Origin of the sequence: Novosphingobium sp. ERW19 (genome assembly GCF_012641315.1) — a bacterium.
In the GTDB taxonomy this organism is placed as follows: Bacteria; Pseudomonadota; Alphaproteobacteria; order Sphingomonadales; family Sphingomonadaceae; genus Novosphingobium.
The window spans coordinates 497915-679896 of record NZ_JABAIC010000001.1 but is presented as its reverse complement, the minus strand read 5'-3'; the positions used below and the strand labels follow the sequence as shown (position 1 = coordinate 679896).

At 64.4% G+C, this 181982-nt stretch carries 162 protein-coding genes, 2 tRNA genes and 2 pseudogenes (1 of these 166 cut by a window edge); 90 read left to right on the top strand and 76 right to left on the bottom strand.

Annotation, left to right across the window (positions count from 1 at the left end; translation table 11 throughout):
* Positions 1–110: pseudogene (locus HGI46_RS03390) on the bottom strand (electron transfer flavoprotein subunit beta/FixA family protein); the annotation flags it as partial.
* Positions 111–328: 218 nt separating this feature from the next.
* Here HGI46_RS03390 and HGI46_RS03385 point away from each other — a divergent pair.
* Positions 329–940 carry a thioredoxin family protein gene (locus HGI46_RS03385; RefSeq protein ID WP_168903074.1) on the top strand — a complete coding sequence of 204 codons (612 nt, stop codon included), beginning with the start codon at positions 329–331 and terminating at the stop codon, positions 938–940.
* Positions 941–1018: 78 nt separating this feature from the next.
* On the opposite strand, the gene HGI46_RS03380 is transcribed toward HGI46_RS03385, so the two are convergent.
* The 3 genes from HGI46_RS03380 to HGI46_RS03370 all read right to left on the bottom strand — a co-directional run bounded on the left by HGI46_RS03380 (position 1019) and on the right by HGI46_RS03370 (position 5965).
* Positions 1019–3397 (bottom strand): TonB-dependent receptor, encoded by a 2379-nt coding sequence (locus HGI46_RS03380; protein WP_168903073.1) that lies wholly within the window; start codon positions 3395–3397, stop codon positions 1019–1021.
* Positions 3398–3786: 389 nt separating this feature from the next.
* Positions 3787–4842, bottom strand: a complete 1056-nt coding sequence (locus HGI46_RS03375; RefSeq protein ID WP_168903072.1) for a sugar phosphate isomerase/epimerase — start codon at positions 4840–4842, stop codon at positions 3787–3789.
* 13 nt (positions 4843–4855) lie between these two features.
* A complete protein-coding gene (locus tag HGI46_RS03370) occupies positions 4856–5965 on the bottom strand; it encodes a Gfo/Idh/MocA family oxidoreductase (RefSeq protein WP_168903071.1) in 1110 nt (369 codons plus the stop codon).
* Positions 5966–6123: 158 nt separating this feature from the next.
* Here HGI46_RS03370 and HGI46_RS03365 point away from each other — a divergent pair, with 158 nt between their 5' ends.
* Positions 6124–6795 carry a TetR/AcrR family transcriptional regulator gene (locus HGI46_RS03365; protein WP_118072498.1) on the top strand — a complete coding sequence of 224 codons (672 nt, stop codon included), beginning with the start codon at positions 6124–6126 and terminating at the stop codon, positions 6793–6795.
* A 60-nt stretch (positions 6796–6855) separates the two neighbouring features.
* On the opposite strand, the gene galU is transcribed toward HGI46_RS03365, so the two are convergent.
* Positions 6856–7758 carry a UTP--glucose-1-phosphate uridylyltransferase GalU gene (gene galU / locus HGI46_RS03360; protein WP_168903070.1) on the bottom strand — a complete coding sequence of 301 codons (903 nt, stop codon included), beginning with the start codon at positions 7756–7758 and terminating at the stop codon, positions 6856–6858.
* Between the two features lie 137 nt (positions 7759–7895).
* Here galU and murA point away from each other — a divergent pair, with 137 nt between their 5' ends.
* Positions 7896–9179, top strand: a complete 1284-nt coding sequence (murA, locus tag HGI46_RS03355) for a UDP-N-acetylglucosamine 1-carboxyvinyltransferase (protein ID WP_168903069.1) — start codon at positions 7896–7898, stop codon at positions 9177–9179.
* 9 nt (positions 9180–9188) lie between these two features.
* Here murA and arfB read toward each other — a convergent pair whose 3' ends face one another.
* The 4 genes from arfB to pabB are packed head-to-tail and all read right to left on the bottom strand — an operon-like array spanning position 9189 to position 13243.
* On the bottom strand, positions 9189–9602 hold the full coding sequence (gene arfB / locus HGI46_RS03350; RefSeq protein WP_168903068.1) for an alternative ribosome rescue aminoacyl-tRNA hydrolase ArfB: 414 nt from the start codon (positions 9600–9602) through the stop codon (positions 9189–9191).
* A 1-nt stretch (position 9603) separates the two neighbouring features.
* Positions 9604–10302 carry an RNA pseudouridine synthase gene (locus tag HGI46_RS03345; protein ID WP_168903067.1) on the bottom strand — a complete coding sequence of 233 codons (699 nt, stop codon included), beginning with the start codon at positions 10300–10302 and terminating at the stop codon, positions 9604–9606.
* Positions 10299–11468 carry a pyridoxal phosphate-dependent aminotransferase gene (locus HGI46_RS03340; protein WP_168903066.1) on the bottom strand — a complete coding sequence of 390 codons (1170 nt, stop codon included), beginning with the start codon at positions 11466–11468 and terminating at the stop codon, positions 10299–10301. Before HGI46_RS03340 ends, HGI46_RS03345 begins: the two co-directional genes overlap by 4 nt.
* Positions 11469–11473: 5 nt before the next feature.
* Positions 11474–13243 carry an aminodeoxychorismate synthase component I gene (gene pabB / locus HGI46_RS03335; RefSeq protein ID WP_168903065.1) on the bottom strand — a complete coding sequence of 590 codons (1770 nt, stop codon included), beginning with the start codon at positions 13241–13243 and terminating at the stop codon, positions 11474–11476.
* Between the two features lie 103 nt (positions 13244–13346).
* Here pabB and HGI46_RS03330 point away from each other — a divergent pair, with 103 nt between their 5' ends.
* Together HGI46_RS03330 and HGI46_RS03325 are read left to right on the top strand one after the other, a co-directional pair.
* A complete protein-coding gene (locus HGI46_RS03330) occupies positions 13347–14921 on the top strand; it encodes a helicase HerA-like domain-containing protein (RefSeq protein WP_168903064.1) in 1575 nt (524 codons plus the stop codon).
* Positions 14922–15049: 128 nt separating this feature from the next.
* On the top strand, positions 15050–15475 hold the full coding sequence (locus HGI46_RS03325; RefSeq protein WP_206065488.1) for a hypothetical protein: 426 nt from the start codon (positions 15050–15052) through the stop codon (positions 15473–15475).
* A gap of 109 nt (positions 15476–15584) precedes the next feature.
* Here HGI46_RS03325 and HGI46_RS03320 read toward each other — a convergent pair.
* From HGI46_RS03320 to HGI46_RS03290, 7 genes and pseudogenes are all read right to left on the bottom strand, one after another.
* Positions 15585–15887, bottom strand: a pseudogene (locus HGI46_RS03320) (GIY-YIG nuclease family protein).
* Between the two features lie 201 nt (positions 15888–16088).
* Positions 16089–18755: a M1 family metallopeptidase gene (locus HGI46_RS03315; protein WP_168903062.1), complete on the bottom strand. Its 2667-nt coding sequence runs from the start codon at positions 18753–18755 to the stop codon at positions 16089–16091.
* A gap of 136 nt (positions 18756–18891) precedes the next feature.
* The gene (locus HGI46_RS03310; protein WP_168903061.1) at positions 18892–20283 is read right to left on the bottom strand and encodes an ATP-binding protein; all 1392 of its coding nucleotides are present in this window, start codon (positions 20281–20283) and stop codon (positions 18892–18894) included.
* Between the two features lie 6 nt (positions 20284–20289).
* A complete protein-coding gene (locus HGI46_RS03305) occupies positions 20290–21027 on the bottom strand; it encodes a response regulator (protein ID WP_118072492.1) in 738 nt (245 codons plus the stop codon).
* 6 nt (positions 21028–21033) lie between these two features.
* On the bottom strand, positions 21034–21657 hold the full coding sequence (locus HGI46_RS03300; protein ID WP_168903060.1) for an EF-hand domain-containing protein: 624 nt from the start codon (positions 21655–21657) through the stop codon (positions 21034–21036).
* Positions 21658–21893: 236 nt separating this feature from the next.
* Positions 21894–22262 (bottom strand): VOC family protein, encoded by a 369-nt coding sequence (locus HGI46_RS03295; protein ID WP_168903059.1) that lies wholly within the window; start codon positions 22260–22262, stop codon positions 21894–21896.
* A 55-nt stretch (positions 22263–22317) separates the two neighbouring features.
* Complete coding sequence (locus HGI46_RS03290; protein ID WP_168903130.1) at positions 22318–24117, bottom strand: aminopeptidase P family protein; 1800 nt, start codon at positions 24115–24117, stop codon at positions 22318–22320.
* A gap of 63 nt (positions 24118–24180) precedes the next feature.
* Here HGI46_RS03290 and HGI46_RS03285 point away from each other — a divergent pair, with 63 nt between their 5' ends.
* The 9 genes from HGI46_RS03285 (at position 24181) to HGI46_RS03245 (ending at position 36466) form a co-directional block, all read left to right on the top strand.
* Positions 24181–26256, top strand: coding sequence for a S9 family peptidase (locus HGI46_RS03285; RefSeq protein WP_168903058.1), 2076 nt, complete (start codon positions 24181–24183; stop codon positions 26254–26256).
* Positions 26253–26648 (top strand): acyl-CoA thioesterase, encoded by a 396-nt coding sequence (locus HGI46_RS03280; RefSeq protein ID WP_168903057.1) that lies wholly within the window; start codon positions 26253–26255, stop codon positions 26646–26648. Before HGI46_RS03285 ends, HGI46_RS03280 begins: the two co-directional genes overlap by 4 nt.
* 97 nt (positions 26649–26745) lie before the next feature.
* Complete coding sequence (locus HGI46_RS03275; RefSeq protein ID WP_168903056.1) at positions 26746–27480, top strand: TonB family protein; 735 nt, start codon at positions 26746–26748, stop codon at positions 27478–27480.
* Positions 27481–27683: 203 nt separating this feature from the next.
* Entirely contained in the window at positions 27684–30044 is a 2361-nt protein-coding gene (locus HGI46_RS03270) for a glycosyltransferase family 4 protein (RefSeq protein ID WP_168903055.1), read from the top strand.
* Positions 30031–31323, top strand: a complete 1293-nt coding sequence (locus HGI46_RS03265; protein ID WP_168903054.1) for a glycoside hydrolase family 130 protein — start codon at positions 30031–30033, stop codon at positions 31321–31323. Before HGI46_RS03270 ends, HGI46_RS03265 begins: the two co-directional genes overlap by 14 nt.
* A 44-nt stretch (positions 31324–31367) precedes the next feature.
* On the top strand, positions 31368–32408 hold the full coding sequence (locus HGI46_RS03260) for a mannose-1-phosphate guanylyltransferase (RefSeq protein ID WP_168903053.1): 1041 nt from the start codon (positions 31368–31370) through the stop codon (positions 32406–32408).
* Positions 32405–33208, top strand: coding sequence for a class I mannose-6-phosphate isomerase (locus HGI46_RS03255; RefSeq protein WP_168903052.1), 804 nt, complete (start codon positions 32405–32407; stop codon positions 33206–33208). The genes HGI46_RS03260 and HGI46_RS03255 overlap by 4 nt, the downstream gene beginning before the upstream one ends.
* Positions 33209–33345: 137 nt before the next feature.
* Positions 33346–35463: a TonB-dependent receptor gene (locus HGI46_RS03250; RefSeq protein ID WP_168903051.1), complete on the top strand. Its 2118-nt coding sequence runs from the start codon at positions 33346–33348 to the stop codon at positions 35461–35463.
* A 73-nt stretch (positions 35464–35536) separates the two neighbouring features.
* The gene (locus HGI46_RS03245) at positions 35537–36466 is read left to right on the top strand and encodes an alpha/beta hydrolase (RefSeq protein ID WP_168903050.1); all 930 of its coding nucleotides are present in this window, start codon (positions 35537–35539) and stop codon (positions 36464–36466) included.
* A gap of 154 nt (positions 36467–36620) precedes the next feature.
* On the opposite strand, the gene HGI46_RS03240 is transcribed toward HGI46_RS03245, so the two are convergent.
* The 4 genes from HGI46_RS03240 to HGI46_RS03225 all read right to left on the bottom strand — a co-directional run bounded on the left by HGI46_RS03240 (position 36621) and on the right by HGI46_RS03225 (position 41688).
* A complete protein-coding gene (locus tag HGI46_RS03240; RefSeq protein WP_168903049.1) occupies positions 36621–37739 on the bottom strand; it encodes an ATP phosphoribosyltransferase regulatory subunit in 1119 nt (372 codons plus the stop codon).
* 329 nt (positions 37740–38068) lie between these two features.
* On the bottom strand, positions 38069–39655 hold the full coding sequence (gene serA / locus HGI46_RS03235; protein ID WP_168903048.1) for a phosphoglycerate dehydrogenase: 1587 nt from the start codon (positions 39653–39655) through the stop codon (positions 38069–38071).
* A gap of 146 nt (positions 39656–39801) precedes the next feature.
* Positions 39802–40941, bottom strand: a complete 1140-nt coding sequence (locus HGI46_RS03230; protein ID WP_168903047.1) for a phosphoserine transaminase — start codon at positions 40939–40941, stop codon at positions 39802–39804.
* Between the two features lie 162 nt (positions 40942–41103).
* Complete coding sequence (locus HGI46_RS03225; protein ID WP_168903128.1) at positions 41104–41688, bottom strand: TlpA disulfide reductase family protein; 585 nt, start codon at positions 41686–41688, stop codon at positions 41104–41106.
* Between the two features lie 25 nt (positions 41689–41713).
* Here HGI46_RS03225 and argH point away from each other — a divergent pair, with 25 nt between their 5' ends.
* The 4 genes from argH to HGI46_RS03205 are packed head-to-tail and all read left to right on the top strand — an operon-like array spanning position 41714 to position 45403.
* Positions 41714–43096 carry an argininosuccinate lyase gene (gene argH / locus HGI46_RS03220; RefSeq protein WP_168903129.1) on the top strand — a complete coding sequence of 461 codons (1383 nt, stop codon included), beginning with the start codon at positions 41714–41716 and terminating at the stop codon, positions 43094–43096.
* On the top strand, positions 43093–43344 hold the full coding sequence (locus tag HGI46_RS03215) for a hypothetical protein (protein WP_168903046.1): 252 nt from the start codon (positions 43093–43095) through the stop codon (positions 43342–43344). Before argH ends, HGI46_RS03215 begins: the two co-directional genes overlap by 4 nt.
* A gap of 10 nt (positions 43345–43354) precedes the next feature.
* Positions 43355–44614: a diaminopimelate decarboxylase gene (gene lysA, locus HGI46_RS03210; RefSeq protein WP_168903045.1), complete on the top strand. Its 1260-nt coding sequence runs from the start codon at positions 43355–43357 to the stop codon at positions 44612–44614.
* 15 nt (positions 44615–44629) lie between these two features.
* Positions 44630–45403: an NAD(P)-dependent oxidoreductase gene (locus HGI46_RS03205; RefSeq protein WP_168903044.1), complete on the top strand. Its 774-nt coding sequence runs from the start codon at positions 44630–44632 to the stop codon at positions 45401–45403.
* A gap of 150 nt (positions 45404–45553) precedes the next feature.
* Here the strand turns inward: HGI46_RS03205 and HGI46_RS03200 are convergent, their stop codons facing one another.
* Positions 45554–46462, bottom strand: coding sequence for an SDR family NAD(P)-dependent oxidoreductase (locus tag HGI46_RS03200; protein WP_168903043.1), 909 nt, complete (start codon positions 46460–46462; stop codon positions 45554–45556).
* Between the two features lie 185 nt (positions 46463–46647).
* On the opposite strand from HGI46_RS03200, the gene HGI46_RS03195 reads away from it, so the two are divergent.
* Entirely contained in the window at positions 46648–48087 is a 1440-nt protein-coding gene (locus tag HGI46_RS03195; RefSeq protein WP_168903042.1) for a porin, read from the top strand.
* Between the two features lie 70 nt (positions 48088–48157).
* Here HGI46_RS03195 and HGI46_RS03190 read toward each other — a convergent pair whose 3' ends face one another.
* Positions 48158–49261, bottom strand: a complete 1104-nt coding sequence (locus HGI46_RS03190) for a branched-chain amino acid aminotransferase (protein ID WP_168903041.1) — start codon at positions 49259–49261, stop codon at positions 48158–48160.
* Positions 49262–49688: 427 nt separating this feature from the next.
* Complete coding sequence (locus HGI46_RS03185; protein WP_118072476.1) at positions 49689–50231, bottom strand: hypothetical protein; 543 nt, start codon at positions 50229–50231, stop codon at positions 49689–49691.
* Positions 50232–50256: 25 nt separating this feature from the next.
* Here HGI46_RS03185 and HGI46_RS03180 point away from each other — a divergent pair, with 25 nt between their 5' ends.
* The 4 genes from HGI46_RS03180 (at position 50257) to HGI46_RS03165 (ending at position 52421) form a co-directional block, all read left to right on the top strand.
* Positions 50257–51024, top strand: coding sequence for a TlyA family RNA methyltransferase (locus HGI46_RS03180; RefSeq protein ID WP_168903040.1), 768 nt, complete (start codon positions 50257–50259; stop codon positions 51022–51024).
* A gap of 123 nt (positions 51025–51147) precedes the next feature.
* Complete coding sequence (locus HGI46_RS03175) at positions 51148–51702, top strand: TspO/MBR family protein (protein WP_118072475.1); 555 nt, start codon at positions 51148–51150, stop codon at positions 51700–51702.
* 117 nt (positions 51703–51819) lie between these two features.
* On the top strand, positions 51820–52071 hold the full coding sequence (locus HGI46_RS03170) for an accessory factor UbiK family protein (RefSeq protein WP_168903039.1): 252 nt from the start codon (positions 51820–51822) through the stop codon (positions 52069–52071).
* A gap of 74 nt (positions 52072–52145) precedes the next feature.
* Entirely contained in the window at positions 52146–52421 is a 276-nt protein-coding gene (locus HGI46_RS03165) for a hypothetical protein (RefSeq protein WP_168903038.1), read from the top strand.
* A gap of 3 nt (positions 52422–52424) precedes the next feature.
* Here the strand turns inward: HGI46_RS03165 and HGI46_RS03160 are convergent, their stop codons facing one another.
* Positions 52425–53792 carry a PAS domain S-box protein gene (locus tag HGI46_RS03160; protein ID WP_346766662.1) on the bottom strand — a complete coding sequence of 456 codons (1368 nt, stop codon included), beginning with the start codon at positions 53790–53792 and terminating at the stop codon, positions 52425–52427.
* Positions 53793–53853: 61 nt separating this feature from the next.
* Positions 53854–55062, bottom strand: a complete 1209-nt coding sequence (locus HGI46_RS03155; RefSeq protein ID WP_168903037.1) for an aminotransferase class I/II-fold pyridoxal phosphate-dependent enzyme — start codon at positions 55060–55062, stop codon at positions 53854–53856.
* A gap of 83 nt (positions 55063–55145) precedes the next feature.
* Here HGI46_RS03155 and HGI46_RS03150 point away from each other — a divergent pair, with 83 nt between their 5' ends.
* The gene (locus tag HGI46_RS03150) at positions 55146–56468 is read left to right on the top strand and encodes a phospholipid carrier-dependent glycosyltransferase (protein ID WP_168903036.1); all 1323 of its coding nucleotides are present in this window, start codon (positions 55146–55148) and stop codon (positions 56466–56468) included.
* On the opposite strand, the gene HGI46_RS03145 is transcribed toward HGI46_RS03150, so the two are convergent.
* Genes HGI46_RS03145 through HGI46_RS03130 form a run of 4 tightly spaced genes read right to left on the bottom strand, consistent with a single transcriptional unit; the run spans position 56452 to position 59927 of the window.
* Entirely contained in the window at positions 56452–57084 is a 633-nt protein-coding gene (locus HGI46_RS03145) for a DUF2238 domain-containing protein (protein ID WP_168903035.1), read from the bottom strand. The two genes, HGI46_RS03150 and HGI46_RS03145, sit on opposite strands and share 17 nt — an antisense overlap.
* Position 57085: 1 nt before the next feature.
* Positions 57086–58210 (bottom strand): glycosyltransferase family 2 protein, encoded by a 1125-nt coding sequence (locus HGI46_RS03140; protein ID WP_118072471.1) that lies wholly within the window; start codon positions 58208–58210, stop codon positions 57086–57088.
* Between the two features lie 12 nt (positions 58211–58222).
* Complete coding sequence (gene leuB, locus HGI46_RS03135) at positions 58223–59281, bottom strand: 3-isopropylmalate dehydrogenase (RefSeq protein WP_118072470.1); 1059 nt, start codon at positions 59279–59281, stop codon at positions 58223–58225.
* A gap of 34 nt (positions 59282–59315) precedes the next feature.
* Positions 59316–59927, bottom strand: coding sequence for a recombination protein O N-terminal domain-containing protein (locus HGI46_RS03130; RefSeq protein WP_039336415.1), 612 nt, complete (start codon positions 59925–59927; stop codon positions 59316–59318).
* Positions 59928–60039: 112 nt separating this feature from the next.
* Here HGI46_RS03130 and apaG point away from each other — a divergent pair, with 112 nt between their 5' ends.
* The 3 genes from apaG to HGI46_RS03115 all read left to right on the top strand — a co-directional run bounded on the left by apaG (position 60040) and on the right by HGI46_RS03115 (position 63339).
* On the top strand, positions 60040–60438 hold the full coding sequence (apaG, locus tag HGI46_RS03125) for a Co2+/Mg2+ efflux protein ApaG (protein ID WP_039336501.1): 399 nt from the start codon (positions 60040–60042) through the stop codon (positions 60436–60438).
* Positions 60439–60450: 12 nt separating this feature from the next.
* The gene (locus tag HGI46_RS03120; protein ID WP_118072469.1) at positions 60451–61248 is read left to right on the top strand and encodes a LysR family transcriptional regulator; all 798 of its coding nucleotides are present in this window, start codon (positions 60451–60453) and stop codon (positions 61246–61248) included.
* Positions 61249–61338: 90 nt separating this feature from the next.
* Positions 61339–63339 carry an EAL domain-containing protein gene (locus HGI46_RS03115; protein ID WP_168903034.1) on the top strand — a complete coding sequence of 667 codons (2001 nt, stop codon included), beginning with the start codon at positions 61339–61341 and terminating at the stop codon, positions 63337–63339.
* 78 nt (positions 63340–63417) lie between these two features.
* Here the strand turns inward: HGI46_RS03115 and HGI46_RS03110 are convergent, their stop codons facing one another.
* Positions 63418–64686: a multidrug effflux MFS transporter gene (locus tag HGI46_RS03110; protein WP_168903033.1), complete on the bottom strand. Its 1269-nt coding sequence runs from the start codon at positions 64684–64686 to the stop codon at positions 63418–63420.
* Positions 64687–64771: 85 nt separating this feature from the next.
* Here HGI46_RS03110 and dinB point away from each other — a divergent pair, with 85 nt between their 5' ends.
* Entirely contained in the window at positions 64772–65908 is a 1137-nt protein-coding gene (gene dinB, locus HGI46_RS03105) for a DNA polymerase IV (protein WP_168903032.1), read from the top strand.
* On the opposite strand, the gene HGI46_RS03100 is transcribed toward dinB, so the two are convergent.
* The 5 genes from HGI46_RS03100 to HGI46_RS03080 all read right to left on the bottom strand — a co-directional run bounded on the left by HGI46_RS03100 (position 65887) and on the right by HGI46_RS03080 (position 71054).
* A complete protein-coding gene (locus HGI46_RS03100; protein WP_168903031.1) occupies positions 65887–66372 on the bottom strand; it encodes an NUDIX domain-containing protein in 486 nt (161 codons plus the stop codon). The two genes, dinB and HGI46_RS03100, sit on opposite strands and share 22 nt — an antisense overlap.
* Positions 66373–66413: 41 nt before the next feature.
* Complete coding sequence (locus HGI46_RS03095; RefSeq protein WP_168903030.1) at positions 66414–67706, bottom strand: cytochrome P450; 1293 nt, start codon at positions 67704–67706, stop codon at positions 66414–66416.
* Positions 67707–67720: 14 nt separating this feature from the next.
* Positions 67721–69271, bottom strand: coding sequence for an acyl-CoA synthetase (locus tag HGI46_RS03090; RefSeq protein ID WP_168903029.1), 1551 nt, complete (start codon positions 69269–69271; stop codon positions 67721–67723).
* Positions 69272–69429: 158 nt separating this feature from the next.
* Positions 69430–69990 carry a fasciclin domain-containing protein gene (locus HGI46_RS03085; protein WP_168903028.1) on the bottom strand — a complete coding sequence of 187 codons (561 nt, stop codon included), beginning with the start codon at positions 69988–69990 and terminating at the stop codon, positions 69430–69432.
* Positions 69991–70019: 29 nt separating this feature from the next.
* Positions 70020–71054, bottom strand: coding sequence for a hypothetical protein (locus HGI46_RS03080; protein WP_168903027.1), 1035 nt, complete (start codon positions 71052–71054; stop codon positions 70020–70022).
* 211 nt (positions 71055–71265) lie between these two features.
* On the opposite strand from HGI46_RS03080, the gene HGI46_RS03075 reads away from it, so the two are divergent.
* The 3 genes from HGI46_RS03075 to HGI46_RS03065 all read left to right on the top strand — a co-directional run bounded on the left by HGI46_RS03075 (position 71266) and on the right by HGI46_RS03065 (position 75212).
* Entirely contained in the window at positions 71266–71949 is a 684-nt protein-coding gene (locus HGI46_RS03075; protein WP_168903026.1) for a spermidine synthase, read from the top strand.
* Positions 71950–72070: 121 nt separating this feature from the next.
* On the top strand, positions 72071–73015 hold the full coding sequence (locus HGI46_RS03070) for a fumarylacetoacetate hydrolase family protein (protein WP_168903025.1): 945 nt from the start codon (positions 72071–72073) through the stop codon (positions 73013–73015).
* 61 nt (positions 73016–73076) lie between these two features.
* Positions 73077–75212, top strand: coding sequence for an acetate--CoA ligase family protein (locus HGI46_RS03065; protein WP_168903024.1), 2136 nt, complete (start codon positions 73077–73079; stop codon positions 75210–75212).
* A 19-nt stretch (positions 75213–75231) separates the two neighbouring features.
* On the opposite strand, the gene HGI46_RS03060 is transcribed toward HGI46_RS03065, so the two are convergent.
* Together HGI46_RS03060 and HGI46_RS03055 are read right to left on the bottom strand one after the other, a co-directional pair.
* Positions 75232–75768 (bottom strand): adenine phosphoribosyltransferase, encoded by a 537-nt coding sequence (locus HGI46_RS03060; protein WP_168903023.1) that lies wholly within the window; start codon positions 75766–75768, stop codon positions 75232–75234.
* Between the two features lie 25 nt (positions 75769–75793).
* The gene (locus HGI46_RS03055; RefSeq protein ID WP_168903022.1) at positions 75794–76438 is read right to left on the bottom strand and encodes an HAD-IA family hydrolase; all 645 of its coding nucleotides are present in this window, start codon (positions 76436–76438) and stop codon (positions 75794–75796) included.
* Positions 76439–76583: 145 nt separating this feature from the next.
* Here HGI46_RS03055 and HGI46_RS03050 point away from each other — a divergent pair, with 145 nt between their 5' ends.
* The 3 genes from HGI46_RS03050 (at position 76584) to HGI46_RS03040 (ending at position 80606) form a co-directional block, all read left to right on the top strand.
* Positions 76584–77363 (top strand): universal stress protein, encoded by a 780-nt coding sequence (locus HGI46_RS03050; protein WP_168903021.1) that lies wholly within the window; start codon positions 76584–76586, stop codon positions 77361–77363.
* A 50-nt stretch (positions 77364–77413) separates the two neighbouring features.
* A complete protein-coding gene (locus tag HGI46_RS03045) occupies positions 77414–77893 on the top strand; it encodes a hypothetical protein (protein WP_168903020.1) in 480 nt (159 codons plus the stop codon).
* A gap of 394 nt (positions 77894–78287) precedes the next feature.
* Positions 78288–80606, top strand: coding sequence for a CDC48 family AAA ATPase (locus HGI46_RS03040; RefSeq protein WP_168903019.1), 2319 nt, complete (start codon positions 78288–78290; stop codon positions 80604–80606).
* 21 nt (positions 80607–80627) lie between these two features.
* Here the strand turns inward: HGI46_RS03040 and HGI46_RS03035 are convergent, their stop codons facing one another.
* The gene (locus HGI46_RS03035; RefSeq protein ID WP_168903018.1) at positions 80628–81950 is read right to left on the bottom strand and encodes a CHASE3 domain-containing protein; all 1323 of its coding nucleotides are present in this window, start codon (positions 81948–81950) and stop codon (positions 80628–80630) included.
* Positions 81951–82137: 187 nt separating this feature from the next.
* Here HGI46_RS03035 and rpmH point away from each other — a divergent pair, with 187 nt between their 5' ends.
* The 7 genes from rpmH to dapE all read left to right on the top strand — a co-directional run bounded on the left by rpmH (position 82138) and on the right by dapE (position 87644).
* Positions 82138–82272, top strand: coding sequence for a 50S ribosomal protein L34 (gene rpmH / locus HGI46_RS03030; protein ID WP_039336437.1), 135 nt, complete (start codon positions 82138–82140; stop codon positions 82270–82272).
* 37 nt (positions 82273–82309) lie between these two features.
* The gene (gene rnpA / locus HGI46_RS03025; protein ID WP_118072453.1) at positions 82310–82711 is read left to right on the top strand and encodes a ribonuclease P protein component; all 402 of its coding nucleotides are present in this window, start codon (positions 82310–82312) and stop codon (positions 82709–82711) included.
* Positions 82708–82917: a membrane protein insertion efficiency factor YidD gene (yidD, locus tag HGI46_RS03020; RefSeq protein ID WP_084278662.1), complete on the top strand. Its 210-nt coding sequence runs from the start codon at positions 82708–82710 to the stop codon at positions 82915–82917. The genes rnpA and yidD overlap by 4 nt, the downstream gene beginning before the upstream one ends.
* Before the next feature lie 49 nt (positions 82918–82966).
* Positions 82967–84766 (top strand): membrane protein insertase YidC, encoded by a 1800-nt coding sequence (gene yidC, locus HGI46_RS03015; protein WP_168903017.1) that lies wholly within the window; start codon positions 82967–82969, stop codon positions 84764–84766.
* Complete coding sequence (gene yihA, locus HGI46_RS03010; protein WP_062347524.1) at positions 84763–85416, top strand: ribosome biogenesis GTP-binding protein YihA/YsxC; 654 nt, start codon at positions 84763–84765, stop codon at positions 85414–85416. The genes yidC and yihA overlap by 4 nt, the downstream gene beginning before the upstream one ends.
* A 426-nt stretch (positions 85417–85842) precedes the next feature.
* Positions 85843–86517: a glutathione S-transferase family protein gene (locus tag HGI46_RS03005; RefSeq protein ID WP_118074544.1), complete on the top strand. Its 675-nt coding sequence runs from the start codon at positions 85843–85845 to the stop codon at positions 86515–86517.
* The gene (gene dapE / locus HGI46_RS03000; RefSeq protein WP_118072450.1) at positions 86517–87644 is read left to right on the top strand and encodes a succinyl-diaminopimelate desuccinylase; all 1128 of its coding nucleotides are present in this window, start codon (positions 86517–86519) and stop codon (positions 87642–87644) included. Before HGI46_RS03005 ends, dapE begins: the two co-directional genes overlap by 1 nt.
* Here dapE and msrA read toward each other — a convergent pair.
* Entirely contained in the window at positions 87641–88177 is a 537-nt protein-coding gene (gene msrA, locus HGI46_RS02995) for a peptide-methionine (S)-S-oxide reductase MsrA (protein WP_168903016.1), read from the bottom strand. The two genes, dapE and msrA, sit on opposite strands and share 4 nt — an antisense overlap.
* A 77-nt stretch (positions 88178–88254) precedes the next feature.
* Between msrA and HGI46_RS02990 the strand changes: the two genes are divergently transcribed.
* The 4 genes from HGI46_RS02990 to HGI46_RS02975 all read left to right on the top strand — a co-directional run bounded on the left by HGI46_RS02990 (position 88255) and on the right by HGI46_RS02975 (position 90633).
* Positions 88255–89112, top strand: a complete 858-nt coding sequence (locus tag HGI46_RS02990; protein ID WP_118074543.1) for a class I SAM-dependent methyltransferase — start codon at positions 88255–88257, stop codon at positions 89110–89112.
* Positions 89113–89165: 53 nt separating this feature from the next.
* Positions 89166–90014 (top strand): N-carbamoylputrescine amidase, encoded by an 849-nt coding sequence (gene aguB, locus HGI46_RS02985; RefSeq protein ID WP_168903015.1) that lies wholly within the window; start codon positions 89166–89168, stop codon positions 90012–90014.
* A complete protein-coding gene (folK, locus tag HGI46_RS02980) occupies positions 90011–90520 on the top strand; it encodes a 2-amino-4-hydroxy-6-hydroxymethyldihydropteridine diphosphokinase (RefSeq protein ID WP_168903126.1) in 510 nt (169 codons plus the stop codon). The genes aguB and folK overlap by 4 nt, the downstream gene beginning before the upstream one ends.
* Before the next feature lie 37 nt (positions 90521–90557).
* Positions 90558–90633: transfer RNA gene (locus HGI46_RS02975), tRNA-Lys, on the top strand.
* Positions 90634–90637: 4 nt separating this feature from the next.
* On the opposite strand, the gene HGI46_RS02970 is transcribed toward HGI46_RS02975, so the two are convergent.
* The gene (locus tag HGI46_RS02970) at positions 90638–91255 is read right to left on the bottom strand and encodes a TetR/AcrR family transcriptional regulator (RefSeq protein ID WP_168903014.1); all 618 of its coding nucleotides are present in this window, start codon (positions 91253–91255) and stop codon (positions 90638–90640) included.
* A gap of 165 nt (positions 91256–91420) precedes the next feature.
* Here HGI46_RS02970 and HGI46_RS02965 point away from each other — a divergent pair, with 165 nt between their 5' ends.
* Positions 91421–93751, top strand: a complete 2331-nt coding sequence (locus tag HGI46_RS02965) for a TonB-dependent receptor (RefSeq protein ID WP_168903013.1) — start codon at positions 91421–91423, stop codon at positions 93749–93751.
* A gap of 167 nt (positions 93752–93918) precedes the next feature.
* A complete protein-coding gene (locus HGI46_RS02960; RefSeq protein ID WP_206065486.1) occupies positions 93919–94674 on the top strand; it encodes a YkgJ family cysteine cluster protein in 756 nt (251 codons plus the stop codon).
* Here HGI46_RS02960 and HGI46_RS02955 read toward each other — a convergent pair whose 3' ends face one another.
* Complete coding sequence (locus HGI46_RS02955; RefSeq protein ID WP_168903011.1) at positions 94675–95640, bottom strand: complex I NDUFA9 subunit family protein; 966 nt, start codon at positions 95638–95640, stop codon at positions 94675–94677.
* 222 nt (positions 95641–95862) lie between these two features.
* Here HGI46_RS02955 and HGI46_RS02950 point away from each other — a divergent pair.
* Together HGI46_RS02950 and HGI46_RS02945 are read left to right on the top strand one after the other, a co-directional pair.
* Positions 95863–95949, top strand: a tRNA-Leu gene (locus HGI46_RS02950).
* Positions 95950–96105: 156 nt separating this feature from the next.
* The gene (locus HGI46_RS02945; RefSeq protein ID WP_168903010.1) at positions 96106–97350 is read left to right on the top strand and encodes an integrase arm-type DNA-binding domain-containing protein; all 1245 of its coding nucleotides are present in this window, start codon (positions 96106–96108) and stop codon (positions 97348–97350) included.
* 36 nt (positions 97351–97386) lie between these two features.
* On the opposite strand, the gene HGI46_RS02940 is transcribed toward HGI46_RS02945, so the two are convergent.
* Positions 97387–97704 carry an MbcA/ParS/Xre antitoxin family protein gene (locus HGI46_RS02940; RefSeq protein ID WP_168903009.1) on the bottom strand — a complete coding sequence of 106 codons (318 nt, stop codon included), beginning with the start codon at positions 97702–97704 and terminating at the stop codon, positions 97387–97389.
* A 133-nt stretch (positions 97705–97837) separates the two neighbouring features.
* Here HGI46_RS02940 and HGI46_RS02935 point away from each other — a divergent pair, with 133 nt between their 5' ends.
* From HGI46_RS02935 to HGI46_RS02865, 16 genes are all read left to right on the top strand, one after another.
* On the top strand, positions 97838–98107 hold the full coding sequence (locus HGI46_RS02935) for a helix-turn-helix domain-containing protein (RefSeq protein ID WP_240946534.1): 270 nt from the start codon (positions 97838–97840) through the stop codon (positions 98105–98107).
* Positions 98107–99444, top strand: coding sequence for a type II toxin-antitoxin system HipA family toxin (locus tag HGI46_RS02930; protein ID WP_206065485.1), 1338 nt, complete (start codon positions 98107–98109; stop codon positions 99442–99444). The genes HGI46_RS02935 and HGI46_RS02930 overlap by 1 nt, the downstream gene beginning before the upstream one ends.
* Positions 99441–100337 (top strand): HNH endonuclease, encoded by an 897-nt coding sequence (locus tag HGI46_RS02925; RefSeq protein WP_168903007.1) that lies wholly within the window; start codon positions 99441–99443, stop codon positions 100335–100337. Before HGI46_RS02930 ends, HGI46_RS02925 begins: the two co-directional genes overlap by 4 nt.
* A 365-nt stretch (positions 100338–100702) precedes the next feature.
* The gene (locus HGI46_RS02920) at positions 100703–101023 is read left to right on the top strand and encodes a hypothetical protein (protein ID WP_054121937.1); all 321 of its coding nucleotides are present in this window, start codon (positions 100703–100705) and stop codon (positions 101021–101023) included.
* Positions 101020–101292 (top strand): helix-turn-helix domain-containing protein, encoded by a 273-nt coding sequence (locus HGI46_RS22035; protein WP_168903006.1) that lies wholly within the window; start codon positions 101020–101022, stop codon positions 101290–101292. The genes HGI46_RS02920 and HGI46_RS22035 overlap by 4 nt, the downstream gene beginning before the upstream one ends.
* Before the next feature lie 94 nt (positions 101293–101386).
* Positions 101387–101593, top strand: a complete 207-nt coding sequence (locus tag HGI46_RS02910; RefSeq protein ID WP_240946533.1) for a type II toxin-antitoxin system prevent-host-death family antitoxin — start codon at positions 101387–101389, stop codon at positions 101591–101593.
* Positions 101593–103602 carry a class I SAM-dependent DNA methyltransferase gene (locus HGI46_RS02905; RefSeq protein WP_168903004.1) on the top strand — a complete coding sequence of 670 codons (2010 nt, stop codon included), beginning with the start codon at positions 101593–101595 and terminating at the stop codon, positions 103600–103602. Before HGI46_RS02910 ends, HGI46_RS02905 begins: the two co-directional genes overlap by 1 nt.
* Positions 103599–104765: a restriction endonuclease subunit S gene (locus tag HGI46_RS22430; RefSeq protein WP_168903003.1), complete on the top strand. Its 1167-nt coding sequence runs from the start codon at positions 103599–103601 to the stop codon at positions 104763–104765. Before HGI46_RS02905 ends, HGI46_RS22430 begins: the two co-directional genes overlap by 4 nt.
* The gene (locus HGI46_RS02895; protein ID WP_168903002.1) at positions 104762–106009 is read left to right on the top strand and encodes an AAA family ATPase; all 1248 of its coding nucleotides are present in this window, start codon (positions 104762–104764) and stop codon (positions 106007–106009) included. Before HGI46_RS22430 ends, HGI46_RS02895 begins: the two co-directional genes overlap by 4 nt.
* Positions 106006–106629, top strand: a complete 624-nt coding sequence (locus HGI46_RS02890; protein WP_168903001.1) for a retron system putative HNH endonuclease — start codon at positions 106006–106008, stop codon at positions 106627–106629. The genes HGI46_RS02895 and HGI46_RS02890 overlap by 4 nt, the downstream gene beginning before the upstream one ends.
* Positions 106626–109658: a type I restriction endonuclease gene (locus HGI46_RS02885; protein ID WP_168903000.1), complete on the top strand. Its 3033-nt coding sequence runs from the start codon at positions 106626–106628 to the stop codon at positions 109656–109658. Before HGI46_RS02890 ends, HGI46_RS02885 begins: the two co-directional genes overlap by 4 nt.
* A complete protein-coding gene (locus tag HGI46_RS21855) occupies positions 109651–109794 on the top strand; it encodes a hypothetical protein (protein ID WP_206065484.1) in 144 nt (47 codons plus the stop codon). Before HGI46_RS02885 ends, HGI46_RS21855 begins: the two co-directional genes overlap by 8 nt.
* Positions 109781–112000, top strand: a complete 2220-nt coding sequence (locus HGI46_RS22340; protein WP_277346232.1) for an AAA family ATPase — start codon at positions 109781–109783, stop codon at positions 111998–112000. Before HGI46_RS21855 ends, HGI46_RS22340 begins: the two co-directional genes overlap by 14 nt.
* Positions 111997–112140, top strand: a complete 144-nt coding sequence (locus HGI46_RS02875) for a hypothetical protein (RefSeq protein WP_168902999.1) — start codon at positions 111997–111999, stop codon at positions 112138–112140. Before HGI46_RS22340 ends, HGI46_RS02875 begins: the two co-directional genes overlap by 4 nt.
* On the top strand, positions 112137–113462 hold the full coding sequence (locus HGI46_RS02870; RefSeq protein WP_168902998.1) for an McrC family protein: 1326 nt from the start codon (positions 112137–112139) through the stop codon (positions 113460–113462). The genes HGI46_RS02875 and HGI46_RS02870 overlap by 4 nt, the downstream gene beginning before the upstream one ends.
* Positions 113463–113964: 502 nt before the next feature.
* Entirely contained in the window at positions 113965–116841 is a 2877-nt protein-coding gene (locus HGI46_RS02865) for a CHAT domain-containing tetratricopeptide repeat protein (protein ID WP_168902997.1), read from the top strand.
* Between the two features lie 5 nt (positions 116842–116846).
* On the opposite strand, the gene HGI46_RS02860 is transcribed toward HGI46_RS02865, so the two are convergent.
* Positions 116847–117710 carry a dienelactone hydrolase family protein gene (locus HGI46_RS02860; RefSeq protein ID WP_168902996.1) on the bottom strand — a complete coding sequence of 288 codons (864 nt, stop codon included), beginning with the start codon at positions 117708–117710 and terminating at the stop codon, positions 116847–116849.
* A gap of 159 nt (positions 117711–117869) precedes the next feature.
* Here HGI46_RS02860 and HGI46_RS02855 point away from each other — a divergent pair, with 159 nt between their 5' ends.
* Positions 117870–118589 carry a nuclear transport factor 2 family protein gene (locus HGI46_RS02855; RefSeq protein ID WP_118072432.1) on the top strand — a complete coding sequence of 240 codons (720 nt, stop codon included), beginning with the start codon at positions 117870–117872 and terminating at the stop codon, positions 118587–118589.
* 16 nt (positions 118590–118605) lie between these two features.
* Here the strand turns inward: HGI46_RS02855 and HGI46_RS02850 are convergent, their stop codons facing one another.
* Positions 118606–119085 carry a MarR family winged helix-turn-helix transcriptional regulator gene (locus HGI46_RS02850; RefSeq protein ID WP_118072431.1) on the bottom strand — a complete coding sequence of 160 codons (480 nt, stop codon included), beginning with the start codon at positions 119083–119085 and terminating at the stop codon, positions 118606–118608.
* Between the two features lie 174 nt (positions 119086–119259).
* Between HGI46_RS02850 and HGI46_RS02845 the strand changes: the two genes are divergently transcribed.
* From HGI46_RS02845 to HGI46_RS02830, 4 genes are all read left to right on the top strand, one after another.
* Entirely contained in the window at positions 119260–121611 is a 2352-nt protein-coding gene (locus HGI46_RS02845; protein WP_168902995.1) for a TonB-dependent receptor, read from the top strand.
* A gap of 130 nt (positions 121612–121741) precedes the next feature.
* Positions 121742–122143, top strand: coding sequence for a ketosteroid isomerase family protein (locus HGI46_RS02840; protein ID WP_346766661.1), 402 nt, complete (start codon positions 121742–121744; stop codon positions 122141–122143).
* Between the two features lie 14 nt (positions 122144–122157).
* Positions 122158–123627: an aldehyde dehydrogenase gene (locus HGI46_RS02835; RefSeq protein WP_168902994.1), complete on the top strand. Its 1470-nt coding sequence runs from the start codon at positions 122158–122160 to the stop codon at positions 123625–123627.
* A gap of 11 nt (positions 123628–123638) precedes the next feature.
* Positions 123639–124475, top strand: coding sequence for an SDR family oxidoreductase (locus tag HGI46_RS02830; RefSeq protein WP_168902993.1), 837 nt, complete (start codon positions 123639–123641; stop codon positions 124473–124475).
* A gap of 21 nt (positions 124476–124496) precedes the next feature.
* Here the strand turns inward: HGI46_RS02830 and HGI46_RS02825 are convergent, their stop codons facing one another.
* From HGI46_RS02825 to HGI46_RS02800, 6 genes are all read right to left on the bottom strand, one after another.
* The gene (locus HGI46_RS02825) at positions 124497–125489 is read right to left on the bottom strand and encodes a DUF4402 domain-containing protein (protein WP_168902992.1); all 993 of its coding nucleotides are present in this window, start codon (positions 125487–125489) and stop codon (positions 124497–124499) included.
* Positions 125489–128230, bottom strand: a complete 2742-nt coding sequence (locus HGI46_RS02820) for a hypothetical protein (RefSeq protein WP_168902991.1) — start codon at positions 128228–128230, stop codon at positions 125489–125491. The genes HGI46_RS02825 and HGI46_RS02820 overlap by 1 nt, the downstream gene beginning before the upstream one ends.
* A gap of 1 nt (position 128231) precedes the next feature.
* A complete protein-coding gene (locus HGI46_RS02815) occupies positions 128232–129137 on the bottom strand; it encodes a hypothetical protein (RefSeq protein WP_168902990.1) in 906 nt (301 codons plus the stop codon).
* 13 nt (positions 129138–129150) lie between these two features.
* A complete protein-coding gene (locus HGI46_RS02810) occupies positions 129151–129567 on the bottom strand; it encodes a hypothetical protein (protein WP_168902989.1) in 417 nt (138 codons plus the stop codon).
* Between the two features lie 82 nt (positions 129568–129649).
* Entirely contained in the window at positions 129650–130177 is a 528-nt protein-coding gene (locus HGI46_RS02805; protein ID WP_168902988.1) for a DUF4402 domain-containing protein, read from the bottom strand.
* 560 nt (positions 130178–130737) lie between these two features.
* Positions 130738–131013: an HU family DNA-binding protein gene (locus tag HGI46_RS02800; RefSeq protein ID WP_039336287.1), complete on the bottom strand. Its 276-nt coding sequence runs from the start codon at positions 131011–131013 to the stop codon at positions 130738–130740.
* Between the two features lie 357 nt (positions 131014–131370).
* Here HGI46_RS02800 and HGI46_RS02795 point away from each other — a divergent pair, with 357 nt between their 5' ends.
* From HGI46_RS02795 to HGI46_RS02780, 4 genes are all read left to right on the top strand, one after another.
* On the top strand, positions 131371–132549 hold the full coding sequence (locus tag HGI46_RS02795; RefSeq protein WP_240946532.1) for an efflux RND transporter periplasmic adaptor subunit: 1179 nt from the start codon (positions 131371–131373) through the stop codon (positions 132547–132549).
* A gap of 6 nt (positions 132550–132555) precedes the next feature.
* Positions 132556–135693: an efflux RND transporter permease subunit gene (locus HGI46_RS02790; protein WP_168902986.1), complete on the top strand. Its 3138-nt coding sequence runs from the start codon at positions 132556–132558 to the stop codon at positions 135691–135693.
* A complete protein-coding gene (locus HGI46_RS02785) occupies positions 135690–137090 on the top strand; it encodes an efflux transporter outer membrane subunit (protein WP_168902985.1) in 1401 nt (466 codons plus the stop codon). The genes HGI46_RS02790 and HGI46_RS02785 overlap by 4 nt, the downstream gene beginning before the upstream one ends.
* Before the next feature lie 73 nt (positions 137091–137163).
* Positions 137164–137937 (top strand): SDR family NAD(P)-dependent oxidoreductase, encoded by a 774-nt coding sequence (locus HGI46_RS02780; protein WP_168902984.1) that lies wholly within the window; start codon positions 137164–137166, stop codon positions 137935–137937.
* A 29-nt stretch (positions 137938–137966) separates the two neighbouring features.
* Here HGI46_RS02780 and HGI46_RS02775 read toward each other — a convergent pair whose 3' ends face one another.
* Positions 137967–140066 carry a protein-disulfide reductase DsbD domain-containing protein gene (locus HGI46_RS02775; protein ID WP_240946531.1) on the bottom strand — a complete coding sequence of 700 codons (2100 nt, stop codon included), beginning with the start codon at positions 140064–140066 and terminating at the stop codon, positions 137967–137969.
* 66 nt (positions 140067–140132) lie between these two features.
* Between HGI46_RS02775 and HGI46_RS02770 the strand changes: the two genes are divergently transcribed.
* From HGI46_RS02770 to HGI46_RS02760, 3 genes are all read left to right on the top strand, one after another.
* Positions 140133–141818 (top strand): alkaline phosphatase family protein, encoded by a 1686-nt coding sequence (locus HGI46_RS02770; RefSeq protein ID WP_206065483.1) that lies wholly within the window; start codon positions 140133–140135, stop codon positions 141816–141818.
* Entirely contained in the window at positions 141815–143032 is a 1218-nt protein-coding gene (locus HGI46_RS02765) for a UbiH/UbiF/VisC/COQ6 family ubiquinone biosynthesis hydroxylase (RefSeq protein ID WP_168902983.1), read from the top strand. The genes HGI46_RS02770 and HGI46_RS02765 overlap by 4 nt, the downstream gene beginning before the upstream one ends.
* A gap of 221 nt (positions 143033–143253) precedes the next feature.
* Positions 143254–143889 carry a hypothetical protein gene (locus tag HGI46_RS02760; RefSeq protein ID WP_168902982.1) on the top strand — a complete coding sequence of 212 codons (636 nt, stop codon included), beginning with the start codon at positions 143254–143256 and terminating at the stop codon, positions 143887–143889.
* Between the two features lie 88 nt (positions 143890–143977).
* Here the strand turns inward: HGI46_RS02760 and HGI46_RS02755 are convergent, their stop codons facing one another.
* From HGI46_RS02755 to hemC, 3 genes are read right to left on the bottom strand one after another with little or no spacing between them, the layout of a single operon-like run.
* Positions 143978–144913: a mitofilin family membrane protein gene (locus HGI46_RS02755; protein ID WP_206065482.1), complete on the bottom strand. Its 936-nt coding sequence runs from the start codon at positions 144911–144913 to the stop codon at positions 143978–143980.
* Between the two features lie 29 nt (positions 144914–144942).
* A complete protein-coding gene (locus HGI46_RS02750; protein WP_206065481.1) occupies positions 144943–145632 on the bottom strand; it encodes a uroporphyrinogen-III synthase in 690 nt (229 codons plus the stop codon).
* Complete coding sequence (gene hemC, locus HGI46_RS02745; protein ID WP_168902981.1) at positions 145629–146564, bottom strand: hydroxymethylbilane synthase; 936 nt, start codon at positions 146562–146564, stop codon at positions 145629–145631. The genes HGI46_RS02750 and hemC overlap by 4 nt, the downstream gene beginning before the upstream one ends.
* A 45-nt stretch (positions 146565–146609) precedes the next feature.
* Here hemC and tsaD point away from each other — a divergent pair, with 45 nt between their 5' ends.
* The 4 genes from tsaD to HGI46_RS02725 are packed head-to-tail and all read left to right on the top strand — an operon-like array spanning position 146610 to position 150727.
* Positions 146610–147662, top strand: coding sequence for a tRNA (adenosine(37)-N6)-threonylcarbamoyltransferase complex transferase subunit TsaD (gene tsaD, locus HGI46_RS02740; RefSeq protein WP_168902980.1), 1053 nt, complete (start codon positions 146610–146612; stop codon positions 147660–147662).
* Positions 147659–148654 (top strand): NAD(P)H-dependent glycerol-3-phosphate dehydrogenase, encoded by a 996-nt coding sequence (locus tag HGI46_RS02735; protein WP_168902979.1) that lies wholly within the window; start codon positions 147659–147661, stop codon positions 148652–148654. Before tsaD ends, HGI46_RS02735 begins: the two co-directional genes overlap by 4 nt.
* Positions 148647–150125 carry an oligosaccharide flippase family protein gene (locus HGI46_RS02730; protein WP_168902978.1) on the top strand — a complete coding sequence of 493 codons (1479 nt, stop codon included), beginning with the start codon at positions 148647–148649 and terminating at the stop codon, positions 150123–150125. Before HGI46_RS02735 ends, HGI46_RS02730 begins: the two co-directional genes overlap by 8 nt.
* A gap of 50 nt (positions 150126–150175) precedes the next feature.
* The gene (locus tag HGI46_RS02725) at positions 150176–150727 is read left to right on the top strand and encodes a hypothetical protein (protein WP_118074536.1); all 552 of its coding nucleotides are present in this window, start codon (positions 150176–150178) and stop codon (positions 150725–150727) included.
* 1 nt (position 150728) lies between these two features.
* Here the strand turns inward: HGI46_RS02725 and HGI46_RS02720 are convergent, their stop codons facing one another.
* The 4 genes from HGI46_RS02720 to uvrB form a co-directional block, all read right to left on the bottom strand.
* Complete coding sequence (locus HGI46_RS02720; RefSeq protein WP_168902977.1) at positions 150729–151295, bottom strand: hypothetical protein; 567 nt, start codon at positions 151293–151295, stop codon at positions 150729–150731.
* A gap of 7 nt (positions 151296–151302) precedes the next feature.
* A complete protein-coding gene (locus HGI46_RS02715) occupies positions 151303–151593 on the bottom strand; it encodes an addiction module antidote protein (protein ID WP_168902976.1) in 291 nt (96 codons plus the stop codon).
* On the bottom strand, positions 151568–151930 hold the full coding sequence (locus HGI46_RS02710; protein WP_168902975.1) for a type II toxin-antitoxin system RelE/ParE family toxin: 363 nt from the start codon (positions 151928–151930) through the stop codon (positions 151568–151570). The genes HGI46_RS02715 and HGI46_RS02710 overlap by 26 nt, the downstream gene beginning before the upstream one ends.
* Positions 151931–152022: 92 nt before the next feature.
* Positions 152023–154212 carry an excinuclease ABC subunit UvrB gene (gene uvrB / locus HGI46_RS02705; protein ID WP_168902974.1) on the bottom strand — a complete coding sequence of 730 codons (2190 nt, stop codon included), beginning with the start codon at positions 154210–154212 and terminating at the stop codon, positions 152023–152025.
* A 121-nt stretch (positions 154213–154333) separates the two neighbouring features.
* Here uvrB and HGI46_RS02700 point away from each other — a divergent pair, with 121 nt between their 5' ends.
* A complete protein-coding gene (locus HGI46_RS02700; protein ID WP_168902973.1) occupies positions 154334–154882 on the top strand; it encodes a DUF3617 domain-containing protein in 549 nt (182 codons plus the stop codon).
* Between the two features lie 24 nt (positions 154883–154906).
* Here HGI46_RS02700 and HGI46_RS02695 read toward each other — a convergent pair whose 3' ends face one another.
* Together HGI46_RS02695 and HGI46_RS02690 are read right to left on the bottom strand one after the other, a co-directional pair.
* Positions 154907–156310, bottom strand: a complete 1404-nt coding sequence (locus HGI46_RS02695; protein WP_168902972.1) for a tetratricopeptide repeat protein — start codon at positions 156308–156310, stop codon at positions 154907–154909.
* Positions 156311–156371: 61 nt separating this feature from the next.
* Positions 156372–156548 carry a DUF1674 domain-containing protein gene (locus tag HGI46_RS02690; RefSeq protein WP_168902971.1) on the bottom strand — a complete coding sequence of 59 codons (177 nt, stop codon included), beginning with the start codon at positions 156546–156548 and terminating at the stop codon, positions 156372–156374.
* A gap of 74 nt (positions 156549–156622) precedes the next feature.
* On the opposite strand from HGI46_RS02690, the gene HGI46_RS02685 reads away from it, so the two are divergent.
* Positions 156623–157882: a methyltransferase domain-containing protein gene (locus tag HGI46_RS02685; RefSeq protein WP_168902970.1), complete on the top strand. Its 1260-nt coding sequence runs from the start codon at positions 156623–156625 to the stop codon at positions 157880–157882.
* A gap of 119 nt (positions 157883–158001) precedes the next feature.
* Positions 158002–158322: a hypothetical protein gene (locus tag HGI46_RS02680; RefSeq protein WP_168902969.1), complete on the top strand. Its 321-nt coding sequence runs from the start codon at positions 158002–158004 to the stop codon at positions 158320–158322.
* Positions 158323–158463: 141 nt separating this feature from the next.
* On the opposite strand, the gene HGI46_RS02675 is transcribed toward HGI46_RS02680, so the two are convergent.
* From HGI46_RS02675 to HGI46_RS02665, 3 genes are all read right to left on the bottom strand, one after another.
* Positions 158464–158766 carry a GIY-YIG nuclease family protein gene (locus HGI46_RS02675; protein ID WP_168902968.1) on the bottom strand — a complete coding sequence of 101 codons (303 nt, stop codon included), beginning with the start codon at positions 158764–158766 and terminating at the stop codon, positions 158464–158466.
* A gap of 103 nt (positions 158767–158869) precedes the next feature.
* A complete protein-coding gene (locus HGI46_RS02670; RefSeq protein WP_240946530.1) occupies positions 158870–159550 on the bottom strand; it encodes a hypothetical protein in 681 nt (226 codons plus the stop codon).
* Positions 159547–160542 (bottom strand): sterol desaturase family protein, encoded by a 996-nt coding sequence (locus tag HGI46_RS02665; protein ID WP_168902966.1) that lies wholly within the window; start codon positions 160540–160542, stop codon positions 159547–159549. The genes HGI46_RS02670 and HGI46_RS02665 overlap by 4 nt, the downstream gene beginning before the upstream one ends.
* Positions 160543–160828: 286 nt before the next feature.
* Between HGI46_RS02665 and HGI46_RS02660 the strand changes: the two genes are divergently transcribed.
* Positions 160829–161365, top strand: coding sequence for a biliverdin-producing heme oxygenase (locus HGI46_RS02660; RefSeq protein WP_168902965.1), 537 nt, complete (start codon positions 160829–160831; stop codon positions 161363–161365).
* Positions 161355–163910 carry an HWE histidine kinase domain-containing protein gene (locus HGI46_RS02655; RefSeq protein ID WP_168902964.1) on the top strand — a complete coding sequence of 852 codons (2556 nt, stop codon included), beginning with the start codon at positions 161355–161357 and terminating at the stop codon, positions 163908–163910. The genes HGI46_RS02660 and HGI46_RS02655 overlap by 11 nt, the downstream gene beginning before the upstream one ends.
* A 175-nt stretch (positions 163911–164085) precedes the next feature.
* Here the strand turns inward: HGI46_RS02655 and HGI46_RS02650 are convergent, their stop codons facing one another.
* The 4 genes from HGI46_RS02650 to HGI46_RS02635 all read right to left on the bottom strand — a co-directional run bounded on the left by HGI46_RS02650 (position 164086) and on the right by HGI46_RS02635 (position 168989).
* Positions 164086–164799 (bottom strand): M23 family metallopeptidase, encoded by a 714-nt coding sequence (locus tag HGI46_RS02650; RefSeq protein ID WP_118072406.1) that lies wholly within the window; start codon positions 164797–164799, stop codon positions 164086–164088.
* A gap of 186 nt (positions 164800–164985) precedes the next feature.
* A complete protein-coding gene (locus HGI46_RS02645; RefSeq protein WP_118072405.1) occupies positions 164986–165783 on the bottom strand; it encodes a ferritin-like domain-containing protein in 798 nt (265 codons plus the stop codon).
* Positions 165784–165798: 15 nt separating this feature from the next.
* Complete coding sequence (locus HGI46_RS02640; protein ID WP_118072404.1) at positions 165799–166272, bottom strand: peroxiredoxin; 474 nt, start codon at positions 166270–166272, stop codon at positions 165799–165801.
* A complete protein-coding gene (locus HGI46_RS02635; RefSeq protein ID WP_277346224.1) occupies positions 166272–168989 on the bottom strand; it encodes a bifunctional [glutamine synthetase] adenylyltransferase/[glutamine synthetase]-adenylyl-L-tyrosine phosphorylase in 2718 nt (905 codons plus the stop codon). Before HGI46_RS02635 ends, HGI46_RS02640 begins: the two co-directional genes overlap by 1 nt.
* Positions 168990–169052: 63 nt before the next feature.
* On the opposite strand from HGI46_RS02635, the gene HGI46_RS02630 reads away from it, so the two are divergent.
* The gene (locus HGI46_RS02630; protein ID WP_168902963.1) at positions 169053–170045 is read left to right on the top strand and encodes an agmatine deiminase family protein; all 993 of its coding nucleotides are present in this window, start codon (positions 169053–169055) and stop codon (positions 170043–170045) included.
* A 149-nt stretch (positions 170046–170194) separates the two neighbouring features.
* Here the strand turns inward: HGI46_RS02630 and wecC are convergent, their stop codons facing one another.
* Both wecC and wecB read right to left on the bottom strand, forming a co-directional pair.
* Positions 170195–171499, bottom strand: a complete 1305-nt coding sequence (wecC, locus tag HGI46_RS02625) for a UDP-N-acetyl-D-mannosamine dehydrogenase (protein ID WP_168902962.1) — start codon at positions 171497–171499, stop codon at positions 170195–170197.
* Entirely contained in the window at positions 171489–172613 is a 1125-nt protein-coding gene (gene wecB / locus HGI46_RS02620) for a UDP-N-acetylglucosamine 2-epimerase (non-hydrolyzing) (RefSeq protein WP_168902961.1), read from the bottom strand. The genes wecC and wecB overlap by 11 nt, the downstream gene beginning before the upstream one ends.
* Positions 172614–172776: 163 nt before the next feature.
* On the opposite strand from wecB, the gene HGI46_RS02615 reads away from it, so the two are divergent.
* Together HGI46_RS02615 and HGI46_RS02610 are read left to right on the top strand one after the other, a co-directional pair.
* Positions 172777–174045 (top strand): nucleotide sugar dehydrogenase, encoded by a 1269-nt coding sequence (locus tag HGI46_RS02615; RefSeq protein ID WP_168903118.1) that lies wholly within the window; start codon positions 172777–172779, stop codon positions 174043–174045.
* Positions 174046–174089: 44 nt separating this feature from the next.
* Positions 174090–175088 carry a GDP-mannose 4,6-dehydratase gene (locus HGI46_RS02610; RefSeq protein WP_168902960.1) on the top strand — a complete coding sequence of 333 codons (999 nt, stop codon included), beginning with the start codon at positions 174090–174092 and terminating at the stop codon, positions 175086–175088.
* 88 nt (positions 175089–175176) lie between these two features.
* On the opposite strand, the gene HGI46_RS02605 is transcribed toward HGI46_RS02610, so the two are convergent.
* Positions 175177–175848: a glutathione S-transferase family protein gene (locus tag HGI46_RS02605; protein ID WP_168902959.1), complete on the bottom strand. Its 672-nt coding sequence runs from the start codon at positions 175846–175848 to the stop codon at positions 175177–175179.
* Positions 175849–175978: 130 nt separating this feature from the next.
* Here HGI46_RS02605 and HGI46_RS02600 point away from each other — a divergent pair, with 130 nt between their 5' ends.
* Positions 175979–177925 carry a beta-L-arabinofuranosidase domain-containing protein gene (locus tag HGI46_RS02600; protein WP_168902958.1) on the top strand — a complete coding sequence of 649 codons (1947 nt, stop codon included), beginning with the start codon at positions 175979–175981 and terminating at the stop codon, positions 177923–177925.
* Here HGI46_RS02600 and HGI46_RS02595 read toward each other — a convergent pair whose 3' ends face one another.
* From HGI46_RS02595 to HGI46_RS02570, 6 genes are all read right to left on the bottom strand, one after another.
* A complete protein-coding gene (locus HGI46_RS02595; RefSeq protein WP_240946529.1) occupies positions 177926–179980 on the bottom strand; it encodes a TonB-dependent receptor in 2055 nt (684 codons plus the stop codon).
* Between the two features lie 135 nt (positions 179981–180115).
* Positions 180116–180367: a hypothetical protein gene (locus HGI46_RS02590; protein WP_039336211.1), complete on the bottom strand. Its 252-nt coding sequence runs from the start codon at positions 180365–180367 to the stop codon at positions 180116–180118.
* A 20-nt stretch (positions 180368–180387) separates the two neighbouring features.
* Positions 180388–180831, bottom strand: a complete 444-nt coding sequence (locus HGI46_RS02585; RefSeq protein ID WP_118072399.1) for a chemotaxis protein CheW — start codon at positions 180829–180831, stop codon at positions 180388–180390.
* Between the two features lie 22 nt (positions 180832–180853).
* Positions 180854–181225, bottom strand: a complete 372-nt coding sequence (locus tag HGI46_RS02580; RefSeq protein ID WP_082013426.1) for a response regulator — start codon at positions 181223–181225, stop codon at positions 180854–180856.
* Positions 181226–181248: 23 nt separating this feature from the next.
* Positions 181249–181806, bottom strand: coding sequence for a chemotaxis protein CheD (locus HGI46_RS02575; protein WP_168902956.1), 558 nt, complete (start codon positions 181804–181806; stop codon positions 181249–181251).
* Position 181807: 1 nt separating this feature from the next.
* Positions 181808–181982, bottom strand: the final stretch of a protein-coding gene (locus tag HGI46_RS02570; protein ID WP_168902955.1) for a chemotaxis response regulator protein-glutamate methylesterase. The gene runs 845 nt beyond the window's last position; the window shows 175 of its 1020 coding nt (coding positions 846–1020); its start codon lies beyond the right edge, outside the window — the gene reads right to left on this strand; its stop codon occupies positions 181808–181810.

The window sequence follows — 181982 nt, the reverse complement described above, 5'->3', positions numbered from 1 at the left end:
GGGTTCATGCTCATCTTCACGTTCGCAAGATCAACCCCCGAACCATCCGCCTTCACACGAGGCTTCACGTTGTAGTCAATCACGCGCTTCACGCAGACCAGGGCTTTCATGTGTCGTGCTCCTGCCAATCCCATGCCGTTGATGCACAGCACCAGAATAGGATGCGGCACCGGCTCGATCCTCGCGATGACGCGGAACGTGGATGGTGTCCACGGTAAATTTGCAAAGGTGCAAAGCGGAACTTTGCAGTTTGGGTCTGTTGAGGAAGCGTTTGGACCGCTGGGCTGGTCAGTGTAAAAGAACGAAGATTCTAATAAAGGAGCGGATGATGCTGAGACTGTCTCGCCAACTTGATTACGGAAAGCCGGCTCCGCCCTTCGAGCTGCCGGACGTCGAAGGAAGGCTGCGGACCTTGGGCAACTTCGCCGAGAGCTCGGCGCTGCTGGTGGCCTTCATCTGCAACCATTGCCCGTTCGTGCTGCACGTGCTGGACGAGTTCATCGCCTTTGCGCGGGAGTATCAGCCCAAGGGCCTGCAGGTCGTGGCGATCTCTTCGAACTGGCCGGACGATTTTCCCGAAGACGATTATCCGCACATGCAGAAGCTGGCGGCCGAGAAGGACTTTCCGTTCCCCTATCTGCATGACGAGACGCAGGATGTGGCGCTGGCCTACAATGCGATCTGTACGCCGGACTTCTTCCTCTACGATCAGGAGAGGCTGCTCTATTACGCAGGCCAGTTCGACGCGAGCAGGCCGAAGATCAATCGTCCGCCGGTGCCGGGCCTGCCGCCGCTGCGAACGGACCTGCCGGTAACCGGCGAGGACATGCGGCGCGCCGTGGATGCGCTGTTGGCAGGAGATGCCGCACCGCAACCGCAACATCCGAGCGCCGGTTGCAGCATCAAGTGGCGACCGGGGAAGGACCCGTCGTGGGGATGAGCTTGCCGGCCTGAAGGCAACAAAAAAAGGGGAGCGGCGATGCGCTCCCCTTTCCTTTTTTGACGATCCCGCGTCGACTTAGAAGTCGACCGCGAGGCGGACGCCGTAAGTGCGCGGCGTGCCGAACTGCCAGTTGAAGATATCGTCCGGACCTGCGGAGACGAAGCTGCCGTAGGTCAGCGGGCGGGTGCCCTCGATGTTCTTCACGAACGCACTGATCGTGAACTTCTTGTCCTCTGGCTGGTACTCGAGGCTCGCATCGGTCTGGCTGAGCGCGCTCTGCTCACCATCACGATAGTTGTAGAAGTCGGTGAAGTACTTGCTCTTGAAGGTGGTGTTCACCCGTGCGGTCAGGCCACCCATGTCGCCGAGCGGGAAGGTGTGGTCGAGACCGGCCGTGATGACGAATTCTGGCGAGAACGGCGGGCGGTTGCCGGCAAAGTTCGGCTGCTGCACGCCGGGCTTCGTCGGATCGAGATCACCCACGCCGTTGCGGGCGCCGGAGAGGTCGAACACGTTGAACTGGGCGAAGAGCTCCTTGTACTCGGCGTTCAGGTAGTTAGCCGAGGCGTGGAAGTTCGTGCGATCGTCCAGCGCGATGTCTGCCGAGGCTTCGAGACCCCAGATCTTGGCCTTGCCGGCGTTGAAGATCTGGCCGCCGATGGCAGTGTCGAGCAGGACCGAGACCTGCAGGTCCTTGTAGTCGTAGTAGAACCCGCCAAGGTTGAACTGGTGCTGGCCATGATCGCCGAAGGTCTGCTTCCACCCGCCTTCGAACGCGGTATTCGTCTCGGGCTTGTAGGTTCCGACCGAGTCGAAGCCGCCGCCCTTGAAGCCTGTTGAAGCCTTGACGAACAGCAGCGTATCGCTGTTCGGCTTGTAGTTCAGGCCGGCAAGCCAAGTGACCTTGCTGTCGCTGCTCTTGAGGGGCAGGAACGAGGCGTTGATCGCATTGATGTTCTTGCGGCTCGGGCCGGTAGCGAACAGGAACGGACGCGACGGGCCGAAGGGGTTGGCGTTGACGTAAGTCGCATCGCGGCTGTTGTCGGTGTAGCGCAGGCCGCCAACGGCAGTCAGCTGTTCGGTCAGCGGCACTTCGACCTGGCCAAAGACCGACTTGCTGTCGCTTTCGACATAGCGACCGAAGTAGCTGAGGAAGGTGCCGGGCGTGGGGCCGTTGGCACCGAACGGCGGCGCACCGAAGATGAAGCTCGGCAGCATGAAGCCGCTTTCGCGCGCGATCTTCTCCTTGAAGTAGAAGCCGCCCACCTGGTAGATCACCCCGCCGAGCGTGCCGTTGACGCGCAGTTCGTGGCTCTGTGTGTCGGCTTCGTCCTGGAAGTTGTACGACTGGTAGATCGTCGGCAGGGTCAGGCGGCTCGGATCGCCCGAGTACTTGCGGTAACCACCGATGTAGGTCAGCGTTGCGGCATCGCTGATCTCGTAGGCGATGCGGCCGCGTGCGGCCCATGTGTGATCGCTGACATGGCCGATGCCGAAGAGCGGCGCGGCGTAGTTGCTGCGGTCAACCTTCGAGAGCAGGTTGGTGTTGCTGGGCACGCACAGGACCTGCGGATAGGCCGGGGCAACGCGCGTAAAGCCGTTGTTGCAAGTGCCGCCGGTGGGACCGTTGCCAGCAGCGTTGAGATCACCCGCAGCGAAGACGCCCGGAGTGAAGCTGCGGTGCGAGTATTCACCGGCGAGGTTGATGGTCAGGCGATCGACCGGCTCGAGGCGCAGCGAAACGCGGCCGCCGTAGGAGTGGTTGTCGTCCGAGCGTCCTGCCTTGTAGGCCGGGAACACGAAGAAGCCGCCGCCGGCAGGGTGCTTGCTGTAGCCATCGCGGTCATCATAGAAACCCGAGACGCGCAGGCCGGCAACGTCGCCCAACGGCAGATCAACCCCGGCATCGGCGCGCACGGCGTTGTAATTGCCATAGCTGATCGAGCCGTTTGCGCCGAACTCCTTGCCGGGCTTGCGGGTGATGAAGTTGATCGCGCCGCCGGTCGAGTTGCGGCCATAGAGCGTACCCTGCGGGCCGCGCAGCACTTCGACGCGGTCGATGTCGAACAGGGCCATGCCCATCACGTTCGGACGGTTGATGTATTCACCGTCGATGTTGACGACGACCGAGGTGTCCTGCGCTTCGTCGTTCGAGGTGGTGCCGACGCCGCGCACTGTGACCTTCACCGTGCCCTGGTCCTGGTTGAGCTGAACAACAGGCGCGATCTTGCCGACGTCGTTCATGCTGCCGAAGCCAGCCTTCTGAAGCTCCTCGCCGGAGACCACGTCGATCTTGATGGGAACGTCGTTGAGGTTCTGCGCGCGGTTCTGCGCGGTGACGATGATGACGTTGGGATCGGCCTCTTCGGCAGCTTCCTGCGCGTGGGCGGGCAGGGCGAAAGCCAGCGCGCAGGCGCTTGCCAGCAGGGCATGGGTATACAGGGTCTTGGGCATGATCTTCAGTTCCTCCCCAGGTGGCGCCGCGTTGGGCGTGGCAGCGTGTTAGCAGATTAGAATTCTAAAAACTAGAACCCCAATTCTATTGGTAGAAAACTTTCGACACCTTGCGGCATTTTTGCAACGCGAGGGCGAGTGGGTTGCCAAATCGTGCCGGCACTGTGGCGCAGGGTTGGCATCAAGTAAAATACACAAGCTTTCAGCTGCCATAGGCAGAGCTTATGAGAGCCTTCCTAGAAGCCGCCGTTGTCATGGAGCCTATGCTCGTTTTGACAATTCACAAAGAAAACAGATTTGATGGAAACCGATCACTTTTTGATATGATTAACGCAAAAAAGGCGTCGGAGAGCCCCCGACGCCTTGATCTTTTGCGCGGCTGGGTCGTGTCAGCCGATGCCCATCAGCCTTGCGTTCAGGGCGCGATCAGCGCCACCGGCGGCGAAGTCATCGAAGGCATGCTCGGTCACCTTGATGATGTGACGGTCGATGAACGGTGCGCCTTCAGCGGCTCCCACTTCCGGGTGCTTGAGCGCGCATTCCCATTCCAGCACGGCCCAGCCGGCATAGTCGTTGGCGGCCATCTTGCTGAAGATGCCGGGGAAATCGACCTGGCCATCGCCGAGCGAACGGAAGCGGCCCGGGCGATCGACCCATGACTGGTACCCGCCATAGACGCCCGAGCGCCCATTGGGACGGAACTCGGCGTCCTTCACGTGGAAGCACTTGATGCGTTCGTGGTAGATGTCGATAAAGGCGAGGTAATCGAGCTGCTGCAGCACGAAGTGGCTGGGATCATAGAGAATGTTGGCGCGCGGATGGTTGCCGACGCGTGTCAGGAACATCTCGAACGTGACGCCGTCGTGGAGATCCTCGCCGGGATGGATTTCGTAGGCAACGTCGACGCCGTTTTCATCGAACACGTCGAGGATCGGCTTCCAGCGGCGGGCCAGTTCGTCGAAGGCGTCCTCAACAAGCCCTGCCGGCCGCGCTGGCCATGGGTAGAAGTAGGGCCAGGCGAACGCGCCCGAGAACGAGGCGTGCGCTTTCAGGCCGAGATTGGCACTGGCCTTGGCGGCGTACTTCATCTGCTGCACGGCCCAGGCCTGGCGGGCGACGGGATTGCCGTGGACCGCTTCCGGGGCAAAGCCATCGAACTGCGCATCGAAGGCCGGGTGCACGGCCACGAGCTGGCCCTGGAGGTGGGTGGAAAGCTCGGTGATCTCCAGCCCCTTGTCGGCGAGCATGCCCTTGATCTCGTCGCAGTAGGTCTGGCTCGTCGCGGCTTTTTCGAGATCGAACAGGCGGCCGTCCCAGCTGGGGATCTGGATGCCCTTGTAACCGAGCCCCGCCACCCAGTCAGCGATGGCTTCGAGGCTGTTGAACGGTGCGGCATCGCCCGCGAACTGGGCGAGGAAGATGCCCGGGCCCTTGATGGTCTTCATGGCGCTTTTATCCTCAGAGCTTGACCCAGCCGGCATTGTCGCGGCTGGCGGAAACGGCGGTGTCAATGAATGTCATGCCGCGCACGCCATCGGCAATGCCGGGCAGGAGCGGAGCGCTGTCACCGCGCAAGAGGGCGGCAAAATCGCGATAGAGGTTGGCGAAGGCTTCGAGATACCCCTCGGGGTGCCCGCCGGGCGTGCGCGTGCGCGATGCTGCGTCGCTGCCGAGGACCCCGGTGCCGGAGCGTACGAGAGTGCAGGTGCCGTCGAGCCGGTTGATGGTGAGGGTGTTGGGCTCTTCCTGTTTCCAGGTCACGCCGCCCTTGTCGCCATAGGCGCGGATGCGCAGGCCATTGAGTTCACCGACTTCGATCTGGCTGGCGAGCAGCACGCCGCGCGCACCGTTATCGAAGCGCAGGAGGATCGAGCAGTCATCGTCGAGCAGGCGGCCGGGCACGACCGCGCCAAGATCGGCCAGCAGTTCGGTGACGCGCAGGCCGGTGACGAACTCGGCCAGCTGGAAGGCATGGACGCCGATATCGCCAATGCAACCGCCGAGACCGGCCTTGGCAGGATCGACGCGCCATTCCGCCTGTTTGCCGACCGCTTCTCCTGCCAGCCAGCCTTGTGGATACTCGACGACAACCTTGCGCACGGTGCCGATCTCGCCGGCGGCAATGCGGGCGCGGGCTTCGCGGACCAGCGGGTAGCCGGAGTAGGTGTAGGTTACGCCGAACGGCTTGCCTGCATCCGCCACCACTGCGGCCAGCTCGTGCGCCTCGGCCAGCGTGGCGGTGAGCGGCTTGTCGGTCATCACCGGATAGCCGGCCGCGAGCGCGGCGCGGGCTGAAGGGAGGTGGTTATGGTTGGGCGTGACGATCGAGACGAAATCGATCCCGTCCGCGCGCGAGGCTTCGGCGGCGAACATCGCGTCGAGCGAAGGGTAGGCGCGGGCGGGATCGATGCGATAGCTTTCGCCTGCGGCCGCGCTGCGGGCGGCATCACTGGAAAAGACCCCGGCGACAAGTTCGATCTCGCGGTCCAGTTCAGCGGCAAAGCGGTGCACCGGGCCAATGAAAGCACCCGGCCCGCCACCAATCAGTGCCATCCGCAAACGCCGCATCAGTCTCTCCTAATTTAGAAAAATCATTCTATTTTCAAAATTCGTCCGGTCAAGGTTCGGCGTACGCCGATTTGCCATCGCCAAGCTTTGCGATTCGTGTAACAAACCCGCGCATCGTTCTAGAACCAAAATTTTCTTTGAAGGCGAACGGGTACGCAATGGCACGAGCGGGTAGGCAGGCGGAAGAACCGGAACTGGCAGTTGAAACGGTCAGCCGCAAGCCCCAGCAGGGCCGGAGCAAGGCTTCGCTGGAACGGATGCTGTCCGCAGCGCGCGAACTGATGCTGGAGCGGGGCAGCGAAGACTTTACGCTGCAGGACGTGAACCAGAAGGGCAACGTCTCCATCGGTTCGATCTACCTGCGATTCCAGAGCAAGGACAACCTGGTCCGCGCGGTGATTGCCCGTGCGCTTGAAGACATTGCCGCTGCCGAAGATGCGATGGTGGCCGAGGTGCTGGCGCAGTCCCCCACGCTTGACGAGTTCATGCCGCGCTACGTGGCGGGCTATGCCGAAGTGTTGCGCGTGAATGCGCCGCTGCTGCGCCTTGCGATGGAACGGGCGTCGTTCGATCCGCTTGTTTCCAAGCCGGGCAAGGATCACGCCTTCCGTGCGACGCAGCTCGGCATGAACGCGATGCTCCACTATCGCGACACGTTTGGCGGCAGCGACCATGAGACCAGGGCCAACTCGGCCTACAAGATCGTCTTCGCCACGCTGGCGCGCCAGCTCAGCCTCGGCTCCTCGGGCGAAGCAGCACATGATTATGACTGGGAAGTCCTGAAGCGCGAACTTGGCCGCATGTGCCTGGCGTATCTTCGCGCTCCCTGAGGGTCAGGGCCTGACGGTCAGGGCCTGACGGTCAGGGCTTGAAGGTCGGGGGCGGAAGGTTCAGCCTTGGGCGAGCAGGCGCTTCATGATCGCGCGGACTTCGTCGGCCATGTCGGGGCGTTCGAGCGCGAGCGACAACGTCGCCTCGACGAATCCGGCCTTGCTGCCGCAGTCAAAGCGGCGGCCGTCGAACTTCACGGCGTGGAAGGGCTGCTGGCCGATCATCCGGGCCATCGCGTCGGTCAACTGGATTTCGCCCCCGGCACCCTTTTCCTGGCTTTCGAGCGTGCGCATGACTTCGGGCTGGAGAATGTAGCGGCCAGAGATGATCAGGTTTGAAGGCGCATCCTCGCGCCTGGGCTTTTCGACGAGGCCGGTGACTTCAGTAAGAGAATCCGAGACGCTCTGGCCGGGCGCGATCACGCCGTAGCTGGACACCTCCTCCTGCGGCACTTCGAGCACGGAGATGAGGTTGCCGCCGACTTCGTTGTAGGCATCGACCATCTGCTTCATGCAGCCGCCCTTGCCACCGGGATCGCCGACCATCATTTCGTCGGGCAGGAAAATCGCAAAGGGTTCATTGCCGACGACCGCGCGGGCGCACCAGATCGCGTGGCCCAGGCCCATCGGCACCTGCTGGCGCACGGTGACAAGATTGCCCGGCAGAATGCGCGTGGGCTCAAGCACTTCGAGCGCCTTGCCGCGATCGGACATGGTGTGTTCAAGTTCGTAGGCCGTGTCGAAGTGTTCGACGATGGCGGTCTTGCCGCGACCAGTCACGAAAATGAGCTGTTCGATCCCGGCCTCGCGCGCTTCGTCGACCGCGTACTGGATCAGCGGACGGTCGATGATCGGCAGCATTTCCTTGGGGATCGCCTTGGTGGCAGGCAGAAAGCGCGTGCCAAGACCTGCGACCGGAAAAACGGCCTTGCGGATCGGCTTTCGCGAAGTGTCAGAACCCATTTTCCAGCCAATATCCATGCTTTGTTGCATCCTCATGATGCACTGCACAATTACTGAGGTGAAATGTCAAGCGCGTGACGTCACGTTATCGTATGCCCCAAGCTTGCACCGCCCTGAAAACCGGATAAACGGCAGCGATGGACAAGATCATCATCCGTGGCGGCAAGCGCCTTTCGGGAACGGTGCCGGTTTCGGGCGCCAAGAATTCGGCCCTCACGCTGCTGCCTTGCGCGCTGCTGACCGATGAGCCGGTGACGCTGCGCAACCTGCCGCGCCTGGCCGACATCGACGGTTTCCAGCACCTGATGAACCAGTTCGGGGTTTCCACCTCGATCGCAGGCGCGCGGCCCGAGGATTTCGGCCGGGTCATGACGCTGCAGGCGACGCGGCTGACCTCGTCGGTCGCGCCCTACGATCTGGTGCGCAAGATGCGCGCGTCGATCCTCGTACTCGGGCCGATGCTGGCGCGCGCGGGCGAGGCGACGGTTTCGCTGCCCGGCGGCTGCGCCATCGGCAACCGTCCGATCGACCTTCACCTCAAGGCGCTGGAAGCGCTGGGCGCGACGATCGAACTGGCCGCCGGTTACGTGCGCGCAATCGCGCCGGATGGCGGCCTGCCGGGTGGGCGCTATTCGTTCCCCGTCGTCTCTGTCGGCGCAACCGAGAATGCGCTGATGACCGCCGTGCTGTGCAAGGGCAAGTCCACCCTGCACAACGCCGCGCGCGAGCCGGAAATCGTCGACCTGTGCAATCTGCTGGTGGCGATGGGTGCGCAGATCGAGGGCATCGGCACGTCGGACCTGACGATCCATGGCGTCGACCGCCTGCACGGCGCGACCTACATGGTCATGCCCGACCGCATCGAGGCCGGGTCCTATGCCTGTGCCGCCGCGATCACCGGCGGAGATGTCATGCTCCAGGGCGCGCGGATCGAGGACATGGAAGCGACCGTGCAGGCGCTGCGTGATGCCGGCGTTCATGTCGAGCCGCGCAAGGGCGGCATTTACGTGGCTGCCGATGGGCCGCTGAAGCCGGTAACGCTGTCGACCGCGCCTTATCCCGGCTTTGCCACCGACATGCAGGCACAGCTGATGGCCATGCTGTGCCTTGCCAAGGGGTCTTCGGTGCTGACCGAGACGATCTTCGAGAACCGCTACATGCACGTGCCGGAACTGAACCGCATGGGCGCGCGGATCGAGACCAAGGGCCGCACCGCCGTGGTCCATGGCGTCGACAAGCTGACCGGGGCTGAAGTCATGGCGACCGACTTGCGCGCTTCGATGAGCCTGGTGATTGCCGGCCTTGCCGCCGAGGGCGAAACCCAAGTGCATCGCCTCTATCACCTCGACCGAGGGTATGAGCGGCTTGAGGAGAAGCTATCGCTGCTGGGTGCCGAGATCGATCGCGTCGGGGGCGACTGACGAGCGGGATCAGTCCAGCCGCACCTTGCCGCGTCCAGCCTTTACGGCGCTCCTGATCTTCTTGCCCGCCAGCCGCTCGGTCTTGCCGACGCGGTTGAGGCGGGACTTGGCGCGCTTGGTCGGCAGGTTGCACGCCTCACGCAGCAGCTCTGACAGCCGCTTCCTCGCATCCTCGCGGTTCTGCTCCTGCGTGCGATAGCTGCGCGCGGTCAGGACGATCTCCCCCTTCGCCGTCATCTTGCTGCCGGCGAGGGTCTTGAGGCGGTGGAAGATCTCTGGCGGCAGCCGCAGCATGAAAACGTCGAGCCGCAACTGTACCGCGGTCGCCACCTTGTTGACGTTCTGCCCGCCGGGGCCAGCCGAGGCGATGAAGCTCTCCTCGACCAGCGTCAGCGCATGGGCGACGAGAGCATCGGGCGACATGTCAGGCCCCGATGTCCGGAAGATCAGTGTCCGGTTGCTCAGGAGCAGGCAGTTCGAACCCGAACGCCGCAAAATCTAGCGGCATTGGCGAATAGGCGTCGATCGGCGGCTTGCCGTCGCGCTTCACCACCAATTCCGAGGCGTGCAGCATGGTGCGCCAGGCAAGCTTGCCATCGCCGTAGATCGGATCGCCGACCAGTGCGTGGCCAAGCCCGGCGAGGGCGTGGATGCGGATCTGGTGGGTGCGGCCGGTCTCGGGGCGGAATTCCACCAGCGTCAAGCCGGGCTTGCGCGACAGCACTTTCCAGTGCGTGACGGCTGGCTTGCCCTTCTTCGCCGGGATCATGCGCCAGCCCTTCTCGGCCGAGCTGATCTTGGACAGGGCGAGTTCGATCGTGCCGCTTTCGCCCTGCACTTCGCCGGCGACAATGCCGAGATAGACTTTCTCTACCTCGCGCGCCTCGAATGCGGCGGAAAAGCGCTTCAGCGCCTTCGGATTGCGGGCGAGCAGCAGGCAGCCGGAGGTGTCCTGATCGAGCCGGTGAACCGGCTGCGGCTCGCGCTGGAAGCCGAAGCGCAAGGCGTCGAGATGGTTCTCGAGACTGTCGCCACCAGCGCGGGGCGGGTCGAGCGGCAGGCCCGCAGGCTTGTCGATCACCAGCGCTTCGCCGTCTTCGAACAGGATGGAAAAGTCGATCACGCTACCGCCTTTGCTATACGCCGCAGCGCTTCTTCGAGTTTTGCTTCGTCCGCCGCGAAGCTGATGCGGAAGCCGTCCTTGCCGCCGAAGGCCGAGGCAGGGACAACCGCCACGCCGCTTTCAAGCAGGTGGAGGCACAGCGCCTCGTCATCCCCGAACCGTGCCATCAGTGGCGCGGCATCGACCATGCAGTAGAACGCGCCGTCGGGGATCGGGGTCGAGAGGCCGGGGATCGCGTTGATTGCGGCACAGACCATGTCACGCCGCGCGCGGAAGCGTTCGCGCCAGTCGGTCAGGAATTCCTGCGGTCCTTCGAACGCGGCGACGGCAGCGGCCTGCGAGATTGACGCGGGGTTGCCCGAGGAGTGCGACTGCAGCCGCCCCATCGCGCCGATCAGCCAGGCGGGGCCTGCCGATACGCCGATGCGGAAGCCGGTCATGGCGTGGCTCTTGGACACGCCGGAAACCGTCAGGATACGGTCGGCAAGGTCCGGGCTTTCCACTGCGAGCGTGGCGTGAAGGCCCTCGCCATAGCGGAGTGGTGCGTAGATGTCGTCGCTCATCACCAGCACCCGCGGATGGCGGCGCAGCACTTCGCCCAGCGCGCGCAACTCCTCGGCAGGATAGGTCGCGCCGGTGGGGTTGCCGGGGCTGTTGAGCAGCAGCCAGCGGGTGGCAGGGGTGATCGCGGCTTCTAGTTGCTCGGTCGTGATGCGGAAGCCGCCCGCAGCATCGGTCGGCAGGTCCACGACTTCGGCGCCTGCAAAGCGCACGATTTCGGGGTAGCTGACCCACCATGGCGAGGGGATCAGCACTTCGTCGCCCGGATCGAGCGTGGCAAGCAGCGCGTGGAAGATCGCCTGCTTGCCGCCCGCGCTGACGATCACCTGCGAAGGCGGCACCTCGATGCCGAGGTCGCGCTTGAAGTGCAGCGCGGCCGCTTCGCGCAAGCGCTGGGTGCCGACGACGGCGGTGTACTTGGTGTCCCCTGCGTCGAGCGCGTCCTTCGCGGCCTGCACGACGTGGGCGGGCGTGGCGAAGTCGGGTTCGCCTACCGAGAGCGAGATCACGTCGCGGCCTTCGGCGCGAAGCTGGATGGCGCGATCGGTGATGGCGGTGGTCTGCGATGGCGCGATCCGCGCGAGGGCTTTTGATAGCTGCGTCATGGGTTTCAGGAGCCGAGCAGGCGCGCCGGGATCAGTCCGCGCAGGGCGTTGCCGACAAGGAAGCCGTCTGCGAGGTCATCCAGCGTCAGGTCGGCCTCTTCAGCGCGTCCGGCCTCGATCAACGAGCGGCGCAGCACGCCCGGCAGCAGGCCGAGATCGGCGCGCGGGGTGAGCAGCTTGCCATCGCGTTCGACGAACAGGTTGGTGAAGGTGCCTTCGGTGATCAGGCCATCGTCGCGCAGGAACAGCGCCTCGCCAGCGCCAGCCTTCTTTGCGGCGGCAAGGCCGGCTTCGTAGAAGGCGCGGTCGGTGGTCTTGTGGCGCAGGCGCCAGTCGCCGTCTGAGACTGGCAGGGGCAGCACTGCGCAGGTCAGGCTTTCGAGCGGCGCGGGCATGGGCGAAGCGTCAAGCGCATGGGCGCCGCCCTTCGAGGCGACGAGCCGCACTTTCGCGGGCGCATCAAGATCGAAGCACAGCGCGTGGATCGCGTTGCGCACGGCGTGGCGATCGAAGCTGAAGCCGAGCGCCAGCGCGCTCGCCTTCATGCGTTCGAGGTGCAGTTCGAGCAGTTCGATGCCCTTGGCGGGATCGAAGGCCATCGTTTCGATCAGGTCGGCATGGCCGGCAGACAAGCGCAAGAAATTCCCCTTCACCACGCATTCGCGCCATTCGCCGATCATCGCGGAATCGGCAACCACGGCCGACCCCACCCCCATCACGGCGCGACCGTCCGGCGAGAGGCGCACCGTGCGGATTGCCACATTGAAGGCCGCATCGCCAGAGGGGTCTATGCGTCCGATCGAACCGCAGTAGAGCCCCCGAGCATCGCGCTCTGCCTGGTGGATGATCTCCATCGCGCGGATCTTGGGCGCGCCGGTGATCGAGCCGCAGGGGAAGATCGCGCGGAGCAGGCTGCGGACGTCCTGTCCGGAATCCAACTCCGCCCTAACTGTCGTGACCATCTGGTGAACTGTCGGGTATGTCTCGATGGCAAACGGGGACTCGACGCGCACCGAACCGGGGCGTGACACGCGCGCCAGGTCGTTGCGCATCAGGTCGACGATCATCAGATTCTCGGCGCGGTCCTTCACGCTGGCGGAAAGGTCCGCCTTGAACCGTGCATCCTCTTCCGGAGTGCTCCCGCGCGGAGCGGTGCCCTTCATCGGCCGCACCCGTGCCTCGCCGTTCGCAAGCTTGAAGAACAGTTCGGGTGAGAACGAGAGGTGCCAGTGCGATCCGTCCCAGATCACCCCGCCGTAGCCCGCGCGGGCATCGCGGCGGACGTCGGCATAGATCGCCAGCGGGTCGCCGTCCCATGTACCGGCAAGCGGAAAAGTGAGGTTGGCCTGATAGATGTCGCCCGCGCGGATGGCTTCCTGCACGAGATCGAAGGCCTTGGCGTAGCCGCCTGATGAGATTGCCGCGCCCATCGGGCCGAGCCTGCCCGAGCCCGTGGCGGTGGTGGCAAGCCAGCGTTCGACTTCGGCGCTGGCCATGCGCGTGACCTTGCCGAAGCGGGCGAACCAGACCAGCGGGCCTGCCGCACCGGTCCGCTCTGCCGCCAGCGGGGCGAGGCGGGGTTCGAGCGCGAGCCCGGCCTCGTAGGCGAGGTAGCCCGCCCAGTCGCCCGGCGTGGCGGCGATTTGTGCCAGCGCCGCTTCGACTTCGTCAGCCCGGCGTGCGACGACGAGTTCCAGCACGTCTTCGTAGAGGCGCGCATCGCTGGCGCCCTCGGTGCGGGCGTCGTCTAGCAGGATGAAGGGGGCGCGGGTCATAGGCTTGGGGGCGCTCTAGCCGTTCACCGCTCCGGATGCAAAAACCCCTCGCAAGGTCGGCACTCGCCGCATAGTCTTGGGCGAAATGGATGGGGTGCTGTGCATGGACGATATCTACCTTGGCCTTGGTTCGAACGGCGAACGGCAGGTGCTGCGCCTTGGCCGCGCCAACCGCCACGGGCTGATCGCGGGGGCGACCGGCACCGGCAAGACGGTGACGCTGCAGAGCATTGCCGAACAGTTCTCCGCGCGCGGCGTACCCGTGTTCATGGCCGACGTGAAAGGCGACCTTGCGGGCATCGCCATGCCCGGCAGCCCGACCTTCAAGCATGCAGCGTCCCTCGAAGCGCGCGCCAAGGAACTGGGCATCGAAGACTATGCCTATTCCGACAATCCGGCGGTGTTCTGGGACCTCTACGGCGAGCGCGGCCACCCGATCCGCACCACGATCTCCGAAATGGGCCCGCTGCTGCTCTCGCGCTTGATGGGCCTGAACGAGACGCAGGAAGGCGTGCTCAACATCGCGTTCCGCTATGCCGATGACAACGGACTGCTGCTGATCGATCTGCCCGATCTGCAATCGGTGCTGGTCGCCTGTGCCGAGAACGCCAGCGCGCTTGCCACGCGTTACGGCAATGTCTCCAAAGCCAGCGTCGGCACGATCCAGCGGCAGTTGCTCGCGTTCGAAAGCCAGGGCGCGGACCGCTTCTTCGGCGAACCCGCGTTCGAGGTGAACGATTTCCTCAAGGTGGACGAGCAGGGGCGCGGCATGGTCAACGTGCTCGCCGCCGACAAGCTGATGCAGAGCCCCAAGCTCTACGCCACGTTCCTGCTGTGGCTGCTGTCCGAACTGTTCGAGGCGCTGCCCGAAGTGGGCGATCCGGAAAAGCCGTGCCTGGTGTTCTTCTTCGACGAGGCGCACCTGCTGTTCGACGATGCCCCGCAGGCGCTGATGGAGAAGGTGGAGCAGGTGGTGCGCCTGATCCGTTCGAAGGGCGTGGGCGTCTATTTCGTTACGCAGAACCCGATCGACATTCCCGAGAAGATCGCAGGCCAGCTCGGCAACCGCGTGCAGCATGCGCTGCGCGCGTTCACCCCGCGCGACCAGAAGGCGATCCGCGCGGCGGCCGAGACCTTCCGCATCAACAAGGACCTCGATGTCGAGACGGTCATCACCGAGTTGAAAGTCGGCGAAGCGCTGGTCTCGACGCTGAACGAGGACGGCTCGCCCTCGATCGTCCAGCGCACCCTGATCGCCCCGCCCCGCTCGCGCCTCGGGCCGCTGACTCCGAAGGAGCGCGCGGTGATCCAGTCGGTCAGCCCGTTCGACGGCAAGTACGACACGGCGGTGAACCGCGAATCCGCCGCCGAAGTGCTGGCGCAGAAGGCGGCTGACGCGGCGGCGGCGGCGCAGCAGGTGGAAGAGCAGGGCGAAGAGGCACAACGCGCCTCGCCCCGCCGGACCACGACGATGTGGGAGAAGGCTGGCAAGGCGGCGGCGGGCGCGGTCGCCTCATCCGCAGGCGCAGTGATCGCCGCCAGCATCACCGGCAAGAAATCCCGCGCGGCACCGGTGGCCTCGGGGGTGACCGCAATGGTCGGCTCGATCGCCACGTCGATCGGCGGCGAGGCCCTGGGCCGTTTCGCGCGGGGGATTCTGGGCGGGCTGTTGCGTTAGAGCTTGGGCTGCTTGGGTAATCCTGTATTGGCGGAAGACGTCAGTTATCCGCCATTTTCGCTGAAGAGCGGACTTTCGGGACGCGACGCCATTGCGGACATCTCACTCTTCATGCTTTTCTGGCGAGGATGATGAAGTCAGTCGCCGCCTATCTCGTTAACCGACGAGTTCTGATCGCGCCAGTGGTCCGCACAACGAGCGGCGTTGGCTTGGAGATCAACCCGCAAAATCTTGGCTCAAGCCCTGATCACAAGGAAGTTGAAGCCGGATTGGCTACTGCCTTCGCTCGATCTGAGTGGATGGTCCCGCACCCAGCGCAGAGCGAATGGAAGGGATTCTTTGACCCTTTTCTGAAGGCAGCTGGCGTTCGGAGCTTAAAGGCGTTCATGGCAACGGCACAGCTGTTGAACGTCGAAGAGAAAGATGGCGAGTGGATTGTCACTCCCCACCGCAATCTCGGAGCGAAAGAGGGCTTTGAGCCAATACTACAGGATCAACAAAGGCTTCCCGATTTGAGTGCGGTGGCACACGAATTGCTCAAGCTAGAGCAATAGGTCTGAAGTCCGAAATCCACCCCAAACCCGTCATATAAGCAGCCTAAACCCAACCCTAAAACCCGCCGTCACCCCAGGCTTGACCCGGGGTCCCGCTATTGGGTCACACTCACCCCACGATCACATCGTAAAGGTCGAGCCAGTCAGGATTGACTCGTTCGATCAGGTCGAACTTGAACGCCCTGCGCCAGCGCTTCAGGCGCTTCTCGTGTGCGATGCAGTCTTCGATGCGGTTGCCGCGCTCGGCCCAGACCAGTCGTTTTAGACCATAGCGGGCGCAGAAGTCCGAACCCCTGTCGTTGCGGTGCTGGTGGAATCAGGCCGCAAGGTGCGAGGTTACGCCAACGTACATCGCGCCTCGGTAACGGACAGCCATGATGTAGACCCAGCCGCCGAGCCTTTCCCTGTCCATGGTGTGAGGAGAAAGAAAGCGGGACCCCGGGTCAAGCCCGGGGTGACGGTGATGGTGCGGTTATGGAGGCGGGTGTCATGGCCCGCCCCTTGCTAACGTGTGGGCCTCATCCGCTCACCCTGAGCCTGTCGAAGGGTGCTGGCGCGGTGGTTGCGCAGGATGCTTCGACAAGCTCAGCATGAGTGGGGTCAGGTTTGGCCCTTACTTACCCTTCCCGTTCTGCCAGTCGGTCAGCCCCTTGACGAACAGCGGGCGCGTCCGGGCTTTCTCCGTCAGGACGCCGATCACGCGGTCCACCGGGCGCGAGGCTTCGGCGGGCACGGTGGCCTTGAACGCCTTGAGCTTCTCGATCATCGCCGGATCGTTCGACTGCGAGCCGAGACCTGCGATGAACGTCACGCGGCTCTGCGCGTCGACCAGCGATTCGATCTTCTCGCGGTTGGCGAGAGCGAAGTCGTAGGTCTCGTCCGGGTGCAGGCCTGCCGAGGCGACGATCATCGCGGCGCTGGTGGTCTTGCCCGGCGCATCGGTCAGAGCAAGCTCACGCGCGGCCTTGGCCAGCGCGGCATCGGCGGGGCGGCCCAGCAGGGTGTAGAGGAACTGGCGTTCCACCGCGCTGTTGCTGGCCGCGGCCATGCCCTTGATCGCCTCCCAATCAGCCTTCGTCGCGTTGCGGGCGACGATGTTGAGCCAAGTCGTCTTGAGCGGACCGTCGAGTGCCTTGGGGTTGCTGGCGAGCATGGCGAAGCGGCGGCGCGCTTCGGCCACGACGTCGGCATCGCCCATCGTGCCGAAGCCCGCGATCAGCGTCGAGCGCAGGTCTGAATCGCGCAACGGCTCACCGGCCTTCGGCTCGAAGCCCAGCGCCATGAGGCGCGGCTTGTAGGTGCTGGCGACCTTGCCATAGAGTTTCTTCTGCGCGGCAGGGTCCTTGTCGAGCACGCGCCACGCGCCGACGAAATCGCCGAAAGCATTGGCGAGGACGACCGGATTGGCATTGCCGGGGATCGCCGCCAGCAGATCGAACGCCGGACCATAGGGCTGGTAGCCGCTCGACGAGAGCGCGAGGTTGTCGGCAATCAGGCCCATCTGGTCCACCGGCTGCAGCGTCGGCATGGCCTTCTTCAGCGATTCGAGCATCTTGGGGCTGTAGAGCGAGCGGTAGTAGCCGAGCTGGCCAGCGTTGATCACGATTGGGCCGCAGCCATTGACCGTGACGGTCGCCTTTCCGCCATCAAGGATCGTGCGCACCGGCTCACCGGCGCCCGCCGAGACGATCAGCGGCACCTTCCACTGCTGCGGCTTGGCGGCAACCTCGTCCTTGCGGTCAACGCTGAATTCGCTCTGTTCGAGGTTCAGCGTGGCCACGCCCTTCTTGCAGGTCATGCCCGTGACCTTGACCAGCGGGATGCCGGGCTTTGTGGTGAAATCGGTGGCGATGGCGGTGAGGCCGGGGGCGCCAGCCTTTTCGATCGCCTGCCACAGGTCCTTCGAGCGGGTGTTGCCGAACTTGTGATCGCGCATGTAGGCGCGCAACCCGTCGCGCCAGACGTTCTCGCCCGCGAACGCCTCGAGCATCGAGATGACCGCTTCACCCTTCTGGTAGGTGATCGCGTCGAAGGCCTGGTTGGTCTCGTCGACGGTCTTGATCTCCTGCACGATCGGGTGCGTGGTCTTGAAGCCATCGAGCCCCATCGCCGCATCGCGCCCGTTCACGCGCTCGAGCAGCGGGAACCAGTCGGGGTGGAAATGGGCGGTGGCCTTGGTTTCCATCCAGCTGGCGAAGCCCTCGTTCAGCCAGAGGTCTTCCCACCAGGCCATGGTCACGAGGTTGCCGAACCACTGGTGCGCCACTTCGTGCGCCTGCGTGGTGACGATGTTCTGGCGCGCGGCGGCGCTAGTGATGGCGGGATCGTTGAGCAGGATGCGCTCGAACGTCAGGATCGCGCCCCAGTTCTCCATGGCCGAGAAGAACTGCGACTGGCCCGGCGCGGCGATGTTGTCGATCTTGGGCAGCGGGTAGGGCTGGCCGAAGTATTCCGAATAGTAGGGGATCAGCGGGGCGAGTTCATCCAATGCAAAGCGCGCCTGCTCGCCGCTGCCCTTGGGCGCGACTATCCCGGCCTGGACGCCGGGCATGGCTTCCTTGGTCATCCGCTCCCAGTCGCCCAGGCCGAAGAACAGGAGGTAGGACGACATCTTCGGGCTGGTGCCGAAGGTGACGCGCTTCAGGCCACCCGCGAGCGGCTCTTCTTTCGCAATCGGCATGTTGCTGACGGCCATCTGCGTGGCGGGGACCGTGGCGGAAAGATCGAAGGTCGCCTTGTAGATCGGCTCGTCGAACATCGGGGCGAAGCGGCGGGCGTCGGGCGCTTCGAACTGCGTGAACAGGCCGCGCACCTCCTTGCCGGTCACCTTGTCAGGATAGTCGAGCGCGAAGAGGCCATTGGCCTGCGTGTTGATGATCCCCGAATAGCTGGTGTCGAGCCGGTACTTGCCGGGCGCGAGCGGCGCGGTGGCGGTGAAGGTCGCGGTCTGGCGCTTTTCGTCCATCGTCACGGTGACGGGCATGGCGGCCCCGCCTGCGGGCGTGAGCGTCGCGCTGGTGATCTTGAGGTCCAGCGCGTGGAGCGTCAGCGCGGGGGTCGCTTCGGTGACTTCGAGATCGACCGAGGACGTGCCGGTGAAGGTCAGCGCCTTGGCATCGGGGGTGATCGAGATGGTGTAGTGCGAGGGGTGGGCGACGCGGGGAAGGTCAGTGTGGACGCCCGCTGCAGCCGAAGGATTGAGCGGGGCCTGCGCGGTGGCGGGCACGGCCGCCGTGGCAACGGCAAGGGCGAAAGCGGAAACAAAAGAAATGGTACGCATGCCGATCATGACTCCCCGGCGCAATGAAGATTGGTTGCAGTAGCAACCGGTCGTCGCCTGCGCGACTCCTTTCGACGAACGACAGGTGCGCGCCGACGAATGTCGGTTGACTATCGGGCCGGCGATGAGCGGGCGGTTAACCGAGCGGCAGGCGCATGGTTGCGGTGAGTCCGGCAATGCCGTTATGGCCGCGACGGTTGGCGAGCGTCAGCGTGCCGCCGTGCTGGTCGGCAATCGCGCGGGCGAGCGTGAGGCCGAGCCCGGTGCCGCCGGTGCCGCTGTTGCGCGATGCCTCAAGGCGGGTGAACGGCTCCATCATCCGCGCAATCTCGTGCTCGGGGATGCCCGGGCCATCGTCTTCGATCCGCAGCACGGCCTCGCGGCCTTCGCGGGTGAGCGTGATACGGGCGCGTTCGCCATAGCGCATGGCGTTCGAGACGAGGTTGCGCAAGGCGCGCCGCATCCAGGTGGCGCGTACGGGCAGGACGACGCGGTCGGTGTCGCCCAGTTCCACCGGTTCGCCCATGTCCTCGAACTCGCCGATCACGTCGGCGACGAGGGCGGAGAGTTCGGTCGGTTCCAGCGGGTCCGACGGTCGGCCGACGCGGGCGAGCGAGAGGATATCGTCGAGCGAGCGATTGATGTCCTCGATCGTGGCGGCCATGCGGGCGCGCTCGACATCATCGTCGACCGCCTCGATCCGCACGCGCAGTGCGGCGAGGGGAGTCTTCAAGTCATGCCCGATCGCGCCGAGCATGACGTCCTTCTCATCGAGCATCGCGGCGATGCGGCTTTCCATCGCGTTGTGCGCGACGATCAGGCGCTGAATATCTTCAGGACCCTCCGGCTGGAGCTGGCCATCCAGAGTGCGATTGCCGGCGAAATCCTCGACCCGGCGGGTCAGAGCCTTCAATGGGCGGGCCATGTGCCGGAGGATCAGCGCCATGGTGCCGACCAGCACGAGGTAGAGCACGATTGTCTGACCGACGAGGGGAGCCAGCACGCGCATCTCACCGCCTTCGGTGAAGACACGGGTCGAAGTCCAGCCGCCTGACGGGCTGCGGATCGAGGCAATGACCAGACGGGGCATTGGCTCCTTCGAGACCAGTTCCAGCTTGCGGCGGTTGCGGCTCCAGAATTCGAGGCTGGGACCATCGCGCATGGGATCGCGTTCGAAGACCAGCACTTCGGCGGTCTCCACCCCTTGCGCGTTCAGGACTTCGCTCAGTTCGTGCTCCACGCGTGGCAGGCGCCGCTCGCCGGGGCGATGGAGCGATTGTTGCGAATGTTCGATGCGGAAGGGCGGCGGCGCGCGATCGTCTGAATCTCCACGATGGTGGCGACGTTCCTCAGGGCTGGGGCCGATCAGCCGAAATGCGGCCGAACTGACCATCGACACCTCGCGCCGGTGGTTCTGTTCCTTCCAGAGCAGCACGGCCGAAATGGTCTGCGCCACCAGCAGTGCAAGCGCGATGGCGAGCAGGACCTGGCCCTGAAGGCTGCGCGGCCAGAAGCGGAGGCGCTGCACCGGTGGTCAGCTTTCGTCAGCAGTGGCGGGGCGCTTGCGCACCTCGGCAGCAAGCATGTAGCCGCCGCCCCACACTGTCTGGATCAGTTGCGGATTGCGGCTGTCGACTTCCACCTTGCGGCGCAGGCGCGAGATCTGGTTGTCCACGGCGCGGTCGAACAGATGCGCCTCGCGGCCCTGCACCATGTCGAGCAGGCGATCGCGGTCCAGCACCTGGCGGGGATGATCGAGGAAGGCCATGAGCAGGCGGAACTCGGCCGAGGAAATGGCGACGACTGCGCCTTCGCGGTCGATCAGGCGGCGCTTGAGCGGATCGAGCCGCCAGCCTTCGAATTCGTAGATGACCGCGTCCGAAACCTCGCTCGACTGCTTGGTCGCGCGGCGCAGGACCGAGCGGATGCGCGCGACAAGCTCGCGCGGATCGAACGGCTTCACGACATAATCGTCGGCGCCGATCTCCAGCCCGACGATGCGGTCGGTGGATTCACCCTTGGCGGTGATGAAGATGACGGGCAGGCGCTTGGCCTCGACCAGATGGCGACAGAGCGAGAGGCCGTCTTCGCCCGGCATCATGATGTCGAGCAGCACGAGATCGCAGCCCGCTTCAAGCAGGCGGCTACGGGCTTCGGCGGCAGTGGCGGCCTGGGTCACGACAAACCCCTGCCGGACCAGATAGTCCGCCAGGGGTTCGCGCAGCGCAGGTTCGTCATCGACCAGGAGCAGTCGGATCGGCGCTTCGTTCATCGTAGTTTAGTTAGCCGGAGCGGGCGGCGGAGGTCCATCACCCATTGCGCCCATGTGTCCGCCCATGGGACCGTGATGCGCGCCCTTCATCTTGCCCATCATCGCCTTCATCGAAGCGCGGCGCTCTTCAGGCGTGATCTTGCCGTCCTTGTTGGTGTCCGCCATGTCGAAGTGCCCCTTCACGCCAGCATCGAATTCAGCGCGGGTGACAGTGCCATCCTTGTTGGCATCGGCCATCATCGCCATGTGGCCGCCCATCATCATGCCGCGCATGCCGTGACCGCGGCCACCGCGGTGACCCTTGCGATCACCATCACGACCTTCGGGGCCCTTCATCTGCTGGTGGTGAGCGATGAACTCGGCCTGGCTGATCGAACCGTTCTTGTCGGTGTCGATCCTGGCGAACTGTTCGGCCCACTTGGCGCTCTTGTCAGCCTGGTCGAGCTTTCCGTCCTTGTTGACGTCGAGCTTGGCCCACATGTCATCGGACTTGGCCTTGGCCTCGGTCCAGGTGATGGTCTTGTCGCCATCGGCATCCATCTTCTGCGCAAAGGCAGGCGAGGCGGCGTAGAGCGCGAGCGAGGCCGTGGCCGTCACCGCAGCGGCAGCCGCAATATGGAATTTCTTCATAAGTTCGTTCCCGTCAGGAGAGAGGGAGGAGACTGCGGCCGCCATGCTCAGCAAGGAGAGGGGGAGGGATGCCTTGCTCAGGGGGGACTGAAAGCCGGCGACCGCAGTTCCTGTAGTCCCTATCTAGGCGCAGCTTGTCGCGCGACTATGCCGGGGACGCGGGTTTATTGTCGCAATTTGTCGCGTCTGCACCGGGGCGTTCATCCGCGTGCAATCACGAACCGAACTCCCGCCGTTCAGCCCATCACGAAGGCGTTGAGCTTGTTGCCATCAGGGTCGCGGAAATAGGCGGCATAGAAGCCGCCACCGCGCAGGCCCGGCTGGCCCTCGCACGTGCCGCCATGGGCGAGAGCGATGGCGTGGAGGCGGCCGACCTGCTCCTTGTCATTGGCCTGAAGCGCGACCATCACGCCGTTGCCGACGGTGGCGGGCTGGCCGTCGAACGGCTTCATCGCCGCGATACCGGCAGCACCATCGGGTACGCCCCAAGCGATGCCGGTTTCGAATTCCATCATCCGGCCGACGCCCATCTCCGCCGCGATGGCATCGTAGAAGGCCGCAGCACGGGGCAGGTCATTGGTGCCGACAGTGACATATCCGATCATCGCATTGTTCCTCATCCACGATTCGATAAGGAACAATACGTGAACGTGGGCGGTGTCACAAGGGCGCGCAGGCGGCGTCCAGCCATGCCAGATCATCGCCGGAAAGCTGCGGGGCGAGCACCTTGCGCACCTTGGCGTGATAGGTGTCGAGCCATTCGCGCTCTTCTGCCGAAAGCAGTGCGACTTCGACCAGATCGCGGGCTATCGGCGCGAAGGTCAGCGTCTCGAAGCCGTAGAACTCGCCCTCCGCCCCGGCGATGTCGCGCTTCTCGACCAGCACGAGGTTTTCGATGCGGATGCCGTACTCGCCGGTCTTGTAGTAGCCCGGCTCGTTCGAGAGGATCATGCCGGGCATCAGCGGCTGTCCGGTACCCGCCTGACCGCCGCTGGCCTTGGCGATGCGTTGCGGTCCTTCGTGGACGGCGAGGAAGCTGCCGACGCCGTGGCCGGTGCCGTGGGCGTAATCAAGGCCTGCCATCCACAGGAACTGGCGGGCAAAGCTGTCGAGCTGGCTGCCCGCCGTGCCCTTGGGGAAGACGGCGCGGGCGAGTGCAATGTGGCCCTTGAGTACGCGGGTGAAGCGGTCCTTGACCTCTGCATGCGGTGCATCGGGGCCGACCCAGACGGTGCGGGTAATGTCGGTGGTGCCATCGACGTACTGCCCGCCCGAATCGACGAGGTAGACGCTGTTAGGCTCGAGCGTGCGGCTGGTTTCCTCGCTGACCCGGTAGTGCACGACGGCCCCGTTCGGCCCGGCGCCCGAGATCGTGTCGAATGACAGATCCTTGAGCAGCCCGCCCTCGGCGCGGAAGGCCTGCAGGCGGTCGGCGGCGGAAAGCTCGGTAACGCCGCCCTTGGGCGCTTCGACCTCGATCCAGCGCAGGAAGCGGGCGATGGCCGCACCATCGCGGGCCTGCGCGGCGCGGTGGCCGGCCTGTTCGACCTCGTTCTTGATCGCCTTGGGCAGCACGACCGGGTCGGTCACGGCGACGGCCTCGGCGCCGGCCTGATAGAGCGCATGGAAGATTGCCGCCACCGAGCGTTCGGGATCGACCGCGACCTTGCGCCCTTTCATCTCGCCAAGAGCATGCACAAAGCGTTTGCGCGGGTGGACCCGAACCGCATTGCCGAGATGGGCGATCAATTCAGGCGTGACCTTTTCAGGCGCGATGAACAGGTCCGCCGTGCCATCGGCATTGGCGATGACGAACGACAGCGCGACCGGCGTGTGATCGACGTCGGTGCCACGAATGTTGAGCAGCCATGCCACCGAATCGAGCGCGGTGATCACGGTCGCGTCATAGCCATTGCTGCTGAGCCACTCGGCCACGGCGGCGCGCTTTTCGTGCGCAGATTGTCCGGCGTGTTCGTCGGCGTGGGGCACGGCGATAGCAAGCGATCGTTCCGGTTGATCCTGCCACACGGCGTCGACCGGATTGTGCGCCACCGGAACAAGGGCCGCATCGCGCTTGTCGAGCGCGGCGCAGACGGATTCGACCCAGCCCTCGGAATGCAGCCAGGCATCATAGCCGATCTTCGCCCCTTGCGGAGCATGCTGCCCCAGCCATTGCGCGACGCTGGTCTGCGGAACCGACTGGTACGACCACAGCTTGCCATCGACCTGATCGCGCACCTGCAAGGTGTAGCGCCCGTCGACGAAGATCGCGGCTTCATTTGCCAGCACCACCGCTGCGCCGGCAGAGCCGCCAAAGCCGGTCAGCCATTCCAGCCGCTGGGCATAGGCACCGACATATTCGCTCATGTGCTCGTCGGAGATCGGGATGACGAAGCCGTCCAGCCCGTCCTTGGCAAGCTGCTTGCGCAAGGCGTCGAGGCGGGCTTCGTGTGTCTGCATCAGCATGGGATAAGGTCCTGAATGTGGGCGGCCCGCCTTGCGGGCATCATGCGCGCAACATAGATGCGAGGGATGAGCATTGCCACACCTCCTGTCGCCGCCCGCATCCCGCACAGTTTCTCGCACCACGGGTTGACCGTTTCCGACGATTACGCCTGGCTGCGCGATCCCGGCTATCCAGAGGTGAAGGACAAGGCGATCCTTGAACATCTCAACGCAGAGAACGCCTGGTTCGAAGCCCGCATGGGCGAACGCAAGCCGGTGATCGACGCGCTGTTCAAGGAAATGCGCGCGCGGATCAAGGAGGCAGACAAGTCGGTCCCGCAGAAGGATGGCGATTTCCTCTACTGGATCGAGTTCGAGGAAGGCGCCGAATACAAGAAGTGGTGGCGCCGCCCGGTTGGCGCGCCCGACGATGGCAGCGCGGACGAACTGATTCTCGATGAAGTCGCCCTGGCGGAGGGCAAGGACTACTTCCGCCTTGGCGCGATTGCGGTGTCGAAGGACGGGACGAAGCTCGCCTGGTCGGTGGATGACAACGGCTCTGAACGCTTCACGGCCCGCATCAAGATCATCGCCACCGGCGAGGTCTTGCCCGACGAGATCCCCGGCACGCTTTCCGGACTGATCTGGGTGAAGGACGACACCGGCCTTGTCTACAGCCTCGCCAACGAGAACTGGCGGACGGACAATGCGCGCCTGCACTGGATCGGCCAGCCGCTGGAAAACGATGTCGAACTCTATCACGAGGACGACGAGGGCTTCCGCGTCGGCGCGTCACTCTCGGCCAACGAGCAGTGGCTGATCATCTCGACCGGCGACCACGAGACCGGAGAAGTGCGGCTCGTTCCAGCCGACGATCCGCTGGCAACGCCGCTGCTGGTCAAGCCCCGGCAGAAGGGCGTGGAGTACGATGTCGATGAGCGTGACGGCGTGCTCTACATCCACGCCAACGACACCCACGAGAACTTCCGCCTCGCCACCGCGCCGCTCTCGAACCCCGGCGAGTGGACGACGCTGATCGAGGGCACCGACGACTTCTACCTCACCGGCTTCGACCTGTTCCGCAATTTCTACGTGACCGAGGGCCGGGTGCGCGGGCTGGATCGCATCGAGGTACGCTACTACGACGATCCTTCGCGCGTCGAACCGATAGAATTTCCCGAAGCGAGCTACGAGGCCTCGCTGGGCGACAATCCCGAATGGGACATGAGCGTACTGCGGGTGGGCTATGAATCGATGGTCAGCCCGGCCTCGTCCTACGACTACGACGTGGCGACACGCAGCCTGACCCTGCTGAAGGTGCAGGAAATCCCGAGCGGCTATGACGCCTCGCTTTACGAAACGGCGCGGCTGGAAATCGCCGCGCGTGACGGGACGATGGTCCCGGTCAGCGTGGTCTGGCGCAAGGACCGCGCGCCCGGTGGGCCGCTGCACCTCTATGGCTACGGCGCCTATGGCATCGCCATCGGTCCCGGCTTCTCGACCACGCGGCTGAGCCTGGTCGATCGCGGCTTTGCCTATGCCATCGCCCATATCCGCGGCGGCGATGACCTGGGCCGTGCATGGTACAAGGCGGGCAAGCTGGAGGCGCGGACCAACACCTTCAACGACTTTGTGGACGTGGCCAAGGGCCTGGTCGAGCGCGGGTTCACGGCTCCGGGCAAGATCAGCATTTCGGGCGGCTCAGCCGGTGGCGAACTGATGGGCGCGGTGATCAATTCCGATCCCGAGCTGTGGGGCGCGGTCGTCGCCCACGTGCCGTTCGTCGACGTGCTCAACACCATGCTCGACGAGGATCTGCCGCTGACGCCGGGCGAATGGCCGGAATGGGGCAATCCGATCGAGGACAAGGCGGCGTTCGAGCTGATCCACTCGTACTCGCCCTACGATCAGGTCAAGGCGCAGGCCTACCCGCCGTTGATGGTGACCGCCGGTCTCAACGACCCGCGCGTGACCTACTGGGAGCCCGCCAAGTGGGTAGCCCGCTTGCGCGAGGTGAAGACCGACGGCAACGAGCTGATCCTCAAGACCAACATGGGCGCGGGGCACGGCGGCAAGTCGGGCCGGTTCGAAAGCTTGAAGGAAACGGCGGAGGAATTCGCCTTCATCCTGTGGCAGCTGGGGGTGGATGCTTGAGCAATCGCTACGCCCTGACCTTCACCGCTGGCCCCGAGCACATCGACGAACTGGGCCACGTCAACAACGCGGTATGGGTGAACTGGATTCAGGACATTGCCACCGCGCACTGGTCGGCGGTGGCCTCACCTGAGCATCAGGACGCTTACGTCTGGGTCGTGACGCGGCACGAGATCGACTATCGCGGCAACATCGTCGCGGGCGAGAGCGTGACTGCCGAGACCTTCATCCCCGAACCGCCGGCCGGCGCGCGGTTCGACCGGCGCGTCGATTTCCGCAATGCAGCGGGCAAGGTCATCGTCAGCGCCAAGACCACCTGGGCGATCATCGACCGCGCATCAGGCCGCATCCTGCGCGTGCCCAAGGACGTGGCCGCGCCGTTCCTGCCATAGGGTTTCGTCCTGAGGCTTTCCATTCTGCCGGAATGGTTGCAACCATAGACGCCCCGCATGCGTTTGGCCGCAGATGCAAGGGCAGTACGTGGATAGGATGAGTGGCGCAGTCACGCCGTCAGGGCGCTATCGCGACCGCCAGCGCAGCGGGCGTGAGCGGCTGGTGCCGACCGTGCTCGCCGCATTGCTGCATATCGCGGTGCTGTGGGGTGTGATCCACGGTTTCGGTGGTGTTCCCGCCATGACCGATCTCGCCAAGGAGACCTTCACCACAAGCACCTTCGATGTGCCGCTGGAGGAGCCGAAGCCCACGCCGACCACGCCCGAGCCCGCCGGCGCCTCGGGCGAGGAGGGCAAGAAGGCCAAGCCCAAGCCGGTCATCGCCAAGGCCCGCGCGCCTTCGCGGAAGGAAAATGCGCCGCCCGTTGCCTCGACCGGGCAGGACCCGCGCTCGGGCGCAGCCGCCCAGGGGCAAGGCACGGGCGGTGGTGGCGAGGGTACGGGCACCGGCAGCGGCGCCAGTGGCAACGGTTCGGGCGGAGGCCTTGCCCGCAAGGCCGAGAAGATCGCCGGCGATATCCGCTCGACCCGGGACTACCCGGTCAGCAGCCAGCAGGAACGCATTGGCAAGCGCGTGGTTATCCTGCTGACTGTCGGCACGGATGGGCGTGTGTCGTCTTGCCGTGTCTACCGTGCGAGCGGCGTGCCCGAGGCCGACGCGATCACCTGCCGCCTCGCCACCGAGCGGTTCCGCTTCCGGCCTGCGCTTGATGCAGAAGGAAATCCGGTCACCTCCAGCTATGGCTGGGAGCAGCGCTGGTTCGAACCATGATATTGCACTGCAACATGACGAGTGATATATCCTAAGTTATACAAACGGTTGGATAGAAGACCTTTTGCGACAGCCTGCGTTACTTTCGCGCTATTTTTGTTGCATCGCAATGCAACCGGATTGCCCGCCCCGCGTTGGTTCATCGACAGTACAGCAACCGCGCCACGCGGTGTGCGACCAGCCTTCGGAAGAACCTGCACGCCATGACTCTGATCGACAATGCGTTTGGCACCGGCGACGCTTCTGCTCCCGGAGTTCTCTCTTTTCTCCGTCGCGGCCAGAAAGCGCCTTGCCGGGTTGCGCTTATCGGCGGCTATGCTCCGCGCAAATGCGGCATCGCCACTTTCACCACCGACATCTACGAACAGCTGCGTGCGCATCATTCGGATATCTCGGTCGATCTTCACGTGATAGACGATGCGCGCTCCCCGCTTGAATATCCCGGTGTGCGCGGGCTGATCCGCTCGGACCAGGCTGAGGACTATCGCGCCGCAGCCCGTCGCATGAACGAGGATGCGGTCGACGCCGTGTGGCTTCAGCATGAATACGGCATCTTCGGTGGCGCTGATGGCGACATGGTGCTTGAACTGGTCGATCGTGTGGCGGCGCCGCTGATCGTCACTCTCCACACTGTGCTTGCCGAGCCATCGGCGCATCAGCGCGAGGTGCTTGAGCATATCCTGCGCCGCGCTTCGCGGGTCATGGTAATGTCGCAGCACTCGATGGGGTTGCTGCAGGACCTTTACCACGTTGCACCAGCGCGCATCGCGGTGATCCCGCACGGTGCGCCCGATCGTCCGTTCGGTCGTGCCGAGACCTACAAGGCGCGCATTGGCCATCAGGGACGGCGCGTGATGATGACGTTCGGCCTGCTGGGGCCCGGCAAGGGCCTTGAAACCGTGATCGAGGCGCTGCCTGCGGTGGTCGAGAACCACCCGGACGTGATCTATCGCATCGTCGGCGCCACCCATCCCAACCTGGTTGTCAGCGAAGGCGAACGCTATCGTGAGAGCCTTGAGGCGCTGGCGCAGGATCTGGGCGTGGCGGCCAACATCGAATGGGACAACCGCTTCCTCGATCTGGATGAACTGCTCGACCAGCTTGAAGCCTGTGACATTTACCTCACGCCCTATCCCAACATGCAGCAGTCCACCTCCGGCACGCTGAGCTACGCGGTGGCGCTGGGCAAGGCGGTGGTCTCCACCCCTTATGTTCATGCACGCGAGCTGCTGGCCGATGGCGTCGGTGTCCTGGTCGAGCCGCGCCAGGCTGACGTGATTGCGGCAGCGGTAAACCGCCTGCTCGATGACCCCCGCGAACTGCATGCCGTGCAGAAGCGCGCTTGGGACAAAGGCCGCGAAACGATCTGGCCCCGCTTTGCCGGGGCTGCCCGCGGCTTGGTGGAGAGCGTCGTCGTCCGACCTGATCGCACCATGCCACTGCTGGCGACGCCGGGATTCTCTGGCGTTGCGGCAATGAGCGACTCCACCGGCATGCTGCAACATTCGATCCTGACGGTCCCCGACCGCCGTCACGGCTACTGCCTCGATGACAACGTGCGCGCGCTGATGCTGATGGGCGTGGCGGATTCCGTGCCGCTGGCAGAGCGCCAGCGCTGGGCCATGGTCTATGCCTCGTTCATCCAGCACGCCTGGAATCCGGAAGAGCGCGCTTTTCGCAACTTCATGAACTTTGACCGCACCTGGTGCGAACCGATCGGTTCTGCCGACAGCAATGGTCGCACGGTCTGGGCGCTGGGCAGGGCGATGAACGATGCGCCGGACGAAGGGCTGCGGCACTGGGCGGCGCAATGGTTCGACATCGCGCTTGCTCCGGTTGGCACGATGGATGCCCCGCGCACGGTTGCGTTCGTGATGCTCGGCTGCATCGAGGCCTTACGCGCCAATCCCGCGCATGGCGAAGCGCTGGCCAGCCTGCGCCACGGTGCCGAATTGCTCGCCAATCTGCTGAACGAAGCACGTCGCCCCGATTGGGCCTGGTTCGAAGCGGTGCTCAGCTATGACAACCCGCGGCTGTCTCAGGCGCTGATCGGCGCAGGGCAGGTTCTTGAGCGCGCCGACTGGATGGAAGCCGGCCTGTCCTCGCTGCGCTTCATCGCGCGCCAGCAGGTCTCGGCGCAGGGGCACTTCCGCCCCGTGGGCTCGGAAACCTTCGGGCGGCCTTACGAGAACATGCCGTTCGATCAGCAGCCACTGGAGGCTTGGGCCGCGGTCGATGCGGCGGCGAGCGCCTATGCCGCGACCGGCGACATCACCTGGCTGCGCCATGCGGAAACCGCATATCGCTGGTTCCTGGGCGGCAACGACCGCGGCGAAGTGCTTGGCGATATCGTGTCGGGCCGCTGCCGCGATGGCGTGACTCCGCAAGGCGTCAACCTCAATTGCGGCGCGGAATCGATCCTGGCGTTCCAGCTTGCGCATTACGCGATGGTGCAAATTGCGCGGCGCCCCGGATCGGCAACTCTGGCTCAGGAACCTATTTCGCCCCCTGCCATTGCCATGAAGATCAACAGCAAGGGTACGCAACAGCTTGCGGGTACTTGAACAAAGGCTTCACGCCGATCCTTCGAGGGTCGTACTTCGTCCATTCCATCTCGGCTGGCAGGGGCCCGGCGGGTCAGGCGCGCGTGCGCGCAAGCTCGTCGACGATGTCGTTTCGCTGAGCAACGATGAGGCAGATGAGGAGTACGCACGCGTGCTCCACGATTTCGAGGAGCGTCACTGGCAGACCGAGCAGCTTTTCGAGGAGCGCTATCGCCAGATGGAGGCGGTCCTAAGATTCGACGGCTCGGAATTGTCGATTCGCCGCAAGCGGCTGATCGGCGCGTACTTCTGCCACGAATATACATATGCCGCTGCGGCGCTGATGAACCCGAGCATCGTGCCGCATCCCGACCAGTCCGGCATGACCGGCGGCGCGGTACGCTTTGTCATGAGCCTGCGAGCAGTGGGCGAAGGGCACATCAGCTCGATCGTTTTCCGCGAAGGCATCGCCCTTCCTGAAGGCGATTTCGAGCTGTGGCCGCAAAGCCATTTTGCGACGGCCTTGCTGCCTGACGACAGCCTGACGGCGTGCCAGGGAGCAGATTGCGCTGTTACCCTGCATCGCCACTCGGAAAGCACGCTGTCCAACAGCGTGATCTTTCCGGTGACCGAGCAGCAACGTGGCGGTCTGGAAGACCTGCGCCTTGTCCGTTTTGACCATGGCGGTGGCGATTACGAATGGATCGGCACTTATACGGCATATTCCGGCGCGGATATCCGGTCCGAATTGCTGCGCACGCGGGATTTCCGCTCTTTCCGGCTTGAACCCATCGTCGGGCGGGCCGGTCGGAACAAGGGCATGGCGCTGTTTCCGCAGAAGGTGGGGGGGCAGTACTGCATGGTCGGCCGGCAGGATGGCAAGAACCTGTTCCTGCTCCGCTCGGACAGTCTCGAGCGCTGGGACGATGATGGCGTGCTGCTGATGGAGCCCGAATTCCCATGGGAATTCGTGCAGATCGGCAATTGCGGCAGCCCGATCCTCACGGACCACGGCTGGCTGTTGCTCACGCACGGCGTGGGTGCGATGCGCAAGTACGCGCTGGGCTGCGCATTGCTTGATCGTGATGACCCTTCGAAAGTCATCGCGCGGTCCAGCAAGCCACTGCTGACGGCTATCGACGCCGATCGTTTCGGGTATGTCCCCAACGTCGTCTATACTTGCGGTGCACTGTTGGTCGAAGACCAGTTGCTGGTGCCCTACGGCATATCCGACAGCGCCGTTGGCTTCGCCACGACTTCGGTTGGCGAGATGCTGGCAAGAATGGATGCAACTCGCTAGAACAGGGCTTCGCTGCGCTGCAGCAGGTTAAATCAAGGCAACACATGACCAAGACAGTTCCCGTGATCCTGTGCGGCGGCAGCGGCACCCGTTTGTGGCCGCGCTCGCGCAAGGCGCGGCCCAAGCCCTTCCTTCCGCTCGTTGGTGACGAGACTCTGTTTCGCGCAACCGTGCTGCGCTGCCCGGTTGGCGAAGGCTTCGGCGATCCGGTCGTCGTGACCGGGGCTGCCCATCTTGGCCATGTCGAGGAACAGCTGCCTGATCGTGGCGCTACCCGAATCATCGTCGAACCCGAAGCGCGCAACACGGCTGCCGCGATTGCCCTTGCCGCGCTGAGCCTGCCGGAAGACGCGATCATGCTGGTGTGCCCGAGCGACCATCACATCGGTGATTGCGATGCTTTCCGGGCCTCTGCGCATGAAGCGGCGGCACTGGCGCAAGCTGGCTGGCTCGTTTCCTTCGGCATCGTGCCCACTGCGCCCGAGACCGGCTTCGGCTACCTCAAGCAGGGCGAGGCGATCGATGGCACTGGCGGCCGCCGCGTCGAGCGGTTCGTCGAAAAGCCCGATCTGGCCCGCGCCATGGAGTTTCTGAGCAGCGGTGACTATGCCTGGAACGGGGGCATCTTCGCGTTCAGGGTCGGCACGTTCCTTGAGGAACTGGGGCTTCACCGGCCCGACATTCTTTCGGCAGTGCGCGAAGCTGTCGCCAAGGGACGGGAAGATGGCATGCGCTTCCACCCCGATCGCGAAGCCTTTGCCAAGGTGCCCAGCGAATCCGTCGACTATGCGGTCATGGAAAACACGTCGCGCGCGGCGATGGTCCCGGCGGAGATGGCGTGGTCGGACATCGGCAACTGGCAGGCCCTTCACGATGCGCAGGATCGCGATGAAGCGGGCAATGCCGTCCGCGGGCGGGCGGAACTGAAGGATTGCAGCAACGTACTCGTTATGAGTGATGGCCCCCGCGTTTCGGTGGTGGGCGCATCGAATCTCATGATCGTCGTCGATGGCGACGAAGTCCTCGTCTGTACGCCAGAAGGTGCGCAAGCCGTGGGCAAGCTTTCCGGAGCTGCGAACCAGTGACATTGCTGCCGAGGCGGATGGTCGAAAAACCCTGGGGCAAGGACGATCTGCCCCGGCCCTTCGAAGCCTTCTCGGGAAGGAGCATCGGCGAAATCTGGTTCGAGCCGCCGTCCGAACTTCCCTCGATCCTGGTCAAGTACATCTTCACCAGCGATGCGCTCTCGGTCCAGGTCCATCCCAGCGATGAACAGGCGAGGGAACTCGGTGAAAGCGATCGCGGGAAGGAGGAGTGCTGGCTGATCCTCGATGCAGAGCCGGGCGCGAAGCTGGGTATCGGCTTTGGCGAGGCGCTCGACGGGGAAGCGCTGCGCGCCGCAGCCCTCGATGGCAGCATCGAGGGCCTGATGGACTGGTATCCGGTCAAACGCGGGGACTTCTTCTATATTCCGGCCGGCACTGTCCACGCGATCGGCGCGGGCGTGAGCCTGATCGAGATCCAGCAGAACAGCGACATTACCTATCGCCTCTACGACTACGGCCGCCCGCGCGAGCTGCACCTCGATCAGAGCATGGCGGTGGCCAAGGGCGGGCCGCACGAACCATCGCTCCGCCGCCACGACGTGCTGTCTACCTCGCACCAACTGGCCAACGGCAAGTACTTCACTGCCGACTGCGTGATCGGCGAGCCCGCTGCGGAAGTGCACCGGGCATACGATGGCCCATGCCTCGTCATCCCGGTCGATGCCGCCGTGGCGGTAGCGGGCGAAGCGGTGGACGTTGGCCAATGCGCCCTTGCCGCAGCTGCCGCCGACGTGGCTTTCTCTGCCTCCGGCACCTGCCTGCTCGTCCGACCGGCCTAGCTTTCTCGCGGTAGCCGGGAAAAGGGGTACGCATTCATGTAATGTTATGTTGTAACATGCATGCTATGCCTGTATGGAGCCGCCAACGCCGCACGGTCAGCAGGCCGGCGGCTGGTCGCATACAGCAAGGACATTCCATGCGTCTTACCGCTCTCCTTCTCCTCGGCGCCGCCGCCAATGCCACGCCCGTCATGGCCCAGCAGGCTCTGGCTCCTGCCGCTGATGATCAGGGCGATACCCACGCCCAGACGCCGAAGCAGATCGTCGTCACCGCCGCCTTCAACCGCGAACGGGCCGATATCATCTCGGGCGTATCGGTCCTGCAGGGACAGGAGCTGGCGCAGGCGATCCGCCCGACCATCGGCGAGACGCTTGATCGCACCCCCGGCGTCTCGGCCACCTCGTTCGGCCCCAACGCCTCGCGCCCGGTGCTGCGCGGCCTTCAGGGCGAGCGCGTCCGCATCCTGACCGACGGTATCGGCGCGTTCGACGTCTCGAACACCAGTGCCGACCACGCGGTAGTGATCGACCCGCTCCTGGCCGAGCGCATCGAAGTGCTGCGCGGCCCCGCCACGCTGCTGTTCGGCTCATCGGCCATCGGCGGCGTCGTCAACGTGATCGACAAGCGCATCCCGCGCGTCGTGCCCGACGAGATCGCCCACGTCGATGCCATGGCGACTTATGGCTCGGCGGCGAACGAGCGTTCGATCGGTGCGGCGGTGGATGTGCCGGTGGGCAAGCAGTTCGTCGTCCACGCCGATGGCAGCTACCTCAAGACCGGAAACCTGCGTGTTGGCGACTACGTTCTCGCCCCTTCCGCCCGCGCCGTGGCGCTGGCCAATGCCGGGACCGAAACTGACGACCAGCTGGACGAAGGCGTGGACTTTGCCGGCAACGCCGCGCTCAGGGGCCGCCTGCCAAACTCCGCTGCCGAGACCTGGACAGCGGGCGTCGGCGCGGCACTGATCACCGATACCGGCAACCTCGGCATTTCCTACAGCCACTACGACAGCCTCTATGGCATCCCCACCCGCTACGCGATCCGCCCGGGCGAAGAGCAGGAATCGCCGCGCCTCGACGTCGCGCAGGACCGCGTTGACCTCCGCGCCGAGGTCGAGACCGGCGGCGGCTTCCTCAAGTCGATCAAGGCCCGCGCCGGGTTTGCCTCCTACCGCCACTTCGAACTGGAACCGGACGGCGGCATCGGCACCGCGTTCTACAACAAGGGCCTCGAAGGCCGCGTCGAACTGGTCCAGGCTGATCGCGGCGCTTGGAAGGGCGCGAGCGGCGTCCAGTACTTCGCCCGCGATTTCAACGTGATCGGCGATGAAGCCTTCCTGCCCAAGAGCTCCACCCAGCAGCTCGGGCTATTCACCCTGCAGCAGATAGACCTCGGCGCGCTGAAGCTGGAAGGCGGAGCGCGGTACGAACACACCGTGCTCGAAGCCAAGCCGCTGCCCGACCAGCCGCAGTTCTTCAACGGCAAGCGCTCGTTCGACACCTTCTCGGGTTCGGCCGGCGCGTCGCTGGGCTTCGCCGATGGCTGGCGCTTCGGCGTAAACCTCAGCCGCACCGTGCGCGCGCCTTCTGCCGAGGAGCTCTTCGCCAATGGCCCGCATGCGGGCACGCAGGCGTTCGAAGTCGGCAGCCCCGATTTCCGCACGGAGCGCGCCTGGGGACTCGAAGGCGTGCTGCGCGGCTCCGGCCCCGGCTACACGCTGGAAGCCTCGGTCTATCACAACTGGTTCGACAACTTCATCTACGAGAGCCTGACCGGCGCGGTGGAAGATGGCCTGCCGGTGTTCCAGTTCACGCAAGGGCGTGCGCGCTACTATGGCTTCGAACTGCAGGGCACGGTCACGCTTGCCAAGGTCGGCGGGTTCGACGTGGTGGCCGATGGCGTGGCCGACTACGTTCATGCCGAGATCGTCGGGGTAGGCCCGGCACCGCGCATTCCGCCACTGCGCCTGCTCGGCGGCCTCGGCCTGAAGGGTGAGAAGGTGGACCTGCGCGGCGAAGTGGAATGGAGCGACAGCCAGCCCCGCCTCGCCAATTTCGAGACGCCGACGGCCAGCTTCACCTTGGTCAACGCCGAAGTGAACTTCCGCCCGTGGGGCAACGAGCGCCCGCTCTCCTTCGCGCTTTCGGCCAACAACATCTTCGATGTCGACGCCCGCCGCCACGCCTCCTTCCTCAAGGACTTCGCCCCCCTGGCAGGCCGCGACATACGTGTAAGTGCGAGGGTGAGCTTCTGAGAACCACGGTTCATCGCAGATAAAGCCGTGGCCCAGCAGTTTTGCCCTTCAGGGAAAACGGTGAGGTCACGGCATGAAGCGGATAGCAATTGCGGGCGCTGCTGCGCTGGTCATTCTCGGAGCAGGGCTGGCCGAGGCGCAGCCCGGCGGGCGTTTGCGCGAACGGATCGCCAAGCGCATGGAGCAGCGCGCCGAAGGCGCGGCCAAGCGTGAACGCACGCCCGGCGCGCAGACCTTCTCCTATGGCCCCGACCCGCTGCAGGTCATGGACTTCTGGGCTCCGGCGGGCGCGAAGGCCGCGCCGCTCGTGCTCTATGTACACGGCGGCGGGTGGAAGCGCGGGAGCAAGGACTCCGCGATGGGCAATGCCCTGCCCGGCCACTTGCGCGATCAGGGCTATGCCTTCGCCTCGATCAACTACCGCCTCGTGCCCGCTGCCACGGTCGAACAGCAGGCGAGCGACGTGGCGCAGGCGCTGGCCTATTTGCTGGCCCGCGCCGACAAGCTGAACATCGATCGCAGCAAGGTCGTCCTCACCGGCCACAGCGCGGGCGCGCATCTGGTGGCGCTGGTGGGCACGGACGAGCAATACTTGCGCAAGGCGGGACTGTCCTTCGCCGACATCGACGGCGTGATGCCCAACGACGGCGCGGCCTATGACGTGCCAAAACAGATGGAGCAGGCCGGCCGCATGATGGCCGATACCTACAAACAGGCCTTCGGCACCGACCCCGCCCGCCAGAAGGCGCTATCCCCGGTGTTCCACGCCGCCGCCCCCAACGCCCCGCGCTTCCTCCTCCTCCACGTCCAGCGCAAGGACGGCGTGGCGCAGGCGCAGGAACTCGGCGCGGCGCTCAAGAAGGCGGGCGTGACCGTCGAATACGGCAGCTTCCCCGGCACCGGCCTGCAAGGCCACGCCGAAATCAACCGCAAGCTGGGCGAGGCGGATTATCCCGCGACGCCGGTTATGGATGCGTGGTTGAAGGGGGTGTTTGGGCGATAGTCAAAATCCTCCCCGTTTTTGCGAAGCACAAATGGGGAGGGGGACCGCCAGCGAAGCTGGTGGTGGAGGGGAAAAAGACCCCTCCGTCATTCGCTGCCGCGAATGCCACCTCCCCGTTTGTCCTTCGGAAAAACTGGGAGGATCAGCGCTGTGTTCAAACCTTCTCCGGCCCGACAGCCCCCAGCACATGCGTGCACCCCAACCCCTTCGCGCTGTCCGCATCGCTGAGCGCCGCAACCGTGCGCCAGCCGATCGAGCGCAACCGCGCCGCCTCGTCACGGTCATGGCCCAGCGGCAGGAACACGCGATCTTCCGGCGTTTCGCTGGCCGAGAGCAGGTCGATCAGCGCATCCGGGTAAAGCGAGAAGCCGGTGGCGGCCTCGTCCTGACCGTTCCCGGCAATGCGATAGGTGCCGCCGCGTCCGACTGGGCCGCGCGCGCCTTCGGCGTAGAGGGTGAAGCCGAACCAGGTCTGGTATTCGAAGCCGTGGCGCTCGCTCGGGTCCAGCGTCAGGCGGGCCGCGCCGTTAAGGCTGGCGGCGATCTGCTTTAGCGAAGCGATGCGTGAGGCGAGCGCGCCGCCCGCATCGATCGCGGCAAGCTTCTCGATGGCGCTGTCGAATTCGCCGGTGGCGTAGAGCAGCGGCACATAGGCCTCGCCGCCAACATCGCGCAGGCCGCCCGCATCCTTGGTGTCGAGTTCGCGCCGCACCGCCTCGATCTGTTCGGGCGCAAGGGGGAAGGCCTTGGCGGCCAGCGTGTCGACGAGATCGGGCAGGGTGAAATCGACGCTTACGCCGCGCGCACCTGCGGCCTGCAGCGCCTCGACCGCGATGGAGACGATCTCGGTCGCCGCCGCCAGATTGTCCGCGCCGACCAGCTCCGCACCGCACTGCAGCTTCTCGCGCGCGGGGTCGAGCCCGTCGCTCTTGATGGTCAGGACCTGCCCTGCATACATCAGCCGCAGGGGCCGCGCCGCTTCGGCCAGCCGCGTCTGCGCGATGCGGCCGATCTGCGGGGTGTGGTCAGACCGCAGGCCCATCATCCGCAAGGACGACGGATCGGTGAAGCGGAACATGCGCCGTGATTGGATGCCCGCCATCCGCGCGGCGAGGCTCTTCTCGAACTCGATCATCGGCGGCAGCACGCGGTCATAGCCGTGGCCGTGCATCACGTCCTGAATGCTGCGCATCACGCGCGTGGTGGTCGCCGCCTCACGTGGCAGGCGGTCCTCAAGCCCCTCGGGCAGCAAGCTGGAATCGACGTCGGTCATGTGCGCGCGCTTAGCGGGATGGATGGGAAATGTCGAACCTGTGATGTTGCGCGTGTTCTTGTTTCGCGCAGAGGCGCGGAGAAGAAAAGGATATCTCACGCAAAGACGCAAAGACGCGAAGATGTCGCGCCAAGCGGCGCAGCCGCATTCTCCTCTACACGCCATTCGATTGGCAATGAAGGCCTGCGGCGCGCGCAACCTCTTCGCGTCTTTGCGTCTTTGCGTGATTCATCCCGGGCGGAGCCCGTAATCTTCTCCGCGCCTCCGCGCGAAACGGAAAAGGCGGGCGCATCGCTGCACCCGCCCCTCGATTTCACGCTGACGCTGGATCAGACGAAGTTCAGCGCCTTGACCGTGCGGACGCCCTGGATGTCGCAGGCCTGCTTGAGCACGTCCTGCGGCACCGGGCTGTCGAGCGAGAGCAGCAGCACGGCCTCGCCACCGGCTTCGCGGCGGCCGAGGTGGAAGGTGCCGATGTTGATGTTCGACTGGCCGAGCAGCGTGCCGATGCGGCCGATGAAGCCCGGCGCGTCGGAGTTGACGATATAGAGCATGTCGCCATCAAGGTCGGCCTCGATGCCGATGCCGAAGATTTCGACCAGACGCGGTTGGCCGTTGCCGAACAGCGTGCCCGCAACTGAACGCTCACCCTGGCTGGTGCTGACGGTGACGCGCACCAGCGTGCGGTATTCGCCTTCGCGATCATGGCGCACTTCGCGCACGTCGAGCCCGCGCTCCTTGGCGAGGAACGGTGCGTTGACCATGTTCACGCTCTGCGAATACTCGCTCATCAGGCCGGCAAGGACCGCAGCGGTGATCGGCTTCTGGTTGAGCTGCGCGGCGGCGCCTTCGACCTCGATGGCGATCTTGGTCAGATTGTCGTGCGCGAGCTGGCCGACCAGCTTGCCGAGCTTTTCAGCCAGCGCCATGTAGGGCTTGAGCTTCGGAGCTTCCTCGGCCGAGAGCGAGGGCATGTTGAGCGCGTTGGTGACGCCGCCCGAGACGAGGAAGTCAGCCATCTGCTCGGCCACCTGAAGCGCGACGTTGACCTGCGCTTCGTTGGTCGAGGCCCCCAAGTGCGGGGTGCAGATGAAGTTCGGCGTGCCGAACAGCGGCGATTCCTTCGCGGGTTCGGTCTCGAACACGTCGAGCGCAGCGCCTGCCACCTGGCCCGAATCCAGCGCAGCCTTCAACGCTGCTTCATCGATCAGGCCACCACGCGCGCAGTTGATGATGCGCACGCCCTTCTTCGTCTTGGCGATGTTCTCGGCCGAAAGGATGTTGCGGGTCTGGTCGGTCAGCGGCGTGTGCAGCGTGATGAAGTCCGCGCGTGCCAGCAGCGTATCGAGATCGGCCTTTTCGACGCCCATTTCCACGGCGCGCTCGGGCGTCAGGAACGGGTCGAAGGCGACGACCTTCATCTTGAGGCCGAGTGCGCGGCTGGCGACGATCGAGCCGATGTTGCCCGCGCCGATCAGGCCCAATGTCTTGCCGGTGACTTCAACGCCCATGAAGCCGTTCTTCGGCCACAGGCCCGCCTGGGTCTGGGCGTTGGCTTCGGGGATCTGGCGGGCGAGCGCGAACATCATCGCGATGGCATGTTCGGCGGTGGTGATCGAATTGCCGAACGGGGTGTTCATCACGACCACGCCCTTGGACGAGGCGTAGGGGATGTCGACGTTGTCGACGCCGATGCCGGCGCGGCCGATGACCTTCAGATTGGTGGCGGCATCGAGGATCGCCTTGGTCACCTTGGTCGAGGAGCGGATGGCGAGGCCATCGTATTCGCCGATGCGGGCGATCAGCTGTTCCGGCGTCTCGCCGGTGATCACGTCGACGTCGCAGCCCATCTCGGTGAAGATGCGGGCGGCGTTGGGGTCCATCTTGTCGGAAATGAGAACCTTGGGCTTGGTCATAAGTGTCTCCCTCTCCCCTTCAGGGGAGAGGGCCGGGGAGAGGGGGAGTCCTGTCACCGGCCCTGAAATGGTTGGAAAATGCGGGAACAAGGGGCAAGTCCCCTCTCCCAACCCTCTCCCCTCAAGGGGAGAGGGCTAGAGGCAGCTTAGGCCGCGGCCAGTTCGGCCTTGGTCGTATCGTAGGCCCAGTCGAGCCACGGGCCGAGGTCGGCGATGTCCTCGGCGTTCACGGTCGCGCCGCACCAAATGCGCAGGCCGGCCGGGGCATCGCGGTAACCGGCGATGTCGTAGGCCGCGCCCTGCTTTTCGAGGAGGGCTGCAAACTTCTTGATGAAGTCTGCATCCGCGCCTTCGACCGAGAGGCAGACCGAGGTCTTGGACCGGGTCGCTTCGTCAGCGGCGAGGTGCGAGAGCCACGAACGCTCTTCGACGATCTTGTTCAGCGCCGCCGCATTGGCATCGCTGCGCGCCTGAAGACCTTCGAGGCCACCGAGGCCCTTGGCCCATTCGAGCGCGAAGATCGCGTCTTCGACGGCGAGCATCGAGGGGGTGTTGATCGTCTCGCCCTTGAACACGCCCTCGGCGAGCTTGCCCTTGGACACGAGGCGGAACACCTTGGGCAGCGGCCAGGCGGGAGTGTAGGTTTCGAGCCGTTCGACCGCGCGGGGGCCGAGGATCAGCACGCCGTGGCCGCCTTCGCCGCCCAGAACCTTCTGCCAGGAGAAGGTGGCAACGTCGATCTTCGACCAGTCGATGTCGTAGGCGAAGACTGCCGAGGTGGCGTCGGCAAAAGAGAGGCCTTCGCGGTCCGCGGGAATGAAGTCGGCGTTCGGCACGCGCACGCCCGAGGTGGTGCCGTTCCAGGTGAACAGCACGTCGTTCGACCAGTCGATCGCGTTCAGATCGGGGATCTGGCCATAGTCGGCGCGCAGGACCGTGGGATCGAGCTTGAGCTGCTTGGCGGCATCGGTGACCCAACCTTCACCGAAGGATTCCCATGCCAGCGTGGTGACCGGGCGAGCGCCGAGCATCGTCCACATCGCCATTTCGAAAGCGCCGGTGTCAGACCCCGGAACGATACCGATGCGGTGCGTATCGGGCAGCTGCAGCACTTCGCGCATCAGGTCGATGCAATACTGAAGGCGCGTCTTGCCGATCTTGGCGCGGTGTGACCGGCCCAGCGATTCGGTAGCGAGCTTTTCGGGGGAATATCCGGGCGGCTTGGCGCAGGGACCGGACGAGAAATAGGGGCGCGCAGGCTTGCGAGCCGGAATCGTAGCAGACATGTAGTCTCTCCTTACAGAGAGCACGCGCGGCGTTGGGACCGCGTGGCCCGCCGACCGCCCTAGTGGCGCAGCGGGATTTGTCAAACCTTATCGGTTTCCAACTCTCATGAACTCAGGGGCAAGTCTCCCCCAACTCACCCACAACTCTCGGGTTCAGAAGGCCTACTGTCCGAGGGTTTCGGCAAGCATCGCGGCCGTGCGCGGACCAGACCAGTCATGCGCGCCGATCATGCGCCAGACTTCCTTGCCATCCTTGTCGTAGAGCACAGTCGTCGGCAGCATTCCGGTCTCGTAGAAGAAGCCGAGGTTGTTCTCGGTGTCGAGCCAGGGTTCGAGCGCGGTGAACTTGCGCTCGGCATAGAACGGGGCGACTTTGGCGGCGCCTTCGATGTCCTGCGATACGGTCAGGACCCGCAGCTTGCCGGCGTTGTCCGCCGCCAGCTTGTCGAGCATCGGCATTTCGAGGACGCAGGGCCCGCACCACGTTGCCCACAGGTTGACCAGCACCGGCTTGCCCTTGAGGTCGCGCAGCTTGAGCGACTTGCCCGACGGGTCGGTCACGGTGAAATCGGGCATGTCCTTGCCGCGATTGGCAATGTCGAGTGTGCCGTTGAATTCGCCCTTCGCGGCAGATTCCGTAGGTGCCGCCGTCGTCTGCGGTTGCGAGTCGCTCTGGCCTTGCCTATCGCACCCGGCAACGGCAAGGGCCGCCACGAGCAACAGCACTTTGGGCGAATAGACGGACATGGGCGACAAATCAGGCTCCAACCAGATGTGGGGCGGGCGCTTCGCAGGCGGTCCCTCGGCGATCATGCGCGAGATTAACGCCTCGATTCCCTTCGACAAGGCGCTGTGGCGGCAAGACATCGCCGCGTCAAAGGCCCATGTGGACATGCTTGGCGCGCAAGGCATCGTCTCGGTCGAGGATGCGGCGCTGATCGCCGATGGCCTCGACAAGGTCGCGGCGGAATACGAAGCCAATGGGGTGCCCGAGAACTGGGACCTTGAAGACATCCACATGACCACCGAAAGCCGCCTTGCCGAACTGATCGGCCCGGCGGCAGGGCGCCTCCACACCGCGCGCAGCCGCAACGATCAGGTGGCGACCGACTTCCGCCTGTGGGTGCGCGATGCGATGGATCAGGCCGAGCTTGGCCTGAAGCAGCTGCAAGTCGCGCTGGTTTCGCGCGCTGGCGAGCACGCCGCCTCGATCATGCCCGGCTTCACGCACCTGCAGACCGCGCAGCCGGTCACACTCGGCCATCATCTGATGGCCTATTACGAAATGATCGGGCGGGATCGTTCGCGCTTTGCCGATGCGCGCCAGCGCATGAACCGCAGCCCCTTGGGCGCCGCGGCGCTGGCTGGGACAGGCTTTCCCATCGACCGTTTCCGCACCGCTGAAGCGCTCGGCTTCGATGGGCCGACCGACAACAGCCTCGATTCGGTGTCGGACCGCGACTTCGCGCTCGATTACCTGATGGCTGCGGCGCAGTGCTCGCTGCACCTTTCGCGGCTGGCCGAAGAGTTCATCATCTGGGCGAGCCAGCCCTTCGGCTTCGTGACGCTGCCCGACAGCCTGTCGACCGGCAGCAGCATCATGCCGCAGAAGAAGAACCCCGATGCCGCCGAACTGGTGCGCGGCCACTCGGGCCGGATCGTCGGCTGCCTGACGGCGCTGATGATCACGATGAAGGGCCTGCCGCTGGCCTATTCGAAGGACATGCAGGACGACAAGCCGCCGGTGTTCGAAGCCGCCAGCCTGCTTGCCCTGTCCATCGCCGCGATGACCGGGATGGTGGCCGAGGCCAAGTTCCGCACCGACCGGATGCGCGCTGCCGCCGAACTCGGCTATGCCACGGCGACCGATCTGGCCGACTGGCTGGTGCGGCAGGCCAACATTCCGTTCCGCGAGGCGCACCACATCACCGGCTCTGCGGTGAAGCTCGCCGAATCGCGCGGGATCGCGCTCGATCAGCTTTCGATCGAGGACCTCAAGGCGATCGACCGGCGCATCGACGATCGCGTCTATGCCGCGCTTTCGGTCGAAGCGAGCGTGGCCGCGCGTTGCAGCCATGGCGGAACCGCGCCGGACGAGGTAAGGAAGCGCGTGGCCCAGGCGCGCGTGGCGCTGGGGCTGGAGGAACAGGCTTGAGCCAATCGCGCAACATTCTGCTGGCTGGCCTTGGCGCACTGGCTCTGGCCGGGTGCGGCAACAAGGCCGAGCTCAAGCTGGCGCCGGATCAGACGCCGCCGCCGATCCCCTATGGCCGCGAGGTCCAGCCGGGCGCGGACGACCTGCTCAAACCCCCCGCGCAGGCAGCCCCTGCGCGCAATGTCGAGCCGCGTCGCCGCTCGCAGGATCGCGAAGACGATCCTTTCGACCTGCCACCCGAAGACTGAGTTTACTCCGATGGACCATTTTGAACTGAACAACGGCGTGCTCTGCGCCGAAAACGTGCCCCTGCCGGTGATCGCGGCGGAAGTCGGCACGCCCGTCTATGTCTATTCGCGCGCGACGCTGACCCGCCACGCCCGCGTGTTCCGCGATGCGCTTGGCATTCTGCGCGACGCGAAGATCGCCTTTGCGGTCAAGTCCAACCCCAACCTTGCCGTGCTCAAGGTGCTGGCCGCGGAAGGCTATGGCGCCGATGTCGTCTCGGGCGGCGAGATGGAGCGGGCGCTGGCGGCAGGCATGGCGCCCGATGGCATCGTGTTCTCGGGCGTGGGCAAGACCGCTGCCGAAATGCGCCGCGGGATCGAGGCCGGGATTGGCCAGTTCAACCTCGAAAGCGAGGAAGAAGGGCTGGAGCTTGCGGAAATCGCCGCGTCGATGGGCAAGGTCGCCTCGGCCGCACTGCGCGTGAACCCTGATGTTGACGCCGGAACCCACGGCAAGATCTCCACCGGCAAGGCCGAGAACAAGTTCGGTGTGCCGTTCGACCGCGCCGCCGCGATCTATGGCCGTCTTGCGGGCACGCCCGGCCTCAATATGCGCGGGCTGACGCTGCACATCGGCAGCCAGCTTTCAAAGCTGGAGCCGCTGGAAGCCGCCTTCACCAAGGTTGGCGGGCTGATGGAAGAGATCCGCGCGGCGGGCCATTCTGTCACGCACATGGACCTGGGCGGCGGTGTGGGCGTGCCTTACAAGGCGGGCGAAGTGTTCCCGCAGCCCGCCGAATACGCCGCGATGGTCGCGCGCGTGACCGGCAACTGGGGCGTGACGCTGATGTTCGAGCCGGGCCGCGTGATCACCGGCAACACCGGCGTGCTGGTGACCGAAGTCATCCGCGTGAAGGAAGGGGCGAGCAATCCCTGGGTCGTGGTCGATGCCGCGATGAACGATCTGGCGCGCCCCGCGCTCTACGATGCCTGGCACGATTTCGCCGCCGTGGAGCCGAAGGGCGAGACCTTCACCGCCAACATCGTCGGCCCGATCTGCGAAAGCTCGGACACCTTCGCCATGGCCCGCACGATCGACAAGGTCGGGCGCGGCGATCTCGCCGTGTTCCGCACCGCGGGCGCCTATGGCGCGACGATGGCCAACACCTACAACTCGCGGCCCCTGGTGCCCGAGGTCATGGTGGATGGCGACAAGTGGGCCGTGGTGGCCGACCGCATCGATCCCGCCACGATCCTCGCGGCAGAGCGCGTGCCGGACTTCCTCAAGTAAGCCGAGTTTGAAGATATGAAGGCGCTCCCCCTCTTCCACCGCATCGCGGGCCAGCCGGTGATCCTGCTGGGCGAGGGGGACGCGGCTGAGGCCAAGCAGCGCCTGATCGAGCGTGCGGGCGGGGTGATCTACCGCGACATCAATGCCGGGATCGACGACGGCGCCCGCCTCGCCTTCATCGCGCACGACAATCCCGACATGGCGCAGGGCGACGCGATCCGGCTGCGCTGTGCCGGCCTGCTAGTCAACGTGGTCGACCGGCCCGAACTGTGCGATTTCACCACGCCTTCGATCCTTGACCGCGACCCGGTGCTGATCGCGGTGGGCACCGGCGGCGCTTCGGCAGGCCTCGCCAAGATCCTGCGCCTGCGGCTGGAACGCCTGCTGCCACAAGGGCTGGGCGCACTGGCGCGAGCGCTGGAGGATGCGCGCGAGGGCATGCGCAAGCGCTGGTCCTCGGTGGCCGACCGCAGGCGCGCTCTGGATGCGGCGCTGGACGAGGGCGGGGAACTCGACCTGTTCCGCGCGGGCAGCGACGCGAAAGTGGCGGCGTGGCTGGCTTCAGGCGCGGAAGGGCAGTCCGGGCGCTTCGAAATCGTGCTGACATCCAACGATCCCGAAGACCTTACCCTGCGCACCGCGCGGCTGCTGGGGCAGGCGGATGTGGTGGTGCACGATGCTGGCGTGGCGCCGGAAATCCTGTCCCGCGCGCGGGCCGATGCGGTGCGGGTGCTGGCGGGGGAGGCGGCGCCGGACGGCGGGATCGTGGTGGTGTTGCGATCTGCTTAGGTCAAAATCCTCCCCGTTTTCACCGCAGGTGCAAAGGGGGAGGGGGACCACCAGCGAAGCTGATGGTGGAGGGGAAAAGCCCCTCCGTCAGTCACCTGCGGTGACTGCCACCTCCCCGTTTGTGCTGCGCAAAAACAGGGAGGAGCTTGATCACCCCTTCATCGCCGCCTGCAACTGCCCAATAATCACCTGGCTCTGTTCCGCGCCTGACTGCGGGGCGAAGTCTCCCGTGCGGTCGCTGATCTTGTCCCAGTTGGCGGCGAAGCCTTCGACGGTGCGTTCGTTCGGGGCGAGGAGCACGCCCTTGTTCATCGTCACCCATGCGCCGTGGTATGCGCCGCCGCCTGCGCCGACGATGGCGTTGGTCGGCGCGTCTTCCGAGACGAGGAAGAGGGCTGCGGGGACGACGTTTTCGGGGCCGAACAGCTTGAAGGCTTCCTCGGGGAAGATGTCCTCGGTCATGCGCGTGGCGGCGACGGGGGCCAGCGTGTTGACCTTGATGTTGTTCTTTGCGCCTTCAAGGTAGAGCGTCTTGGTCAGCCCGGCGAGGCCGAGCTTGGCCGCGCCGTAGTTTGCCTGGCCGAAGTTGCCGAACAGGCCGGTGGACGATGCGGTCATGAGGATGCGGCCGTAGTTCTGTTCGCGCATCAGGTCCCAGCAGGCCTTGGTGGCGAAGGCCGAGCCGATCAGGTGGACGCGCACGACCATCTCGAAATCGGCCGGGTCCATCTTGGTGAAGCTCTTGTCGCGCAGGATGCCGGCGTTGTTGATCAGCACGTGGACACCGCCCCAGCGCTCCTTGGCCTTGGCGACCATCTCGACCATCTGCTCATACTCGCTGACCGAGCCGCCATTCGACATCGCCTCGCCACCCATGGCCTCGATTTCCTCGACAACCTTCAGCGCAGCGTCGGAATGGCCGGTGCCATCGCGCGAACCGCCGAGATCGTTGACCACCACCTTCGCGCCGCGGCGGGCGAGTTCGAGGGCATAGGCGCGGCCGAGGCCACCGCCTGCCCCTGTAACGATCGCGACGCGGCCTTCGAACGAAATGGTCATGTCTGGTCTCTCCGGGAGCGCCCTAACCGGGCGATTAAGTCATGCCCTTGCGATGCCACGGCGGGCGGCGGAACGCAACGGGCGAGGCGGTTTGCAGCATTTGCGACAAATCAGCCAAACCACCGTCAACAAAATGTAACACAACAGACATATTCGGCCGCAGACCGAAGTCCTGAGGATTCGCCATGAAGTTCGTAACCCGCGTCTCGATTTCTGCCCTTGCCTGTGCCGCTGGCTGGGCCGTCCCGGCACAGGCCGCGACCTCCAATGCCGATCTTGCCGCAATGCAGGCCCAGCTTCAGCAGATGCAGGCGCAGATGCAGAGCCAGATGGAAACGATGGCGGCAATGCAGGCGCAGATCCAGACGCTGCAGGGGCAACTCGCCGAAGCCAAGGCCAAGACCGATGCCACGGCTACGGCGGTTGCCGCGATCCCTGCGCCGACGGTATCGGGCAAGCCTCCCGTGGCGATCAGCTGGGATGGCGGGCCGAAGATCGAAGCTCCGGCTGATCCGAAGAACCCCAAGGCGGGCAAGTGGAGCTTCAAGCCGCGCGGCCGCCTGCAGATCGATACCGCGTCCGTTTCTGCCCCGTCCTCGATCGGCAGCAAGAGCCTGGGCCTCGCCACCGAATTCCGCCGCGCCTACTTCGGCTTTGACGGTACGATCCCGGGGAACTTCGGCTATCGCATCGAGGCGGACATTGCCAACAGCAGCATCGATCCGACCGACGTCTACCTGACCTACAACGGCATCAAGAACCTGACGCTGACGATCGGCCAGCACAAGCCGTTCGAATCGATGGAGGACACCGAGTCCGATCTGTTCACCAGCTTCATGGAACGCGCCTCGTTCAACACCGCCTTCGGGTTCGAGCGCCGCCTCGGCCTGTCGGCGCAATACCAGAAGGGCATGGTCCTGGCGCAGGTCGGCGTGTTTACCGACAACGTCACCGATCTCAACGCCGATACCGACAACAGCTATTCGATCGACAGCCGCTTTGCGCTTCAGCCCAGGCTGTTCGGTGGCCAGGCGCATATCGGCGGGTCGGCGCACTACCATGATCTCAACGACAGCAGCGCCACCGTGCGCTATCGCGCGCGCCCCTTCACCCACACTACAGACATCCGGTTTGTCGACACCAAGGCGATCAGCGCGCTGTCGGAAACGAACTATGGCGTGGAGCTGGGCTGGACCGGTGGGCCGGTGCACTTCACCGCCGAATCGCAGTGGATGAAGGTCAACCGCCCCGGCGCCATTGCCGACCCGACGTTCAATGGCGGCTATGTCGAAGCAGGCCTGTTCCTGACCAAGGGGGACACGCTGCCCTACAAGGCGAGCGAGGGTACCTGGACCCGGATCAAGCCGAAGAACGGCGTCGACAAGGGCGGCATCGGCGCGGTGCAGGTCAACGCACGCTACGACTGGCTTGATCTGAACGACAATGGCGTTCTGGGTGGGCGGCAGCAGCTGGTCGGGGCCTCGCTGCTATGGGTGCCGACGGACTACGTTCGCTTCATCATCGACTACGGCCATCTCTGGCTGAAGGACGCAGCAGTCGCGGCGGGCGCGGATCGCAACTACAACGCCGACGTCATCGGCATGCGCGCGCAGTTCGATTTCTGAGACGTGACATTAGCAAAAGGCCCGTCGTTCCATCAGGAGCGGCGGGCCTTTGCACGTCTCTGGAAAAAGATCAGGCGATGCGCGTGACCCAGCCGTGGGTGTCGGCAATCTCGCCGCGCTGGATGCCGACGAGCTTCTGGCGCAGCTTCTGCGTCAGCTGGCCGGGGCCACCCGAACCGATCGTGAATTCGCCTTCATGGTTGGCGACCTTGCCGACCGGGGTGACCACCGCCGCAGTGCCGCAGGCGAAAGTTTCGATCAGCTTGCCCGAAGCGGCGTCGGCCTTCCACTGGTCGAGGCTGTAGCGGCCCTCGCGCACGGTCAGGCCTTCTTCGGCGGCCAGCGTAAGCAGGCTCGACCGGGTGATACCGGGCAGGATCGTGCCGGTGAGTTCGGGCGTCAGGATCGAACCGTCGTCGAACACGAAGAACAGGTTCATCCCGCCCAGTTCCTCGACCCACTTGCGCTCGGCCGCATCGAGGAACAGCACCTGATCGTGCCCGCGCGAAAAGGCTTCGGCGGTGGGCACGAGGCTGGCGGCATAGTTGCCGCCGCACTTGGCCGCGCCAGTCCCGCCGGGCGCTGCGCGGGTATAGTCCGAAACCCAGATCGAGACTGCCGGTGCGCCCGACTTGAAGTAGTTGCCGGCCGGGCTGGCGATGACCATGAACTTGTACTGCCGCGCCGGGCGCACGCCGAGGAAGGCCTCGGACGCGAACATGAACGGGCGCAGATACATCGAGCCGCCCTCGACCGTGGGGAACCAGTCCTTGTCGGCGAGGACCTGCTGGCGCACGGCTTCGACGAACAGCTCTTCGGGCAGTTCGGGCATGGCGAGGCGGCGGGCCGAGGCGTTGAAGCGCCGGGCATTGGCATCAGGACGGAACAGCGCGATCCCGCCGTCAGCAAGACGATAGGCCTTCAGCCCTTCGAAGATTTCCTGCGCGTAATGCAACACGGCCGCCGCCGGATCGAGCGCGATCGGGCCATAGGGAATGACGCGCGCATCGTGCCAGCCTGCGCCTTCGGCGTAGTCAATCTCGACCATGTGATCGGTGAACGCAGTGCCGAAGCCGGGGTTCGCCAGCACCTGCGCACGCACGTCCGCAGCAACCGGCGCCGGGTGCGGATTGCGGGTGAAGGTCATGCTGGTGGTTTCGGCGGTGCTCGCCATGGGGAGGCAGTCCTTGCGCTAGAATCGAGGAAGCAGCGCCGTGAACTATTGTTGCGCGAAAGGCAAGGGGAATGTAATAAATGTGAAGGGCCGCATCGGTCAATCCGAGCGGCCCTTCGCATGGTCAGCGGCCGGAAGTGCCGCCCACGAAGCCTTTATCGCTTAAATCGAAACTCAGCGATAATGCCTCGCGCGGGACTGTACCGACCTCTCTGCTGAACCATGAGACATCGGATCACCTCCTTTCGCGCTGTTGAGCCAAAGTCACAGGCTGTTGGGCCTGCTGGACCGGGAGTTTGCGTTCTCACCGGCCTTGATTTGAATGTGATTCATCCGGGGCCAAACAACAAGACTTGATCGAAAAAAAATTGTCGTCACAATCCCCGCTTCGCGCCTGCAGTATGGTCACTCCTGCAACCGGATCGCGCTATTTCCGGCAATCCTCGATCACTCGCCCGACCTCGGCCCAGGCTGGCAGGTAAAGCGTCGGCAGGCCGTTCACCTCGATGACAAAGCGCCCGCGACTGAACGCCATGGAATCCAACAGCGGATCGTGCGCGGCCAGCGTTGCCACCAGTTGCGGCTGGCCTTGCGGCGCGGGATCGGCGGAAAGCGGGCGGGTATCGCTGGTGGTCACCACCGTCATCGGCAGCGGCACGTTCGAAGTGCCGGTGCGGATCAGGCTCATCGTTGCAGCGCCCCGATTGCAGGCCATCGCGAACAGCGTGGCGTCACCCGGACCGAAGCGAGCCACGCCCGGCTCATAGCGCCAGTTACCCACGGTCTGCGGCGCATCGCGCCAGTCCTTGAAGGTCTGGGCAGGTGGCGGTGGGGGCGGTGCCTGGGTCGGCTTGGGCGCAGGCGGAGGCGCAGCTTGCGGGACCACCGTCGGCGTGGCGCAGGCGGAAAGTGTGAGGGCCAGCGCACCGGATAAAACGAGGCGGGGGCGGTGTGCATGGTTGATCTTCATGGTGCAGTTATGGAAGGAACGCGCCGTGACCTCAACCCGCCCCCCGAAACAGCCCGGCGCATCCAAGCTTCGCGTGGACCAGTTGCTGGTCGACCGCGGCCTGGTCGAGAGCCGCGCGCGCGCGCAAGCCCTGATCTTGGCCGGGCTGGTCTTTTCGGGCGAAACCAAGATCGCCAAGGCCGGGCAGGCGCTTGCGCTGGACGCCGCGCTGGATGTGCGCGGGCGCGATCATCCGTGGGTTTCGCGCGGCGGCATCAAGCTCGCCCACGCGATCGAGCATTTCGGCCTCGACCCGTCCGGCGTCACCGCGATGGACATCGGCAGCTCCACCGGCGGCTTCACCGACGTGCTGCTGCAGGGCGGGGCCGAGCATGTCTTTGCCGTGGACTCCGGGACCAACCAGCTGGCGTGGAAGCTGCGTCAGGACCCGCGCGTTACCGTGCTCGAGCAGACAAGCGCGCGCATCCTCACGCCGGGGCACATCGATCGGCCGGCAACCTGGGTGGTATGCGATGCCAGCTTCATTTCCCTGCGCAAGGTGCTCGAAGTGCCGCTCTCGCTGGCGGCAAGGCCGACGCGGCTGGTCGCGCTGATCAAGCCCCAGTTCGAAGTGGGCAAGGGCGAAGTCGGCAAAGGCGGCGTGGTCCGTGATCCCGCCTTGCACGAGCGGGTGTGCGGCGAGGTGCGGGACTGGCTGGAAAGCGAGGGCTGGGAGGTGCAGGGCATCGTCCCGAGCCCGATCACCGGGCCCGAAGGCAACGTCGAATTTCTGGTTTCGGCGCTGCGGAGTTGAGTTTTCCCCGGATTGTGTCTCCACGCGGGATGCAATGCGGGACGAGTTCCGATTGCAGAGCAGGCAACCCCTCGCCAATATCCTCGGCGAATCGCGCGTTTCGCGCAGTTGCTTGCGGGTGCCATGAACTATCTTGCCTCTTCGGGACAGCTTCGCGCCAGTCTCCTGCGCTGGTCGCTGTTCACCATTCCCCTTGTCGTCGCGCTCGGGTTTCTTTCCGGACAAGCCGCGGGCAGCGGCCCCGGCAATCCGTGGTTCGATGCGCTGGTCAAGCCGTCGATCTATCCGCCGCCGGCCGCCTTCGGGATCGTCTGGACCGTGCTTTATGTCCTGATGGGGCTGGCGCTGGCGATGGTCCTTGCGGCGCGCGGGGCGGCAGGTCGTGGCATTGCCGTGGCGATGTTCGTGGTGCAGCTCCTCATCAACCTTGCCTGGTCACCCACCTTCTTCGCGTTGCACCAGATCACCGTTGCGTTCTGGATCACCGTTGCCATGGCCGCGGCGATCGTGTTGACGGTGGTGCTGTTCTGGCGCGTGCGCCCGGTCGCCGGGATGCTCCTGCTGCCTTATCTGGCGTGGGTCTGCTTCGCCTCGGTACTGACGTTCGAGTTCGGGCGTCTCAACCCGGACGCAGATGGCGCGTTCGGCACCGCGAAGACCGAGCGCGTGGAAATCTGACCTCCTGAAATCTGACGCGTCGAATTCTGACTTTCGCGGCCACTTGCGCAAGGGCTTGAGGCGGACCACATAGCGGGAACAACAGCGCCTGCCTCGCGCCATTCAGGACCCAAGCCCATGCAGAGTGAAAACCCGATGATCGCCGACTTCGTCAAGCTGCTGAACAGCGCGGCGGGAACGATTGCCGGCATGGGCCGCGAAGCAGGCGAGAACGCGCGCGAAAAGGCCAAGGAAATCTTCGGCGGGCTCGATTTCGTCAGCCGCGAGGAATTTGACGCGGTCAAGGAACTGGCAGCATCGGCGCGTGAGGAAGTGGAAGCGCTCAAGGCTCGCATCGCCGCGCTTGAGGTTGCTGCCAAGGGCGATTGAGGAACCGGTTTCCCGTTTCGCGGATTTAACCTGCATCAAGTTGGCGCCAGACGGCGCACTGCAGGAAGAAACCGGTGTTTACGCAACTCAATCCGACAATTCCCTTGCACGTGCTTGGCAAGGGCGATGGTTATGCGATCGGCATGATCGATTATGGCCAGGAGCACAACCTGATCTGGGTGACGGCGCTCGATGAATCGGGCGAAATCTGGTGTGCGCCGAACAGCAAGGTCCGGCTCGGCAAGAACTGGACGATGGGGCGCGCGGAGAACCGCCTGATCACGCAGGACAAGGAACAGGCTACCCAAGAAGCCGAAGCAGAGCACTGCGAGGGGCGGCGCGCCGCCTGACAGTCAGCTTTCCAGCATCTTTGCCGTGGCGAGCGAGCACTCCAGCCGCCAGCGCAGACCTGTCGGGGCATAATCGATCGTCACGTCGGCGTTCAGGCTGCGCGCCGGGATATGCCGCATCAACGTGGTGCCAAAGCCGTGGTGCGTCGGCTGACAGACGACGGGAACGCCGCTCTCCCGCCAATCAATCACGAACCTGTCCGCCGTTTCTTCCCAGCACAGCACCACCTTGCCGGTCAGCGATGACAGCGCACCGTATTTGAGCGCGTTGGTGGCGAGTTCGTGCAGGGCCATGCCGATGATCTCGGCGCTTCGCGGGCTGAGCGGAATTGAGGCTCCGCGCAGTTCGATCTGCGCCCGCGCCTCGCGCCCCAATATTGCCAGCTGCGCCTCGGCCAGTTCGTCCATCAGGATCGTCGACCAGCCGCGCCGAACCAGCAGGTCCTGATTGGCCGAGAGGCTGGACAGGCGGCGTTCGAAGCGTTGCAGGAACTCTGGGTCCTGGCAACCCGAGCGACGGGCGAGGGCTTGCACAACGGCCAGCAAGTTCTTCGAACGGTGGTTCACCTCCATCAGGAGGACGCGAATTTGTTCCTCCTTTTCGAGCATGTCGGTGACATCAGTGTTGGTGCCGAACCAGTAGAGAATCTGGTCTCCGCCATCGCGTATCGGCGTGGCGCGGGAGAGGAACCAGCGCCACGCGCCGTCGCGCCCGAGCAGGGGAAAAGTGTCTTCCCATTCCTCCCCCGCGGCGATGCTGGCCTTGAAGTGCGCGGTTACCCGTTCGAGGTGATCGGGGTGGTGGACCTTGTCCCAACCCCAGCCATTGCTTTCGCCTTCTGCCAGCCCGGTGTAATCGTACCAGCGCTGATTGTACCAACCGATCGCACCGGTCCGGTCGGCAACCCATGCCAGTTGGGTGATGTTGTCGGCCAGCATGCGAAAGCGCATCTCGCTTTCCCGCAAGGCGCGCTGGCCTTCCTCGCGCGCGGTGATGTCGCGGGCAATCTTGCTTGCGCCGACGATCTTTCCCGCCTTGTCGTAGATCGGCGAGACCGTGAGCGAGACCGAGATATGGGCTCCGTCCTTGCGCTGACGCACGGTGTCGAAGCTCTTTACCCGTTCGCCCCGGGCGATGCGCGCAAGGATGTCGTCTTCCTCGGCCTGCCGCTCTTCCGGGATCAGGCGCCGGATCGACTGGCCGATCATGTCCGCTTCCGTAAATCCGAAGATGCGCGTGGCCGCCGGGTTCCAGCTCAGCACGGTCCCCTGAAGGTCCTTGCTGATGATCGCATCATCGGAAGACTGGATTATGGCAGATAGATGGGCCTCGGCCAGCAATGCAGCTTGCTCCGTTGCGACCCCACCCACTGCCCTTCTTAGGGCTTGGGTGGCGGGATGCAACCGGAATGGAGCAAGGTGTTAACCTCGATCAAAGGCCGGCGGCGCGCAGGGCCTGATCCAGGTCGTCGATCAGGTCGTCGGGATCCTCGAGCCCGACGTTGAGGCGCAGCATGCCCTCGCCAACACCCATGTCGGCGCGGGTCTCAGGGCCGACGCCGTAGTGCGTGGTCGAGGCCGGGTGGCACATCAGCGAACGCGAATCACCGATGTTGTTCGAGATGTCGATCAGCTGCAGCGCATCCAGAAGCGCGTGCGCCTGCTTCAGCCCGCCATCAAGGTGGAACGAGAAGATCGTGCCGCCCGCCTTCATCTGCTTCTTCGCCAATTCATACTGCGGGTGGCTCGGCAGGTGCGGATAGAGCAGGCGCGGCACGCGGCCCTCGACGAAGCTCGCCACCTTGAGCGCGTTCTCGCTCTGGCGATGGATGCGCAGGTCGAGCGTTTCGAGGCCCTTGTGCACGACCCAGGCGTTGAACGCGGCGATGTTCGGCCCAGTGTTGCGCTGGAACGGCAGGAGGACGTTGTTGATCCACTCCGCCGAACCGCACACGGCCCCGGCCATGACGCGGCCCTGTCCGTCCATCATCTTGGTCGCCGAATAGGCGACAACGTCGGCGCCGAAATCCATCGGGCGTTGCAGCGCGGCAGTGGCGAAGGCGTTGTCCACGACGGTGGTGATGCCGTGCTTCTTGGCGAGCGCGCAGACGAACTCGAGGTCGACCACGTCCATCGTCGGGTTCGCCGGGCTTTCGAAGAAGAACACCTTGGTGTTCGGCTTGATCGCGGCTTCCCAAGCGGCATTGTCGGATGCGTCGATCGTGGTGCCGGTGATGCCGAAGCGGGGCAGCAGATTGTCGACAAGCCAGCGGCACGAACCGAAGGCGGCCTTGGCGGCGACGATGTGGTCTCCGGCAGAAAGCTGGCAGAGCAGTGCGGTGGTCATCGCCGCCATGCCGGTGGCCTGCGTGCGGCACGCCTCGGCGCCTTCCATCAGGGCGATGCGCTCTTCCAGCATCTGCACGGTGGGATTCTGCAGGCGCGAATAGGTCATGCCTTCGGCTTCGCCGGCAAAGCGCGCGGCAACCGTTGCGGCATCGTCGTAGGTAAAGCCGGATGTAAGGAACAGCGCTTCGGAGGTTTCGCCCATTTCCGAACGCCACGTGCCTCCGCGCACGGCTTGCGTTGCGGGACGCCATTTCTGCGTGATCGAACGGTCCTGGCCAGCAGTTCTCTTCATGCCAGCCGCCTTAGTTTTCCGGAAGGCTGCGCGCAAGCGGCGGGATTGCGAAGCGGCCCTGCGCGCCCTATCGGTCAGGACGCATGACGCCACAGTTCCAGACCGCAGCCCCGCGCGAGAAAGACCCTGCATTCTGGTGCGCGGTCATTGCCTCCGCGTTCTTTCTCCTCGTGCTGCACCGGCTCGGCATTCCGTCGAAGCCGATGTTCGACGAGGTCCATTACCTGCCGGCGGCAAGGCGGCTGATCGACCTCACGGCGCGGCTGAACCCTGAACATCCCCTGCTTGCCAAGCAACTGATCGCCTGGTCGATGCAACTGATCGGCGATACGCCGTTCGGCTGGCGCTTCCCCTCGGCCGTGCTGGGCGGGCTCGGGCTTTGGGCGATGATGCGGGCGCTGTGGTGGGCGAGCTTTTCCCGCTCGGCCACGGTATTGTTCGGCCTGCTGCTGGCAACGGACTTCATCTGGTTCATGATGTCGCGCATTGCCCTGCTCGACATGGCGATGGCCGGTTTCATGGCCTTGGCCATGTGGCAATGGGCGCTGGCCTGGCGCAATCCTTCGGGCAAGGCCTTGCTGGCGCGGTCTCACCTGCTGCTGGCGGGCGTGTTCATGGGGCTGTCGCTGGGGGCCAAGTGGAACGGCGCGCTGCTGCTGCCGCTGCCCGGACTGGTCTTTGCCTTGAATCGCTGGCAGGCCCTCGAAGGTCGGCGCGGCGGGCTGCTCTGGGCCTCGCGCGGGGCGGGGCCGGTGCCCGGCGTCTCGCTGGTCGAGGCGGCGCTATGGCTGGGGGTGGTGCCAGTCGTGGTCTACCTCGCCACCTTCCTGCCCGCGTTCTTCTATGAAAAGCAGCCGCTGACGGTGGGCGAGCTATGGCACTGGCAACAGTACATGCTGGAACTGCAGGACAGCGTGAAGAAGCCGCACACCTACATGAGCGTGTGGTGGCAGTGGGTGGCCAATATCCGCGCGATCTGGTTCCTCTACGAAGAAGTCGACGGCGCCCAACGCGGCGTGCTGATGATCGGAAACCCGTTCACGATGCTGGCCGGGCTGCCCGCGCTGCTGTTCTGCGCGTGGGACGGACTGAGGGGCATGAAGAGGGGGGGCAAGCGTCTCCACCTGCTGGTCTTCGCCGCCTATGTCCTGCTCGTCGGCTTCTGGGCGATAAACGGCAAGCCGGTACAGTTCTATTACCACTACATGCTGGCAAGCTGCTTCCTGCTGGCGGCGCTGGCGCTGGTGCTGGGCGAATGGTGGGACCTCGGCCTGCGCTGGCCGACCAAGGTGACGCTGGTCCTCTCGTTCGGCCTGTTCATTGGCTTCTATCCGATCCTGTCGGCGGGAGAGCTGCCGCGCAAGGATTCGTACCGGGACTACACCTGGCTCAATAGCTGGAAATAGCGCGCAGCCGCAGCCAGATTGCGGTGGTCAGCGCGCCCAGCCCGGCAAGCGCCATGTCCTTCTGCGCGTCCCACGGGTCGCCCTGCTGGCCGTTGTAGGCATCGGCATCGGGCCCAGCCATGACCACGGTCAGCTGCCACTCGAAGATCTCGTAGACCGCGCTGCCCGCCAGCACGAACTCGACCGCGATGTAGCTGGCGAGCGCAGGCGACAGCCCGCGATGGCGTGAAAGCCAGCAGGCTATCGGCCAGACCCACATCGCGCCGAAGCTGAAGTGCACCAGCCGGTCCCACGAATTGCGGGGCAGGCCCAATGCCTGGTCGATCGAGGGCAGGCCGAGTGCGCCGAGCCACTGCTCGTAGGGCACGTAGGAATAGATGTAGCGCCCGCCGATGGTGTGGAGCGCCATGAACAGGGCAATGCATGCGACCGCGCTGGTCGGCATCGGCCAGCGGCGCAGCGCGAGGCACAAGCCCGCGACGATTGCCAGAGTAGGGAGGTTCTGCAGCGGCGCCAGCGCCGGGTAGGGCGTATCGACCAGGCTGAACAGCGCGCCCGCGGCAGTCAGAGCCAGCAGAAGCGCTTGCGGTCCCGGTATCCCCGCGACCGCGCGCAAATCAGTACTTGCCCCAGACGAAGCGCGAGGACAGCGCGAAGTTCCACACCGAGCCGAGCACGATGCCGACGATCACCGCGACCACGCTGTGGAAGCCGATGGTCTTGAGCACGGCAGCCGAACCGACGTTGGTCAGCAGACCCAACGAGCAGGTCAGGCCGAACTGCGCCCAGCCGCGCAGCAGCGGGCCGAAGCCGCGCAGGCGCTTGTCGGAATAGGTCAGCTCGTTGTTCAGCACGAAGTTGAACGTCATCGCGATGATCGCCGCCAGCGTGTTGGCGGTGTTGAACGTCGCGCTTTCCGACCAGTTGCCATAGACGAAGCGTTCGCCGGCAATGACCTTGAGCAGCACCCACAGGGCGCCCAGTTGTACCGCAACACCCATTGCGCCGACCGTGCCGAACAGCGCAAAGCGTGTTGGAATGATGCGGCCGAGCCACTTGTCGTAAAGGCCTACGAGGAATTCGAACACGACGGTCTGGTCCAGCTTGCTCTCGCCCTCGATGCGGGCGACGAAGTTGAGAGGGAATTCCTTGACCTTGAGCGGGCGGTCGACCGTCGCAAGGATATCGAGCAGGATCTTGAAGCCGACGCCTGAAAGGCGGTGCGCGTCTGCGCGCAGCGTTTCGGCGCGGAGCATGAAATAGCCGCTCATCGGGTCCGAAAGCTCTACGCCCGTCACCTTGTTGGCGATGCGGTTGGCAAGGCCCGAGGCCTTCACCCGGTCCGGACGGCCCCATTCCTCGGTGCTCGCCCCTTCGGCAAAGCGCGAGGCGTAGGCGATGTCATATTCGCCGCTTTCGACCGCAGCGAGCATCTTGGGCAGCAGTTCGGGGTCGTGCTGCTGGTCGGCGTCCATCACCGCGACGATCGGTGCGGCGGTGGCGCACATGCCCTCGATCGCGGCAGAGGCGAGGCCGCGCCGGCCGATCCGCTCGATCACGCGAACGCGCGGATCGGTGAGCGAGATGCGGCGCGCCTCGTCGGCGGTGCCGTCCGGGCTGTTGTCGTCAACGAAGATCGCTTCCCACGCCACGCCCTGCAGCGCGGCGTCGAGACGCGCGACCATCGGCGCGATATTCGCGCGTTCACGATAGGTCGGAAGAATTACGGCTAACTGGAGCATCGGACGGGGCCTTTAGAGCCTTGCGAGCACCGCGTCACCAACTTCCGTCGTCCCGGCGCTCCCGCCAAGATCGCGGCCGAGCACGCCATCGGCCAGCGTCTTTGCCACTGCGGCTTCGACGCGGTCCGCTTCAGCAGCAAGGCCGAGCGAGTGGCGCAGCAGCATCGCGGCGGAAAGGATCGTCGCCATCGGGTTGGCAAGGCCTTGGCCTGCGATGTCCGGGGCCGAGCCGTGGATCGGCTCGTAGAGGCCGAAAGTGCCATGCGCGGTCTGGCGCTCGCCCAGCGAGGCCGAGGCGAGCAGGCCGATCGAGCCGACGCACATCGAGGCCTGGTCCGAGAGGATGTCGCCGAACAGGTTGCCGGTCAGCACCACGTCGAACTTGCCTGGCGCGCGGACGAGCTGCATCGCGGCATTGTCGACGTACATGTGCTCGAGCGTGACCTCGGGGTATTCCTTGGCAACCTCGATCACCACGTCGCGCCACAGCTGGCTGGTCTCGAGCACGTTGGCCTTGTCGACCGAGCACAGCCGCTTGGCGCGGCCCATCGCGGTGCGGAAACCGACATGGGCGATGCGGCGCACCTCGCTCTCGTTGTACGACATCACGTCGTAACCCTCGCGGTCGCCGTTGGCGGCGGTGCGGAAGCCCTTCTCGCCGAAGTAGACGTCGCCGTTGAGCTCGCGCACGATGACCATGTCGATCGCGCCGGCCACTTCGGGGCGCAGCGCGGAATGGCCTTCGAGGCCTGCAAAGACCTTGGCCGGGCGCAGGTTGGCAAACAGGGTCAGCTCCTTGCGCAGGCCGAGGATGGCCTGTTCCGGACGCAGGTGGCGTTCCAGCGAATCGCAATCGGGATCGCCCACCGCGCCGAACAGGATGCCGTCGGAAAGGCGGGCGATCTCCAGCGTCTCTGCCGGGAGGGGGTGGCCATAGGCCTTGTAGGCGGCGCCGCCGACCGGGGCTTCCTTCATCTCGATGTCGGGCAGGCCAAGCGCTTCGATCACGCGGACGGCTTCGCGCGTCACTTCGGGACCGATGCCATCACCGGGCAGAACCGCAATCTTCATGAAATACCCCTTCGTGCCTGCGCTCACTCGCCGCTTATGCGTCGAAGCCAATCCTTCTTAGGCGCCCCAGCAGAATCGCGCGCGCCCCCATAACATCGCGCGTGCGATCGGCAAGCAGGCGGTTGGCAATGGCTTTGCCCTGACGCTCCAGTCGCGCAAGTAGATCTGGCCATTGCTCGTCAGGCGGTGGGGCCGGGGCCGTGCCATAGCCGACCTCGCGCAGCAGGAGCACCTCGTAACCCGCCAGAACCCGCGCCCAGCCGCGCGCCGAGGGGGCGTGGCAGATCGCATCGAGCAAGGCGACGAGCGATTCATAGAGCACGGGGTAAGGGTGGCCTTCGGGCAAGGTCGCGGCGGTCAGCGCGCAGGCCCAGCCGATCCCGGCGCTCGGCAGCGGTTCGGACAGCCACGGCCCACGACTCGCCACCAATTCGACACGGGCCGATGGCAGTTGCGAGGCGGTGCGCGATCGCACTTCGACTTCGATCAGGTTTCCGGGGATCAGCACGGGCCGCAACTCGCGCCCCCGCGCCCCGGCCACATAGGCGGCGGCAAGGCCATGGTCGGCGGTCAGCACGCGGATGATCGCGCCGTGTTCGCCGTTGGGCAGGACCGAGCAGAGAATGGCGGGGGCGCGGATCAGCATTGCGTCATCCTCTGCGCCCACCGCCCTTTTTGGGCAATGCCTTCAAGGGCAGGCGCCACAAAGTTGCACATCGGCGTTGGAACATCTGGCGGTTTGCGATAGTTTGATGGGCATGAAGCAGCTCTTCCAGCATGCCGCCATCACCGAAGGCGTCACGGTGCGAGTCGCCGTGAACTTCCTCCCCGAACAGTCGCGGGTGGAAGCAGGCAAATGGTTCTGGGTCTATCATATCCGTCTCGAGAACGACGGCGACCAGCCGGTACAACTGCTGTCGCGCCATTGGCGGATCACCGACGGGCGGGGCATGATCAACTTCGTCGACGGTGACGGCGTCGTGGGCGAACAGCCCGTCCTGCAGCCGGGGCAGAGCCATGATTACGTCTCGGGCTGTCCGCTCGGCACCCATCACGGCAGCATGGAAGGCCACTACACGATGCAGCGTGCCGATGGCTCGCTGTTCGATGTGGCGATTCCATTCTTTCCTCTGGCGGCACCGGCTCCGGCAAACTAAATCCGGTTCGCAATGAAGCGGACCCATCTCCCTCTCAATGGCCTGCGCGTGCTTGACGCGGCGGCCCGGCACCTCTCGTTCACGCGCGCGGCCGACGAACTGGCGGTGACCCCCGCAGCGGTCGGCCAGCAGATCCGTGCGCTGGAGGACCTGCTCGGCGTCGTGCTGTTCCGCCGCACCTCCAAGGGCCTCGAGCTCACCGACGAGGCGATTGCCGGTCTCGATGCCATCCGCGAAGGCTTTCTGCGCTTCGAGGAAGGCGTGCAGGCAATGCAGGCCGGGCAATCGAGCCACGTCTATACCATTGCCTGCCCGCGCGATTTCTTTGCCGCGTGGCTTTCGCCCCGGCTTGCGGCATTTCGCGCCGGCAATCCGCAGATGCGCTTCTCGCTGGTCGGCGGCGATGCCGATATTGACTTTACCGAAGCCAATCTCGACCTCGCGGTGCGCTGGGCCGAAGGGCCGGGCGAACTGGAAGGCATCGCGCTGGGCCAATCGTTGATGGTAACGGTGGCGGCGCCCGACGCTGCGCCCGATTGTCCGTGGATCGGCTGGCCGGGCGATCCGGCACCGGGGGGCGGCGATGTAGGCTTCTCGGTCGGCGATGCCGGGACTGCGATCAGCGCGGCAAGCGCGGGCCTGGGTCGGGCGCACGTGCCCTATCAGCTGGTCGACAACGCGATCGGCATGGGCCGCGTGGTCGTGCAGGGCGAGCCCGTGACCTCGCGGAAGGGGTACTGGCTTGTCGCGCCCCTGCCGCAGTGGCGGCAGAAGAAGGTCAAGGAGCTGGTCGCGGCGCTTTCCGCGTAAAGCTAAGTAAATGATTTGCCACGCCAGATAGACCCAATTTGGCAGTGACCCTTACGCGCTGTTAACTGCCTTGATGGTATCCCCGCAGCCATGTTCACCGGGTTGCGCAGTCTATTCGCTCGCGGACGGCGCTTCGGCCGTTTGCTGCGCAATGCGCGTCCCTACACCTCCAGCTGGAAGCAGCGCGAGGGTGACAACTTCACCCTCGCCTATGCGCGAAGCCTGTCGCATCGCCTGCCGTTGCTGTACCTCGTCGTCGTTTTCGACATGCTTCTGGTGGCCTTCCGGTTTCGCGACATCGCGCCGAGCTGGCTGATCGTGCCGGGACCTATTTTCCTGAGCGCTTTTGCGCTGCGGCGGGCCTATTACTGGCGGCCGGCTGCGGTCGAGCAGCGCGCAACGGCAGTGCTTCGGCGCGATCTTGCATCGATGAGCTGGCTGGGCGCTTTTGCCAGTTTCCTGTTCGCCCTGTGGGGTATGGTGCTCTACAGTTACGGCGATTGGGAAGCGCAATCATTTATCCATTATATCTTTGCCGTAACGCTGTTTTCCGGGATTCTCGGGCTGGGCCATTCGCCGCTGACGGCGCTGCGCATCGCGATTGCGACCACTATCCCGACCTCGGGCCAGATCCTCTTCAGCGGCCATCCCAACGCGGTCATGGTCGTGCTGGTGCAAGTGGTGGTGACGACCTTGCTACTGCTCATCACCAACGGTCATCATCGCGATTTCGTGCGGCTTGAACTGTCGCGGCAGCAATTGGCCCGGCGAGAGCGTGAAGCGGCCCGACTGGCGCAGGAGAACCTGCTTCAGGCAACCATCGACCCCCTGACCGGTGGCCTCAACCGTCGTGCCATTCTCGATCGGCTGGCCGAGGATATCGAACGTGGCGGCAAGGGTGTGCAGCGGGCCTGGCTCGCTCTGATCGACCTCGACGGGTTCAAGCACATCAATGACACCTATGGCCACGCGGCAGGCGATGCGGTGCTTCAGGCGGTCGCGAATCGGCTTGGCGGAATGGAGCGCGTGCGCTGTTTCGGTCGGCTTGGCGGCGATGAATTCGCGGCTGTTCTCGATCCCTCGCTCGATCACATAGCAGCTTTCGCGATCGGCACCGCGCTTTCGGAATCGCTGCGCGCCCCGGTGCTGCACGGTGGGGCGGTCCTGCGCTTTTCCGGGTCCATTGGCGTCCACCGCATGGACGGCCGGAGCGTCAGCGATTGCCTCGAACGGGCCGACGCCGCGCTCTACAAGGCCAAGGAGCTTTCCGACGGCGCCGTTGTCGTGTTCAGCCCGGATGACGAGGCCGAACTGCAGGATCGCGCCGCAATCACCCGCCTGTTCAACGAAAGCAATCTCGCTGACCGGCTCAAGCTCGTCTACCAGCCGGTCTTCGATGCCGAGAGCGGGGGCGTGATCGGCCTCGAAGCTTTCGTGCGCTGGAGCCCGGATGGCGAACGCTGGCTCGCACCGGGGCAATTCATGTCGCTTGCCGAAGCAACGGGGCGGACCGGCGAACTGACCCGGATGGTGCTGGCGCGCGCTCTGGCCGAATGCCCGGCGTGGCACTATGGACGCTGGCTGGCGATCAACCTCAGCCCTCGCGACGTGATGCGGACTGGCACGGCCGAGGCTCTTGCACGTCTGGTGGATGAGCATGGCGCGCCACCGCATTCGATCATCCTCGAAGTTACCGAACGGGCCTTGCTCGAAGATCCCAAGCGCGCCGAAGCCCAACTGCTGGCATTCCGCGCGCGAGGTTTCCGCATCGCGCTGGACGATTTCGGCGCAGGCTGGTCAAGTCTCAACCAGGTCCACAGCCTGCCGCTCGACATGATCAAGATCGATCAGGAGCTTTCCCGCGCTCTTGCGAATGACCCGGGCGCGCGTTCGCTGGTCGGCACCATCGTTTCGCTCGCCTGGCAGCTTGGCATTGACTGCACAATCGAGGGCGTCGAGGACGAACTGCAGGCCAGCACGGCGCGCGCGCTCGGCATCCGGCTGATGCAGGGTTACCATCTGGGCCGGCCACAAGCAGCCGCTCAGGCGCTGGCGCTGATTTCAGAGAATGCGTTGAGCCTGCGCGCCTGAGGGTTTCGTGATCAGAAACTTGCGCTTCGGATTTTACGGGCCGGTGCCGCACGAACCTCGCCAGTGGCGAGGTTCAGATCAATGCTCCAGCACGATCGGGCGCGGCGTGCCCGGGGGATGAAGGCGGCGGAACAGCTTGCCCCTCTCGCTGAACAGCACCAGCAGCAGGCTGAGCACGCCCGCCGTCAGCAGCGCCAGAGCAAGGGGGTGGGCCGTGCCGTCATAGGCTTGGCCGACGAAGATGCCGATGACCGAACCGATCACCATGCGCAGGAAGGCATGCATCGAATTTGCACTGCCTGCCGTCCGTTCGAACGGCTGCAGCGCGATCGAGCCGAAGTTCGCGCCGATGAAGCCGATGAGGATCATGTTGGTGATCATCAGCGGCATGAACTGCCACAGCGTCTGCCCTTCCAGACTTGAGGAGTAAGTCTGCAACGCGCTGACGAGGATGAACGCGATCACCGCCGTGTGCGAAACGCGGCGCGCCCCGAAGCGCTCGACGATGCGCGAGTTGGAGAAGCTGGCGCAGGCCATCATCAGCGCGGAGAAGCCGAATAGCACCGGGAACATCTTGCCCGCGCCGAAGTGTTCGCCGACCAGCTGCTGCGACGAGTTCACGTAGCCGATCATCGCCCCGAAGGTGAGCGAACCGCCCAGCACGTAGCCGATGGCCGAGCGGTTCGTGGCGGCACCGGCCATGTTCTTCGCGATCGTCATCGGGCGGATCGGCTGGCGATATTCGGGGTGCAGTGTTTCCGGAAGGCGGATGTAAAGCCATGTCGCCATGCCCGTGGCCAGAACCGCCAGCAGCACGAAGATCCAGCGCCAACCGGCAAACAGCAGCACGACCTGCCCGATGCTTGGCGCAAGCATCGGCACGACCATGAAGATGACCGAGATGATCGACATCTGCTTGGCCATCTGGTCGCCGGAAAAGCGATCGCGGATGATTGCGCCCGGCAGAACGGCAAGCCCGCCGCAGCCGATCGCTTGCCCCACGCGCATCGCCAGCATGCCGTCGAATGACGTGACAAGCGCGCAGGCCAGCGAGAACAGGATGTAAATCACCATGCAGGCCAGCAGGACCGGGCGGCGGCCATAGCGGTCTGCGAGCGATCCGGGCAGCAGGGAGGCAAAGCCCGAGGCGAGCAGGAACGTGCCGACCACAAGCTGGCGGCGGTTGGGATCGGCAACGCCAAGATCCGTCGCAATGTCGCCAAGCGCAGGCAGCATGGCGTCGACGGCGAGCGCCTGCATCGCCATGACGAGCGCCATCATCGCGATGGTCTCACGCTCGCCCATCGTGCGCGGCGCGCGCAGGGTATTGGAATCGTTAGTGGGCATAATCACCCTTTGAACGAGAACGGCTTCAAATCCCATCCCCAAAACCGGGTTTATGTTGCAATGCGAAACGGAGTATCGTGTCGCCATGGAACTTGCGCGAGACCATGACGAGCCTGACCGTCAGGCGATTGCCTTGCGCAAGATCATCCACGTCGACATGGACGCCTTCTTCGCCAGCGTCGAGCAGCGCGATGATCCCTCGATCCGGGGGCTGCCCGTGGCCGTCGGCGGATCGTCCGGGCGAGGCGTGGTGGCGGCAGCAAGCTACGAAGCGCGCAAGTTCGGGGTGGGCTCGGCCATGCCGTCGGCGCGGGCAGTGCAACTGTGTCCGGACCTGATCTTCAGGAAGCCGCGTTTCGATGTCTACAAGGCGGTGTCACAGCAGATCCGCAGCGTTTTCCTGCACTTCACGCCGCACGTGGAGCCGCTATCGCTGGACGAGGCCTACCTTGACGTGACCGACGACGTGCGCGGGATCGGGTCCGCGACGCGCATCGCCGAATTGATCCGCCAGCGCATAAAGGCCGAGACCGGGCTGACGGCCAGCGCCGGGGTGTCCTACAACAAGTTCCTCGCCAAGCTGGCCAGCGACCAGAACAAGCCCGATGGCCTGTGCGTGATCCGCCCCGGCGAGGGGGCGCAGTTCGTGGGCTCGCTGCCAGTGCGGCGATTTCACGGCATCGGGCCGCGCGGCGCGGAGAAGATGGCGAAGTTGGGGATCGAGACGGGGGCTGACCTGCGCGCCAAGGACCTCGCCTTCCTGCGCGCCAACTTCGGCAGTTCGGCGGACTATCTCTATCGCGCGGCGCGGGGGATTGACCTCAGGCAGGTCAAGGCGGACCGACCGCGCAAGTCGGTCGGCGGGGAGCGGACGTTCGAGCGGGACATCTCCTCAGGCCCCGCTCTGCGCGAGACGCTGGAGCGAATCATCGAAATCGTGTGGGAGCGGATTGCGCGCAGCGGAGCGACCGGGCGGACGGTCACGCTGAAGATGAAGTTCAATGATTTCACGCCATGTACGCGGGCCAGGTCCCTGCCACGCCCGATCGCCGGAAAGGCAGAGTTCTCAGCCCTCGCCCGCGATCTGCTCGATGCGCAACTGCCCCTGCCCAAGCCGATCCGGCTGATGGGCCTCACGCTTTCGGCGCTGGAGGGTGAAGAGGCCGAGGAAGGCGACGCAGGTGCTGCGCCCCCGGTGCTTCAGGCCGAGTTGCCGTTCTGATCGGCCAGCCAGCGGGCAATCATCTCGCGCACCGAGCGGACAGTGTTGTCGGGCAGCGCCGTTGCCGGGAAAAAGCGCGCTTCGGCAATTTCGCGGCCATCCGCCAACGGTTCGTCAGTGGTGGTTCCGGTGACGAGTTCGATGGCGTTGGTCCAGCCCTTGCGGTCCAGCAAGACAGTGCCGAGGTGATGCGGCGCCGCAAGGCGGCAGCCAGTTTCCTCGAACAGTTCGCGTGATGCGGTCGCTTCCGGACGCTCGTCGCGCCCCAGTCCACCGCCGGGCAGCATCCATGATTCGCGCGCGTGGTAGCTGTGACGGACAAGCAGCACTTCGCCCGCAGCATTGGCCGCGATCACGTTGCAGCCACGCACCCGCTTGCGCGTGATGCGCCAGTACCACAGCCGCGCGGCATGGGCGACACGCAGCACTGTGCGATGGAGTGGGCCGGGAAGGAAGTGCAGCACCAGCGCATTGTGGGGCCGGTGCTGCCGATTGTCACCTGCGCTTACGCCGCCTTCCAGCGCAGCGGCAGCGCCTTGTATCCGCCGACGAAAGTGGAGTTCACGCGGCGCGGGGCTCCTGCCAGTTCAAGGCTCTCCACCCGGTCGAGCAGCACATCGAGCAGGATGCGCATCTCAAGGCGGGCGAGGTGCAGGCCGAGGCACTGGTGCGAACCTGCGCCGAAAGCGGCGTGCCGGTTGGCCGGGCGCGTGGCGTCGAACTTGCGCGGTTCGGGGAACTGCGCAGGATCGTGATTGGCTGCGACATAGTTGAGCATCAGCCAGTCGCCCTGCGCGATCTGCTGGCCGCCCAGCTCGGTGTCGCGCGCGGCGGTGCGCATGAAGTGCTGCACCGGCGTGGTCCAGCGGATCGCTTCCTCGACGATGCCGGGCAGCAGGCTGCGGTCCGCCTTGGCGCGGGCAAACAGGTCTGGATCGCGGGCCAGCGCCAGCACCGCGCCCGCCGAGGAGGCGGAAGTCGTATCATGCCCGGCGCTGGCGACGATGATGTAGTAGCCGGCGGTATCGCGGTCGCTCATCGGTTCGCCATCGATCACGGCATTGGCGATCACCGTGGCGACGTCCTCGCCGGGGTTCTGGCGGCGCTCGGCGGCAAGCCCCGCGAAGTAGCGTTCGAATTCCGCCACGGCGCCGGCGACGATCTGGCTGATCTGTTCGGGCGGCAAGTCCTTGAGTCCGGACTTGTTCAAGTCCTCGTCCTGCCCGCCGAACATCTGCTGGGTCAGGAACAGCATCTTCGGCTCGTCCTCTGGCGGCACGCCAAGGATCTGCATGACGACATGGAGCGGATAGGGCGCGGCGACGAGCGGGATGAAGTCGCCCTCTTCGCCCGCCGCCAGCATCCGGTCGATCGATTCACTGGCGATCTTGCGGATCTCGCTATCCAGTTTCGACAGGTTCTTGGGCATGAACCAGTCCTGCGTCAGGCGGCGCAGCTTGGGGTGTTTGGGCGCATCCATGGCCACCAGCGAATCCACCAGATGCGGACTGCCCCCGGTGATCGAGCGGGCCAGCATGTCGCCGATGCGCAGGGTGAAGACAGCGGACTTCGGGTTGTTGAGGAAGGTCGCGTTGTCCTTGCTGACCTTCATCACTTCGTCGAAGCCCGAGACCAGCCAGAACGGCTCGTGCTCGTCTTGCGGCGCGACGACCCGGGCCACGGGCGCCTTGGCGCGAAGGGCATCGAACTGGTCGAGCAGCGGGTCCCACGCGCCGTAGGACTTGGGGTCGATGACGGCGCGGCCCACTTCAGCCGGAACCACCGGAACGCTTGCCATTGTCGTGTCCTCCCTCAGACCGTGGCCGCTTGCGCGGCTTCCCAGGCCTGCTTGTACTCATCGCGCAGCAGGCGCTTGAACAGCTTGCCGGTAGGTTCGCGCGGCAACTCCTCGCGGAAGTCGATCTGGCGGGGCATTTTCACGCGCGAAAGCTGCGGATTGAGCCACTCGGTCAGCTCGGCCGCAAGCGCCGGGCCAGCCTCGGCCATGTCGCGCGGTTGCACGATGGCGACGACTTTCTCGCCCATGTCCGGATCGGGCGCGCCGATCACGGCAACGTCGGCAACCTTCGGGTGCGTGACCAGCAGGTTCTCGATCTCCTGCGGGTAGATGTTCACGCCGCCCGAGATGATCATGAAGCTCTTGCGGTCGGTCAGGAACAGGTAGCCGTCCTCGTCAATCCAGCCCACGTCGCCAAGGCTGGTCCAGCCGTGCTTGTTGGTGGCATCGCGGGTCTTGTCGGGATCGTTGTGGTAGCTGAACGGGCTGCCGCCTTCGAAGAACACCTGGCCTTCCGTGCGCGGCGGCACCTCGTCGCCCTCTTCGTTGCAGATCCGGATCGTGCCGAGCAGGGCGCGACCGACCGAGCCGGGGCGTTGCAGCCATTCCTCGCTGGCGATGAAGGTGAAACCGTTGCCTTCGGTGCCCGCGTAGTATTCCCGCAACGCCGGACCCCACCATTCGATCATCGCCTGCTTGACCGGCACCGGGCAGGGCGCAGCGGCATGGATCGCGCACTTGAGGCTGGAGGTATCGTACTTCGTGCGGACGTCCTCGGGCAGCTTGAGCATGCGCACGAAATGCGTCGGCACCCACTGGCTGTCGGTGACCTTGTACTTCTCGATCAGTTCCAGCGCGTGCTCCGGATCGAACTTCTCCATCGCGACGACCGTGCCGCCCATGCGGTGGATGGTCATCGACCAGCGCAGCGGAGCCGCGTGGTAGAGCGGCGCGGGCGAGAGATAGACGGCATCGCCGGTAATGCCGAAGGCCTGGCTGGCAATCCCGATCAGCGAGTTGACCGCGCCGATCTCCGGGTCCTCGGGCAGGGGAATGCGCACGCCCTTGGGCTTGCCGGTAGTGCCCGAGGAATAGAGCATGTCGCACCCGGCGCGCTCGTCAGCGATGGGGGTGGCAGGCTGTGCGGCGAGCGCGGCGTCGAGCGAAAGCGGGCCTTGCGTATCGAAGCGCAGTTGCGGCACGTCAGGGGCAAGCTTCGCCACTTCGTCAAGCACCGGCGCGGTATAGGCCGAACCGATCAGGAGGCGGGTGCCGCTATCGTGCGCGATATAGGCAATCTCGGGCGCGGCGAGGCGGCACGAGACTGCGACGTAGACAAGGCCAGCCCGCTGCGCCCCCCAGGCCAGCGCGAAGAAATCGGCACGATTTTCCAGGCACAGCGCAATAGTATCGCCGATCTGGAGCCCGCGCGAGCGCAACAGCTGCGCGAACTGGTTCGATTTGGCTTCCAGCTGCGCATAAGTGACCACTTCGCCGCTGCCACCCATGATCACGGCGGCGCGATCGGGATTGCGGGCGGCATGATACTTGGGGTGGAAATGCACCGGCCTGTTCCTCTCGCATCTGGCGGACTCAGGCCGCCATTTGCGAGGGAGCTTAACCGATCAGTTAAAGGGTGCAACCGTGATCTGTTCGTCCGGTTGCACCGCTTTGTCGCAATTCTTGCCCGATCCTTTCACGGCGGAATGATCCGCCAAGGCCGTTACTGCGGCGCGGGCAGGACGCGGTCGATCGGATAGATCACGCCGTTGCGCGCGACGATCGGCTCTCCCACCAGCTTGGGCGCGTCGTCTCCGCTGCCAAGGCGGATGGTATCGCCGCTGCGGGTGAGCGTGAGCGGCTGCCCGCCAAGGCTGGCAAGGCGCACCGTTCCGTTGGCGCGCTCGATGCCCTGGTCAAGATCGGCCCGCGCGACGTAGCCGGGAGAGAGGTGCTGGCTCACAAGCGCAAGGAGCTGCACCTTGCCGTCCTCGCTTTCCAGCGCCTTGCGGTCGGCCTCGGGCAGGGCCGCGATCGCCTCGTTGGTCGGCGCAAACAAGGTGTAGCTGCCGACGCCTTCGAACGTCTTCTCAAGCCCCGCCGCCTTCACCAGCTTGGCCGATTCCGAAAGATCACTGCTGTCGTCCAAGGCGTCGAACAGGTCCTTGCTCGAAGCCTCGGCAACCGCCCCGCTGCCCTTGGCCTCGGGCACGTCGCTCTTTCCGCACCCGGCAAGGGCGAGTGCGACCGCCAGCACGGTCCCCATCATTGTATGGCGCACCATGGAAATCCCCTTTTGTCTTCGAGTGCAGGTCAGGCGATCAGTTCGATCACGGCGCGGACCAGCTGTGTGGTCGGGTCGACTTCGTAGACATAACCGTCGCTGTAGCGATACCAGCTGTCGGGCGTGTCTGCGTAGCGGCCGCGCCAGTCAGGCGGGACGTTGTAGAAGTCATAGCCTGCGGGCATCGGCTGGCCCACTGCCCACGGATCACCCGTCAGCAGGGCGGCAATGCCTTCGATCACGTTGGACTGCGGATTGACCTCGAAGATCGCGTTCTGCGCGTAGCGATAGTCATAGCCGTCGCGGAAGCCGTAATAGCGGTCGTAATAGCTGGGCACGGCATAGTCGTTGTACTGCGTCGGCCAGACCTGCCCGCCAAACAGGGCGCCGCCGAGCAGGGGCACGAGGCCCGAAACCAACCCGCCATCGCCCACGCGGTACATATAACCGTTGCCGTAGCGCCAATCGTAATCATTGCCGAGGTAGCGCACCGGATACCAGTCTCCCCAACTACGCGGGGCCTGAATCTGGCGAGCCTGGCCGGGAGGCAGGCAGCCGTTGTTCTTCTTGGCAAGGCCGGGAGGGCAATCACTCGCAACCGGAATCAGGAAGCGGCTGTCGTCGTAACGATAGCGGCCGTCCTGCCACTGGCGGCTCGCCACGCGGACGACGTTGCGGTCGTCCCGGCGCTCGACGCGATCAACCCGATCTTCAAGGCCACGGCTGGCCTGACGTTCGACCTTGTCGAGGCCCTTCGCACCGTTGTCGCGGTCCGGGCCCTTGCCGGGGTTCTTGTCATCGTTGCCGCGCATGGCCTGCTGCGGCGTCTGCCGCGCGTCGTTACCGCGGGGTTTGTCGGGGCGCATCTCGGCGCGCTTGTCGGGACCCTTGGCCTTGTTGGGGCCTTTCTGGCCGCCGCGATCCATTTTCTCGGCTTTGGCCGGCCCGCCGCCATGGTTGCCGCCGCCCTTGCCGTTTCCGTTGCCGTTCCCATTGCCCTGGGCGAGGGCCGGGACGCTGGCCGCGAGGGCGGCGACACCGGCCATGAGCATCAGTTTGCGCATCGTCGTTCTCCGAATCCGTCGGATCAGGCAACGTGCGCCTTGTGGCTGCGGTTCCCGAGCCCCTGCGGGGTCGAGTCAGGAACTCCGCTGGACAGCGTTGCGTCACTTGCAGGGGGCAACCAGCCCCTGCTGCGCGCCACGCCTTGCCAGCGGACTTCCTGACCCGATGACGACGCTTCCACCAGACCGAAACAGGGTCTAGGGCACGGGCATGATAGCACGCGAACTTCTCGGCACCGCGCCGGTGCCCGATGGCGAAGAGCTCAAGCTCTACAAGCACGACCGCGATTTCATGATCGTGCTCGGCCACAACGAACTGATGAGCACGCGGCAGAACGGTTCGGAGATCGCGCTGGCGGTGCAGAGCATCGCCCGGATCGCCAAGGGCCAGCGGCCCGCGATGCTGATTGGCGGCTATGGCATGGGCTTCACCTTGCGCGCCGCGCTGGAGAAGCTGCCGGCCGACGCGCACGTGACCGTGGCCGAGCTGGTGCCCGAGATCATCCAGTGGGCCAAGGGCCCGATGGCAGAGCTCGAAGCCGGCTGCCTCGACGATCCGCGCGTGCGGCTGGTCATGTCCGACGTGGCCGACGTTATCTCCGCCAATGCGCTGTCGGTGGGCGGCACCGGATATGATGCGATCCTGCTTGATGTCGATAACGGGCCGGACGGGCTGGTGCGCACCAAGAACAACCGGCTCTACACGATGCGCGGGTTGCGCACTGCGATGGACGCCCTGCGCCCCGGCGGCGTGCTGGCGATCTGGTCGGCGGCTAAGGATGCCAATTTTACCCAGCGTCTCAAGGCGGCAGGGTTCAATGTCGATGAAGTGGAAGTGCGCGCGCGGACCAATGGCAAGGGCGCAAAGCACGTGATCTGGTTTGCCAGCGTTTGAGAGCAATCGCCAATAAGGCACGATGCATTCACGGCGTGGATACCGGGCAATAAATACCATTCCTTTGCTGTCTCGCCACGCGCGGACTAGGCGTCAGGCAAGACAGCATCGGGAGAATGACATGCGCCTTGCCACAATCGACAACGGTACTCGTGACGGGCGGCTGATCGTCGTCTCGCAACAGGGCGATGCCTTCGCCTATGCTCCCGCTACCACATTGCAGGAACTGGTCGAGGGCTGGGAAGCACTCGCTCCGGCATTGCAGGCCATCGCCGAATTTCCCGAAACACTGGGCGAGGCCAAGCTCCTCGCGCCGCTGCCGCGTGCGTGGCAGTGGCTGGATGGTTCGGCGTTCCAGAGCCACGGCGACCTGATGGACGCGGTGCTCGGCATCACCAAGCCCAAGACCGACGTGCCGCTGATGTACCAAGGCATGTCCGATACCTTCATGGCCACCGGCACGGAAGCGCGCTTCCCGTCGACCGATCTCGGCATCGATTTCGAGGGCGAGTTCGGCGTGATCGTCGATGCAGTGCCAATGGGCACGAGTGCTGCCGAAGCGATGAAGCACATCCGCCTTGTCGTGCAGATCAACGACTGGTCGCTGCGCACGCTCGCCGGGCCGGAAATGAAAACCGGCTTCGGCTGGGTCGGCGCCAAGCCGGCCTGCGCGATGGCGCCTTTTGCCGTGACGCCCGATGACCTCGGCGATGCATGGAAGGACGGGCGTGTCTGCCTCGACCTGCTGGTTGACTGGAACGACAAGCGCTTCGGCGCGGCCAATGGCCACGCCATGGGCTATGGCTTCCATGAACTCGTCGCCCACGCGGCGCGCACGCGCGATCTGGTGGCGGGCACGGTGATCGGATCGGGCACGGTCTCCAACGCAAACTTCCGCGAGATCGGCTCGTCCTGCATTGCCGAGCGGCGCGGGATCGAAGTGCTGGACGAGGGCGAACCGAAGACCGCATTCATGGCCTTTGGCGATACCGTGCGGATGGAAGCGGTCGACGCTTCGGGCCGCGCCCCGTTCGGCGTCCTGCACCAAAGGGTCGTGCAAGCCTGAAGCAGCCCACTTGCCGTCCTTCCGATAATTGTTATAGCGCATAGCGAAATCGGAGGATGCCATGGCCGTTGTTGCGAGTCTGTCCCAAAGTGCGTTGGCCCACGCTGCGCTTGATCGTTTCCTGCGCCCGAAGTCCGTTGCCGTCGTTGGCGCATCGGACAAGCCCGGCGCGCTTGGCGCGACGCTGCTGACCAACCTCGACCGCAACGGCTATGCCGGCGCGGTCTATCCGGTGAACCCCAAGCGCGACGAGATCATGGGCAAGCGCTGCTACGCTTCGGTCGATGCGCTGCCCGAAGGCGTGGACGTGGCCGTGCTGGCGATCCCGCGCGCGGGCGTGCTCGATGCGGTTAAGGGTCTGGCGGCGCGCAAGTGCGGCGGCGTGGTGATCTTCTCCGCGGGCTTTGCCGAGGGCGGCGAGGAAGGCCTTGCCGAACAGCGCGAAATTGCGCGTATCGCGCATGAGGCGGGCATGGTCGTCGAAGGGCCGAACTGCCTGGGCCTCGTCAACTATGTCGATCGCATTCCGCTGACCTTCGTCGAAACCAACGCCGTGCCGCCGGCGGGCAAGCGGGCGATCGGCATCGTCTCGCAATCGGGCGCGATGGCGGCTGTGCTGGGCACGATGCTGCTCGCGCGGGATGCGGGCGTGTCCTACTCGGTCTCGACCGGGAACGAGGCGGCGAGCGGGGTCGAGGATTACGTCGACTGGCTGGTCGATCAGGACGACACGCACGTGATCGCCATGATCGTCGAACAGTTCCGCAAGCCGCAGGCGTTCCTTGCGGCGGCGCGGCGGGCAAAGGCTGCGGGCAAGCCGGTGGTGCTGCTGCACCCCGGCAAGTCGAGTGCGGCACGCGAATCGGCCGCCACGCACACCGGCGCCATGGCGGGCGACTACAAGCTGATGCGGGCCATGGTCGCACGCGCCGGCGTGATCTTTGCCGAGACGCTCGAAGAGCTGGGCGACATTGCCGAGATCGCGGTGCGTTGTGCGGCGCTGCCTTCGGGCAAGACGGCGGTGCTGGGCGAATCCGGCGCGTTCAAGGCGCTGACGCTCGACCTCGCCGAAGAGCTCGACCTGCCGCTGGCCGATCTGCACGACGACGATTCGCCGCTATTGCGCGCCGCGCTGCCGCCGTTCGTGCCGGTCTCCAACCCGCTCGACATCACCGCGCAGGGGCTTTCGGAGCCCGCGATCTACACCCGCTGCATCGAGGCGCTGCTTGACGACGACCGCGTCGGTACGGTCTTCGCCGGGATCATCCAGGCCGAACCCATCACCTGCAAGATCAAGTTCCCGCCGATCCTTGCCGCGGTCGAGGGCCGCACGCTCAACAAGCCGGTGATCTTCGCTGGGCTCGACGAAGGCGCCGAGGTCCCGGCCGAGCGCATCGCCGCGCTGCGGGCGGCAGGCATTCCGTGGTTCCCCACCACCGAGCGCGCACTGCGTGCCGTGACCCGGTTGACGCACTGGTCCGCGCAGGACCTCTCCGCCAACGATCTTGCCCCAACGCCACTGCCCGGCCTCGCCGATGTTCATGGCGTGATCCCGGAATACAAGTCCAAGGAACTGCTCGGTCCGCTGGGCGTGAGCTTCCCCAAGGGCGGCTTTGCCGACAGCGCCGATGCCGCGGTCGCGGCTGCCGATGCCGTGGGCTATCCGGTGGCGATGAAGGCGCAGGCGGCAGCCCTCGGCCACAAGAGCGATGCCGGCGGCGTGATCCTCAACCTCGCCGATGCCGCTGCGGTGCGCGAGGCATGGGACCGCATCCACGCCAATGTCGCCGCCTATTCCGCGTCGATCCGCCTGGAAGGCGTGCTGATCGAAGCGATGGGCAAGCGCGGCATGGAGATGATCGTCGGCGCAAAGAACGATCCCGAATGGGGCCCGGTCGTGCTCGCAGGCTTCGGCGGCGTGACCGCGGAAATCCTGCAAGACGTGCGCCTGCTGACCGCCGACCTGACGCAAGCGGCGGTCGAGGCCGAACTGATGAAGCTCAAGAGCGCCGCGCTGCTCAGCGGCTACCGTGGCTCGCCCGCTTTGGATGTGCCCGCGCTCGCTGCACTGATCGTCAAGGTCGGCCAAGTCCTGCGCGCCGAACCCTCGATCCGCGAGATCGACCTCAACCCGGTGATCCTGCATCCCATGGGTGAAGGCGTTGTCGCACTCGATGCGCTGATGCTGGTGGAGTGAGTTGCGCTTCCGGGGCGCTTCAGTGCCCCGGGAAGTCCATCAGCGCCTCTACTGTCAGCCCATTGTCGCGCAGGCGGGCGGCGCCGTGGAGGTCGGGGAGGTCTATCACGAACAGCGCGTGAGTGACGTGCGCGCCTGCCGTGCGCAGCAGTTCCGCGGCGGCAAGGGCGGTGCCGCCGGTGGCGATCAGGTCGTCGATGATGACCACGCGCTGGCCTTGCGCAATGGCAGTGGGGTCTATTTCGAGGCGGTCGCGGCCGTATTCCAGCGCGTAGTCGATGCCGATGGTCTCGACCGGGAGCTTGCCGGGCTTGCGCACCGGCACGAAACCGAGGCCCATGTGCGCGGCCACTGCGGCGCCGAAGATGAAGCCGCGCGCTTCCATCCCGGCGATGGCCTCGGCCCCTGCGTCCTGCGCCATCCGCGCCAGGTGGCCGATGCTGGCGGCAAGCCCGGCGCCATGCGAGATCAGCGTGGTGATGTCGCGGAACAGGATGCCGGGTGCGGGAAAGTCCGGCACGGTGCGGACGAGGGCCTTGAGTTCTACGGGTGTCATGCCTTCAACCTAGCCGCGCTGCGCCTCAAAAGGAAAGGCCGAGAACCTGCCCGAGATCGGCCAGCGCCTGTTCGCCACTTGTCACCTTGATCGCCTGCATCCCCAGTGCGGCGGCCGGTTTGCAGTTGATGCCGAGGTCGTCGAGGTAGACGCATTGCGCCGGCGCAAGGCCGAGCGCTTCGCACATCATCAGGTAGATGCGCGGGTCGGGCTTGCGCACGCCGGCCTTGCTGCTTTCGATGACGTGTTCGAAGCGGGCGAAGATCTGCTCCAGCTCATCATGTGCATCGGCGCTGCGGGCCATTCCGGCGCCATGGCCTGCGGGCACGTTGTTGGTGATGCAGCCCAGCCGAAAGCCTTCTGCCTTCAGCCGGTCGAGCGCCGACACCATCGCCGGACGCACCGCGCCTGCCAGCACGGCGAGGACGGACGCGCCGTCGAGTTCATGGCCAAGCGCGCGGGCTTCCTCGGCAAAGCGACGGTCGAACTCGGCGCTGTCGATCTCGGCGCGTTCGAACAACGCCCAGGCATTGGTATCGCCGTTGCGGGCGTTGACGGAGCGGACGAAGTCCTGCGGCAGGCCCCGTTCCGCTTCAAGCCGGTTGAACGCCTCGAACGGGGAGGAGGTGATCACTCCGCCGAAATCGAAAATCACCGCTGTGTAAGCCATCCTGCCTCCCTTAATGCCGGAGCAGCCTTAACCGATCGGTGAAATCGAACAAGACCATCGGATTTTTCCTCCATTTTGATGTGGATCATCGTATCCTGGCAGCGGCGGCGGCAGGCTTTTTCCATTGAAGGACAGGAGGATCCCGATGCGCTCCATTCTTTGCCCCGTCGAAAAGTCCGAAACCCTGAACGACCGCGTTGAAACCGCGCTGGCGCTGGCCCGCGAGACCGGAGGGCACGTCACCTTCGCGATCGCGACTCCGTTCGCGCAGATGGCGGCGTGGGAGCCGTTCGGCGGTGCCGCCATTTCCGCTGCCGCAATCAACGAGGCGCGCGAGGCCGACGAGGCCTTTGCGCGCGAGCTCGATGCGCGGCTGGCCCCGCAAGACGTGGCCTTCGATGTCACCATCGACGACAATGGCCGGGTGGAAGCCGCCGCTGCCGCCGCGCGCTTTGCCGACCTGATCGTGGCCACTCTCGACGATCCGAGCATCGAGGAACTGGTGCTTGGCGTGCGCAGCCCCGTGCTGGCGGTGCCGCGCGGAGTGCCAATGCTCGATTTTGCGGCACCGGCGCTCATCGCCTGGGACGGCGGGCACGAATCCGCCAACGCCCTGCGCGCAGCCTTGCCGTTCCTGGCCATGGCAAAGTCTGTGCACATCCTCACCGTGCGGGAGAAGGATGACACTTTCCCGGCGGTCGATGCGGCCTGCTATCTTTCGCGCCACGGAATCCATGCCGAAGTGCACGAACAGGAGCGCAACGGCTCGATCGCGTTCACGATCGAGGAATGCGCTCGCAGTCTCGGGGCCGGTCTCGTCGTCATGGGCCTGTTCGGACATAGCCGCCTTCGCGAACTGCTGATGGGCGGCGTGTCGCGCGATATGCTCGACCGGTCGCAGATACCGCTGCTGCTGGCGCATTGACGATTGGGCCGCGGTTGCGCCGCGGCCTGAGTGCGGGCCAGAGTGCGGACATGAAAACCACCCGCTCGCTGCCCGCGCTCGCCCTGCTGGTCACTATGTCGCTTGGTGCCTGCTCCCCGCAGCGGGCAAGCGGACCGACCAGCGCGGCGAGTGAAAGTGCAGTCGCAGCCAATTCTGAAACCACAGCCCCTGCAGAGCCGCCTGCGCTCGTGGCCACCGAAGCTGCGGCTGCGGCTCCGGCGCCGGTTCCACCTTCTTTTCGTGCTCTTGGTACCGAGCCGTTCTGGTCTGCGCGGGTTGAAGCTGACAAGCTCTCATGGTCGACGCCCGAGCAGCCCGAAGGCCTGACCGTGCCGGTGAAGCGCCAGGATGTTGCCGGAAAGGCGATACTTTCAGGCGAGGTTGGCGGAAAGGCGCTGGTGCTTGAAGTCAGTGCCGGGTCATGCTCCGACGGCATGTCGGACACAGTCTATCCCCTCACCGTGATCCGGCGACTCGGCAATGACACTCAGCGCGGCTGCGCGCGCTGAACCTATCCAAATTGCGCTTGTGCGCTGCACAACCGAGATTCGCCAGGCACGGGTGCAAACAATTGCGAACGGAACGATCCGGTATCGTTGCGTATGTAACGACTGCAAAATCCCCTCTAAACAGCAGCTTATCGAGTAAATTGCAAAAACTGCAACCAAATCAGACCATTTCGCAATTGCACAATTCTCGTGTGCAATGCATACAGATCATGCCTTTCAGGCATCCTCTCCCAAAACTTTCCGACCCGGCGGGCAACTGCCGGGTCTTTTTTTGCCCGCATTCCGGGCGGCTCCACGCATCTCGCAACCTTCGCAGCCCTCCCGCGTTTGAAATCCTGATCGCCGGTTCCCACATCGGAACTTGTCGATAGCTCAAGGGGATTTCAAAAAGCTCATGGCAGATGCGGCAACCGAAGCCCGGACCGATGCGCGCACCGTGCGCCTTCAGGTTGCGGGTGCTCGTCAGGAAGAAAGCGGCCACGGCATTGCCCGCATCAGTCGGCACGTGATGTCGCAGCTGGGCGTGACCGAAGGCGACGTTATCGAGATCGTCGGCAAGCGCGCCACCGCGGCGCGGGTTATCCAGCCCTATCCCGAGGACGAGGGTCTGGAACTGATCCGCCTCGATGGCCTCCAGCGCGCCAATGCCGATGTCGGCTCGGGTGAGCACGTGGAAGTGCGCAAGATCGATTCGCGGCCTGCGCAGCGTGTGGTCTTCGCGCCCGCGCAAAAGGAACTGCGCCTGCAAGGACCGGCCGTGGCGTTGAAGCGCAACTTTGCCGGGCGTCCGCTGGTGACCGGCGATCTGGTGGCGACGGCCGGGCAGCAGCAGGTCAACCGCACCGACATGCCGCCACAGCTGCGCCAGATGCTCAATGCGCCTGCCTTCGCGCTGACCCAGATCCGCCTGACCGTGGTCTCGACCAGCCCCAAGGGCGTGGTCCACATCGACGAGAACACCGAAGTCGAACTGCGGCCCGAATATGAGGAGCCGCGTTCGAGCCGCGCCGACGTCAACTATGACGACGTTGGTGGCATGGGCGATACCATCCGCCAGCTGCGCGAGATGGTCGAGCTGCCGCTGCGCTATCCCGAACTGTTCACGCGTCTCGGCGTCGATCCGCCCAAGGGCGTGTTGCTGCATGGCCCGCCGGGCACCGGCAAGACGCGGCTTGCCCGCGCCGTTGCCAACGAAAGCGACGCCTCGTTCTTCACCATCAACGGTCCCGAAATCATGGGTTCGGCCTATGGCGAGAGCGAGAAGCGCCTGCGCGAGGTGTTCGAGGAGGCGACCCGCAACGCGCCGTCCATTGTCTTCATCGACGAGATCGACTCGATCGCGCCCAAGCGCAGCGAGGTTCATGGCGAGGCGGAGAAGCGTCTGGTCGCCCAGCTGCTGACGCTGATGGACGGGCTGCATAGCCGCTCCAACCTCGTCGTGATCGCTGCAACCAATCGCCCCGACGCGATTGACGAGGCGCTGCGCCGTCCCGGCCGGTTCGACCGCGAGATCGTCGTCGGCGTGCCCGACGAAAGTGGTCGCCGCGAGATCATCGGCATCCATACCCGCGGCATGCCGCTGGCCGAGGATGTCGATCTGCAGGAACTGGCCCGCACGACGCACGGCTTTGTCGGCGCCGACCTTGCCGCCCTGTCGCGCGAGGCGGCGATCGAGGCGGTGCGCCGGATCATGCCGCAGCTCGATTTCGAGCAGCAGACGATCCCGCAGGACGTGCTCGACAACCTGCGCGTGGAGCGCGACGATTTCCTGCAGGCGCTTAAGCGCGTGCAGCCATCGGCGATGCGCGAAGTCATGGTGCAGGCGCCGACCATCGGCTGGGCGGACATCGGCGGGCTCGATGATGCGCAGGACAAGCTGCGCGAGGGCGTCGAACTGCCGCTCAAGAATCCCGAGGCCTTCCACCGCCTCGGCATTCGTCCGGCCAAGGGCTTCCTGCTCTATGGTCCGCCCGGCACCGGCAAGACCCTGCTGGCCAAGGCCGTGGCGAAGGAGGCAGAAGCCAACTTCATCGCGATCAAGTCGTCCGACCTGCTGTCAAAGTGGTACGGCGAGAGCGAGCAGCAGATCGCCCGCCTCTTCGCCCGCGCCCGTCAGGTCGCGCCCTGCGTGGTGTTCATCGACGAGATCGACAGCCTCGTCCCTGCACGCGGCAGCGGGCAGGGCGAACCGAACGTGACGGCGCGGGTGGTCAACACCATCCTTGCCGAAATGGACGGGCTGGAGGAACTGCAGTCGGTGGTGCTGATCGGTGCGACCAACCGGCCGAACCTGGTCGACCCGGCGCTGCTGCGCCCCGGCCGCTTCGACGAGCTGATATACGTCGGCACGCCGAGCGTCGCGGGCCGCGAGCACATCCTTGGCATCCACACCCGCAACATGCCGCTGGCAGGCGATGTGGACCTCGGGCGGATCGCACAGGCGACCGAGCGCTTTACCGGTGCCGATCTCGAAGACGTGGTGCGCCGCGCTGGCCTGAACGCCATTCGCCGCGCGGGCGGCAATGTCGATCAGGTCACGGCTGAGGACTTCGCCAGTGCGCTGGAGGCGTCACGCGCAACGGTGACCGAGCAGATGGAGGAAGAGTACGGCCGGATGAAGGGCGAGCTCAAGAAGCGCGCGATGAATCCGGGGCCGCTGGGCTTCATCACTCCGGGCATGGTCACGCCCTTGCGCGAATCCAAGCACGGCTGACGGCAACGCGGGCGGAGAGGTTCAGGCCTCTCCGCCTTCCAGCGTGAAGTCCATCTCCACGACGATGCCGCGCTCTGCGAAGCGGCGGACGATGGTGCCGCCCAGCTGGCGTTCTGACGAACGGATCAGCGCCGAGCCGAAGCCTTCGCGGCCTTGCTCTGTCGGCGCCGTCGCTTCCCCGGCGGCAATCTCTTCCCAGATCACCTTGGCGCGCGTGTCCTCGCGCTCCCAGCGGATGCGCAGCAGGCCGCCGGGCGCGGACCAGGCGCCGTATTTCACGGCATTGGTCGCCAACTCGTGCAGGACAAGGCCAAGCGGCACCGCATGCCGCCCCGGCAGATTCACCGTGCCGCCGTCCAGTTCGCAGCGCTCGCTTGATGAGCGATATGGCGCGATGACCTTGCCGATCAGCTCGGCCAGGTCGACCGTCTGGTCCTTGCCCGACCCTTGCGTAACCTCGTGCGCGGTGACGAGCGCGTGGATGCGCTTGGCGATGCGATCAACCGCCGGGGCGGCAGCAGCATCACCCCGCGCGCTCATCTTCACAATGGCGAGGATCACCGCGAACAGGTTCTTGACCCGATGGTTGAGCTCCTTGGCGAGCAGGTCGGCGCGGTCGCGCGCTTCGGCGATGGCGGCGGCGCCTTCGGCCAGGGCCTCGGCCTCGGCCTTGCGAATCGCCTGCCACAGTCCCAGCGCCAGTGCGCAGACGATCACCACGAACAGCGCAGCCAGCGAGGGCAGGATGCGCGCCTCGGCATTGGCCGCACGCTGCGCCGCCTGATCGAGGCGCACGCGCTCGATATCCTCCAGCCGGGCCACGGCCTTGCGCAACCCGTTCATGGCAAGCTGGCCTTCGTCTGACAGGAGGCGCGCATGGGCATCGGGAATGCGGCGATGTTCGACGAGGTCGACCACGCCCGCCATCTCGGCCCACTTGGCATCGCCCAGCCGCGCGATCTCGGCCACGAGATTGGCCTGCTCTGCCGGCAGGTCTGGCCCCATGCGGTCGCGCAATGCCCGCATGCCGGCGGCGTAGCGGCCCTGGCCTTCGCGGTAGGGTTCGAGATAGCGGGTGTCGCTGGTGATGAAGTAGCCGCGCTGGCCGGTCTCGCCGCTCATCGTCGCGCGCACGATCTCGTCGAGCGAAGCGATGATGCCGCTGGTGCGGGCCGCCTGCTGGCGCTGGGTGCGTTCAACCTCGACCGTGGCGATGATCAGCGAGAACGTGCCGATCAGCGCCAGCGCGACGACGGCAAACAGCGCCAGCGTCGGGATTCGCGGGGCGCGTTGCCACCAGTGCAGCCTCATCTCCTTGAGGAGGGATTCGGTTTCCCTGTTCATCAGGGGGGCCTAGACCCTAAGGCTTGCATCAGCAACGTCTTCACACTGGGCAACATATTGAAGCGCCTGCGCCTTTGCCTGCAGGGTTGACGCAAATCGCCTTGTCGCCTATCGGCCACCCCCTGATTCCGGCGCTTTGCCCTGCGGCAAGTGCCTGTCCACAGATTCGATATAGAAGAGAAAAGCCATGAAGCGCACTTTCCAGCCCAGCAACCTCGTGCGTGCCCGCCGCCACGGCTTCCGCGCCCGCACCGCCACTGTCGGTGGTCGCAAGGTTCTTGCCGCCCGCCGTGCGCGTGGCCGCAAGAAGCTGTCTGCCTGAGTCTGACAGTTTAATTCCGGTTCCGGCGAAGGCGGGGATGACCCGAATCGCCACCATCCGGAAACGGGCAGACTTCGTTGCTGCCAATCGCGGGATCCGGGTCGCAAGGCCCGGATTCGTGCTGTTGGTGAACCGCGACGTGGTGCCCGCTGACGAGGCCGACCTCCGCTTCGGCGTCACCGTCACCAAGAAGATCGGCAACGCGGTCGTCCGCAACCGGATGAAGCGCCGCTTCCGCGCCCTGCTGCGCGAGGCCCTGCCCGATGCCGGCATTGCCGGCGCTGACCACGTGATGATCGGCCGCGAAGGCGGGGTGGAGCGCGATTTCGCCCTGCTGCGCGAAGAGCTGGCCGTAGCGCTGTCCCGCGCCGCGCAGGGCAAGGGCGACCCGCCCCGCAAGCGCGGCGGCGCCCGTGTCAATCCGGGCAGGGGCAAGTGAAGCGCCTGCTCATCCTCATCGCCCGCGGCTGGCAGCTCGGCCCCTCCCGCGTGCTCCCGCCTTCATGCCGCTACAGCCCTTCGTGTTCGCAATATGCGATCGAGGCGCTGGAAAAGCATGGCGCGATTAAGGGTGGCTGGCTCGCGGCGAAGCGGCTATTGCGCTGCCATCCCTGGGGTGGGCACGGCTATGATCCCGTACCTTAGCCAAGTCTCCTCACCCCCACACGACTTCAAGATCTAGGACGCGAACACGGTGCAGAATCAGCGCAACGTCATAATGGCAGTGATCCTGACGGGTCTGCTGCTGATCGGCTGGGAAGCGGCCATGCGCTGGTTCTACCCGGCGCCGCCAGCAAAGCCGCAAGCTGCAGCAACCGCGCCTGCCAGCACTGACGGCACCAAGCCCAAGGCAACGCGCGAAGGCGGCCTGCAGAACGCGGCCGACATCGCGCTGGAAAAGAAGGACCTGCGCGCCGAACTCGCCGCAGGCAACCGCGTCGTCATCGACGCGCCGGGCCTCAAGGGCTCGATCAACCTCAAGGGTGCGCTGGTCGATGACGTGACGCTGGTCCGTCACCGTGAAAGCGTTGACAAGAATAGCCCGCCGGTGCGCCTGTTCTCGCCCGCTGGCACGCCCGCGCAGCATTATGCCCAGATCGGCTGGGTCGGCGAAGGCGTCGCCACGCCCGACGCCAACACGGTGTGGACGGCGGAGGGCGCAAGGCTGACGCCGCAGACCCCGGTCACGCTGCGCTGGAGCAACACCACTGGCCAGACCTTCGCGATCAAGTATTCGATCGACGCCGACTACATGATCACCGCAACGCAGAGCGTCGCCAACACCGGCGCCGCGCCGGTCGTGGTCAAGCCGTTCGCCCTGGTCAACCGTACCGACAAGACGGCCAGCCTCGATACCTGGCAGCTGCATTCGGGGCCGATTGCGGCGCTGGATGGCTCGGTCAACTTTGACAACAACTATTCCACCGTAACCGAAGCGCCGGGGCAGGTGATCCCGCTCAAGGGCACGACCAACTGGATCGGCTTTACCGACATCTACTGGCTGTCGGCGCTGATTCCCGATACCGGTGCCAAGGCTGAAGGTGCGGTGCGCTCGCTCGGCAACAACGTGTTCCGCGCGGACCTGATCTATCCCGGCGTGTCCATCGCGCCGGGCAAGGCACAGAGCCAGACCGTCCGCCTGTTTGCCGGCGCCAAGGAAAACTCGGTCCTCGAAAAGTACGAAGCGACCGGCGTCACCAACTTCAGCCTGGCTATCGACTGGGGCTGGTTCCGCTGGTTCGAAAAGCCGATCTTCTGGCTGCTCGATTCGCTGTTCAAGCTGGTCAAGAACTTCGGCGTGGCAATCATCCTGCTGACGCTGATCGTGCGCGGCGTGATGTTCCCGATCGCCCAGCGCCAGTTCGCCTCGATGGCGGCCATGCGCGCGCTGCAGCCCAAGATGAAGGCGCTGCAAGAACGCTACAAGGACGACAAGCAGACCCAGCAGCAGAAGATCATGGAGCTGTACAAGACAGAGAAGGTCAATCCGCTTGCCGGCTGCCTTCCCATGTTCCTGCAGATCCCGGTGTTCTTCGCGCTGTACAAGGTGCTGACGCTGGCCATCGAAATGCGTCACCAGCCGTTCGCGCTGTGGATCAAGGACTTGTCCGCGCCCGATCCGTTGCACGTCCTCAACCTGTTCGGCCTGCTGCCGTTCACGCCGCCGAGCTTCCTTGCGATTGGCGTGCTGGCGATCCTGCTGGGCATCACCATGTGGGCACAGTTCAAGCTGCAGCCGACGGCGATGGACCCGGCACAGCAGCAGGTCTTCGCGATCATGCCGTGGATGATGATGTTCGTGATGGCGCCGTTCGCGGCCGGCCTGCTGATCTACTGGATCACCTCGAACATCCTGACCATCGCGCAGCAGAAGTACCTCTACAGCAAGCACCCGCAGTTGAAGGCCCAGGCCGACAAGGACCAGCTCGATGTCGATCGCTCGGTCGCGCGTGAGCAGAAGCCTGCTGCCAACCGGAAGCCGAAGACGCGGTGACACCTGAAGAACAAGCTGCCCGCGCCGAACTGATCGAACAGGCGCGCCTCCTCTTTGCGGGGCGCGTCGAGTTCCTCAAGTCGGCCCCTGCGCTCAAGCACCTGCCCGATCCGGACGTGCCCGAGATCGCCTTTGCCGGCCGTTCGAATGTGGGCAAGTCGTCGCTGCTCAACGCGCTGACCGGGCGCAAGTCCATCGCGCGCACCTCGGTCACGCCGGGGCGCACGCAGGAGTTGAACTACTTCGAAGTGGGCGAGCCGACCCGCCTGCGCCTGGTCGACATGCCCGGCTATGGCTTCGCCAAGGCTCCGCCCAAGGTGGTCGAGCAGTGGCGCCGGCTGGTCCGCGATTTCCTGCGCGGACGCGTCGTGCTGAAGCGCACGCTGCTGCTGATTGACAGCCGCCACGGCGTGAAGCCGGTGGACGAGGACATGATGCAGATGCTCGATGAAGCGGGCGTCGGCTATCGCGTCGTGCTGACCAAGGCCGACAAGATCAAGGCCAGCGAACTTGAGGCCGTCACGGCCGAGACCATCGCCGCAGCGCGCAAGCGCACGGCGGCCTATCCCGAAGTGCTCGTCACCTCTTCCGAAAAGAAGATGGGCATCGAGGAACTGCGCGCCGCTGTGCTGCAGGACTCGTTAATTTAATAACCACTTTTTCTGAATGACAGACAAGCGCCTGTTCTCCCCTCCCGCAGGCGGCAGGGCGCTAACGCAATCTCCCCTCCCGCAAGCGGGAGGGGGCGGGGGTGGGCAAGCGGCGAAAACCGCCGACCATTTCCAACACTCCGCCATTACGGAGCGATAAGCGCTGTCCTACAGCCGCGCGCATGACGCAGCCTTCGCGCCATGCCCTACCGCGATCCTCTCCTCCCCGCCCGCCACTCCCTCGCTGATGCCCTGCGCGAGGCCGTGACCGCGCCCGCATTGCTGACCGAATATCGCCTCCACGAAGCACTTCGCGGGATCGAGACGATACACGCCTTGAACTGTGTAAACCGTGTAAACCCGTTCACGGTCGACACAGCGAACCTGAACGGCTACGCGGCTCGCAGGCGTAACAGGGCGAACACGATGAAGCTGATCATCGGCAACAAGAACTACTCCAGCTGGTCGCTGCGGGGCTGGCTGGCGTGCAAGCAATCCGGCCTGCACTTCGAGGAAATCACCGTCCCGCTCTATGGCGAGGACTGGGACGAAGCGCGCCGGACCGACGAACTTGCACCATCTTCGGGCAAGGTGCCGATCCTTTGGGATGGCGATGGCGAGGACGCACCCGTGGTGTGGGACAGCCTCGCGATCATCGATTACCTTGCCGACAAGGTCGGGCGCGATCGCTTCTGGCCCAAGGACGAGACCGCGCGCGCCATGGCGCGCTCGATGGTCGCCGAAATGCACTCCAGCTATCTGCCGCTGCGCCGCAGTCTGCCGATGAACATCCGCAAGCGCGTCGAAGGCGTGGAGATCAGCGCCGAAGTTCGCGCCGACATCGTGCGCATCCTCTCGCTCTGGGCCGAGGCCCGCGCCCGGTTTGGGAAGGGCGGGCCGTTCCTGTTCGGCACGTTCTGCGCCGCCGACATCATCTATGCCCCCGTCGTCTCGCGCTTCATGACCTATGGCGTGCCCGTGCCGGGCTTTGCCATGACCTACATGGAAGCGGTCTGGACGCACGATTGGATGCAGCAGTGGATCGAAGCCGCAGAGAACGAGGGCTGGACCATCGAGCAGTTTGAGGAGCCCGCACGCTGATGTCGCTCGATCCCGTGATCCTCGCCGAACGTCTGATCGACTGCGAGAGCGTTACCCCCGCGACCGGCGCGGTGTTCGATTGCCTGCAGGCCATGCTCGAACCGCTGGGCTTCGCAATCCATCGCTTCGTTGCCGGTGAAGCGCCCGACGGCCCGGTCGAGAACATGTTCGCGATTCGGCGCGGCCCCGAAGGCTCGCGCCACTTCGCCTTTGCCGGGCATCTCGACGTCGTTCCACCGGGCGAGGGTTGGACGTCCGGCCCGTTCAAGGCAGAACGCCGCGGCGAATTGCTTTACGGACGCGGTGCGGTGGACATGAAAGGTTCGATCGCCTCGATGGTTGCTGCTGCCGCCGAAGTGCCGGTCGAGGCGGGAACGCTCAGCTTCATCATCACCGGCGACGAGGAAGGCCCGGCGCGCTTCGGCACCGTGCCCCTGATCGAGCTGATCCGCGAGATGAAGGCCGAGCCCGACCTGTGCCTGGTGGGCGAGCCGACCTCGGTCAACCGCCTGGGTGACATGGTGAAGATCGGCCGTCGCGGTTCGGTCAATATGTGGATCACCTGCAAGGGCGCGCAGGGTCACGTCGCCTATCCGCACCTCGCCGACAATCCGATCCCGCGCCTGGTCGCGCTGCTCGCCGATCTTGATGCGCTGGTGCTCGACGAGGGCACGGAGTGGTTCCAGCCATCGAATCTCGAGATCACCGACCTTGAGGTGGGCAACAAGGCCACCAACGTCATCCCCGCCGAGGCGCGCGCGCGCATCTCGATCCGCTTCAACGACCGCCATACCGGCGCCAGGCTGGTCGCCATGGTCGAGGAAGTGGCACGCCGCCACAAGGGCGAGGTGCGTGCGGTGATTTCGGGCGAGAGCTTCATCACCTTGCCCGGCGACTATTCCACGCTGATTGCCGAGGCGGTGCAGGCCGAGACCGGCCTCGATCCCGAACTTTCGACCAGCGGCGGCACCTCGGACGCGCGCTTCCTGCGCGCCGTATGCCCGGTCGTGGAGTTCGGCCTGTGCAACGCCACGATGCACAAGAAGGACGAGGCCGTTGCGCTGGAAGACCTTGCAGTCCTCCAGCGAATCTACCGGCGGATTACGCTGGCGGCCTTGGCAGCCTAGGCCTTCACCTTGTTCGCGAAGCTTTTGCGCAGCTTCATCAGCTTGGGCGGTATAACGGCAAGGCAGTAGGGATTGCGCTGGCCTTCGCCTTCCCAGTACTCTTGGTGATAGTCCTCGGCAGGATACCATGTCGCCATCGGTTCGATCGTGGTGACGATGGGCTTTGGCCAATCGGGCTGGGCGCGCGCGATGGCCGCTTCCATCGCTGTCTTCTGCTCCTCGTCCGCCGGGAACATCGCCGAACGGTACTGCGTGCCCACGTCGTTGCCCTGGCGGTTCAGTTGCGTTGGATCGTGCGTGGCGAGGAAAATGTCGAGGATCTGGTCGAGGCTGATCGTTTCGGGACTGAACGTCACGCGGATAGCTTCCGCATGCCCGGTAGTCCCCGAACAGACCTGCTTGTAGGTCGGGTTGTCGACCGTACCGCCGATGTAGCCGCTCTCGACATTCGTCACACCGATCACGTCGCGGAAGACTGCCTCGGTGCACCAGAAGCATCCACCTGCGAGGATGGCCGTTGCTTGTTCGCTCATGCGCTATATTCTCCTGAATTGCGTGAGAGATAAGCATGCCACCCCCGCTTGTCATCGGCCCGAAGGAGAATCCCCACATGCGTCGAATCAGCCTTGCCCTGCTCGCACTCGTTGCGGGAAGCAGCCTCGCCACTCCGGTAATGGCCGAGACTGCGCAGACCGCTGCTGCAAAGGTCGATCCTGCGCTGGCCGCCGCCGTTGCCGATCCGTTGCGCGAGAAGGACCGTGCGCGCGACGTCTATCGCAAGCCTGCCGAGACGCTGAGCTTCTTCCAGGTCTCGCCGACGATGAAGGTGGGGGAATATGCTCCGGGCGGCGGCTGGTACTCGCGCCTGCTCGGGCTCTACCTCGGGCCCAAGGGCAAGCTGGTCGGCCTCTACTTTGACCCCACTGCCAGCGCCTTTGGCGACAAGATGAAGGCGGGCATTCGCGAAGGCGCCGCCAAGTATCCGGCGGAAGTGGCCGAATGGTCGGGCCAGCCCGCGGAGCGCTTCTCCGCGTTCACGCTCGACGTGCTGCCTGACGGTGAGAAGGGCACGTTCGATCGCATCCTTGTCATGCGCATGATGCACAACCTGCTGCGCTGGAACCTTGCTGCGCACGAGATCAAGCAGATGCGCGAACTGCTCAAGCCCGATGGCATGATCGGCATCGAACAGCACCGTGCCAAGCCAGACGCGCCCTATTCCTTCACCGACGGTTCCAAGGGCTACCTGCGCGAGGCCGATGTGATCAAGTTCATGGAAGTGAACGGCTTCACCTATGTCGGCAAGAGCGAGGCCAACGCCAACCCCAAGGACCCGGCAAACTGGCCCGATGGCGTATGGACCCTGCCGCCACAGCTTGCCGGCAAGCCCGACGATGCGACCAAGGCGAAGCTGCAGGCCATCGGCGAGAGCGACCGCATGACGCTGCTGTTCCGCAAGCGCCCCTGAATTGGAGCCCGGCGACGGTTGAATTGCGAGGGCAGGGGCCTTAGGTCCCTCCCATGACCGAAATCTCCGTCGCCGCCCTGCAACTCGCCCTTCCCGGGGGCGAGGCCGAGAACATCGCCGCCACTGCCGCGCTGGTTGAAGAGGCCGCGCGTGGCGGCGCGCAGATCGTGCTGCCGCCCGAACTCTTCGCCGGGCCCTACTTCTGCAAGGTCGAGGACGAGGCCCTGTTCTCGATGGCCTACCCGCTCGACGCGGACCCGTCGGTGCGCGAGATGAAGAAGCTCGCCAAAGCCCACGGCATTGCCATTCCCACCAGCTTCTTCGAGCGGGACGGGCATCACTATTACAATACGCTGGCGATGATCGGCCCTGACGGCGAAGTCATGGGCATGTATCGCAAGAGCCACATCCCGGACGGCCCCGGCTACGAAGAAAAGTACTATTTCCGGCCCGGCAACACCGGCTTCAAGGTTTGGGACGTGTTCGGCACACGCATCGGCGTGGGGGTGTGCTGGGACCAGTGGTATCCCGAATGCGCCCGCGCCATGGCGCTGATGGGGGCAGAGCTGCTGTTCTACCCCACTGCCATTGGCAGCGAACCCTATGACGCCGATCTCGACACCAGCCGCATGTGGCGCCGCGCGATGATCGGTCATTCCGTGTCGAACTGCATGCCGGTGATCGCAGCCAATCGCATCGGTATGGAAGGTGGCCAGCGCTTCTACGGCCACAGCTTCATCTCTGATGAATGGGGCGATTACCTCGCCGAGTTCGGCGCAGGCGAAACCGGCGTGCTTCACGCGACGATCGACCTGAAGCGCGCCGCAACGCACCGCGCCGGCATGGGCTTCTTCCGCGATCGCCGCCCGCAGCTTTACGGGCGGCTGGCAGAAGACATCTGACGCTGCATCGCTACATCGTCGCGCTCGGCTCGAACCAGCGCCACCCCCGCCATGGCAACCCATCGGCGATCCTGTGGGCGGCACTGCATGAAGTCGGGCGGCGCAAGTGCAGGATCGATGCGGTGTCCCCGACGATCCGCAGCCGGCCAATCGGGCCGTCGCAGCGCGTCTATTGCAACGGCGCCGCGCTGGTCTCGACAGACCTTGAACCCCGCGCCTTGCTGGACGAGTTGCAGGCGGTGGAAACCCTGTTCGGACGCCGCCGCCAAGGCCAGCGCTGGCGGTCGCGCACGCTCGATCTCGACATTGTCATGTGGTCCGGCGGGTGCTGGGCGGACGAGAACCTGATGATCCCGCATCCAGAATTCCGCAAGCGCGACTTCGTGCTCGGCCCGGCGGCGCGCATAGCCAGTGACTGGCGCGATCCGATCACCGGACTGACGGTGCAGCAGTTGCACCGTCGCCTCGCCAAAGGCTTGACCCGCTCGTCCCCGCCCCCTAGGTGACGCGCCACGCCTCGCGCTTCACTTGCGCAGCCATGGCGGGCCCTTAGCTCAGTCGGTAGAGCAACTGACTTTTAATCAGTAGGTCGCTGGTTCGAACCCAGCAGGGCTCACCATTCCTTACCGCGACCGTGCGTTGAGCCCTTCGCCCAGCAGGTCTGCGGCCACTTCCGCGATCTCTTCCACCGGACGGCTGTCGTCCCAGACGCCGAAGCGCAGGCCGAGGAAGACGTTCATGCCCATGATGGCCCACGCCCGCACGTCCTGCTCCCCATGGCGCAGCGTGCCGGACGCCGCGCCCTCGGCAAGGCGCGCGGCGATGCGCGTTGCCGTGCCTTCGTAGTGGGCGCGGTAGCTTTGCGGGTCGGCGAACTCGGCCTCGTCGATGATCCGGTAGATTTCCTTGTGCTCGCGCGCAAAGTGCAGGAACCCGACGAGGGCTTCGCGTTCACGCTGCAAGCCGGTGGCGCCTTCGCTGACAGCGGCGGCGGCGGTCGTTGCCACCCGGGCCGACATGTCGCGCACAAGGGCGGTGAAGATCGCGTCCTTCGAATCGAAATAGGTATAGAAGCTGCCCAGTGCCGTTCCCGCGCGCCGCGTGATGCCGCTGATCGAGGCTTCGTGAAAGCCGCGCTCGCCAAACTCGGCTGCTGCCGCATCGAGCAACTTACGCAAGGTTTCGCGCCCTCGCGCGGTGCGTGGCACCTTTCCCGGACTTGCAGCGCTTGTCTGCGCCATGTGCGCTTCTCCCCGCAACCGCCCACCCCACAGCGCGTGTTGCCGTTTCGCCACGATCCGTAGCGACAAACCGGCAATCTCACAACGAGAAGTTGAAAGGTGGTTCAACTTTCAATATCAAGGCTGGCGAGCGGACGGAGCAGTCCGCGAGAGGGAGCCTGTCTGATGACCCGAATTTCCACGCGCGCCGCCTTGGCCGCCACAGTTGCACTGTTCGCCGTGCCCGCCATGCCCGCCTTCGCGCAGGAAACGCCTGCTGCTGAAGATGCCTCGGAGATCGCTACCGGCAACGAGATCACCGTGATTGCCCGCCGCCGCGAGGAGCGTCTGCTCGACGTGCCAATCGCAATCTCGGCGCTGAACACGGATGCGCTTGAGCGTGCCGGCGCCAAGGACCTTTCGGGCATTCAGGGCGCGATCCCGAACGTGAACATCGTGCAGGGCCGTGGTTCTGCGAGCAGCGCCAACTTCTACATTCGCGGCATCGGCCAGCCCGATGCACTGCAGACGTTCGACCCCGCAGTCGGCGTCTATGTCGATGGCGTCTACCTCAGCCGTATCCAGGGTGCGCTGCTCAACCTGTTCGATGTCGAACGGGTCGAAGTGCTGCGCGGGCCGCAAGGCACGCTCTATGGCAAGAACACCATCGGCGGCGCGGTCAACGTCGTGTCGAAGAAGCCCGATCTCGATACCGTCAAGGGCGAGGCTGCGTTCACCTATGGTCGTTTCGATGAAGTGACGGCGAAGGGTTATGTTTCGGCCCCGCTGGTCACCGACAAGCTCGCCCTCTCGCTCGCCGGGGTCTATGACGACCGCGACGGTATCGTCACCGACCCGCGCACCGGCCGGAAGTACAATGACCGGAACAACCTGTCCGGCCGCGCCATCCTGCGGGCCAAGCCGACCGATACGGTCGAAATGCTGATCTCGGGCGATTACACCCGCCAGCGCAACGCGGCCACGCTTGGTTATCTGACCGCACCGTTGATCCAGACCGACTTTGTCCGGGGCGGCGTCGTGCTTGCTCCTGCAAATCCCTATGGCCCCTATGACTACAAGGCATCGACCAGCCTTGCCCCGGATCAGGGCCAGAAGCTGGACCACTGGGGCGTTTCGGGCACGATCAACGTGGATCTCAGCGACAGCTTCCAGCTGACCTCGATCACCGCCTATCGCAAGCTCAAGACCGACTTCTTCATCGACATTGACGCCACGCAGTTCGAACTGGGCGACGTGTTCGTGGGCGTTCGCCAGAACCACTTCAGCCAGGAACTGCAGCTCAAGTACGATTCCGACAAGCTCAAGGGCGTGTTCGGGCTCTACTACCTCAACGAGAACGTGAGCTCGCACCAGGAAGCCTACGCCGACGGCCTGTTTGCCTTCAACGGCGCGCCGATCACGTTCCTCCGCACGATCGACGACAAGCAGGTTACCAAGAGCTACGCCGCCTTCGGCCAGCTGACCTACGACTTCACCGAGCAGCTCTCGATGACTGCTGGCCTGCGCTATACGCACGAGAAGAAGACCTACAACCGCTGCACGGTCACTGCCTCGACGCTCGGGCTGCTCAACAACATCCGTTACTGCTTCCCCGACAACCTGCCCGCGCCCTTCACTGGCGACGACGACGTGAGTTATGACGCGTGGACGCCGATGGTCAGCCTTTCCTACAAGCCGACCCCGGACACACTGCTCTATGCCTCGGCCAGCCGCGGCTTCAAGGCGGGTGGCTTCAACGGTCGCGTCAACTCGAACGGGGACATCTCGGTTACGCGCAACGGCGTGACGACGGTGGTGCCGAACTTCGAACCCGAAACGGTCTGGTCCTATGAGGCGGGGGCCAAGGGCACTTTCCTCGATGGCCGCGTCAATATCTCGGCAGCGGCGTTCTACACGGACTACAACAACTTCCAGGCCCGTGTCGGCAACGGCACCAATGTCGGCCTTGGCGGCAGCTTCCCGGTGCTCAACGCTGGCAAGTTGCGCATCCAGGGTTTCGAGTTCGACATCTCGGTCCGGCCGGTAACGCCTCTGACCCTGTTCGCCTCGGTCGGCTACCTCGATGCCGACTACAAGCGCTTCGATGATCCGCGCCGCTTGCCGCCTGCCGGTGGCGCTGCGTTCAGCTGCAACCCGACGGGGGCGCAGATCACTTGCCGGCCGGCCTTCGCGCCGCCGCTCACCCTGCGTGCTGGCGGTGAATACCGCGTCTCGCTGGGCGATGCTTCGCTGACGCTGGGCGGTGACGTCCGCTTCGTCGACAAGCAGTACCTTTCGGTCGACAACCGCCCGGGCCTGACCGAAGACGGCTACCTGATCGGCAACCTCTATGCCCAGGTCGACTTCGACAAGTTCTACCTGCGCGGCGCGGTCAAGAACGTGGGCAACACGCTGTACAAGACCGACGGTCAGGAATTCAGCTCGGTCGGCAACATCCAGACCGTCTACTACGGCGATCCGCGCACGTGGAACGTCACGGTCGGCGTTCGCTTCTGATCTGACAAGCGATCTCAAGCGGTGCAGGCGCCCTCAATCCCTCCATCGCCTGCCACCGCCGTCCAAGCCCCGGTCCGTTGTGGCCGGGGCTTTTGGCTTATTTGGAATGCTCCATTCCTGCGGGTTCTGCGCTTTGCGGGTGGAGCGGGCCCGGCTCTAATGACGGCATGGATCTGCACTTCGAATGCACGCAATGCGGGCGCTGCTGCCATGACCTCAGGTTGACGCTGTCGGTCGCCGAAGCGTGCGCCTGGGCTGGCAGAGGTCATCAGGTTGACCTGCTGACCGAAGCCTGGCCCTGGCCTGACGATGGCCCCGCCGACGATGCGGTGATGGCGTGGCGAAAGGCTACCAGCTTCGCCGTTCGCGTCGGGGATGTTCCATTCCGGATCAATCTCAGGCTGGTGGCGCGGCACGAGGGGGCCTGTCCGCACCTGCTGCCGGACATGCGCTGCGGCAACTATGAAGCCCGTCCTCGCATCTGCCGCATCTATCCGCTTGAAAGTCGTCCCTTTGAAGCGGTGGAGCCCGCGCGCCGGAAGTGCCCGCCCGAAGCTTGGCACGATGATCTGCCGGTGCTTGAGCGCGATGGTGAACCGCCCGACAGCCCGGCGCGCGTGGTGCTTGCCGCCCATCGTCAGGCCATGATCGATGACGTTCCGCTCAAGGCGCGGCTGGCATCGGCGTTGGGTTTTGCCGAGACAGCATTTGCCGGGGAAGGGTTGGCGGTGTGCGAGGTTGCACCGCTCGCCCTTCTGACAGCTGTCGAGGAAGTGTCCTGCGGCCTCTGGGATGTTACTCGGGACTGGGCAATGGTCACCAACCGGACATCGACGGCGCAGATGCTGGCCGATCTGGATTGCCCGGTGCGGCTGGTGTCGGCCGGGCCTGCGTTCCTGCCAGCCTTTGCCGACGAGACCTGATCAGGCGGACTTGGCGCGGACGCCGAAGCGGCCGAACTTGCGGTAGCGCGTCATCCAGCGGGCCAGGAATAGGCCGAGCGGACGCGGCGTCACGCCCAATGCCTCGATGCCGGGCAGCGTTCCCGACGCCACGTTGCCGGCCTTGAGCAGCTTCCACTGGTCGGTGCTCATCGGCGCACCCGGCAGCCATCCCGTCAGCGAAGCGAAGGCTCCCGACACTGCATCCGGCAGTTCGACCAGCACCGGCGTACGATCCGCAGCATTGGCGATGCGGCGGTTGAGTTCGCCCATGGTGATGACTTCGGGGCCGGCCAGCTCGTAAGTCTTGCCGCCGTGCGCGCCTGGGTTGGCCAGGGCATTGCCGATGGCTTCGGCAGCATCGTCGACGAACACCGGCTGCAACCTGGCAGTGGGGCCGAACACCGGCAGCACCGGCAGCTTGGCCATCAGGCCACCGAACATGTTGAGGAAGTTGTCGTCTTCGCCGAACAGGATCGAAGGGCGGACGATCGTCGCGGTCGGGAAAGCGGCCAGCGCGGCCTGCTCACCTTCGGCCTTGGTGCGGGCATAAGGCACGTCCGAACCGGCATCGGCGCCGAGTGCGGAAACATGCACGAACGCCTTGGCGCCAGCCGTCCCGGCAGCCTCGGCAACGCGGCCGACGCCCTGTCCCTGCAGCGAATCAAGGTCTCCGGCAAAAGCACCGACGAGGTTCACCACGGCGTCGACGCCGGTCAGCGCCGCCGCAACGGTGCGCGGCTTGGTCACGTCGGTCGCCACGAACTGGATCTGGCCGAGCGAACCCAGCGGACGAAGCTTGAAGCTGCGCTCGGGATGGCGGCTGCACACGCGCAGGCGGGCACCGCGCGAAAGCAGTTCCTGCGCCAGATGCGTGCCGAAGAAGCCGCTGCCGCCCACCAGCGCTACCAGCATGCCTTCGAGATCGCGCGTTCTGCCGTTTGCCATATCGAGCGTGTCCTGAATCACTTTTGCCCGCCAATCCGGGCCGTTTCACGCGACGCCTTTGGCACAGCAGCAGGAGCAGTTTCAATGAGGAAACTCCCGTTCTGCAGCACGGTTGCAAAAAGAGTCGCGATTGACGGAATTTGCCCCGTTGACACCCCGCCGCGCCTGTCCTAGTGGCGCGCTCCTACCCGGCGAGACGGCGCTTCAGCCCCTCGCCTCCGTGCCCAGATGGCGGAATTGGTAGACGCACCGTCTTCAGGTGGCGGCGCTGGAAACGGCGTGGAGGTTCGAGTCCTCTTCTGGGCACCATTTTTCTTTCCGGACCCGTCCGCAAGCGTCCGGAAAAGTCCATGAAATCAGATACTTTTCAGGGTTTCGGCGTCCACCGGCATCCGGCTGAATTCGTTGAAATTGACGGTACATTACGGTATATCTGACGGTATCAAAACCGACAGAGGTGGCACCATGCTGACCGATCTGGCTGTCCGAAAAGCGGCTCCACGCGACAAGCCCTACAAGCTCTCCGATGGTGGCGGGCTATACCTGCTGGTGACGGCGGCAGGTCAGCGATACTGGCGGATGGACTATCGCTTCGGGGAAAAGCGGGCCACTGCAGCACTCGGGGTGTACCCGACCATCACCTTGGCCGAAGCACGCGCCAAGCGGCTGGAGATCAAGAAGCAGATCGCCGAGGGCATCAACCCGGCTGCCAAGCGCAAGATCGACAAGATCACCGGCCCGCTTGCCAATGTGAACAGCTTCAAGGCCGTGGCGGAAGAATGGCTCGACAAGGCCCGACGCGAGGGTCGTGCCGATGTGACCGTTGGCAAGCTGACATGGCTGCTCGAATTCGCCTACCCCATCATCGGAGACCGCAAAGTCGGCGAGATCAAGGCGCCCGAACTGCTCGCCGTCCTGCGCGCTGTCGAAAAGCGCGGCCATTACGAAACCGCACGAAGGCTGCGCAGCACCTGCGGCCAGGTCTTCCGCTATGCCATCGCCACCGGCCGCGCCGACCGAGACGTGTCGGCAGACCTGCGCGGCGCACTGATCGTGCCCAAGGTGACGCACCGTGCCGCCATCACAACACCGAAGGAAGCGGGCGAACTGCTGCGCGCGATCGACGCCTATTCAGGCTATCCGGTCACTCACGCAGCGCTGCGACTGGCTCCCTACGTCTTCGTGCGCCCTGGCGAACTGCGGCAGGCCGAATGGAGCGAATTCGACTTCACCCGCAACATCTGGACCATCGCTGCGGACAAGACCAAGATGCGCGTCGCACACCGCGTGCCGCTCAGCCGCCAAGTGCTCGCCATCCTGGAGGAACTGCGCGAGATCAGCGGCAATCGCCGCTACCTGTTCCCCGCCCAAGGCAAGCGCGACCGGCCAATGTGTGAAAACACGATCAACCTCGCGCTGCGTCGGATGGGATTCGATGGCACCACGATGACCGCGCACGGCTTCCGCGCCATGGCCAGCACGCTGCTGAACGAACAGGGCCGCTGGAATCCCGACGCAATCGAGCGCCAGCTTGGCCATGCCGAGACCGATGACGTCCGTCGCGCCTACGCGCGCGGCGAGCACTGGGATGAGCGGATCAGGATGATGCAGAGCTGGGCGGACTACCTCGACCAGCTCAGGTCCGGTGCAAAGGTGCTGCAAGGCAGCTTTCGCAAGCCATCAGGCGCTGCGAGCGCATTGCCGGGTTGATCCTGCTGCATTGCTCAGGATCTGTCAGCAATCTGTTCAGCTGGCGATTTCCGCATCAAGGTAGGCCTCGACGCGCCGCATACCTGCGAGGCCATCTGCCAGCATGAGATCCAGCGCGCATACTCCACCAAAGGCCTCATTCGGCGCACCAATCCACCGCGCAACCCTATCGCTGTCCGCGAATATGCATCGCAATGCGCGATGAATGCCTAGCAGCGCCGTAGCCCGCCCCTCGCCATTGAGAAGCCGCGCAACCGATTCGTCGGGAACGCCCCAGCGCGTTACCAATGCAGTGGCCGCTCGCGCCATCGCCAGCTTTTCATCTTCGTTATATTGAGCGCTGGCGATCGACAAGGACAGATCCACTGACTTCGACGCGCCCTCGATAGCACGGAACGTCCGCCCAGGCCACCAATCAACTTACCGAGCGGTAAGAATTTCCTGAAAGGCCTCAACATTCACGGATTTCCTTCCCGATCGGGCAGAAATGCTCTTGAAACTCTACAGCACATATGAGAACTTCCCGCTCGGTAAGACTGACATGATCGACAACGCAACCCAATTCGGCGCAGCCGTCGCCTCCGCCCGCAAGGCCCTTGGCCTTACCCAGCGCGAGCTGGCGCTCGCGATCAACAGCGGCGAACGCTTCATCGTCGATCTGGAAGCAGGCAAACCCACCGCCCAGCTCGGCAAGGCACTCGCCGCCGCAAAGGCTGTCGGCTTGCGGCTCACCGTAACCGGCATTTCGCAGGCCTGATGGTGGACCTTCCGGTTCACTACGAAGACCGCCTGGTCGCTACGATCAGCGCCGACGCGCAGGCAACCCGCCTTGCCTATGCGAATGCGTGGAGTTCATCCGCTGAGAGCTTCCCGGTCTCGCTAGCCATGCCGATCCGGCCAGAACCCTATGACGGGGAACAGGTCCTTCCATGGCTGATGAACCTCCTGCCGGAGGGCGAACCGCTGCGCGCAATGACGCGAGCGCTAGGCGCTGCACCGGAGGACGCACTGGGCCTGATCGCGCAGACCGGCAACGATCTGGCAGGCGCGCTCAGCATCGCTCCGCAGCGGCCGCGAGGCGAGCCCGGCTATCGCACGATCCCGGATGCCGGGGCACTTGAGCGGATCATCGAGGAACTGCCAGCGCGGCCCTTCCTGGTGGGCGAAGACGGAGTCTCGATGAGCCTTGCCGGGGCGCAGGAGAAGCTGCCGGTGGCGATCATCGACGGTCAGATCGCCGTGCCGATCAACGGCGCGCCCTCCACCCACATCCTCAAGCCCGACAATCCACGCCTGCCCGGCAGCGTCCAGAATGAGGCGCTGTGCATGGTTCTCGCTCACAGGATTGGTCTCAATGTCGCGCCGGTTACGACCGGCGTTGCGGGGAAGCGCAGCTATCTGTTGGTCGATCGCTACGACCGGATAGGCACCGGCAACGATGTCCGCCGCCTGCATCAGGAGGATTTCTGTCAGGCACTCGGCCGCCCGCCTGCCGCCAAGTATGAATTCAACGGCACCGGGACGCGCGGCCCCTCGATCGCAGACATGTTCGCGGTTGTCCGCCAGCATATGACTGCGCGCGACATCACCCGGCTGCTCGACGCCGTGATCTTCAACATCGCCATCGGCAACGTGGACTCCCACGCGAAAAACTACTCGATCCTGCTCGGCCCCGGTGCCCCGCAGCTTGCTCCGCTCTACGATCTCATGTCCGGGCTTGCGTGGGCGAACATCACCCAGAACCACGCCCAGGCCATCGGCGGCCAACGCCGCGGTCGGCACATCTACGGTCGCCACTGGCGGCGCATGGCCGAAGCCGCAGGCCTGGCAGCGCGAGGAACGGTGCAGCGGGTGGAACAGGTGACGGCACGGTTGCTGCGCGAACTGCCCGGAGCGGTCGAGGAGGTGGCAGCAAGGCCAGCAGGTTCCTCGATGCTGGAGGTCTTCGCAAAGGAGATCGAGGTACGGGCAACCGAAGTCAAGGCGCATGCAGGACAGGAAGGCCTGCCCGACACCGCTGAAGTGCCGACGGACGACGTACCGACGATAGGCGCAAGCGCCTATTCTGCTGACAGGGTAGCGGGAGCGTCATGACCAAAGGCATCTTCGTTCATCGCACCGACTCGATCTACGACGACAGCCCGGCGGAGCAGTATCAGTTCCCGCGCCAATACCTGACCCGCGTCAGCGCCTGCATTGGCGATTGGATCATCTACTACGAGCCGAGCAAGATCCGCGACACGCGCGGATACTTCGCGGTGGCCAAGGTGGCTCATGTCGTACCAGACCCGACCGTCAGGGACATGTATCTCGCCCTGATCGAACCCGGGACCTACCTGGACTTCCCCAACCCGGTAGCGTTCAACGGTCCCCTGGGGCTAGTCGAACGCGGAGTTCTCAACGAGCAGGGCAAGATTTCGGGTCGCGCCCAATCCGCAGTCCGGCCGCTATCCATCGAGGACTTCAACCGCATCATCGACCTTGGCCTTGCGGACGATGACAGCTTCCTACCCAGGATCGACGAGGCTTCCGACAATATGCTTCGCGAAGAACGTTCGCCGTTCCAGTTCGAGATCCGGCGCGACCGCGTGGCAAATCTCGGTTCACGACTGGTCCGTGACCGCCTGTTCCGCCGTCGTGTTGTCGAGGCCTATGATGCCCGCTGCGCGGTAACCGGGCTGAAGCTGATCAATGGCGGCGGCCGCGCTGAGGTCGAGGCCGCCCATATCAGGCCCGTGGATCGTGGCGGGCCGGACATCGTGACCAATGGGCTTGCCCTCTCAGGAACCGTCCACTGGATGTTCGATAGGGGCCTGATCGGATTGAATGACGACCTTGAGATTCTCGTCAGCCGGCAGGCGAACGACCCCGACAGCATCCGCTCTCTGATCAACAGGACCGGCTTCGCCATCCCACCACAGCGACCGCTAGAGCGCCCGCATCCGGCCTTCCTAGCGTGGCATCGCGAGCATTGCTTCAAATACTGACAAAACCTGCTTCAGGCGCCGCAGTGGCTCCGAACTCCTAAGGAACGTGCCTCAGTGCCGCCTAGCCTGTTGCAGGAAAATGGTCGGCCTGAATCTCAAAAGCTGGGTACAGTGTAAAGCACACCGTACGCGACAAATCGCAGGCAAAAATGGAGATAAAATCATTATATAACAAACTTTTAATGAGGATTTGTGAAATTGGCAGCTTCTCCGTCAAATCTGACTTGCGATCAGTCTTGGGCATTCCCGCAAATCACATATGGCCGAAAGGCGAGGAAATGCGCCAGTTTCAGCGAGCTTGACCGGGTAATCGAACATAAGTAGAACGAACTTGCCTTTCGCAGTGTGTTCCAGGCTCCACCAAAATGGAGTCCAGCATGACACGCAATGTTTCGATCCAGACCTACCTGCCCAAGCACGTCGCGGCCTGGGTTCAGGATGAAGCCAACCGCGCCAAACAGAGCCGCAGCCAATGGATCGGCGCCATCGTCACGGACCTGTTCCAAGGACAGGAACTGCGTGAGGAGGCGAGACAGAACGCCGAGTTCATCAAGCGCCGGTTGGTCTTCATCATGTGCGCCCTCGATGGCCTTCTGCTTGCCCATCCAGATGCGACCCTCCGGACTAAGGTGCATGAGGCGCATAGGCGCCAGCTCGACAAGCTCGCGCAGGAGAAGGGAGAATGAGGCGCCGGGAAGCCAAGACGCCCGCGAAGGACGAACAGCTCGACCTCCCATTCGATCGTCGCCTGAGGACAGCTCGAACCAACGGTGCTGAACCGCTCGCCGTCCGGATTCCCGATGCCGTGCGGATGACTGGGATAGGTCGCTCCAAGCTCTACCAGCTGATTGCGTCGGGGGAACTGGAAACGATCAAGATCGGCAGATGCACGTTGGTGCCGGTCGACGCGCTCAAGGACCTGTTGGCGAGGGCACGTGCTGCCAGTCACGAGTGAATTCTATCGCGCTTGATGCGACCGGCCGGGATGCGCAAACCGCGCCGGAGCATCCGGCGTACCAAAAGGAAATGAGCTTTCATTTCAAGTCGTGATGGCTAAAGTAGCTCCAACTATGGAGGGGCAAATGCAGCATATGTCGGCGCGGGACGCCAAGAATGGCTTTGGTCGATTGATCGATCTAGCCCGCGCAGCCCCCGTCTCCATCGACAAATACGGCAGACCTGTCGTGATCGTGCTGTCAGTGGAGGAATATGAACGGCTCTCGGCCCAGAGCGGAAAAAACGGAACAAACGCCTGATGGCCACGCATACTGACCTTGCCAACCTGATCTGGGAAATCGCCAACCTGCTGCGCGGCCCCTATCGTCCTCCGCAGTACGAACGGGTCATGCTGCCGCTGGTTGTTCTGCGCCGTTTCGATTGCGTGCTTTCCGATACGAAAGAAGCAGTGGTTGCCGAGGCAAAGCGCCGCGAGGGTAGCAAGATTCAAGGCGATGCGCTCGACAGCAAGTTGAACCAGGTTGCGGGGCATCGCTTCCACAACCGTGCGCCCTATGACTTCAAGAAGCTGCTGGGCGACCCGGACAACATCAACCAGCATCTGCAAACCTACATCAATGGCTTCTCCGCCAACGTCCGCAAAATCTTCGAGTATTTCGAGTTCACGGCAGAGATTGAGCGGATGCACGAGGCGGGCATCCTGTTCCTGATCGTCAAGGAGTTCGTGACTGTCGATCTCCACCCCAACAAGGTCAGAAACGACCAGATGGGCCTGCTCTTCGAAAACCTGATCCGGCGCTTCAACGAGCTGGCGAATGAGACAGCCGGTGACCACTTCACCCCGCGTGAGGTTATCACGTTGATGGTAGACTTGCTTTTCTACGACGATGACGACCTCTTCGTGAAAGAAGGCGTAGTCCGTACCATCCTTGATCCTGCGTGCGGCACAGGTGGAATGCTGGCGGAGGCGCAGGCCTATATGCGGCGGCACAATTCGCCCGCGAAGCTGTATGTCTACGGTCAGGATTACAACAAGCGCGCCTTCGCCACCGCCGCGTCAGACATGCTGATGAAGCAGGTGGACCACAACGGGCACGGCGAGAACATTCAGTTCGGCGATACCTTTACCGACGACAAGTTCGCGGAGGAGGGCAAGAACCGGTTCGATTACTTCATCGCCAATCCTCCTTTTGGCGTGGATTGGAAGAAGCAGCAGAAGGAAATCGTGGCCGAGCACGAGCGCGGCAAGTCTGGTCGCTTCCATGCCGGGCTGCCGCGCGTGAACGATGGATCGTTGCTGTTCCTGCAGCACATGATCTCGAAGTTCGAAGACTATGCGCCTGCCAAGCAAAAATACGGTTCCCGCGCCGCCATCGTATTCAGCGGTTCACCCTTGTTCACCGGCGGCGCTGGCGGCGGCGAAAGCAATATCCGCAAGTGGATCATCGAAGAGGACATGCTGGAGGCGATCATCGCCCTACCGGAACAGATGTTCTACAACACCGGCATTGGCACCTACATCTGGATCGTCACCAACCGGAAGGCAAAGGCTCGCAGGGGCAAGATCCAGCTGGTCGACGCGCGTGACACCTGGATTCCGATGCGCCGCAGCCAAGGCGACAAACGGCGCAAGATCGGTGAAGGTCCCGCGCTGGAGGGCGATGACCGTCCGAACGAGCCGGATCAGATTGCCGACATCGTTCGCCGCTATGGTCAGTTCGCCCAAGGCGAGCAGTCCAAGATCTTCGACAATGAGGATTTCGGCTACACCCGCGTCACGGTCGAGCGGCCTTTGCGGCTGCGCTATCAGATGACGGTCGAGGACAAGGCGCGCTTCCTTGAAGCCGCACCGCACCTGCTCGACGACATCCAGGCGATCGACAAAGATCTTGGCCGCGAACCGCTGATGGACTGGAATGGCGTGTCAAAATCCATCGAGCGCGTTCTGAAGCAGCGCGGATCTAAGTGGCGCGCGGCAGACGAAAAGCTGTTCCGCAGCGTGTTCACCACCAAGGATGCGGGCGCGGAGAAAGTACGTAAGGGTAAGGGCTTCGAGCCCGATCCCGATCTGCGCGATTTCGAGAATATCCCGCTCAAGGTCGATATTGACGCCTTCTTCGCGCGCGAAGTGCTGCCCCATGTGCCCGATGCCTGGATGGACCGGAGCAAGGACAAAGTGGGCTACGAAATCAACTTCAACCGCCACTTCTACAAGTTCACCCCGCCCCGCCCGCTCGCGGTGATCGATGCCGACCTGAAACAGGCGGAAGAGGAAATACTGCGCTTGCTGCGGGAGGTGACGGAGTGAGCGCGCTAAACACTCGCCTGAAGTACGTTACCCGTTTCGCATACGGTGAGGCTCTACCAACCGACGAAGTGCAGGACGGTCCGATCCCAGTTTACGGCTCGAATGGCTGCTTCGCGAGCTTTTCCCGTGCCAATACTGGCAGTCCCGCGATAATTGTCGGCCGGAAAGGCTCCTACGGCAAAGTGAACTGGACTCACGAGGCTTGTTTCGCCTCGGACACTACCTTCGTCGTGGACGAACGAACCACTTCGCACCACCTTCGCTGGCTGTATTGGCTGCTGCAGGCGCTGGATTTAGACAAAGGGTCGGACGAGGCTGCGGTGCCCGGACTGAACCGAGACAATGCCTATGAGCGTGAGGTGCTGCTACCGGATGGAAAAATTCAGCGAGCGATAGCCTCATTCCTAGACTCGGAAACTCACGCTGTGGACGCCCTGATCGAGGCCAAGCAAAGGCTGCTAGACCTGCTGGCGGAAAAGCGGCGGACGCTGGTGGCAGAGGCGGTCATGCGCGGGCTGGACCGCTCCGCCCCCTTGCGCCCATCCGGCATCGACTGGCTCGGCGACATTCCGGCGCATTGGGAGGTTCGTCGCCTCGCGACGCTTTTCACCGAGAAGGACGAACGAAACGAGCCGGATTTGCCGCTGCTAGAGGTTTCGATCAACACCGGCGTATCCGTCCGGCAATTCTCGACCACCCAGATTGAAGGGACAGCCGCCGATTTCAACACATATAAGGTCGCCCGGAAAGGCAGCATCGCGTTCAACAAGATGCGGATGTGGCAAGGCGCCGTTGGTGTTACTCCTACTGACGGATTGATCAGCCCGGACTATGTAGTTGCTGATCCTTCGCCAGATATTGACGCCGTATTTGCTGGCCTACTCTTTCGCACAGCGGCCTTCAGCGCGGAATGCGCGCGCAATTCTGTAGGCATTACATGGGACAGGCTGCGGCTGTATTGGGATGGCTTCCGGGATATCACCATCGGCCTGCCGCCACTGGATGAGCAGAGACAAATCGCCGAACGGCTTGGCGCCGAGGCGTCAAAAATCGACAAGCTGGCAAATGCCACCGAACGCTCCATCACCTTGCTGAAAGAACGCCGCAGCGCCCTGATCGCCGCCGCCGTCACCGGCCAGATTGCCATCCCGGAGGCCGCATGAAGATCACCAAGCTCGATGTGACCAACCTGCGCGGCTTCGAACATGCCTCGTTCGAACTCGATCCGTCCTTCACGCTGCTGGTCGGCGTCAATGGCGTGGGGAAGAGCAGTGTGCTGGAAGCCTTGCGGATTTCCCTATCACGGGTGATGCCCAAGTTCACGGCCAGCAAAGCCATACCCATCGCATTTGCTGACGATGATACGCGCATCGGAAGCCCGGCCCTGACCGTGCGATTGGACTTCCTGTTTGCAGATGGCGCACGCCACTTCCTGATGCACCTGCCGCGCGAGAAATACGTGCCGGATCAGGAAGGCTCCGTGCGGGCGGGCGCGATGACTTTGCCCGATCAGGAAGAAATGTCGCAGCCCTGGCCGAAGGTGGACAAGGATGGCAGCCAGCCGCTGGCGCTGTTTTTCGGAGTTCGCCGGTCGCACCCCACGGACGAACGGATCAACAAAGGCCGCACGACCACGGGCCAAGCCATCGCTTATGCCGATGCGCTCTCTACTGTCCGCGCGCTCCATCTGGCTGATATTGCGTCGTGGATTCTGGCGCAGGAAGCCTTGGCCGAGGAACTGCCGCGCGCACGGCTGCACCTCGACGCGCTAAAGTCCGCCGCCGCGCGTTTTTTGCCAACTTGCACTGATCTTCGCGCCACCAACGAAGACGAAAAACCGCGCCTGCTGATCACCAAAGGTAGCGTGGAACTGGACGTGCGCCACCTATCCGAAGGCGAACGCGGGATGCTGGCGCTTGCCCTCGATCTTGCCCGCCGGTTGTCGCAGGCCAATCCCGGATTGGACGATCCCGTGCACGATGGCGTAGCGGTCGTCCTGATCGACGAGCTTGATATGCACTTGCACCCGAGCTGGCAGCGGCAGGTTTCCAGCCTGCTTACGCAAACATTCCGCAACTGCCAGTTTATTGCGACGACCCATTCGCCGCAGATTTTCGGTGAAATCAAACCCGATCAAATTCGCAAAATCGATGGCGGCAAGGTCTATAGCCCGGGGCATTCTTATGGCGTCGATTCCAGCCGGTTGCTTGAAGAAGAAATGGATACTCCGCCGCGCAATGCCGAAGTTGCGGCAAAGCTTGACGTTATCGCGTCGCTCATCGGCGAAGAGAAAGGCGTAGAGGCGCGCAAGGCCATCGACGCGCTGGCCACGGAAATTGGTGACGGCGATCCCGAAATCACGCGCGCGCGGCTCTTGCTCGATTTTCTGGATGAGGGTGCAGAATGAGGGCCATTGCTAAGGGCGATGAGCCTGCCTGCCTTACCGCGCATCGGGCGATGGAACACAGCTTCTACCAGAACTATCAGGGCAAGGATGCGCTGCGCGCCGCACTGGTGGCCGAGCAACGAGGTCTGTGTTGCTATTGCATGGGGCGTATTATCGCCGACGGCCAGAAGATGAAGATCGAGCACTGGCAATGCCAGGCGAATTACCCGCATCTGCAATTGAACTACGACAATCTCTTGGGCGCCTGCCTTGGCGGGCACGGAGCGCAGCCCGATGGCCAAACTTGCGACAACCGCAAGGCCAATCAGGATTTGCAGTGGAACCCCGCGACGCCCGCGCACGATATCGAAGCTCGCATCAAATATCGAAGCAACGGGGAGATTCGGTCCGATGACAAGGTATTTGATGGACAGCTAGATAGTGTTCTCAATCTCAACATTGCGGTTTTGAAGAACAGCCGAAAAGGCGCACTTGACGCTGTGCTCGATTGGTGGCGCACAAAGAACCCCAGTAATGATCAGGTTCGCGTAGAAATAGAAAAATACGAGACCAGTGTAGATGAACTCCTGCCCTTTAGGCCTGTTGCTATCTGGTTCTTGAAAAAGAGGTTGGCTGCATGACCCACGCAAAGCCCGCCCGCCATACCGAAGAAGCCTTCGAGATCGTTGTCGAGGGGGTACTACTGACGAATGGCTATGCCTCGATCGCATCGGACAAGTTCGACCGTGCATCTGCCATCTTCCCCGACGCAGTGCTCGATTTTATCCGCACCACCCAGCCGAAGGAATGGAGGGCGCTTGAGGCGCTCCACGGCGAGAAAACGGGCGCACAAGTACTGGCAGACCTGGTCAAGTGGATCGATACCAATGGTTCGCTCGCCACACTGCGGCACGGCTTCAAGTGCTATGGCAAGACTCTCCGCGTAGCCACATTCAAGGCCGCGCATGATCTGAACGCAGAGCTGGAGGCGCGATATGCCGCCAACATCGTCAGCGTTACACGTCAGCTTCGCTACTCGCTGAGCAACGACAATGAGCTCGACCTGGTGCTAAGCGTCAACGGCATTCCGGTGATCTCGGTCGAATTGAAAAATGCTATGACGGGATCAACCGTTGAGGATGCCATTCGCCAGTACCGCCGTGACCGCGATCCGCGCGAACCGATTTTCGAGTTCAAGCGGAGGATCCTCGCGCATTTCGCCGTCGATACGGATGCGGTCTTCATGACGACGCGATTGGCCGGTCCAGCCACGCACTTCCTGCCCTTCAATCGCGGCAACGAGGGCGGCGCTGGCAATCCACCTGACCCGACCGGCCGGAGCTATCGCACGGCCTACCTTTGGGAAGAAGTGCTCCAGCGCGACAGCCTGCTCGATCTGCTGGCCCGGTTCATCCATTTGCAGGTGGAAGAAAAACGCGATGACGCAGGCCGGAAGGTCAAGAAGGAAACCCTGATCTTCCCGCGCTACCATCAGCTCGAGGCAGTCCGCGATCTGGTTGCAAAGGCGAAGTCCGAAGGCCCAGGCCACAATTATCTGATCGAGCATTCGGCGGGCAGCGGCAAGAGCAACACCATCGGTTGGCTTACTCATCGCCTTGCGTCGCTGCACGACAGCGCCAACGACCGGGTGTTCGACAGTGTCATTGTCATCACCGATCGCGTGGTGCTCGACAAGCAGTTGCAGGATACGATCTATCAGTTCGAGCACAAGCACGGGGTGGTGCAGAAGATCGACGACAATTCCCGGCAGCTGGCGGAAGCGCTCGAAAGCTCAGTGCCGATCATCATCACGACCTTGCAGAAGTTTCCGTTTGTCTCGCGCCAGCTGATCCGGCTGGCGGAAGAGCGGGGGGACGATGGTGACGGGGTGCTCAAGACCCGGAATTTTGCAGTCATCATAGATGAAGCGCACAGCTCACAAGGCGGTGAAGCGGCAACGGACCTGAAAGAGGTCCTTGGCGGCGAGCGACTACGCGAAGAGGCGCAGCGCTATATGGCCGAGAACGACAGCGTCAGTGAGGATGAGCTGTTCCGCAGCATGGCGAAGCGCGGCCGCCAAGCCAACATCAGCTTTTTCGCATTCACTGCGACGCCGAAGCACAAGACATTGGCGGTGTTTGGCAATGGCGGAAAGCCTGCCCATCGCTACACCATGCGCCAGGCCATCGAGGAGGGCTTCATTCTCGATGTTCTGAAGCATTACACCACCTATGCCACCTATTTCCGGCTGTTGAAGGCAAGTGATGACGATCCGAATGTCGTCAGGAAAAAGGCGGCGCTGGCGCTGGCGCGCTTCCTGAAGCTGCATCCGCACAATATCGCCCAAAAGACCGAGGTAATGGTCGAGCACTTCCATGCAGCCACTCAGCACAAGGTTGGCGGCCGCGCCAAAGCCATGGTCGTTACCGGCTCCCGGCTGGAAGCAGTGCGGTACAAGCAGAGCTTTGACGCATACATCAAGGCAAGGGGGTATGCGATCAAATCGCTAGTCGCATTCTCGGGTGCGGTGGCCGACGACAAGCTTCCCGATGTCACCTACACCGAGGAAGCAATGAATCTTGGTGTCCGCGAAAAGGAGCTGCCCGACGTCTTCGCCACGTCCGAATATCAGGTTCTGCTGGTTGCAGAGAAATATCAGACCGGATTTGACCAGCCACTTCTTCATACGATGTATGTCGACCGACGCCTGTCAGGCATCCAGGCCGTCCAGACCCTATCTCGGCTCAATCGCACTCACCCTTTCAAGGAAGATACGTTCATTCTCGATTTCGTGAATGAACGAACCGAGATCCAGGAGGCCTTCAAGACCTACTACGAAGGCGCAGAGATCGGCGAGGAAGTCGACCCGAACCGGATGTATCAGATCAAAGGCGAACTGGATTCAAGCGGCATATACACCCTTAGCGATGTCGACCTTTTCTCAGAGACATACTTTAAGCCCAAGCTGAAGCAGAGCCCGGCCGATCACCAAAAAATGAATGCCGTTATCGATCGGCCAGTGTCCAATTTCACTGATCTTGTGAGAACCGATCCAGCCGAAGCTGAGGTATTGCGCGGAAAGATTCTGGCATTTGGCAGTCTCTACAGCTTTCTGAGCCAGATCATTCCATATCAGGACTCTGATCTGGAGAAGTTGTACGTCTTCCTACGGCATCTGGCCGCGAAGCTACCGAAGAAGGGGGGCAGCCCGTCCTATCAGTTCGACGACGAAGTCCGGCTCGATTACTATCGCCTTCAGAAGGTCAGTGAGGGCTCAATCAGCCTTTCCGAAGGTACTGCCAACAAGCTCGACGGCCCGTCCTCTGTCGGCTCGAAGGTGGCGCGCGAGGAGGAAGTACCGCTTTCCCGACTGATTGATGTTGTAAATGACCGCTTTGGCACCGATTTCAACAATGCCGACCAGTTGTTCTTCGATCAGATCGTTGAGGCAGCAATGGCCGACGCCAATTTGCGGCAAGCCGCCATTGCGAATCCAGGCGAAAAATTCGAGCTGTTGTTTAAGAATTTGCTTGAAGCGCTGTTTGTTGAGCGCATGGATCAGAATGAAGAGATTTTCGCGCGGTTCATGAATGACAAGGCCTTCCAAGGTCTTGTCACCAACTGGCTTGCGACTGAGGCTTACGCCAAGCTGCGGAGATCACATGAATAACGGCATGAAGGTCGACCAGACTTTGTCAGCGCATTGCGATGCTCTGCCTTTCGAGCCCGGCAATGTTGCGTGCGCCCAGCAGATCTTCACCGCAGATATCCGTATCATGCAGCAGGATGGCTATGCGCGACGTTGAGTTCAAGGAATGGCTGGGTCGGCGACTTTACCAAGGGAAGCCGCTGAAGACTGTCGGCAATCGTGTCGGATGGGTCAAAGCAGCAGAGCGAGCATTAGGCGAGCTTGGTTTCGAGCAGGCCACTCTCGAAGATGTTCACAATGCTGGACATTGGGATAACCTGTTGCAGGCCCTAGCCCGGCTGCGTTCCGACTGGCGCACCAACGAAGCTGCTGCAAAGGCCATAGCACCGCAATCGGCCGACCCGCATCTACAGGTCGCCAATACACGGCAGGCGGTCGGGATGTACGGCAAATTTCTAGATGGTGCTGATCCGAACTACGAGGAAGAGGGTCAGGAAGGCGTGGCCAATATGAGCGGCATCCAAAGATCTGACGTCGAAGCGGCTATGGACGAATGCGATGCAATGGGCGTCGATGCGTTCATGGACGAGTACGGCTACAGCTGGAACAATCTACGCTATTGGGTCGAACGCGGTAAAAAATCCTATCCGTCCAAAGCTGTATTCGGTGTCGCGCATAGATTTCTCGATCAAGGTGCGGCGCTCAGCAATGACGAGTGCAATGGGACAACCGCGCGGAAGAAGCTTTCCTCATTAGGCTTCAAAATTATCGAACAAACGGGACTTCCGCAAAATTTGCCGGCTCGACCCCACCATCCTGCAGAATCGCAGGTTTCTACCCTTCCCACGAATCTTATTCTGTATGGCCCGCCCGGTACTGGTAAAACGTACAACACAGCACTGGAGGCGGTGAAGCTATGCGACGGCTCCGCGCATTACCCGCAAACCAAGGAGGGCCGTGCTGCGCTGATGGCGCGGTATAATGAGCTAGTTGCCGAAAAGCGGATCGCCTTCGTCACCTTTCACCAGAACTATGGCTACGAAGATTTCGTCGAGGGCCTGCGCCCTGTGCCCATAGGGAACAGCGATGGGGAATCCGTGGGCTTCCATCTGCAACCAGAACCAGGACTATTCCGGCTGATCGCAGAACGCGCAGAAACTGGCGGTCTCGCGGTTGGAAGTGAGCCTTTGAATATCGCTGATAGAGCGGTCTACAAAATGTCGCTTGGGGAGGTTGCTGACTCAGCGTCCGATTTCGTTTTTACGGAGTCCCTCAAGAACAACTACGCACTGTTCGGCTTTCGTGACATTGACTGGACCGACCCCCGCTTTTCGGACCGAGAAGAGATATTCTCTGAGGTAAAAAGGCGCTTTCCCGATGACGATGTCACCCCCAACAAGGGTGTGGTGCAATCGCCGGATGTATTCCGCAACCAGCTGGAAATCGGCGATATGTTGGTTGTCGCCAAAGGCAATCATCGGTTTCGAGCAATTGGGATTGTCGAAGGCCAATACGAATATGCGCCCCGGGCTGATGGCCGATACTGTCACCGCAGAAAAGTGCGATGGCTTTGGCATGACAAAGATGGGCTGGACGTCAGCGAATTGTATCCTCCAAAGTTCATCCAGAAAACGCTTTATCGGCTCAAGGACGTGGAACTTAATCGCTCCCTTATTGCTCGGCTTATCTCAGATGCCGTTAGCGAAGGGGCCGAAGGCGATCCATTACCGCACGTACTGATCATCGACGAGATTAACCGCGCCAATGTTTCGAAGGTGTTCGGCGAACTCATCACATTGCTGGAGTCTGACAAGCGGGCGGGCATGGATAATGCGCTGTCGGTGACGTTGCCGTATTCCAAGCGTCAGTTCTCCGTACCCGCCAACCTCCACATCATCGGCACAATGAACACGGCGGACCGCTCCATCGCTCTGCTCGACACCGCCCTGCGACGCCGGTTTCAGTTCCGCGAAATGGCTCCGGAACCCGATCTGCTCGGCCTCGTCGAGGGTATCGACCTCAAGGCCGTGCTCACCACAATCAACCAGCGCATCGAGTATCTCATCGATCGCGAGCACCGCATCGGACACGCATTTTTCATTAACTGCGAGACAGCCGAGCAAGTTCACGCAGCCATGCGCGACAAGGTCATTCCCTTGTTGCAGGAATACTTCTTCGAGGACTGGAGCCGTATTCATGCGGTGCTGGGTGACGGGTTCATCCGGGAAGACATGCTTGATCCGCCGCCGGGCATCGAAGGCGACCGGGTTTCGAGCTGGTCGGTGCTCGCACCGTTCAACGCCGATGCATTCGATCGGTTGATGGGCAAAATGGTCAAGGCGCCGGAGGAGCTTGGCGAGTGATCGCCGAGCTGGCCACCCATCTGCTCCCCGGCGTGCCTGTCGAGCAGGTTGCCGCCTGCTCGTGGCGTGAATGGTTGGCGTGTTTCCCGCCGAGCCCGACCGATCCTACCGATCGCGCCATCGCCGGGTTCCGCCCGTGACCCATCTGACCGTCTACGAATGGGGGCCTACGGGCGTACACAATGACACCGGAGCAGCGCCGAAGAACGCCTTCACCCGGAGTCAGGCAAATGCCCTGCTTCGGGCTGCGCGGTCGCACACGCTGGCCAATCAGTCAGGGACCAATATCCTTGTCGATCGATACAGCGAGCTAAGAGCCCAGCAAGTTGTTGGAGTTATTGCCGCCCCGGGTTGCAGTCTTGAAATTCTGCCCAAAATCGATTCCGGCGTCGCTGAGGGCGACGAGGCAATCCGGACTCGGCTCATGTCAATGCTCGACGTCGCGCTTGGTCTCAAACTCGGAGACGGACAGGCGCTGGCAATGGCGCGGCAGAAGGAAACCTTGCTCGATATTCTGATCCGCCTGTTTACTGATCGCCTGCTGGCCGAGGCACGACGCGGCCTGCCCCGCGGCTATATGTCTCAGGAAGACGATCTAGCGGCGCTGAGGGGGCGACTCAATGTCATCCGTCAGTTCACCCATCACGCCGTGCGACCCGACCGGCTTGCCTGCCGCTTCGACACTCTGAATCCAGACACCCCCTTGCTGCGGATCATGAAGGCCTGTGTCTTACTGCTGCGCAGTCACGCGCGCGCGCTGGAAACGCAGCGGCGGTTGGACGAGCTCCGTTTCATCCTCGCCGATGTGAGCGACGTGGCTATTGGTGCGCTACCCTGGACGCAGGTGAGAATTGATCGGACAAACCGTCGCTGGGAAAGCCTTTACGAACTGGCGAAGCTATTCCTAAAACGTGAATGGCAGCGCACCAACCACGATGCCAGAGCGGCCCAGGGGATTACACTGCTGTTCGCTATGAACGATCTGTTCGAAGCCTATATCGCAGCTCTGGCGCGCAAGGCTTTGTTGGGGACCGATCTGACCGTACATTCGCAGAGTGGTCTGCGCTATTGCCTGATGGAGGAGTGCGAAGGCGGCAGGCCGCGCTTCCAGACGACGCCGGACATTCTGATCAAGCGGAATGGGCAGGTTCAGTTGGTGATCGACACCAAGTGGAAGCTGGTTGGTCAAAATCCCGAAGACAAGAAACGCGGAGTGTCGCAGTCAGACGTCTATCAGATGATGGCGTATGCCCGACTCTATGAGTGCCGCGAGGTGATGTTGTTATATCCTCATCACGCCGGTCTAGGAGCCGATGGTCTGAAAGCCGCTTACGCCATAATGAAAGGCGATGAACGCCTGCGGATCGCAAGCGTAAACCTGACTACTGGAAAGCAGGTGGTTCAACAGCAGCTAGCGGAATTGATTGCCCCCGATGTTGCCGGCTTGGAGGTGGACGCTTAACATTGCCACGTTTGATGCGGACGCCGATCGGGGCCTGGTTTCGAGCATATGCTGTGTGGTGCAATGCGCGTCGAAACTCTGTCCGCAGCAATTTGAGTCCTCATCGAGGACCAAGCAGAAGCGCGAAACGGTATTTTTGACGGTATCGAATTCGCGAATCAGGGCAGCAAACCGTTGTGATGTAACGCCTTGTCGGCACGTCACGGTCCCTCTTCTGGGCACCATTTCTTCTCTTGCGGCTGCAGGCACCGGGATCCAGATCCCGGGGTGCCTTTTGATGCTGCGAACACTTCGACAGTTGAAAGAAATGGCCTCGGGTCCGTGGTGGCTCCTGATTGAGCGGAAGCGCAGCGATCAGCGCTAGCGCGTACAGGTTTTCGCCGCTCTTCCTCCGACTGCTTGTCGATGATCGACAGCCTCGCATGGCTCGCTTATCCATGAAAGCCGGAAGGGTTTTGGACCGGGGTGGGCATCGATGCGGGCTTCTGAAATGCGCACGGCAATGTTGGTCGCTGTTTCTGGCCTTGCCTGTCTTGCACAAGTGCCGAGCCATGCCACAGCAAAGCCCACGGCCAAGCTGGCCACGCTCGACAAGGCGCTGTCTGAGGCGATCAACCGCGAAAATGCCAATCCCAACCAGACCAATTTCGATGCCAGCCTGAAAGCTGCCGAAGCCGTCATCGCCGCGGCAGATGGTTTGCCGGCAGGCCCGGATACCGCACCATATCTGGCCCGTGCGCTTGTGTCACGATCAGGATACGCGCGGGAGGCAGGGGACATCGACAAGACCCTGGCCGATGCCGAGCGCGCGCGCGAGGTTATCCTGCCCTATCGCGATCTCGCCCCTGACGCTTACGTGCAGGCGATTGCCCTGGCCGGTGACGTGGCGATCCGGCGGGCGCTGTTCCAGCAGGCGGCCGATCGGCTGAGCGAGGGAGCTGCCTATCTGGAGCAACGGCGCGGCAAGGTGCCGTCGTCTTCAGCGCTCGACATGGGCGAGTCCAACATCGGCTACACGCTGGCGATCGCCTACATGCAGCTCGGGCAGTATGATGCTTCGGTGAAGGCGCAGGAGGCAAGCCTCGCTGCCCGCGTGCGTGGGGTGGGCGAGTTTCATCCTGCGACGATCAGCGCGCGCTACAATCTGGCGTTGCGCCTGTCGCGCGCGGGGCGCCTTGAAGAGGCCGAGGCGATGGCAAGGCTTGCCGCAGAGCAGGTCAAGCAACATGTGCCGCAAACCGATCTGGGGCATGTGCGCGCGGTCGAGACGCTGGCGCTCGTGCTCGCCGGCGGAGGCAAGCGGAGCGAGGCGGTAGAAGTGGCGCGGCACGCGCTGGACATCCGTGTCGCCACCACCGGCACCGGCGATGTCAACTTCGCCGCCAGCCTGACAACGCTGGGCGGGCTGCTGGCCGATCTCGGGCGCTACGACGAAGCCGTGAGCGTCCTGACGGGCGCCACGTCGACGCAGGACAAGCTTGGCCCGCTCGCGGCGCCGACCGACCGCCTGCGAGCTCTGACCTTCCTAGGGTTCGCGCAACTCGGTCAGGGCAAAATGGCCGATGCGCGTCGTTCGCTGGATGCAGCCTACGAAATATGGGAAAAGACAAGAGCGGCTGGAGCGGCTGAAACGTTTCTCCCAGCGGTTGCGCTGGCGCGTCTTGATAGCGGCGACGAAGCCGGTGCGGTTGCCGCCGCGACTGCGCACCTTGCGGTCGCCTCAGGCCCCAGAGCACCCGTGCTGGGCAAGGCGCAATCATGCGCGATCGGCGCCCTGCTCGGTGTCGCGACGGGCGAATGCGGAGCAAGTCCGGGCTTTGCGCTTGTTCGCACAGTGACCGACCGGCTCGATGCGAGTGCGGATGGTGAACTCGTGCTGGCAGATCGCCTGTCGCTCGAACTGGCGATGCGGCTGGCGCTGCGTGATGGCGATGGCCAACTGGCCGCCGACGCGTCGCAGGTGCTGGTTGGCTCGAAGGTTGCGCGGGCGACACGGCTTGCCGCGGCACGGGCGGGCACTTCAGACCCCGTTCTGTCGGCGCGCATTCGCACGCTTCAGGACGCCGAACTGGCCTACCGGCGTGCCAACTCGGTCTATCTGCTGCTACTGGGTAATGGCGGTGACGTGCAGTCCGCCCGCTCGGCGCGAGATGTGGCGCTTGCCAAGCTGGAGCAGGAGCGGGCCGGTATCGCCAGCAGCTATCCTGCCTGGGCAGCGCTGACTGCGCGCCAAGGCGTGCCCCTCACTGACATCAGGAGCACGCTGGCAAACGATGAGGCGGTCCTCGCGGTGGTTCCGGCGTTGACGTCGGCCTTCGTCCTGCTTGTTTCGCCAGACCGGACCGTGGTGCAGCGGATGGAGCCTAGCCGCGCGAGCTTTGCTTCGAGCGCGGCTCGGTTGCGTCGCGCACTCGACCAGCGGAGCTTCGATGCGGCAACGTCACACGAACTCTATCGCGCCATTTTTGCAGGCATAGCACCGGTTTTGCGCAAGACAGGGGCCTTGCGGATCATCGCTGGCGGTGATGCCGCGGCCATCCCGTTTGCCACCTTGCTGGAGCGTCCGGTCGACAGGATCGATCGCAAGGCGCCGTTTCTTGTCATGCGTTACGCCTTGTCGGCTGGTGCGTCCTTGCAGGCGCGCACGGTTCAGCCGCGGCGCGCGCTGGCGGGTTCGTCGATGCTGGCGTTGGGCGCGCCTACGCCGTTCGGCACCGTCCGCATGGCCGATGCGCAAGCGGCAAGGAAGGGGCCGCTCCTGGCCAGTGCCGTGTTTCGCGGGGGGCAGGCCGATGCGCAATCGCTTGCCTCGCTGCCCGCCTTGCGCTCGGCCGAGGTGGACGCCGTCTCGCGCAGCGTGGGCAAGGCCACGGTCCTGACCGGCGATCAGGCCAGCGAAGAGCAACTGGCGAAGACCAGGCTGGACCAGTACGGCGTGCTGCTGTTTGCCACGCACGCACTGGTCGCCGGGGAAATGGAAGGCGTGACCGAGCCTGCGCTCGTCCTCGCCCGGCCGGAGCAGGGGGCAAGCAGCGATGGCGTGCTGACCGCGTCGGAAATCGGGACGCTCAGGCTTGATGCCGACTGGGTGATCCTTTCGGCCTGCAATACGGCTGCTGGCGATGGTGAGGCAGCCCCGGCCTATTCCGGCCTCGCACAGGCCTTCCGCTATGCCGGGGCACGAACGCTGATGCTGTCACATTGGCCCGTGCGCGACGATGCCGCGGCGGTACTGGCCGGAACCGTGCTGAAGGAGGCTGCGAAAGGACGAAAGCCGGCGCAGGCGCTACGCACGGCCATGTTGCGCACCATGGTCGATCCGGACCTGCCGGACGCGGCAAACCCGCACGTCTGGGCTCCGTTCGTCGTGTTCGAATAGGCGGGTCAGAGATTCGCCTTGAACAGGTCGAGCATCCTGCCCCAGGCCCGTTCCGCCTGAGTACGGTCGTAGATCGGGGCGTCGAGAGTGCACCAGCCATGCTGGGCGGGGTAGACTTCGATCTCGGCAGGGCGGCTGGCAGCGTCGGCGGCTGCGCGAAGCTGGGTCTTCTCCTTGGGGGCGCGCTCGTCATCGTTCTTGGCGATGGCGAAGAGATAGGCGGCGCGGGTCTTGCCGATCAGGTTGACCGGGCTGTCAGCCTCCGGTCCGACGAGACCGCCACCGTGGAACGACGCCGCCGCGCCGACGCGGGCCGGATTGGCAAAGGCCGTCCGCACGGTGAAGGGGCCGCCCATGCAATAGCCGGCTGAACCGATGCGCTTCTTGGCGTTCACTTCCTTCTGCATGTCGAGCCATGACACGAAGGCCGCAGCGTCGGACGTGGTGCCCGACGGCGTGATCGCGGCGATCATCGGCTTCAGCTTCTTCTGCCCGGCGTCAGTGCGCCATGCCATCAGTGAATCAAGGATCGGGGCGGGGCTGGAACGGTAATACTGGTTGACGACCAGCACGGCGTAACCGGCGGCGGCAAGGCGGGCGCCCATGGTCTTGTAGGCATCGCGAAGCCCCGCGATGTCAGGCCACATGATCACGGCAGGGTGCTTGCCGCGCGTGGGGTAGACGAAGAAGGCGTCGGCCTTGCCGTCGGGCGTGTCGATCGTGACCATGCGGCTGGAGGTCGGCGCTTCTGCGGCGGTGACGCAGCCCGGCACCGTGGCAAGCGCGGCGGCACTTGCGCCGAGCCCGGCAAATTCGCGGCGATTGAGGAAGAATGCGGTGTTTTCGGCTTCGGTGATCTCATCGCACATCGCAGATTCTCCAGCTCCCGTCGGCTGAGGAAAGTAGCGCAGCGCATTTCGCGCGCAAGGTGCGATCGGTTTCATTTTTCCCTCTCGCAATCAACGCAACATTTGTTAGTGTTACTTACAATTTTAGCCTTGTCGAAGAACTCTGGGGAGAGTCGAGCCATGACCGATGTGAATGCCCGCCTTGCCGCGCTCGAAGCGCGCGTGACCGAGCTTGAGGATCTCAACGCGATCCGCCGCCTGCAGTGGGCCTATGGCTATTACATCGACTACAACCGGCCGGAGGAAGTGGCCGGGCTGTTCGCAAAGGACGGCGCGGTCGTGTTCCTGTCAGGCGAATACGTCGGCTACGAAGGGGTGATGCGGCTTTATGGGACGTGGTTCCAGAACCTCTTTACCGGTGGACGGCGCGGGCCGGTGCATGGCCTGCTGCTCGACCATTTCCAGCTGCAGGACGTGATCACCATCTCCGAGGACGGCCAAAGCGCGAAAGGCCGCTTCCGCGGCATCCTTGCAGGCGGCTGGCACGACGACATCCTCAAGGACAAGCCCGAGGGCATGCCGCAGCAGTTCTGGGAAAGCGGGATCTACGAGAACGACTACGTCAAGGAAGACGGTGTCTGGAAGATCAAGCGGCTGGACTACATGATGCAGTGGCAGGCCGATTACGAGACGGGCTGGTCAAAGACCGTAGCCCACCTGCAGCCCGCCGCGGTGTGTTTCCCCGAGAACCCGATCGGGCCGGACCGCCTGTTGCCCGATACCGACGTGCGCCAGACCTGGCCGAACCGGCAGGAAGTGGCGATGAGCTTTGCCCACCCGGTGCTGGCCAAGGCCTTCGCAGTGGGCGATTTCACCAAGCTGCAGAAGAAGTGGCCGTAAAAGGAGTCGGGGCGGGTCAACCGCCCCAGCGACCGATGCGCGTAAGGACGGCAGCGGCAACGCGGCGGAAGGCTTCCCGGTCGCGCGCCGGGACCCCCTTGAACAGATCGGCGCCGACGTGGGCCATCGCGGGAATGGTCTGTGCGAACAGTTCCTGCCCCGCAGGCGTGAGCCGTACCGGTTTGCGGCGGCGGTTGCGGCGGTTGGCGCCGGGTTCGACAAGGCCGCGTTGCATGAGCGCGGCGATTGCCCGGCTGACGTTCATCGGCGGCACGCCCATGATCTCGGACAGGTCATGCCCGGCAAGCTCGCCTTCGCCACCGAGCGCAAGAACGATGCGCAAGTCGGTAGTGGTGAGGCCGAGCGGCTCTGCCACGCCTTCGCGCATCGGCGTGCCGATGAAAGTGCCAAGCTTGAGCAGGTCGACAAGCAAGGCGACATCGCCATCGAGCAGCGCGGCGTTGGCAGCGGGAACTGGTGCGGGCGGCGTGTCCATCGGCCGCCTGTATTGCCCGGTTCCCGGGCTTCGGCAAGTGCCGAAGTGTGCCCGAACTGCATCACCCGGCGAAGTCTGGAACAGTCGCAAATGTTAGGCTTGCAAAGCGCTAATTAGTATGTCTTACTAACAAACAGCAACCGGTTCCGGAGAGAACCATACAGGAGAGGGGATATGGCTCAAGTCCATCGTACCACGTCACACGTGCGCCTGCTTGCGGCAGGCAGCCTGGCTGCACTTTCGCTCGGGCTGGCCACGCCCGCCATGGCCCAGCAGGCCCAGGCCCAAGACCAGGCCCAAGCGGATGAGAACACTCCGGAATCAGCGCGCGAGATCGTCGTGACCGCGCAGTTCCGCGAGCAGCGCCTGCAGGATACGCCGCTGTCGATCACCGCTGTTGACGCAACATTGCTCGCCTCGCGCAACCAGACCGACATCGCCCAGATCGCGCAGCAGGCGCCCAACGTTCAGCTCAACGCCATGGGCGGCGCCTATGGTTCCTCGCTGGGGGCAGCCATTCGCGGCGTCGGTCAGTTCGACTTCAACCCCGCCTACGAACCGGGCGTCGGCATGTATGTGGACGATGTCTACTATGCGACGCTGACCGGCTCGATCTTCGACCTGCTTGACCTTGAGCGCGTCGAAGTCCTGCGCGGTCCGCAGGGCACGCTGACCGGCCGCAACGCCATCGGCGGCGCGATCAAGCTGTTCTCGAAGAAGCCGACCGACGAGAATTCGGGCATGGTCGAGGCCGTCTACGGCAGCCGCAACCGCGTCGATATCCGTGGCAGCGCCAACTTCATCCTCGCGCAGGACCTCTATGCCCGCGTTTCGGGCGTGTACAAGCGCCAGAACGGCTATGTCGACCAGATCGACTATGGCTGCGCCAAGCCCGGCAACCCGCAGGGCATCACCGCACGTCCCGGCTCCGGGCAGGACTGCGTGATCGATAAGCTGGGTGAAAAGGGCTATGCCGGTCTGCGCGGATCGCTGCGCTACAATCCGGGCGACAATTTCGATCTCGTCATCATCGGTGACTACACGCATGAAGAGCGCACCAACGCTGCGGAAGTGATTTCGCTGATCAACCCGGCGCGCATCACCAACGCCTATGCCTGCGGTCGCTTCTGCACTTATGCGAACTTCTATGCCCCTCCGGGCGGCTTCGTTAGCCAGGGCTACGAAATGCCGAACCGCCTCAAGTTCGACGGCTATGGCTTCTCGGCCAACATGACCATCGGGCTGAGCGATTCTCTCAACGTCCAGTCGATCACCGCCTATCGCAACTATCGCCAGAAGTGGGGTACCGACGACGACTTCACGCCGGACCTCGCCATTGCGGGCCAGGGCTACAACGACCTCAAGTTCTGGTTCTTCAGCCAGGAGCTGCGCGTCAACGGAAAGATCGGTGACAATATCGACTTCACCGTCGGCGGCTTCTATTCCGACCAGCGCTCGGTCTATTTCACCCGCCAGGACATCCGCTACATCGCACCGGGCCTGAACTTCCAGTTCCTCGGCAACGATCCGGTCAATGCCGACAGCAAGGCCGTGTTCGGCACGGTCATCGCCCGCCCCATCGAGGGGCTGACCGTGACCGGCGGTCTGCGCTACACCGAGGAAGCCAAGGACTACACCTTCGTCCGCAAGAACTATGACGGCACGCGTTCGATCTTCCTCGGCGCGCTCGATGGCGTGACGGCGACCTTCAAGGGTGATCGCGTAGACTGGCGCGTTTCGGCCGACTACCGCTTCAGCCCCGAGGTGCTGGCCTACGTGACCGTAGGCACCGGCTTCAAGGGCGGTGGCGTGACTGCCCGTCCGTTCGACGCCGCTCAGGCATTGAACGGCAGCTTCGATCCGGAAACGGTGACCGCCTATGAAGCGGGCCTGAAGACCGACCTGTTCGACCGTCGCCTGCGCCTGAACATCGCCGGGTTCATCAACGACTACAACGACATCCAGCTGCCGCTGATCAGTTGCGCGTCACTGGGTTCGCTGGCTCCGTGCGGTGCCCGCCAGAACGCAGGCAACGGCCGAATCAAGGGCTTCGAACTTGAAATGCAGGCCTCGCCGATCGAAGGCCTCGATATCGATGCCTCGCTCAGCCACCTGACCGGCAACTACAAGAACATCGACCCGCGCGTGGGCAACGCGATCCTGCTGACCGATCCGATCGTAACGCCGAACTGGAAGTACAGCTTCGGCATCCAGTATCGCGCCGACCTCGGCAGCGCGGGTTCGCTCACGCCGCGCTTCGACTTCGCGCACACCGGCAAGACCAGCGCCGGTCGCATCGCGGCAGGCCTGCCGATCGAATACTTCAACGCCTATGACATCGGCAACGCCCGCCTGACCTGGCGGAACGAGGCTGAGGACCTGTCGATCTCGATGGAAGTGCAGAACGTGTTCAACGAATACTACACGCCCTTCCGCTTCGCTGCGGTCTATGCCTTCACCGGCACGGCCTACAGCCAGGTCGGGCGTCCGCGCGAATGGGCGGTCACGGTGCAGAAGCGCTTCTGATCGGACGCAAGTTCATGAGGGGACGGGGCGGTCAGCAATGGCCGCCCTTTTCTTTTCAGCTTGGCACCCATCATATCAAATGTTAGCGTTTGGGTGTGAGCCGAATCCGGCCGCCAAGGGGAGAGATACCGTGCTGACGCGCGAGGCCTACGATCGCTATGTCCGCGCGTTCAACGCGAAGGACTATGATGCGGTCGCCGATTTCTATGTCGATCCGCCGCTGATGACGTTTTTCGGCGTGGAAATCCTTTCGCGCCAGGCGCTTAAGGATTTCTACGAATTCCTGCACCACCATGTCACGGAAAGTGTGACCGTTCTGAACTTCGCCTGCTCCGATACGCTGACGGCCGTCGATGCGGTCATCCGGGTAGAGGGGGTGAATGACCTGACCCGCGACGCGCTCGACGCGCGCGGGCTGCACGGCTTCTTCCCGATCGCGGTGGGCGAAGTGCAGGAAATGCGGCAGTTCATCTTCTACACGATCAAGGACGGCCTGATCGAGCGCGTGGAATGCGCGTTGGCGCAGGCGTGAGAGGACACCAGGCCATGACTCCCGAAGGCGTTAACGTCGCCCATCCCGACAAGCTCTTCATCGGCGGCCGGTGGGTGGCCGCCCACTCCGGGCGGATGATTGACCTCATCTCGCCCAATACCGAGCAAGTCGTAGGCCGCGTGGCCGAGGCGGACGCTGCCGACATGGACGCGGCGGTAGCCGCGGCGCGCGAGGCATTCGACAACGGCCCGTGGCCAACAACGCCGCCGGCAGAGCGCATCGCTGCCTTCCGTCGCATGGTTGCCCACCTTGAAACACGGGTGCCGGAACTGGCCCGGGCGTGGACAGCGCAGATGGGCGGGCTCGCCTCGTTTGCCGGGCCGATGCATGGCGGCAGCGTAATGGCGCTCGGCCAGATCGCCGGGTTTGCCGAACAGTTCGAATTCGTGGAACGCCGCCCGAGCATGGCCGCGGATACGGCGCTCATCGCCTATGAACCGGTAGGTGTGGTCGCGGCGATTGCGCCGTGGAACGGCCCGTTCGGGATCATGGCCAACAAGGTCGCCTATGCGCTGCTGACGGGCTGCACGGTGATTATGAAGCCATCGCCGGAAACGCCGCTCGAGGCCTATATCATCGCCGAGGCGGCGCAGGCGGCGGGCATTCCGGCAGGCGTGGTGAACCTCGTCACCGGACACCGTGAGGCGAGCGACCATCTCGTCTGCAACGAGGGCGTCGACAAGGTCAGCTTCACCGGTAGCACCGTTGCCGGCAAGCGCATCGCCAGCGTCTGCGGGGCGCGGATGGCGCGATGCACGCTGGAACTGGGCGGCAAGTCCGCGGCTATCGTGCGCGATGATTTCCCGATCGATGCTGCCGCGAAGATGTTGGCAGGCACCATCACGATGATGAGCGGGCAGGTCTGCGCCATGCTCAGTCGGGTGATCGTGCCACGCCACCGCCATGACGAACTGGCCGAAGCCATCGCCGCAGAAATGCGGCAGGTCCGGATTGGCCATTCCGATGACCCCGAAACCCAGCTTGGCCCGGTGGCGATGAAACGCCAGCTTGAACGCATCGAGATGTACATCGAGGAGGGCAGGGCCAGCGCCGATCTCGTCACCGGTGGCGGACGTCCGGCGCATCTCAACCGCGGCTATTTCATCGAACCGACCTTGTTCGCCAACGTGAAGAACGAAAGCCGGATCGCGCAGGAGGAGATCTTCGGCCCGGTCCTCAGCCTGATCCCGGTCGAGGACGAGGAAGACGCGATCCGCACTGCCAATGCCAGCGCCTATGGCCTCAATGGTTCGGTGCTGACGACAGACGCCGACGCCGCCTACCGCATCGCCCGGCGCGTACGCACCGGCGGCTTCGGGCAGAACGGCTTGCGCATGGACTTCGGCCTGCCGTTCGGCGGGTTCAAGCAATCGGGCATTGGCCGCGAAGGTGGCCCGGAAGGCCTGTTTCCCTACCTCGAGATGAAGACGATCCTGATCGACGCAATGCCGTCGGCACTTTGAAGGACAAGCGCATGAGCGGACACATTGCCGGCAAGTCGATCGTCATTACCGGCGCAGGTGGAGGCTTTGGCAGCCTGGTGGCGCGCAAGGCGGCGGGGATGGGGGCCAGCGTCACGCTGGGCGACATCGACCTTGCTGCTGCCCAAGGCGTGGCCGATGCCATCCTTGCAGAAGGCGGCAAGGCGCAGGCAGTGGCTGTCGACGTGCGTGACCTGGCGCAGGTCAAGGCATTGGTCGCCGCTTCGCTCGATGCGTACGGCGCGGTGGACGTGATGATCAACAACGCCGGGATCATGCCGCTGGCTTTCTTCTCGGACCACGAAGCGGCTTATCCCGCCTGGGAGCGCTGCATCGACATCAACATCAAGGGTGTGCTGAACGGCATGGTCGCCGCCTACGATCCGATGATCGCGGCAGGACGCGGGCAGATCGTCAACATCTCGTCGATCTACGGCAATTTCCCGGTGATAGGCGCGGCGGTCTATGGCGCGTCGAAATCGGCGGTGAACTTCCTTTCGGAATCGCTGCGAGTGGAAAGCCGCGGACGGATCAAGGTGACCACGATCAAGCCGACCGGTGTGCCGACAACCGGCCTTTCCGGCACTATGGTCAACCAGGCCGCCGGCATTGGCATCGTTGCGCACAACATGCCGGATTTCATGGATATGGTCGGTCAGATGGCGCAAGGCACGTTCCCGGCGGAGCGGCTCGATCCCGAAGCCATCGACTATGCCAGCCTTGCACCCGAACATATCGCCGATGCCGTGATCCACGCGATCGACCAGCCTTGGGGCGTCTCGATTTCCGAAGTGACTGTCCGGGCGACCGGAGACCACTTCGTTCTGTGAGGCGCGCGATCGCTCGTCGCGTCAGTTGTATTGCACCATCACCGTCATGGTGCCTGTCAGCGTACCGAGCGCCGAGGAGCCCGACAGCGGCACGGAACCTCCCACACTCACATCGACCGTACCGACCGAGCCGGTTGCACCGCTTAACACTTGCGCGCCGCCCCCGCTATTGGTCAATGTGGCCGTGACCGAGCCGCCGCTGCCTGACAACGTCATCGTCGTCGGCACCGAAACGGTTACCGCCTGACCGCCTTCCCCGCTCACCGTGAACTGTGCCGCCGTCGCAGCGGGCGACGGAAAGCGGCGGACATTGGTCCCGGTGACCGAAACAATGCCGTCGGGCGTCAGCGTAACAGCCCCCGAACCGCTGGTCGGCCGCGTGACCGAGCCGAACTGCAGGTCCTGTGTCTTGGCAATGCTGACAGGGCGGATGACCTTGGCAATGATGTTGCCGACAAGCGAATCCGATCCCCCGCCCGTCGCGCGCTGTGCGGTGATCAGGTAGGAACTGGTCGCGCTCCCTGTCGGATCGGCAGAGTCGTTGCCGTCTACGGGCAGGTCAAAGCCGATCAGGAACGTGCGTGATGATCTGCGCGGAATGGGGGCCAGATTGATCACGATATAGCTCCCCGCGCTGTAGGCTGAGGTAACCGTGGCGGTGCCGTTGGCAAGGCTGATCGCGGTGATGTATCCGACGCGCCCCGTAGGCGATCCGGCCAGTGCCAGCGTGACCTGAACATTCGTGGTATTGCACGCAAAGGTATTGCTGCACGAAATCGTGACCTCGGCGTTTGCGGACGTGTTTGACAGCCGCACCCCCGAGCCGGAGACCACCGTGACCGATCCGGATGTGGCGCTGGACCGCAGTACCGTCTGACCGGACGCGGCAGAGACGATATCGCCGAAGTTGGCATCAGTGATCGTGTCGACCGTGTAGCTCTGGGCATGCGCTGCCGAAATCGGCACGAACGGCAACAAGACGATGCACAGCGCGGTCAGCAGCAAGCGGATCATCAGCGTTTCACCATCTGTACGTGTTCGTTGAACGCGACTTCACCGTTGACATCAACCACCCGTCCATCGGCACCCACTATTGCAAACAACGGCTCTTTCAACCGCATGCCGAGGCGGGCGGCCTGGTCGGCGTCGATCTCGATTGCATACTTGCCCGGCTTCACCGCGTCGAACACTACAGTGCCATCGAACTCGGTCATGCCGGATGCGACATCGCCCTTGGACGAAACGAGCCGCACCTTGACCGCCGACAGGCCGCTCAACGCGCCATCGCGGCCGCGGAAGCGGATGCGCGTGACCAGCTCGGATGTGGGCACCAGCGGAAAGTCGATCCGCGCAACTCCCCCTGCACGTGCGGCAAACGTGATGTTCTGCGGCGGCGGCGCCACGAAGACGGTATCGGTGCCCGAGATATCGGCGCGCAGCGAAGTCATGTTGCCATCGCCCAGGCCGGTCACGAACGCCCGGCCCTGCCCGTCGGTCACGGTCTTCAGCCCGCCACCTTGCACCACTACGCCGGGCACCGCTTCCTCGCCCTGATCGCGCCGACCGTTGGCATTGGCGTCGATGAACGCGAGGAGCGCAGCGCTTGCCCCGTTGGCAGGACCTGGAGGTGTAACGCGATAGCGGCCCTGCAGCGGGTCCCGCGCTATCCCGAAGTTGAGCTGGACGCCCACTCGCCAGCGGTTCTGGCTCGTTGACCAGTCGCCGCCCAATGTTGCCGTCGCCATGGGCAAGCGGGCGGTAAAGCCCGCCTGCAATGCCGTATCGCGCCCAGCAAAATTGCGGGTCGCGCCAAGGCGCAGGCTGTAGCGATCGCCAATTGCGCGGTCAGCGGCAAAGCCCAGCGTTTCCAGCCGGGTGCCGGGCTTGATCCCGAAATCGGCAGTGGCGCGAAGCTGCCACTTGTAGTCGATCAACCGCATCGCGCCGAGATTGGCGTTGATCCGAGTGTCGGAAAAGCCGCCCTGCGTGCGGTGGCTGTAGTCGGCACCGATGGCGAACAGGGTCTGCCCCACATTCGCCGTGGTGCGTGCCCGGGCCGAGAGGGTCTGGCTGCCGTCGACGAACTCGGCGCGGTCGAACCGACCGGAGACCGGCAGGCCAAGCGAGCCCGGCAGCGGCACAGCGAGGTCGAAGACCACTTCGCTATAGCGGCGCATCGGGCGCGACGGATCGAAAGCGGTATTGGCTTCGTCGGCAAAACCCCCGCCGTACTCGACATGGCGGCCAAGGAAGCTCACGCCGGCGATGCGTCCGGCAAGGCCTAGCGAAATTGCACGCCCGCCTGCGAAGTCGCTGGCAAGGTCGGCCTGCACCGCAAGACCCAACAGCGAGTTGCGCGTGCCGATCGAACCGATGACGTGTGAACTGCCGCCAAAGTCGGTGAAGCGCGACAGACCGGCCGCAAAGGTCAGGTGCTCGCTTATGCCGTGGGCGATGTTGAAGGTGGCGCGCAGATCGCCCTTGCCCTTGGCAAAGCCGCTGAGGTTCGCATCAGACAGGTCGATTACGGTCCGGTCCTGCGAGACGATGCCGAGATCGACAGTGGTCTTGCCCGCCGCAAGCTGGCCGCCACCCACGTTGATCACGCGGGTGCGTTCGATGCGTTCTCCGCGCGGACCGTAAAGCACGACGCGCAGGGCGTTTCGGCCGCGCACCAGCGGGATATCGTTGAATTCATAGCGTCCCTGCACCCCCGCACCGCGCTGGGCAGAGCGCAGGATGTCGTTGACGTAGAGCTCGGCATCGTATCCCAGCGGCAGTTCTCCGCGCAGGTTGATGCGCTGGAACACGCTCGCCTCGTCAAGGCGCGAGGAGGAGAATGCGAAACCCGCCCCGCCAAGGCTGCGCGCGCCGATGACCTGCGACGGCGTGAAGACATCGCCCAGCGCGGCCGAAGTGCCGCCGAGCGAGCCGAGCAGCCGGCCTTCTTCGGACCGGCGCGTGAAGGCGAGGCGGGCCGAAACCGGATCGCCGTGATCGTCAGTGGCGATCCAGGCGTTGAAGCCGGCTTTCAGCAGATCGCCCGCAACCCGCCCCTCGAACCGCGTGACTGCACGGCCGCCGCCGTTGACGCCTTCGCTGTTGTAGCCAAGCTCGGTCGTGAAATCGAAAGCGGGGGCGCTGGCCCAGCAGTACGGCGTTGCCACGCGCATCGCATCGTCCTGCGTCTCGGGCTGGCCGGCCAGACCTGCCATGCGGGCCAGGCGTTCGCGCTGTGCCTGTAAGGGAAGCTTTTCCGTGGCCTCGAGTGTGAGGATCATTTCGTCGGCGATGGACGTGATCTTCAGCGGCAGCAGCTTGGCCACCAGAGAGGCTCGCAGGTAGATGTCTGTTTCGGAGACGAGGCTGTCGGGCGGAATCAGCGCGACAACCTTGCCGCCAATCAGAGCCTGGCCTGACCTCAGGTCGATGGTGATCGGACGCTGACCTTCGCCGATACGCCCCGATGCGACACGGTTTGCAACATCGATATCAAGCGGAAGTTCGAGAAGGCGGGTCAGCTCGCCAAGCGGCAGCAGCGGGTCGGCGGGATCGCCATAGGCTGTCAAAGCCTCGCTGATCGTGGTGCCGTCAAGCTGCACGGAAAACAGCAGGAGGTCCTCGTTCGCAGCCTGCGTTGTGCCGAGCGCAGACGACCCGACCACCGGATCGGGGGCCTGCACGGGCGCAGCCGGTCCCGCTGGCGCGCTGCTGTTGGCAGCGGCCAGGGCCAGAATGGCCAGCGTAGCGGTCATTTCAGGGGGCGGTGTAGCTTCCGCTGGCGATCTCGACCGGCTTCTTCCCGTCGTCGGCGCTGTAGGTGGCGGTCACCACTTCGCCGCGCTTGAGCGGGCGGAGCAGCGGCACGAGGGCCTGGCGCTCGTCAGCTTCCGGGTAGACTGCGATGCCTCGCGCCACGCCGACAACTTCCTTGGCCGTGCGCAGTTCGAGATTGCCGTAAAGCGAAGTCGTGCCCTTGCGCTGCAAGGTGACTGCAAGTGCAGGGCCATCGCGCGTGGTGGCGGGCGTTATCGCGCCAATTCCGCCGGTTGCATCGGGCGTGCCGCCCCGCACGATCAGCGGGATCGAGATGCCGAAGACCGACTGAATGCGAAGAACCAGCTCACCCTTTTCGGCGGCGGCGGCCTGTTCGGCGGTCAGCCCCGCATCGGCGGGCGGCACCGTGGTCACGGTGAGGTGGGTGCGGTACTCCGCAGTCGTGCCGGTGTCGGCCAAGGTGGCACGAACGCGGATCGTCTTGCCCTGGCCCGGCGGCAGGATCAGGCGGCTGGGCGCGGCGAGCACGAAAGGCTTGGCCGATCGCACTTTCGCGCCAAGTCCCTCGGCTCCACGTTCTGCGAGGCGGCTCATCGGCACGATCTCGCCAGAGGGCAGCATGGCATTGTCGACCAGCGCCACGTCAACCGTCACCGGGGTGGTGCCCTGGTTGAATACGTAGACCGCTTCGGTGCGCTTGGTGGAATCGAAGATCACGCGGCGGGGCGTAATGTTGATGTTGGCCGCGGCCGCCTGGACCGGGACGGTCACCTGGGTGTCCTGCGCCTTGGGCGCGGTAATCGGCAGCGGTGCCTGTTGTGCAGCCGCCATTGCAGGCGCCAGCAAGGTCAGGAGGCCCGGCATGATCAGGAGGTTGCGCTTCATGGCTCTATGACCCTCAGTTGAATTGCGCGAGGAACAGGATGGAACGATCGCCTGGAACACTGCCGCGTATTGCGCCGCGCAGGAGTGCGTCGGATGATGCCGGTTGCAGCAGATCGATGCGGTAGACGCCGCTCGCCATGACCAGAACGCCGCTGGCGTCACGGGGCATGCCCTTCTGGCCCGGCTTGCGCGGTGACATCAGCACCGAGACCGAGTCTCCCGCATCGCCATTGAGGAACACCGCGGAAACGGCGTCGCTCAGGATGTCGAACGAGAATCCGGCGCCAACCGGTTCGAGGATGACCACGGCCGCCTCTGCCGATGCGGGTGCGGTGGCAGCATGGGCAACCGTTGGCGAGGCCATGGTCGCGCAAGCAGCGAGGAGCGCCTTGGCAATCTGCCCGATGCGAACCTTCGATCCCGCGTCCATGGCTTGTCCCCCTCTCGCCGACGGTTGCCGTCTGCCTCGGGGAGTTGCCGCGCAGTTGCGGCAATGCTCCCCTGAAGCTCCATCACTGATAGGTGACAGTTACCGTGAAGTTGCCGGTGTAGGCACCCGAAGCCTGGGTATCGGGCAGGCTGAACTGGCCGCCGACGTTGAGCGTGGCCGATCCAGCGGCGGCCAGTGCGCCCGAAAGCGTCACGGTGTTGCCGAAGTCGGGCAGCAGCGTCACCGGAATGGTGTTGGTGCCGCTGGTCAGGTTCACCGTTGCCGGGATCGAGGTGGTGACGGATTGGCCACCTTCGCCATCGACAGTGAACTGGGCGCGGCTGGTCGTGCTGGCGAGCGCCACGGCGCCGCTGGCGGCAACAACCGAGTTGCCGGTGTTGGCGAGCGTGACCGTACCGGTGCCGCCCGTGCGGGGGCGCACGATGCGACCGAAGGCAAGGTCGCTGTTCTTGGTGATCGTCAGCGGACGGACGATGGTGACCGACCCCGTTGCAGTGGCACTGCTGGTATTTGCGGCGCTCTGGGCGAAGGCAGAACCTCCGGCCAGAAGCCCGGCGGCGATTGCCGCGCTGGCAAGCAACTTCTTCATCTCAATTCCCCTATCCAACACTCCGGAGCTACCGGAGTTGTCCCGAGAAGGATCGTGCCGGATGTTGCACAAACCTTTGCCGGCGAACTGGCCGGACAAGGGGATTTCCTAGGTAGAGCGCCCTAAGCAATGGTTAATTCTGACCGGCCTCAGGCGGGGCCTGAGTTGGCGGTCGTTTACCAACATAAAAATGGAAATTCGTTTATATTCAGCGGCATCTGCGGGATTTTAGCGCGATGCAAGGGCAAGTTTAACAGGATTTAATGTTGTGACTTGGGGGCTTTGCCCAGATGGTCGTTAACTAAAGTGATTAATGGCTCATCCCGTCCGCCAAGGTTGCTGGATAATCTACGGCAGGGCTCCTTGGCCCTGATGAGGACGTGACGGGACGGTGCGGCGTGCCGGCAGGATCGGATGGGGTTCTGGAAGCGGATGCCGGTTCGACCGTCTGAACGGGATCACGGCTTCATCGCCGGATTACCGGCGTAATGCTTGCGGGCCTTGTGCCCAGCAGGATGTGGACCCGGCGCCCGCAGGGGCAGGCGCCGGTCCGGAACGGATCAGCCGTTCAGCTTGTCCTTGACCGCCTTGGCAGCCGAGAAGGTCAGCTTGTTCGAAGCTGCGATCTGGATGGTGGCGCCGGTCGAGGGGTTACGGCCTTCACGGGCCGGGGTGTTCTTGACCTTGAACTTGCCGAAGCCGTTCAGCGAGACTTCCTCGCCCTTCGCGGCTGCGTCGGCGATCGCGGCAAACACGCCATCGACGACCTTGCGGGCGTCTGCCTTCGAAAGGCCGTGGCTTGCTGCGATGGTATCTGCGAGGTCGCTGTTGTTCATTGTCCTGATGTCCTCTGCTGGAAAGGGACGGCACGGCTAACGCAAGCAGAACCGCGAAAGCCATGGCCTGCAGCCGTCTTTCCACCGAATTTCGCGCGCTACCAGTGATTTTGCGGCGATTTTGGACTTGCACTGCGACGAATCGGAGATTTCGAGGAACTTCAAGGCCAGTTGTAACTTTGTGTCGCAGCTTTTGCACTTGCCCATCAAGGGGCGTGCGCCAAGGCGGCAATCTGCTAGACACGGGCCGGAAACGCATCTCGCACTTGCAGCACGGATGGCGCCGCGCAGGGCGTGATTCGCGATTTTGCTATGGCCGGTGCGATGGAACGATCGAGATTTCGAGAGAGACTGTCCTTGTCGTCGACCAACCGCTTTGTATTTGCCCTGCCTATCGTTGTTGCCTCGGCGCTGGCGCTCTCGGCCTGCGGTTCTGCCGACGCGCAGAAGGAAAAGCCGACGCCGGTCGTCGGTGTCATGGTGGCAAGAACCGAGCCGGTTGAACTGACGACCGAACTATCCGGTCGCACGGAAGCGTCCGAGATCGCCGAAGTGCGCCCGCAGGTGGCAGGCCTTGTCACTGCGCGGCTGTTCCAGGAAGGCTCGTTCGTGCGGGCCGGGCAGCCCCTCTACCAGATCGATTCCCGGCTCTATGCCGCCAGCCAGGCGCAGGCCTCGGCGTCATTGGCCGCCGCGCAGGCGACGGTGGAGGCCAACCGTCTCAAGGCCGAACGCTTTGCCCTTCTGGCGGAGCAGGGCGGGGTAAGCCGGCAGGAAGCGGCAGATGCCCGCGCGGCCTACAACCAGTCACGCGCGGCAGTGGGACAGGCGCGGGCCGCACTTTCATCGGCTCAGGTCAACCTCGGCTTCACCCGCGTCACCTCGCCGATCAGCGGACGCATCGGCATCTCGATGGTCACGAAGGGCGCTTTGGTGACGAACGCCCAGGCCACACCCATGGCCAAAGTGCAGCGGCTCGATCCGATGTACGTCAACATCAAGCAGTCGGGGGCTGACTTCATTGCGCTGCGTCGCGCGATCGAAAGCGGCAAGCTCGTTGCCGGAGCGGCACCGGTAACCGTGATTCTGCCCGATGGCAGCACCTATCCGGTGGCAGGCAAGCTCAATCCGGCTGACATCGACGTCGATCCTGAAACCGGGACGATCACCGTGCGCGCCGTCGTGCCCAATCCCAAGGGCGACCTCTTGCCGGGCCTGTTCGTGCGTGCCCGGGTGGGGCAGGGCACGGTGCCCAACGGCATACTCGTGCCTCAGGCCGCCGTCAGCCGCGATCCGCGTGGCCGGGCCAGCGTCCTTGTCGCCAATGCCAAGGACGAGCTTGAGAAGCGCGATGTCGTTGCCGACAATCCGGTGGGGCAGAACTGGCTGGTCACATCAGGATTGAAGCCGGGCGACCGGGTGGTGGTCGAAGGTCTGATCAGTGCCCGCGAAGGGCAGAAGGTCAAGGTGGTGCCGGCTGGTTCGAAGCCTGAAGCCCAAGGGCCAGCGGCATCCGAAAAGAGCGGCGGGAACTGATCGCGGATGATTTCCCGGTTCTTCGCCTATCGCCCGATCTTCGCGTGGGTTCTGGCCATCGTCATCATGGCCGCCGGCTTGCTGGCACTGCGCACCATGGGCGTGGAGCAATATCCCGATATCGCGCCGCCAACGGTTTCGATCAACGCGACATACGGCGGCGCCGACGCCTCGACGGTCGAGAATTCGGTCACCCAGGTCCTCGAGCAGCAGCTCAAGGGCCTCGACGGGATGCTGTACTTCAGTTCGACCTCGTCGAACGGTTCGGCAAACATCACCGTCACCTTCGACAAGGGTACCGATCCCGATACCGCGCAAGTCCAGGTCCAGAACGCGATCTCGCGCGCCGTGAGCCGACTGCCAGCGGTGGTCCAGCAGCAAGGCGTCAACGTCAACAAGGCGCAGTCCGATCAGCTGATGGTCGTCTCGATCTACGACAAGACGGGCCGCGCGACCAATTCCGACATCTCCGATTACCTTACCACGCACTTCCAGGACCCAATCTCGCGCGTGGAAGGCGTCGGCAGCACGAACGTCTTCGGCGGCTCCTTCGCCATGCGGGTCTGGCTCGATCCCTTGCGGCTGGCGGCGGTGCAGTTGATGCCGTCCGACGTGACAGCGGCGCTTCAGGCGCAGAACACGCAAGTTGCCGCAGGCGAAATTGGCGCCAATCCTGCGCCGGAAGGGCAGCGGCTCAATGCCACGGTCACCGCGCGCTCGCGCCTTGAAACGCCGGAGCAGTTTGCGAATGTGGTCGTGAAGACCAATGTCGACGGCTCAGTGGTAAAGCTCAAGGACGTCGCCCGGGTCGAACTGGGTGAGGAAAGCTACGGCGCGCTCAGCCGGTTCAACGGCATGCCCGCCACCGGCCTTTCGATCAGCCTCGCCTCAGGCGCCAATGCCACCCGCACCGCCGATCTGGTCAAGGCCAGAGTGGAGGAACTCTCGGCCGACCTGCCCGAAGGCTATGCCGTTGCCTATCCGCGCGACAGCTCGATCTTCGTCAAGCTTTCGATCGAGGAAGTCGTCTGGTCGCTCTTCGAAGCAATCGCGCTGGTCGTGGTGGTGATGTTCGTGTTCCTGCAGAACTGGCGCGCCACCCTGATCCCGGCAATTGCCGTTCCGGTCGTCCTGCTCGGCACTTTTGGCGTGCTCTTCCTGTTCGGTTACACGATCAACACCTTGACGATGTTCGGCGTGGTTCTGGCCATCGGCCTGCTGGTGGACGACGCCATCGTCGTCGTCGAGAATGTCGAGCGCGTGATGCACGAGAAAAAGCTCGGTCCGCTCGAGGCGACGGTCAAGTCGATGGAGGAGATCACCTCGGCGCTGATCGGCATCACGCTGGTGCTGACCGCCGTGTTCGTGCCCATGGCGTTCTTCGGCGGATCGACCGGCGCGATCTACCGCCAGTTCTCGGTCACTATCGTCTCGGCCATGACGCTTTCGGTGCTGGTGGCGCTGGTGTTCACGCCAGCCTTGTGCGCCACGCTGCTGAAGCCCGTGGCAGATCACGAAAGGCCCAAGGGGCGCTTCTTCAGCGCGTTCAATTCGGGCTATTCCGGTCTTGAAGGGCGCTATCGCAAGCGGCTGGCCCGGGTCGTCGCGCGTCCTCGCGCCTGGATGATTGCCTTCATCGGCATCACCATCGCGATGGTGGTGCTCTATGTGCAGCTGCCGACCAGCTTCCTGCCCGATGAAGATCAGGGCAACATCTCGATCAGCTACCAGTTGCCGGTGGGCTCGACCTCGGAGCAGACCCGTGCCGTGGCGATGGGCATTTCGGATTACATCCGCAAGGCCGAGGCCGACAACATAAAGGCGGTTTTCGTGGTCATGGGCCGCGGACAGTCCGGATCGGCGCAGAATGCCGGGCAAGGCTTTATCCTGCTGAAGGACTGGTCCGAGCGAAAGGGTGCCGAGAGGTCCGCCTCGGCCATCGCCGAACGGCTCAACGCCTACTTCCGCAAATCCCGTGATGCGCAGATCTTCATCCTCAATCCGCCGCCGATCCGGGGCCTTGGCAGCTCATCGGGCTTCGAAATGTGGTTGCAGGATGCGGCCGGCGCAGGCCGCGAGGCGCTTACCGCAGCGCGCCGCCAGCTGACCAAGCTGGCAGGCGAAGATTCGCGCATGGCGCAAGTCCGGTTCAGCGGCCTTGAGGACACGCCGCAATTGAAAGTGGACATCGATGACGATGCGCTGACCGCTTTCCAGATTGCGCCAGCCAGCGCCAACTCGACGCTGTCGATCGCCTGGGGCGGGCTCTACGTGAACGACTTTGTCGATCGCGGCAGGGTCAAGCGTGTCTACGTGCAGGGCGATGCGCCCTATCGCGCCAAGCCGGCAGACCTTGGCCAATGGTTCGTGCGCAGCAACAACGGCGAGATGGCGCCGTTCTCGGCCTTCGCTTCAACCCGCTGGACACAAGGGCCGGTGCGGCTTGACCGCTTCAACGGCATTGCTGCCCAGCAGCTTCAGGGCAGCGGCGCGCCGGGGGTTAGTTCGGGCGATGCGATGAAGATCATGGAGGAAAACGTCGGCAAGCTCGACGGCAACTTCACCCCGGCGTGGAGCGGCCTGTCCTATCAGGAGCGCGCGGCATCAAGCCAGTCGGTGCTGCTCTATGCGGCTTCGATCTTCTTTATCTTCCTGTGCCTCGCCGCGCTTTACGAAAGCTGGTCGGTGCCGGTGGCAGTGCTGCTTGTCATCCCGCTGGGAATTGTCGGCGCGGTGCTGGCGGTTACGCTGCGCGGCTTCGACAACGACATCTATTTCCAGGTGGCCCTGCTGACGACGATCGGCTTGTCCGCCAAGAACGCGATCCTCATCGTGGAGTTTGCCGAGTTCGCCATGGCCCGAGGCGCCAGCGCCATCGACGCTGCGCTGGAAGGGGCGCGTCTGCGCCTGCGGCCGATCATCATGACCAGCGTGGCCTTCATCGCCGGCGTCATTCCTCTGGCACTCGCCGATGGCGCGGGCGCGAATGGGCGGCAGGCGATCGGCACCGGCGTGATGGGGGGGATGATCTCGGCAACCGTGCTGGCGATCTTCCTTGTGCCGGTGTTCTTCGTGGTGGTTAAGGGCTGGGTCGCTGGCCGCAAGAACCGGCGTAGGCCTCTTGCTGCAGGAGAACCGGCATGAAGCGGCGGGTCGCATTGGTGGCGCTGCCTGCGCTGGCATTGAGCGCATGCAATTTCGCGCCGAGGTACGTGCAGCCCACGCCGCCAGTGCCGCAGTCCCTGCCTCAGGGCGGGGTCTATCCAGCATTGGCCGGAGCTGAAACTGCCGTCGATGCGCTTGGCTGGCGCGACTTCTTCGTCGATCCACGCCTGCAGCAGGTCATCGCCACGGCTCTGGCCGAGAACCGCAACCTGCGCGCCACTCTGGCCAATGTCGAGCGGGCGCGGGCGCTCTACCGCGTGGATCGTGCGGCGCTGTTCCCCATCGTCAACGCTTCTGGAACGCTGTCGGCAGTGCAGGGAACCGCGGGCCGGGTGACCGACAATTTCCTCGTCCAGGCCGGGACGAGCGCCTACGAGATCGACTTGTGGGGGCGCTTGCGCAATCAGAGCCGCAGCTCGCTCGAGACCTATCTTGCCACCGAGGAAGGCCGCAAGGCAACGCAGATCGCTTTGGTCGCCGAGGCGGCGAGCGCATGGCTGTCCTACGCGGCGACGGCCGACGCCCTGCGCATTGCCGAGGACACCGTCGCCTCCCGTCGCCGCACGCTCGACGTGAACGTGCGGCGTGAAGCCAATGGCATCGGCACCAGGCTAGAAGTCGCCACGGCGACGACTGCGCTCAACAGCGCCGAGGCGGCGGTTGCGGACTTTCGCACCAGCCTTGCCCAGGCGCGCAATGCGCTGGATCTTATCGTCGCAAAGCCGCTTGCCGATGACCTACTGCCGACGACCCTTGGGACGGGCGACCAACTGCGCGATGCCCTGCCGGTCGGGCTTTCGTCCGAAGTCCTGTTGCGTCGCCCCGACGTGCTTGCGGCCGAGCACGACCTGAAAGCCACCTATGCCGACATCGGCGTGGCCCGCGCTGCCTTTTTCCCGACCCTTTCGCTCACCGGCCTGTTCGGCTTTGCCAGTGCCGGGCTCACCAACATCTTCAACAGTGGCGAATTCCAGAAAACGGTGAACGGCTCACTGCGGCAGCGCATCTTCGATGGTGGCGCCACGGCCAGCAACCTCGCCGCAGCCAAGGCGTCGCGCGATGCAGCGCTGGCCTCCTACGAACGCACAATCCAGACTGCGTTTCGCGAAGTGGCCGATGCACTGGCGCGGCGCGGGACGATTGACGAAAGCATCCGTGCCCAGTCCTCGCTTGAGGCCAATGCGGCCACCGCCTATCGCATCAGCCAGTCGCGCTATGACGCGGGCGTCGCCAATTACCTCGAACCGCTCGATGCGCAGCGCACACTCTACAATGCGCGGCAGTCGCTGATCTCGGCGCGGCTGATCAAAGCGGCGAACATGGTCGAACTCTACCGCGCGTTGGGTGGCGGACTGGTGGAAAGCACAGGGAAGTGATTGCCCCGGCGAAAAGCGGGTTGCCAGATTTAACCATGCGCTTAAATGGTTCGCGCCATATCGGGAGAGAACCATGGAAGCCCCACGTTATTCGCTCGCAGGCCGCGTTGCGCTGATCACCGGGGCGTCATCGGGCCTCGGTGCACACTTTGCCCGCCTCTACGCAACCGCCGGCGCATCGGTGGTCATCGGCGCGCGCAGGGTTGAGCGCGTGGCCGCCCTTGCCGACGAGATCAACGGTCAAGGCGGCAAGGCACTCGCCGTTGCTCTCGACGTGACCGACGAAGCTTCGATCGTCGCGGCCTTCGATGCGGCCGAAGCCGGTGTCGGCGTGCCCGATGTCGTCGTCGCCAACGCCGGCATCGTCGAAGCGGGCCGCTCGATCGATCTGCCGGCCGAAGCGATGCGCCGGGTGGTCGATACAAACTTCAACGGTGTCTACCTGACAGCGCGCGAAGGAGCGCGGCGGATGATCGCGGCGGGATCGAAACAGAGCGAGAAGGGCCGGATCATCCTTACCGGATCGATCACCGCGCAGATGACCGCCACCGGCGATGCCGCATATGCGGCCACGAAGCTCGCCGTGCAGCACCTCGGCCGCCAATTCGCCCGCGAATGGGCACGCCTCGGGATCAACGTCAACGTGATCCAGCCCGGCTACATCCGTACCGAGATCGACGGCGAATGGTTCGATGGCGAAGGTGGCAAGGCCCAGATCGCCTCATGGCCGCGCAAGCGCCTGACCGACATCACCGCGCTGGACGACATGATGCTGTTCTTCGCCTCGGACGCATCACGACAGGTGACCGGCACCTTCATCTCGGTGGATGACGGGCAGAGCCTGTAATACCAAGCTGTGCAGCTTGTTATAAGGGCTTATTCCCCGACGAGTTCGACCAGCATGTCCTTGGTCAGCACCTGCGGCAACTGGCGCGGCTCGCCCCCGCCGTTGGGATACCACAGGTAAAGCGGCACGCCCGCGGCGCCATGGCTTGCCAGGAAGCGCGTGATCTTCGGGTCGCGCCGCGTCCAGTCGCCCTTCATCACCATCACGCCACGGAGGCGGAAGGCAGCGTCGACCGTGCTTGTCTCGATCGCGGCCTTCTCGTTGACCTTGCACGACAGGCACCAGTCGGCGGTGAAATAGAGGAAGATCGGCATGTAATTGGCCCGGGCATCGGCCAATACCTTCTCGTCAAACGGCACCGAGCCGAGCATGTCTTCCTCAGGGACCACTTCCGTGCTGGCAAGGCGTGGCGCGCCGATTGCGGCGAGGGCAATCATAACCGCCGCCGCCGGAGCCATCCACCGCAGGGTCGACCGCCCGCCGCGCTGCACCTGGCCCACGCGCCACAAGGCGATGACCAGCACGATGGCGAGAGCCAGCAAGACGGCCGCAAACACCTCACCGCCAAGGCGTGAGGCGAGCCAGAGCAGCCCGGCTGCGGTCAGCGCCATCGGGATGGCCATGATGCGGCGGAAGCGCTCCATCCACTTGCCCGGCTTGGGCAGCAGGCGCCGCAGGGCAGGAACGAAACCAATCAGCAGGAACGGCAGGGCAAGGCCAACCCCCAGCGCAGCAAACACGCCCAGCGCGGCCCATGTCGGCAGGACCAGCGCCGCGCCCATTGCTGCGGCCATGAATGGTCCGGTGCAGGGCGTGGCGACGAAAGCCGCAAGCAGGCCGGTGCCGAATGCTCCCGAATGGCCTGCACCACGCTCGACCGAAAGGCCGGGGAGTTCGTAAAGGCCGGCGAAATTGGCCGTGATCGCAACCGCCAGCAGCAGCAGCACCGCAACCACGCCCGGCTCCTGAAGCTGGAACGCCCAACCAACCTGCTCTCCGCCCGCCCGCAGCGCCAGCATCACCCCGCCGAGCAGCAGGCAGGCCAGCACGACACCTGCCGTATAGGCCAGGCCCTCGCTGCGGGCATTGTGCGAATTGCCGCGCGCCAGCGCCAGCGCCTTGAGGCTGAGGATCGGGAACACGCAGGGCATGACGTTGAGGATCAGCCCGCCCAGGAATGCACCGAACAAGGCGAACGCCAGCGTCGCTGCGGTGAACGTCCCTTCGCCGCCGACTTCGTCACCGCCCTCCGGCACGGCTCCGCGGGCCGAGGCGAAAGCGATGCCGCCGGCATCCTTGCCCATCGCCAGCACCCCTTCGATCTTTTCAGCCGGGGCGGGTGATTTGGCCATCGGCACTTCCACCACCAGCGTATCGCCGTTGCGGAAAAAGCGCTGGGCGGCGGCGTAGTCGATAATCCGCTCGGTCTTGAGGAACAGGTGCGGAGCATCAAGCGGGGCCGAGGCAGGAAACGGCAGGGCAAGGCGCAGGGTCTGGCCCGTCACCGCGAAAGTGCCCGGCCGGTCCAGCGGCGCAGGCATCGTCGCGCGCCAGCCCTCGAAGCGCTTGTCCCCCGCGCCGCTCCCGACCGTAACCGTGCCCTGCAACTCGGCGCGTTCGGGCACGCAGATCTCGTTGGTGCAGACCAGCCACTGCGCCTTGACGCTGATCGGCAGAAGTGTGCCCGGCGTGGCATCGGCGGGAAGCTTGAGCGGCACCAGCACGGCATAGTCGTGCTCGTACACGTGGTTCATCAGCCCCTGGATGACCAGCGTCTGCGGCACCGGAAACTGCATCGCGCCGGTGCTGGCGCCGTTGGGCAGGGCCCAGTCGAGCGTCAGCCCGTAACCGGCATCGCCGGGGTTGGACCAGTAGCCATGCCAGCCTGCCTCGGGCTGCATCAGCAGGGCAAGGGTGACAGTGCCGCCGGGCTGCGCCGGACCTTCGGCAATCAAGCTTGCGCGCATGTGGTTGGGCGCGGCTTGCGCATGGGGCACGGCCCATAGCAACAGCGCCGTCACAAACATCGCTATGATGCGCAAGGTCTTGATCCCGGCCAGTTCGCGTATCGGCATCAGGGCGTTACCGGTTCCATCTGGCCCCTTGAACAGGAGCGCCCGGCGGGCCATGCGTAGCGCTCTTGGGCGTCCTACGGCTGGCCTTCCCTTGAGTCCAGTGTACGTGCCCACAGGAGTATGTTTCGCGTGAAGACCCTTACCCGTTACGCCGCCGCTGCGCTCGCTTGCACTGCCCCGATGGTTCCCCTCGCGGCGCAGGAGGCCTCGCCCGCGCCCGTGGTCAGCCAGCAGGTCCCGGCCGGCGCGCCGAAGCTGATCGTCGCGATCTCCATCGACCAGTTCTCCGCCGACATCTTCGCGCAGTATCGCCAGCACTTCACCGGCGGTTTCAAGCGGCTGACGCAAGGCGCGGTATTTTCGGCTGGCTACCAGAGCCACGCCGCGACCGAGACCTGCCCCGGCCATTCGACGATCCTCACCGGCAACCGTCCCGCCCACACCGGCATCATCGCCAACTCGTGGATCGACCAGAGCGTCACCACCGGCCCGAAGGTCGTCTACTGCGCCGAGGACGTTGCGAAGCGCACGGCGGGATCGCGCGACTACGTCGCCTCGCCCGTCCATCTGCTGGTGCCGACGCTGGGCGAGTGGATGAAGAAGGCCAATCCGGCCGCGCGCAACATCGCCGTTTCGGGCAAGGATCGCGGCGCGCTGATGATGGGCGGGCACGATATCGATCAGGTCTATTGGTGGAAGGGCAAGCAGTTCGTCACGCTTGCCGGGCGCGAGCCTGGCCCGACGGCAATTGCCCAGAACGCCGAGATCGACCGTCTCCTCGCCAAGGGCGCGGGCGAGTTTCCGCTGCCGGCCTATTGCCGTCGCGCCGATCGCGCGGTGCAGGCAGGCGACGTTTCCGTCGGCAATGGCCACTTCGCGCTGAAGGCCGGTGAGGCCGAGCAGTTCCGCGTCTCTCCCCGCCTCGATCGCGCCACGCTCGACCTCGCGGTCAAGCTGGTGGACGAACAGAAGCTGGGCCGGAACGCGGTCCCCGATATCCTGTCGGTAAGCCTCTCGGCCACTGACTATGTCGGCCACGCCACCGGCACCGAGGGCGCGGAAATGTGCATCCAGTTGACCCAGCTTGACTTGGCGCTCGGCGATTTCCTCGCCAGCCTCGACAAGCGCGGGATCGACTACGCCGTGGTGCTCACCGCCGACCACGGCGGTTTCGACATTCCCGAACGCCTGCACGAACAGGGCCTTGAAAAGACCTCGCGCGTCGGCCCTGAAGTTTCGGCAGAGGCCCTGTCGGCCACGCTCGGCAAGCGCTACGGGCTCGATCCAAAGGGCCTGATCCTGTCGGACGGGCCGGCCGGCGATTACTGGCTGCGCAAGGACCTCGACGTCGGCCTCAAGGGCAAGATCATCGACGATGCCAGCGCGATCCTGATGACCAGCCCGTTCGTGGAGAAGGTCCTCTCCGCCGCCGAAATCGCCGCAACCCCGATGCCGCACGGCTCGCCCGAAACCTGGACCCTGGCCGAACGCGCCCGCGCTTCGTACAACCCGCTGCATTCTGGTGACTTCGTGGTCATGCTCAAGCGCGGCGTGGTCGCCATTCCGCAGGCGCGCAAGGGTTATGTCGCCACCCACGGCAGCCCGTGGGACTATGACCGCCGCGTGCCGATCCTGTTCTGGCGCAAGGGGATGACCGGCTTCGAACAGCCCAGCCCTGTCGAGACGGTGGACATCGCCCCCAGCCTTGCCGCACTGATCGGCCTCAAGACCCCCCAAGGGGCATTTGACGGACGCTGCCTCGATCTCGATGGTGGCGCGGCAAACACGTGTGGAGCATCGAAGTGAACGAGTCGCAGGCTGACGTCGTTATTCTGGGTGGTGGCCTCGTCGGGATGACGCTGGCCATCGGCCTCGCCAAGGCGGGGATCACCAGCCACGTGGTCGACAATTCGGACCCTGCGGCGCAGACCGCCGAGGGGTTCGATGGCCGCGCCTCGGCGATCTCGACCGCCAGCTGGAACCTCTACACCAACCTTGGCATGGCCGAGGAGCTGGCGCCGAAGGGCTGCCCGATCGAATCCATCGCGGTGACCGACGGGATGAAGCCGGGCCGGATCGACTTCAAGCCGGGCGAGGGTGACGGCTCATTGGGCCGCATGTACGCCAACCGCGATCTGCGCATTGCCATGTATGGCGTGGCGGCGCGGGAAGAGGCGATCACCTTCCACCCCAACAGCCACGTCGTCGCCCGCGAACGCGGCGAACACGGCGTTTCGGTCACGCTTAAGGATGGGCGTATCCTGAAGGGGCGGCTCATGGTCGCCGCCGAAGGGCGCAAGAGCCCGACGCGCGACGAGGCCGGGTTCACGCCCGCGAAGTGGGACTACGGCCACCGCGCGATCATTGCCGGCCTCACGCATGAAAAGCCGCACGGCAACGTTGCATGGGAAGTGTTCTATCCGGCAGGCCCCTTCGCGCTGCTGCCGCTGCTTGATGAACATGGCAAGCACCGCTCCGCGCTGGTCTGGACCGTTGCCGAGAAGGACGCCGCCGCCGTGCTGGCCATGCCCGAGGCGATGTTCCTGAACGAAGTCGCCAGCCGCATGCACGGCATCTTCGGCCAGATCGAACTTGCCAGCCCGCGCTCGTCCTATCCGCTCAACTTCCACCACACCGCGCGCATCGTCGAGGACCGGCTGGCGCTGGTCGGCGATGCCGCGCACGGCATGCACCCCATTGCCGGGCAGGGCCTCAATGTCGGCCTGCGCGATGTCGCAGCGCTGGTCGAGGTGCTGTCCGACGGCGTGCGCCTTGGCCTCGACGTGGGCGATGCGCAACTCCTCGCCCGCTACGAACGCTGGCGCGCCGCCGACACCTTCATGGTCGCGACGGCAACCGACGTGCTAACCCGCCTGTTCGGCATCCCCGGCAAGCTTCCCTCGGCGGTGCGGCGTCTCGGCATGGCCGGCGTGCAGCGCGCCGCGCCATTGAAACGCTGGTTCATGGACGAAGCGCGCGGGATGAGCGGAGACCTGCCGAAGCTGCTGCGCGCGGCGTGAGCGTGGGGGATTAACCCCATCACCCGCCACCCCATTATCGTCATCCCGGGCTCGACCCGGGATCCCGCTTTTCTCTTGGCCCAGCGCTGAAGTAGAGAAGCGGGGTCCCGGATCAAGTCCGGGACGACGGGTTATGGGATTGCAGCACTGCGACTTGGATGGCTGCTTTGGGGTGGTGAGCGGACATTGCGCCGGTGCTGAATTGTTGCCAAAATTGGTAGATGGCAGAGACCCATAACAAAATCGTCGCTAGCGCCGCGAAGTCGTCGCTGGGTCCGCTCGGCTTCGTTCGCAAAGGGCGATCTCGGACATGGATAGCAGACCATAGTTGGTGGGCCTCTGTGGTCGAATTTCAGCCAAGTTCATGGAGCAAAGGAAGTTACCTCAATGTGGCAGCACATTGGCTATGGTCAGATCAAGAGCATCTGAGCTTTGACTTTGGGGGCCGAATTGATGGGTATGTGGAATACGGGTCAGATGCACAGTTTTCAGTAGCCGTCGCTGCCTTGGCCGAGCGCGCTGCAAATGAATCGCTCCGGCTGGCTCAAATGTTCGTTTCTCTGCCTGAAACAGCAAGGCTTCTTCTAAGCAAAGTTCGCGAAGGTTCCGATAGTGGATGGGGGGCCTATCATGCCGCTGTTGCTGCAGGTTTGGCTGGCTTCCACGACGATGCCAACGAGATGTTGGCACGCGTAGCAAACGGATTTGCATCGCCCGATTCCGCCTTGGCACTGGCGACCAAGCGCATCTCAGCGATTGGAGTTGAGACAGAAAACTTTTGCAATGAGGTGCGCTCACTGATTGGAGCCCATCGCGCCGCCTTGCGATTGCCCGCCCTGTCAGCCTTGCCATTCTAATGTCCGCAACGGCGTCGTATCCTGAACGGCACCTCTTGTTGTGAAAATCGGAAAAGCGGACTCAGCTACCGCCCCAAACTAAAACCACTTAAATCTGCGGCGTAGATCCCGCCGGTGGGAGCGGCGGCACTGCAGGCGAAGCACTTGCCGACGGCTCGGGCGCAACCGCCTGTGCAGGCGCGCTCACCGGCTGCGCACCCATCAGCGCTGCCGCCTCAAGCTGATCCAAAGCCCGCTGCGTCGCCATGTAATCACGCGCGCGGACCAGCCAGTCTTGCGCGGCGTCGTGGCCGGGCATCTTTTCGACTTCTGCCGCAGCGGCCTCGATCTTCCCGCCCGCGAGGTACGCGCGGGTGCGTTGCAGGCGGCTTTCGGGCGCGGGCGAGGGGGAATCGTCGTGGCGGATCACGAAGAGGTCGGACAACTGGCGGCCGAGCCAGTCGAGCGTGCCTTCATCCGCCTTGCCGCCGACCAGTTCGGGCGCGAGGAGTTCGAACTGTTCGCCAAGCTGCGCCAGCGTGACCGGCGCGGCGCCTGCGGCAATCACGCGGTCCACCGCCGCGCCCTGCGTGGTGCCGAAGCGCGCGCGCAACTGTGCCTCGATCCAGCCGAGGGGTTGGCCGCGCTCCAATGCGCGGCGCGCGGCGAAGGCGAGCAGCAGCGATTCGGCGTGGGTGGCGTTGCCCGACGCGGCAATCGCTTGCTGGTTCAATTCGGCCAGCCGCTGTTCGAGCATGGCGATCCTGGCGGCGGTACTGTCAATCTGCGCTCCGATCTGCGCCTGCGCTGCCGCAGTCTCGGCGGCGGACGGGCCGGGAGCAGGCTCGGTGGCAGGCGAAGTAACCAGCTGCGGCAGGCCCGAGCTGTCCATGCGCACGTCGATCAGGCCGTTATGCCATCCCAGCCACGCCGCACCGGCAGCACCCGCCAGCAGGCACCCGGCGACCAGAGCAGCGATGCCGCGGCCGCCTATGCCGCTCCTTCGCGGGCTTTGCCCCCGCGCGCTGTAAACCAGATCCTCCATGCGTTTTCGCTTGTCCTGTCGCCCCGATGTCACACTGTCTGGCACATCCGCGCGCCGAGTTCCAGAACCTCCTTGTCGGTCCTGCCGGCAGCCACTGCGACTGTGCCCCAGCCATTGCCAGCGAGTTCCGCTATGCGTGGGGCCAAGCATGCCAGATGGAGACTTTCCTTGGAGATTCCAAGTCTTTCGCATTCCTGGGCGAAATGGCTGGCCGCTTCGCCGGAGTGCAGCAGCACGACCGCACCGCGATTCAGGGAGGTTTGGAGCGCTGCAGAAACTGCCCGTTTCCGGGACGCGTAAGTTACAACCGTGACGATTCGCACCCCCTCGGGCGGGGTCAGTGTCACGCGATCTTCACCTGCGATTCGGATGTAATTCCCGGGCGGCAGCGTGGCGACAACCGGCTGCAATCCGCCTTCGCCGACGCGCGCCACGGCAAACCCGGCAGACCGTGCCGCCGCCGCCGTCGTTTCCCCCACCGCGATCACCGAAACATCTGCAAAGGCCGCCAAACCCACCCCGCCATGGCGAAACACGTTGGCGCTGCCGGCAAGGATGGCGTCAAAACGCTCGTCCGGCACGTCCCAGTCCACCGGTTCGATCTCGAAAAGCGGCGCGGCGATTGGTTCCAGCCCCAACGCGCGCGCTACCGCGCAGGTTGCTGCATTCCCCGGCTCGGGCCGGATCACCACCAGCGGCAGCGGGTCAATTCGGGTCATTCGCCGGAGAAGTGCACCGTCACGGATTCCGGCGCCTCTGACAGCAGGCGATGGGCCAGCCGCTTCGGACCCTCGCCATCGGCGGGCGCGAACGTCTCGCTCGCCTCGATCCGCTCTGCCCCGTCCGGGCTGTAGATCGCGGCGCGCACGGTCAGCGAACTTTCGTGGTGCGTGGTCAGCACCGCAATCGGGCTGTGGCAATTGCCGCCCAGCGCCGCCAGCAGCGCGCGCTCTGCCATGACCGCCTGATGCGTCGGGCGGTCGTCGATGGCTGAAAGCCAGCCGCGCACGTCATCGCTCGCCACCAGGCATTCAATGCCGATCGCGCCCTGCGCCGGCGCAGGCAGCCATTCGAACTCCGATAGCGGCGTGCCGACGCCAGTCTCGCCCAATCGCTGCAATCCGGCAGCTGCCAGCAAGGTCACGTCCGCCTCGTCCGCCTGCAATTTCGCCAGCCGCGTGGCGACATTGCCGCGAAAGCCGACGATCTTGAGGTCCGGCCGGGCGTGAAGCATCTGCGCGGCACGGCGCGGCGCGCTGGTGCCGACGCGCGCGCCGGGCGGAATGGCATGGATGGAGGCCGCACCAACCAGCACGTCACGCACGTCGGCGCGGGGAAGAACGGCGGCGATGCAGAATTCTTCAGGCCGCAGCGTTTCCACGTCCTTCATCGAATGGACCGCGAAGTCGATCTCGCCTTCGAACAGCCAGGCGTCGAGTTCCTTGGTCCACAGCGCCTTGCCGCCGATCTCGGCCAGCGGCCGGTCGAGGATCTTGTCGCCGCTGGCGGTGACCGGCACGATCTCCACCATGCTTTGGTCCCAACCATGGGCGGCGCACAGTCGTTCGCGGGTTTCCTCCGCCTGAGCCATGGCGAGCGGGGAGCGGCGGGTTCCGAGCCTCAGCGGCTTCTGGGGAGTGGCTGTGTTCATGCTTTGCTTGCCGTAACGGGGATTATCATTAGAGGAAAGCGCCAGATGGCCCTGATCCTTGGCATAGAATCCAGCTGCGATGAAACCGCCGCCGCGGTGATCGACGGCAATGGCACCACGCTTGGCGCGCGAATTGTCGCGCAACGCATTGCTTCACAAGACGAAGCGCACCGCCCTTACGGTGGTGTCGTGCCCGAAATCGCCGCGCGCGCGCATGTCGAAGTGCTGGGCCCGATGGTCGAGGCGGTGCTGGCCGACGCGGGCATGACGCTGGGTGACGTCGATGCGATCGCCGCCACTGCAGGCCCCGGCCTGATCGGCGGGGTCATGGTCGGCCTCGTCACCGCCAAGGCGCTGGCGATGGCGACAGGCAAGCCGCTGGTGGCGGTCAACCACCTCGAAGGCCACGCGCTGTCGCCGCGCCTCGCTGATCCGAGCTTGCAGTACCCCTATCTGCTGCTGCTGGTTTCGGGCGGGCACTGCCAGATCCTCGAAGTCGCAGGCGTTGGCCAGTATCGCCGCCTCGCCACCACCATCGACGATGCGCTGGGCGAGGCCTTCGACAAGACCGCCAAGATCCTCGGCCTGGGCTATCCCGGTGGCCCCGCCGTCGAAAGGTTGGCGCGCGAGGGCAATGCCAAGGCCGTGCCGCTGCCGCGCCCGCTGGTGGGAAGCGGCGAACCGCACTTCTCCTTCGCCGGGCTAAAGAGCGCGGTGATGCGGGCCAAGGATGCGGGCATTCACATCGATGCCGATATCGCCGCCTCGTTCCAGCAGGCCGCGCTCGATTGCGTGGTTGATCGCACGCGCATTGCGCTCGCCGCTGCTGCGCCCGGGATGACGGCGCTGGTCGTTGCAGGTGGCGTTGCCGCCAATGCGGCGCTGCGCGGCGCGCTTGAAGCTCTGGCTGCCGAACACGGCCTCCCATTGGTCGCCCCGCCGCCGAAACTGTGCACAGACAATGCCGCGATGATCGGCTGGGCTGGCGCTGAGCGTTTCGCTCTGGGATATACCGACCCGCTTGACGTGGCAGCGCGCCCGCGCTGGCCGCTCGACGACAATGCCGCGCCGGTGCGCGGCGCAGGGGTGAAGGCATGACCGCTGGTGTAGGTGTCGTTGGCGCAGGCGCATGGGGCACCGCACTCGCCCAGATGCTGGCAAGCGACGGCCGCCAAGTCCTGCTCTGGGCGCGTGAGGCCGAACTGGTCGAGGAAATCAACGCCCAGCGTACCAACAGCCTGTTTTTGCCTTCGGCCAAGCTCGCACCTTCGATCCGCGCCACCCGCGATCTTGCGGAAATGGCAGCCCTTCCGGTCCTGCTGATGGTCACCCCGGCGCAGTTCCTGGCCAGCGTGCTCGGTGCAATGGGGCGCAACAGCGGCGACGTCGTGCTCTGCTCAAAGGGCATCGAAGCCGGGACCGGGCGGCTCATGGCCGATGTGGCCCGCACCGCCGCACCCGGCGCGGAAATCGCGGTGCTGTCCGGCCCCACTTTCGCGCATGAAGTGGCAGCGGGCCTGCCCACCGCCGTGACGCTCGCCTGCGAAGTCGGCGAAGTGCAGTGGCAGCGGCTTTCCACTGCCATCGCCCGCCCGACCTTCCGGCCCTATTACTCCGATGACGTGGCCGGTGCCGAAATCGGCGGCGCGGTGAAGAACGTCCTCGCCATCGCCTGCGGCGTGGTGGACGGCTTGGGGCTTGGCCAGAACGCCCGTGCGGCGCTGATCAGCCGCGGCTTTGCCGAGATGCAGCGCTTCGGCCTTGCCTTGGGCGCGCGGGCGGAAACGCTGTCCGGCCTTTCCGGCCTGGGAGACCTCGTGCTGACCTGTTCCTCCACCTCCAGCCGGAACTTCTCGCTCGGCAAGGCGCTGGGCGAAGGCGCCAGCGCAGCGGATGTGCTTGGCGCAAGGAACTCGGTGGCCGAGGGCGCCTTCACCGCGCCGGTCCTCGCGGAAATCGCGCGTAATCGGGATATCTCCATGCCGATCGTCGAGGCCGTGGTGACACTCCTCAAAGGCGCTGCCCCGGCGCGGGACGTGGTTGCAGGATTGCTGTCGCGCCCGCTCAAGGCGGAAACAGTCCTTGTCTGAAGCCAAGCCCCCCCAACAGGATATCGCCGCGCTGGCCAAGGGCGGGCGGACGAATTTTCTCGGCTTCCTGCTGCGTCTTCTCGCGCGCATCCCGTTCCTTTTCATCGCCAGCCGCCTTTATGGCGCACCCGCCATGGGGCGCTTCGCCTCGGCACTGGTGATGGTCGAATTTGCCGGGATGCTGGCAACCCTCGGCCAGAAGCGCGGCCTTGCCCAGCGTCTTGCCGAGAACGACGAGCACCCCGCCAACGTCGTCGGCGATGCCGTGCTGCTGGCCATGTCGCTGGCGCTCGGCATGGGCGCGCTGATCTACCTGTTCCCACAATCGATGTATCCCAGCGGCAATTTCACGCTTGCCGACCGTCTGCTGGTGCTTTCGATCCCCGGCCTCGCGCTAGGCGACCTGGCCCTCGCTGCATTGGCCTACCGCTTTGACGTGGCGACCACGGTTCGCGCCCGTTCGGTGGTTGAGCCGTGGACAATCTCCATCGCGGCCGGCGCATTCTATTTCATCTGGCCGAGCTCCGGTCTCACACTTGCCTATCTCGCCTCGGTCTGGGCGGCGACGGGCGTCGCGGTCTTCGTCCTGCTGCGTACATATGGCCTGCCGCGTGCGTGGAAGCCGCGCCCCGGCCCGCTGTGGCAGATTGCCCGCCGCAACATCCCGCTGGCAGGCGCGGACGCCGTGGAATGGGGCACCCGCAAGCTCGACGTGTTCATCCTGCGCTTCTTCGTGGGCGAGGCGCCGGTCGGCATCTACTACTTCGCCCAGCAGATTGCTTCGCTCCCGCAAAAGCTCAAGACCAGCTTCGAACCAGTGCTTGGGCCCGTGATCACCCGCAGCGTCAAGGACAAGGACTACGCCGCGATCGCCAAGCAGGTCTGCCAGGTCGGCTTCTGGATTGGCGCGGCGCAGATCGGCATCGCTCTGGCATTGGGCATTCCGGGCGAGGGTCTGATGGGCCTCGGCGGTCCCGCATTCGTCTCGGGCACGGCGGCGCTGGTGTTCCTGCTGGTCGCCGAAGTCGTCGCGTCCAAGGCGGTGGTGAGCGAGGCGGCGCTGGTCTATCTCGCCCGCATGCGCAACCTGTGGATCAGCCTGGCCACGATCGCGCTGCAGGCGGTGCTGACCATCTTCCTGATCCTTGTGGCCAGGCAGGTGACGCCGGGGCCGATGTACGTCGCCGCTGCGGCGTCGCTGGCCTTGGCCATCTCGCTTGGCCTGTCCTCGGCCGTGAAGTCCCGGGTGCTGACCCGCATTCTCGGCCATTCGATCAGCAACTGGCGTTGGGGCCTTGCCTGGGCGATCATACCCGCCATCGCGGTGGGCGTGGCGATGACCTGGGCACCCGAATGGGCCGAACTGGCCGTTGGAATTCCCGCAATTCTGGGTATTTACTGCTACATGTTGTGGGTCCGCGCGTTCGGGCCAGAGGACCGCGTGCTGTTTCGCAAGCAGCAACCGGCCTGAGATCGTCGCTGGAATTTTCGCGCGCACTTTTCGTTTAAGGGGTCATGCAGATGCTGCAATCGCTCGAAGCCAACCAGATCCTGCTGGCGGGCATCGTTCTTGTCGTCGCGTTCGTGGTGTGGTGGGTGTGGGGGCGCACCAAGCCGGCTCCGAAGCGGCGCGAATACACCGACGTCCTTTCGGAAGGCGCCGAAAAGGCCGCCCGCAACACGGCCCTGATTGATGCGCCAAGCGCCGCCGCTCTTGTCACGCCGCCGCCGGGCGTTGGCACCATGGCCGGGATCGGCGAAGTCGTGGCTGCCGCCGCTGCCGAGGAAGTGATCGAGGCCGCGCCGGTTTCGGCACCTGCCCCCGCTCCGCAGGGCGGCGACGACCTCGGCCGCATCAAGGGCGTCGGCCCCAAGCTCAAGGCCCTCCTCGCCTCGCTTGGCGTGACCAGCTACGCGCAGATCGCGGCGTGGACCGACGAGGACATCGCGCGGATTGACGCCCAGCTCGGCACCTTCGCAGGGCGCGCCACGCGCGACAACTGGGTGGAGCAGGCCAAGCTTCTCGCCAGCGGCGATACCGCCGCCTATGAAGCGAGGTTCGGCAAGGTCTGACTTATTCGGCGATTTGCGCCGGGGCGATGGGCTCCGGCGCGGCAGCCGGCGCAGAACGGCGGCACCTGGCGATAAGGTCGCGCACCGGCGCTCCGGCCGAAACCTTGATCATCCCCGCGCCCGGCAGCGTGCCGTTGTAGGACCCGCCAAGCACCTTGGCCCGGCTGTCATCGGCCGAGATCGTGCCCTGCCAGATATAGCCGCGCTGCCCCGGCACTGATGTCGCGTCCACGGGCAGCCGCATGATCCCGTCGCTCCCGACCAGCGCGAACAGCGCCTGCGCCCCCACCGGCGCGGCGGCATGGCGCGTCACCGTCAGCACGCCCTCGCGGCAGACAAGCGAAACCAGCGGCGGCTCCCCCGGATGCCCGTAGCGCACCGAAAGTCCATCCGAGCCGGCGGCCCATGACGCCTGCGATTCCCCATCGCGCACCCCCGGCAAGGCCTCGCCCTCAGGCATGGCCATCCGCACCGCCCCATCCGGCGCCCCCTCACGCGCGGGCATCGCGGGCGATTTCGAACAGGCGGCAAGGGTGAGGGCCGCGATGGCAACAATCAGATTCTTCACGACAGTATCAGGCGGCCCGCTTCTGGACGGTCAATTCGAGCCCAAGCACCGAAAGGACCGCCACCAGTGTTTCAAGTGTGGGGTTACCGTCTTCGGAGAGGGATTTGTAGAGGGCCTGACGCCCCAAACCGGTTTTCCGGGCAATCTCGCTCATGCCCTTGGAGCGCGCGATGCTTCCCAGCGCTCCGGCGATATGCTTGGGATCGTTCCCTTCCATTGCCGCTTCGAGATAAAAAAGGATGTCCTCTTCGGTCTCAAGATGATTGGCTGGATCAAATGGGTAGACCTTCAATGCCATCGTCGGCTTCCCTCACCATCTTGTGGGCCAGTGCGATGTCACGCGATTGCGTGTTCTTGTCGCCACCGTTCAGCAAGATGACCAAGACGTCGCCTTGCCAGATATAGTAGATACGATAGCCGGGACCGAAATGCAGGCGCAGTTCCTGCACACCATTCCCAACCGATTTCGTGTCTCCAGCATTTCCTGCAGCAAGGCGCATCAAGCGGTCGTCAATCCGCAACCGCGCCCGCCGATCGCGCAGACCGTCAAGCCAAGCCCGAAAACGGGCAGTCTGGACGATTTGCACGTGTCCTTTATAAGGGACATCATCCGCGTTGTCAATCTGATCGCCCATCCGATACCCACCTCGGGCAGCTTGAATAGGCGGCAAAACCGGTCTCACACATTTTAAGTGCGACCAATTTGGTGCCAGTCAGGGCGTTACCCTCACCGCCCCCACTTCGTCTTCTGGCTCTTCCCATACCGCGTCTTGCGCGTGCCCGGCTTGCCCTCGTTGCTCCGCCCGACGATCGGCGCCTTGCGCTCACCCTCGGGCAGGCCAAGTTCCGAAGCCTCCAGCTGCCGGATCTCGTCGCGCAACCGTCCGGCCAGCTCGAACTCCAGATCCGCTGCTGCCGCGCGCATCTTCTTCTCAAGCTCCTCGATGTAGCCGCGAAGGTTGTGGCCGACGAGGTTGTTGGCCCCATCCGCGTCGATATCCACCAGCACGCCATCGCGGCTCGCCGTGTCGGCAACGATATCGTGGATGTTGCGCTTGATCGTCTGCGGGGTGATGCCGTGTTCGAGGTTGTAGGCCTCCTGCTTGGCACGGCGGCGATCGGTCTCGGCAATGGCGCGTTCCATGGAGCCGGTCATGCGGTCGGCGTAGAGGATCACGCGGCCATCGACATTGCGCGCGGCGCGGCCGATGGTCTGGATCAGCGAGGTTTCGCTGCGCAGGAAGCCTTCCTTGTCCGCGTCCAGAATGCACACCAGCCCGCATTCAGGGATGTCGAGGCCCTCGCGCAGCAGGTTGATGCCGACCAGCACGTCATAGACGCCCAGACGCAAGTCGCGGATCAGTTCGATGCGCTCCAGCGTCTCGACGTCGGAGTGCATGTAGCGCACCTTGAGCCCCGCCTCGTGCATGAACTCGGTCAAGTCCTCGGCCATGCGCTTGGTCAGCGTGGTGACGAGCGTGCGGTAGCCGTTGGCGGCGGTCAGCTTGCACTCGTTGATGCAGTCCTGCACCTGGTCCTCGACCGGACGGATCAGCACCGGCGGGTCGATCAGGCCGGTTGGGCGGATCACCTGTTCGGCAAAGACGCCGCCCGCCTGTTCCATCTCCCACTGCGCCGGCGTTGCCGAAACCGCGATAGTCTGCGGGCGCATCGCGTCCCATTCGTTGAACCGCAACGGGCGGTTGTCGATGCACGAGGGCAGGCGGAAGCCGTACTCCGCCAGCGTCAGCTTGCGACGGTGGTCGCCCCGCGCCATCGCGCCGATCTGCGGCACGGTCTGGTGGCTTTCATCTAGGAACAGCAGGCAGTTGTCGGGCAGGTATTCGAACAGCGTCGGCGGCGGCTCACCGGGCAGGCGGCCGGTCAGGAAGCGGCTGTAGTTCTCGATCCCCGCGCATGATCCGGTGGCCGCAATCATCTCGAGATCGAAGTTGGTGCGCTGCTCCAGCCGCTGCGCTTCCAGCAGCTTGCCTTCTTCGACCAGTTCCTTGAGCCGCTCCGTCAACTCGAAGCGGATCGCCTGAGCCGCCTGCTGCATCGTCGGTCCGGGGGTAACGTAGTGCGAGTTCGCATAGACGCGCACATTCGTCAGCTTGGCCCCAGCCTTGCCGGTCAGCGGATCGAACTCGACAATCTCCTCCACCTCGTCACCGAAGAAGCTCACGCGCCAGGCGGTATCGTCGTAGTGCGAGGGAAAGATTTCGAGATTGTCGCCGCGTACGCGGAAGTTGCCGCGTGCAAAGCCGGCGTCGTTGCGCTTGTACTGCAGCGCCACCAGCTTGCGGATGATCTCGCCGCTGTCGACGCTCTGGCCGACCTTGAGGTCGAAGATCATCGCGGAATAGGTCTCGACCGAGCCGATGCCGTAGATGCACGAGACAGAGGCGACGATGATCACGTCATCGCGTTCGAGCAAGGAGCGCGTGGCCGAGTGGCGCATCCGGTCAATTGCCTCGTTGGTCGAGGACTCCTTCTCGATATAGGTGTCAGACCGGGGCACGTAGGCTTCGGGCTGGTAGTAGTCGTAGTACGAGACGAAGTACTCCACCGCGTTTTCCGGGAAGAAGCTCTTCATCTCGCCATAGAGCTGTGCGGCGAGGATCTTGTTGGGGGCGAGGATCAGGGCGGGGCGCTGCAGTTCCTCGATCACCTTGGCCATGGTGAAGGTCTTGCCCGAACCGGTCACGCCAAGCAGGACCTGCGTCTGGTCGCCATCGCGCGCTGCCGCCACAAGATCGGCAATCGCGGTTGGCTGGTCGCCCGCAGGCTGGTAGTCGGACACAACCTTGAAAGGCCTGCCGCCCTCGATCTTGTCGGGGCGCTGCGGCTTGTGCGGCACGAAAGTGCCGGAAGTGTCGGGCTCTTCGAGTCCCCTGCGAATAACGAGTTCGGCCATGGCGCGAATATGGGGAACAAACCGCGCCCATACAACCTCGCGTCGGGCGGTGACGTGGCGCACTGGCGCTTTTTCGGCAGGGTGTTAGCCTGCTTGCCGGAACGAGAGAGGACGAGACCCGATGCGCGCTGCAATTGCCCTGATTCCGCTGGCCCTGCTCGCTGCCTGCAACGATGGCGGCACCGTCGACAAGAAGAACGCCAGCACGGCCGAAGTCGCCAAGTCGGTCGCCGATGCGGGGATGAAGCTCAATCCCGGTCGCTGGGAATTGACCATGCAGTTCAAGAAGTTCGAAGTGGAAGGCATGCCGCCCGAGGCCAAGGCGGCGATGCAGAAGATGCTTGGGGAAACCAGGACCTTCGCCTCGTGCCTGACCAAGGAAGAGGCGGAAAAGCCCGATGGCAAGTTCTTCGGCCAGCAGGGCGAAGACTGCAAGTACGACACGTTCACCATGGGGAACGGGAAGATCGACGCTACCATGACCTGCAAGGGCACCGGTGAGGACGCCGGCAACATGGCGAAGATGACCCTCGCCGGAACCTACAGCCCCGATACCTACGACATGACCATGGACATGAACGGCACTGCCCCCAACGGCAAGCAGATGGTCATGCAGATGGCCCTCACCTCAAAGCACAAGGGTGACTGCAAGGGCGACGAGCAGGGCTGACCGCTCGACCGGCATGGCGGGTAATTACGCTGTCGCGCGCAGGTGCTCGGCGATCCACCATGCCACGAAACTGCAGTATGAAGGCCAGCACGTCAGCCCGATGCGCGCATCCTGCGTCGCGATCTCGGGTCTGTCCCAATCGTCTCGCTCGACTGCATAAATCCGCTTGTCCTGCTTCCAGTAGACGTACCAACGCCCTTGCGGGTCGGCATAGTCCGACCGGTCCTCGCTCCCGGCAATGGCAATGAAATTCGGATGCAGGTCGAACTCGCCGACCAGCAACTCCGTCCAGCCCTTCAATGTGGTCGCCGAACCGGGCAGCGGGTCGCACAGGGAGATGTGCGTGCTGCCATTGGGAATGCAGTCCATCCGGTAGGCGCGCATGAGATCCAGCGATGCCGGGTCATTGCTCCATCCGAGCGCGGCCAACTCGCCGGAAACCTTGCTACGCGCTTTCGCCGGACGGCGGGCATCCGTGGGATAGTCCTCAAACTGCGGCATGCCCGCCAAAGTTGAATCGATGAACCTGCGCGCCTCGGCGGCGTCGGCAATCACACCGCTTTGCGCATCGGGCTGCGGCACGGGCGCCGCATTGACATCGAGATAGCGATCCGGCTCCCGCGTCGTGCGCGCTGGAGAACCCACCACGTCGGTCGCAGGCCAGCTATGCCGATACGTTCCCTCCCACCCGATCCGCTTCAGCACGGCGGCGAAGATGAAGTCGATGATCAGGTCGTTGTCACGATAGCCCGCCAGAAAGTCGGCATCGGGCGAGCGCTTCGCCCGTCCGGTGAACATTGCCTCGTGCGCCGTGAACATCTTCGCTGTCGAGGCAAACCCGCCGGTCAGTGCCTTCACGTAAAACCCGAACTCCTCCAGCCGGTATCGCGGGTGCCGCTTGCGGGTCCATGCATCGCAAGCCGCACTCCATGCCCCCATGTCGAACGGCGCATCGTCAAGACAGCGGTCTAGCAAGGTGTTGATGAACCACGGCTCGTAGCAGTGCTCTTTTCCGCCCTCGGTGGAAAAGACTTCGTCCGTGCTCTCCAGCAGACAGGCCGCCGCCTTGGCATTTTCGATGCCGTCATAGGCCCTTGCCGGTTGGCCATGCTCGGCCATTGCCCGCAACAGCCGCCGGTGCCGTTCCAGCGATTGGCGCATGTAGCTCTCGGCCCGGTCCAGATCCCCTTGACCCCAGTAGAGATTGGCGAGCTGGAAGCAGTCCTTAACCTGACTACCAAGGTTCCACAGAGCCAGATGCAACGGCCCATCGACAAGCTGCTGCTCGACGAACGCCAGAAAGTTGACGCCGCCAAAAGCGTCTTTGGGCGCCTCCAGCTGGTCGTGCTTCACCGTCAACAGATAGTCGATGCGGCTCTGGCTAGGGGCCGGAGGCCGCTTGCGCCGGAAAAGATCGAAAAGCCCCATGGGGCGAGATTAATCGTATCGCCACTCGGCTGCAATGCAGGCGCAAGCTACGTCCGCAGGCTCAGAAATCAATCGCAATCCCGTTCTTCTCCCAGTCGCCGAAGCGCGTGGGATCAAGGCCGTCCGGATCATCTCCGCGCTCGATCGCCTTGGGGGCAGGGGCGGGGTCGTTGGTCCAGTGCGCGGGCGGGGTGAAGTCCGCGGGGCGCTGCGTCGCACGAGGAGTGGGCTTTTCCATGCCTCTGCAGATGGGGCTTCGCGCGCCGAACTGCAATTGCATATTGGGGCACAAGCGCCGATAGGCTGCGGGATATGGCCCGTTCCACTCCTGCCGATGAAGTTCCCGGCGTTCCCGCCCGCCGCGCCGCGCTGCGTATGCTCGATGCCGTGCTCAATCGGGGCGATCCGCTCGATCAGGCCGCCCCGCCGATCCTGCGCGCGATCGAACGCGCCGACGACCGCGCGCTCGCGCTGGCCATCGCGCAGGAATCCCTGCGCTGGATGGCCGATCTCGATGCCCTGATCGATGGCGCGACGAAGCAGCCCCTGCCCGAGGATGCCAAGGTCCGCTCGGTCCTGCGCCTGATGCTGGCACAGGCCCTGCGCCTGAACCTGCCCGGCCACGCCATTGTCGCCACCGGGTTGCCGCTGCTTGTGGGCGGCCCGCGACGGCTGGCGCACGGCGTGTTCTCCGCTGTCACCAAGAGCGGCGCAACGCTGCCCGAAGCGCCCACGCTTCCGCCCGCCGCCGCCGCGCGCTGGCAACTCGCATGGCCCAACCGTATCGGCGCCATCGCCCAAGGCCTTGCCGAACCGCCCCCGCTCGATCTCAGCTTGCGCGATCGGGCGCAGACCGCGCACTGGGCCGAACGCCTCGGCGGGCACTCGCTCGCCCCCGGCCACGTCCGCCTCGCCCGCGCTGGTTCCGTCGAAGCGCTCGAAGGCTTCCGTGAAGGCGCATGGTGGGTGCAGGACCTCGCCGCCAGCGTGCCCGCGCGCCTGATGGGCGAAGGACAGGGCCGCCGCGCCCTCGACCTTTGCGCCGCGCCGGGCGGCAAGACTCTCCAACTCGCCGCCGCCGGTTGGGAGGTCACCGCGCTCGACAAGTCCGCCCGCCGCACCGAACGCCTCGCCGAAAACCTCAAGCGCAGCGGACTCACCGCGCAAGTGGTGGTGGCGGATGCCCTGAACTGGCAACCCGAACACCCCTTCGACGCCATCCTGCTCGACGCCCCCTGCAGCGCCACCGGCACCTGCCGCCGCCACCCCGACGTCCTGCACCGCCACGCCAACCTCGCCGAACTGACCGCCCTGCAATCCGCCATGCTCGACCGCGCCGCCACCTGGCTCGCCCCCGGTGGCACGCTGGTCTACGCGGTCTGCTCGCTGGAGCGCGAGGAAGGCGAGTTGCAGGCGCTGGCCTTCGACAAGCTGACCCCCGCGCCGGTCACCGAGGTGGAACTGCCCGAGGGCTTGGCCCCGACCAACGGCCACTTCCGCTCTGATCCCGGTATGCTGGGAGAACAAGGCGGCATCGACGGCTTCTTCGCCGCGCGGTGGGTGAAGGGTTAGGGCGCAGCGTGCTTAGTCACACGGCGGCTATTGAGAGCTGCTGGACCGGAAACCGTCATTCCGCTTGCGACGCCTTTGCCGTCGTTGCATACCGTCCTCTGCACTGACATAAAATCTGGATGTCCAAACCTCCCCAGATCATTGCCACTGACATCCTTTATTACCACGATGCCGATGAAAGAGCCTTTTTCGAGTGGCTCGATCGGATGACTTTCGTTGCTGATTATTATGGAGAAGTCAGAGATTTATTCATTGTGCTCAATCGCGCGCCAACGGATGATGATATGTGGGAGATTATCGGATTTTGCCGCAGATATGGCGTCGACATGAAGCAGCTTGCCCAGTTCGAGACGCCAGCAAACACGGCTTGGCTCCGTGATCCAACTATGATCTGGTGCGAAGAAATATTTGGCATTCCAAGCAAGGCAAGCGGCAGCTAACCATCCGAAAGCGGCCGTTTCAGCCACTACTGCCGGTCCTCAGAAACGGCCATTGGCTCAGGCGCACCGTGCGGACTTTGGCGCTCCCTCCCTTTCCCGTCACCCCGGGCTTGACACGGGGTCCCGCTTTCCTCGCGCAAGCTATCCGACGATCACGTCGTAAAGATCCAGCCAGTCAGGATTGCCGCGCTCGATCAGGTCGAACTTGTACTCTCTGCGCCAGCGCTTCAGACGCTTCTCATGCGCGATGCAGTCTTCGATACGGTCACCGCGCCCCGCCCAGACCAGCCATTTCAAGCCGTACCGAGCGCAGAAGTCCGACCCTCCATCGTTGCGGTGCTGATGGATGCGCGCGGCAAGGTGCGAGGTCACGCCGACGTACATCGCGCCTCGGTAACGGTCGGCCATGATGTAGACCCAGCCGCCGAGCCTTTCCCTGTCCATGGTGCGAACAGAACGAAAGCGGGACCCCGGGCCAAGCCCGGGGTGACGGTAATGGTGCGGTTATGGAAGCTATTCTCGCTTAAGCTAACCGAGACCAGCCCCCCTATACCTCCCCCGCCAGCCTCCGCCGAAACATCCGCCGCACCAGCCACGGTTCGAGAAACCGCCCGACCAGATACAAGAACGCGAAAATCCCCGAGAACACGTAGGCCGCCGTTGCCGAAGGCTTGCGCTTGCGACTGCCGCCTTCGCCGTCCTTGGGCTTTTCCGGAGCGGGTGCGCCGAGGAACTTGTCGATCGGGTGCAGGGTCAGGACCGGTTCGTCCTTCTTGTCGTCCTTCTTCGCCCCTGCGGCCTTCTCCTTGGCTTCGGCCTGCGCCTTCTGGTATGCGCCAACGGCCAGCGTCAACTGCCCGAAGCCGATGAACAGGAAGGGCAGCAGGAAGCAGAACAGCATGAAGCGGCTGGTCAGGCGATAGCGCAGCACGCGCCCCGTCGCCGTTTCCTCCACCTGCAGCGCACCCCTTTCGAATGTGGCCATCGTGTCCTGCGCGGCGGGGGAGGGGTTGGCATAGGCAAGACCCTCGCTCATCGGCTGAACGCTGTAACCATCGGCTGCGAACGCTGGCGAAACCCTTGCCAGTGCCTCGTCCGCGCCGAGCCCCTCGGGCACCGGCACTTCATCGCGCACCGTCCAGATCCAGTCGATCAGGCGCTTGGCAGAACGCGGCTTTTCCGGCGTCATCGGTTGCGTCCAGGGCGATGTCGCAGCCAGACCGTTCATTCCGCCGGAACCGCCGTATGCGCGCCACCGAGTCCACCACCAAACTTCGCCCGCAGCGTCTTCCACGCCTCGCTGAACGGATAGTGCATCACCTCGCGGATGTGCATGCGGCGCCCGCCTTCCATGCCCAGCACTTCTGCCTCGCCATCGACGCAAGTGCCGAACATCCGGTCGATGATGATCCACGTGCCCGAATAGTTGCTGCGCGTCGCTTCATAGTCGAGCGAGTGGTGGACGCTGTGGTGCTCGGTCGTGTTGAACAGGAAGCGCCACCAGCGCGGCGTGTTGAAGCGCACGTTGATGTGCTGGTAGGTGCTCACCGCGAGGCCGAAGGTCCCGGCGATCAGGAAGGCGCGCGGCAGGAAGTCGAAGAAGCCGCCGATGCCAAGCCCGATCAGGAACAGCTCCACCGGATTGCCCACCGCGCCCTTGTTGATGTTGAGCTGGGTGATGAAGTGGTGCGGTGCATGGGTCAGCCACAGCGGGTACCAGTTGTGCATGCCGCGATGCATCCAGTACTGGCCGAAGTCGAACACGAACGAGATCAGGAACGCCTGCAGCAGCAGCGGCAGCCCGGTGAACCACGCCACCTTGCCGAAATCGAAATTGCTCTGCAACATGCCGATGATCGCATCAGACCCGATGAACTGGTCGACGATGCGCAGCACGGTGTAGCCAAGGCCGACATAGAACAGGTCGGTCACCAGCTCCTTCCACGTCAGCTGCCATGATCGGAACCGCGGGTTGACCCACTCCAGCGCCAGGAGCAGCACCTTGAAGCCGATGCCGATGGCAATGCCCGTCGATGCCACGGCCCACTCGTTGGGCGCATAGTACCAGAACAGCAGGAAGCCGAAGAAGGTCACCGGCTGGAACCAGGTGAAGAACGCCCGCTTGAATGCCCCGCCTTCAACCTTGGGCACGTTCTCCCAACCGACTGTCACTGGCGCGTCCGCGCCGATGATGCGATTGCCAACCTGAACACCTGCCATCTGCCGACCCTCGATCTGCATGCCATGCGGCGGGAAAAAGCCCCGCTTCGGGGCAGCACTATGGAGCGTCAGTGGCAGAGGTATACGCGTCGAATGACGTATGCCCTTTGTGGCGGGATTTCATGGTCTTGGCCCATCAGCAGGGCGGGGATTCGATGCCTTCCGGCGAAAAAGCCATCTGCGGCAGGAACCCATCAGCGCGCTAGCGCGTTGGCAAACGTTAACGCACGTTATGTCTGGTCGGTGGCCGTTGTCGAATTCTGATACCTCTGGCCAGTCGGCCCGCATGCTCCTTCGCGAACGCACCCGGACGGACCACGATCGCGTCGACGCCGCCTTCGCCCGGTTCGACCTTGGCGATCCTGCCGATTACCGCGAATTCCTGCTGGCCCAGGCTTCCGCCTTGCTCCCGCTCGAAGCCGCGCTCACCGCTGCCGGCATCGAGAACATCGTCTGCGACTGGTCGCACCGCCAACGCGCAAGCCGCATCCTTGCCGACCTCGCAGACCTCGGCCTCGGCGCCCCCGGACTGCTCGAGTCGCCCGGGTTTCGCTCCACGGCCGAAATGCTCGGCGCGCTCTATGTGGTCGAAGGTTCGCGCCTCGGCGGAGCGATGCTCGCCCGGCGCGTACCCGCGCATCTCCCCCGCCGGTTCCTGTCAGACGCGGATTCGTCACGCTGGCGCTCGCTCGTCGCCCTGATCGACCACGAACTCGTCGCGCCTGCCTGCCAGGCCGCGGCCCTTGCCGCCGCGCGTGCGGCCTTCGCCCTTTTCGAAGCCGCCGCTCGTGCGCAAGCCGGAGTTCGCGTCCTTGAGCACTGACTACGCGGTCGACCTGACCAACTGCGATCGCGAACCGATCCACATCATCGGCACCATCCAGCCCAGCGGCTTCCTGATAGCGTTGACCGCCGATTGGATGATCGCCCGCGCCTCGGCGAACCTTCACGAATTCATCGGCCACGAGCTTGCCGACGTCTACGGACGCTCGCTTGACGAGGTGTTCCTGCCGCAGGCCGTGCACGACCTGCGCAACCGCACCACCATGCTCCGCAATGACGACGCGGTCGAACGCATGTTCGATGTCCCGCTCGTCGCTGGCAGGGGCAACTTCGATGTCGCGGTCCACTATAGCGGCAGCCAGATCGTCATCGAGGCCGAACCCTCACGCGGGAGTCTCGGCGATGTCACCGGCATGGTCCGCTCGATGTTTGCGCGGCTTGACCAGTGCAAGAACATGACCGCGTTCTACCGCGAAGGCGCGCGCCAGATCCGCGCGCTGATCCAGTTCGATCGCGTCATGGTCTATCGCTTTGCCGCCGACGGATCGGGCGAAGTCGTGGCCGAAGCCTGTCGCCCCGGCATCGGGCAATTCCTCGGCCTGCATTACCCCGCCAGCGACATTCCGGCCCAGGCCCGCCAGCTATACCTGCGCAACATGCTGCGCGTGATTGGTGACGTCCATGCCACGCCCGTCCCGGTGCTTCCCGCGCTGGACGAGACCGGCGCCCCGCTCGACATGTCGCTCTCGCTGCTGCGCTCGGTTTCGCCGATCCACATTGAATACCTCAAGAACATGGGCGTCGACGCCTCGCTCTCGATCTCGATCATCGTCGATGGCAAGCTGTGGGGCCTGTTCGCCTGCCACCATTATTCGCCCAACAATCCCAACTTCGAACGCCGCGCCGTTGCCGAGCTGTTCGCCCAGATGTTCTGCATGCGCCTCGAAAGCCGCGAGCGGCAGGCGACCATGGAGTTCGAACGCCGCGCCCGCGACATTTCCGACCAACTGCTGGGCGCCGTCGCCTCGGATGAAAGCCTGCTGCGCGATCCCGACTGGCTGGCCGACATCCTGACGCATGCAATAGCGGCGGATGGCGTTGGCGTCTGGCTTTCGGGCGGTTACGCCTTTTCCGGCCAGTGCCCGCCCACCGAGGACTTCCGCCGCATCATCCGCGCGCTCAACACCACCGCCGCCGGCAAGGTCTACGCAACCGACCATATCGGCTCGCTGATCCCCGATACCTATCGCTTCTCCGACAAGGTCGCCGGCCTGCTTGCCATCCCCATCTCCCGATCGCCACGCGATTACGTCGTGCTGTTCCGGTCGGAGATGGTGCGTTCGGTCCGCTGGGCGGGCGATCCGCACAAGCCGGTGGAGTACGGCCCCAATGGACCGCGTCTCTCCCCCCGCGAAAGCTTTGCCGAGTGGAAGGAGCTGGTTCGCGGCAAGTCCGAACCGTTCACTTCATCCGAACTGCGCGTTGCCGAAACGCTGCGCGCCACGCTGATCGAGGTCGTGCTGCGCTTGTCCGACGAGGCCTCCGCCGAACGCCAGCAGGCGAGCGACCGGCAGGAACTGCTGATCGCCGAGCTCAACCACCGCGTGCGCAACATCCTCGGCCTGATCCGCGGCCTCATCCGCCAGTCGCAGGCCAGCGACCCGGCGCTGGCGGGCTTCGTCAAGCTGATCGACGGCCGCATCCACGCATTGGCCCGCGCGCACAACCAGATCACCGAGGACCACTGGGGTCCAGCGCCACTGCAATCCCTCATCGACGCCGAGGCGGCGACCTTCATGGTCGACAGCAAGCGCATCCGCAGCTCGGGTGAGCCGGTTATGCTCAACCCTCTCGCCTATTCGACGATGGCGCTGGTCCTCCACGAACTCGTCACCAATTCGAGCAAGTACGGCAGCCTTTCGGTCCCCGATGGCCATGTTCTCATTGACTGGACCCAGGCTGCCAAGGGCGATCTTCTCGTCACGTGGCGCGAGGTGGGCGGACCGCCGGTGCGCGAACCGCAGCGGCAGGGCTTCGGCACCACGATCATCCAGCGCTCGGTGCCCTATGACCTGGGCGGCGAGGCCGCGGTGCGCTTTCTCGAAAGCGGGTTCGAGGCTGACCTCACCATCCCCAAGCGCCACCTCGCCGAGGCCTCGGGCGCCGCGCGCGTGATCCATTTCCCCAAGTCTGGCCCCGGCCATGTCGAAGAGCCGCCGCAGAACCTGCTGGCCGGTCAGCGCGTCCTGCTGGTCGAGGACAGCCTGATCATCGCGCTCGATGCCGAGGACATCCTCTCCCGCCTCGGCGCGGATTCCGTCGTGACGGCGGGGTCGGTCGATGCTGCGCTTGATCTGATCGAAACGTCGAGCCCGACAATCGCCCTGCTCGACATCAATCTTGGCATCGGCACCAGCTTTCCGATCGCCGATGCCCTGCATGAACGCGAAGTGCCCTTCATGTTCGCCACCGGTTATGGCGAGCAGGCGAAGTTCCCGGACATCCATCGCGCCCGTCCGGTCGTGCAGAAGCCCTATACGATCGGCAACATCGCGCGAGCGCTGGCGACGCTGCTGCCGGATTGAAAGCCACTCCCCTCCCGCAGGCGGGAGGGGCAGGGGGTGGGCATTCGCCGACAGGCGAATTGGCCATCTTGAGATAGTGCAGGCCCGGAAACAGAAAAGGGCGCCGTCACCGTCGCCCTTTTCCGCATCCTCTCCAAGATGCTCCGTGATGAACGGGTCTCTGCGACCCTGTTCCTTATTCTTCCGGACCGCCGCGGCCAGCGGTCTTGTCGTTCGCAGCGTAAAGCGCGTCGCCCTTGCCCTGCATGTAGGGCAGCGGGTTCACAGCTTCGCCCGAAACGCGGACTTCATAGTGGAGGTGGGGACCAGTCGAACGGCCGGTCGAACCGACGTAACCGATGATGTCGCCCTTGCGGACCTGCTGCCCTTCGGCAACCGCCACGCGCGACATGTGGCCGTAACGGGTTTCCATGCCGCCGCCGTGGTCAAGACCGACGAACAGTCCGTAGCCGCCGAACCATTCGGCCTTTTCCACGACGCCATCAGCGCTGGCGCGGATCGGCGTGCCGGTCGGTGCGGAAAGATCAATGCCCTTGTGGGCGCGGCGGCCGCCGAGCACCGGGTGCTCACGCATGCCGTAGCCGCTCGAAAGGCGGGTCATCGCTACCGGAGCCAGCGACGGGATCGAAACCGAAGCCTTGCGGATGGTGGTGGGCTTCGACGAAGGCAGGATACCATTGTCGAGCTGCTGCCAGCTGGCAAAGAGGCGGCGGAATTCTTCGTCGCCACGATCGGCCGAGACGCCTGCCTTGGCAGCTTCGGCAGCGCGAAGCGGGGCGGCGATGTCTGCGGAAGCGGCGCTGTTTGCGAATGCCGGCGCGGAAGAGAATGCAACAACCGCCGTCAGGGCGCTGAATACAGTCTTGAAGGTGTTGGTGTTGAACAACATTACGACCCGTACGACCTTTTCTTCGGCTCTCCACTCCCGGCATTTTCGCCGTGAAGCAGCAAGCCCTGAAACCCCCAGAGCGAACCCGATTTGCGGCAACAGACAGACGTGCGGCCTGTCGCCCGGGATTTTTCAGAGTTGGTCGGAACCCCCCGCCATCTCGTGAATTGGGGTATGAGGGGCAGGTTACAGGCAGGCAACCCCTGCCATCATTTCGCGCGACAAACCGGCTGATCGACGCGCCGAGTCGTTGAACGGTGGCTTAACGGCACCGCGGAAGTGCTGCTGAACCAAGGTTTTCCATAGGTCCACGGGGGATTCGCCCCTCATTTGGCAGACTGCGCCGAAATGTGTTGTGCCAAACCGCACATGGCGAATTTCGTCGTCAACGATTCTTTGCAGGATGCGGGCGGAACGCTCGTCGCCCCCCGCCAGAAACCGCTCGACAGTCGCCGGCGTCACATCCAGCGCGCGCGCTTCCAGCACCATCGGCACCACCGCCAGCCGCGCCGCCACATCATGCGCCGTCTCGCGCGCGGCATCCCACAACCCGTCATGCGCCGGCATCGCTCCGTAGAAGCTGCCCAGCGTGCGCAGGCGACGGGAAATCAGGGCGAAATGCATCGCCTCGTCCGCTGCGACAGACAGCCAGTCATCGACGAACTGCCGCCCCATCTGCGCACCGAAGCGCCCCGCCGCATCCAGCGCCAGGTCGATCGCCACGAACTCGATGTGCGCCAGCGCATGGAGCAGGGCCAACCGCCCATGCGCTGATCCGCGCCCGCGCTTGGGCATGGCATTTGGCGGCAGCAGTTCCGGCCTGTCCGGCCGGGCGGGATAGTCCGGCATCGCCACGTCGAACACCATCGCCAGCTCGCCCGCACGCCAGCGGCGCACCACGTCGCGCGCCGCCATGACCTTGTCACGCGGATCAGGCGTCAGCATCACCGCGCGGATCGCGCGGGCGAGGGTAGGTGCGTTCATTCTCGGTGTCGCCGGTCAGAGCGCCTTGGCCGCAGCCAGCACTTCCTCGGCGTGGCCCTTGACCTTCACCTTGTTCCACACCTGTGCAATCTTGCCATCTGCGCCGACAAGATAGGTCGTGCGCTCCATCCCCATATAGGTTCGCCCGTACATCGACTTCTCGGTCCAGATCCCCAGCGCATCGGAAACGCCACCTTCTTCGGCATCACTGGCCAACGGCGCGACAAGCGCGTGCTTCTCGGCAAACTTGGCGTGCTTCTTCGGCGGGTCCTTGCTCACGCCGAGCACGGCAATGCCAGCCGCCTCGAACTCGCCATGGAGCGCGGAAAAGTCCTTGTTCTCGGTGGTGCAGCCGGGTGTGTCGTCCTTGGGATAGAAGAACACGACCAGTTTCTTTCCGGCGAAATCCGAAGCCTTCACGCTGCCACCATCGGGCGTGGTCATCGCGATGTCGGGGAATGCCTCGCCCGTTCCGATCCGCTCGCTCATCATGCAATCTCCAGTTGAATATCGAACACCTGCGCCCAGCCGCGGCCAACGCAATGCCGTGCGTCCAGCACCGCGTCCAGCAGTGCATCCCAGCTGTCCAGCCCGCACGAGCGCGCGACGATGCCCCGGCTGGCTTCAGGCGGGAACATGCCATCAGGGGCAACCAGCCGCACCACCACCAGCAGCCGCGCCAGCAGGTCGTGCGCCCGGCGCGTACCCTGCGGCAGCAGCCCCAGGTCTTCGAGCGCCTGAACCGCCGCGCCCAGATCGGGCGTCTGCGCCACATGATCGCGCAATTGCAGGAAGTGGACCATGAACTCGATGTCGACCAACCCGCCGCGCGCCAGCTTCACGTCAAGCGGCCCCTTGGCTGGCTTGTGCTCGGCCATGGTCCCGCGCATCTCCAGCACGTCGGCGCGCAGCTTTTTCGGGTCGCGTGGGCGATCCAGCACTCGCGCGATAATCGCCGCCAGTGCTGCCCGGTCCGTTTCCGACCCGAACATCGCCCGCGCCCGGCACAGCGCCATGTGCTCCCACGTCCAGGCGTCTTCGCACTGATACTTCTCGAAGCTGTCGAGGCTCACCGAGATCGGCCCCTGCGCCCCCGAAGGCCGCAGCCGCGTGTCCACCTCGTAAAGCGCACCTGCCGCCGTCGGCACCGAAAGCGCGGCGATCACCCGCTGCGCCAGCCGGTTGTAGTATAGCGTCGCCCCCAGCGGCCTGCGCCCGTCGGATTCGCTCGCGTGATCCCCGCTGAACAGGAACACCAGATCAAGGTCCGAAGCGTGCGTCAGCGCCGCGCCGCCCAATCGCCCAAGCCCGAGAATCTCCAGGTCGCTCTCCGGCACCACACCGTGATTGACGCGAAACTCCTCGATCGCCGCGCGCCCCAGCACCTCGATCGAAGCCTCCGCCACCCGGCTCAGCGCCGCTGCCACCTCCAGCGGATCGCGTTGCCCCTCGACCAGCTGCACCCCCAGCGCAAACCGCATCTCGCCCACGCGCAGCCGCACCGCATCGAGCAAGCGCTGGTAATCATCCCCCGCTTCCCCGCGCGAAAGCTCCGCTGCAATCTCGTCCACGCTGCCCGGCAGATCAAAGGCAGACCGGTCGATCAGGATGTCGAGCAGGTCCGACCGCCGCGCCAGCTCATCCGCCAAAGTCGGCGCATGGGCCAGCACGCGCATGACAACGGCGAGCAATCCGGGCCGCGCTTCCAGCAGGCGGAACACGTTGATCGCGCTCGGCAATCCCTCCAGCAGCCGCTCCCACCGGAGCAGCGCCCGCTCCGGGTCCGGCGCCTCGCACAAGGCCCGCAGCAGTTGCGGCCGGATCCGCGCAAACGCCTCGCGCGCCTCGGCCGAGCGCAGGCAGCGATATTGCCCGCCCTCCCATGCCTGCACCCGCTCGGCAAAGCGATCGACCACCGGGTCCGACTGGTCCGGCACCTCGACCTGCACCGCACCCGTTGGCGCATAGGTCTCGATCAGCGCATCGAACCGCTTACCCACCGTGTCCGAAATCGCCGCCAGTTCCGCCACCAGCGCCGCGCCATCGGCAAGCCCATCGAGCCGCGCCACGCCATCCAGCGCCGCCGCATCATTGGGTAGCGAGTGCGTCTGCTGGTCCGCCACCATCTGCAACCGGTGCTCCAGCGTGCGTAGCCGGTCATAGCTCTCGCCCATGGCTCGCGCATCCTCGGCCCCGATGATCCCGGCTTCGGCCAGCGCATCGAGGCTCGCCCGCGTGCCCCGCAGCCGCAGCGCCGGATTGCGCCCGCCGTGGATCAGCTGGTGCGTCTGCGCGAAGAACTCCACCTCGCGAATGCCGCCGCGCCCGCGCTTCAGGTCATAGCCCGGCCCGATCGCCTGCCCCGCCGAGTAGTGGTCGCGGATCCGCGTCGTCAGCCGCCCGATTTCGGCAATCGCCCCGAAATCAAGGCTCCGCCGCCACACGAACGGTCGTATCGTATCGAGGAAAGCCTGCCCCCGCGCCACGTCGCCCGAGGCCGCCCGCGCCCGGATATAGGCCGCCCGCTCCCACGCCTGCGCGCTCGATTCATAATGCGTGATGGCCGCCTCGAACGGCAGGGCGAGGGGACTGACCTCCGACGCCGGCCGCAGCCGCAGGTCCACCCGGAACACATAGCCCTCGGCCGTCACCGAAGACATGATCTCCATCAGCGACCGCGCCACGCGCTGCGCCGCCTCTGCCGGATCGTCACGCTCGCGGCGCGGCAGGACATCGGGATCGTAAAGCAGGATCGGATCGATGTCCGACGAATAGTTCAGTTCCTGCGCGCCATGCTTGCCCAGCGCAATTGCGCAGAAACCTGTGCTTTCAGCATCAGGAACCCGGCGCCGGATCGCCGCCGCTATCGCCGTGTCGAGCGACCGGTCGGCAAAGTCCGAAAGCTCTCCCACCACCCGCGAAAGCCCGAACGCCCCCGCCAGATCGCCGATCGCCACCACCAGCGCCAGCGCCATCCGCTCCCGCCTGAGCGCCACGGCGGCATCCTCGATGCCGTCCCCCGCAGCCCTGGCCAAAGCCAGCGCTCCCTCGACATCCCCCGCCGCCAGCAAGGCCTCGACCTCGGGCAAGCGGCCAAGCGCCATCGACAGAAACGGGGAGTGCGCACGCGCGCGGGCAAGGGCGCTTTGGAAATCGGTCATCGTCGCAACCGAATGCCCCGCTTGGGCGGCGCGATCAAGCGCCATGGAAAATGCGCAGCTTCTGCTCTAAGGCGCGGGGCCAATTCCTTGATTCCGGACAAGCCAGCCATGACCACCCCGTTCCGCATGCCCCCCGAATGGCACCCCCAGGACTGGCTGTGGATCGGCTTCTCGCACTTGGCCGAGGAATGGTCGGGCGTGATCGACAAGGCGCAGGAGCAGATCGCGGCATTCGCCAGCGCGGTTGCCGACAGCGGACAGGAAGTCCGCCTCGTCGTGCGCGATGCCGCCAACGAGATGCGCGCAAGGTCGCTCGTCTCTGCCGCGGTGAAGCTGGAACGCCGCACTTATGGCGACGTCTGGCTGCGCGACACCGGCCCGCTCGTCATGCTCGATGAAGCCGCCAATCGCCAAGCCCGCCTGTTCGGCTTCAACGGCTGGGGCGAGAAGTACCTGATGCCGGGCGATCAGGAGATCGGTGCCGATCTGGCGGCTTCTGCAGGCCTCGAAGCCTCGAAGGCCGACTGGATTCTTGAAGGCGGCGCGCTCGATGGCGATGGCACCGGCCTCGTCGCCACGACCGAGCAGTGTCTATTGAACCCCAACCGCAACCCGCAGTTGTCCCGCGAAGACCTCGAACTGCGCCTCAACCGCGACCTCGGCTACACCCGCGTCCTCTGGCTGGGCGATGGCCTCATCAACGACCACACCGACGGTCACGTCGACAATCTCGCCCGCTTCGTCGGCCCCAACCGCCTCGCGCTCCCCCGCGCCACCGGCCCGAGCGACCCCAACGCCGCGATCTACGCCGATGCCAAGGCCCGAGCCGAAGCCGCTGGCGTAGAGGTGGTCGAAGTCCCGTCGCCGGGCCGCATCGAATGGGGCAACACGATCCAGCCCGCCAGCTACATGAACTTCGTGATCACCACGAACCTCGTGGTCGTGCCGATCTTCGGCTCCCCCCATGATGAAGAGGGCGTGGCGGCCATCGCCGAACTCTTCCCGGACCGCGCCACGATCGGCCTGATGGGCGATGCGGTGCTGGCAGGCGGCGGCGGCTTCCACTGCGCCAGCCAGCAGATGCCGAAGGCGGTGGCCTAAGCCCGATCCTCCCTGTTTTTCCGAAGGACAAACGGGGAGGGGGACCGCCCGAAGGGTGGTGGAGGGGCAGGAACAAGAACCCCTTCGTCAGCGCTACGCGCTGCCACCTCCCCTTTTGCACGTTGTGAAAAAGGGGAGAATCAGGAAATTCAACTCGCCAACCGCAACCCAGCCGCCGCCACATCAACCCCCGGCTGATCCGGCCAGATCCCGCGCGTGTCGTACACAACCTTGCCCGAACGCTCGGCCAGCGGCACCACCTTGAACACGTCGTGGTCCACCAGCACGATCAGCACGCCGCACTCTTCCAGCGCGGTGTCGAGGTCGATCTGCACCGCGCCGGTCCCTTCGAACTCGCGCGGCAACGCACCCGCATAGGGCTCCACCACATTGATCCGCGAACCGAACTTGCGCGCCAGGCTCGCTGCGACATAGCGCGCCGGGCTTTCGCGGAAATCGTCGATGTTGGCCTTGAACGCCAGGCCAAGGCACGCAACCTTCACCCCCGGATGCGCCTCGACCAGTGCCGAGGCCTTGGCCACGACATGGTGCATCTTGCCATCGTTCACGTTGCGCGCGGTGCGGATCAGCGGCGTCTCGTCGGGAGCGCCCGCCACGATGAACCACGGGTCCACCGCGATGCAGTGCCCGCCAACGCCCGGCCCCGGCTGCAGGATGTTCACGCGCGGATGGCGGTTGGCCAGCCGGATCACTTCCCACACGTCCAGCCCCATGCGGTCCGCCACCATCGACAGTTCGTTGGCAAAGGCGATGTTCACGTCGCGATAGGCGTTCTCGACCAGCTTGGTCATTTCGGCTGATCGCGCATCGGTGGTCACGCACGTCCCGCGCACGAAGCGCTTGTAGAACGCCAGCGCCTTGCGCGCGCAGCGCGGGGTGATGCCGCCGATGGAACGGTCGTTGTTGGTCAGTTCTTCCAGAATGCGCCCCGGCAGCACGCGCTCCGGGCAATAGGCGATGGAAACGTCGGGCGTTTCCTTCGTCTTCCCCGGAAATTTGAGGTCAGGCCGCAGCCCCGCCATCAGATCGCGCATCTGCTCGGTCGTGCCCACCGGCGAGGTCGATTCGAGGATCACCGTGTCACCGGCCTTGAGCACTGCCGCCACCTGCGTCGCCGCCGCCAGCACATAGGAAATGTCAGGCGTATGGTGCCCGTCCTTGGCAAAAGGCGTCGGCACGGCGATCACGAAGACGTCAGAGGCCGCAATTTCGGTCGAAGCGCGCAGCAAACCACGCTGCACCACGCCATGCACCAGCCCGTCGAGGTCCACTTCCTCGATATGGATCTCGCCGCGATTGATCGTGTCGACCACGTGCTGCGACACGTCGAGGCCGAGCACCTTGCAGCCAGCGCGCGCTATGATGGCAGCGGTTGGAAGTCCGATATAGCCGAGGCCGACAACACAGACGTCCGGCTTCACATCACCCATCATTCGCCAGCAACTCCACGATACGGCGCGCCGATTGCCCATCCCCGAACGGGTTGTGCGCACGCGCCATGGCCGAATAGGCAGCCTTATCGTCGAGCAGGGTGAAGATTTCGGAAACGATACGGTCAACATCCGTGCCGACCAGCTTGGCGGTGCCGGCCGTCACGCCTTCAGGCCGCTCGGTCGTCTCGCGCATGACCAGCACCGGCTTGCCCAGCGCAGGCGCTTCTTCCTGCACGCCGCCCGAATCGGTCAGCATGATCTCGGCCACGGACAGCAGCCGGGCGAAGTGCGGGTAATCCAGCGGCTCGATCATCGCCACGTTGGGCAGGCCGTTCAGCGCCGCATCCATCACCTTGCGCACGTTGGGATTGGGGTGGACCGGAAACACCACTGCCACATCCTCGCGCGCAGCGATCCGCCGCACCGCCTCGGCAATGTTCTCAAGACCGCCGCCGAAGTTCTCGCGGCGATGGCTGGTCACGCCGATCACGCGTTTGCCTGCAAACCGCGCCTCGATATCAGCCAGCCCGGACGCGAGCGCAGGTTCTGCCTCGATCTTCGCGGTCACCCACTGCAGCGCATCGATCACCGTATTGCCGGTGATATGGACAGCCTGAGGATCAATATTCTCCGCCAGCAAGGCCGCTGCCGAAACATCGGTCGGCGCAAAGTGCAGCCTGGCAATCGTGCCGATGATCTTGCGGTTCACCTCCTCGGGCCAGGGGTGATAGATGTTGTGGCTGCGCAGCCCCGCCTCGACATGCGCCACCGGCAGCTTGCGGTAATAAGCAGCCAGAGCCCCTGACATGGCCGTGGCAGTATCGCCCTGAACCACCACCCAGTCGGGCTGCACCTGATCCATCACCTTGCCAAGCTCCGTCAGCAGAGCGGCGGTAAGGCCATCGAGCGTCTGATCCGGCTTCATCAGGTCCAGGTCGAAGTCCGGCACGATCCCGGCAATTTCCAGCACCTGATCCAGCATCCCGCGATGCTGCGCTGAAACGCAGGTCACCACCCGCGTGCGCGGATCGGCCTGCAGGGCATGAACCACAGGAAACATCTTGATCGCTTCGGGGCGGGTGCCAAACACCACAAGGATGGTCTTTTCCGTCATGCCCGCTCCAATATCGGCTGAGTGTTAACCGTGAAATAAGAGCCTCGATTTAAGCAAGGCGGCAATCCGGCGCTTGAAGCGTCAACCATGAAAGGCCGCATAGCCTGTGACAGTCCAGTTCCCGACGCTTGCTCCTGCTCCAGTACGGGGCCTTGATCCGCTGGTGTCATCGACCACCCGCGTCACCGTTCTCGGCCTCGGCTATGTCGGCCTGCCTCTGGCTGTGGCGCTGGCCAAGAAGTTCTTCGTCACCGGCTTCGATATCGACGTGCAGCGCATTTCGGAACTCTCCGAAGGGCATGACCGCACGCGCGAGATCGAACCGGCGCTGCTCTCGATGTCGAGCCTCGGCTTGACCTGCGATGCCGGGGTTTGTCCGCCAAGCGATTTCTACATCGTCACTGTGCCGACGCCCATCGATGCGCAGAACCGCCCGGACCTGCGCCTCGTCGAATCCGCCTCGCGCACCGTGGGCAAGATGCTGCCCGCCGCCGTGAAGGAAGGCCGCGCGCCTGTCGTCGTGTTCGAAAGCACTGTCTATCCCGGCGTCACCGAAGACATCTGCGGCCCGATTCTCGAGGAGGTCTCCGGCCTCAAGTGCGGTCAGGATTTCTTCCTCGGCTACAGCCCCGAACGCATCAATCCCGGTGACCGCGAACATACCATCGAACGCATCACCAAGGTCGTCTCGGGCCAGACGCCGGAAGTGCTTGATCGCGTTGCCGATCTCTATGGCGCGATCACTTCGGGCGGCGTGTTCCGCGCCGCCTCGATCAAGGCTGCCGAAGCCGCCAAGGTCATCGAGAACGCCCAGCGCGATATCAACATCGCCTTCATGAACGAAATCACCCAGATCTTCTCGAAGATGGACCTCTCGGTGTGGGACGTGCTCGCCGCCGCCGGCACAAAGTGGAACTTCCTGCCGTTTACCCCCGGCCTTGTCGGAGGGCACTGCATCGGCGTCGATCCCTATTACCTCTCGGCCCGCGCCGAGGCTCTAGGCCATGATCCGCAAGTGATCCTCGCCGGGCGCGGGGTGAACGATGGCATGGCACAGTGGGTCGCACAGCAACTCCATGCCAAGCGCGGCGGCAAACCCGGCTCGGTCCTCGTCCTCGGCCTCACCTTCAAGGAAAACGTGCCCGATTTGCGCAATTCCAAAGTGGCAGACGTTGTCGCCGAACTGGAAAAGCTGGGTCACAAGGTCGCAGTCCACGATCCCCACGCCGATAATGCCGAAGCCATGCTCGAATACGGCATCGAACTGGCAGGCGATGCCTTCGAACAGAAATTCGACCTCGTCTTCCTCGCCGTGCCGCACAAGTACTACCTCGCCGCCGGGGCGGACCGCATCGCCGCGCTGCTCGCGCCGGGCGGCACGCTGGCCGATCTCAAGGGCGTGCTTGGCGAACGGGCCGACTGGAAACTCTGACCGCCGCCCTCTAGGCTGACGGCAGACAACATACTGGAATTTCAATGCGCGTCCTCGTTACCGGAGCCGCCGGCTTCATCGGCTATTCGCTCATCACCCGCCTGCTCGCGCGCGGGGACGAGGTCGTCGGCGTCGATGTGGTCAACGACTACTACGACGTCAGCCTCAAGGAAGCGCGGCTGGCGCGGCTGGTGGAGCAGGGCGGATCAAGGTTTTCGTTCTGCCGCAATGACTTCGCCGATTATGCGGGCCTCACCGCCGCGCTGGAAGGCAAGCAGTTCGAACGCGTTGTCCACCTGGGCGCGCAGGCCGGGGTGCGCTATTCGATCGAGAACCCGCACGCCTATGTGCAGGCCAACCTCGTCGGCCACCTCAACCTGCTCGAAGTCGCCCGCCATCGCGGGGCCGAGCACATGGTCTATGCCAGCTCCTCGTCGGTTTATGGTGGAAATACAAAGCTTCCCTTCTCGGTCGATGACCGCGTCGACCACCCGCTCTCGCTTTACGCCGCCACCAAGAAGGCGGACGAACTGATGAGCGAGACTTACGCACACCTCTACCGCCTGCCGCTGACGGGCCTCAGGTTCTTCACCGTCTACGGCCCATGGGGTCGTCCGGACATGATGATGTGGTTGTTTACAAAGGCGATTCTGGCGGGTGAGCCGATCAACGTGTTCAACCACGGCGACATGTATCGCGATTTCACTTACGTGGACGACATCGTCAGCGGCGTCATCGCCTGTCTCGACAATCCGCCGCCCGACGATGGCGCGGTCAAGGCCGGGGGCAGCGAGAAACCCCACCGCCTCTACAACATCGGCAACCACAAGTCCGAGCACCTGATGAAGGTCATCGCGATCCTGGAGGAACAGCTCGGGCGCAAGGCCGAGATGAATCTCATGCCGATGCAGCCCGGCGACGTCCGCCAGTCCTTCGCCGACATCGACGCCATTTCGGGCGACCTCGGCTACCGTCCAACGACGAGCATCGAGGTCGGAGTGCCCAACTTCGTGCGCTGGTACAAGGACTACCACGGGTTGTGATTTTGCCCCCACTTCGCTCGCGAGAGTTGCGGGGGAGTTAGGGGGGAGTTGGGGTAGAGTTGGGGGTGAGTTGGACACCCCGGTTTCGTCAGGCGTTAACGTCGGCGTAGTGGCTTGGCGGCTGGATCACGTCCATGCGTTCGGCCAGTAGCGGGCGGAAGCTGGGGCGGCTCTTGAACACCGAATACCACCCGCGCGCCTGCTCGTGCCCCGACCAGTCGATGCCGCCAAGATAGTCCGCGACAGAGATCTGCGCGGCGGCGGCAAGGTCGGCCAGGCTCATCGTAGAACCGGCCAGCCACGGTCGGTTATCGATCAGATAATCGATATAATACAAGTGCTCATCGGCCAGCCGCATCGAATCGCGCAGGCGTTTGCTGTCAGGCGGGCTGCGATAGACGAGGCGCTTCTTCATGCGCTCTTCCAGCAGCGGCAGCGTCACGTCAGCATAGAAATTTTCGTCGAAAAGCGCCACCAGACGGCGGATTTCCGCGCGGTTCACCGCCGTGCCGTTGATCATCGGCGTCTTGTCGACGGTCTCCTCGAAATACTCGCAGATCGCCCGGCTGTCGGCGAGAATCACGCCACGCTCGGGGTTCTGGATCGCCGGAGTCCGATAGGCAGGGCTCAGCTTCCCGAACGCCTCGGTCCGCTCCCACGGGTTCTCCCGCACAAGATCATAGGCCACGCCCTTCTCGCTGAGCAGGAGGCGGACCTTGCGAGAGAACGGACACAGGGGAAATTGATGAAGCTGCCACATGACAGAAGCTTTGCGCGGGGAGAGGCGCAGGGTCAAGGACATGCGGCATGCTGGGTGCTTATCCGCGGTAGTGACAAGGGTGCTCTTGCGAGTTAGTCTGACTAATTCCAAACTCTGGCAAGTGGCAGGCATGACCGTAACCGCTCTCGACCTTGGCGCGACCCGGCGCTCGTTTCTTCAAGGAGCAAGCGCGCTTGCCCTGTTCTCGCACAATGTCAGCGCCTTCGCGGCAGAGGCCGCCCCGGCGCCGGCGCAGGCCAAGGACCGCGCCCAGCCTTTTGACATGTCTGACATAACGCTTGCCGAGAGTCCGTTTCTCCATGCCCAGCGCATGACCGAAGCCTACCTCCTGCGGCTTTCGCCCGACCGGATGCTGCACAATTTCCGCAGGAATGCCGGGCTTGAACCGCGCGCCCCGGTCTATGGCGGCTGGGAATCCGAAAAGACGTGGGAGGACATCAATTGCCACGGCCATACGCTCGGCCACTATCTGTCCGCCTGCGCACTCGCCTGGCGCGCCACCGGCAAGGCCGAGTACCGGACTCGCATCGAGTACGTCGCAAGCGAGTTGGCGGAATGCCAGAAGGCATCGGGCTCGGGCCTGGTCTGCGCATTTCCCAAGGGCGCCGCGCTGGTCGCCGCACATCTGCGCGGCGAGAAGATCACCGGGGTTCCGTGGTACACGCTGCACAAGATCTACGCGGGGCTGCGCGACGCGGCGGAACTGGCGGACAGCGCACGGGCGAGGGACGTGCTGCTGCGGCTGGCGGACTGGGGCGTGATTGCCACGCGTGACCTTTCGGATGAAGCGTTCGAGGCCATGCTCGAGACCGAGCACGGCGGGATGAACGAGGTCTACGCCGACCTATTCACGATGACCGGCAAGGCGGAATACCGGACGCTTGCCGAGCGCTTCTCGCACAAGGCGATCCTGCGCCCGCTGGCAGAACGCCGCGATCACCTCGACGGGCTGCACGCCAATACCCAAGTGCCCAAGATCGTGGGATTCCAACGGGTTCACGAGGTGACGGGCGCGCCGGAGTACCACCGCGCCGCGCAGTTCTTCTGGCAGACCGTCACCGGCCCGCGCGCCTTCGCCACCGGCGGCCATGGCGACAACGAGCATTTCTTCCCCATCGCCGATGGAGCGGCGCACGTCTTTTCCGCCAAGGGGTCGGAAACCTGCTGCCAGCACAACATGCTCAAGCTCACGCGTGCCTTGTTCATGGCCGAGCCGAAGGCCGAGTATGCGGATTACTACGAGGGCACGCTCTACAACGGCATCCTCGCCTCGCAGGACCCGGACAGCGGCATGGCGACGTACTTTCAGGGCGCGCGGCCGGGCTACATGAAGTTGTACCACACGCCCGAGGATTCCTTCTGGTGCTGCACCGGCACCGGCATGGAGAACCACGTAAAGTACCGAGATTCCATCTACTTCCACAATGCTGACACGCTCTGGGTGAACCTGTTCATCCCCTCTGCGGTGCGCTGGCGCGGCAAGGGGGCAGAACTCGCACAGGAGACCGCGTTCCCCGAGCAGCCGGAGACCTTGCTGCGCTGGAAATGCTCAAAGCCATTCGCTGCCACGGTAAACTTGCGCCATCCCGCGTGGAGCCGGACTGCGCGCGTCCTGGTAAACGGGGCGGAAGTCGAGACGTCGAATGAACCCGGACGCTTCCTCGCGGTGCGCAGGACCTGGCGCAACGGCGACACGATCGCACTGCAACTGAAGATGGAAACGACTGCCCAGGCTTTGCCAGCGGCGGACGACATCGTGGCGTTCAAGTACGGGCCGCTGGTCCTGGCGGGAGCGCTGGACCCGGTTCCGCAGGGCAGCGACATTGTGGTCAATGAGCGGCTCTATGGCGCCTACAACGATACACCGGCGAAGGTCCCGCAACTGGCTGGCGACGCACACGATCTGGCAGAAACGATCCGCGGCGGGGCCAAACCACTGGAGTTCGAACTACCCGCGGCGGACGGCTCACCTGTCCGGCTGCTGCCCTATTACAGGATCGCCCACCAACGCTACGCGACCTACTGGAAGCTTGCCTTAGGCTTGCGCGCCGCCTGATCAAATGCTCCCCTTCACCGTCAGGGTGAAGATCGGGCCGATCAGTCGGTCGCGGGTTTCGACGAAGGCGATGGCGGCGTTGGAGCGGGGGCCGGCGAAGACCTCGCGGTCCCAGCGCTGGCGGCCGTTGAGGAGGTTGTTGGCGCTGGCCTTCACGGTCAGGCCGAACACGTTCTTGTGCTCGATGTAGACCCCGGCAAACACCGGCCCTTCATAGGCACGGCCACGTTCGAAACGGCGGTGGTAGAGCGACTGGTGGTTGTATTCGTAGGAGGCGCCAGCCGCCCAGTCGGTGCCCTGGAAGTCCTGGCGGAAGTTCAGTTCCCAGTAGCGGTCGGTGATGCCGCCATAGGGGATGTGGTTGGCGGGATCGAACGGATCGCGCAGCTTGGTGAAGGTCAGTTCGACGTTGAAATCCAGCCGCGCGCCTTTCCAGCCAAGCGGATCGAACTGCAGCGTGGTGTTGCTGACGATCTGCCGTTCCTGCGCCGATCCGACGTTGCCGATGGATTCGCCGTTCGTGCCGATCGGGACGACGGTCACGTAATCCTGCACCTGGCGGCCGACGAGCCGCAGCTTGGTCGAGCCCAGTTTGCCGAAGGTGCGATTGAGTTCGAGCTCGGCCGACCAGTCCTGTTGCGGCACGAGATCGGCGTTGCCGCTGTTGGCGTTGCCATCATCGAGGAAGCGGCGGGCGAGGAAGTCGTAGAACGAGAGCTGGCCGACCGAGCGTTTGATCTTGAACGATACATCGAGGCTTTTCGCGGCCTTCCAGCCCAGCGAAAGCGAGCCCTTGGGCCGGAAGAACGAGCGGCTGAGGTTGCCTTCCGGGCCAGTCGCGCCGGTCTGCATCAGGGTTGATTTCTCGGCGCCCACGATCATTTGCAGGGTCAGGGTGCTGGAAAGCGGGCGGCTGAACGAGAGGCTGGCATCGTAACGGTCTTCCTTCACGCCGCCGGTGCCTTCGGGGAAGGGAATTTCCACGAACTCCCCGGCCCCGTTGAGTTCGGCGAGGGTGGCAACGTTGCGGAGCGAATTGAACGCGCCTTCTCCGGCCAGTTGCCAGTCGCCGCCGAACATCTTCCACGAGTATTCACCGCGGACGATGCGCTCGGAGCTGTCGCCGGTCTGGGCGAAACGGTCTCCTGTGGCGGGTGAGCCATCATCGAACATGGTCACGACCTGCTGGCTGTAGGGCTCGTGCTCCTCGCGGTTGAGGCCGATCAGCTTGAGGCGGCCGGGGCCAAGCGCGAACTCGTAGTCGCCGCCGATCTCCCAGTTCCGCGCCGAGGATTTGTCGAGCAAGTCGCGCACGATCACGCTGCCATCGGCGTTGGTGCGCACCGAATGCTCGGTGAAATGGCGGGGCACGCGCTGGAACGAGCCGTTGAGGTTGGCGATGGACGAGCCGGGACCGTCGATCGTCAGGCGCACGGCGAGCTTGGGATCGTCGCGGTTGGCCTTGATCACGTCCTCGCGCGTCTGGATCACCGCGCCGTTGCGGTCGGTGATGATCGTCGGCCCGCCGGCTGCGCCGCGATTGGCGTTGTTGGTCAGGCTGACGGTGTATTCGACCGGCCCCTGGCGGCCCGATACCGAGACTTCGCCATTGGTGTAGCGCGGATCGGCATAGTGCACGCGGTATTCCGGGCTGTAGCGGAACTGGCCGGAAAAGCTGGAGGAGCGGGCAATGACGTTGGCGACTTGCCCGGTAAGACCGGGGATGTCGAGCTTCGCGCCATCGACCAGTTCGATGCGTTCGACGGTGGAGGCCGGGATGCGCGAAAGCTGGGTCCAGATATCGTCAGACTTCGACGACAGGCGCTTTGAATTGACCAGCACGTTGCCGCTTGCCTGGCCGAGGCCTCGCGCTTCCTCGCCTTCGCGGATGGTGAAGCCGGGGACCTGGCGCAGCATGTCGAGCGCGTTGCGCGGGGCGAAGCGTTCGAAGTCCTTGGGCGTGAAGGTGCTGCGGGTGCCGACCGTCTGTCCGGTCGGGGGTGCGGTTTCCGGGGCCTCCTCTGCTCCCCGCGCGGGCAGGGCAAAGGCAAGCATGGCACAACTGCAAAGCAGCGAAACTTGTTTCGATGGAAACTTCATGCCCTGCCGATGGCGCAACTCGGCAGGGCTGACGCGACAGGCTCGACCAACGACATGCGCGGGCCGACCAAAGCCGTTTGTCGGTTGAGATCAGCCCGAAAGGCGCATCCGGTCACGCAGGACGTCGATCGCAATGCGTTCTATCGCATCGGCGGGGCGGTCAGCGAGCAGGAGCCGAGCCAGCGTGCGTTGCTTCTGCGCGATAAGGTCGATCGCCTGGAGCTTGTCCATGTGGTTGATGGCCACGCTCATGTCGTCGCACAGGGCGGAGCCAAGCGCTTCGACTTCTTCGGCCAGCTCATCAAGAACGACCGCAATCTGGCGATGGGTGGCTTGTGCCATGGGCCTTGCCCTCCCTTGGGTCAGGCTGCTTCGGCGATCTGGGCGCCATCGGAAAGGGCGGCGAGATTCAGGACCATGACCATGCGGTCTTCGATCGCGGCCAGACCTTCGAGGAAGGGCACGACGGTATCACCCGCCGACGTCGGCGGCGGCGGCTGGAGCGCTTCGCTGTCGATGGTGACGATGTCGCTGACCGAATCCACGATCCAGCCGGAGATCTGCGCGCCCTGCTGGGTGACGATGATCGCGTGCCGGGGCGTCGCTTCGGTGGCGCGCCAGCCGAGGCGGGCGGCGAGATCGACGACCGGAAGGACCGTGCCGCGCAGGTTCACGACGCCTGCGACATAGTGCGGCACGCGCGGCAGGCGCGTGGTGGGCGACCAGGCGCGGATTTCGCGGATGGCCATGATGTCAAGGCCGAAAACCTGGCCTTCAACCTCGAAGGTGATCAGTTCACGCAACATGTCTGGTTCCTTCCAGCAGGGTTCAGTGGGAGACGCGGCGGACGGCGGCGACGAGCTTTTCCGGGTCGAACGGCTTGACGATCCAGCCAGTCGCACCGGCCGCGCGGGCGCGTGCCTTCTTCTCGTCCGAGCTTTCGGTGGTCAGCACGAGGATCGGACGATCGCGGTGGCGGCTGCCCTCGCGCAGGCGCTCGATCAGGCCGAAGCCGTCGAGACGCGGCATGTTGATGTCGGTAATGACGACGTCGACCTCGTTCATGGCCAGCCAGTCGAGGGCGGCCATGCCGTCCTCGGCCTGCGATACGTCGAAACCGTGCCCCGACAGGGCATGGTTGAGGAGCGCCCGCATTGAGGGGCTGTCGTCTACGGTAAGGATCCGGGTGGTGTTGCTCATGGATGGGACTCGCTTCTCGAAGATCAGAACAGTTCGACATCGCCACGAGCAAGTGCCGGGCGCGGGGTGGGCTGGACGGGTGGCGCGAACCGGTCTTCCACCGTGCGGTGGCGGACCTGGCCCGATGCCGGGCGGAAATCGACGCGGCGCGCCTGGGTGCCGCCAAGGTCCTCACGCATCAGCGCAATGCCTTCACGACGGAGGAATTCGCGGGCGAAATCGGCATTCATCGAGCCGATGCGCATCATGTTGCGATTGACGTTGGCGCCACCGTAGAGGTGCGCCTTGAGGTTGCCCTTGCGTGCGCCACGGGCGAGCATCTCGTTGACCAGAAGCTCCATCAGGTAGACGCCGTAGTGTTCGTCGACCTTGGTGCCGGCAGCGTTGGCGGGTGGCTCCGAAAGCAGGAAGTGGTTCATGCCGCCGATCCGCGCCTCCGGATCATAAAGACAGGTGGCGACGCAAGAGCCCAGCACGGTCGAATATTCGATCGACGGGCTGCCGCTTGCCAGCGCCTGGCCCTGCATCACGGTGACCCGTTCGAGCGGCGGCGCGCCGGGGATGGGGGTTTCGAAGCTCATCTCAGGCGGCCTTGTTGAAAGCGTGGCGCGCGATTGCGCCGAGGGGGGCGACAACCCGGGCCGCGCCAAGATTGATGGCTGCGCGTGGCATGCCGAACACGGTGCAGGTTGCCTCGTCCTGGGCAATGGTGCGAGCGCCGCTCTGGGCCATGGCGAGCAGGCCCTGAGCTCCGTCG

Coding starts and splice junctions, on each gene's coding strand:
- HGI46_RS03385 (WP_168903074.1), top strand. CDS start 329: ATGCTGAGACTGTCTCGCCAACTTGATTACGGAAAGCCGGCTCCGCCC.
- HGI46_RS03380 (WP_168903073.1), bottom strand. CDS start 3,397: ATGCCCAAGACCCTGTATACCCATGCCCTGCTGGCAAGCGCCTGCGCG.
- HGI46_RS03375 (WP_168903072.1), bottom strand. CDS start 4,842: ATGAAGACCATCAAGGGCCCGGGCATCTTCCTCGCCCAGTTCGCGGGC.
- HGI46_RS03370 (WP_168903071.1), bottom strand. CDS start 5,965: ATGCGGCGTTTGCGGATGGCACTGATTGGTGGCGGGCCGGGTGCTTTC.
- HGI46_RS03365 (WP_118072498.1), top strand. CDS start 6,124: ATGGCACGAGCGGGTAGGCAGGCGGAAGAACCGGAACTGGCAGTTGAA.
- galU (WP_168903070.1), bottom strand. CDS start 7,758: ATGGGTTCTGACACTTCGCGAAAGCCGATCCGCAAGGCCGTTTTTCCG.
- murA (WP_168903069.1), top strand. CDS start 7,896: ATGGACAAGATCATCATCCGTGGCGGCAAGCGCCTTTCGGGAACGGTG.
- arfB (WP_168903068.1), bottom strand. CDS start 9,602: ATGTCGCCCGATGCTCTCGTCGCCCATGCGCTGACGCTGGTCGAGGAG.
- HGI46_RS03340 (WP_168903066.1), bottom strand. CDS start 11,468: ATGACGCAGCTATCAAAAGCCCTCGCGCGGATCGCGCCATCGCAGACC.
- pabB (WP_168903065.1), bottom strand. CDS start 13,243: ATGACCCGCGCCCCCTTCATCCTGCTAGACGACGCCCGCACCGAGGGC.
- HGI46_RS03330 (WP_168903064.1), top strand. CDS start 13,347: ATGGACGATATCTACCTTGGCCTTGGTTCGAACGGCGAACGGCAGGTG.
- HGI46_RS03325 (WP_206065488.1), top strand. CDS start 15,050: ATGATGAAGTCAGTCGCCGCCTATCTCGTTAACCGACGAGTTCTGATC.
- HGI46_RS03315 (WP_168903062.1), bottom strand. CDS start 18,755: ATGCGTACCATTTCTTTTGTTTCCGCTTTCGCCCTTGCCGTTGCCACG.
- HGI46_RS03305 (WP_118072492.1), bottom strand. CDS start 21,027: ATGAACGAAGCGCCGATCCGACTGCTCCTGGTCGATGACGAACCTGCG.
- HGI46_RS03300 (WP_168903060.1), bottom strand. CDS start 21,657: ATGAAGAAATTCCATATTGCGGCTGCCGCTGCGGTGACGGCCACGGCC.
- HGI46_RS03295 (WP_168903059.1), bottom strand. CDS start 22,262: ATGATCGGATATGTCACTGTCGGCACCAATGACCTGCCCCGTGCTGCG.
- HGI46_RS03290 (WP_168903130.1), bottom strand. CDS start 24,117: ATGCAGACACACGAAGCCCGCCTCGACGCCTTGCGCAAGCAGCTTGCC.
- HGI46_RS03285 (WP_168903058.1), top strand. CDS start 24,181: ATGCGAGGGATGAGCATTGCCACACCTCCTGTCGCCGCCCGCATCCCG.
- HGI46_RS03275 (WP_168903056.1), top strand. CDS start 26,746: ATGAGTGGCGCAGTCACGCCGTCAGGGCGCTATCGCGACCGCCAGCGC.
- HGI46_RS03270 (WP_168903055.1), top strand. CDS start 27,684: ATGACTCTGATCGACAATGCGTTTGGCACCGGCGACGCTTCTGCTCCC.
- HGI46_RS03260 (WP_168903053.1), top strand. CDS start 31,368: ATGACCAAGACAGTTCCCGTGATCCTGTGCGGCGGCAGCGGCACCCGT.
- HGI46_RS03250 (WP_168903051.1), top strand. CDS start 33,346: ATGCGTCTTACCGCTCTCCTTCTCCTCGGCGCCGCCGCCAATGCCACG.
- HGI46_RS03245 (WP_168903050.1), top strand. CDS start 35,537: ATGAAGCGGATAGCAATTGCGGGCGCTGCTGCGCTGGTCATTCTCGGA.
- HGI46_RS03240 (WP_168903049.1), bottom strand. CDS start 37,739: ATGACCGACGTCGATTCCAGCTTGCTGCCCGAGGGGCTTGAGGACCGC.
- serA (WP_168903048.1), bottom strand. CDS start 39,655: ATGACCAAGCCCAAGGTTCTCATTTCCGACAAGATGGACCCCAACGCC.
- HGI46_RS03230 (WP_168903047.1), bottom strand. CDS start 40,941: ATGTCTGCTACGATTCCGGCTCGCAAGCCTGCGCGCCCCTATTTCTCG.
- HGI46_RS03225 (WP_168903128.1), bottom strand. CDS start 41,688: ATGTCCGTCTATTCGCCCAAAGTGCTGTTGCTCGTGGCGGCCCTTGCC.
- argH (WP_168903129.1), top strand. CDS start 41,714: ATGTGGGGCGGGCGCTTCGCAGGCGGTCCCTCGGCGATCATGCGCGAG.
- lysA (WP_168903045.1), top strand. CDS start 43,355: ATGGACCATTTTGAACTGAACAACGGCGTGCTCTGCGCCGAAAACGTG.
- HGI46_RS03205 (WP_168903044.1), top strand. CDS start 44,630: ATGAAGGCGCTCCCCCTCTTCCACCGCATCGCGGGCCAGCCGGTGATC.
- HGI46_RS03200 (WP_168903043.1), bottom strand. CDS start 46,462: ATGACCATTTCGTTCGAAGGCCGCGTCGCGATCGTTACAGGGGCAGGC.
- HGI46_RS03195 (WP_168903042.1), top strand. CDS start 46,648: ATGAAGTTCGTAACCCGCGTCTCGATTTCTGCCCTTGCCTGTGCCGCT.
- HGI46_RS03190 (WP_168903041.1), bottom strand. CDS start 49,261: ATGGCGAGCACCGCCGAAACCACCAGCATGACCTTCACCCGCAATCCG.
- HGI46_RS03185 (WP_118072476.1), bottom strand. CDS start 50,231: ATGAAGATCAACCATGCACACCGCCCCCGCCTCGTTTTATCCGGTGCG.
- HGI46_RS03175 (WP_118072475.1), top strand. CDS start 51,148: ATGAACTATCTTGCCTCTTCGGGACAGCTTCGCGCCAGTCTCCTGCGC.
- HGI46_RS03170 (WP_168903039.1), top strand. CDS start 51,820: ATGCAGAGTGAAAACCCGATGATCGCCGACTTCGTCAAGCTGCTGAAC.
- HGI46_RS03155 (WP_168903037.1), bottom strand. CDS start 55,062: ATGAAGAGAACTGCTGGCCAGGACCGTTCGATCACGCAGAAATGGCGT.
- HGI46_RS03150 (WP_168903036.1), top strand. CDS start 55,146: ATGACGCCACAGTTCCAGACCGCAGCCCCGCGCGAGAAAGACCCTGCA.
- HGI46_RS03140 (WP_118072471.1), bottom strand. CDS start 58,210: ATGCTCCAGTTAGCCGTAATTCTTCCGACCTATCGTGAACGCGCGAAT.
- leuB (WP_118072470.1), bottom strand. CDS start 59,281: ATGAAGATTGCGGTTCTGCCCGGTGATGGCATCGGTCCCGAAGTGACG.
- HGI46_RS03130 (WP_039336415.1), bottom strand. CDS start 59,927: ATGCTGATCCGCGCCCCCGCCATTCTCTGCTCGGTCCTGCCCAACGGC.
- apaG (WP_039336501.1), top strand. CDS start 60,040: ATGAAGCAGCTCTTCCAGCATGCCGCCATCACCGAAGGCGTCACGGTG.
- HGI46_RS03120 (WP_118072469.1), top strand. CDS start 60,451: ATGAAGCGGACCCATCTCCCTCTCAATGGCCTGCGCGTGCTTGACGCG.
- HGI46_RS03115 (WP_168903034.1), top strand. CDS start 61,339: ATGTTCACCGGGTTGCGCAGTCTATTCGCTCGCGGACGGCGCTTCGGC.
- HGI46_RS03110 (WP_168903033.1), bottom strand. CDS start 64,686: ATGCCCACTAACGATTCCAATACCCTGCGCGCGCCGCGCACGATGGGC.
- dinB (WP_168903032.1), top strand. CDS start 64,772: ATGGAACTTGCGCGAGACCATGACGAGCCTGACCGTCAGGCGATTGCC.
- HGI46_RS03095 (WP_168903030.1), bottom strand. CDS start 67,706: ATGGCAAGCGTTCCGGTGGTTCCGGCTGAAGTGGGCCGCGCCGTCATC.
- HGI46_RS03085 (WP_168903028.1), bottom strand. CDS start 69,990: ATGGTGCGCCATACAATGATGGGGACCGTGCTGGCGGTCGCACTCGCC.
- HGI46_RS03080 (WP_168903027.1), bottom strand. CDS start 71,054: ATGCGCAAACTGATGCTCATGGCCGGTGTCGCCGCCCTCGCGGCCAGC.
- HGI46_RS03075 (WP_168903026.1), top strand. CDS start 71,266: ATGATAGCACGCGAACTTCTCGGCACCGCGCCGGTGCCCGATGGCGAA.
- HGI46_RS03070 (WP_168903025.1), top strand. CDS start 72,071: ATGCGCCTTGCCACAATCGACAACGGTACTCGTGACGGGCGGCTGATC.
- HGI46_RS03065 (WP_168903024.1), top strand. CDS start 73,077: ATGGCCGTTGTTGCGAGTCTGTCCCAAAGTGCGTTGGCCCACGCTGCG.
- HGI46_RS03060 (WP_168903023.1), bottom strand. CDS start 75,768: ATGACACCCGTAGAACTCAAGGCCCTCGTCCGCACCGTGCCGGACTTT.
- HGI46_RS03055 (WP_168903022.1), bottom strand. CDS start 76,438: ATGGCTTACACAGCGGTGATTTTCGATTTCGGCGGAGTGATCACCTCC.
- HGI46_RS03050 (WP_168903021.1), top strand. CDS start 76,584: ATGCGCTCCATTCTTTGCCCCGTCGAAAAGTCCGAAACCCTGAACGAC.
- HGI46_RS03045 (WP_168903020.1), top strand. CDS start 77,414: ATGAAAACCACCCGCTCGCTGCCCGCGCTCGCCCTGCTGGTCACTATG.
- HGI46_RS03040 (WP_168903019.1), top strand. CDS start 78,288: ATGGCAGATGCGGCAACCGAAGCCCGGACCGATGCGCGCACCGTGCGC.
- HGI46_RS03035 (WP_168903018.1), bottom strand. CDS start 81,950: ATGAACAGGGAAACCGAATCCCTCCTCAAGGAGATGAGGCTGCACTGG.
- rpmH (WP_039336437.1), top strand. CDS start 82,138: ATGAAGCGCACTTTCCAGCCCAGCAACCTCGTGCGTGCCCGCCGCCAC.
- rnpA (WP_118072453.1), top strand. CDS start 82,310: ATGACCCGAATCGCCACCATCCGGAAACGGGCAGACTTCGTTGCTGCC.
- HGI46_RS03005 (WP_118074544.1), top strand. CDS start 85,843: ATGAAGCTGATCATCGGCAACAAGAACTACTCCAGCTGGTCGCTGCGG.
- dapE (WP_118072450.1), top strand. CDS start 86,517: ATGTCGCTCGATCCCGTGATCCTCGCCGAACGTCTGATCGACTGCGAG.
- msrA (WP_168903016.1), bottom strand. CDS start 88,177: ATGAGCGAACAAGCAACGGCCATCCTCGCAGGTGGATGCTTCTGGTGC.
- HGI46_RS02990 (WP_118074543.1), top strand. CDS start 88,255: ATGCGTCGAATCAGCCTTGCCCTGCTCGCACTCGTTGCGGGAAGCAGC.
- aguB (WP_168903015.1), top strand. CDS start 89,166: ATGACCGAAATCTCCGTCGCCGCCCTGCAACTCGCCCTTCCCGGGGGC.
- HGI46_RS02970 (WP_168903014.1), bottom strand. CDS start 91,255: ATGGCGCAGACAAGCGCTGCAAGTCCGGGAAAGGTGCCACGCACCGCG.
- HGI46_RS02965 (WP_168903013.1), top strand. CDS start 91,421: ATGACCCGAATTTCCACGCGCGCCGCCTTGGCCGCCACAGTTGCACTG.
- HGI46_RS02960 (WP_206065486.1), top strand. CDS start 93,919: ATGGATCTGCACTTCGAATGCACGCAATGCGGGCGCTGCTGCCATGAC.
- HGI46_RS02955 (WP_168903011.1), bottom strand. CDS start 95,640: ATGGCAAACGGCAGAACGCGCGATCTCGAAGGCATGCTGGTAGCGCTG.
- HGI46_RS02945 (WP_168903010.1), top strand. CDS start 96,106: ATGCTGACCGATCTGGCTGTCCGAAAAGCGGCTCCACGCGACAAGCCC.
- HGI46_RS02935 (WP_240946534.1), top strand. CDS start 97,838: ATGCTCTTGAAACTCTACAGCACATATGAGAACTTCCCGCTCGGTAAG.
- HGI46_RS02930 (WP_206065485.1), top strand. CDS start 98,107: ATGGTGGACCTTCCGGTTCACTACGAAGACCGCCTGGTCGCTACGATC.
- HGI46_RS02925 (WP_168903007.1), top strand. CDS start 99,441: ATGACCAAAGGCATCTTCGTTCATCGCACCGACTCGATCTACGACGAC.
- HGI46_RS02920 (WP_054121937.1), top strand. CDS start 100,703: ATGGAGTCCAGCATGACACGCAATGTTTCGATCCAGACCTACCTGCCC.
- HGI46_RS22035 (WP_168903006.1), top strand. CDS start 101,020: ATGAGGCGCCGGGAAGCCAAGACGCCCGCGAAGGACGAACAGCTCGAC.
- HGI46_RS02910 (WP_240946533.1), top strand. CDS start 101,387: ATGGCTAAAGTAGCTCCAACTATGGAGGGGCAAATGCAGCATATGTCG.
- HGI46_RS02905 (WP_168903004.1), top strand. CDS start 101,593: ATGGCCACGCATACTGACCTTGCCAACCTGATCTGGGAAATCGCCAAC.
- HGI46_RS02895 (WP_168903002.1), top strand. CDS start 104,762: ATGAAGATCACCAAGCTCGATGTGACCAACCTGCGCGGCTTCGAACAT.
- HGI46_RS02890 (WP_168903001.1), top strand. CDS start 106,006: ATGAGGGCCATTGCTAAGGGCGATGAGCCTGCCTGCCTTACCGCGCAT.
- HGI46_RS02885 (WP_168903000.1), top strand. CDS start 106,626: ATGACCCACGCAAAGCCCGCCCGCCATACCGAAGAAGCCTTCGAGATC.
- HGI46_RS21855 (WP_206065484.1), top strand. CDS start 109,651: ATGAATAACGGCATGAAGGTCGACCAGACTTTGTCAGCGCATTGCGAT.
- HGI46_RS22340 (WP_277346232.1), top strand. CDS start 109,781: ATGCGCGACGTTGAGTTCAAGGAATGGCTGGGTCGGCGACTTTACCAA.
- HGI46_RS02865 (WP_168902997.1), top strand. CDS start 113,965: ATGTTGGTCGCTGTTTCTGGCCTTGCCTGTCTTGCACAAGTGCCGAGC.
- HGI46_RS02860 (WP_168902996.1), bottom strand. CDS start 117,710: ATGTGCGATGAGATCACCGAAGCCGAAAACACCGCATTCTTCCTCAAT.
- HGI46_RS02855 (WP_118072432.1), top strand. CDS start 117,870: ATGACCGATGTGAATGCCCGCCTTGCCGCGCTCGAAGCGCGCGTGACC.
- HGI46_RS02850 (WP_118072431.1), bottom strand. CDS start 119,085: ATGGACACGCCGCCCGCACCAGTTCCCGCTGCCAACGCCGCGCTGCTC.
- HGI46_RS02845 (WP_168902995.1), top strand. CDS start 119,260: ATGGCTCAAGTCCATCGTACCACGTCACACGTGCGCCTGCTTGCGGCA.
- HGI46_RS02835 (WP_168902994.1), top strand. CDS start 122,158: ATGACTCCCGAAGGCGTTAACGTCGCCCATCCCGACAAGCTCTTCATC.
- HGI46_RS02830 (WP_168902993.1), top strand. CDS start 123,639: ATGAGCGGACACATTGCCGGCAAGTCGATCGTCATTACCGGCGCAGGT.
- HGI46_RS02825 (WP_168902992.1), bottom strand. CDS start 125,489: ATGATCCGCTTGCTGCTGACCGCGCTGTGCATCGTCTTGTTGCCGTTC.
- HGI46_RS02820 (WP_168902991.1), bottom strand. CDS start 128,230: ATGACCGCTACGCTGGCCATTCTGGCCCTGGCCGCTGCCAACAGCAGC.
- HGI46_RS02815 (WP_168902990.1), bottom strand. CDS start 129,137: ATGAAGCGCAACCTCCTGATCATGCCGGGCCTCCTGACCTTGCTGGCG.
- HGI46_RS02810 (WP_168902989.1), bottom strand. CDS start 129,567: ATGGACGCGGGATCGAAGGTTCGCATCGGGCAGATTGCCAAGGCGCTC.
- HGI46_RS02805 (WP_168902988.1), bottom strand. CDS start 130,177: ATGAAGAAGTTGCTTGCCAGCGCGGCAATCGCCGCCGGGCTTCTGGCC.
- HGI46_RS02800 (WP_039336287.1), bottom strand. CDS start 131,013: ATGAACAACAGCGACCTCGCAGATACCATCGCAGCAAGCCACGGCCTT.
- HGI46_RS02790 (WP_168902986.1), top strand. CDS start 132,556: ATGATTTCCCGGTTCTTCGCCTATCGCCCGATCTTCGCGTGGGTTCTG.
- HGI46_RS02785 (WP_168902985.1), top strand. CDS start 135,690: ATGAAGCGGCGGGTCGCATTGGTGGCGCTGCCTGCGCTGGCATTGAGC.
- HGI46_RS02780 (WP_168902984.1), top strand. CDS start 137,164: ATGGAAGCCCCACGTTATTCGCTCGCAGGCCGCGTTGCGCTGATCACC.
- HGI46_RS02775 (WP_240946531.1), bottom strand. CDS start 140,066: ATGGCCCGCCGGGCGCTCCTGTTCAAGGGGCCAGATGGAACCGGTAAC.
- HGI46_RS02770 (WP_206065483.1), top strand. CDS start 140,133: ATGTTTCGCGTGAAGACCCTTACCCGTTACGCCGCCGCTGCGCTCGCT.
- HGI46_RS02760 (WP_168902982.1), top strand. CDS start 143,254: ATGGCAGAGACCCATAACAAAATCGTCGCTAGCGCCGCGAAGTCGTCG.
- HGI46_RS02755 (WP_206065482.1), bottom strand. CDS start 144,913: ATGGAGGATCTGGTTTACAGCGCGCGGGGGCAAAGCCCGCGAAGGAGC.
- HGI46_RS02750 (WP_206065481.1), bottom strand. CDS start 145,632: ATGACCCGAATTGACCCGCTGCCGCTGGTGGTGATCCGGCCCGAGCCG.
- hemC (WP_168902981.1), bottom strand. CDS start 146,564: ATGAACACAGCCACTCCCCAGAAGCCGCTGAGGCTCGGAACCCGCCGC.
- tsaD (WP_168902980.1), top strand. CDS start 146,610: ATGGCCCTGATCCTTGGCATAGAATCCAGCTGCGATGAAACCGCCGCC.
- HGI46_RS02735 (WP_168902979.1), top strand. CDS start 147,659: ATGACCGCTGGTGTAGGTGTCGTTGGCGCAGGCGCATGGGGCACCGCA.
- HGI46_RS02725 (WP_118074536.1), top strand. CDS start 150,176: ATGCTGCAATCGCTCGAAGCCAACCAGATCCTGCTGGCGGGCATCGTT.
- HGI46_RS02715 (WP_168902976.1), bottom strand. CDS start 151,593: ATGGCATTGAAGGTCTACCCATTTGATCCAGCCAATCATCTTGAGACC.
- HGI46_RS02710 (WP_168902975.1), bottom strand. CDS start 151,930: ATGGGCGATCAGATTGACAACGCGGATGATGTCCCTTATAAAGGACAC.
- uvrB (WP_168902974.1), bottom strand. CDS start 154,212: ATGGCCGAACTCGTTATTCGCAGGGGACTCGAAGAGCCCGACACTTCC.
- HGI46_RS02700 (WP_168902973.1), top strand. CDS start 154,334: ATGCGCGCTGCAATTGCCCTGATTCCGCTGGCCCTGCTCGCTGCCTGC.
- HGI46_RS02695 (WP_168902972.1), bottom strand. CDS start 156,310: ATGGGGCTTTTCGATCTTTTCCGGCGCAAGCGGCCTCCGGCCCCTAGC.
- HGI46_RS02690 (WP_168902971.1), bottom strand. CDS start 156,548: ATGGAAAAGCCCACTCCTCGTGCGACGCAGCGCCCCGCGGACTTCACC.
- HGI46_RS02685 (WP_168902970.1), top strand. CDS start 156,623: ATGGCCCGTTCCACTCCTGCCGATGAAGTTCCCGGCGTTCCCGCCCGC.
- HGI46_RS02680 (WP_168902969.1), top strand. CDS start 158,002: ATGTCCAAACCTCCCCAGATCATTGCCACTGACATCCTTTATTACCAC.
- HGI46_RS02675 (WP_168902968.1), bottom strand. CDS start 158,766: ATGGACAGGGAAAGGCTCGGCGGCTGGGTCTACATCATGGCCGACCGT.
- HGI46_RS02670 (WP_240946530.1), bottom strand. CDS start 159,550: ATGAACGGTCTGGCTGCGACATCGCCCTGGACGCAACCGATGACGCCG.
- HGI46_RS02665 (WP_168902966.1), bottom strand. CDS start 160,542: ATGGCAGGTGTTCAGGTTGGCAATCGCATCATCGGCGCGGACGCGCCA.
- HGI46_RS02660 (WP_168902965.1), top strand. CDS start 160,829: ATGCTCCTTCGCGAACGCACCCGGACGGACCACGATCGCGTCGACGCC.
- HGI46_RS02650 (WP_118072406.1), bottom strand. CDS start 164,799: ATGTTGTTCAACACCAACACCTTCAAGACTGTATTCAGCGCCCTGACG.
- HGI46_RS02645 (WP_118072405.1), bottom strand. CDS start 165,783: ATGAACGCACCTACCCTCGCCCGCGCGATCCGCGCGGTGATGCTGACG.
- HGI46_RS02640 (WP_118072404.1), bottom strand. CDS start 166,272: ATGAGCGAGCGGATCGGAACGGGCGAGGCATTCCCCGACATCGCGATG.
- HGI46_RS02635 (WP_277346224.1), bottom strand. CDS start 168,989: ATGGCGCTTGATCGCGCCGCCCAAGCGGGGCATTCGGTTGCGACGATG.
- HGI46_RS02630 (WP_168902963.1), top strand. CDS start 169,053: ATGACCACCCCGTTCCGCATGCCCCCCGAATGGCACCCCCAGGACTGG.
- wecC (WP_168902962.1), bottom strand. CDS start 171,499: ATGATGGGTGATGTGAAGCCGGACGTCTGTGTTGTCGGCCTCGGCTAT.
- wecB (WP_168902961.1), bottom strand. CDS start 172,613: ATGACGGAAAAGACCATCCTTGTGGTGTTTGGCACCCGCCCCGAAGCG.
- HGI46_RS02610 (WP_168902960.1), top strand. CDS start 174,090: ATGCGCGTCCTCGTTACCGGAGCCGCCGGCTTCATCGGCTATTCGCTC.
- HGI46_RS02605 (WP_168902959.1), bottom strand. CDS start 175,848: ATGTGGCAGCTTCATCAATTTCCCCTGTGTCCGTTCTCTCGCAAGGTC.
- HGI46_RS02600 (WP_168902958.1), top strand. CDS start 175,979: ATGACCGTAACCGCTCTCGACCTTGGCGCGACCCGGCGCTCGTTTCTT.
- HGI46_RS02595 (WP_240946529.1), bottom strand. CDS start 179,980: ATGCTTGCCTTTGCCCTGCCCGCGCGGGGAGCAGAGGAGGCCCCGGAA.
- HGI46_RS02590 (WP_039336211.1), bottom strand. CDS start 180,367: ATGGCACAAGCCACCCATCGCCAGATTGCGGTCGTTCTTGATGAGCTG.
- HGI46_RS02585 (WP_118072399.1), bottom strand. CDS start 180,831: ATGTTGCGTGAACTGATCACCTTCGAGGTTGAAGGCCAGGTTTTCGGC.
- HGI46_RS02580 (WP_082013426.1), bottom strand. CDS start 181,225: ATGAGCAACACCACCCGGATCCTTACCGTAGACGACAGCCCCTCAATG.
- HGI46_RS02575 (WP_168902956.1), bottom strand. CDS start 181,806: ATGAGCTTCGAAACCCCCATCCCCGGCGCGCCGCCGCTCGAACGGGTC.